Raw genomic sequence first — 176,724 nt, forward strand, 5'->3', positions numbered from 1 at the left:
GTCACCAGCCGCTCCAGGGTGCGCACCTCCTCGGCGTCCCAGTCCGCGGTGAACTGCATCCACCGTTCCCGGCCGACGGCCTCCAGCCGGGCCAGCTCCCGCCGGCCGTCGTCGGTGAGGGTGATCGGGCTGGCCCGGCGGTCGTTCTGGTCGGTGGTCGCCCGCACCAGCCCCTGTCCGATCAGCGTCTGGATCTGCCGGGTCACCGACGACTGGTGCACGCCGAGCTCCTGGGCCAGGTCGGAGGTTCGCGCCGGTTCCTTGGCGGCCAGGAGTTGCAGCGTGCGCAGCAGGCCCGCGCCGGGACGTTGCCGGCGCGCCCGCTCGATGCCGTCGCTGAGCTGCAACAAGGAGTCCAGCATCCGTTGAACGTCGTTCTCGCTCGGTCTCATGCGGTCAGTATACTTGCTTGCTGCACGCAAGTAATGTTAGCGTCGAAGACATGAACGCGATGCAGATCTCCTCCCAGCGCGCCAATCCCGTCTCCGTCGCCGTTTCCCCGCTGGCCGTCCGGCTGGCCAACGCCGCGGCCTGTCTCGGCGTCGCCCTGTTCGTCCTGACCATGGCCGTCGCCGCGTTCGGCGCCGACCCCGGCTCCACCGTCTGGAACCGGGCCGGCGGCGTGCTCGCCGGCTCCCTGATCTGCCTGGTCATGGTCAGGAAGGCGCGGGCCGGCAAGCGCGGCGCCTACACCCGGGTGCGGTGGATCACCGCCGTGGCCGGCGTGACGATGATGGTCACCGCGGTGATCGCCGGCTCCTTCCCCCTCTGGTTCCGCGCCGAGCAGGTGGTGCACGCCCTGGTGATCGCGGCGCTGGCCTGCGCGCTCAACGCCCCCGCCCTGCTGGGCGACCGTTCGAACCGAGCTCGGTGACGACGGGCGCGGTCCGCGCGGATCGGCCGTTCCTCTGTGCAACGCCGCCTCGCGCGGGATAGGACGGAAGACGTGAGTCAGCAACTGAACAGACGGGCCCTGTTCGGTGTGGGCGTCCTGGCCGGAACCATCGCCCCCGGGACGGCGCCGGCCTCGATCTGGACCCATCGCTGCAGCACCCTGGTGCCGGGGGACGTGGCCGACCGGTTGCGGCTGCGGGCGAGGACGTCCGGTGTGGCGCTGCCCGCGCTGCTGTTCGCCGCGTCCGGCCTGTACATGCGGCATGCGACGGGTGCCACCGACATGGTGATAGGGCTGACCACGTCCGGGCGGAAGGGCTCGCGGGAACGGGTGGCGGTGCTGGCCAACGACCTGCCGCTGCGGCTGACCCTGGAACCGGGCATGACCCTGCGCGACCTGGCGCGTCACGCCTCGTCCCGGACGCGGGAGCTGCTGGCGCACCAGCGGTACCGGTACGGCGACCTGTGCCGGGACCTCGGGCCGGCGTATGAGGGCAGGCCGACGTCCGGCCTGCTCGTCAACGTCCTGCCGGCGCAGGAGGCACCGCGTTTCGGCCAGTGCCGTACCGTCACGCGAAATCACACGGTCCTCGGCGAGATGGACGACCTGATGGTCCTGATCTACGACCGCCAGGCCAGTGGTCTGCGGGTCGACTTCCTCGCCAACCCGGCCCGCTATCTCGCCGAGGAGAACGCCGCCCACCAGAAGCGGTTCCTGCAACTGCTGGAGGCCCTGGCCGAACTCGGCGTCGAGACGCCGATCGCACAGCTGGACTCCGTGCCGGTCTAGCCGACAGTCCGGCCCGACGGTCCTCGCAGGGGATCGCGTACGTTCAGCCGCCCGGTGTGCAGGTAGCGGGCCCGGCCGTCGTCGTCGCCGACGAAGGCGACGGCCGCGTGCGTCCCGCCCCTCCCCTGCGCGAACACGAAGGTGTCGCCGCGCAGCCTGGCCAGCTCGAACGTCTGCGGCGCGCCGTGCTCGGCCATCGCGCCGAGCGGCGTGACGGTCACCCACAGCCGGCCCTCGGCGTCGCCGGCCACCTCCCACGCCGTCACCTCCGAGACGTAGCGCCCGGCGTAGCGGCCGACGTCGAAGGGGAGCGGGGGCACGGGGGGCTTCACGGGCGGCGGCGCGCTGATCCCGGCCAGGCGGCCGAGCACGGGCGTCAGCAGCTCGGCCACCAGCGGGTCGGGGTCGCCGCCGTTCGTCAGCAGCACCGCGGCCACCCCCGCCTCCGGTACGAGCTTCAGCGTGGCGGCCTGGCCGGGGGTGGAGCCGTCGTGCCCGACGACCGTGCCGCCCGCCCATTCCTGCACCTCCCAGCCGAGACCCCAGCTGGAGGGCCGGCCGAGGTCGGGGAGGGCGACCTGCGGCTCCCGCATCGTCCTGGCCAGTTTCGCGGGCAGCACCCGCGCGCCGTCGGCCAGATGGGCGCGGGCGAAGGTCAGCAGATCTCCCGCGGTCATCGCCAGGCTCGCGCCCGCCGGGTCGTTCGAGCGCATCAGCGACCAGGTGGAGACCGGCTCGCCGGCGGCGTGCCCGACCGCCGTGCCGTAAAGGATGGCCTCGTCGGCGCTGGTGGCGGTGTGCGTGAGGCCCAGCGGGCCGATCAGGTGCGCGCGCAGCGCCGCGTTGAACGGCAGGCCGCGCAGGACCTCGACGACCCGCCCGAGGACGACGTACCCGGCGTTGTTGTACGACCAGATCGCGCCCGGCGGCGACAGCTGCGGCACGTCGCCGAGCAGCGCGACCAGCTTCTCGACCGCGTCGTCACCCCTGCCGGTGTCGGCGAAGACGTCTCCCTCGAACCCGCCGGTGTGCGCCAGCAACTGCCGGATGGTCACCGGCTCCGGCAGCGCGAGCCCGGGCAGCACCGACTGCGCGGTCTGGTCGAGGTCGAGCCGTCCCTCGCCGACGAGCTGGAGCACCAGGGACGCCGTCCACGCCTTGGTGATCGAGCCGATCTGGAACAGCGAGCCGGTCGTGACGGGCTGGCCCGTACGGGTGTTGAGGACTCCCGTCGCGGCGGCGGCCACCTCCGCGTCGCCGGTGGAGCCGGCGGTGAAGGCGAGGACCGCGCCGGTGACGCCGTGCTCGCCGGCCAGCGCGTGGAGATCGGCCCGCAGATCGGGGAGCAGGTCGGGAAGGGTAGCGCTCATGCGGCGGCTCCGAAGGTCGGGTCGATGCGGTATCCGGCGGGCGGCTCCGCGCCGATCAGGTGGCGGGTGAGGAAGTCCCAGGTACGGCGCAGCACGTGCGCCTCCGCGTGCAGGTAGCCGTGGGCGGCGTTGGGCACCATGAGCATCTCGAAGTCGGCATCGGCCTCGACCAGCGCGTTGACCAGCCGCAGCGACAGGCCGGGATGGCAGTTGTCGTCCATCTCGCCGAAGATGATCAGCAGCTTGCCGGCGAGCGCGCCGGCGTGCGGCAGCATCGAGCCCGCGGCGTAGTCCTGCGGCGGCGGCCCCTGGTACGTCTCGCCCCAGACGGCGTAGTAGCCGTCGTGCTCGTAGTCGCCCGCCGAGGCGACGCCCACGTGGAAGAAGCCGGGATGGGTCAGCATCGCTCTGGCCGTGGCCGCGCCGCCGCCGGAGTGCCCGGTGATCCCCACCCGCTCCAGATCGAGGTAGGGCCGTTCGGCGGCGAGCTGCGTGATCGCCGCCACGTGGTCCTCCAGCCCGGCCGTCACCGCCGGGTCGCCGTACGAGACGTCCTGGAACGCCTTCCCCCGGTACGGCGTGCCGCGCCCGTCCAGCACCACGACGGCCATGCCGAGCGCGGCCAGCGACGGCGCGCCGCCCGCCGGATCGAGCAGCCACGGGTCGAGCGTGTAGCCGCGCAGGGTGGTGCGCAGTTGCCGGGTGATCTGCGGCCCGTTGTAGATCGAGTCGAGGACGGGATACCGCTTGCCCGGGTCGAAGTCGCCCGGCAGGAACAGCAGCCCGTGGACGTCGGTGACGCCGTCGGCGGCCTTGACGGTGAAGCGTTCGGGCGCCCGCCACCCGGCCTTCTCCAGCAGGCTGAGGTCGGCCTGCTCCAGCTCCATGACGAGCGCTCCGGCGGCGTCGCGCAGCACGGTGACGCTCGGCGTGCCGGGCGTGGCGTAGGTGTCGACGAGCCAGCGGCCGTCGCGGGAGACGTGGACCTGGTGGTCGGCGTCCTCGTGGGTGAGCACGGTGACCCCGCCCCCGTCCAGGTCCGCGCGGCACAGGCGGCGGTCGTAGGGGTTCGACCCGTGCCCGCCCGACAGGAACAGCACCTGCCTCGCCGTCCAGTCGACCTGAAGCAGCTCGCGGACGAGCCATTCCCCGGTGGTGACGGCGTTCGCGAGCTCGCCGCCCCGGTACAGGTACAGGTGGCCCCAGCCCGACCGATCGGAGTACCACAGCACCTCCTCGCCGCGGGTGCGCACGAGGGGCGGGACGACGATCGTCGGGGCCGTTGCCACCACCGTCTCGGCGTGCTCCTCCAGGACGACCTCCGCGCGACCGGTCCTGGCGTCGACGCGGTGGAGTACGGCTCCCCGGTTGCCGCGGGTGCAGTGCAGCAGCCACAGCGTGTCGTCGTCCTCCCACCAGATCCGGTCGAGGTTGAGCGGGGCGTCGTGCGTGAACGGCAGCGGCCCGAGCGCGACGTCGACCCGCTCGCCCGTCTCCGCGTCGAAGATCGCGTGCGTGACCGTCGGCAGCGGGTCGCCGGGCATCTCGTAGTGCAGGGTGTGCGCCAGCGGACGGCCGCCGCCCGGGGGGCACGACTGCGTGATCGTCAGCGTGGGCACGTGCCGCTGGTCCACGCGGTGGGTGACGAACCGGCGGCCGTCGGGCGCCCAGACCAGCAGCGGGGGCGTGGTCATGCCCTGCTGGGCGGCGACGATCGGCATCCGGTTCTGGTCGCTCGGCAGGCCGTAGGCGTGGCCGGGCTCGCCGTCGCGGGTGACGCGCGTACCGTTCACCAGCAGGTCGCCGGCCTCGCAGGTCACGGTGAAACGGCCGTCGGGCGAGGTCTGGGCGCCGGTGAGCTCGGGCGGGAGCACCGGCTCGGCGGCCGGGGCCGGGCCCTCCACCCGTTCCTTTCGTTCGGGGAAGACCCTGACCTGGCGGGGGCCTTCGGGGGTGCTCACCAGGTACCAGAAGGAGTCCTCCTCCCAGACGGGCGTCACGGCCGAGCGGTGCACGAGCTTCGCCTCCCGCGAGACGTGCAGCGCCTCGGCGCGGCGATAGGCGTCGATCACTTGGTTTCTCCGATCGCGTGGTCGATGAGGGCGTCGAGATCGCCCATGAGGGTCTTGCGGATGGTCGCGATGAACCACGACCCGAGGACTGCGGGGACGAGCAGCAACAGCAGCGCGCCGCGCAGGTCGAGGAAGGCGGTCGCCAGGGCCAGCAGCCCGGCGCCCACCAGGCCGCCGGCCGCGATGATCAGACCGAGCGCGGCCATGGCGTGCGGACGGTCGGCGGGCCGTACGACCGAGAGGGCGCCGATGAACAGGCACGGCCCGATCACCGCGAGGAAGGCCTGGCCCAGCGCCAGCAGGGCCAGCATCACCCACAGCACGGGGATCACCGAGGACAGGGCGAACGCCGTGGCCGCCGCGGCCAGCGCCGCGCCCGACAGCGCCATGAACCGCGCCGGACCCGCCCGGTAGGCCCCCTCCGCCCTGGTCCCGAAGGCGGCCAGCGCCGCGATCGAGACCGCCGCGGCGGCGCCGGTGAACAGCCCACGCTGGCCGGGCGTGAGCGCGTACTCCTGCTCCAGCAGGGTCGAGACCACCACCCCGTACGGCGCGGCCAGCGCCCCTACCGCCGTGAAGCCGACGCACATCCGGCGGACGGTCGGGATGCGCAGAGTCCGCGCGAACGCCGCCCGGAACCCGCCGAACTCCGCCGTCCCCGCGCCCGCGGCCGGTACGGCGCTGCCCGACCTGGCCTGGAGCTCGGCCACGTCCCAGCGGCCCAGCACGGGCTCGCGCAGCCGCAGCGCGTACAGGCAGGCCGCCAGCGACAGCCCGCCGAACGTCGCGAACACCGCCCGCCAGTCCATGCCGAGCCACGACACCAGTCCCGCCACGACCAGCGGCGCGAGGACGCCGGCCAGCGGCGACGAGGCCGAGTACAGCGACATGACCCGCATGCGGGCGGGCGGCGGGTAGGCGTCCACGAGAAGCGGCGGATGCAGCACCGCCACCGTGCCGGTGGTGGCCCCGTTGACCAGCATCAGCACGGCCAGCGAGACGGGCCCGGCCACCGACCCGGTGAACAGCGTGGTCAGGCTCCAGGCGAACCCGGTGCCCACCGCCAGCCGCACCCGACGGGGGTGGCGGCGCAGCAGGGCCGCCACCGCGAACGGGGCGAGCCCCGTCGCCACGCCCTGAGCGGCGACGATCCCCGACAGCGAGCCCGCGTCCATCCCGAGCGAGGCGGCGATCTCGGGCGCGAGCACGCCGAACACCTGGGTCTGGAAGTTGTCCACCACGGCCAGCACGGTCAGCGCGACCAGGAACGACAGGCCGACGCCGTGCTCCCTGAGCGTGCGCAGCAGAGGAGCGGTGTCGCCCTCCTTGCCGGTGACGCCCAGGATCGCGCGGGCGTCCTGCCTGGTCAGGGAGGCGTGTTCGCCTGGAAGATCGTTCACGCATCGAGGATCACGCGGCAGGGCAGGCCCGCACGAGCGCCGAACGGGGGCTGTCCCGTGGGAATCGTAGGCGCCGGCATCCTACTTTCGTCGGATCCGGCCGGCCAGCGCGGATCGGTAGCGTGGCGGTATGAACGCGCGGGTCAGAAGGCTGTCGGGGGACGTCGCGCTCGCCACGGCCGTGGGCATGGTGGGCGTCGGCAGCGATCTGGCCATCAGCGGCGCGGTGCCGATGGCGCTGGTGCCCGACGTGCCCTGGCAGGGGGTGTGGGTGCAGGCCGTGGCCGCGGTCGCGCTGCTCGGCCGGCGGCGCCTCCCCCTCGCCGTCGCGCTGGCGATGATCCCGCTCGGCTTCGTCGAGGTGCCGGTGGCGATGCCGTTCGCGCTGTACTCGCTCGGCGCCCACCGAGGCGACCGGCGGCTGCTCGTGGCGGTGGCCGGGCTGGCGCTGGTCGTCCTGAGCCACCTGTGGGAGGCGCCCGACCTCGCCACGGCCCTGAACCTCGTCGCGATCTGCGGCCTGGTGGTGATCCCCGCGACGCTGCTCGGCCTCTACGCCGACAGCCAGCGGCGGCTCAACACCGCGCTCGCCGAACGCGCCGAACGCGCCGAACGCGAGCAGCGGTTGCTGGTCGAGCAGGCCAGGCTGGAGGAACGCACGCGGCTGGCCCGCGAGATGCACGACGTGGTCACCCACCACGTCAGCCTGATGGTGCTGCAGGCCGGCTCGCTGCGGATGGCCGCGCCCACGCCCGAGGTGCGTACGGCCGCCGAGGAGCTGCGCGCCACCGGCCGGCGCGCGCTCGGCGAGCTGCGCGAGGTCGTCGGGGTGCTGCACGACCGGCAACCGGCCGATCTCGCCCCGCCGCCGACGCTGCTCGACGTCTCCCGCCTGGTCGCCGAGTCGGGGCTGCCGGTGTCGCTGAGCCAGGACGAGCGGATCGAGCTATCGGCGCCGCTCGGCCGTACCGCCTACCGGGTGGTGCAGGAGGCGCTGACCAACGTGCGCAAGCACGCGCCGGGCGCGCCGGTCTCCGTCCGGCTGAGCCCCCGGGACGGCGGGGTCCGCGTCGAGGTGCGCAACCATCCGGCCGACCCGGCGCGCGCCGAGCCGATGCGCCTGGGCCTGCCGTCGTCCGGCACCGGGCTGCTCGGCCTGCGGCAGCGGGTGGAACTGGTCGGCGGCGCGTTCGCCGCCGGGCCGACCGAGACGGGAGGATTCGAGGTGCTGGCGACACTGCCGGCCAGACTGCCCGGACAACTGCCCGGGCAACTGCTCGGAAAGGGAGGGGAAGCGCCCGATGATCAGGGTCCTGCTCGTGGACGACGAGCGGATGGTCTGCGCCCACCTGCGAGCGATCCTGTCCCGCGCCGCCGACATCGAGGTGGTCGGCGAGGCGCACGACGGCGCCGAGGCCGTCGAGGCGATCGTCCGGCTGGCGCCGGACGTCGTGCTGATGGACATCAGGATGCCCGGCGTCGACGGCCTGACGGCGACCGAGCGCGCCTGCCGGCTGCCGCGCCCACCGAAGATCATCATCCTGACCACGTTCGACCTCGACGAGTACGCGGTCCGGGCGCTGCGCGCGGGCGCGGTGGGCTTCCTGCTCAAGGACACCGACCCCGAGGACATGACCGGCATCGTCAGGGTCGCCGCCGACGGGCACGCCGTCGTCTCGCCCGAGCTGACCAGGCGGCTGGTGGCGGCCTTCTCCCCCGCCGAGCCCGCGAGGCGGGCCGCCAGGCGACTGGTCGACAGCCTGACCGAGCGCGAGACCGAGGTGCTGGTCTGCCTGGCCGAAGGGCTGTCCAACTCCCAGACCGGCAGCAGGCTCTACCTCAGCGAGACGACGGTCAAGGGCTATGTGTCACGGCTGCTCGGCAAGCTCGGCTGCGCCAACCGCACCCAGGCCGCGCTGCTGGCCCACGACGCCGGGCTGGTCGGCCGGGCCTGAGCCCGCGACGCCGGGCCGGTCGGCCGAGCCTGGGCTCAGGCGATGCGGCGGGCGGCGAAGCCGCCGTTGAGCAGGCGTACCGCCCGGCCGTCCCGGATCACGAACGCCAGATCCCAGCCCCGCCCGCCCGACAGGTCCTGCTCGGGCAGGAACCGGTGCTCGTCCAGCGGCAGCAGCGCCACCGGCGGGCTGACGGCGCCCGAGGCCACGTCCTCCAGCGTGATCGTCAGCACCCCGTCCACCGAGGTCACCTCGTAGCGCAGGTCGCAGGCGGCGTACCGGCCCTCGTACGGGCCCGCGTCGGCGGTGAGCCGCGTCACCGGCTCCACGTCCACGGCACCGGCTCCCAGGAGCTCGCGGGTCACGGCGGCCGCCAGCGGGTACCCCGCGTGCGGGCTGTTGCACACCACCGCGACGACCACGCCGGTGGACGGCACCCACAGCAGCGTCGAGGAGCCGCCCAGGTTGGTCCCGCTGTGACCGAGCACGGTCGTTCCCCCGAGATCGCGCTGGTAGGGCCCCAGGCACCAGCGGTCGGCGAACCTCCTGGTCGGCAGCGACACCTGCGGCGCCTGCATGGCGGCGCACGCCTCCGCCGACAGCACACCGGCCCCCGCCCGTACGAACAGCTCGCCGAACCTGACCAGATCGGCGGCCGTGGAGCACAACGTGCTCCCCGCGGGCCTCGAGGCGCGCGAGAACGTCCACGGCCGTACCACCGATCCGTCGGGCGCGTGCCCGACCGCGACCCGGTGGTACGGCAGCTCCTCCCACGACGTCAGGCTCTCGCGCAGCCCCAGCGGCTCGAACACCCTGCGCCGCAACGCCTCGTCCCAGCTCGACCCGGTCAGTCGCGCCACCAGCGCGCCCGAGACGACGGTGGAGGCGTTGCTGTAGGAGTAGCCCTCACCCGGGGCGAACAGCATCGGCATGCCGGACAGCGTCGCCAGGTAGTCGGCCGGGTCGTCGTAGAACCCGTTGTCGATCCCGCTGGTCATGGACAGCAGGTGACGGGCCGTCACCGACGCGGTGGCGGCGGCGTCGGACAGCCGCAGCTCCGGCAGCCGGCGTACGACCGGCGCGTCCAGGTCCAGCACGCCCTCGTCGACCAGCGTCATCACCAGCACCGCGGTGTGCAGCTTGGTCGTCGAACCGATCTGGATCAGCGTGCGGGTGTCCATCGGCGTGCCCAGCTCGGCGTTGGCGACCCCGGTGGCGGCCTTACGCAGCTCGCCGTCGGCGAGCACGGCGACCTGCGCGCCGGTGACACCCAGGCGGCGAGCGGCCTCGGTCAGCATCTCTTCCATGGCGACCGAGTCTCGGCCGCCCTCCCGTGCCCGATCAAGGAGATGGCGGGCGAAGCCGACCTTCGGCACGGCAGGACCGTACTTTGGTGGGCGTTCGAGCGCGGCGGCGGGGACGGTCAGCTGGGCCGGCCGGTGGGCATGATGGTGACCTGCTGGAGGTTCGCCCGGGGCGGCAGGCTCGCGATGAACCCGACGGTCTGCGCGACGTCCTGCGGCGTGAGCCACTCCATCGCCTCCTTGGAACCCTCCAGCCACGCCCGCGCGCCCTCGTCGGTGACGTGACTCTGCAACTCGGTGCCGACGATCCCCGGCTCGACCGCCGAGACCCGCACGTTCTTGGCCCCCAGCTCGGCCCGCAGATGCCGGGACAGGTGGGTGACGTACGCCTTGGTCGCGGAGTAGACGGCGAAGTTCGGGAAGATGTTCTGCGCCTCGATGGAGGAGGTGTTGATCAGGTCGGCCACGCCGCGCCTGCCCGCCCCGCGGCAGGCGGGCCGGTGGCCGCTATCGGGGCGGCAGGTCCACGGCGAGGCGGAAGCCGACCGAGGGAGAGCGGGTAAGCCCGGCGCCGAGGAGAAGGAGCTTGGCCGACACGTCGGCTGGTTGCGGGCCGCCGTCGAAGTACCAGTCGGAGCCTTCCGGGACGTAGGCGCTGCCGCCTTTGAGGATGCAGAACCGGGTGCGCCCGTCGGTGTGCTCGCTCTCGGTGAGGTTCCACACCAGCGGCTCACGGCGCTCCAGCAACCCCGCCGCCCCGGCGACCTGCCACTCGTCCTCGGTGGGAAGACGCGCTCCCGCCCAGGTGGCGTACGCGCGCGCGTCAGCCAGATCCACGTAGGTGGCGGGCGCGTCGCCGCCGCTCATGCTCGCGACCTCCAGATGCCGGGCGTCTGGGCGTTGGGTGTCCGTACGCCCGGTGTCCGTGTGGCCGGCGAGGAAGCGTTCGGGGCGGACCGGCCGGTAGCCGCTGGAGCGTACGAACTCCGCGTACTCCCGGGCGCTCACCTCCCTGACACCGATGGCGAACCACCCGAGCCGGACCGCCCGGCGCAGCGTGCCGGTGTGGTGCAGCCGGGGAGGCAGCGGCTTCCACTCATCGACATAGGGCGCTTCGCCGTACAGGCCAGTCTCCCGCACCCGATGACGGACCACCAGCTCGTACTCGCCGCCGCCCGCCTCCACCATCCCGGCCGGTACGGCTTCGCACGGCGCGTACGGCTTCGCCACCCGCACAGCGGCCCTGGCAGGGAAGGCGTCATCCGCCGGCCCCCCGGCGCCCCCGGCACCTTCGCTCACCGGCGCCAACGGCACATCGACGCCCGCCGGCACCGGCATCACGGCCGCGATGCCGCCCGCCGGTAGCGGGCCGCCGATGTGGACACCGCCGTCCGGGGCGGGGCTCACGGTCAGGGGCGTCCCCGTGGTCAGGTCGATCCAGCGGTGGCCGGGCCGATCGCCGGTGTGCAGCCAAGGGCCGTCGCAGGCCGCGCCGCGATTGACGACCGTCCACAGCGGCACCCCCTCGTGGACCCAGCGAGAGCCGTACACCGTGGTGCCGGGGACGTGGTCGGCCAGTGGCGTCCAGTCCGGCGAGCCGAACCAGGCGGCATGGGCGCGATGCACCCGGCGCATGCCGCGCAGCACCGCGCGGTCGCGGGCGTTCCAGCCCACCCAGACGCCGAAGACGCTCTCCCAGACGAGGATGCCCGCGCCGTTCAGCCAGGCGGAGTGCAACTCGTCCAGATGGTCACGGTGCCAGCGCCGGGTGTGATGCGGCAGGTGCCCGCGCTCGAACCACTTGGCACGCAGCACTCCGGGCACCGGCGAGTCGGCGAACCACTGGGCCCAGGACATCTGGTGGTCGTGCACGCGGGCCAGCGGGATCCGCGACTCGCCCTCCATGACCAGTCCGGGCCGGATGGCGTCGAGCGCGGCGCGCAATTCCGGCCGGCCCTCCTTGGAGCTGTCGAGGAAGATGCCGTCGGTGCCGAGTCGCGCGGTGATGTCCGCGATGTCGGTGGAGGTCTCGCTGGCCCACGGGTAATAGCTGAGATAGACCCGTACCCCGCGCCGTTGGAAGTCCGCGACGACTTCCTGCAATTCGGAAATGTCGCGATAGAAAGCGAACTGGTCTCTGGCGTCGATCCCGATCACCGGGTAGGCGTGCCAGAACAGCACGCCGTCGAATCCGCCGAAGTCCCGCTCGGCCGCGTCCAGGAAGGCGTCCACGGTGAATGTGCCGCGCGCGTGGTCGTACAGCGTCTCGTCCCACAACCAGGCCACGCACACGCTGAAACGATCACGGTCGGACACCCGGTAGCGCTCGTCCGAGTAGCCGATCCGCTCCCGCGCCTGCTCGCGCCACTGCCCGAGCCGCTCGCGCCACACGTCCCACATCGCCGGATCGCCGGGGGCGGCGAAGATCTTCGCCTCGTCCAGCATCGACAGGTCGCTTCCCGCCGCCAGCGGCACCTCGGTCGGCAGATCGATTGGTCTGGGCAGATAGGGGTTGAAACCGGGGGATTTCATGAATGCTCCCAACCACCGTAAACGTTTACCGAACACCATGGCATGACCCGTCACTCGAAAACAGCCCCTTGAGGTCTTGACGCGATGAGCCGAGCCGGCGCCCGGTGGCGTCCTCGCCGGGATCTGCCGCACCCGGCTCACCGACGCAAGCGGCGAACGGGCTGCTCGCCGCAGGCCCTGAAGCCCGAGCTTCCGGTCCCCGTGATCCGGGCGACTGTGCCCGGCGCCGGAGGTGAGCTGACAGCCCCTCCCAGTGGACTATGCGGAAGCACGGGAGGATGCGGGCAGATGTCAGATCGAGGGCGGGTGCGGCGAGTCACCCTCAGGGACATCGCCGACCGGGTCGGAGTGACCCCGTCCGCCGTGTCGTTGGCTCTCGCCAACAAGCCCGGATCGGCGCGGGCCCTGCGGAACCAGCGGGCGGGCACGATACGGTCGCCGTTCAGCCCGAGGACACCTCCGGCCGGTTGACCCGCGAGCACCTGGACGCCGCCGAGATCGATCCGCCCACCGTGCGCACCCCCAGCCCTGCGAGCAAGCCGGACCGCTTCTAACGTGCGCAAACGCTCCACCATACGCCGATGCCCGTGGCGGACAATCCGGCCTACGATGGCATCCGTGATCACCGTGGCCAGTGACGCTGTACCGCCTGCGCCGCTGCCCCTGACCTCGCGGCTCGTGGACGACATCGCCGTCATCACCATCAGCGTGCTGCTGGATGCCACCACCCGCGACCAGTTCGCCGACTATCTCGCCCAGGCCGGCCCCGCGCTGATCCTGGACCTGGGCGGGGTGACCTTCATGGACTCGCGCGCCCGGGACCAATCGTGCACCACTGGCAGCGCGCCATCACGTCCGAGGAGAAGTTCGCGCTGATCGGCGTCGACTACGCCCGCGTCAAGGTCATGTGGATCACCGGCCTGGCCCAGCGCATGCCCCGCTACGACACCCTGGACCAGTTCCTGGCCGCCCAGCCCGACAGGCCGTTCCAGGCCAGCGTGCGCGATCTGGCCTGCGACGTGGCCGTCCCGGACCCAGTCCTGCTCAGCGACGGGGCAGCAGAGCTTCCCGCACAGCCCAGCCAGGCGGCGGCCGGATCAGTTACCAACTCCGGTGCCGCACGCCCACGTCTGCCGTCGCGACACCAAATCCCGGCCGCCGGCTACGGCCGGGGCGCGAGCGCCGCCCGCGCGGGGTGACCGGTTCCGGTCAGGCGCCGCACTTCTCAGGCCCGCGCGGGTGACGTAGCTTCGCGAGCACCGGATCTCTCCGAGGAGGGACATGCTCCCGCGCTCGATCAGGCGCGCCGCCATGGCCGCCGCCCTGACTCTGACACTGGCCGTACCCCTGCCGGCCGCAACCGCCGCGACGGCCGCCGCCGACCCCGCCATCGACTCCGCCGCCGCCCGTGGTCCCGCTCCCGGGGCGCCCGGCATCGGCGACGTCTACTTCCCCGACTACGGAAACGGCGGCTACGACGTCAGGCACTACGACCTCAAACTGAACTACCAGCCGGGTGCCGACCGGCTGGACGGCCGGGCGACCCTGCTGGCCACCGCCTCGCAGTCGCTGACCCGCTTCAACCTCGACTTCCTGCTCGACGTCCAGGAGGTCAAGGTCAACGGCAGAACGGCCGCCTTCGCCAGGACGGGCGCGCACGAACTGGAGATCACCCCGGCCCGTGCCCTGCCCCGGCTCCTGCCGTTCGTCGTCGAGGTGACCTACTCCGGCACCCCCGGCTCCGTCACGACGCCCGGGATCAGCACGCCGTGGCTCAGGCGGGCCGACGGCGCGCTCGCGCTGGGCGAGCCGGAGATCGCCTGGTGGTGGTACCCGAGCAACGACCACCCGGCGGACAAGGCGACCTTCGACATCTCGGTCACCGTCCCCGAGGGCAAGCAGGCGATCAGCAACGGCGTTCTCGCCTCCCGGCGCACCTCGGGCGGCAGGACCACCTTCCACTGGGTGATGGACAAGCCCATGGCCACGTACCTGGCCATGCTCTACGTCGGCGACATCGAGGTGCACCGGGCTCGCTCGTCCACCGGCCTGCCGGTCACCACGGCGTATGACACGACCCTCGGCCCGCGTCTGGAGTTCGCCAAGGCCAGCGTCGAACGTACGGCCGAGATCATCGATTGGGAGTCGAGCCTCTTCGGCCGCTACCCGTTCTCCTCGATGGGCGGCTCGGTCGTCAACGAGAACGTCGGCTTCGCGCTGGAGACCCAGTCGCATCCCGTCTACGACTCGATCTTCTTCGAGTCCGGGCCCGACGTCGGCGTCGTCGTCCATGAGAACGCCCACCAGTGGTTCGGCGACAGCGTGTCGGTCGGCCAGTGGCGCGACATCTGGCTCAACGAGGGCTTCGCCACCTACGCCGAGTGGCTGTGGTCGGAGAAGGAGGACACCGGCACCGCCGCCGAACTGGCCAACGCCATCTACGACGAGATCCCGGCCGACCACCCCCGGTTCTGGCGGACGGTCCCCGGCGATCCGACCCCCGCCTCCCTCTTCTACGCCTCGGTCTACTGGCGTGGCGGCATGACCCTTCAGGCGCTCCGCGGCGCGGTCGGCGACCAGGACTTCTTCGCCATCCTCAAGTCCTGGTCCCGGATCAAGCGGTCCGGCAACGGCGACACCGCCGCGTTCATCGCGCTGTCGGAGAAGATCTCCGGCAAGCGACTCGGCCCGCTCTTCCGTACGTGGCTGTTCGAGCCCGGCAAACCGGCCGCCCCGCCCGCGCCGGTCACGGCCCGTACCGAGGCCCAGGCAGGGCCCCCGGCCTCGTACGCGAGCCACAAGAGGTTCCACGAACTGCTCCACGGCCCCGCCTGAGGCCCGCACCGGGTGGCCGGGCGCGCTCGGGTCGTGGCCGCCGCGGGGTCAGACGATGGTGAGCGTCGTCAGGCCGGTCGCCCTGGTGAGCCCGGTGGTCAGACACTGCAGCAGTTCGGTCTGGACGAGCGTGATGGTCTCCACCGCGTGGCGGCCCTGGAAACGGCCTTGGACGACAGGGCCGCTGAACGTGGTGACCACCTGACCGCCCACGGCGGTGCTGCTCCCGGCGCCGTCGATGACGCTGCTGTCGCCGGTGTTCCACTTGATGATCCGCTCGCCCTGGAACGGGTCGAGGAGGTCGTTGCAGCCGACGAAGATGGTGAACTCCTCGTCGTAGGCCCCGCTCGCCACCTGGCCCGTGCTGTCGAGGCAGGAGCTGAACCGGCCCCTCACGGTGAGCGTGACGTTCCGCGGCGTCAGGACGACCCCCGGGCTGTACGTGACGGTCTCGGTGCCCTGGCACTGCACGAGCGTGGCCGCGTAGGCGGGACGCGCGGCCGGAGCGGCCGCACTGAGAGCGATCACGCTGACGGCGGCGACCGCGACGGCGATCAGCGCGCGCAGGACGCGGCTTCGCCGAGATGAACGAAAGGTCACAGGACGCTCCCTTGGGGGATGAACGGCAGGGCACTGATCGGGCGACGTTCACGAGCGGAACCACAGGTACGTAGACATGACAGCTCCACCACGGGTTCCGTGACATGCCCACGAAGGTTGCAGATTCGTATCTTGCCGACACGCAGAGTGATCTCCAGCGTCCTGAGTGGCGCACTTGAGAGCACCGGCGTGGCGGGCCCGTGGGAACCGGTCCCCCGCCCCCGCCCCGCCTCGTCGCGAAACCTTCTCGCCCAGGCTGCTCCTGACCGAGCAGCCCGTGACCCTGACGGGCACCGGAAACTACCCGACCTGCGTGTCGAGCGACCCGGCCATCACCTCGGGACGTCCACGATCTCCGGCCACGGGAACCTGGGCTGCGTCTCCGGCTCCATGCCGGCGATCGAGCGGGTGACTTGCAACACCGGCGAGACGTCGACGATCAGCTGCGCCATCACGCTCAACCTGTTCGCCGGCCAGTCGGCCTTCACCGTCATCGCGGGCAAGTTCACCGGCGACACCGTGACCTCCGAGGGCGTCACCCTGCATAACCCCCTCAAGCCGCTCCTCGACTGCCCGGCGCCGGGCTACGGTGGCAGCACCGGCCCGACCGTCCTCACCCTCACCGACCTTCACCCCTGACCCCCGCCCGCCACCGGGCGTGTGGCGTCGGTTGTTCGACGTCCTGTCGTCGGAGATCGAGTTGGAGATCATTCAGTTGCTCGACACGCCCGAGGCCACCCACATCCGCTACCGCGTCCGCCGCTGAGCCGATCGGCCACGGACCGGGCTGGGTGTTACTGCCCAGGGGACGTTGAGGTTGATCTGCTGCCCGATCCCGGCCGGTCGGTGACCTCGATCGCCAAGCTGCTCGGGGTGAGCGTGGGAACGCTGTATGACCACATCCCCGACCTTCAAGAGCTTCGCGCAGGCCAGCGATCGTCCCTCGTGCAGGGATGCCCGGCCTCGGCAAAGAGCGCTCGTTCGGGGCTGGTGACACGTTCGTCAACGGCGCCCCGATACAGGTGAGCCGCTCTACGTGAAGACGCGGCCGCCTTGTCGTGCCACTCGGCGTAGACGAAGTCCAGGGCGTTCTTCAGGGCGCCGGGGACGGAGTGGTTGTACTCCGGCGTGACGAACACGAACCCGTCATAGCCGGCGATCGCCTCCGCCCAGCGGATGGTGTGCGCGTTGCCGTACAGGCCGGACGCCGGCGGATGCGGCTCATCCAGCAGCGGCAGGCCGAAGTCGGCGAGGTCGATGATCTCGAAGCCGGCAGCCGGCTGCTCTCGCCCGGCGACTTCGGCCACCCACTCGGCGACGGCGGGGCCACGGCGGCGGGTGCGATGGCGGCAGCCGCGGAGGGCCGGCAGGAGTGGCGGTCGCCTGGCCACGGTCACCGATGACGCGCTGGCCGTGGCGCGGGCCCCGGCGCGGGCGCGGCCAGTCGGTCACCCAGATCGTCCATGAGCTCGGCGTCGGCAGGTCGACGTTCTACCGGGCGCTGAAGAACGACGACCCGAGCGCCAGGCCTACACGATCGGCCGCGACGCGGCCGTGCTCACCCGCCTTTCGCGGGTGCTGCCGGACCGACTGCTCGACCGCGTCTTCGCGACCGGCTTGCGCCCTTACTACGCGAAGGCCGTCACCGGCAGCGGCTGACCCCAGGAGGACGCGCTGAGGCGCGGGCACCTGTCTGCCCGCGCCTCAGCGCGTTCACTGGGTCGCGTCCGACAGGATCCACGTGGGTACGGCAGAATCAGGGGCGTACCAGCGGACGCTGAGCTGCTCCTGGCCGGGCTCCGGCGGGGTCAGGAACAGGCGTTCCGTGGCAGTGGTGTGGTTGCTGAGGAACACGCCTCCGGACCCGTCCGGCGTCTCGCACCACAGATAGCTGTCGTCGCCGCCGTGGAACGGGCTCATCCAGAGGTGGCCCTCGGCACCGGCCGAGTGGATGTACTTCTGGTTGTAGACCAGGTAGGAGCAGTCGTCGTCACCGGTCCTGCCCGCCGGGATGGTGATGAAGCGCTGCTGAGGGTCGTCGTGGTCGGGGGTGAGGATCACCTCGTCGTCGAAGGAGTCGGCCTCCAGGGCCAGTGTGGGGTCGATGGAGCCGCGTAGGAGAACCTCGCTGACGTCGCCTGCCGTTCCGGGCTCTTGGAGGAACCAGCGCTGATTGGCCGAGCCGTCGAAGTCGCGGGCGGCCAGCTCGCCGCCGCTGGCAGGAGCGGTGAGCACTTGCCCGGTGGCGAAGTTCTGCAGTGTCCAGGTGCCGTCGCCTTGGTAGACGGGGCGCCAGAGCTGGTCCATCTCCTCGTTCGGCCAGAGGACAATGCGGGCGTCGCGGACGCTGCCCTCCTGGCCGAGATAGCGGCCGTTCCACGGGTTGCCCGCGATCACGCGGTAGTAGCCGTCGAACTCGGCGTCGCGGACCAGGCTGAAGGTCTGTATCGGCGGCTGAGCCGTACCGGAGTGGTCGGTGACCACGTGGCTGCCGCTGCCGCTGCCGCCGGAGGGGCCGGCGACGTTGGTGGTGGCGGCGTTGCGGAGCACCGCTGTCACCGGCGGGATCACCACCGCCTGCGCCGGGGGCGCCGGCGGGTTCACCAGGTGACTGAGCTGGTAGACGACGGGATAGTGGTCAGACAGCCGCATCATGCTGGCCCGCAGCCCGCCGACGACGTTGGGATGCGGCAGGCCGATCGGGACGGCCGCGTAGTCGAGGATCCGGGGCGTGAGGTCCTCGCCGGGCAGCGGCGCCCGGGTCGGGTGGGTCGGGAGCTGCTGGGCGATCACTTGGAACTCCCCGCCGACCGCGGTGGCCAGCGACGGGTCGGGGCCGGTCTGCGGGGCGTACGGCATGCGGTTGAAGTCGCCGAGCGCGATCCAGGGCAACGCTGTGCCGCCGGGGCCCGCGTTGGACATCAGGGTCCTGATGTTGCGCAGCAGTTGAGGGTCGTCGCCGCCGCTGCCGGATTGCCCGTGGATGGTGAAGTAGACGACGCCGTCAACGTTGACGCCGAGCGCGGGCCTGCCTCGCGAGCCGTTGTACAGCCCGGCGGCGGCGACGTAGATGTTCTGCGGCTGGACCCGGGTGCGGGTGGCGATGGCCAGGTTGACCCGTCCGGTGGGGGTGGTGGGGTTCTCGTCCGTGTGCAGCCAGTAGAGGTAGCGGGGCCGGCTGGCCGTACCCCCGTACTCGAACTCCTCGACGGCCGGAGAGGAGCCGTCCCACTGGTAGAACACGTTCTGTGGGGTGCTGCTCAGGTGGATGGCGCTGGCGGGCGGCGCGCCGGCCTCCTGCAGCAGGGCGACGGTGGCTCCGCTCTGCGTCATGAGCTGGTTGAGTCCCAGCGTGTACTTGTTCTCGTACGATCCGCCGCCCGTGGTGCCGGTGCCCTGCATGTTCCAGGTGATGACGTTGCGGCGGCTGTTCGAGCGTGGGTCGATCTCTCCGCCGACGTCGCGCAGGAAGAGCGAGTTCTGGCTGCCGGGGTCGAGGGTGGCGACGCCCTGGCCGGTGTAGTCGAGAGTCTCGCGGCCGGTCCAGTCGGGAATGGCCGCGCCGGCCTGGCTGAGCGGCTTGAACCGCTGCGGGGCGGCGCTGTCGGAGCCGAACTGGTAGACGGTGCCGATGGCGTAGGGGCTGTAGGTCTCGTACGGCCCGCCGGGCGTAGCTTGTTTGACCAGGGCGTTGCGGTAGAACACGTTCTGCGGCCCCGACGAGCCCGACCACTTGGCCGCTTTCGGCCCGGCCGCCCACCAGATCGGCCACCAGGTGCCGTCGTCGATCTCGCCGCCCTCGCCGCCGCAGTTGGTCTGGCAGTTACCCGACCTGTGCTCGTACGGCACGCGCACGGTGTTGGCCTCGAAGAGGTTGTTGTGCTCCCAGCCGCCGTGCAGGTTGAGGTCGGAGTCGAGGTCGTTGCGGAAGGCGACGTTGCCGCTCGCCGACCACTGGAAGGTGAAGTGACGCAGGTTGCGGCTCAGGTTGTAAGCCCACAGCGAGTCCCACACCCGGCTGCCGCGCAGGTAGCCGTTGCCGCCTTTGCCCTTGTTCCAGGCGCCGTCGAGGCTGTTGCGTTCGATCTGCAGGTTGCGGGCGTTCTCGGTGACGATCGTGTGCGAGCCGGTCATCGTGGCGGTGAGACCACGCGCCCAGCTGTTGGCGGCCCATTTGAAGACGATGCCGTGCATGGCGTACTCGGGGGCCATGTTGCCGTAGTTGTGCACGGCTTGCTCGGGAGTGAACTGGTAGGCGCCGCCGCCGAGTTTGGGTAGGCCGTTCATGTCCTGGGTGAAGGAGAAGTTCTCGAACCCGACCCCCTGGACGACCTTGAGCGGGGTGACCTTACTGGCGTACGGCGTGTCCCCGAGCGGCGTTGAGCCGTCGGAGGTGGAGTCGACCGGCAGGTCCCATTCCAGCGGCCGGTCGAGGGTGATCGTCTTGGCCGTGGCGTCGAGGCTGATGACGCGGAACATCTGCTGACGCATGTGGAGGTTCTCCATCTGCGTCCGGTCGGTGACGCCCTGCTGGGCGTAGAAGCCGAGGCTGTTGGCCGCGCCCACCCACACGTACCCGCCGAGGGAGAACTTGGACATGGCGGCGTTCGAGACGAGCTGGATGACGCTGTCGCCCTGCCGGGCGGCGTAACCAGGATCGCCGGGCTGCGCTGCGACCTTGATCCCGGAGGCCCAGTGCTGGTTGACGCTGCCCTCGAAGAGGTCCTTGCGGTTGGCGGGGGCCGCCGCCCAGTCGTCCTGGTAGCGGGTGGCGATCTCGCGGGTCTGCACCCGGAACAGGCCCCGGCCCGGCCAGATCCAGCCGCCGGAGCCGGTGTCGCTGCCGGTCCCTGCGGTCATCGAGTCCTGGTCCCAGCGGCCGTTGACGAGGGTGTCGTAGCGGGTGTTCGCGTCCGGGCGGAAGACGAGGTCGGTGCCGTTCTGGCCGCGCAGGATGAGGAAGCTGGCGTCGACGTAGATCTGCCGGGAGACGTCCAGGCGGCCGGCGGGCAGCGTGATCAGCGACAGCCGGTGGTAGTTGGCGTTCGGCGAGCACTGGGCCTTGATGGCGTCGATCGCGTTCTGCAGGCCGGTGGTGTCGTCGATCCCGTCGTCCGGGATCACCTGGTAGGTGGAGGCGAGCTGCGCGGGGGTGATGCGGCAGGCCGCGTCGCCGGTCACATCGCCGTCGCCGGGCAACGGCTGGCCGCTGCGGTAACCGACCCGCGACCAGTCGGGCAGCCCGGTGGGCGGGGCCGTACGGTTGGCGGCGCTGAGCTCAGGCCCCTGCGCGCCCGGGCCTGCGGTCACGACGGGCGGCGGATCGGCGGCGGCGGGCGCCGCCAGACCCACGAGGAGCAGCAGGGCGACGAGGAGGGTTCGCATGACCGGTCACCACTGCGGGGCGGGCGGGGTGGGCAGGGCGGCGAAGTCGGTGGCGAACTTCCACAACAGGCCGGACAGGCTGCTGCCGGAACCGTTGATCACGTAGTAGAGGGCGCTGCCGGTGGCCACGGCCAGCGGAGCCGATCCGGTCCAGGCGTAGGAGTTCTCCTCGTAGTACTCCGAGGAGTCGCCGTTGCGCAGGATCCGGGTGGCCATCAGGCCGTTGTCGAGGTCGGTGTAGAGGACCGCGCCGTAGCCGGTCTCGGAGAGCGTGACAGACGGGGCGTAGCGCGACCAGCCGACGTCCTGCGGGTTGGTCCAGCCGCCGAACCCGTAGCGCTGGCGGGTCATGTAGACGTTGTTGTCGGTGCCGGTGAAGGCGAGCACGACCTGGTTCCATGGGGCGTTGCCGTCGTTCACCTGCGCGGCCAGCGCGGGGGCCTTGTAGCTGGTGGCGTTCGGGACGATCGACGGGGTGGCGAAGGCGGTGCTGCCGCCGTCATAGTACATCGTCCAGATGTCGTTGCTGGTCTGGCTGTTCCAGCCGAGCATGTAGGAGTTGTTCGGCAGCGCGGCGGCCGCGATGGACAGGTCGTCGGAGGTGCGCGCGTCGTTGGGGGCCTTGGTCGGGGCAGGCAGCGTGGCCGGTAACTGGTAGCTGGTGGTGAGCTGGATCCGCTGCTGGTAGATGTGGCCGTCGGTGCCGGTGTGGAAGATCCGGAAGTTGCCGCGCGAGCCGTCGTCGGTCCAGATCACCACCGGGGCGGCGTAGGTCTGCACGTACCCCGTCGGCGTCGGCAGCGGGTAGGCCGGGCCGTTGTTGAGCGAGATCCAGACGCCGTCGTTGTCGGCGCCGCGCCAGGCGTGCAGGATGTCGCCGTGGTTGTCCCGGGCCTCGGCCGGGGTGGAGCGGCTGGTGATCGGGCCGCCGGCGTAGGTCACCGCGCGCCACTGGGTGTCCTCGCCGGGGAGGCCGTAGTGGTAGCCGGCCGACGCGGGAACCGCCAGGCCGACGATGACGGCGAGGGCGGCCGTGAATGCCGCCGCCACCAGGCTGAACCTTCTGAGCTGCTGGAACATGTCTCCTCCAGGCCCCTGTCCCCGGTCCGGTACCGGGGTTCGCGCACTCAGAGTGCTCCGGTGCGGCGGCCATCGCACCCGGGACAGTCCCTGGCCCCACTCACGGGTGTGTCCCCCGTGGGTCACCCGGGCGCGAGCGGACGCCCGGGAGCCCAGGCTGGACGCATGATCAATGAACTGCCCGGTCCGTCTCTCACACAGGTGTTCCGGCTGCACACCGTGCCCGGGGCCCCACTCGATCTCGGCGACTGCCTGATCGTGCCGCTCACCGGGGGCCGGTTCACCGGGCCGGAGCTCAACGGTAACCTCGTGCCCGAGGGCAGCGCCGACTGGCGGTCCGTGCTGCCGGACGGCACCGTCGTGAGCCGTCTCAGATACACGCTCCGTACCGACCGGGGCGACCTGCTCCACGTCCGCTCGCGAGCCGTCGGGTACGGCACCGGTGCCGACGGCCCACTCCTCCGCGCCACCACGCGGATCCAGGCCGCCTCCGCACGTCTCGCCTGGGTCAACCGGGGCGTGTTCGTCAGCGTGGGAGCCCGTCGAGGCACGGGCACGACCTACGAGACCTACCTGGTGTCGTGAGCCGCCCGCGGTCATACTGCAGTGGTGACGGGCAGCGCTGTCCCCGGCCCACTGCTCGGCCGCCAGGCCGAGTGCGCCGCGATCGAGGCGGTGCTGGAGCGTGCTCGCGACGGCCGCGGATCGGTCCTGGTCCTCCGCGGCGAGACCGGTGCGGGCAAGACGGCGTTGTTGGAGTACGGCGCCGCCCGCGCTGCCGCCTTTCGCCTCGCCCGGGTGACCGGGGTGGAGTCCGAGTCGGAGCTCATGGGCGCCGGCCTGCAGCAACTGCTCGGAGCCCCGCTGGTCGAGGAGGCCCAGCGGCTGCCCGGCTCGCAGCGTGACGCCCTCAGGATCACGCTGGGGCTGCAGGACGGACCTGCCGCCGACCGGTTCCTGGTCGGGCTCGCCGTCCTCGGCACGCTGAGCGAGCTCGCCGACCAGCGTCCGCTCCTGGTCGTGGTCGACGACGCGCAGTGGCTGGACTCCGTCTCCACACAGATCCTCGCCTTCGTTGCCCGCCGCCTGGCCGCCGAGCGCGTCGCGATGCTGTTCTCGGTGCGCGAGCCGAGCGAGGACACCGAACTGGACGGGCTTCCCGCCCTGCCCGTGGAAGGACTCGGCGACCACGACGCCCGCCTCCTGCTCGGCTCGGTGATCCCGGGCGGCCTGGACGGGCAGGTGCGCGACCGGATCGTGGCTGAGACGCGCGGCAACCCGCTGGCCCTGCTCGAACTGCCGCGCACGATGACCCCCGCGGAACTGGCGGGCGGGTTCGGGCTGCCGGATGCCCGCATGCTGTCCGGACGCATCCAGCACAGCTTCGTCCGGCGGGTCGAGGCGCTGCCCGGCGACACCCGTCTGCTGCTGTTTGTCGCGGCCGCCGAACCGGTCGGCGACATGCTGGTGCTGATGCGCGCGCTGGAGCACCTGGGCATCGCCATCGGCGCCGCCGAGCCGGCCGAGTCGGCGGGCCTGATCGATCTCGGCCCGAGACTCGCCTTCCGTCACCCCACGGTCAGGACCGCCGCCTACCGGGCCGCGCCGCCCGAGGTACGCCGTCGCGGCCACGCGGCACTGGCCGAGGCCACCGACCCGCAGGCCGACCCGGATCGGCGCGCTTGGCATCGCGCGCACGCGACGGCGGCGCCCGATGAGGATGTCGCGGCGGAACTGGAGCGTCGTGCCGTCCGCGCGCAGGCTCGCGCTGGTGCCGAGGCGGCGGCTGCCTTCCTGGAGCGGGCGGCGGAGCTGACGCCCGATCCTCGCCTGCGCGGAGTGCGGGCCCTGGCCGCCGCCCAGGCCAAGCTGGACGCGGGCGCACTGGGCGCGGCCGAGGCACTGCTGGCGCTGGCGGCGATCGCCCCGCTGGAGGCGGCCGAGAGGGCGCGGCTGGAGCGGGTGCGCGCCCACATCGCGTTCGCGCGCACCCGGGGCAGCGACACGCCCATCCTGCTCAGCGGGGCGGCCAGGCAGCTCGAAGTCGTCGATCCGGAGCTGGCGCGCGAGACGCATCTGGAGGCGATGTGGGCGCTGATGCGCAGCGGCCGGTTCGGTCGTCCCGACGGCGTGCTGCCCGCTGCGGACGCCGCGCTGGCGCCGGTCCGCGATCATCCTGTGCGGGCTGTCGACCAGTTCCTTGACGTGCTCGTCACCCGAGCCACGCACCCGTACGTGCAGGTGCTGCCCTCGGTGGCGCGGGCGATCGCGACCTTCCAGCGGGAGGGTTTCCGCCGTGACAACATCGCCTGGTGCTGGCTGGCCTGCCAGCTGGCCATGGACGTGTGGGACGACGACGCCTGCGCGGCGATGGCCGGCGGCCTGGCGGAGACGGCCCGCGAGCGCGGCCTGCTCACCGTCCTACCGTTCGCGCTGAACTACTCCGCCGCCCATCAGTTGTTCGCTGGACGCTTCGACCTCGCCCAGCAGCTCGTCCAGGAAGCCGACTCGATCACCCAAGCGACGCGCAACGTCGCCGTCGCTGACTTCTCCATCCTGCTCGCCGCCTGGCGAGGGGACCGCGAATACACGCTCGACCTGCGTGAGCGCATCCTCGCCGCGGCCACAGCTCGGGGCGAGGGTTTCGCCGTGGAAGCGGCCGAGTGGGCCGCCGCGACTCTATACCTGGGCTACGGCGAGTACGGCCCTGCCGCCGAGGCCGCCCAGCGCGCCGCTGAACCCGACGGGATCGGGTTCACCGTCTGGGTGCTGCCCGAGCTGATCGAGGCAGCCGTCCGCTCCGGTGACGCAGACACCGCGCACCAGGCCTTCGAGCGGCTGGAGGAACGCTCGTCGACCAGCCAAACGCCATGGGCACGCGGCATCGAGACCCGTTCCCGGGCGTTGCTGAGCCAGGACGGCAAGGCCGAGGAGCTGTATCGGGAGTCGATCGAGCACCTGGCCCGCTCCCGTGTCACCGTCCACCACGCCAGGGCTCAGCTGATCTACGGCGAGTGGCTGCGCAGGCACAACCGCAGAATCGACGCACGTACCCAGCTCAAGGCCGCTTTGGCCGCCTTCGACGCCATGGGTGCGCGGGCGTTCGCCCGGCGTGCGGAACGGGAGCTGCTGGCGACCGGGGAGACCGTTCACAAGCGCAGCGAGGGCCCAAGCGTTCAGCTGACTCCGCAGGAGGCGCAGATCGCGCGGCTGGCCGGTGACGGGCACACCAACCCGGAGATAGCCGCCCGCCTGTTCGTCAGCCATCGCACCGTCGAATGGCACTTGCGCAAGGTGTTCACCAAACTCGACATCACCTCGCGCAAGGACCTGGCGCGGGCGCTGCGAGCCGTCGAACCGGCGACGGTCTGACCGCGCTCGTCCACCCGGCCCAGTAAGGGGCCCGGGGTAGGGCCAGGGAGTGTCACGGGCGCGAAAGACGGCGGCCGCGCGCGATCGTGAAGACATCACCGCCCAGGCACCCGGACCGTGAGCCCGGGACCACCACAAGGAGCAGAGATGTCCGCCAAGGCCACCCCCACCGCAAACACGCAGACCGCCGCCGCCACGACCGCTTCCCGTCCCCTTCGCAGGATCGTGACCGTCGCGCTGGCCGTCGTGGCCACCGCGGCCGCCCTGCTGGCCACCGCCCCCAGCGCCAGCGCGCAGGGCAACTGCACCCACTACGGGCAGGAGGGCTGGGGACAGATGTTCACCGACATCAACTACCAGGGCGACTGCTTCGAGTGGACGCTGGGGCAGGGTACGGACCTGCCCGCCTACATGAAGAACAAGGTCTCTTCGCTGCGGATCTGGACTGGCTGGCCGGCCTACGGCGCGACCCTGTACGACTTTGACTCCGGCACCCAGTTCTATGCCGGGCCGAACGAGTGGTGGCCGAGCCTGCCCGGCTGGTTCAACGACAAGGCTGACCGCGTAACCGGTTGACCCCCGACGAGTGTCGCCGCCTGGCACGTGAGGCGGTGCGAGGAGGAGAACCTGTGACAGGTCACTCGCGACTGCCTGAACGGAGGCAGGGGGCGGGCACCCGCCCCCTGCCATGCCAAGCTGTACAGCCCAGAGGCCAGGCCCTGTCACCGAGAGGATGAGTAGCCATGATGTATCCGACCCTGCGCCTCGCTTCCACCGATGAGGGCGTGCTGAGCGTGGTGATGGACGCGCCGCCGATGAACCTGATCGGCCCCGAGCTCGTCCGCGACCTGGTGAAGCTGGTCGGCGAGCTAGAAACGGATCAGGGCGTCCGGGTCGTGGTGCTGGAGAGCGCCGATCCCGAGTATTTTGTCCCGCACGTCGATCTGACCAAGGTCGCCGACTACACCACCGAGGCGGCCCGGGCAGGCGGCCCGGGCGACGCCTCGCTCGGCATGCTGTGGTACCGGCTCAGCAAGCTACCGGTCGTGACGATCGCGAAGATCCGCGGCCGGGCACGCGGGGCGGGCAGCGAACTGGCGCTGGCCTGCGACATGCGCTTCGCCTCCCGCGAGAACGCCGTCCTCGGGCAAATCGAGGTCGGCACCGGCGCGCCTCCTGGAGCCGGAGGCATGCAGCATCTCACCCGGCTGCTGGGCCGAGGGCGGGCGATGGAGGCGATCCTCGGTGCCGATGACTTCGACGCCGACACGGCGGAGCGGTATGGCTGGATCAACCGGGCGTTGCCCGATGCCGAGCTCGACGCCTTCGTCTCCAGGCTCGCCGGGCGTATCGCCTCGTTCCCAGTCGAAGGAGTTCGTACGGCGAAGCGAGTGCTCAACGAGCTGACCCTGCCCGCCGCCGACGCTGTCCGGGCGGATGCGATCCGATTCCGCGATCTGGTCGCCGCGGACGCCTCCCAGGCCCGGGTGAGGGCCCTGTTCGCGCAGGGACTGCAGACCCGCGGCCCACTCGAACTCCACCTGGGAGAACGCCTCGGCGACCTGTGAAGGAGAGGGCGGCGAGCGGCCGCCGCCTGCCCCCGGGGCTCAGCGCAGGGTGAGCCCGCTGCCCTCGTGGACGGCGCGGAGACCGCGTTCGACCGTTTCGTCGTTCTCGCCGACCGGGGCGACGTAGTCGAGGACCGCGCGGGCGGCGTCCTCGCCGAGGGCGCGGGTGATCACCCAGGTGGCCAGGTACTGTGACGCCAGGCACCCGCCCGCCGTCGCGATGTTCCCCTCCGCGTGGAAGGGTGCGTCCAGCACGGTGACGCCGCAGGCTTCGACGAACGGCCGGCTGGTTCTGTCCGTGCAGGCCGGCATGTGCTCCAGCAGGCCCAGACGGGCCAGCACCAGCGCCCCCGAACACTGCGAACCGATCAACTGCCGGGCGGGGTCGAGCGGCAACATGGCCAGCAGCCGGTCGTCGGCGACCACGTCGCGAGTCCTCACCCCGCTCCCGATCAGCACGACCTCGGCTTCGCTCACGAACTCGATCGGACGCTGCCCGGTCACCGGGACGCCGTTCATCGACGTGACCACCGGCGTCGGCGTCGTGATGAACGCTTCCAGCCCGTCGGCCCAGCATCGGTTGATCAGCGCCGAGGCGATGAAACTGTCGAGTTCGTTGAACCCGTCGAACGTGACCACCGCTACCCGCATGACATCTCCTTCGGACAAGTCTTCGGAACCGGGGACAGGCGCTGCGCACGTTCAGCGTCCTGCAGCCCATACCAAGCTGAGCACATCCTGTTCCGCAACGGCCACCTGGAGGCAAGGCCCACCACCTGACCACGTCGCGCGAGCGGAGTCCCTTGCACCACTCGGGGGGAGACTTCCCCACCATTCCCCGCGCCCGCGTCGAACGTCAGGCGGACGCCTCCGGGCCCGCGCTTCAGAGCAGAGCGCGCAGGACGGGCTGAAGGGCGCGGTGGAAGGTCGGGTACGCGAAATGCATCTCGGCCAGCGTCGCGATCGGGACCTCCGCGTGGATCGCCGTCACGAGCGCGGCCAGCACCTCGCCACCCGCGCTGCCGACGACGGTGCCGCCGACCAGCACACCCCGGCCCGCGTCCGCGACCAGCTTGACCGGCCCGGCCTCCGCGGCGATCCAGCCGCGGGTGCCCAGGTCACCGGTCGCCGCCCGGACATCGACGCCTCGTTCGCGCGCGGCGGCCTCGCTCAGCCCGACCGAGCCGACCTCGGGAGCAGTGAAGGTGACGCGGCCGACGGCCCGGTAGTCCGCCCACGGGCCGCCGGCGCCGGTAAGGTCCCGGATCACCACGTCCGCCTGATACATCGACATGTGCGTGAACGCGCCCTTGCCGGTGATGTCGCCTATGGCCCAGACGCCCTCGGCCACGCGCATCCGCTCGTCGGGGTCCAGCACGCGCGCGTCCGGGTCCAGGCCGACCTGCTCAAGGCCGAGGTCCCGCAGGTTGTTGCGCCGGCCCGCGGCGACCAGCAGACGCTCGGCCACGACCGTGCCGCCGGCCAGGCTGATCCGGAAGCCGTCGCCGTCGCGCTCGACCCGCTGGGCCCGCGCCGACGTGCGCACGGTGATGCCCTCGGCCGCGAACGCCTTCGCCACGGCCGCGGAGGCCTCCGGCTCCTCGACCGCGAGCAACCGGTCGGCGGCCTCAATCACCGTCACCTCGACGCCGAAGGCGGCGACGGCCTGTGCGATCTCGCAGCCGATCGCGCCGCCGCCGAGCACCGCCAGCGAGGCCGGCAGCTCGGTCAGCCGGACGACGTCCCGGTTGGTCCAGTACGGCGTGTCCGCGAGCCCGGGGATCGGCGGCGCGGCCGGTGAGGTGCCGGTGTTGAGCACGATGCCGCGCCGGGCGGCGTAGGACGTCTGCGCCCCGTCGGGGCCGGTGACGGTGACCGTGCCGGGCGCGGTGATCCGGCCGCGGCCGCGCGCGAAGACGGCGCCGGCGTCGACCAGTCTGTCCACGGCGACCTGGTCGTTCCAGTCGTCGGTGGCCTCCTCGCGGATCCGGTCCGCGACCGGCTTCCAGTCCGGGGTGACGGTCGCCGATCCGGCGTGGCCCTCGACGTACCGGGCCGTGCGCAGCTTGTCGGCGGCGGCGATCATCATCTTGGTCGGGATGCACCCGAAGTAGGGGCACTCACCGCCGACCAGGCGTTCGTCCACGCCCACGACCGACAGCCCGGCCCTGGCCAGGCTTCCCGCCACGTGCTCGCCTCCCGGGCCTAATCCGATCACCACTACGTCGCATTCGCCGGCCTCGCTCATCTCCACGCGCCCTTCCGTTCGTGTCGCCTTGTCCTCAGACCATCTCGCACAGCTGCCAGGCATCGCACCCGTGACCCCCACGTGCCTCCTGACTCGCGCCCGGGGGTCGGAACGGGACCAGGGCGTTCCCCTGGTGCGACGAGATCGCCGCCGGACGAAGCTGACAGCACAACCGCGACAGCGGCCGGACGTGGAGGAAACTATGAGCACCTCACCGATCACCCTCAAGACCATCACACTGGACGGGCTCACCGTCCGCTACGCCGAGAGCGAGCAGCGCGACACGCACGCGCTCTTGCTCAGCCCATGGCCTGAGAGCTTGTACGCGTACGAACCCATGTGGGCCGAACTGGCGGTCGACGTCCACGTGGTCGCCGTCGACCTGCCCGGCTTCGGCAGGTCGGAAGGCCGTCCGGATGTGCTCACCCCGCGAGCCGCCGGCGCGTTCATCCTCAAGTTCCTCGACGCGCTCGGGCTCGACAAGGTGCACGTCGTCGGCCCGGACGTCGGCACCAGCGCCTCCCTGTTCGCGGCGGCGCGACGGCCCGATCGCTTCCACAGCCTCGTCGTCGGCGGCGGAGGCGCGTCGGCCGATCTGCCGCTCGGCGAGCCGCTCGCGGGCTGGGTGCACGAGCCCGACATCGGCTGGTACGAGTCGAACGCGGACCAGGTCATGCGGATGACCCTGGAGAACATCTTCCCGGCCACCCCGCTCGCGGAGCATGTGCGCGACGACTATGTCGCCTCCTACGCCGGTCCGCGGTTCGCCGAGTCGATGCGTTACGTCCGCACCTATCCCACCGAGCTCAACGCCCTCGAACCGCTGCTCCCGACCATCCGGACGCCGGTCCGGATCATCTCTCCCGCGCGGGATCTGGTCGTCCCGCGCCCGCATGCCGAGTACCTCGCGGCCCGGCTGCCCGACAGCTCGCTCGACGTCCTCGACGCCGGGCACTTCGCCTGGGAGGAAGCCCCCAAGGCCTACGCCTCCCTCGTCCTCGACTGGTGGGACCGCCACCAGCCCATCGAAAGGTGAACGCCATGAAGCAGGATCTGAAGGTCGAAGCCGTCGTCATCCCCGTCTCCGACGTCGACCGCTCCAAGAAGTTCTACGAAGACCTGGGCTGGCGGCTGGACGCCGACTTCGCCTTCGACAACGGCTTCCGCGTCGTCCAGGTGACCCCGCCCGGATCGCCCGCCTCCATCCAGTTCGGGACCCGGATCACCAGCCGGCGGCCGGGCACCGCCGAAGGCGTCTACCTGGTCGTCTCCGACATCGCCGCGGCCCGCGAGCAACTCGCGGCCGCCGGCGCCGACGTCGGCGAGGTCTTCCACCCGGAGGCTCCCGGCGCGCAGTTCGGCCAGGTCCCCGACGGGCAGGCCGGCGGGCTCGCGGCCGACCGGGCCAGCTACGGGTCCTTCGCGGCCTTCCGCGATCCCGACGGCAACACCTTCCTGCTCCAGGAGGTCACGACCCGGATTCCCGGACGCGTCGACAGCACGTCCACGACGTACGCGTCGGTGAGCGACCTGGCCGGCGCGCTCAGGAGGGCGGCCGCCGCGCACGGCGAGCACGAAGCCCGCGACGGCGGCGCCCACGACGAGAACTGGCCCGACTGGTACGCCGCCTACCTGGTCGCCGAGCACCACGGCGACGAACTTCCACGCTGAGGACAGATCATGACCACACTCACCACGCCCATCCTCGACGTCACCGCCGCCAACGGGGTGACCTTCGCCTACCGCCGCTTCGGCGCCACCGGCACCGGCCGGCCGCCGCTGCTGTTCCTGCAGCACTTCCGCGGCACCCTCGACAACTGGGACCCGCTCCTCGTGGACGTCCTCGCCGAAGACCGGGAGGTGATCCTGCTCGACAACACCGGCGTCGGCCGCTCATCCGGCCGGGTGCCCGTCACCGTCGCCCAGATGGCCAGGGACGCCATCGCCTTCCTCGACGCGCTGGAGATCGAGGGGGCCGACCTGCTGGGCTTCTCGCTCGGCGGCATGGTCGCCCAGGAGGTCGCGCTGCTGCGGCCGCGCGCCGTACGGCGGATCGTGCTGGCCGGGACCGGCCCTCGGGGCGGGAAGCAGATGCACGGCTGGACCCTCGACATCGAACGCGCCGCCAACCGCGCGGACGGCGGCATCGAGGAACTCCTGCACATCTTCTTCGGCATCACCGAGACCAGCCGGGCGCTCGGCAAGGAGTACGCCCAGCGCGTCTTCAGCCGGACCGAGCACCCCGACCGGCCGAACGGCCCCGAGGTCGCCCGCGCCCAGTACGACGCGATCGTCGAGTGGGGCATCCCGGACCCGGGACGGCTCGCCCGGCTCGCGGGGATCACCCAGCCCACGCTCGTGGCCGCCGGGGACAACGACCCGATGATCCCGACGGTCAACTCCCAGCTCCTCGCCGACCACCTGCCGAACGCGCGCCTGCGGATCTTCTCCGACGCCGGACACGGGTTCCTGTTCCAATACCCGCGCCAGTTCGCCGCGCTCGTCCAGGAGTTCCTGGACGCCCCGGCCCGCTAGCGCACGCAGGCCTTCCCACCACCGGCGACCGGCGAGCCGCCGGCGGCAGGAGGCATGCCCTGACATGGATCGGGCAAGTGCGAGACAGGCGGATGATCACTAGAATCTAGCCGTGGCAGCGCCTGTCCTCAAGGGACGCCGACCCGAGCGCGAACGCCTGCACCAGGCGCTTGAACAGGTCAGGGGCGGCGAGAGCGCCGTGCTCGTCCTGCGCGGCGAGGCGGGCGCCGGCAAGACCGCCCTGCTCCACTACGTCGAGAGCCAGGCCGAGCGTTGCCGGGTCATCAGGATCACCGGCGTCGAATCCGAGCTCGAACTGCCCTTCGCCGCACTCCACCAGCTCTGCGGTCCCATGCTCACGACGGCGGTCACCCTCCCCGCGCCCCAGCGCCACGCATTGGAGGTGACCTTCGGCTACGCCGTGGGCCCGGCCCCCGACAGGCTCGTCCTCGGCCTGGCCGTCCTCTCCCTGCTCGCCGAAGCGGCCACCGGCCGGCCGCTGGTCTGCCTCGTCGATGACGCCCAGTGGCTCGACGCGGCCTCGCGCCAGGTGCTCGGGTTCGTCGCCAGGCGGTTGCTCGGCGAGTCGGTGCTGCTGATCTTCGCCGTCCGCGAACCCGCTGCCGACACGCTGCTGGCCGGGCTCCCCGCCCTGCCCGTGGACGGCCTGGCCGACGCCGACGCCCGAGCGCTCCTGGCCGCGTCGAATCCCGGCCGGCTCGACGCCCGGGTGGTCGACCGGATCGTGGCCGAGACCCGCGGCAACCCGCTGGCCCTGCTGGAGCTGTCACGCAGCGGCAGGGCCGAGCTGCTCGGCGGTTTCGCCCTGCCGACCGCGGGCGCCGACGCCTTGCAGGAGCGGTACGAGCGACGCATCCGCGCACTGCCCGAACCCGCCCGGCAGCTGCTCCTGCTGGCCTCGGCCGACCCCACCGGCGACGCCGCGCTCCTGTGGCGCGCGGCGCCCCTGCTCGGCCTCGGGCTGGAGGCAGCGGCCCCCGCCGAGGAAGCGCAGCTCGTCGAGATCACCCGGAGCGTCCGTTTCCGCCACCCGCTGGTGCGTTCGGCCGCCTACGCCGCCGGCACCGCCGAGGAGCGACGGGCCGTCCACCGCGCGCTCGCGGGCGCGCTGGACGACGAGGGCGAACGGCAACGCCGGCTGTGGCACCTCGCGACCGCCGCAGCGGGCCCCGACGACCAGCTTGCCGCCGAGCTCGCCGAAGCCGCGCAGGGCGTGGAGTCCCGCGGCGGGATGGCAGCGGCGTCGGCGCTGCTGCGTCGGTCGGCCGAGCTGACGACCGACACCGGCCTCCGCGTCGAGCGCACGCTGTCGGCGGCGCAGGCGAGCCTCGACGCCGGCGCCTTCGAGACCGCGCTCGGCCTGCTCGCCAGGGCCGAAGCGCTGCCGGCCGACGCCCTGCAGGGTGCCCGTATCGACCTGATCCGCGGCCGCACCGACCGTGCCGCGCGCTCCGGGAGGGAAGCGCCGGCGGCGCTGCTGCGTGCCGCCCGGCGGCTCGAACCCCTCGACAGCCGGCTCGCCAGGCACACCTACCTCGACGCGTGGAGCGCCGCGCTCGTCGCGGGCGGGCTCGCCGATCCCGACAGCGACCTGGCCGCGGTCTGCGCGGCGGCCGGCGCGGCCCCACCGCCGCCCCGCGCGGCGACAGCCGCCGACCTGCTGCTGGACGGCCTGGCCGCGCTCATCAACGACGGGACGTCGGCCGGCCATCCTCCGCTGCGCGAGGCGGTCACGGGATTCCTCGACCACGAGATGCCGACCGCGCTGTGGCTGCACTGCGGCGTGCTGGTCGCCAACGCGGCGCTGTCGCTGTGGGACTACGACCGCTGGGAGGCGGCCAACGCCCGCCACGTCGAGCTGGCCCGCGCCGGAGGCGCGCTCGCGCCGCTCGCCAACGCGCTCAACGTCCGCCGGGTCATCGCGTTGTGGCGCGGCGACGTGGAGTTCGCTCGCGAGCTGGGGCTGGAGGAGTCGACGGTCAAACAGGTCACCGGCACGCGCCGGGTGTCCTACGGAGATCTGTTCCTGCTGGCCTACCGGGGACACGCGGCCGAGGCGCTGCCGCTCATCGCGGAGTCCTCGGCTGAGGCCACCGCGCGCGGCGAAGGGCTCGGCCTCTACTTCACCGACCGCGCCACCGCGCTGTTGCACCTCGGACTCGGGCACTACGCCGAGGCGACGGTCGCCGCCGTACGGGCCGCGACGGGCGACCTCGGCCCGTTCACCGCGCAGGCTCTCCCGGACCTGGTCGAAGCCGCCGCGCGCAGCGGCGCCACCTCGGTCGCCGAAGCCGCGCTCGCCCGGCTGTTGACGTACACGGCAGGCTCGGACCAGGAGTGGGCGACCGGTCTGGAAGCCCGCGCGCGGGCCCTCGTCAGCAACGGAGCCGCCGCCGCCCGGCACTACGCCGAGGCCGTCGAACGGCTCGGCCGTACCCGGCTGACGTTCGAACTGGCCAGGACCCGGCTGGTGTACGGCGAATGGCTGCGCCGCGAACGCCGCCGCGCCGACGCGCGCCACCACCTGAAGCAGGCGTTCGAGGAGTTCGCCGCCATGGGAGCCGACGGCTTCGCCGAACGCGCCAGACACGAGCTGCTGGCGACCGGTGAGAAGGTGCGCAGGCGCACCGCCGACACCGTCGACGACCTCACCCCGCAGGAGGAGCACATCGCCCGCCTGGCGCGAGAGGGCCGCACCAACGCGGAGATCGGCGCCGAGCTGTACATCAGCGACCGCACCGTCGAATGGCACCTGCGCAAGGTCTTCGGCAAACTCGGCATCAGCTCCCGCAAAGAGCTCCGAGACGCGCCGCCCCACCTGCTCAGCAGGACGCGGTGACGATGCCGTCGATCGTGGTTCCTGTGCGCGCCGTGAGCGATGCGAGACAGTTGCGCAGAAGCCGGGCTGCAGCAAGCCACAGGCCAGGCCCCGCCTCCGCCGCATGGCTCTCCGCGGACGTCAGGTGGGTTCCCGCATCTCGATCGGGAGGTGGCGGGGGCCGCGGAGCATGGCGTTGTGCCGGTAGGGCGGCGGGTCCTGGACCAGGGTCGCGGTGCCGAGGCTGGGGATCAGCGCGCCAAGTGCGATCTGGGCTTCGAGCCGGGCCAGCGGACCGCCGTAGCACAGGTGGATGCCGCTGCCGAAGCCGAGGTGCTGGTTGTCGGGGCGAGTGGGATCGAACCGGTCGGGCTCGTGGAACCGTTTCGGGTCGCGGTTGCCGGAGGCGAGTACGAGCACCAGCGGCGTGCCTTTGGGCACGGTGAACCCGGCGATGTCGATGTCGGCGAGCGGGACGCGCTCGCGCATGTGCACCGGGGGCTCGTAGCGCAGCAGTTCCTCCACGGCGCCGGGCAGCAGGCCGGGGTCATCGCGCAGCCGGTCGAGCTGGTCGGGGTGACGCAGCAGGGTGAGCACCCCGTTGGTGATCAGATTGACCGTGGTCTCGTGCCCGGCGATGAGCAGCAGGACGGCGGTCTCCGCCAGTTCCTCGCGGGTGAGCCGCATGGCCGGGTCCGGCTCGTTGACGAAGGCGGAGAGCATGTCGTCACCGGGGTTACCGCGTCGCTGCTCGGCGAGGTCCACCAGGTACCGGCCCATGTCGGCCCTGGCCTGTCGGCCGGCTCGATCCTGCTCGGTGGTGTCGTCCTCGGTGCCGACGTCGGCGGAGGCGACGATCGCGTCGGACCATTCCCGAAACCGCGGCTCATCCTCGCGCGGGACACCGAGCAGCCGGCAGATGACCGCGACGGGCAGCGGGTAGGCGAAGTCGTCGACGATGTCGATCCTTGTGCGATCACGGAGCGCCTCGATCAGGTCCTCGGTGACCTCGGTGATCTGTCCGCGCATGGCATCGATGCGGCCAGGGCTGTGCGGGGGGCCGAACGGTCGCATGGCCAGGGTGCGCAGCCTGTGGTGCTCCGGGTCGTCGAGCCGCAGGAACGGGAGCTGCTCCTCGGCGGACAGATCAGGGTCCGCTTCACGGCGGCTGCGGGGATCGGCGCTGATCCGCGGGTCGTGGAGCAGGGCGTTGATCTCGTGGTAGGTGCCGACCAGGTAGCTGCCGTCTGCCTGCAGCACCACGGGGCCGGCCTCGCGGAGTTCCGCGTACAGGGGGTAGGGGTTGGAGCGGCTGGCGTAGTCGGTGATTCGTCTCAGCAGGGTGTCGGTGGTCATGCTCTGGGCTCCTCGTGGACGGGCGGAAGGGTCAGCCAGGACGCACCATGGTCAGCCGGCGGTCCGGCAGGTGACCGGTGAGCGCGACAAGGGGGCCGTGGGAGAGCCCCTTCGGGGCCGGCACATCGGAGGGAAGCGGCAGCTCGGCGGCGAGCGTACGGTCCGCCGCGCCGGGCGCGGGCGGGAACGGGGCAGCGGTCTCGATCAGGTGCTGGTAGTACTCGAGCGACTTGGCCATGTTGACGGTGACCGCGGCGGTGACCCGGCCCCGGTAGCCGTACACCACCGCGAGCCGGCGCGCCTCCAGCGAGCCCTGCGCGAGGACGATCTGGTCGGAGAAGGTGGGGACGCCCACCGCCTTGATGTTGAGCCCGAACTGGCTCGACCAGAACGTCGGCAGCGCGAGATGTGGACGCCGCAGCGGCCCAGGATTGACCATGTTGTGGGCCGCCACTTCGGCCTGCGCGACCGCGTTGCCCCAATGCTCCAAGGAGAGCAGCTGGTACTCGAACAGCGGATGAGGGAAGCGGGAGACGTCGCCGGCGACGAAGACGTCGTCGGTGACGATCCCGTACATGTCGAAGGCCCGGCACCCGCCGTCGCAGGCGATCCCGCGTGGGCCCGCCGCCAGCCCGGCGTCTTTGAGCCATTCGACGTTGCGGACGGCGCCCAGCGCCACGACACAGACGTCCGCGGTGACGTGACTGCCATCGGACAGGTCCGCGCCGGAGAAGCGGCCGTTCCCGTCCCCGCGCAGGGCGGTGACCGTCACCCCGCAGCGCAGGTCCACCCCGTGCGCCCGCTGCATGCCGGCGGCGAGCTTCGACAACGTGCCGCCGAGCGCGCCCACCAAAGGTGCGGGGCCGCGTTCGGTGACCGTGACCTCCAGGCCCCGTTCCCGGCAGGCCGAGGCGATCTCCGAGCCGGTGAAGCCGCCGCCGATCACCAGCACCCGCTGCGGCCCGGCGGCCAGCCGCTCGGCCAGCAGTCCGGCGTCATCGCAGGTGCGCAGAGTGAACACCCCGTCCAGGGCGGCCTCCTCCGCGTTGGGCCATGGCCGTGCCCGGGTCCCGGTGGCGATCAGCAGCCGGTCGAAGGGAAGCGCATCGCCGTCGGCCAGCATCACCCGCTTCCCGAGAGGATCGAGGCCCGTGGCAGGCACTCCGAGCCGCCAGTGGGCGTCCGGGTCCCGGCGCATCGGCAGCTCGGTGGCGTCCGCCGCCGCTTGGCCGAGCAGCACCTGCTTGGACAGCGGCGGCCTGTCGTAGGGCGGGCGGAGCTCGTCTCCCACCACGGTCAGAGAGCCGGTGAAGCCCTCCTCACGCAGTGTCTCAGCGGCCCGCAGCCCCGCCAGCGACGCACCGACGATGACGATCCTGCCCTTCCGCAGGTCATCGGCCACCGACGCTCACCTCCTCGCCGAGGAGGATGGCCTGGACCGGGCACGCCACCGCGGCCTGGCGCACGCGCTCCAGCTGGTCGTCGGGGACGGCCGGCGTGTACAGCAGCGCCTCTTCCCCGTGCAGTCGGAACACCCTCGGCGCGAGAAACACGCACTGCGCGTAGCCCTGGCAGCGGGTGAGGTCCACGACGATCCGCATCCCACCATTCCCTTCGTCGCCTCACCCTTGTTCCTGTCCAGAGCAGCAGCAAAGGGAATCGGACAATCGGGGATGCGTCCGGTAATCGCGCGGTCCAGGCCCGACAATGGCCCGTGCCTTCGGGGAACGTCAGGATTCGTGAGCGACTGCCCGTGGGGATGCCAGCCGTGCGGACAAGGCCCAGCGGCCGGGACCGAAGGCGGCGATGAGCAGGAACCCCCAGCAGAAGAGAGCAGCCTTCTCACCGCCGTTCTCGATCGGGAACAGCGCTTGAGGCTGGTGCACGACGAAATAGGCATAGGCCATGGTGCCCGAGCAGATGACGGCGGCGGCGCGGGTGGCCACTCCCAGGACGACCAGGACGCCGGCGACCAGTTGGATGACCGCGGCCCACCACCCCGGCCACTCCCCGAAGCTCGGTGCGGGCCCCTGAGGTCCGCCCAGGACACCGAAGAGGGTGGCCACCCCGTGACAGGCGAACAGCAGACCCGTCACGAAACGATAGAAGGCCAGGAACAGACCCTGCCGTTCGAACGACGTGTCCACGAGGACGTTCTTCCTGGCGAAGCGAATAGGAGATCGCTGCTCGGCGGTGGCACATCGACCGGCATTCGCGGTGCGGATCCTCTTCATGACGCCGCCCAGGCGCCCTGGCCGGGCCGTCGAGTGTTCACGTTGCGTAGTCATACCGGTTTGTTCTCCCGAACGGAGATCAGAAGACATGGGAGCACTCACGTCAGCATCAAGAGTTCGGCATCTCTCCGGCAACCATGAAGCACCCACGAGAGAGAGGGACGACTGCCCGTACACGTCGCCAACCGGACTTCATCGTCCGGCGCCCATGAAGCCGCAGCTTCCGGTCGCTCAGCGGCTGAGTCCGTCCGGGGTGAGGTCGAGCAGACGCTCGGCCTGCTCGCGCTGCTCGGGTCTGCCCGAGGCGAGGGCGATGCCGGTCAGCGCGGCGAACATGTCGGTGGCGGTGATGTCGGACCTGATACTGCCAACCTTCACCCCGGCCTCGACGAGCGCGTATGGCATCGGTCATGCCTAGCTTGGCGGTGGCGTAGTCAATGAAGCGGCCCATCCAGGCGCGTAGGGCCTCACGGGAGGGCATGGCTGCCAGCAGTCCGGGCGCGGCGTCGCGCAGCTTGGCGAGCTCGTTGCGGTAAGCGGCCTCGATGAGGATCTCCTGGGCCGCGAAGTTCCGGTAGAGCGTCCCGGAACTCCTTGCCGCACGCCCGCACGAACCTCTCCAAAGTCGCCACTCGGGGAATCGCCGTACGGCCGGTGATCATCGCCTGAACCGTCGCCGCACCCAGCCCGGCGTCGGCGGCCAGCCGCTGCACACCGCGGGGATCACGATCGAACAGCAACGCCAACTGCTCGACCAGCTCCTGACTGGTGCGGATGCCGCCCCACGGTTTGTACGGCACTTGTGCGGCGTTGGCCAGCAGCTATCTAACTCCGCGCCCGTTTATGCCGCATTCCGGCACCCCCGGTATGCATAGGGCTCCACGGGGCCCCGCCTCTCCATCGAGATCATCCATCGCCGGTGGCTTCCGAGTCGCGTGTACCTCGATACAGTACGTGCCCGCTCAGGCGCTTGTTGCGGCCCTTGTAGCGGAAGGTGGTGGAGATGGACTTGTGCTGCACGGCCTGTTGGACCTGCTCCGGTGGCGCGCCGCCGTCCAGGAGTTCGGTGATGACGGTGGCGCGGATGCGGTGCGGGTGCGCCTTCTCCCCCTCCTCGGTAGGCATCTGACCGGCCGCGGCCGCGGCCTTCAACGCTGCGGTGACCCACCAGCGGTCGATCGGCCAGCCGTCCTCACGGGTGAACAGCAGATCGTCGGCATGCTTGCCTTGCCGCAGCTGCTGCAGCATGGCGATCGTGTCGGCGTCTGGGATGGGCAGTTGGGCGTATTTGCCGCCCTTGTTGCGGAAGCGCACCACGGTGTGCCTGCTGCCGTCGGATTCGGTGACGGTGCGGATGTCGCCGACCGTGAGCCCGGCCAGCAAGCCCACGCGGCCGCCGACGTCGTCCAGCAGAGCGATGGCGGCGGCTTGGGCCAGCTGACCTGTCGCGGCGAGCTTGGCCACCCCGGCTCGCATATGACGGTGCTGCACCGGGGTGAAGGCGCGGGTGCTGCCTTCGGTGGAGACCGGCGGTGCATCGACGTCGGCGGTGGGGTTGTAGGCGATCACTTTGCGGCGGCGGGCGTAGCCGTAGAAGCTGGACAGGTTGTGCCGTTGCTTGGCCACCGTGGCCGGGCCGAGCGCCTTGCCAGGCTTACGCACGCCGACGGTCAGCGCGCCGGTCGCGGCGGCATCGCGGTAGGCGATCAGGTGATCCTCAGTGACGTCGAGCAGCGCCACCGGCGGCGTCAGGGTGCGCAACCAGCGCAGGAAGGCCGCCAGCACCTGCAGCCGGGTATGCCGGGTCGAGACAGAGGTGCTGTGCTGCAGCCAGCCGGCCACCACGTTCCAGGTGGGCCGGTCCAGGCCGTCGATCAGGTCGACGTCGGCGCCGGGCACCTCTCCCCTATCGCCTCGCTCGCGGCGCGGGCTCAGCCCGGCGATCGCGCCGATGCTGAACACCAGCGGCTCGGGCGGCGGAGCTGGAGCAGGTGCTTGGTGCGCTTCGGCGAGCGGTCCGGGCGCCGGGGCGGATTCGCTGGACGGGTTGTGGCCGGGCCGATGCACGGCGGTGGGCTCCAGGACGTCCTGCGCTTCTGCGGGACCAGAGCCGGCCGGAAGGATGGGCGTACCGCTCATGCCCCCTCCCCCAACGGTACCGATGTGGGCAGCGGTCGGCCGACGGAGACCAAGGCGTCGACGGGCAGCCCGTCGCGCAGCACCTCGGTGTTGTCGGCAAGGTTGATGCCGCCGCCGGTGAGGACGGCCTCGGGCGTGGCGTAGCCGAGCGCTGCGTCCTCGGTGAGCACGAGCACGGTGCGGTCGGGCTCCCCTGCCGGTGCCGTCAGCAGCAGCGCGGTGGCGTGGGTGCGGGTCAGTCGGGGTGGGCGCCGGGGCATGGCGTGTGCTCCTTGTGGAATGCGGGGGTTTGGGTCGCCCGGGCTCCTGCTCATCGCGACCACGGCTGGTCAGGGTGTGCGGCTTGCCGCGAAGCTGTCAGTTCTGCTGTGCCGTGTGATGGCAGCGGTGCCCGCATCCGTGGCAGAGTCGCCCGCGCCGCCTGTCGGTCGTCGCCTTGTCATGTCAGCCCGCCTCGGGGAAGGAGTGCGGAGCGGTGCTCAGCAGGCGGTAGCCGGTCGATGTGGGCCTGAAGCGTGCCACCGAGATGCGCGTTTGCCGCCCCCGTGTGTCCTGGGCGTTGCTCCTCTCGCCTCGATCGATCCGCTTCTGTGTATCCGTCGGATTGGTGAGCACGGTGACAGAGAGCCTTGTCACCTTCAATCGCCTCGGCTGGACGACGGACGGTGCGACCTGCCCTGGCGTGTCGCCCTCCTCGCTCGTGTGAGGTAAGGAGGGCGGGGTGGTGCCCGGCAAGACCTCGCGCGCCTTGCTGATGATCTGCTCTACGGTCATGCTCTTGCGAGCCTCGGCGCCGGGCCCGTCCGGGTCGTCGAGAGCGACGATCCAGCGAGCGAACGCCTCCAGCGGCTCCAGTCTGTCCAGCAGGACCGGTGTGTCCTCCGTGTGTCGGCTCATCCGGTTGATCAGATCGATGGCGACGCCGGTGGCCCGTCCTAATCGCCGTGGAGGGTCCCTTCACATCCTCGTAGCGGGCCCGGATCTCGCTCAGGTCGCTCATCGGTTCTCCGTTCAGGGGTCGGTCGTCGAACTCGTCGGCGGGGGCAGGCTTCTGCCCCCCAGAGGCGGCCCGTGCTGCCCCGGGGAACCACGTGCAGGGCGCAGATCTCGCCACGGGAGTGCCTCCCCCTGAGCATCGCGCATCTCTGAGAGTTCTCATTCTTCTGCCAGTACCGATTCTCATCGGGTTGTCAGTAAGCCCAGATGGCGCTTCATAGGAGTCAATTCTGGCATCGGGATGGAGGAACGGGCGGCCAAGCGCGAGGCGAGCGACCCTGGGTAGTCGGGCATTTCCTCACCGTCCCAGTTTCCTGGCTTCAATCGTTACGGTATGGAATCGTCTGGATTGCTGGAGTTACCATCCGGGATGTTGGCGCATGTGACCGAACTGTCCAGTGCGGTAACGCGTCTGCACGCGTGCTCACCGCCGGCACGAGGGAGCGGCATCGCGGGAACACGTCGACACCTCGAATGGGGAAGTCTCCATCAACTCCGCGGTCCCGCCATGCGCCGCCTTCTGGCCTTCGATGAGCGTCAGGAGCTCACCACTGCGCACGTCCGCCTGCTGAGCTCCTGCATGGGGATCAGCGAGCGGACCCTGTGGCGATGGATCCGCGCCGGGTGTGAGGAAGGCCGCACGGAGCGAAAGCCGCACCCGCGGTTCGTCTGGACCGAGGACCTTCCCCCGGAGCGTGGGCTGATGGAGATAGCGCGGCAGGGAGCGCAGGAACATCTGTTCGACGCCCGCACCGGCGCCCACCTGGGGCCGCCGTTCCTGGCCGATGCGGCCACCGCGCAGCAGCAGGCCGAGGTCATGGCCGCGCCGGCAGGCCCAGGAGCTGGAGCGCCTGCTGAAGGCGGCCGCCAAGAAGCGCCGCCCACGCTATGCCGCTGTCACCGAGGCCCGGGCACCGCAGCCGCTGCAGACGCAAACCACTGCCGAGGCCCAAGCCGAACTGGACGCCTCCTACCACCAGCTGCCGCGTCACCTGCCCCGCCCCTCCGGCCTCCCGCTGCCGCCGCCTGTCGCCGGATGGGTCCGGCCCGGCGAACACGCAGAAGACCCGTCGAGCGGCGATGCGGCAGGAGGATGAGCGTGGAGCGGATCTGGTCGAACGACGAACCTGACGATCACCACTTGCGGCTGCCCGGCGCCCGTTCGGTGGTCACCGGCGACGCGTTGATCATCAAGGAGAACCTCGCCCAGGTGATCAAACTTCAGGGCATGTTGTGCCTGTACGGGGAGGCGGGTGTCGGCAAGACGTTCCTGACCCGCGGCGTGCTGCGGGAGCTTGCGCCGGTGAGCACGTTCTGGGTGCGTTTTCGCGCCCACCCCTACCCGCGTGATATCCGCGAGGCGCTTTTTGAGTCGCTGGGCATGGCCGGGCCGGTGCCGCGCCGTGCCGGCCAGTTCGACCGGCTGATCCTTCAGCAGCTGCGCGGCGAGTTCCGGGTCCTGGTGTGTGATGAGGCCCAGTGGTTGTCGGCTGAGTGCTTCGAGCTGTGGCGCTTTTGCGGGACGACAAGAATACGAAGATCGTCCTGGTGTTCGTCGGCGGCCATAACTGCTACAAGGCGCTGCGCAGCAAGCCGATGCTGGCCTCGCGGGTGACGATCTGGCAGGAGCTCCAGCGGCTGTCGCGCGAGGAGGTCGCGACCGTCATCCCCGCCTTCCATCCGGTCTGGGCGCACGTCGCCCCTGCAGATCTGACCTTGGTCGACGCCCGCGCGGCCCATGGCAACTTCCGGATGTGGGTGACCATCACGCGTCTGGCGGTGGAGGCGCTGACGCTCTTCGATCAGCCGCGAGTTGACCGCAAGGTGCTGGAGTGGGTGTTCAGCAAACTCGGCGGCAGCCCATGACCGCCGGTGGTGACACGAGGGACCTGCGGGCGCCGGTGGTGAGCATCGTCGTGGACCACGCCGACGACCACCGGCTGACCCGGCAGGCGCTGAATGCCCAGGATCCGGCGGCCGGGTGGATCACCGTGCATCCGACCCCATCCAGCAACAGCCTGATCGACCTGGCCCACGTGCTGCCGGCCGCCACCTTCACCGTGCTGGGACAGGTGCAGGCGTTGTTCGAGCAGGCCCGCGCGCGCCGCCCGGTGCGGCCCGAACCGCCATCGCGCCCGATGCGATGCTCCAACTTGTCCACCGACACCGCTGTGGTCACCGAGGCGCTCGCCACGCCGCTGCCGCTGCTGCCGGACAGCGGGCTGACCCGGTTCCGGGCCGATCTGCGCCGCCAGCTCGGCCCCGATGCTTCGCGCTGGCCGATGCCCTGTACCGGCAAGCGAGGGACTCGGCCTGCGCGTTCCTCACCGGCCACCCGGACTATCACGCCGATCCCGTGCCGCGCGCGGCCTGCCGCGCCCGTGCGCTGGCACCGGCGGGTTCACCCGCCAACGGGACCGTGGTCTGCAACCCCTTCGCTTCGACGACTCGGCCGGTCCATTCAGTTACCTGACCCAGCTGCTGTGCGGCAGCCCCAGCCCTGCCCACTCGCTGGTCCTAGTCCCACCGAGCGCGTCGATCGCCTTGGTGAGGCCGGCCACCTGGGCGTCGGCCGCCTCCGCCGGTCAGGCGGGGCAGCGGAACGACGGTCACCTCCCCGGCGCTGACGTTGACCACGACCACGGGGCTGCGTCAGTCAACACGAGCTGCTCATCGTGCAGGCGTCCAGGCGTTGAATCTGTTCGATCTTGCTCTGGGAATAGCTCTCCTCCACTCCTCCCGCTCTGACCGCCTTTCACCAGATAAGCAACTTAGGTTGACTATCCCGGATTTAGTCAACTATGGTTGCTTGCATTCCCGATGAAGGACGTCCCACATGAATCTCCCCCATGCCCTAGTCGGCGTAGTGCTGACGGGAACCACGCTCCTGCCAGGCCCCACGACCACTGCCCTGACCCGCTTCTACAACCAGCCCGTCGAATGGGCGACCTGCGGCGACCCTCTCCTGGACCATGTGGGCGCCCAATGCGCCGAGATCACGGTCCCGCTGGACTACTCCAAGCCGCAGGGCAAGACGATCAAAGTCGCGATCTCCCGCATCAAGGCCACCGACCCGGGCAAGCGGCGCGGCGTCATGCTGTCCAACCCCGGTGGTCCCGGCGGTGCGGGCCTGAACTTCATGGGCTACATCAGTCAGCGGATGACCCCCGAGGTCACCTCCCGCTACGACCTGATCGGCATGGATCCACGCGGCGTCGGCAGGAGCGCACCGGTCGACTGCGGCTGGCCGATCGGGCACATGCTCTGGTCCGCCGGGCCGACCCGGGCGAGCTTCCGCCGGGCCGTACAGACGCAGGCCGATCTCGCGCAGCGGTGCGCGCAGCGGGAAGGCGACCGGATCGCCCACATCACCACCCGGAACACCGCGCGGGACATGGACGTCATCCGCGCCGCCCTCGGCGAGGCGAAGATCTCCTACTTCGGCATGTCCTACGGCACTTACCTCGGCGCGGTCTTCACCCAGATGTTCCCGCAGCGCAGCGACCGCTTCGTACTGGACAGCGCGATCGATCCGGCCCAGTACATGGCCGGGTCGATCAGGAACAGCGGACCGGCCAACGAGGCCGCGCTCGACGACTGGGCCGCCTGGACCGCCAAGCGCGACCCCGAATACCACCTCGGCGCGACGGCACGCCACGTGCGGGCCCGCGTCGAGAGCTTGGTCAAGGCCCCGATCCGCATCGGGGACCATCTCGTCGACGAACGTTTCCTGCCCATGGTCATCTTCACCCTGCTGCCCGACGCCAGGGAGAACGCCCGTCTGGCCGCGCGGGTGCGGCTGCTCGCCGAAGCCGCCGAGGGCAAGCCGGTCCGCCCGAGCGACGACTTCGAACAGGAACTGCAGTTCACGCTGTACGGCAAGCCGCAGGGCTACTCCAGCCAGGCCGCCGTCATCTGCGGCGATGCGGCAGTGCCACGCGACCCCGAGCGGTACTGGCGCGCCATCCAGCGCAGCCGGGCCACCCAGCCGGTGTTCGGACCGTATGCGAACAACATCACCGCCTGCGCCTTCTGGCCCAACCCCCGCGAGCCCGCGACCAAGGTCGGCAACGACGTCCCCGCACTGATCGTCCAGGCCACCGGCGACACCCGCACGGTCTATCAGGAGGGCGTGAACCTGCGCCGGGCGATGCCCGCCGCACGCCTGGTCACCGTACGGGACGTGCGCATGCACGGCGTCTTCGGCCGCCTGCCCAACACCTGCGTGGAGACGGCCGTGAACACCTACTTCGCCAGCGGCACCCTGCCCGCCGACGATCTCACCTGCCGCGCCGATCCGTCCTGACCGCGTGGGCCACAACCAGTCGGCCCCGTCGTCGGTCAGCGCCTCGCCGACGCACACCCGCTTCGCCCACGCCGCCCGCGCTCAGGCGGTCGGTGGTCCTCGTCGGCGCGGGGTTCCTTGGTACGGAGGTCGCCGCCGCCGCCCGGCAGCTCGGCCTGGACGTCACCCTGGTCGATCCGCTCCCCGCGCCGTTGATCGCCCGGCTCGGCGACCGGGTGGCGCGGCTGCTGGCCGGATTGCACGCCAGGCACGGCGTCCGTCTGCGTCCCGGCACCCTGGTCACCGGCCTGACCGGCCACGACGGCCGGGTGAACGGGGTGCCGGGCCGCACCCGGCGTGGTCGCCGCCGGCGACGTCGCCTCCTGGCGGCACCCCGGCTTCGGCCGCCTGCGCGTCGAACACCGGCTGAACGCCACCGAACAGGGCACGGCCGCAGCCTGGACGCTCCTCGGCGGCCAGGCCCCCTTCGCACCCGTGCCCTACTTCTGGACCGACCAGTACGACGTGAAGATCTAGGTCCACGGCGTCACCGGCGGCGACGCCCGGTTCCAGGTCGTCGCCGGGGACCCCGCCACCGGCCGGTTCGCCGGCCTGTACGGCAGGGACGGCCACGTCATCGGCGCCATGACCTGGAACCTGCCCCGGCAGGCCCGCGCCCTCCGCCGACACGTCGCCGAACGGACCCCGTGGCGCCAGGCCACCACCGGATGACCCGGCACTCGACCGCTCCTGGGCAACGGCGGCACGGACAGCGGCACGGACAGCGGCACGGTCACCGGCACGGCCCCCGCTGCGGTCGGCCGGCTCGGCCTCAGGATGGCCGATGATGTGGTCGGCGGGGCGCATCGGCCTGGCTTCTCGTCACACCCGAGTATGTCTCGAACGCTCGAGATCATGTCATGAGAGGTGAAATTGGGAATCGTCACCCTGCACAGCACGGACCTGCCGCCCGACCAGCGATTCGACTGGTGGTGCGACCTGATCAGCCACGACGTGGCGCCCATCCAGATCACCAGCGACCACGCCGCCGACTTCCGGGCGTCGGCCGGGGCGATCGACCTGGACACCGTCCAGGTGACGACCATGTCGTTCCCCGCGCTCAGCTCCGTGCGCACACCCGCGCTGATCCGCCGCTCCGACCCCGAGAGGTACGAGCTCGCCCTGATCGTGGGAAGCACGATGTGGATCTCCCAGGGCGGCAACGACACCCGGATGGGGGCCGGCGACCTGGTGATGTGGGACACCTCCCACCCGTACCAGGGCGGCGCGTTCGACGGGCCGGGGCCGGCACGGGCGATCATCGTGCATCTGCCCAAATCCGAGCTGCCCCTGCCGTCCGGCAAGGTCGACGCGCTCCTGGCCCACGCGATGCCCGCGAACGGCGGCGTCGACGCGATCCTGGCCGGCTACCTCAAGACGCTGGTGCGCGAGGCGCGGTCCATGTCCTTACCCGAGGTACGGCGGCTCGGTGCCGCCACGCTGGACCTGGCCCTGGCCTTCCTCGCCCACCGGCTGAACGCACAGGACCGCCTGCCCCCCGAGACCCGGCAGTTCGCCCTGGTGGCGCGCATCCGGGCGTTCGTCGAGCACAACCTCGCCGACGCCGACCTGACACCCCGCGCGATCGCCCACCGGCACCACATCTCCGTGCGCTACCTGCAACTGCTGTTCCAGCGTCAAGGCACAACGCTGACAGAGTGGATCCGCCGCCGCCGTCTGGAGCACTGCCGCGCCGACCTGGCCGATCCCCGCCTGGCCGGGCAGCCCATCCACGCCATCGCCGCCCGCTGGGGATTCACCCGCGCCGCCGACCTCAGCAAATCCTTCCGGGCCAAGTACGGCCTGTCGCCCAAGGACTATCGGCACGAGGCCCTGACCCGCGCCACACCAGAGGCGGACGACAGCCACGCGCGACGATGACGTCGAGACCTCCCCGGCTGCCGGCCGCCGGTCAGGCCGGCCCTCTACCGGCAGCGCCACGTCGTGGAGAGCGGCATCGACCGGCCCGAACGCCATCGCGCTGTGGCGAACTCGCCGTCCGCTGTCGTGCGCTCATTGCCAAGACACAGTGCGCGCCACGCTGACGACTTCCATGATCGACCGCAACTAGGCTGCGCACGTCGGATCCCAGCGAACGGGATTCGAGGCCACGAATTTCATGGGATGAGGGGAACGGGAATGACAAGAAGACTCAGGCGGTGGGGTGCCCTCGGGGCCGCGGCCGTATCCCTCGCAGGGACCATGGTCGTCGCGGGCGGCGCAACAGCGGCGCACGCGGACACCCGGTGCAGCGCGGATCCGATCTACATCAACGACAGCCCCGGCGGGGACCCCAAACAGCGGGCGTACGGCCACTCCCACAACACCGGTAACCACTACGTCAACGGCTCCCTCTACGACGCCTATCGGGGACTGCACAAATGGTTCTGGATGGCGGACAACGACGGCGGGTCGGACGGCGACAGCGCCGACACCTTCTATGGCAATTCCTGGTGCTATTCGTCCGCGCCACCACAGCCGGGCGTTGCGTGAAGGCGGTTCTGGCGCAAATGAGCAGGATGCCGTGACGGCACGTGTCCATGATCGCGGTGCTGTAGCTGCCCGCACGTGAGAACGACCGCTCGTGATGATCAGGTTGGATCAGAAGCCTGATCTTCACGGACGGCCGTAGGGGTTGTCGCGCGGTACTCGCCGAGGGCGACTGGCTGGAGACGGCCCCGGCGGATCGGTGGCGGTCATGATGATGGGCGGGCTCTACCCCTGGCTAACCAGCCCCACCTTCATCAGGCTGCCGCCTGCTGGGCTTTTCCAAGCCTTCCAGTCAGAGGGTGCGCAAGGTGGTGCCGGCCATCAAGACGATCAGAGCTCCCGCCAACGAGGGCTTCGGCGACCCCCGCGACGTGGCGCCCTAAGATCCCGACCAGCGGCTCGTCGAGCAACAACGGATCATCAGCTCTGCCGGCTGCCGCTCGGCCTCAATCGGCGAGTCGCAGGACGATGCGGGGCACTCCGGCGGCCCTCGATCCGGTATCGGCGATCGTGACGAAGCCGGCGGACTCGGACAGAGACCGCGTACCGACGAACGCCAGCATGGTGTCGATCTTCTTGCCGGTGTTGTCGACCGGGTAGCCCTCGACGGCCGCGGCGCCGTGCCCGCGCGCGAACCTGGCCGCGCCGTCGATCAGCGCCTTCGCCCCCCGGCTGCGGTGGCCGGCGCGGACCTTGAGACACCAGATCGGCCAGATCGCGAGGTCGTCGTCGAGCTTGGGGATCCTGCTGTTGCGAGCGATGGAGTACACCCCGGCGCGGGGCACGACACCGGCCCAGCCGACGACCTCATCGACGTCATGGGCCAGGACGCCCGGCGCGACGGGCTGCCGGCACAGGCGTCGCATGTAGCCTGGCCGTGCGTCAGGGCCGAGTTCGCGGTTGACCGCGGGGTCGATGCGATGGCTCAGGCACCAGCAGGCGGTCGTGCCCGGCCTTGTGGGGGCGAGCATGATCGAGACGTCGTCGAAGTGGTCCGCCGACGCGGGCTCGACCCTGAAGGCCGGAGCGCTCATCGGCCGAGGGGCGTCAGTACGGCGATCTTCCATTGCGCCCCGTGTCGATGAGTTGATGGAGGTGGCGTTGGTGGCGGCTCCGTCATGGCGCCAGGTGACGTCGGCCCAGGCGCTGTGCGCCGTCTCGGCGACCAGGGTGATGTCCGCCGCCAGGTCGTTCACGCCGTCGTACTGACCTCAGGCGGCGGCGAAGAACTCCTCGCTCTGTCCGGCGTCCGGCACGGCGATGGGATGGCCGGGGGGGCAGGATCAACGACGGTATCGCGTACATGTCGGCCATGGTCTTCTCGTCCCGGGCGAGCAGGGCGCGAGCGTATCGGTCGAAGAATGCGTGCACGACGGTGGTCATGCTCATGAGGTGTCACGCTAGCGACGAACCTGGACAAGCTTGTGTCCTGGTTACGATCCTTCGCCATGAAGTCGTCCGCAAAGTCCGTTGCCTCGCGCGACAATCACCTGACGATCCGCCGTGTCGAGCGCCGGCAACACCTCATCGAACGGCTCCACGCCGCCGCCGATCGGATCACCGTCGGCACCCTCGCCCGCGACTTCGGCGTCTCCGCACGCACCATCGCCCGTGACATCGAACGGCTACGACAGTCGGGCGTCCCCATCGACGTCACCACCGGCCGCGGCGGAGGAGTGGCCATCAACCGGCACCACCGCATCCCCGCCATCGCCTTCGACCTCCGCGAGATCGCCACCCTGGTGGCCAGCCTCACCGCGCTCGGCCCCACCACGAGCACGTCCGCGACGTCCGCCATGGACAAGCTCGCCACCGCGCTCACCGGCGGCCGCACGCACCCGGCGCTACGACACGGTTCCCAGACCTGCTGCAGGCACCGGCAACCGACGGATCACACCCGCACAGCCCGACCTCCGCCATGGCGTTCGGCGCACCGCGCCGACGTCGCCGGGAGGCACCCGCCGTCAGCCTGATTCCCATGCTGTTCAAGCGCCGAGACCTTGAGCGCATCGCGGACGGGACCCTCACGCTGGCCTTCCGCCGCTGGCAGCGCAACGCCGTGCGTCCGGGCAGCCTGCTGCGCACCGCCGTCGGCATCGTGGCGATCGACACGGTGGAGGAGATCACCGAGGCCCAGGTGACCGCGCAGGACCTCCGGCGCCCGGGCTACGCCACGCCCGACGACCTGTGGAAGGAACTGGCCCGGCGGCCCGACGGGCAGCTCTACCGGATCAGCCTGCGCATAGCCGGCCCGGCCCCCGGACAGCGCTCCGTGAACGCAGCGACCCGCACGCCGAACAGGCGGCCGAAAATACAGCGCCGCCTGGCCGGCATCGATAAGGCCGCCCGCCGCGGCCCCTGGACCCACGACCTGCTCCGCCTCATCCACGAACTGCCCGCGACCGCCGCCGCCGAGCTCGCCCAGCACCTCGGGCGCGACACCCAGGCCCTCAAACGGGACGGCCGCACACTCAAAGGCCGCAGCCTGACCGAGAGCCTGAAAGTCGGCCACCGGCTCTCCGTGCGGGGAGAGGCTCTGGTGAAGAGGGCGAAGACGGCGGCGAATGATGTTCCGGACAGCACGCCCTGAATCCCTCGGTCAGTGCTACGGGAACTCCACATTGCGTTGATGTCGAAGGAAGCGTGCGTTCAGTGCCAACGACATGAAGAGGTCGATCATGTGAGGCTCGACAGCGACATTTCGGCTCGCCTCACAACGATCGGAGAACCCGTGGCTCGTGGAAGCGCGGTCTTTGGGTCGCCGGCGTCGGCCGCGACGTCCTCGGCCATGGGACCGCACCGGGAGAGCGCCGCGCGCTACTACAGCATGGACATGTACGACAGGTGCCCCCGGACCGGCCGCGGTCACCAGTGCGTCGAGTTCCCGGTGAAGTGGGGAGACCCGTACCTCGAACTGTGGATCCTCATGTACTGACGAAACGCGCCGGGGCCGGAGGCGGGCCAGAGATCCCCGCCATGGCCGGGTGCATGGACGCGGCGGGACGACACCCACGCGGCGTCGCAGCAACGCTGCCACACCTCCGAAAGCGCTGGGGCTCGACATCGCGGGCGGCGAGGGACACCGCACCGAGCGCATCAAGGCCGGCCGCGACTCCCCGACATGGCCACAGAACTCCGCAGCCCGCCATCCGTTACGCCGTTAAGGAATCACCATGTACCGCTGGCAACCCGACCTCGGGCTGATCCAGGAAACGCTCCTGCTCACGCTCCATGCCAGAGCCCGGGACGCCGAACTGCCCCGCCCGATCCTCGGCGACACGCTCTCCGCCGACCTGGCCGGCAGAATCGACTATGACTTCGGCAAGCTGAAGGTCAAGACCAACGTCGTCGTCACCACGGCCCTGCGCTCCAGGAAGCTGGACGACGCCGTCCGGGCCTTCGTCGCCGCTCACCCCGGATGCGTGGTGCTCGACCTGGGCTGCGGCCTGGACACCAGGATGCGGCGCTGCGATCCGCCGCCGGGCGTCGACTGGTACGACGTCGACTTTCCCGCAGTGGTGAGTCTGAGATCCGCACTCCTGCACGGCCGCTCCCACCTCGTCGGAGCCAACCTCACCCGCTCCGACTGGCTCACGACCATCCCCGATGACCGCCCGGCGATGATCGTCGCCGAAGGGCTGCTCCCCTTCATGCCCGGCGACTCCTTCCAGGCCCTGGTCCGCGAGCTGGCCGGCCACTTCCCTTCGGGCGAACTCGCGCTCAACGGCTACACCCGCCTCGCCGCCTGGGCCATGAAGCACCACCCGATCATGAGGACACTCGGCATGGAAGCCGCCCGGGGCTTCGACGACCCGCACGAACCCGAGTCCTGGGACGCCGGCCTCAAACTGATCGAGGAACAGATCCTCAACCGCGCACCGGAAGTAGCCCTGTTCCCGCAACCGCTACGCGCGCTGACCCGTCTCACCGCCCGTAGCACGGCCTTGTCCCGCCAAGGGGCACGCATTCTCCGTTACCGGTTCTGAGCCGGGGCTGATGGCACGGGGAACGTACGCGAGCGCGCCTGCCCAGCGAGGATCCCGGCCAGGTCCGCCGCCTGGACGGCGGGAAGGCTGACCAGCAGCTGTTCCCACTCGCGCCCCGCCTCTGTCCTTCGGAGCCCTGGCCTGATCGACAACGGCCGTCCGCCGATTCCGCACGCCATGGGCGCGTATGAGCCGTTCCACGGCCGGTCGATGGTGATCCTCACTGCATGAGCTGGCGGCGTGGACCTTCACCTCGAGGACGTCGCGGTACGGGCTCGACCCACCGGCCACAGAGCGCCGGCAGGCAAGCCGCTGGGTCAGGTCGAAGGAGATGGGCGGCGTGGTGGGCTGGATGGTATCGACCGGATTGATGGTCCCCATCGTGGGGTCCCCGGATCCGATGTCCCGGGGGAGGGTTGGGACCGGCGTCGCACGGCTGCGTCACCCTAGTGAGCCGGTTTTTGAGATTCGGTCGCAGTAGCGGCAGATGCGGTCGAGGATCTGGTCGGCGGTCTTGGTCCACCTGAACGGCTTGGCGTCCTCGTTCCAGACTTTGATCCACTCCTCCGACGCGGCCTTGAGAGCGTCCAAGGAGCAGAAGTTGCCCCGCTCCCAGGCCCGGCTCGACCTGGCGGACGATCTCGTCCAGGAAGTCGCGGAAGTCGACGGCACGGTGACGGGCCGACAGCTTGCCGATCACTTTGCCAGTGGCGGTGTTGAGCGCGGCGAACAGATCGACGGTGCCGTGCCCGACGTGGTCGAAGCTGCGCCGCTCGGGCACGCCGGGCAGCATCGGCAGTGCCGGTGCGCTCCGCTGCAACGCTTGGATCTGCGGTTTCTCGTCGACGGCGAACACCGCGGCATGGGCGGCCCGGGGCCAGATACAGCCCGACCACGTCTTGTCGATCAGCAGCGGATCGGTGGAGATCTTGAAGTCCTGGGTGCGCCAGGGTTGGAGCCCGAACGCCCGCCAGATGCTGGTCACGCTGGTCGGCGAGATGCCCACCGGGCGGGCTAGTTCCCGCTTGGACCAGTGCGTGGAGCCGGCCGGCACCTCCTCCAGGGTGCGCACCACCACCTCCTCCCCCTGGACGTCGGTGATGGTGCGCGGCACGCCCGGCCGGGGCTCGTCGGACAGCCCGTCCAGCCGATGGGCCAGGAACCGGCTGCGCCGGCGGGCCACCGCCTGCCTCGGCGTTCGCGTGCGCGCGTGACGTTGAATACGGGAGACCGACCATGGACACCATCAGAATGACCGCCTTGGCGATGGCCGCGGCGATCGTGCTCGACGGCTGCGGGGGTGACGCCGAGCCCTCCGGGAAGGCGCTTCACTCCGTCGAAGTCGGCCGCGACGGCACTGGAGAAGAGGCGCCAGTTCGAATCCGTCAAGGCGGACTGCATGAAGCAGAAGGGCTTCAGGTACATCCCCTATGTGCCACCGGAAGATCCCATGACCGACGACGAGCGCAAGCGCAGAGCCGGCGACTATGAGGCGTTGAAGGCCCAGCGGGCGAAGTACGGCTTCGGGGTCTTCTCGGTGTACGTCTACCTGAAGGGCCCGGACGCCCCCGACTTCATGCCCGACCTCTCAGGGGCCGACCCCAACGGGGATATCTGGACGAAGCTCTCCCCAGCGCAGAGAACAAGCTACTGGAAGGCCGTGGACGCCTGCATCGTCGACGCGGCCAAGCGGGTCCTCGGCAAGGAGCTGAAATCCGGCGAGGACCTGTTAGCGCAGTCCGCCGCCGCCGCGGAGAGGGCGGGTAAGCGCGCGATTCTGGACGATCTGGAGTGCGGCAAGGACTTCTATCGGGTCTACACCCCCAAGCTGGAGGCCATCCATCAGAAAGTCGCCGAGGAGTTCGGCAACTGACGCGCTCACGCTTCGCGTTTCCGTGAACTCCGGCACGACAGTTGCGCGGCCTCCGAGGGCGTGCACGCAGCACAACACAGGCGAGTCCCGGCGACGCACAGCTCGTGTCAGCGGCCATGTCAGCACGACGACGGCCCGGTGTCAGGGCGGTCTGCGAAGGTGAACGTCATGAACGGTTCAGCGACTGAGGCCGGGGGAGATCCGCTCGGGCGATCTGACCTGAGCCGTCCAGCCCTCCGGGCACCGGCAGGGACCGCATTCCACCAGTCGTTCGTTCACTCGACCTTCATCACCGATCTCTGAGAGTCCACCACCATGTCCACCACCCCTTCCGCCTAGGACACGCACACCCTGCGGGTCCCCGCCTGGAGCGCCGTCGCGCTGATGTCGACCGCCGGTGCCGCCGACTCGGCCCACCGGGTCGGCACCGACGGCTCCATCGCCCTGACCTCCGCCGCCTGGGCGGGCACGTGCTGGCCAAGGCGCCCAAGGGCGTGAAGTGGGGCAAGGCCGTGGCCGACCTCGCCGACCAGAGTGCTGCCGGCTTTGACGGCTTCGATGAGCCTGCTCAAGCGGGAGGATCCGGCAGAGGCCGACAACTTCCGCAGCACCATCATCGTCGCCCTCGACGCCGCTTGACTCAAGGCCCGCAAACGCACCTGGGCCTGCTGGTACGCGACCTGATCGATGGCCCATACCCATCCCGATCGCCCATCCCCGAATCACCGGACGAGCGCTTCGAATGAGCGCGACAACAGAGACGAGAAGCCATGAATACCCCGTCCACATCAGCGACCCAGGCACGCATCTCCGGCGTGCACCCGCGCCCGGCCAGCCGCGGCGATGCCTTCCGGCGCGTGGCGGTCACCGCGCTGGCGGCCGCGCTGCTGGCCGGCGCCGCCACCCCCGCGATGGCCACCGCGGACAGCAGAGCCGTGTCGAAGGCCGCCGCACAGGACCGCCCCGAGCTGCAGAAGGCCATCCAGGCGTTCGTCGATGCCGGTCTCGCCGCCGGGATGCAGATGCGGGTGAACGATGAGCAAGGCGAGTGGGTCGGCAGCGCCGGGGTGCGCAAGCTGGGCACGAGCGCCAAGCCGCCGACGAACGGGTACTTCCGGATCGGCAGCAGCACCAAGAACTTCACCGCGACCCTGATGCTGAAACTGGTGGAGGCCGGCGAGATCGGGCTGGACGCCACGGTGGCCGACTACCTGCCCCAGTTCAAGCTGGACCGGCGGATCACAGTGCGGATGTTGCTGCAGCACACCACCGGGCTGTTCGACTACAGCTTCGACATCGACCCCGACGGGAAGCCGGTGTCCTTGATCCCCTGGCAGGGCAAGGAGTGGGTGCCCAAGCGCTTCCACACCTACACCGACGAGCAGCTGGTGCGGCTGACGTTGACCAGGCCGGCGAAGTTCGAGCCGGGGACGAGATGGAGCTACGGCAACGTCAACTACGTGCTGACCAAGCTGCTGATCGAGAAGGTCACCGGCCATTCCTACGCCGTGGAGATGAAGCGGCGGATCCTGGGGCCGCTCAAGCTGCAGCACACCGTGGTGCCGGGCGCCTGGACGGGTATGCCCGCGCCGTACGCCCACGCCTACTACCGCTACCAGGACGCCACCGACCAGTGGAAGGTGATCGACGTCACCCGCCAGAACCCCTCGTGGATCTCGGGCGCGGGCGAGATCATCTCGACCACGGAGGATCTGCGTACGTTCTTCTCCGCGCTGAACAGCGGCAAGCTTCTGCCGGCCGGGCTGCTGACCCAGATGCGCAAGCCGCACCCCAACAGCGCCGGTCTCTTCGGCAGCTACGGCCTCGGGCTGTACGTGCAGGACCTGGGCCCGAGCTGCGGCGGCGTCGTCTACAACCACGACGGCAGCAACAACGGCTACGGGGCGCTGATGTACAGCACGCCCGACGGCAAGAAGACCCTGACCGCCTCGATCACCACCGGTGACGCCGCCGCGGACGTGGCGACGGAGTTCCCGAAGGCGTTGAACAACCTGGTCAAGACGGTGTTCTGCGACGGGCAGGCTCAGTAGACGGGCCGAGCGGGCCTCGGGCACTGCCTGGAAGAGGGGGTCGCAGACGCACAGGGGGTGCCGGTCGGGCCGGGCCGGCTCCGCCGCACGCCCAGTTCCAGGACGTCTACACCGTCGAAGACATCATGGACGCCAAGATGGTCTACGCCGACGCGGGCCTGACCAGGCTGATGTGCTCGCCGACGTCCGACGGCTCCGGCGCCGTGGTGCTCGCCGGCGCGAGGTTCGTCGAGGAGAACGGCCTCGGTGACCGCGCGATCGAGATCGTCGGCCAGGCGATGGTCACCGACCTGCGCTCGACCTTCGACAGCAACAGCGCAATCAACCTGGTCGGCACGGACATGAGCCGGAAGGCGGCGGAGAAGGTCTACGCCCGGTCCGGGCTCACCCCGGACGACGTCGACGTGATCGAGCTGCACGACTGCTTCGCCCCGAACGAGCTGTTCACCTACGAGGCGCTCGGCCTGGCCGAGGAGGGCGAGGGGCACCTGCTGGTCGACAACGACGACACCACCTACGGCGGCCGTTGGGTGGTGAACCCGTCCGGCGGCCTCATCTCCAAGGGCCACCCTCTCGGCGCCACCGGCCTGGCCCAATGCGCCGAGCTCACGTGGCAGCTCCGCGGCGAGGCCGGCGCCCGCCAAGTGGACGGCGCAACCGTCACCCTCCAGCACAACATCGGACTCGGCGGCGCCGTCGTCGTGACCGCCTACCAGCCCGCCAACCGTGGCGGCACGCTGTGATACCGCCGGCGTTCGGAGACACCGAAGGCCAGCCGGTCGCCTGCTACGACGCCACGGCGGTGCCTCATTCCGGGTCGCGGATGCGCGAGGTGCCCGCCCTCATGGCGGACACGCTGGAGGAGATCCAGCGCGACTACTTCGAAGCACGGGCCGGGGACCCCGGCGCGATCGTCGCCGTCCTGGTCGCGCCCGTCCGGAGCGAGGCGGACCTCGGGCTGGTCTTCATGGCCGCCGACGGACCGCTCGACGGTTGCGGCGAGGCGAGCATGTTCGCCGCGATGCTCGTCCTCGGGTCCCGGCCTGAGGTGCGGCTCGAGACGGGCGCGGGCCTGATCATCGCCCGGTCTTCGGGAGAGGCCCGCATCACCCTCACCATGCCTCCGGGGACCTCCCGGGTCGACGTCGCCGAAGTCTCCTACGAGGGCAAGCGACTCCAGGTCCGTACCGTGACGGCCGGAGGCAACGTCTTCGCCGCGGTTTCCGCGGCCGAGCTGGAGTTGGAGGTCTCCGCCGCGGGAGCGCGCGCCCTCACCGAGCATGGCTCGGCCCTCCTCGGCACCCTCCGCGCGGGCCCGGCGCGCCCGCACATGCTCCTGCTCACCACACCGGTGACCTCCGCGCGAACGACCAGCGCGGTGGTCTGGGGCGACGCGGTCCTGCACATGGGGCCGTGCGGCACCGGCACGTGCGCTCGCTGCAGCCTGGCGGTCGAGGACGGCGACGTGGTTCCGGGCAGCCGCCTGGCAGCCTCGACGTCCTCCGGAGTGGTCTACTCCTCCTTCCAGCGCGCGTCGCAGTGCTCGCCGGGCGGGCGAGGCGCAGTCCCCATCCGTACCCGAGGCGCGGCGCCTCGGCGCGGCACTGGACCTGGCCTTGGCCTTCCTCCGCCCTGAGAGATCCACATCGTGCTTCCGACGATCAGGGCGAGTTCGTACCTCTCGGCGCTGGCTGGTGCGGCGATCGCGCCGGCTGATCGGAAGGAGGGGGCGAGCCGCTGTCCGTGCCGCCGTTGCCAAGGAATAGTGCGTGCTCCGCCAACGACTTCCATGATCCGCCGTGCGTAAGCTGCCCACGTCGACCGCGACGCCGTCTGCTCATCGAGCTTCAGGACGACGGCTTCACCGGACACATCGGAGGACGCATGCGGCCACGCCTCAAGAACGTCGCCTGGCAACGGGTGGGCGATGAGCTCCACCTCGTGTACGACCTGCGAGACCGGTTGATCGTGACCGACCCCGGCGGCCAGGTGGAGAAGCTCCTCGCCCTTCTGCGCGAGGGCGGCCGCACCGTCAGCGAGCTCGCCGACGACCTGGCGCTCCCCGTCCAGGACGTGCTCGGCGCGATCGAGGCCCTCGACGCCGAGCGACTGCTGGAGGACGGCGATCGGCTGGGCGTCCTCGACGCCGCCGAAGCCGAGCGCCACTTCAGCAACCTGGCCTTCTTCGAGTCGTTCGGCACGCTGACACGCAGCCGCGAGGACCTGCAACGCCGGTTGCGCGAGTCGCACGTGCTCGTGCTCGGCACCGGCGGCCTCAACTCCAACACGATCCCGCATCTCAGCGGGCTGGGCGTCGGCAGGATGACGCTGGTCGACAGGGACACCGTCGACGTGCGCAACTTCGCCAGGCAGTACCTCTACCGCTGGGAGGACGTCGGCGCCAGGAAGGTCGAGCGGGCGGCGGAGTGGGTGCGCGCCTTCGACCCGGCCATCAAGGTCCAGGCGATCGACACGGGCATCGAGAGCGCCGAGCAACTGGCCGAGCTCCTCGACGAGACGCGCCCCGACGTGGTCGCCTCGGGGATCGACCAGCCCAAGGAGGTCGACCTCTGGGTCAACGCGGCCTGCGTGGGGCACGGCGTGCCGTTCGTACGCGGCGGCATCACGGTCACCAAGGGAATCGTCTGGTCTGTCGCGCCGGGGGAGAGCGCCTGCAGGGGCTGCGTCCCCGCCGATCCGACCAGGCCCGAAGGCCACGCCGACCCCGACGAGCCCGCACTGAGCGCCGAGATCGCCGCGGCCCGCCTGTTCTACAGCAGGCCGCAACCCAACCGCGGCATCGGCCCCGTCGCCGGTCTGCTCGGCGCGCTCGGCGCCTTCGAGGTGCTGCGCTACCTGACCGGCTTCGAGCCACCGGCATACGCCGGCCGGCCACTCACCATCGACTTCGCCGGCGCCTGCGCCATGAGTCAGGCCGAGTGGTCCCGCAATCCCGAGTGTGCGACCTGCGGAAGGAGTTGACCACAATGAAGATCGAGATCGTGCGGATCGAGAACACCCGCCTGACCGGACTGAACACGCCCGACTCCTGACCATCGCGAGCGCACCCCGGCGTCGGTCGGGGTGCGCTCTGCCTCTGTCGCTCCGCAAGCTCCAGGAGGACGGATGTCCGCCATCGTTGACCGGGACCTGCGCGAACGGGCCGCACGGCTCACCGTCGCGTTCGACGGTGACGCCTGGATCCTGGGCCGCCCCGACCTCGGAATCTTCGTCGCGGTGCCGGAGCCGGGGGCGGTGTTCGTCACCACACTGCAGGACGGCGGGTCGGCCGCCGAGGCCGCGAGGCGGGCGAGCGAGGTGGCGGGCGAGGAGGTCGACGGCGCCGACTTCCTCGACGGTCTCACCGGCGCCGGCCTGCTCGACCCGCCCGCACCGCTCGGAGAACGAGCCCCCAGCGGCTGGATCGAGGGACTCGGCCAGGACACGGCGGCCAGATTCTTCGGCAGGACCGCCTGGACGTGCTACGCGGCGGCAGCGGTCTTCGTCGTGACTGTCCTGGCCTTCACACCCGAGTTGCGCCCCTCGTGGAAGGACGCCTGGTTTCTCCCCAGCGCCGCACTGTCGATGCTCACCTACCTGCTCGTCGACATCGCCTTCAGCGCCCTGCACGAGGCATGGCACTGGGTCGCGGGCAGGGCGCTCGGCGTCCCCGCCACTTTCAGGGTCAGCTACCGGGGCCTCTACATCGTCTTCGAGACCGACCTGACCCAGATCGTGAACGTGCCGCGCCGCCGCAGGTACGGGGCCTATCTGGCGGGCATGGCCATCGACGTCGTGGTCGTGGCGACGGCGTTGGGGCTGCGGCTGCTCGACAGGGCCGGGATGCTCACACTGCCCGAGACGCTGAGCGGCCTTCTCGGCGCGGTGGTGTTGTATCGGCTCGTCGGGATCGTCTGGCAGTGGGCCGCGGTGCCCATGCGCAGTGACGGCTACGCCGTACTGGCCAACGCGTTGCGCTGCCACAACCTGTACCGGGTCACGTGGCTGACCGCCAAGGCCGGGCTCTTCCGGCTGCCTCCCGCTGAGGCGGCCGAGCTGGCCTCGGCGGGCGAGCGTGATCGGCACGTGGCACGCTGGTTCGCCCTGCTGTACGTGGCGGGGGTCGTGGCCATGGCCGGCATGTTCGTGCTCGTGGCCCTGCCGCTGCTGCTCGCCCTCGCTCAGTGGGGCTTGGTACAGCTGAGTGCCGGCACCATGGGTTCGGCCGCGTTCTGGGAGGCGCTTGCCGTGACGGCGTACGTGGCGACACAGCTTGCCCTGCCCCCGCTCCTCGCACTCAGGGAGCGCCGCCTGCGGAGGTCGGGCAGGCTCCTGTGAGAGGTGCTGCAGTGACGTCGTCATCTCGTCTATGAACGGACATGGCGGATGCCCAGAAACACGTGCAGCGACTGCTCGACGAGTTGGTTGCTTCTAGACGGGAGACCGGCGTCCAGGTGGCCGCCCACCTGCACGGCGAGCGGGTCGTGAACACCGGCGCGGGCCTCGCCGACCCGTGCGCGGAGCGGCCGGTGGACGACCGAACACTGTTCCACTCCTGGTCCACCGGCAAGGGACTGACTGCGGCGGTCGTGCACGTGCTGGCCGACCGCGGCAGACTCAGTTACGACAGGCCGGTCGCCGAGTACTGGCCGGAGTTCGCCGCGCACGGCAAGCAAGGCATCACGCTGGCTCACGTTCTCGTCCACACGGCGGGCGTGCCCAGGCGCCGGCCGGAACCACGCCGGGCGACCTGCGGGACCGGGGGAGCATGTGCGACCGGATCGCCGACCTGGCGCCGCTGTGGCCCTGGGCACCGTCACCGGATACCACGCGCTGACCTTCCGCTACATCCTCGAGGAGGTCGTCAGCCGCGTTGCGTTCGTCAGACACAGTCACCGCTTCACGGACTTTGATCCAGATCGGCTAGACATCAACGGATCACGGCGGGCTCGGTCAGTTCGGGTTCTGCCCCTCTGAGCGGTGCCCGGCCTGAATGGCGAGGGTCTGGGCCGGGCTCGGGATGTCGGGACGTGACTGTGCGGCTGCCCTGCGCCCGCCCGGTTGGCGGGACGATGAAAGCGACCTCAGTGCTGTCTCCGAGGACACCAGAGCTGCGAATCGTCCATGCAGCTTCGAGGTCAGCGCGAGCGGAGAAAGGTCAGTGCGGCGAGCACTCTGCGGTGGTCGTCGGCGTCCGGGCCGAGGTTCAGCTTGGTGTATACGCCGGTGACGTGCTGGCCACGGCGGCCTCTGACACATACAGGCGCTGGGCAATCGCACTGTTCGACCGATCCTCGGCAACCAGCGCGAGCACCTTGCGTTCGCGTGGCGAGAGCGCGCGCGAGAAGCCGCTGTGGCGGATGCTCCACGAAACGGCGGCCAGAGCGGCTGAGATCCTGGCGCTGAACGTCGAGGACCTCGACCTGGAGCATCGCCGCGCCCCGGTCCGGTCCAAGGGCAGCTCGATCGAGTGGGTGTACTGGGACAGCGGCACCGCCCACCCGCTGCCACGCCTGCTCCGGCTCCCGGACGGCAGCACGCGCACGCGCGGCCCGCTGTTCCTGTCCGAACGCCGCCCCGCCCGCGCCCGCCGCCCGGCGGCCGCCGACATCTGCCCGCACACCGGCCGCGCCCGCCTGGGCTACGACCGCGCCCGCGTCCTGCTGGACAAGCACGCCGGCCTCGATCTGCACCAGCTGCGCCACAGCGCCGCCACCCACCTCGGCGAGGCCGAAGTCCCCCTGCAGCTCATCATGGGCAGGACCCGGCACAAGGACCCCCGCACCGCCATGCGCTACGTCAACCCCGGCCCCGAGGCCATCGCCAAGGTCACCGAGCTCCTGGCACCCCGCCGCCGCACCCATGCTCGGTTCGCGTCTTCGCCCGCCGCCCGTAGGACCGCAGTCCGGCTGGGTCGACGGCGAGTTGGTCGGCCAGCCTGGCCACCGCCACCGGCGGCGCCGCCGACACTTTGTCCGGCACGAATCCGAGCCACGGCAACGTGGACAGGGCTACGGCCAGCCCCAGCCGATCGGCCGGACCTCGGCCCGGGCCGGGATCGACGAACGAGACATCAGCTGATGGCAGGGTGAAGAACCGAAACAGCTCGTCTCGGCCGATCTCCGGGAATCCCCGCAGCCGCTCCAGCTCCTCATCCGCGAACACCTGCGTCGCCAAGAACGACCTCCAGCCAGCCCCACAGATACCAAGCCCAGAAGCCTACTCGGCTATATCCGCCCGATTTTCGGCCGTTACTACTGAGACCCCTTCGTGGACCGGGGCTGCTTTTTGAGGGTAGTTAGTGCTGAACGCACACTTCATTGCCATGGAGCGCAACGGCATTCGATCGGCTGTCGCCGACCTGACGATCATGTGATACTCCGCGCATGAAGCGCGCGGTCTTAGCGGGTCTGCTGATACTTCTCCTCCCCGCCGTCGTTCTCTCCCGCCCGGCTCAGGCAACAAGCCTCTTCGGGCCGAACGAACGGATCGTCAGCGCCTACCAGGCGGGCGAACTGTCGGTCGACGACATGATCAGGTACGGCGTGGCGTCGGTGACCGCCCCCGAGACGGTGCCCGCGCGGCTGCGCCCGACCGGCCCGCTCTCGACGAATGCCGAGACCTATCTCACCTACCTGTCAGCGATGTCGGCGAAAGCCTCCGGCGCCGCCAAGCAGGTGCTTTCACCCCCGGGACTGCGAAGTACCGGGAATTCCTTCTTCGACTGCGCGCACGACGAGCCGTACCGATTCCTGAGAAAGGACTACCACTGCTGGGCCAACGTCGATAACTTCGTCATCTTCTACAACCTCGACACCGGTGGCGGCGGCGTGCCTCCCACGCCTGCCGAGCCGAGCGGACGCCCGACCGCGATCCAGAACGCGGTCGACGCCGTCTCCATCGCGGCCAGGACATATCGCTCGATGGGATTCGAGATCTCCGACAATCCGGCGGTGCCGCACGCCATCTTCTTCGGCACCGACCAGTTCTGCGACCCCGTGCTCGACAACCTCTGCTCCCCCAAGTTGAGGAATCCGTTCGTCCTGCCGATCGGCTACAACTTCCTGCCGACGATCTTGATGCCGTCGAATCCGGTGTACTACGACTATCTGCCGCGCCACGAGCTCTTCCACGTGTTCCAGTACTCCTACTGGAAGGCAGGAAAGGTGGCTCAGGACTTCTTCCGCCAGTTCATCGACACGGACGCCTTCGGGTCGATGAACTGGTGGATGGAGGCGACCGCGGAATGGGCGGCCCATCAGACCTACCTCCACGCCCCCTCGCACGTCCCCTATCCCTCCCAGCGCGACATGTACGCCGATCACGTGGATGACTTCCTGGCCAAACCCATGCTGGCGTTGAACGGCTGGGACGGCCTGGGCGGGCCACGCCAGTACGGCGCCTTCCTGCTGCCCCTCTACCTGACGGAACAGGTCGGCCCTGACTTCGTGCGGAGCACCTGGGAGCAGATCCGCAGCGCGGGCTCCTCCCCCATCACCGCCATCCAGGCCTCGCTCGGCGGGCGCGACTTGCGAGTGCTCCTGCACGGCTTCGCCATCGCCAACTACCGCCTGGCCGCCCCGCAGTACGGCGCGGCGGAGAACGGCTATCGCGACCCCGACGTCGCCCTGTGGCGAAGCGAACTCGAGCAGGAGCAGGCCACGGAGGGCGACTCCCTCGGCGGCGCCCGCCCGATGAGGAGCTCGAACGCCGCGTTCGTCGGCTACAACGAGGTGGCCAGCGGCGCGCTGCTGCCGGGCGGCAGCTCCTACACCGACTTCACGGCCCAGCAGGGGGCGGCGCCGGCCACGCTCACGATCAAAGGCTTCAACGTGGCGCCCGGCCAGCCGGTGCCGCGCGTCGCGTGGAGCGTCCTGGTATGGGCACAGGCGGGAAAGGGTTCCGACACGTTGTCGGCGTACCCGACGGCGGAGTACGTGCGCTCACCCGATTCCACCGGGACGGTGGAGATCGAGAACTTCCGCTATCCGATGGTGGCGACGCTGGTCAAGACCCGCCTCGACCTTCGCACCTCCTCCGCGGCCGCGAGCAACGACTGGACCAACCCCTTCTGGAGCGTCGGCAACTACGTCCCGTTCCAGCGCCGCTCCTGTGCCCTACGACCGCCCGTGCTCGGGCCTCCCCAGCTGGACGCCTACCCGGTCGGCACGTTCAACGCCTACGCCGCCTCCACCCCGGACGGCTGGACCGGCGGCGACTCCACCTTCTCCATGCCCCTGCCAGGAGGCCGCACGCTCTGGCTGTTCTCCGACACCTTCCTCGGGCCGCTCAACGCCAACGGCACCAGACCAACGACCGCCAGGATCATCAACAACTCGTTCGTCCTGCAGGACGGGGACAAGCTCACCACCGTGCACGGCGGCACGGCCTCGGATCCCCGGGCGCTCCTGCCGCCGCCGGACGGCACGCACTGGTACTGGAGCGGCGACGGCTTCGTCACCGGCGACCGGCTGCAGGTGATGTTCAACAAGTACCGCCTCGAGGGCACCGGCCCGATGCCGTTCGCCTTCGACCAGAACGTGGTCGCCACGTTCTCGCTGAGCGATCTGACCAAGCCGAAGAGCGTCACCCCGCTGCCCTCGCGCGCCGGCGTGGCCTGGGGGTCGGCGATCCTGCCCGCGAGCCGCAGCGGCGACGGCTACACCTACGTCTACGGCGTGTCGGACGCGCCGATCAACAAGAAGATGAAGGTGGCCCGGGTGCGGGGCGACGACCTGCGCGTCGGCCGGTGGCAGTTCTACACCCCGTGGGGCTGGAGCGAGGTCGAGGAGCACGCCGCGGAAACGCTGAGCGGCATCGCGAACGAGTACAGCGTCACCCCGTGGCGGGGCCAGTTCCTCATGGTCAGCCAGGACAGCACGGAGGCGTTCAACGGTCTGATCAACGCCTTCACCTCGTGCGACCCGTTCGACGGCTTCACCAACAGGACTCCCGTCTACCGGATGCCCGAGCCCGGCCCGTTCGGCAGCTACCTCGACGGCGACGTCATCTCCTACAACCCGCACGTGCACTTCGAGCAGAGCACCGACGCCTCGCTGCTGATCTCCTACAACGTCAACAGCATGGACAACAGGGCCCAGCCGGACGCCGACCACTATCGCGACCCGAGCATCTACCGGCCACGCTTCATCCGGGTGGCGATCAGCTAGCCGTACTCGATCGTCGGGCGTCGCGCCGCTTCGCCGTACAGGCGGCGATCGCCAGCAGGACGAGTGCGAAAGCCAGGTAATAGGCCAGAGCCCACCACGGAGGCAGCGAAGAGGTCGAGGGCGTGAGGGCGGGCGCGGCCGGCTGGCCTGTGCCGGGATCGGGGGCGCCGATGAGGAACTGTTTGGCGACGTTGAAGGGCAACCACCGGTAGATCCCCGCCCCCACGCCGGGGACCGCCTGCACGAGCGACTCGGCGATCATGGCGTACCCCAGCAGCAGCATCAGGACGGCGGCGGCGTGCCTGACCATCGCCCCGACCGCGACCGCGATGACGCCGGCGAACGCGTAGTAGCCGGCGACGCCCACCATGGGGGTGTCATCAGTGGCGCAGCCACCCCGACCTGGTGTGGATGATCACCTCGCTGGACACCGGGTTCACCAAATCCCGGTCGAACCGGGCCCGCGCCGGTACGGGTGATCGCGGACATCGGCGCGCCGGCCTTGGCAGCGGAGGTGGCGCCGCCCGCGCGCAGGCCCTGGGCGGTGTAGGCCTCGGCGTGGTCGAGATCGGCGGCTGTCGCGGCCCGTTTGACGATCAGGTTGATCGACTGCGGGGTCAGCCGTTCACGGCGGCCGCGACCGGCGGCGGGATGCGCGTGGTCGGCGATGCGGCCGTGCCGGTCGATCGGGCGGAACAGCGGCCCGGTCGTCACACCGGCGCCGGTCAGGTCGGCGAGCCATGCGCGGGTCACCCGGATGGGGCAGGTCCGCGGGTGTTGGCCGTAGGGGATGGCGACGATCTCGCCGTGGGCGTTCTGATCGGTCTTGCTGAACGGGACGTACACCTCCAGGCCGTCGGTGGTGAAGGTGAGGTCGTCGATGTCGGTGTCGGCGATCTCCGAGCGGCGGCCCATCAGGGCGAAGCCGAGCACGAGGACAGCGTGGTCACGGCGTCCTGCGGGGGTGCCGGCGGGCAGGGCGTCGACCATCGCGCGCAGCCGGTCGACGGTGATCGGCGGGGACTTGCGGGGGCGGTGGCCCTGCTGGGCGCGCTCGCGGCGGTAGGCGCGCAGGGCCAGCCGGGCCGCGGTGGTGGCGGGTTTGGCGAGCTGGGCGTTGGTCGTGTGCGGCCAGTACGCAGGCCAGCGCGCGGTCGATGGTGGAGGGGGCGTAGTGCTGGGCGGCCAGGTGGGCGACGTAGTTGGCCAGGGTCGCGGAGGTGGCGGGCAGCAGGGTGCGGCCGGTGGAGGCGCACCAGGTGGCGTAGGCGCCGAAGTCGCGGCGGGCGTAGGCCAGGCGGGTGTTGGCGGCCAGGCCCTCTTCCACCAGCCGGGCCGTGCGGCCCTCCAGAAGGTGCTCATCCGGAAGGGGCAGCGCGGGGGTGCGCGCCGGCAGCCGTTCGGGAGCGTCCATATGGTTTTCCGTGATCAACTCCCTGGTTAGCGATAAGTCAGCTTATCGAAGCCTAGGTTCGCAGAGGGTGACGCGCTCGACACGGGCCTCAGAGGAACAACGGAACTGCCGATCGCCAGGGCACCAGATCGAACGAGTCAGGACACAGACTGTCCGGGCGCCGCACGTTGTGGTGTGCTGGAGCCATGTGGTCCATGGCAGTGACGGTGCGCGCAGATGATACAGACATGGCCACGGTTGCGCTCCAGGCCGTGCTGGCGCCCGACGCGATCCTCGCTGGGACAGAAAAGCCCAATGGGGAGGTCGCCCTGTATTTGACGGTCCGGGATCGCGAACAGGCCGGCTGGGTCAAAGACGCACTTGATGGCATCCGTATCCTCGCGAGGGATCTGCGCGATGTCACGCCGCGACGGAACGTCCCCATGGGTCACCGCCGGCACGGCGGCACGGTGATCGGCTGACAGTGACCAGCCGCGCCGGGGTCCGCTCGATGTCGTAGAACTCCACTATGGCGGCAGCTTTGTTACTCACGGGTAGCGCTATTGGCTGTACCGCTGTTCTCCGAGGCCGTTGACCGCCGCCACTGGCTGGCCCCCGTCCGCGCGCACTTCGGCGGTCCCCGCTGTTGCGGATTGCGTCGCCGAGCTGGCGAAATCGCACATCGTGCAAATGTCAGTCGTGCCCGAGTACATGAGAGACAGTGACATGATCCCCTTTGAGTTCCGCTTCAAGATCGAAGCGTGGGACCAACAAGGTGAAAGGGTCGGCGAAAACTGTTCACAGGACGTTCCCGCATGCTCATTCGATCTAACTCTCGTTGAGGTATTCTCCGCTCCCGCTTGCTGAACGCGATGAGTTCGGTGAGGTTCTTGGGATGGGGGCCCGGGGTGGCGGCCAGGTAGGCGTTGAGGTCGTGCTTGAACTCGGTCAGCACGGCGGGAAGCATGTCCTTCTGCATCATGTCTTTGGAGTCGCAGTTCACTTCCTCTCCACGCTCGCCACGGCTGAGCGGCCAGGAGTTGCAGGACCTTACCGCGCCGGTCGAGGCTGGACAAGACCGGCAGCGGTGGCGGGTCGCTCCAGCTGCTTGGGGATGGCAGGCCCGCCAGCTCGCGCGTCAGGCGGCGGGTCATCTGGTGCACGGTGGCCGTCGGGCTTGCGTTCGTAGATGCGCACCAGGCGGCGGTAGCGGACCAGCCAGGCAAACGTCCGCTCCACCACCCACCTGCGGGGCAGCACGACGAAGCCGCGCAGGTCGTCGCTGCGCTTGACGATCGTGACGGCCGGAGAGAGCAGGCCGTGTTCGAGGGCTGGCTGGGCGAGATCGAGGGGATCGACCGGACCCTCCAGTGCCTGCGGGACAAGCGGGCCGATGCTTTGCGGCTTACTCGGGTCACCTGCGAGGTCGATCTCGGCATGCCGACCATCGCCGCCCCTCGCTGACCCGAGCCCGGCTGGCTCGCCACTGCGCCAACCGCGGCGGCGAGCCAGCCGACACAGTTGGAAGACACGCGCTATACGGCTACAAGTGCGCTCCGGAGAATGCGCTCATCGCGACAGAAGCGTGCGCTCAGGAGCGCTGGGCGAAGAATTCCCTCGCTGTTGAGGGAAACCAGAGCAGGGCGACGGTGAGTATCTGCGCGGCGCAGATGACCGGGATGACAGTATGGAACATCGGCGAGGATGACCAGGACACGACGCTGAACACCACGGACAGCAGCTGGGACACCGTGGCGAGTCGACGTGTCCACGGTCGCGCGGTGGCCAGTTTCCACACCAGCAGCGCGCAAAGCGCCAGGAGGATGCCGTGGAAGACGGCTCCGGAAGTCACAGCGATGACGGCTGACCGGGCAACCTCGCCCGCGCCGAAATCGGGGTGCTGGGTTGCGATCTGGTTGCGCAGAGCGCTCTGGTTGACGCTCATCAACACGGGCACGACCACATGGCTGATCGCTACGGCGGTCAGCAGTACCCGCGCCGCCTGGACGGACGTCGGAGTCCGCAATGCCATGACCTGAGCTGATCGTTGCATGTCTAGTCTTCCTCTGTTCGCGGTGCTCCCTGACCTCGCGCTCGGAGCCACCGGGGCCCGGTGCCGGGCTGGGGCTTGGCACCGGATATCTCGCCGCGCTGTGCCCAGGCTTGGTTGAGCCGGGTGATCAGAGTCAGCGCGGTGGACACGTCCGCGTCCGGCCAGTCGAAGATGACGTCCGCGAACACGGCCGCTCCGGCCTGAATCGTGATGTTGATCTCCGCGTGTCCGTCTTCGGTCAGCCGCGCGAGGAACGTGCGGGAGTCGTGCGGATCAGGCTCTACCGCCAGGTGCCCTGCGCGCTCCAGGGCGGCGAGGTGTCGGCTGGTCGCGGACGCGGTGAGACCCAGCTCGGCGGCAATCATGCTCGGACGGACGGGACCGAGCGCGGCCACGGTCCCCAACACCCCAACCCGGGTCAGGTCCAAGCGCCGGGAGAGCCGGCGGTGTCCCTGGTCGATGAGCTCCATGACCGCACGCGCCAGTTCCACACGATCATTTCGTTGCGACATGAAATGACATTAGCAGATCGCTCCCCGGACGCCATGTCCAACCGGTCACCGCACCTTCGCCCACCGATCCGGAGCACGTCGGCACATCGGCATGACCGGACGTTGGAGCGATGGTTATCTAGGATCTTTGGTCTCCTCTTGCAGGTCGGCCTCCGGGACTGGACCGAACTTTGGCGCTACAGAGAAAGAGGCACGGCGATGAGCCCAACCCGCGTTGATCTCTCGCGAGTCCTTGATGTCGACCGTCTAGTAACCCCATGTACAACCCCCTTGAGCGGCTCGCGGCCGACCCCCAGGCCACGGCGGACCGGCTGGCAGCCCTGCCCCAGGTGCCCGGCGTGCAGGTCGCCGGGATCGCGGGCGGCACGATCCGGCTCGGCGCGGCCGGAGTGACCGATGCCGAAACCGGGCAACCCGTCACCGCCACCACCCGATTCCGGCCGGGATCCATCACCAAGCTGCTCACCGCGGGCCTCGTGATGAAGTGCGTCAACGACGGCAAGCTCGCCCTGGACGACCCGGTCAGCCGCTACGTCCCCGGCCCTTGGGACGACGCCCTACGGGTGCGGCACCTGATCTCGCACTCCTCCGGCCTGGACGCCGCCGATATCTTCGTCGACGTCGGCGATGACGACGACTGCATCGCCCGCTACGTCGACCAGCACGTGACCGGCACGGGCTCACTGTTTCCGCCCGGCACCACCTTCTCCTACTGCAACGGCGGATTCGTCCTGGCCGGACGCGTACTGGAGATCGTGCTCGGACAGCCCTACGAACAGGCCCTGCGCACCTATCTGCTGGACCCGGCCGCGACCACCGACACGGACTTCTCCCCCGGACACGCCGCCCACCACGATCCGGCCGCAGCCCACGGACACCTGGTCAAGAGCGACCAACCCGTCCCGGTTCCGCACCGGATCGAGCACCCGATGTGCTCCCGCGGACTTGCCCCCGCCGGCGGCACCTTGACCTCCACCGCGCACGACCTCGCCCGCCTGGTCACCGCACACCTGCAAACCCCAGACACCAAAACCATGCGAGAACTGCACGCCACAGCGCCCGGCGGAGTGCCCGGCATGCGCGGCGCCGGGCTGGGCTGGATGGTGTGGGACGCTCCCTCTCTGGCCAGCGCCCGCATCGGCGGTGCCGTCCCCGGCCAGTCCGGCACCATCGTGGCCGACCCGGCCGCCGACGCCATCCTGATCGTGCTCACCAACTCAGACCAGGGCGCCAACGCCGTCGGCGCCCTCCTGGACGACACCGGCGCAGCGGCTGACCAGCAGACCGATTCCCACCGCGAGAACCCGCCCACCGACCTCGACCGCTACACCGGTCGCTACACCTCACACGTGAGCACGCTGGACATCACCCTCCAGGCAGACGGGCTACGCGCCACCAGCGAGGGACTCCCTGATCTGACGCTCACCCCTCAGGACCGCATCACGTTCACCTCGCCCATCGGCCCCGCAGGCACGTGGAGCGCCCGGTGCGTGGAGACACGCACGCCGGGTGCGGCGGGCGGGCCGGGGAAACCCACCGTGAGCTATCACGGCAGGGCGCCTCGGTCCGACCCAACCCGGTGCCCCGATGAGCACGAGGCCAAGGAACTGCCGTCGCAGATGGACGAGGCCGGACCTGAAGCATCTGACTTCATGGAGAACCTCCCCGATGCCGCGACGCTAGCGCAGCATGGGCTTGAGGAACGTGGCCAGCTCCGCGTCGACGCGGGACGTTCCAGGTTGATCATGTGCGCGGCCGACGGGATCCGGACATGGCGGGCCCCGGGGACGCTGCTGGCGATGAGTTCGGCGTTGGACAGAATGTCGGTGCTGTCGAGGGCGCCGTCCAGGACCAGCACCGGCACGCCGATCTCCGCCAGGCGGCCGGCGGCTCCCGCTTCCCGCAGCGTACCCACGCCGAGCCCGGCGGCGTGCCTGGCGACGTTGGCCGCGGCCGCGGCGCGCATCCGTTCGCGCAGCGCGGCGTCGACGTCCTCTGGGCGCCGGTTCGGGCCGTCCACCCACATGCGCAGGAAATGCTCCACGTAGATCTGCGCGCCGTCCGGGGCGCCGATCGCGTCGAGCTGGCGGGTGAGGTGGTCGAGCACGAACGGGTCGGTGAACTCCCGCCCGCTGATCCCCGGTGAGGCCAGCGCCAGCCCCATCACGCGATCCGGATGGGTCAGCGCGGTGTCCAGCGCGATGCGCGAGCCGCCCGACAGCCCGACGAGCACGGCCTGCGGCACCTCCGTGGCGTCGAGCAGGGCCGCGAGGTCGTCGTGCGGGGCGAAGTCGCCCGCGACGGTCGAGGACCTGCCGTGTCCGCGCGCGTCGTACCGGATCGTGCGGGCTCCCGTGCCGGCCAGCCAGGTGAACTGCTCGTCCTACATCCGCAGGTCCAGCATCCCGCCGTGAAGAAGGACGATGGCGGGCCCGCCGGACGTGGTCGACTCGTAGAAGAGATGCCCGCCGTTGACGAGCACGGATGCCGCGGTGACAGTGGTGTGGGTCATGTCGGGTTCTCCCGTTCGAGCGCGGTTGAGTCCGGTCGTGCCAGCTGCTGGAACTCCGCGCTCAGGCGGTCGAGTACGTGCAGGGCGGTGGTGATGTCGGCGGCGGACAGGTCGGACAGCCTGCGCCGCAGTTCGGTCTGTTCGAATCGCACGATGGCGGTGATGGTCGCCTGCCCGTGCGCGGTCAGGCGGATCAGGTGGGAGCGGCGGTGCCCAGGGTTGGGCGCGGTCTTCACCAGGCCGGCGGCGGACGCCTCGTTGACCGTGCGCTGGACCGGCTGGCGATCAAGGCGCAGCGTGCGCGCCAGCTGGGGCACCGTTTGCGGCCCCGCCACCGTGAGCGCGTCCAGAACGGCATGTTGTGCCGCGGTGATGCCCGTGCCGTCCAGCTCCCGCTCCACCGCTCGGACCACCGATCGGTGCAACGGCCACAGGCGTCTGATCACCTGATGGAGCAGGTCGTCGGCAGCGACGGCGCCACCGGGTTCTATGACATCCATGATGTCATGATGGCACATGTGATGTCATTGCCGTGCTTGTGGGCGTCCGCATGGTGAGGGGCTGTAAATCGACATCCCAGTCCGGGCAGATCACGTACTCCTGAACAGCCGGTCCAGATGCATGTCGATCGCGGCGAGCGCGTCCTGGGGCTCGATCACGTCGAGTTCGATCAGGGAGGTGAAGCCGGTGAGGGCGAGGAGCAGGTTGGTCTCGGTCGCCGGGTCGCGGCCGGAGTCGATGTGCCTGTCGGCGATCGCCTGGCGGACCAACTGCTCGACGAGGGCCCGCCCTTGGACGAGGCCGCGGCGCGCCTGCTCGTGCACGGCCTCGTCGTGCAGCGCCTCCAGGACGTAGGCGGCGCTCATCCTGCTGGTCGCGCGGGCGTCGGCATGCAGGGGGAGCATTTCCGCGAGCGTCAGTCGCAGCACGTCACGAGGGTGCGGACGGTCACCGAGCTTTTCGAGCCCTTGGTGTACGCGCGCCGAGGTCTGCTCGGACGCGAAGTCCATGGCGAAGGAGAGCATGGCGGTCCGGGAGGCGAAGTAGTGCTGCAGCTGCCCGAGTGACATGCCCGCCTCCTGCGCCACCACGCGCATCGTCAGCTGTGTGACGCCGCGCTGCTCCACCACCCGCCACAGTGCGCGGGCGATCGCTTCGCGGCGTCCGCGGTGATCCACCTGTTTCGGCATCGCCGCCCCCTCCTCGTACCCTGCACTGTTCCAATACAGTTGACATAATACATCTGACCCATAATCCTGGGGTCCATTCGAGGGAAGGAATCGTCATGTCCGAACAGCCAAAGGTACGGACCACGGAAGGCGTGGTGCAGGGGCGCCGGCGGCAGGGGCACGCGGTGTTCCGCGGCATCCCCTACGCCCAGCCCCCGGTCGGAGCGCTCCGCTTCTCCGCGCCCGCGCCGCCGCACCGCTGGGAGGGGACGAGGCAGGCGGTCGAGTTCGGCCCCGTGGTGCCGCTGTCCCTGCCGATCGACGTGCCCCCGCAGGGCACCGACTGGCTGACGCTCAACGTCGGCACTCCGGATCCCGGCGCGGCGGGACTGCCGGTGCTGGTGTGGATCCCCGTGGGCGGCTACCTCTCGGCGGCGTCGAGCGACCCGATGCTCGACCCGGCAGCGCTGGCCGAGGCGGGACTCGTCGTGGTGACCATCAACTGCCGTGTGGGCGCGGAGGGTTTCGCGTTCCTTGACGACGCTCCGGCCAACCGCGGATTCCTCGACCAGATCGCGGCGCTGGAGTGGGTGCAGCGCAACATCGCCGCCTTCGGAGGCGACCCCGGCCGGGTCACCGTGGCCGGGGTGTCTGCCGGGGCAGGGTCGGTCGCCGCCCTGCTGACGATGAAGTCGGCGCGCGGCCTGTTCCGGCGGGCCATCGCCCATTCGGTGCCGGGGCTGCACAGCACCCCCGCGCTGGCACAGCAGGTCACCGCCGCGTTCGCGGACCGGCTCGGCGCGGCGGCCCCCACCGCCGAGGCCCTGCGCGACATCGACCCATGGCACCTGGCCGCCGAACTCACCTCCTTCAACGCCGGCCTCCATGCGCACCGGGAGAGCTGGGGACGCCTCACGGAGACCGGCACCGCGCTGTGCCCCGTCGTCGACGGCGAGGTCCTCCCGGAAACGCCCTGGCCCGCGCTGACCGGCGCGCGCGCGAGCGGGACCGAACTGCTCGTCGGCCACACCCGGGACGAATTCCGGTACTTCAGCGTCATGAGCGGACGGTACGGCACCTTCACCGAGGAGGACGCCCACGCAGCCCTGGAACTGCACGCCCCGCAGCCGGACGGCGCGCGGGCCTACCGTGCCGCGTTCCCGCAGGCAGGCCCCGAGGAGCTGGTGGAGACGGTGTACTCCGACGCCCTCTTCCGCATGCCGTCACAGAAGCTGGCCGAGGCGAACGCCGCAGCCGGCGGCACCTCGTACCTGTTCGAACTGTGCTGGGTTGCCCCGGCCCTCGGCGGCATCCTGGGCGCCTGCCACAGCCTCGACGTGCCCCTGGCGTTCGGCACGCTGGACAGTCCCGTCGGCACCCAGCTCATCGGCGAGGAGCCCTCTCCCGAGGCCGTCGCGCTCTCCCGCGAACTCCAGGAGGCATGGGTCCGCTTCGTCACCACCGGCGACGCGGGCTGGTCCGCCCACCGGCCCGGCGGGCACCTCACCCGCGTCCTGGACGCCGAGTCGAAGACTCTGCCCTACCCCGAACAGGCATCCCGCCAGATCTGGGAAGGCCACTCCCCCGCCCCCTTCGATCTCTCGTAATTGTCCGGGTCGGCTCCTACGACTGCGACGCCGGCACTCACCTGCCCAACGGGGACAGCGCGAATCGGCGTACAGCCAGGCAACACCCGGCCCGCTTGGCATCAGATCCCACCCGAGGGTGACGGACGACATCAAGAGCAGGGAGAGGCCGACGGGAGGTCGGTGACCGGCGGGTAGGCGATGTCCGGCCGTGCCCAGTAGCGGGTGACGTGGGCGGGGAAGAGCACCATGGGCCCGTCCATGCTGGCCAAGGTCCTGGCCTCTTCCGCAGTCTCGCACCACGGGGCCGCGCTCGATCTGACGGCCCCGTCGGGTGAAGCGCGGGGCGTCGCCTCGGTGGAAGTTGAATGGCAGTGTCCGGACACCGCCACGTATCGCTGCAGCTCGGGAGAGTCGCGATGGCTCGTCGGATGGCAACGGTCGCTGGCTGGCTGACGGCGCCTGCGACGACGCTCTCGAAGCGACCGATTTCCGCCCTCCCATCAGACGGCAAACCAGTAATTTCCCGGCGCCGGGAAGGATTCGGCCTCCTGCACCAGCTGCGCCGATGCTCTGGCCGACGTGGACGCCTGCCTGAGCCGGTTGAGCACGCAATCAAATATCGAGCGAACCACGCAGATCGGCATGGATGACGGCGGAAATGGCGTCGTGGCTGTGGTGGTGAGCTTCGGTACTCTCCCTGGCCACCTCGCAAAAACCCTGTCGATCAGGGTTTGACGAGGGGTTATTCTTACGCCTGGCTCTGGTCGTTGCTCGCCGTTCTCGGCCATCCCCGGAACAATGACGGAACAGGGCAGGAGGTTGTTCATGGCGATTCCAAAGAAGGGTTCGCGGCTCATCACCATTGACGACATGACATTCCGCTGGTGCGTCCGTCGTAAGCCCACCTACTGCCAGGGGAACAGTTGGGGTCCGATGACGTTCGCGGTGGAACTGCCCGGCGTGTCGGGCCGCGTCCCGCTGGTGTCGCTTCCCTGCTCCCGGCCGGACGCGTGGTAGGGCGAACGGACAATGGCCGTACGGCCGGCACTGATGACGGCGACCATACGCATGGCACTCGATCGCGGCTGGCATCCCCGGTGAACAGGCAGTGCCTTCGAGCTTGCCCTGACCGATGAGGACCTGACCGAGCTGATGAACGGCCGACCTCCTGCCTATGACGTCCCTTTCATCGGAGCTAGCTGGACGCTCGAAAATGGCGCGCCCGGTCCGGCCAGGGGCCGCCGGAAAATGACCTGTACTACAGTCACGGCTTCGTGTCTCCCTTTGTCACAGACATACTTGATCCTTATGACGAGACCGATAAGGCGGCTACTGATCGCCGTTGCCGTATTACTGCTGCCCTGGGCCGTACCGGCTGCGGCGTCAGCGGTCAGCTTCGTGTATTCCTACCGCTGCGACGGAAAGATCCTGACAACGCCGGGCCCGGAGCAGGTGGGCAAGCTCTGCACGATCCTGGCGGAAGGACCGGCGGTGGCCGGTCAGGTTCATGAGATCAGGATGGCCATCAGGCAGCGGAGCCTGGGGTATGTGTGGATGCGGGCCACGCTGTACACGACGAACGGCAAGGCGGAGTCACATCCCTTCGTGGTGCCGCAGGGCGAGTTCGAGCTCGACGCCAGCGACGCGGTCTTCGCCCAGGGACAGGCGGGCACCCAGGTACGGCTCATGACCTGGAACCTCTTCGGCGGAGGCACGCTCGACGGCAAGGACTACACCGGTGAGAACCTGAAGCAGCTGATCGAGTACGTCAACGAGGTCAATCCCGACGTCTTCTTCGTCGTGGAGGCCTACGGCTCGGAGACCGCCATCCTCCAGGGGCTCAACGCCGGGCGAGCCACGACCGACCTGTACAGCTCGGTCCCGATCACTGTGGCGGAAGAGGCGAAGTACCGCAATCTCTGGCTCTTCACCAAGCTGAAGGTCGTCCAGCGCTACACCGAGCGGCCGGAGATCACCGACTTCCACTTCGGCGGCGCCAAGCTGCAGCTGCCCAACGGCAAGCTCATCCACGCCTTCACCGTCTGGTCCCGGCACGAGGACTCGGTCTTCGCCCCCATGCACCACGCCGTGGTGAACAACCAGTTCGGCAAACCGATCTCGCCGTCGATCAACACGATCCTCACCTACGACGACACGAAACGTAACGCGCAGGGCCAGGCGATCTTGCAGAAAGTGGTGCCGTACTACGTCAAGGACGACGCCCCCGTGATCATGGGCGGTGACTTCAACGCGTGGTCGTATCGGGACTGGACCGGCCAGTTCGCCAAGGCCCGCGGACACGCCGGGCTGACCGTGCCATGGACCTACACCAAGCAGTACGTCGACGCCGGTTTCTACGACGTCTTCCGCTACATCAACGCCGACGCCGGGCTCTATCCGGGCCGCACCTGGAGCACGAAGAGCGGCTTCGGCGTCGCCCCCGCTCGCATCGACTACCTGCTCTTCCGTGACAACAAGGCGCAAATGCGCGTGCTGGGCGCCCGAACCGACGTGCGCCGCCTGCCCCGCCACCAGGGCGGCTACCTGGACCAGGAATACCCGTTCTACTCCGACCACGGCGCGGTCATCGCCGACGTGCTGGTCACCGGAACCGGTCCGGGCCCGAATCGTCCCATCGTGATGGAAAAGCCAGAGTACGCGCCCGGGGCCTGGCCCGCGCCGCCGGCGGGAACCCCGATTCCACCGGCGGAACTGTCCGCCACGGCCAGCACGTTCAAACCGCACGTGGGAGACCCCCGACTCGCGGTCGACGGTGACCCGTTCACCTACTACCACTCGCGGTATCCCGACGCGGCCGATCCCACGGTGAGCCCCGCCCAGCCGCACTTCATCACGGTGGACATGGGGCAGGAGCGCACGCTGTCCGCGGTCCGATTCGTGCCCAAGCTGGCCGCCGCCATCTCGGATGCCCAGAATCCGGTCGTCAACATGACCGGCACACCGCTCAGAGGTGCGCTGGAGGTCAGCGCCGACGGCACCTGGTGGGCGCAGGTGGCGAGCGTGACCTGGCCGCGGATCACCGGGCCGAACGACGTCCACCTCAATGGCGTCAAAGCCCGCTACCTGCGACTGCGCGTGGACAACGGCATGGGCGGCGCCACCGCGATCGCCGAGATCACTCCGTACGAATGATGTGGGAAGACGTGTTGGTCCGCTGGTGGGAATCGCCAGACAGCTTGGATGAGCGGCGTCGCCGCAGGCCACGGTGTGGGACTGCGCCACGTTCCGGGTCACGCACCGCCCGTGTGGCGCGATTCCTGCCGGCGACCATGACCGAGGCCGGCTGCACTGTGGAGGGCTCCATCCTGAAGCGGCACGGCGTGGTCAAGGACTACACGTGCAGGCACCGTCGCATCAGTTCAACTCGAAACTGGACGCTCTTCGTCCTGGAGTAGGCAAGGCCCGCAGGGGGAGTCCATGCCCTCGGGCCAGGATTCCCCCGGAGGGTTCGGGCGTTTCAGGCGTCCTGCTCCCGAAGGCGTCCCCGGCCCCAAAGTAGCGATGAGCTAGATCACGATTACTGCTCGTGGGAGTGTATCTCCGACATCACCGATGCGACATTCCCGGCATAGCGCTCCAAGATCCGGACTATAGGGTGCATCGGGTGGACATGACCGATCCCGCCACCCGGGACATTCTCCTGACCTTCGAACACGCGCGATCCCGGCTGTTCGGGCGCCTTGAGGGCCTGACCGACGCCGAGTACCACTGGGAGCCGGTCAGCGACTGCGTCGGACTGCGCCCCGGCGACGACGGCGTCTTCCGCGTCGACGCGGTCTTTCCAGAGTCGAGCCCAGATGCACCGGACCCCGTCACCACGATCGCCTGGCGTATCTGGCACATCGGCAACCTCTGCCTGCGCGGCTATGTGATCTACTTCTTCGACGACGCCCCCGAGTTCGGCGACCGCGACGCGTGGCCGGGCACCGCGAAGGAGGGCCTCCAGGCGCTCGCCGAGGACTGGGAGCACTTCACCTCCCGTCTTGCAGCCCTCGACGACGAGCGCCTGCTGGCGCCGATCGGCATGGGCCCCGCCGACAGCACCTACACCTACCTGAAGCTCGCGCTGCACGCCCTGGTCGAGGTCTCGCATCACGGCGGCGAGATCGGCCTGCTGCGCGACCTGTACATACGCCAAGGCGTCTGACACGGCCCTCATCGGGGCAGTGCACACCGCCATGGGCAGGGTTCTGGTGGGAACGGCGTCGTGGACGGATCGGTCGTTGCTGGAGTCTGGCTGGTATCCACCGACGGCCACCACGCCAGAAGAGCGCCTCGACCACTACGCGGCGAAATTCCCGCTGGTCGAGGTCGACGCCACCTACTACCACCCGCCCGCGCTGCGAACCGCCGAGCTGTGGCGCGACCGCATACCAGGAACGAGGCGCCTCCATCGCCGCGCTCGCCCGCGCCCACGGCGTCAGCCGCGCCGCCATACGGACCGCCCTCGCCGATCTCCTTCCCAACCAGCCAGACCCGGCCACCTACCCGTAAAACCACGAGCAGTAATCGTGATCTATCTCATCGCTACTTTGGGGCTGGAGACGCCTTCGGGAGCAGGACGCCTTTCAGGCGGCCTGCGGCGCGGAGGCTGGCTTGCGGACCCATGCCGACGGCCTCTTCCTGGTCAGTCGCCTGGTCATGGCCTGCCAGTAGGAGTGGAACGGCGAACCGGGTTTGGTGTCACATCTGTTGACGCTGTGCGGGAGGATGATCGACGGCGGCCCTGTCGTGATCTCTGGCGGGAGTCACTGACCAGCCAATCTCTAGAGGAGAGGTGCCTGATGGCCCTGCCGGTGATGACGGTGGAGCAGCGTGCGAAGGCGTTGGCGAAGGCGGCCGAGGCTCGTACGGCGCGTCGTGCGCTGTTGGCGGAGGTGGCCTCCGGCGCGGTGAGTGTGGCGGAGGTGTTCGAGCGCAGCGGGCAGGATCTGGTCGGCAGGACACGGGTGGTTCAGGTCCTGCGGGCCGTTCCCGGGTATGGGCCGGCCCGGGTCGCGGCGTTGATGGCCACCTGCGGGGTGGAGGAGAAACAGCGTGTTGGCGCGCTGAACGAGCAGCAGCGCGAGCGACTTTTGCGGGCTTTGATCAGCTGACAGCGCCGGGGTTGATGGTGTGCGCTATCGGAGCTCCGCGTCCGGGTGAGGTTGGCTCTGCAGGCGATGGCGAAGTTCGGTCTCCTGCGCCGTCGGCGCCTGGCCCGGGCGCCGGATGCGGGCCAGGCGGGGTCGGGGGAGGTCTTCGCCTTGCAGGAGGGCGAAGTCGGCGTGGGCCGCCTCGACGGCTTCGGGGTAGGCCTGTGTCTTCTCGTGCTCGGCCAGGGCCCGGTAAATGCTGGCGGGGGACGGGTTTTCGCCCTTGCGCCTCCCGGTCGGGATGATCAGGTCCTTGCGAATGTCTTCGACGCGTTCCCCAGCCGCCTTGCGGCGCAGCACGGTGTGCAGCATGTCGTCAGTGATCACCACCGGGCGGCCGCCGTGCTTGCCCTTGCGGGCGGCGGCGTCCAGGCCCTCCAAGGTGGACTCGCGGATGGCCTCGCGTTCGGTCTCGGCCATCGCGGCGAAGAACGCGAACAGCATCCGGCCCGGTCCGGACGGATCATAGATGCCGGCCAGCGGCCCGGCGAGCATCTCCAGCACCAGGCCGTGCGCGGTCAGGTGGTCGGCCAGGGCGGTGAGTTCGGCGGCGTCGCGGCCCAGCCGCTTCATCTCATAGACGGTCAGGATGACCCGGCAGTGCGGGGCGTGGGCCTTGATCTGCCGCGCCAGCGTGAGCGCCGCCTCGAACTGGGGGCGCACCTTGACCCGGGTCGAGATCTTCTCGGAGAAGATCTTCTCCCGGGGGATCCCGTGCGCGGCCAGCGCGTCCAGCTGCGACTGCAATTCTTGGGTGAGGGCGGAGCAGCGGGCGTAGCCGATCCGGATGTCGGCCGACGGCCCATCGTCGCTGAGCGGCGCGGGCGGGGGCGTGCCCGGCCGCCACGGCTGGCCCGGGTTCCGGTTGGCCGGGGTCGGCACTCGCAACAGCTTCGCCAGCCGGGGCACCTTGGTGAACCGGCCGGTGTGGTAGGTGCCGGCCACCGCGCCCGAACGCGACCGGCACGGCGAACCCGACGCCACGGCGCATCGCGGACACGGGTGACGCTCGACCTCATCGGCATCATGGGGGTGTTCCTCGCCGATGAAGGACAAAGGGGCGGATTCGGTGTGTTCGCGGGGTTCCGGGGCCTCGGCCATGCCCCAGATGTTCTCACAAACATTTCCCAGAATACGGCGATCTACCAACTTGCATGAGAACTAGTTCTGAGAAGAAATCAGCTTCTCTGGCGATCAGAACTGGCCCTGCGGAGCCTTCCGGTGATCTTCTCTGGGAATCGAGCGTTTGTGAGAGCTGATCTATTGGGGATTCGCCTGCTGGGTACGCGCTACGCCGCCGACCGCACCGGAAATACGCCGGTATCGCAGCAGGCAGCCGATCAGTCCAGCGCACAATGCGCGCAAACCACGACACTCTGATCGACACTCAGGCCGTACCGGAGGCTTCCTCCGTCATCGGGCGGGTTGGCCATCATGGCCCTGAACCGCAGCTTCATGTGCTACAGCCCGAGTGAGGCGATGAGCTCGCGCATCTCGTCGCGGTAGACGGTTGCTGGGTCGTGGACAAGTCCGCGCAGGTGCCCGTAGATCTCCAGCGCCATCAAGCCGTGCATGCGCCCCCACACGCGCATGGTCAGGGCCAGCCCCGCGGGCGGCAGGTCGGGGAACTCCTCTCGGGTGTGCGCGACCAAGCCGGCGTCGAAGTCGGCCCAGTCATAGTTCTGGCGCGCGCTCCCGGTGGCCGGCCACGCGGCTGCCACGAGACCGATGATGCCGGTGCAGGCGCGCACTCCGGCGGCAATGCCGGGGCTGTCTTCCGGCGCCTGGTAGCCGGGCACCGGGTCACCGTAGATGAGCCGGAAACCCTCGGGGTTGGCAAGGGCCCATTCTCGTACGGCCTGTGCCCAGGCCATGAGCCGCCCGCCGGCATCGGACTCGGGCACCGCGTCGCGCGCTGACTCGGCGGTCTCGACGAGGGAGGTGTAGACGTCGCCGATCAGGGTCGTGACCAGGTCGTCGCGAGTGGCGAAGTAGCTGTAGATGGCGCCCGCCGTCATGCCCATCTCGCGCGCGATGGCGCGCAGCGAGATCGCGTCGGGGCCGCCCTCGGCCATGAGCTTGAGCGCGATCGCCTTGATTTCGGCGCTGGTCTGGGCGCGCAGCCGTTCGCGTCGGTTCATGGTCGCTTCCATGCCGACAGTCTACAGGGTTTGACTATTGAACGCCGTGCCCTATGGTGAACGCCGTGTAGGAATTCGACGGCATGTAGGAAGGCATTTATGGAATCGCCACGACTGCGCCTTGGGCTGCTGGCGTTGACGCAGCTCATCGTGGCTCTCGACTACAACATCGTGTACGTGGCGCTACCCGACATCGGGGACGCGCTCGGTTTCAGCCCGTCGTCGGTCCAGTGGGTGGTCAGCGCCTACGCGATCGGCCTCGGTGGGCTCCTGCTTCTTGGCGGACGGGCCGTCGACCGGATCGGACCGCGCCGGATGTTCATGGCAGGACTGGCGCTGTACGGCGTCGCCTCGCTGGCCGGCGGACTGGCGACCGGGTCGGAGATGCTGGTGGCCGCTCGCGCGGTCCAGGGCATCGGCGGTGCGCTGCTGACTCCCGCCACCCTCACGCTCATCTACCGGGGATTCGCCGAGGGACCGGCCCGCAACCGGGCCCTGGGCGCCTGGGGGATGGCGGGCAGCGCGGGACTGGCCGCCGGATCCCTGCTGGGCGGCGTGCTGACCAACTATCTCGGCTGGGAATGGGTGTTCTACGTCAACGTGCCACTGGCGCTGATCTGCGCCCTGGCCGCACCCCGCTTGCTGCCCGCCGATCCCGACCGCACCCCGGGCTCCTTCGACGTGCCCGGCGCGCTGCTGGCCACCGGGGGCGCCGCGCTGCTGGTGTTCGGGCTGGCCAGCGGCCCCGACTCCGGATGGGACTCGCCCCGCGTCTACGGCTCGCTGGTCACAGGCGCCCTCTTGCTGGTGGCGCTCCTGGTGGTGGAGTCACGCACGCGCGACCCGCTGATCCCGCTACGGCTGGCGCGTGGCCGCTCCCTGGCCACCACCATGATCGTGATCGCCATCTTCCAGGGCACCCTCGGCGGCGGCTACTACATCCTCACCTCCTACCTGCAGCCCGTCCTCGGCTACAGCTCCCTCCAGGCGGGCCTGAGCTTCCTGCCGCTCACCCTGGTCTGCATGTTCGCCGCCGTGAAGGCCACCCCGATGGCGCTCGGCCGCTGGGGGATCCGCACCACACTCTCGGTCTCGACGGTCGGTACCGGCGTCGGCATCGCCCTCATGGTCATGGGCACCACACCCGCGGGTGGCTTGTGGACCCTGCTGCCCGGCAGCGTCGTCTGGGGCCTGTTCGGCGGCATCGCCTTCGTCACCCTGTTCGCCTCCGCCGGATCCGGCATCGCGCCACACGAGCAGGGAGTCGCCTCCGGGATCGCCAGCACCGCCAAGGAGATCGGCGGCGCCATGGGCCTGGCCGTCATCGTCGCCATCACCACCGCCTCGCCCAACCTCCTCGGCGGCCTGCACGTCGCCGGCTGGACAGCGGCGGCACTCACCGTCGCCGGGGGCCTGATCGCCCTGGCCCTCGAACCCTCCCGAACCCGCACTCCCGAAGGAGTAACCGCATGAACACCAACGACCTGATCCTCCAGTACCTCGACATCTGGAACGAGCGTGACATCGCCGCCCGTGAGGCGCTCATGACATCCGTCCTCACCGACGACTCGTTCTACTCCGACCCCGACCACGCGGGCCTGCGCGGGCACGCGGAGCTGTCGAAGGCGATCGGCAGGGCCCAGCAGAACTTCGGCGACCTGCGCTTCACCCTCGACACCGTGATCAGCACCCACCACGACCGCGCCCTGTTCACCTGGCGGCTCGGCACGGTCGCCATCGGTTATGACGTGGTGAAGTTCACCGGCGACCGCATCAGCAGCATCATCGGGTTCTTCGCATGAGCGGCTGGGGAGCGGCCTGGACGACCGCACCGCAACCGCCGGGCGTTGGCTTCGGGCCCAACTGGTCGCAGGAGGGCTTCGCCGGCCACACGATCCGCCAGACGGTGCGGCTCGGCATCGGCGGCGACACCCTGAGAGTCAGGCTGTCCAACCGGTACGGCACGGCGCCACTCCGCGTCACCGGCCTGACCGTCGCGGCCGGCGCGGGCGGCGCCGAGGTCAAGCCCGACACCCTGCGCGAGTTGACGGTGGCCGGTGACACCGCCTTCTCCATCCCCGCGGGGGCCGACCTGGCCACCGACGGCGTGCCGTTCCGCACCGAGGCGCTGGACGCGGTGACCATCACGATCTACCTGGCCGAGCCGTCAGGGCCGGCGACCTATCACACGCAGGCGCTGGCCACCACGTATCGGGCGGCGGGCGACCACCTTGTTGACCATGATGGTGTCGCCTTCACCGAGACCTCACAGTCCTGGTACTACCTAGGCGGCGTCGACGTCGACGTCGACGCGACCGCGGGCGACGGCATCGTGGTTTTCGGCGACTCGCTCACCGACGGGACGGGCAGCACCCCCGACACTGACCACCGCTTCCCCGACCTGCTGGGACGGCGGCTGGTGGGGCGTGCCGTACTGAATCAGGGCGTTGGCGGCAACCGGGTGACGGTCGACTCGGTCTGGCTGGGTGAGCGTGCCACCGTCCGATTCCAGCGCGATGTGCTGGATCTGCCAGGAGTGAGCACAGTCCTCATCCTGGCCGGGATCAACGACATCTCCATTAGCGAGGTGGCGGAGAACTCTCCGTTCCCGCAGTTCGCGCCCTACACCGAGGTCTCGGCGCAGCAGGTCATCGCCGGGCATCGGGACCTGATCAGGCAGGCACGCGCCGCCGGGCTGCGCGTGGTCGGCGCCACGTTGCTGCCCATGCGTGGTTCGGCGTTCTCCACCATGCGCAGCGAAGCCAAACGGGCCGAACTCAACGCCTGGATCCTGGAGTCTGGGGAGTACGACGCCGTCATCGACCTGGCCCGGACGATGGGCGACGTGCTGGATCCCGCTCACGACTCCGGCGATCACCTGCACTTGAGTGACGCGGGTTACCGGGCGATGGCCGCCGCCGTCGACCTGTCGCTCCTTTGACGTCGGCCGCGCTACCCGCAGGGTCTTCCTCCCAGGAGCCTTCGGGTGGCGCGTCGAACTCAGCCAGGAGCGACTGAGCGATCAACGCGACGATGAGTAGCACGATTCCTGCTCGCACCCCGGACACTCGTGCAACCCCGGCCGTCATGAGCCGGACATCGATGATCATGACTGGCGTGAGACTGGAACAATTCACCACGTAATCGGTCACGTCGATCATCTGGCCTGACCGCTGCTGATATCCGAGGGCGCCCCCGGCCGCGCCGTGCGAGGTGGGGGCGCTCTGGCATGCCTGGAGGCCCCCTGTGCCGGTCAGTTTCCTCACAACCGAGCAACGCAGCCGATACGGCGTCTTCAACGCCGTGCCAGACATCGCCCAGCTGGGCGCCTTCTTCCATCTGGACGCCGATGACCGGCGCCGGGCGATGGCCGCCAACGGCGCGCGCAACCAGCTCGGCTGGTCCGTGCAACTGGGCACCGCACGGTTCTTGAACTGCTTTCTGGACAATCCCGAGGACGTTCCCACCGCGGTGGTCGACTACGTCGCCGAGCAGCTCGGCCTGCAGGCCTCCGACCTGAAGGGGTACGGCCAGAAGGAGGCCCGCTGGGATCATCAGGAGCAGATCCGCACCGGCTACGGCTTCACTGCTTTTGCGGGCGAGCAGTGGTTCGCGCTGGCCTGCTGGCTCTACAAGCGGGCCTGGACCACGGGCGAGCGCCCGATCGTGCTGTTCGACCTGGCCACCCACCGTCTGGTGGAGGCCAAGATCCTGCTGCCCGGTGTCACCACCCTGGAGCGGATGATCGCCGCGCTGCGCGAGCGCGTCGCCGCCCGCCAGTACGCGCTGCTGGCCGCCGCCCCCAGCCCGAACCAGGCCGTCGTGCTGGAGAACCTGGTCAAGGTCGAACAGGGCCGGCGCGTCTCCCGGCTGGACCGACTGCGCAAGAGCCCCACAGACGTCAGCGGCACCGGCCTGGTCAAAGCCCTGGACCGGCACGTGGAACTGCGCGACCTGGGCGCGGCCGGCTGGGACCTGAGCGCGGTGCCGCCCGGCAAGATCGCCGCACTGGCCCGTTTCGCCCACGCCGCACGCGCCCAGGCCGTCGCCGAACTGGCCGGTGACCGCAAACTCGCCACCCTGGTCGCCTTCGCCGCGACCATGGCCCCCCAGTCGGCCGACGACGCGGTCGAGGTGTTCGACCTGGCGGTCGGCGACCTGCTGCGCACCTCGGCGTTCAAAGCGAACAAGGAGCGGATGCGCACCCTCAAAGACCTCGACACCGCGGCGATCGTGCTACGCGAGGTGTGGCTGAAGATCCGCTCCGTCGCCGAAATCCCCGACGGCGACATCCGCGCCGCCCTCGATGAGATGGACCTGGCCGCCATCGGCGCCGCCGCCGACGTCATCGGCGACATCGCCCGCGAACCGGATGAGGACTTCCAGGAAGAGTTGCTGGCTCGCTACGCCACCATCCGACGTTTCCTGCCCAAGCTGCTCAAGCACCTCGACTTCAACGCCGGCGCCGACCAGGCGCCCGGGCAAGGGGTACCGCACGGCCATGAGGTGCTGGCCGCGCTGGACTTCCTCAAAGCGATCGAGCGCCGCCGCACCGACATCGACCCCAGCGAGGTTCCCGCGGACCTGCTGTCCTCGGCCTGGCACCGGCGCGTCTTCCCCAAGCGCGGCGAACTGGCCGGCACCTTCAACAGACACGCCTACACCGTGGCGGCCGTCGAGCGGCTGCGCGAATCGCTGCGCCGCCACGAGGTGTTCGTGCCGGGCCTGCGCAAATGGGGCGACCCCACCGCCGGACTGCTGAAAGGCGCCGAGTGGGACAAGGCCCGCCCCCGCGTCTGCGATGAGCTGAACCTGTCCCCGCAGCCCGGCACCGACGTGGAGCGCTGGGCCGGCACGCTGGACTTCGCCTACCGCCAACTGGCCGCCGGCCTGTCCGGCGAAGACGACGGGCGCAACGACTGGGTACGCCTGGCCAAGGACGAAGGCGGCAAGGACCACCTGGTGCTCACCGGCCTGGACCGCCTGGATGAGCCCGCCTCCCTGACCACGCTGCGTGCCGACATCGACGCCCGCATGCCCATCGTGGACCTGCCCGAAGCCCTGCTGGAGGTGCACTCCTGGACCGGCTGCCTCGACCACTTCACCCACGTATCGGGGGACGCGCCCTCCCGCAAACAGGGCATGATCACCTCGATCGCCGCCGTCCTGGTCAGCCAGGCGATGAACGTCGGCATGCGGCCGATGGCCGCCGAAGGCGAACCCGCCCTCGCCCTGGACCGGCTGTATTGGGTAGAGCAGAACTACCTGCGCGCCGCCACCCTGACGGCCGCCAACGCCGCCCTGGTCGAGTTCCACTCCGGCCTGGAGCTGGCCCAAGCCTGGGGCGGCGGCGAACTCGCCTCCGCCGACGGACTGCGGTTCGTGGTTCCGGTGAAAACCATCAACGCCGGACCCAACACCAAATACTTCGGAAAGGAAAAGGGAGCCAAGGGCGTCACTTACTACAATTTCACCTCCGACCAATTTACCAGCCTTCACGGCATCGTCATTCCCGGCACCCCCAAAGACTGGTACTACATCCTGGAAGGGCTGCTGGATCAGGAAACGTCATTGAAGCCCACCGAGATCACCTCCGACACCGCAGGCGCCTCCGAAATCGCGTTCGGCATCTTCCGGCTGCTGGGCTGGCAATTCTCCCCGCGCCTGGCCGATGTCGGCAGCGCCACCCTGTTCCGCGCTGATGCGGCCGCCCACTACGGATCCATCGACGCCCTGGTCCGCAGCCGGGTCAACATCAAGCTGATCAACGACTCCTGGGATGATCTGCTGCGGGTGGCCGGATCGCTGCTCACCGGTGCGGTCAAGGCCAGCGAGCTGTTTCGCTACTTCGCCGGCGGTGGCACCCCAACCCCCATCGGGCGCGCCCTGATGGAGCTGGGCAAACTCGATCGCTCCACCTACCTGGCCAGCTACTACGACGACGAACTGCTGCGCCGCCGCGTCAACACCCAGCTCAACCGGCAAGAATCCCGCCACACCCTGGCCCGCAAAATCTTCCACGGCCAAAAAGGCGAGCTCCGGCAGAAATACAAAGAAGGCCAGGAAGACCAACTCGGCGCCCTGGGATTTATCACCAACGTCTGCATTCTGTGGAACACGGTCTATACGGCCCGCGCCCTGGAAGCAATACGAGCCGAGGGTAAGAAAATCTCCGCCACCGACATCGCCCGGCTATCACCTCTGGGCTTTGAACATTTCAACATGCTCGGCCGCTACAGTTTCACTCTGCCCGAACTGGTCCGCGACGGGCAACTGCGGCCGTTGCGCACACCCCCGCCCGCCGAGTAACCCCCCTCGCGCTCAGCGCGCCGGATGCTCCCCGGCCGGACGGCTCCCGGCGAGCATCCGGCGTACCTGCTCATGCGAGACCCCGGCGCTCGTACCGATCTTGCGCAGGCCCCACCCCTCACCCCGCGCGTCCGCCATCGCCACCATCAGCGCCGCACCGGTCACCTCTTCCAGCATCGCGCGCAGCTCCGCCAACCGGCGCAGCCGCACCGCAGGCGCCAGGTCGGCGATCTCCCGGCAAAAACGATCAACATCAGCACGCAGGAACGCTACACCCTCAGAATCTGCCATCGGGCAAGACTGGCCTGGTCAGACCTGCAGTGTCAACGGATGTGACACTAAACCCGGTTCGCCGTTCCACTCCTACTGGCAGGCCCTATTGAAGCTGCGCCTTGGTGATCGTGTGTTGCCGGGGTCACGCCCTTAGCCAGGGGGCGGAGCGGTAACGGCCTGCAGAGCGGCGCTCAGGGCGCGCGCCTGCGCCGGCGACTGAGCGGCCTCACCGAGTGCGATGGTCCCGTCGCCGCGGTGCAGCGTTACCACGCCTTCCTGCAGGGTTACGGCGTCGAAGGCGCCCCCGGGCAACCAGACGCCGGGCCGGCCGTCGACATCGGTCAGCGACGGCACCACCATGCCCGTGGCCGCCTGGGCGGCGGCGAGCTGGTGGCGCAGCGTCTGCAGTTCGCGTTCGGCCATCTCCAGTCGGGTTTCGGCGGTGGCCTGCTCCAGCCGCGCCTGGTCACGTTGAGCCTGTAGCCGTTCGCGTTCGTCCTCGAAGCGGCGCTGCCGGCTGTCCAGATCCTCCCGTACGGCGCGGGTTTCGGCGCGGGCCTGCTCGGCGGCCGTCGTGGCCTGATCGAACTGTTGCCGGGCGGTGGCCAGGTGTTCGCCGGCCTGTTCCAGCTGTTCGTTCAGGCGGTGCAGGTCGGCACGGGCCTGGTGCAGTTGACCGTCGCGCTCGGCCAGGGCGGCGCCGCGTTGTTCGGCCAGGGCGGTGACGCGGGACAGATCCGCCTCCAGGGCGCGCAGTTGCTCGGCTTGGCGCGAGGTCAGGCTCTGCTCGTCGTGCAGCTGGGTGGTGAGCTGACCGATCTGCATGCCCAGGCGCTCGGCGTTGGCGCGGGCTTCGCTGTGGATGCGGTCGCGATGCTCCTCGGCCGCGCGCTGAGCGTCGAGGGCTTCCTGCTGCGCGTGCAGGGCGGCGTCGCGTTCCTGTTCGGCCGTCTGGCGGTCGGCCTGAGCGGCGCGCATCGAGGTGCGGGCCTGCTCGGCGTCGGCTTCGGCCTGCTGCACGCGCGTCTCGGCCTGGGCCAGCTGGGTGGCGATGGCCTCCCCCACCTGCTCCAGGCGCTCGTCCAGCCGACGCAGGTCCTCCAGCTCGGCGGCCAGCTGGGCGTCGCGCTGGTGCAGAGCGAGGCGGATCTGACCGGCCTCAGACGCGAAGAGGCTGACCGCCGTGTGCGTGGCCAGCGCGGCAGGGGCGCTGTCGGCGGCGCGGCTGGCCTCGTTGCCGCACAGCTTGCAGCAGTACTTGCTGGGGCGACCACCCTTGCCGGGCTCCCGCTCAGGCTTGGCCCGCCCGCAGCCCGGCCGGGCACACTGTCGCAGCACATCGTCGGTGGCGAGCGCCAGGCAGTCGCGAGTGTGGCCACGCCCGCCTCGCACACGCTCATCCACGCCCAGCCCCTGAGGCGCTGGCTCCTGGGCCGGCGCCGCCGGGTGGGAGGGGTCCTGACCGCGGGTGGGCGGCTCGCCCGGATCTACGCTGATCTCCGTCACGCCATCAAATTAGCATCAGCACATGCTCTATCGAGCCCCCATTTAGCATTTCGCACCTGCGATTCACTTATGATCACCGAGAAGTGCAGTTCTCAAAGATCATCTCTGCTAGGGTAGGGAGCGTGACCGAGTCCGACACGACCTCCGGGCCGATTGCCCGACTGCTCCCCACCGCCGCGTTCCCCGCCCCTGCCGCAGGACTGGCGCCGGTCGCTCCTGCACGCGACCCGTACCTGCTCTACCTGGGACGCCTGGGCAGTGCCGACTCCCGGCGCGTGATGCGGATCTGCCTGGACCACATAGCACGTATGCTCACCGGCGACCACCTCGACAACCCCGCGGTGACCGGCCAAGGTCAGCCTTGGCACCACCTGCGCTACGAGCACACCGCCTGGATCCGCGAGCAGATCGACCAGATGGACTGGTCACCCGCCTACCGCAACAAGCACTTGGCCGCCCTACGCGGCGTGCTCAAGGAAGCCTGGAAACTGGGCCTGCTCAGCACCGACGACCATCAGCGTGCCGTCGCCCTGGCCCCGTTCACCGGCCACCGGGAGCCGGCCGGCCAGCACGTGCCCGACACCGTCATCGGCGCCCTCATCGCCGCCTGCGACGCCGACCGCTCCCCCGCCGGCGCCATCACCAGCGCGGGGCTCCGTGACGCGGCCATCATCGCCGTCCTGGACGCCTGCGGCCTGCGCCGCGCCGAACTGGTCTCCCTCCAGTACGCCGACTACGACCGGTCCCGCCGCATGCTCACCGTCATCGGCAAGGGCGACAAACAGCGCCGTATCCCCGTCAACTCCTTCGCCGCCCGCCGCCTGGAGGCCTGGCTCGCCTCCCGCGGCACCCACCGCGGCCCGCTGTTCCCCCGTCTCACCCGCGGCGGCGCGGTACGCCGCACCCCCGACGGCCGCCCCTGGCAGATGAACCCCCAAGCGGTACGCGACATCCTCGCCAAACGCACCGAGCAGGCCGCCACCACGCCGGTACGGCCGCACGACCTGCGCCGCACCTTCATCTCCAACCTCCTGCCACAGGCCGACGCGATCATGACCGCCCGCCTGGCCGGCCACGCCAGCCCCAGCACCACCCTCCGCTACGACGTGCGCCCCGACGAAGAGGCCCGCGACGCCGTCGAACGCCTCCGCGTCCCCACCGTCACCCCCCTGCTGTCCACCGCACCTGCGGAGCCGCGCCCTGACGCCACGACGTGAAGGACCAGGATCAGCCTTCTCATCCGTGGACATGGAAGACACACAAACACGGACAACTACCCCGGAGATCTAGCATGTCCATGCCTTCAGCGCTGCCCCGCGGCTTCTCCTGTGAGCACACGAGCGCGAGAGGCAGAGTCTTCGCACTCGTCGAGCCTGCGCAGCAGCTGTGCCATGTCAACGCCTTCGCCCTGTTGGTGATCATCCTGGCTGGGCGGAGTATGGCCGACCGTACCGACAATCCGCGTACGGCACGTTTCTGCCGCCGGGGGTGAGCCAGCGGCTCTCATACCTGCACAGTTCCGCACCAACCACATCCGGGAGACCGCCCGGATGGTGCTACGCGCGGTACCCATCACCGAGCAGGCCCGCCCATCCGTCACGGACCTGCGTCCGATGCCCGCGGTCGGCTTCGAGGGACGCGGCCAGCGCTCGTGAGGTCTGCTCGGCTGGCGACAGCGCCGCGACGCGGTCCGGAAGCTCGGTGTGCCTGCTCCTGTTGGCGACGCTCCTGTTCGCGTCGTTAGGCCGCCCAAGCCACGCTCTGGTGCTCCGCCTCGGTCGTCCGAAGATGGAGCCGTTCCTGGCTTTCGGTCCGGCGCCTGGACGACGAACCGGGTCCCGCTCAGCGGCAGCCCGCCGGTGAGCAGCAGGCTCGTCACGGCGAGCCTGGCCAGGACAAGGGCCGCGGCGGCGTACGGGATCGGGCGGGACCGCCGGGCTACGAGCGCGGCCGCGGCGGCCATGACCGCGAGGGCCGGCAGCATGTCGGTGAGGAAGAGGGCTGGGCCATCGCGCGTCAGTCCCACAGGGCGATCGCGGCGAGCAGCGCGGCGGCGGGGAGCAGCAGCCATGGCTCGGCCAGGACGAGCCCGGCCGTGAGGAGCAGCGCGAACCACGCCAGCCCCTTCGCCGCCCGCCGCCTGGCCTTGTTCTTCTTCCCGGGCTTGTGCTCGCCGCGAACCGTGGACGAGATGTCGTCAGTCGTTGTCATGCCGCCCACTGTGCCCGCGACCGCCTGCCGCTCGCGTCGGTGAAACCTGCCTACGCGGGAGAGGTAGGCAGTCATCGCCGACGCGGTCGCGGCCGGCCCGGCGGCACTGTGAGCCCATGGACGGACTCGCCGAGGCAGAGGAGATCGTGATGCGCGTGCGGCATGCGGACGGAAGGTGGTCGGCCCGGCCGATCTGGGTGGTGGTGATGGACGGTGTCGCCTTCGTTCGTTCCGCGTTCGGTCACCGGAGCGGGTGGTACCGCAGGGTGCTGGCGGGTGCGGCGACGGAGATCGAGCTGGACGGGACGACCGTCCCCGTACGGCTCGCGCCCGTGGACGAGCCCGCGCTGGTCGAGCGAGTCTCCCGCGCCTACCGCGCCAAGTACGGCCTGAGCTGGCCCGGCCCCGTGCTGACGATCACGGGGCCGGAGGCCAGGTGCACCACCATGCGGCTAGCGGATGCCGGGGAGGTCTCTTAGCTGCCTGCGGGAGGTGAGGCCGAGCTTGCGGAAGATGTTGCGCAGGTGCGCGTCCACCGTGCGCGGGCTGAGGAACAGCTTGGCCGCCACCTCCTTGGAGCTCGCGCCGTCGGCGACCAGCCGGGCGATGTGCAGCTCCTGCAGCGTGAGCTGGTCCGACGCCTGCGACGAGCGGCTTCTCGCGTGCTCGCCGGTGGCGCGCAGCTCGGCCGCCGCGCGGTCGGCGAACGCCTGCGCGCCGAGGTCGGACAGCAGCTCGTGGGCCGTGCGCAGCCGCTCGCGGGCCTCGCGCCGCCGTCCCTGGCGGCGCAGCGACTCCCCGTACAGCAGGTGCGCGCGGGCGCGGTAGATCGCCATCGGGGTGGCGTCGAGGTGGTCGACGGCCTCGCGGTAGGCGTCCTCGTCCTCGGTGACCAGGGCGCGGGAGTACGCCTCGACGCCGAGGCCCCACGCCTGCCGACCGGCTCGCGCACGTTCGGAGAGCGTACGCAGCGCCGAGGCGGCGAGGTCGGTCTCGCCGCAGCGTACGGCCGCCTCGACCAGCTCGGGCAGCGCCAGCCCGGACAGCCCGAGGTCGCCGTGCGCCACGGCCTGCCGGGCGGCCTCCAGCGCCGCCCGGTAGTCGGCCAGGCCGTTGTTGAGCACGCTCGTCGCCCACTGGACGCTGAGGCTCATCCGCTGGCTCGCCGCGAGCACGCTGTCGAACAGCTCGGCCGCCTCCTCCCGGCGGCCGCGCATGGCGGCCAGATGGATGCGCGGGTAGACCAGGGGCGCGGCGCCGGTGGCCGCGGCGATGGCCTCCTCCTCAGAGATCATCTCCGTCGCGGCGCCGAAGTCGCCCGCATGGACAGCGGCCGTGGCCGCCATCGCGAGCCCGATCGGCAGCAGGTGGAACGAGCCGGACTCGCGGCCCGCCGCGACGACGCGGGCGGGGATGCCGTTCAGGGCGTCGTGGTCCCACAGCTCCACGGCCAGCATGAAGCCCATCGACGGCCAGCGGGCCCACACTTCGTCACCGGGGTTCCCGACGGCCGGCCCGAGGACGGGCGCCGCGGCCAGGTGCCCGTCGGTGACCAGGGTGACCAGGCCGTCCAGGACGGCGTCGGCGCTGGTGGGCGGCTCGGGCGCGGGCGGGGCCTTCCGGGCGGCCGCCACGACCGGGCCGAGGCCGCCGATCAGGATGCCGGTCTCCATCGCGTCCAGGTAGCAGGCCCGCGACCAGGCGGGGTCGAGCCCGGCCAGGCGGGCGGCCGCGCTCAGCAGGTACGTCGTGGGCCCCTCGCCGCCCCGGCGCCGGGCGAAGGAGAGCTTCCCGCGCAGGAGGTCGATCCTGGCCCGTTGCCGCTGGTCGAGCGGGGCGGTCTCGGCGGCCGTGAGGAGTTCGGCGGCCACGTCGTACGCGCCGACCGAGAGCTTGGCCTGGGCGGCGGCGAGCACGCGCTCGGTCCGCAGGTCGGGGGTGAGGGTGAGCGCGGCGGACCGTTCCAGGAAGGCGGCGGTGGCGGCCAGGCCGCCCCTGGCCTGGGCGCGGGCGGCGGATCGTGCCAGCTCGGCCGCGACCTGCTCGTCGGGGCCCGTGGTGGCCTCGGCGCGGTGCCAGGCCAGCCGGTCGGGGTCCGCGGCCGGGTCGGTCACCGCGGCCAGCGCCTCGTGCGCCCGCCGCCGGTCCTCCGCCGAGGCGGCCCGGTAGGCCGCCGACCTGGCGAGGGGGTGGCTGAAGCGGATCCTGGTGCCGAACTCGACCAGCGCCGCGGCCTCCGTGCCGGCCGAAGCCTCGATGCCGAGCCGCTCGGCCGCCCGCCACAACAATCCCGGGTCGCCGACCGGGTCGGCCGCGGCGACGGTGAGCAGCAGCCGGGCCTGCGGCGACAGCAGCTCCAGCCGGGCGCGGAAGCTCTGCTCGATCACGCCGGGCACGGACGGGGGCAGGGCGAAACCGCCCGCCATCCCGGCCAGGCCGGCGCTTCTCGGCAGCTCCAGCAACGCCAGCGGGTTGCCGCGCGCCTCGGCGAGGATGCGGTCGCGTACACGCTCGTCCAGCGGCGCGCGGATCGCGGCGGCCAGCAGCGCGCGGGCGTCGAGCTCGGACAGGCCCTTCAGCTCCAGGGCCGGCAGCTCGCCGAACTCGGGCAGCCGGTACGGCTCCCGTACCGACAGCAGCAGCGCCACCCGCTCGCCCGCGACCCTGCGCGCCAGGAAGGCGAGCGCCCTCGCCGAGGCGTGGTCGAGCCACTGCGCGTCGTCGACCAGGCACAGCAGCGGACGTTCCGGGGACGCCTCGGCCAGCAGGCCCAGGGTCGCGACGCCGACCAGGAAGGGATCGGGGGTGCCGGTGTCCAGGCCGAAGGCGATCTCCAGCGCCTTGCGGTGGGGGCCGGGCAGCGCCGCCACGTCGCCCAGGAGCGGCGCGCACAGCTGGTGCAGGACGGCGAACGGCAACTCCATCTCGAACTCCGCGCCGAAGGCCCGCACGACCAGGAAGTCGCCTGCCGCCCGCTCGGCGTGCCGCAGCAGCGACGTCTTGCCGATGCCGGGCTCGCCGCGCAGGACCAGGGCTCCGCCCTGTCCCTTCCGGGCCGCGTCGAGCAGCGCGTCCACGCGTGCGATCTCTTCTCGTCGTCCGACCAGCGATGCGTCCATATGCTGGCAATCCTTGCGTAATGACGTAGGTCATACGTAGGCGGGTCGGTCCCGGATAGGTGAGAACCACCGACGCGAGCGTTCCCCGGCCGCTGCGAGTGTCATGGCCATGAGCAGCGCTTCCGTCTCCCCGGCCACCGCCACGACGGGCTGGACGCCGCTGGCGGCCCTCGCCACGGCTCAGTTCCTCGTGGTGCTGAGCACCTCGATCGTGAACGTCGCGCTGCCGGAGCTGCGCGCCGGGCTCGGGCTCGATCCCGCCGGGCTGTCGTGGGTGGTCAACGCCTACGTCCTGGCCTTCGGGTCGCTGCTGCTGCTCGGCGGCCGCTCCGGCGACGTGTACGGCCTGCGCCGCGTCTTCCTGACCGGCGCCGCCCTGTTCGCCGCCTCCTCGCTCGGCGCGGCGCTCGCGAACGACGTCGTCACGCTCATCGTGGCCAGAGCCGTCCAGGGCGTCGGCGCGGCGCTGCTGGCGCCCACCGCGCTGGCCATGGTGCTGACCCTGTACCACGACGGGCCACGAAGCGGCGCCGCGCTCGGCGTGTGGGGCGCGGTCTCCGGCGTGGGCGGGGCAGCGGGCGTGCTGCTCGGCGGCCTGCTCGGCGACGCCTACGGCTGGCGCTCGGTGTTCTGGGCCATGGTCCCCCTGGCCGTGGCGGTGCTGGTGGCCACCTGGCGGCTGCTGCCCGCCGACCGGCCGCGCGGCGGACGGCTCGACCTGCCGGGCGCGCTGGCCGTCACCCTGGGGCTGACCGCTCTCACGTACGGGGTGTCCGGCGGCGTCTGGCCCGCCGTGGCCGCCGGGGTGCTGCTGCTCGGCCTCTTCCTCCGCCTGCAACGCCGGTCGGCCGATCCGCTGCTGCCCGTACGGATCCTGCGGGCCGGGCCGATCGGCGCGGCGAACGTGCTGATGGCGCTGCTCGGCGCGGTCTGGCTCGGCCTCTTCTTCTTCCTGCCGCTCCACCAGCAGCGCGTGCTCGGCTACACGCCGATGGAGGCGGGGCTGACCCAGCTCCCGCTCGCGCTGACGATCACGCTGGCCTCCTGGGCGACTCCCCGGCTGACCCGGCGGCTGTCCGGCCGGGTCGTGCTGGCCGGCGGGCTGCTCCTGCTCGCCGCCGGGCTCGCCTGGCTCGCCCGATCCCCGTCCGGCGGGACCTTCGTGAACGCGCTGCTCGGCCCGTCGGTGCTGATCGGCGCAGGGCTGGGAGCGGCGTTCGTCCAGCTCACCGCGCTGTCGGCGGCGGGCGTGCCGACCGCCGACAGCGGTCTCGCCGGCGGCCTCGTCAACGCGAGCCGGCAGATCGGCGGCGCGATCGGGCTCGCCGTCCTGACCACCGTCTCACTCACCGGCGGCTACCGCGGAACGTTCGCAGCCGCCGCCCTCATCGCCCTCCTGACCGTATTGATCACCCTTGTCACGATCCGAAAGGACGCCCTTCGATGACTGAACTGTCCAAGCCGTACCTCACCGGCCACTTCACCCCGGTCACCGATGAGATCACCGCTCGCGAGCTGACCGTGCGCGGCATGCTGCCGCCCGAGCTGAACGGCCGCTACTTCCGCAACGGCCACAACCCCAAGCCGGGCATCACCCCCAGCCACTGGTTCAGGGGCGAGGGCATGATCCACGGCGTGCGGCTGTCCGGGGGGCGCGCCGAGTGGTACCGCAACCGCTGGGTACGCACCCCGTTCCTGGACGGCGTGCCGTTCACCGGCACCGAGCTGGAGGTCAGCGCCGCCGCCACCAACATCATCTTCCACGGCGGCCGCTACCTCGCCCTCCAGGAGGCCAACCTGCCCTGGGAGGTCACCGCCGACCTCGACACCGTCGGCGTGTACGACTTCGGCGGCAAGCTCACCAGCGCGATGACCGCCCACCCGAAGGAGGACCCGGTCACCGGCGAGCTGCACTTCTACAGCTACAGCCCGTTCCCGCCCTACCTCACCTACCACGTCGCCTCCCCCTCCGGGGAGATCGTCCGCTCGGAGGTCATCGACGGCTCCGGCCCCTCGCTCATGCACGACTTCGCCATCACCCGCGAGCACGTCGTGTTCCTCAACTCGCCGGTGGTCTTCGACCACTCCGAGCACTCGGGCATCCCGTACCGGTGGCACGACGACGTGCCGTTCAGGATCGGGGTCATGCCGCGCACCGGCCCGTCGCGGGTGACCTGGTTCGAGGTCGAGCAGGCCGCGCTGCTGCACGTCACCAACGCCTACGTCGACCGGCACGGACGCGTCGTCGTCGAAGGCCCGCGCTACGACCGTTCGTCGTGGGAGAGCTCCTGGAAGTGGTGGATCGGCGCGCCCGGGTACGGAGTCAGCCCCGACGCGGGCTCGACCCTCCACCGCTGGATCCTCGACCTTGCCACCGGCAAGGCGACCGACGAGCCCCTGGACAACCTCGCCACCGAGTTCCCCTCCATCAACGACGACCTCACCGGCGCGACCAACCGCTACAGCTACGCCGTCGCCTTCCCCGGCGCCGGCCTGTCCGGCTACCACACCATCAAGTTCGACACCGCCACCGGACGCCGGCAGCTGCTGTCCCACGGCGAGCACCGTATGCCCGGCGAGGCCGTGTTCGTCCCCGCCGAGGGCGCGACCGGCGAGGACGACGGCTACCTGCTCACCATCGTCAGCGACCTGCACGCCGACGCCTCCCAGCTGCTCGTGCTCGACGCCACCGACATCGCGCGCGACCCCATCGCCACCGTAGAACTCCCCCGCAGGGTGCCCGCCGGCATCCACGGCCACTGGATCGAGGACAACAAGTGATCACCGGAATCGACACCTCCGCCCCCGTCGTCGCCCGCCACTCCATCACGATCGACGCGCCGTTGCGGCGGGTGTGGGACCTGCATACCGACGTGTCCGGCTGGACCGCCTGGCAGGACGACATCACCGCCGCCTCCGCCGACGGCCCCCTGGCCCCCGGCTCGGTCTTCCACTGGACCACGTTCGGGATGGAGATCGCCTCCACCGTGTACGCGGTCGAGGAGCCGTACCGCATCCTGTGGGGCGGCCCCGCGCACGGCATCGACGGCATCCACCAGTGGACGTTTACCGACGTCGACGGCACGGTTCTGGTACGCACCGAGGAGTCCTGGGACGGAGACCCCATCCGCGCCGACGCAGAGGGCATGGCCGCCGCGCTCGACGCCTCGCTGACGGCCTGGCTGGAACGCCTGAAGAAGACGGCCGAGAACGCCTGAATCCAGTTTCCAACGCCGCGCCGTTCATGAACGGCGCGGCGTTCTGCTTCCTGTGTGGTTCGGTGAACGCATGTGCCGGAATTCCCGTTCAGCATGGGCAGCCTGGGGTTGGCGTTGAACGCGGTCGTGTGGTGGAACAACCTGCATCTGGATGCGGCCGTCAGCACCTGCGCGAGCAGGGCTTCCCGGTCACCGATGAGATGTGCGCGGCTGTCGCCGATCCAGTACGACCACATCGACTTCCTGGGCCGCTACGCCTTCTTCCGCGCCGAGGCGACCGGAGGCTTGCGTCCCTTCCACGACGGCGCTCAAGAAGCCGATGACCCCTCCCTGTAGCGCAGACCGAAGCCACTCAGCGCCGTTGAGAGGTCGGTGTCACCGGCCACGAACGGCATCGCGGCTGAGAGCAGGGCGAGGCCGAGCCCTGCCCAGGCTGCCCCCATGGGAGCAGCCGGTGGAGCAGGCCTCGGTCAGCAGTGCAAGGACATGCGGGTGGAGCTGCTGACTCGGGCGCCGGCGCTTGTATCGTGGGGCGATGTATCCCCCGCTCGAGCCCTATGACCACGGACACCTCGACACCGGTGACGGTCACCTCATCTACTGGGAGGTTTGCGGCAACCCTGAGGGCAAGCCTGCGCTCGTCGTCCATGGCGGCCCTGGCGGGGGCTGCACGCCAAATCAACGCCGCGGCTTTGACCCCGAGCGTTACCGCATCATTCTGTTCGATCAACGCAACTGCGGTCGGAGTCTGCCGCATGCCAGTGACCCGGCTGTTGATCTGAGCACCAACACCACCCAGCATCTGGTCGCTGACATGGAACGGTTGCGTGAGCATCTCGGTGTCGACCGGTGGCTGCTTTATGGCGGGTCGTGGGGATCCACGCTGATGCTTGCCTACGCCGAAGCCCACCCGGCGCGGGTGTCGGAGATGGTCATCTGCGGCGTGACCATGACCCGCCGCTCTGAGATCGACTGGCTCTACCGTGGTGTGGGTCGCTTCTTCCCCGAGCAGTGGCAGCGCTTCCGCGAGGGCGTCCCCGAGAGCGAACGCGACGGTGATCTGCTGGCCGCGTACGCGCGGCTGATGTCCGACCCCGACCCTTCCGTACGCGCCAAGGCCACTCACGACTGGGTGGCTTGGGAGGATGCGGTGATCTCCCTGGAGGTCAACGGTAAACCGAACGCCTACAGCGACCAGCCAGAGGCCGATCTGCTGGCCTTCACCCGCATCTGCGCCCATTACTTCTCCAACGCAGCCTGGCTGGAGGAAGGCATCTTGCTGCGCGATGCGCACAAGTTGGCCGGCATCCCCGGTGTGCTCATCCACGGCCGCTTCGACCTGGGCTGTCCGCTGGAGAACGCCTGGCTATTGGCCCAGGCCTGGCCCGATGCCCGGCTCGTCGTGGTGGATGACTCGGGGCATACCGGCAGTAGCACCATGGCCAAGGCCGTTCCTGCTGCCTTGGACGGCTTCGCGAGCTGAGTCGGGCCTGGCTCACTGGTCAGTAAGCGCAAGATCGACGAGGCCGCCTACGACAGGCTGCACCAAAGACCGTGTTTCCTCGCCGTCAGGCTCGTGCGCCCGTGACCGCCGCAGCGCAGACAGCGTCGCCTCTACGATCATGTAGGTCACCCGGCTCAGGCCGCATGGTCTTCGACCGCCTGGAGTCCTCATGCCCCTACGACGTATGTCCGACCGGCACGTGATCGGCATCGTCGACGTCCCCGCCGCTGGCCGCCATGAGGTGCTGTTCAGCAACTCCTCCGGCACTGCCATCCGCCCTGGCCGGGCGTTGCGCCGGCGGACGTAGGCGCCGATCGCCGCGTTCTGCTCGTCATGCCTGCGGTGGTCGGTGCCGTTCAGCGTGTAGGAGCGCAGCGGGCGACTCTGATTCGATCCAGTTCAGGGTTCACCGCCGAAGGTCGATTACGTGTCCGACATTCGGTGATGGGCCACTAGCTGAGCGCTCATGGGGACGCGAGCCGTTGTGGGAGCCGGGTGTGTCCTCCTGGGGAGGGACAGCACCGTGCAGAATTAGTTAACCTCCTTTCCAGTTCCTCGTGAACGGAGGTATCGGCATGCGCCGTCTGGCCGCGCTCGTCTCCTTACTCCTCCCCCTCCTTCTCCTGCCCGTCCCCGCACAGGCCGCTGCGACCCCGCTGCAGGTCTACGGCGCCTGGCACTGCGGTGATGACGCCTGTATCTGGGGCAACGTCCGCAGCCCAGCAGACTTCGACGCAAAGAACCACTGGCTGATCGACCGAGGAGACGGCCGCCCCTCGGTCAACCTCGTGGTGCTCAGCTTCGTCCACCCGGTCAAGTTGCTGCACAAGACCACCGACACGCAGACCCTCGACGGCGTGCCGCGTGGCATGACCGCTGACATCGTGAACTACTTCACCAGCCGTGGAATCCGGGTGATGCTCTCCATCGGCGGCATCACGTACACCACCGCGTGGAACTCCGCCCTGGCGGAGAATGCGGCGCAGTTCGGGCGCAACGCGGCCGAGGTCGCCCAGCGGCTCGGCGTCGGCATAGAGATCGACTACGAGGAGAACAGCAGGCCCGACCTGGCCGGCCTGCAGGCTTTCGTCGCCGCCTACCGCTCCGCCCTGCCGTACGACGCGAGCGGTGCGAACCCAGCCGCCCGGCTGACCATCGACCTCGCCGCCGGTGACCGCTGGCTCATCGACATCACCAGGAAGGCGACCGCGGACTGGCTGCGCACCGACACCCCGGTCCTGGACTACGCCAACCCGATGGTGCCCGCCCAGCAGCCCAGGAGCTCCGACGCCATCGCCAACTGGCAGGAGCACATCGACGGCAAGACCACCTACTCTCCGCCGATCCCGTCGCTGGCTCCGGCCAAGTTCACCGGCGCGTTCTACATCGCTGAAGGAAGCAAGGTCCGCGCCGAATGCACGAACTTCAGCACCTCGCTGCAGAAGTCCACGGGATCGTTCGTCCAGACGGCCGCGCCGAAGGGGGCCGGACTCACTTCCGGCATGCTCGGCTACATGTTCTGGGCCGCCGAACGCCCCTCCACAAGGGGCGTGACCACCGCACCTCCGAACTCCTGCGAGGGAGGAGTGGGCGGCGGCGCCACCGCGTACGCCATCCCCCTCCCGATGCCCGCCCTACGGCAAAGCTGACCACCTCCCGGGACCGGCCCCCCGGCGCCCTGGCCGAAGGCCGCGCCGTCCGAGCCCTCATGTGGCGCTGGACTCGCCTGGCTCTCCATCGTCATCGGCGCCTTCGGCGGGCGGGTGCGCCAATCGAAGCGTCCGCCCTCCCGTGCCGTCCGGCGCCTCCTTCCAGGCCGTCGGCCATGTCCTCACCACGTCCTCGGCCACCGGCGCTAGGTGCACGCCGCCCAACGCTGCGGTCTCCAGGCCCACTGCCCTCTCGAACAAGGCACTGTCAGTGAAGGTCGCCCCACCGAACCAGGCATCGCTGTCGAAGGTCGCTCCTGCGAACCAGGCGCCGGCAAAAGTCGCGCCACCGAACCAGGCGGCACCGACGAAGGCCGCCCCAGTGAACCGAGCAGCGCGGTTGAACGTTGCTCCCTCGAACTGAGCGGCGATGCTGAAGGTGGCCCCCGCAAAGGTGGCGGGTCCGGTGAAGGTTGCTCGCTCGAACCAGGCGGCGCCATCGAAGGTCGTTCCGCCGAACCGGGCGGCTCCGTGGAAAACGGTCCCGTCGAACATGGCATCGCCGACGAAGATCGACCCGGCAAACGTGCTGTCACCTATGAAGATGCTGTCGGCGAACCTGGCTTCGCTGATATGGCAGCTACGGAAGTCGAGGTCAATGAGTGTTGCGCCGGAGAGGTCGATGCGGACGTCTGGCCAGTGACGGGCGTTGCGGTCAGCGGGACGAATCCGCCGCCAAGGACGTGCGGTCGCAGAGTGATGGCGCAGATGATTCGCAAGGATGCGCTGGGCGGCCAGGCGGACCTGCCGCTCCTCTTGGGGGTCACGGCCAGCGGGCTCCGAAGTGGTTCCCTCTGTGGGCGGAGTGAACGGCATGCGCAGGTAGGCGCAGATCACGTCCACGATCGTCTGCCGGAACTCGGGATCAGGCGTGCCCTGGGCGAGCTGCTCCAGCGCGTACAGTCCCCCCAGGCGTACCGGGGCCTGGGGGCTGCCGAGCTGCTCGACGGCCTTGCTGTAGCGGTCGGTCACGTGGCCGCGCTCGCCGAGTTGGAAGGAACGGCGGGCAGTGTCGGCGTTGCGCGCGGTGTAGAACACCGCCAGCAGAGCAGCCAGCCCGGTGGCCACGGCCAAGACCCTGCCTCGGACCGCGTCCAGCGCCGCCGCCAGATCCTTGCCGGTCAGTCCGGTCGGCCCGCCGACTGTCACCCCGTCGATGTTCTCGAGGATCCAGCGCGCCCCTGGGCCCAGCATCCAGACGATCGATGCCACCACAGCACCACCGATCATGGGGATCACGATCGAAACGGACTTCTTCGCCATGGGCCCGATGATGCGGCCGGAACCGGGCTCAGTGGACGCCGAGTGACGCGATCGTGACCCCTGCAAGGATCCTCGTGCGCGCGGACATCACCCTCGAGGAACGACGGTGGGCCGGCTGGTCGAGGGGCACGTCTGGGGGACATCAGGCACTCGTAGAGCCAGTTTCGGCCGACACCGAGTTCCAGCGCGCCCGCATCCGTTCCAAGGGCGGCGCACTCGAGTCCGTGCCCTGGACCACCGCCACCTCCCGGCTCCTGCCCCCCGGCCCGCCCGCCGCAACCGACGTGCCAACCCGTCGGACTGTGGGCGCGCTCATTGAGCGGTACGCCCTGGCCGCCGTCCGGCGACCCGGCCTCAGCTGATCGCGTGCACCACTGCGGCGATGAGCCGGTGGTTCTCCTGAGCGCCGCCCCCTCCTCCGATGGCGAAGCGATTGCGGGTGTAGCTGTAGGAGATCCCGCTTTCCGGGTCGGCGAACGATTGCGCGCCCACAGCGCCACTGTGTCCGAACGCACCGGCGCCGAGCAGGGGGTAGCGCACCGCCTGGGCCTCGAAACCCAGGAGGAAGTGGTCGGGCTCACCGGTGACCAGGTCGGTGCCGGTCGCGTGGGGCTTGGTGAACTCGGCCAGGGTCGAGGGGGACAACAACGGCGGCCGCCCGTTCGTCTCGGAGATGGCCGCGGCATACAGCGTGGCCAGGCCGCGCGCGTTGCCCACGCTTCCGGAGGAGGCGGGCCCCAGCGCGCGCACGGCCCGCGTGTTGCCGAAGTCGACCAGGTCGGTGGGCGGGGTGGCGTGGAGGTTGAAGGCGATCCCGGCCAGGCTGTCCGGCGCCGGGGCGCCCTGGTCGCCGCCACTGGCCGGCTGCGCCGGCACGTAACGAGGCTCCAGCGCCTCGGGCAGCCCCAGGTAGAAGTCCAGTCCGTAGGGAGCACGCACCCGCTCGGCGTAAATGTCCTGGATCGAGCGGCCGGTCACCCGGCGCACCACCTCGCCGATGAGCGCACCGATGACGAAGGCGTGGTAGCCGTACCCGCTGCCAGGCCGCCAGTAAGGCCTCTGCGTGGCCAGCCGCTGGGCGAGCAGCCGGTCATCGGCCAGCTCCGCCGTGCTGAACCCGCCCTCCACGCCGATCAGCCCCCCACGATGCGCGAGCAGGTCGCGCAGGGTGAGGTCGCCCTTGCCGGCCGCGGCGAACTCCGGCCAGTGCGCGGCCACGGCCCGGTCCAGGTCCAGTACCCCATCCTGGACCAGCAGCGCGACGACGAGGTAGGCCGCGCCCTTGCCGGAGGAGTACAGCGCGAACAGGGATTGGCCGGTCACGCCCGGTCCCGCCCACAGGTCCACCACCTGCCGGCCGGCCCGGCGCACGGCGAGCTGGGCGCCCAGGCCAGGTTCGGCGGCGACGGCCGCGGCGAACTCGTCCCTGACCTTCTCGAAGCCGTCGGCGACGGTGCCTCGTACCTGCATGGTGTCCACCCCTTCACGCGGCCTTGGCGGTCGGCGCGGCCAGCAGGTCCTGGAGCAGGCCGATGGTGGGGTCGTCGGCCACGTTGCCGTCCTCGCCGAAGCGTTCGTACGCACGGAAGTCGATCGCCTCGGGCTTGGTGATCACGTCGGAGTCGGTCCGGACGAAGACCTGCCGGAGGGCGCGCTGGGCGCGCACCGAGCCGAAGTTGGCCGGGGAGACCCCTCCGTGGACGTCGACCGAGACGCCGCCAGGGGCGTGCTTCTGGGCGGCGCGCAGCAGCGCGGGGGTGTGCGATCGGGCGCGCAAGCTGCCGGAGATGCCGACAATCCTGATATCGCTCATCAATGATCTTCCTTTTCGTGCAGGCGAGGCCGCCGTCGATGGCGGCGATCTGAACTGTACTGGAGAGTTCATATGAACTCAACTGTTCAGTTCAGATGACTGCTAGGGTGTGAGAGTGAGCGCAACCACCAGGCACATCCCGTCCGGAGAGCGCGCGGCCCGCAAGCGGGCCGCCATCCTGCGCGCGGCCCGCGAGGTGTTCCTGGACAGCGGGTTCGGCGCCGGCATCGACCAGATCGCCGCCGAGGCGGGCGTATCCAAGGTGACCGTCTACAACCACTTCGGCAGCAAGGAAGAGCTGTTCATCGAGGTGGTACGCGACAGCCTGGAGCAGGCGCTCGGGGAGACCCTGCACGTCATGCGCGAAGATCTGCAGGGCGGCGACGACATCCGCGAGGTTCTGGTCCGGACGGCACGCGGATGGGTGCGCGGCCTGGTCAACCGTGAGATCTCCGCCCTCCGCGCCCTGATCACCGCGGAGTCACGCCGCTTCCCCGAGCTGGGCCGCGCCTGGCGCGAGCGAGGGCCGAACCGCTTCGCAGAACCGCTCGCGCAGGCGCTGAACCAGCGCAACGACCTGCGCATACCCAACATGGATCTGGCGCTGGTGCAGTTCTACGCCCTGGTGCTCTACCCCCACATCGTGCACAGCGCCTACGGCGACACGCTGGACGAGAATTTCACCGACGAACTGATCACGACGGGCGTGGACATGTTCCTGAGCTACTACCGCGCCTAAGGCCGGGGTGCAGAGGACGGTGAGCCAGATCGTTGACGGCCACGGTGGCGTTCGAGTCGGTTGACCCAATGTCACGGCGGGCCGTACGAGCCGCATGCCGGCCGTCGGACTTCACCAAGGGTAGGCGGCGAGAGGCGATCAAGTCCCCTTGATCAGGACGTCCGGTCCGGGCAGTACCGCGGTGACGCCGGCCGCGCCTTCTGCTCCGCGATCGGGACAGGAAGTTCCCAGCCCTCGTGGACGTGATTCTCACCGAGGGCGCCATCGCGACGGTGCTCACCGGCATCCGGATGCCGCGCGTGAACTTGATGATGGAGCGGTGGATGCAGTCCTGTCGCGACGAGCTTCTCGACCGCTGCCTGATCTGAAACGAACGCCACCTGCGGCACGCCCTCGGCGTGCACGAGCACATCAAGCCCTGAACCAGCAGCCCCGCTGCGCACGTCCCTGATCCGACCCCGCCCCCGCCGGTCCCATCGCCGTCGGCGAGTCCTCTGCCAGCGGCGATACGAACTCGAATATCGGTCGTCCATCGATATCGATATTGGACAGTTCAGATGTCCCGTGATGTCCTCTGCGCATGAAGAAGGCAATCCCCCAGGCCCTCCGTTCGGGGCTGGGTGTCATCGTGGTCACCTCACTCACCCTCCTCGGCACTCCCTCGTACGCGGCCACCGCCTCACCCGCCGCCACGGCCACCGAGGTACGCCCGGGAACGACCGTGCGCGACGACCTGCGCACGGTGTTCGACACGGCCGGCGTGCGGGGCACGTTCGCGTTGCTGGACGTGTCGTCCAAGAGGACGACCGTGGTGGACCGGCGGCGCGCCGAGACGCCGATGGTGCCCGCCTCCAGTTTCAAGGTCCCGCACGCGCTCGTCGCGTTGGAGACGGGCGTGGTCAAGAGCCCCGACGAGGTGATCCCCTGGGACGGCACGCCGCAGCCCTACCCCGAGTGGGAGAAGGACATGACCATGCGGGAGGCCGTGCGCATCTCCAACGCGGCGGCGTTCCAGGTGATCGCCCGCCGCATCGGCCTCGCGCGCGAACGGCAATGGCTGCACCGGCTGGGGTACGGCAACCGGCAGACCGGGACCGTGGTCGACCGGTTCTGGCTGGACGGCCCGCTGAAGATCTCGGCGGTGGAGCAGACCCGGTTCATGGAACGGCTGGCCGCCCTGCGCCTGCCCGCCTCCCGCGCGAACCAGCGCGCCGTCCAGGACCTGATCCTGATGGAGAAGAAGAACGGGTACGCCCTGTACGCCAAGTCGGGCTGGCAGAACGCCCCCAACCCCGGCACCGGCTGGTGGACCGGCTGGGTCGAGCGCGGCGGACGCGTCTACACCTTCGCCCTGAACATTGACGTCACCGGCGACGCCGACGCCGCCAAGCGCGCCACGCTCGCCCGTCAACTGCTGCACCGGCTGAACGTCCTGCCCGCGGCGTGAGCCTCACTCCCGCAGACCACGGTGACCGTCGCACGGTCACCGTGGTCGTCACCGTTCAGGCGGCCATCTCGCTGGGCTACTTCGCGGCCATGGCGCACGTCGTCCTGCACCTGCGAGCCGACCTCGGACTGGCCGCCGGGCTGATCGGCCTGGTGCTGGCGCTGCGCAATCTCGTGCAGCACACGCTCTCCCTCCCTGTCGGGGCGCTGGTGGACGTACTCGGCCCGGTACGGATGGGCATCCTGGCGTGCCTGCTCCGCGCGGCCGGGTTCGCCCTGCTGGGCACCGTGTCCAGCCTGCCCTGGCTGATCGGCGCCGTGGTCCTGCTGGGCACGGGCGGGGCGCTGTTCCACCCGGCGGCGCAGTCACTGCTGGCCGGGCTCGCCGAACGGCGAAGGACGCGCGGATACGCGGCGTACGCGATGACGTTGCAGGTCGCGGCGGTGCTCGGCCCGATGCTCGGGCTGGCGCTGCTGAACGTCGGCTACTGGCTGGTGGCGCTGACGGCGGCGGCGCTGTGGGGCGCGGCGGCGTTCCTGTTCGCCCTCCTGCGGCACGTTCCGCGCGTACGGGTGCCGCGCGGCGTCGTCTCCGGGGTGCGAACCGTGCTGCGGGACCGGGTCTTCATCGGGTTCGCGGCCGTGTCGGCGCCCGCCATGCTGCTGACCGACCAGTCGTCGGTGGTCGTGCCGTTCGGCGGCGCGGACGCGGCGGCGGTGACCGTGTTCTCCTGCGTGCTCGCCATGGTGTCGGCCGCGGTCCAGCCGTGGTGCGCCGTGCCCGGCCGCGCCGACCGACCGCAGGTGCTGCGCGCGGGACTGGTGCTCGCCGCGGGCGGTCATCTGCTGCTGGCGGCCGGCGCGGGCGCCGGGTTGACGGGCCTGGTGCTGGTGGCCGTGCTGCACGGACTCGCCGACGGACTGTTGCAGCCGGCGGTGTTCCAGACGATCGTCCGGCTCGCCCCGCCGACACGTTTCGGGGCATATCTGGGCGTACAGACGTTCCTGTCGGGTCTGTGCGCGTTCGCCGGGGGCATCGCGGTGGGATGGTTGTTCGACCAGCGACCAGGCGGCGCGACCACGGCGCTGTCCCTCCTCGCGTTGATCGCGTGCGTGGTGGCGGCCTGCGTCCGTTCCTCGCCTGCGCACACCGGTGCTCCCCGTCACGAGATGATCGCCTGCGACGTCGAGGGCAGCGGCGGCCCGATCGCCCGCCGGGCGCCCGGGGTGCGCCCGTGTCCCCAGCCGATCTGCCGGCGGTATCCGCCCAGCAGCCCGCGCTCGGCCAGTTCCGTCACATCGGGCGGCTCCGGGAGCGGGTGCGCGGCCGGGGCCACGTAGAGGGCGTCCACCGGGCAGTACGCCTCGCACATGAAGCACGTCTGGCAATCGCCCTGCCGCGCGATCAGCGGCACCCCGTCGTCCCCGCGTACGAACACGTCCGTCGGACAGGCCTCGACGCACTTGTCGCAGGCGATGCACCGGTCGCGCAGCACGATCTCGATCACGACGCCACCGCCAGCGGCCACCCGGTCTCCGGCAGCACCCAGACCTCGTCGAGCCCGCCGGAGATCAGCCGGTGGTGCTGGGCGGGATCGGAGCCGGGATGGTCGGCGCGCTTGTGCATGCCGCGGCTCTCGGTCCTGGCCAGCGCGCTGGCGTACATCCATCGGGCGTGGGCCGCCATCGCGGCGGCCGAGCGGGCGCGCACGACGTCGGGGCCGTCGGCGTGCAGGCCCTGCCTGGCCCGCTTCCAGGTCTCGTCGAGCGCGGCCAGCGCGGGCGCGAGCCGGTCGCCGTGGCGCAGGTAGTTCTTCTCGTACGGCAGCACCTCGGCCTGGACCGCCTCGATGATCTCGCGATGCCCGGCCGGGTCGCCGCCGGTCGGCCGCAATCCGGCGCCGCCCGCCCCGCGCACGGTCCGCGTGGCCGCCCGAGCGCCCAGAGCACGGGCGTGACGGGCCGCGGCCTGCCCCGCCCAGGTGCCGGAGGACATCGCCCAGGCCGCGTTGTGGCTGCCGCCGCCGGTGAAGCCCCCGCAGATCGGTTCCCTGGTGGCCGCGTCGCCGGCGGCGTACAGGCCCGCGACGGAGGTGGCGCAGTCGTAGCCGGTCAGGCGGATCCCGCCGGTTCCGCGTACGGTCCCCTCCGCCAGCAGCGTGACGGGGAAAAGCTCGGTGAACGGGTCGATCCCCTGCCGGTCGAAGGGCAGGAAGAAGTTGGGCTGAGCCAGCCGCATCGCCTGCCTGATCCCCTCCCTCGCCTGGTCGAGGCGGCAGAGGACGCGCCCGGACAGCAGCGCCCGCGCGATCACCGACCGGCCGCGCATGCTGCCCGCGCCCTCCAGGACACTTCCGTCGGCATGGTAGAAGGTGGCGTAGGAGTAGAAGGCGGTCTTGGTCACGGAGGTGAACTCCGGAGCGATCGCGTAGGCGTTGGAGAACTCCATGCCGGACAGCTCGGCCCCGGTCTCCGCCGCGAACAGGGCGCCGTCGCCGGTGTTGACGTCACAGCCGAGCGCCTTGCTGAGGAAGGCGCAACCACCGGTGGCCAGCACCACCGCGCCCGCGCGCACCCGGTAGGAGCGGTCGAGCTGCCTGCGGTGGCCGGCCGCGCCCGCGACCGCGCCGTCCGCGTCCACCAGCAGTTCGGTGACAGGGCTGTGGTCGAGCACGCGCACCCCCGAGCGGCGCGCGCGGATGCGCATGCGGCGCATGTACTCCGGACCCTGCAGGCCGCGCCGGATCTGCCCGCCGTCCTCACCCACCGGGAAGGGGTAGCGGCTCACCTCGGCCAGCTCGTTCATGTTCGCGTACGTCTGGTCCAGGACCCGGGCCATCCAGGCGCGATCGGCGAGGTAGCCGCCCAGGGCCTCCCGGGAGGCCATCGCCGCCTCGCGGGAGGCCGGGTCGGGATCGACGTACCAGACTCCGGTGCCGGCGGCGGCGGTGGCGCCGCTCGTGCCCAGGTAGCCCTTGTCGACCAGGACGACGTCGGCGCCTGCCTCGGCTGCCTTGACGGCGGCCCAGGCGCCGGCCGGCCCGCCGCCGGCCACCAGGACGTCTGCGGTGAGATCCAGATCGGTCATGACTCCCTCCTCATGGGAGATCCGCAGGGCGGCTCGTCAGTCCTGCGCCGAAGAAAGTGACGCGACGTACCTCCTCGGACATGTCAGGCCTCCGCCAGCTCGGCCACGTACGGGCGGCCCTCGCGCCACGCCGCGACCTGGTCCGGCCGGCCGAACACCTCCAGATACTCCTCGACCTGCCGCTTGGCCTGGTCCCACAGCAGCACGGGCTCGTGGTCGGAGCCCTCGGGGCCGACGAACGGGGCCAGCGGCTCGATCACGGTGTCCAGGCTGGGGTGCCAGAACACGCCGGTCGAACGCCTGGTGACCGAACCGCCCGCGACCACCCGGTGCGTACCGGCGGACAGGCGGCCGTTCGTCCACTTGGTGAGGATGTGACCGGAGAACACCTGCAGGGCGCCGGGCACGATGGGGACCGGGATCCACTCGCCGTCGGGGCCGCGGCCCTGCAACCCGGCGTAGTCGCCACGCTGGTGCAGCACCGTGAGCGCGGAGCCGTCGGCGTGCTCCAGCAGGAGCAGCTTGTCCGGGGCGGTGTCGCCGCCGTCGTCATGGGTCCAGGTCGGGTAGTCGTTGACGACGAAGCTGGTGTAGTAGGGGCGTCCGGAGGTGGGGAAGGTGCCGGCGGGGACGCCGAGCAGGCGCGCGTACAGGGTGAGCACCTTCTCGGCCACACCGACCGAGGCGTCGTGGTAGCGCGCGGCCAGCTCCTTCAGGCCCGGCTCCTGCGGCGGCCAGACGTTGGGGTGGGCGTAGAGCTGCGCGTGCTCCTCGCCGAGCCCGGCCGCCTTCGCCTCCTCGACGCTGCCGAACTGGCCGATGACGAAACGTTCCAGCTCCAGGCGGCCGTAGTCGTCCGGCCACTGCCGCCAGCCGCGGTACGGATGGCCGGTGGGGCTGGCGAGCTGGGCCTTGTCCTCCCGGGGCAGGGCCAGGACGCGGCCGATGGAGTCGTGGAAGCCGTCGATGAGCTCGTCGGGCACTCCGTGGTTGGTCACCTGGATGATCCCTATCTGCTCGGCCGCCTCGCGGGCGGCGTCGAGCAGTTCGGGCGGGGCGTCGTCGCTGAGGGCGAGTTCGAGGTCGATGAGGGGGATCTGGGCGGTCATGCGCGGCTCCTCGTGGTCGGGCCGGTCAGCAGGAGGTCGGCGAGCAGGGCTGCCGTGAGCCCGGCCGCGGTGGGTGGTGGTCCGTCGGGCGCGGGGCTGTGTCCCTCCGAGGCGACGAGCCGGGCGGACGGCACGCGCTCGCCCAGCTCGGCCACGGCGGCGTCGCTCAGGCTGCCGCGGACGACGGTGACGGGTGCTCCCCCGGCGGCGAGCCGGGCGAGCCCTTGCCAGAGGTACTCGGCGTCGTCCGAGGGAGCGGGATGCCCGGGCAGGGTTCCGATGAGAACGAGCGCGGGGACGAGGTGCGGGTGCCGGGCGGCCAGCGCGGCGGCGGCGAGCGCGCCGAGCCCGGTCCCGGCCACCGCCTTGGTCTGCGGGGCGAACGATCTGATCGCCTCGGCGATGGGCAGCACCAGTTTGCGGGGCGCGTAGACGGCGCTGTGGCGGCTGGAGCGGCCGTGGCCCGGCAGGTCGAGGGCCAGCGCGGGACGGCCGAGCCCGGCCAGCGGGCCGTCCCAGTCGCGGGCGCTGCCGCCGGCGGCGTGCAGCACGACGACTTCCGGCGGTCCCGACCCCCAGGCGACGCCGCTCACGTGGTCCCCGGTGGAGACGGTGACCCATCGGCGCTGCACGGGGCCGGGCAGACCGGCGAACTCGTGGTCGGACATGGTGCTTCCTCCAGGAGAGCGGTTATGGTGACGTGCTGTTCCCGGCTCGACGCGGGAGCCGCCCGGGATCGAGGTGACAGCGGACGACGTGCCCCCGCCCGAGGTCGCGCGCCGGCGGCGCGCTCGTGTCGCACAGTCCGCCGACGCGGCTGGGGCAGGCGCCGGCGAACGGGCATCCGGCCGCGCTCGCCCGGCCCGCGGGTCCGGCCCGGCGGCTGCCGACGAGCGACGCCGTGTAGGGGTGGTGCGGGCCGTGCAGGACCTGCCCGGCCGGTCCCTGCTCGACGATCCGGCCCTGGTACATCACCGCGATCCGGTCGGCCAGGTAGCCGACGACGGCCAGGTCGTGCGAGATGAACAGGTACGACGTGCCGCCGGCCCGCTGCCGGTCGTCGAGCAGCCGCAGCACGCCGGCCTGCACGCTGACGTCCAGGGCGGACACGGGCTCGTCGCACACCACCAGGTCGGGTTGGCCCGCGAAGGCGCGGGCGATGGCGACCCGCTGGCGCTGGCCGCCGGACAGGCGGTCGGGCCGGGCGTCAAGGACGTGCGCGTCGAGGCCCGCCTCTCCTGCCAGGTCCGCCGGGTCTCGCGGGCCGCCGAGGCTGCGGCTCGCCTTGGCCAGGATGACGCGGACGGTGTGGCTGGGGTTGAGCGAGGCGTAGGGGTTCTGGAAGACCATCTGGACGGCGCGCCGCTGTCCGGGGTCCCGGCGGGTCACCAGGGGATGGAGGGAACGTCCGTGCAACGTGATCGTCCCAGGCCCGCGTCCTGCCAGCCCGGCGACCGCCCTGGCGAGCGTGGTCTTGCCGCTGCCCGACTCGCCGACCAGCCCGACGACCTCACCCCTCCGGATCACCAGATCGGCACCGTCCACGGCCACGGTCCTGCCGTACCGGCGCGTCAGTCCGCGGATCTCCAGCAGCGGCCCGCTCTCCGGCACGGCGGGCTCCGGGTCCATGGGTTCCGTCTCCGTGGCTTCCGTCTCCGTAGCTTCCGTCTCCGGGCGCCCGGCCTGGCCCGGGTGGTGGCAGCTCACCTGGTGGAGAGCCGCCACCGCGGACGGGGCCGGGGCGGTGGAGTGGCACGACGCGTCCGCCCGGGGGCAGCGGGGGGCGAACGAGCAGCCCGCGAGCTCCTCTCCCGGGACGGGCGGATGGCCCGGGATGGGGGTCAGCGGGTGGGTGCGCCGGGTACGGCCCAGCCGGGGCGTACCGGCCAGCAGCGCCGCCGGGTACGGGTGCGCGGGCTCACGGAGGACCGTCCCGGCCGGTCCCTCCTCGACCAGGCGGCCCGCGTACAGGACCCCGACGCGGTCGCACAGTCGTCCGACGAGGTCCAGGTCGTGGCTGATCAGCACCACCGCCGCGGCGAGCTCGGCCCGCAGCTCGCCGATCAGCTCCAGGATCTCCCGCTCGACCGTCGCGTCCAGCCCGGTCGTCGGCTCGTCGAGGACGAGCAGCCGGGGGCGGGCGGCGAGGGCCGCGGCGATGACCACCCGCTGCTGTTGCCCGCCCGACAACTGGTGCGGATACCGGCGGGCGATCGCCCGGGGATCGGGCAGGCGCACCCGTTCCAGCAGTTCGGGGACCTCCCGGCGGTCGCGACCGCGCGCCCGCAGCGCCTGGGTGAGCTGCGTGCCCACCCGCATGGTCGGGTCGAGCGAGGCGCTCGCCTCCTGGTGCACGACGGCCAGCGCCGCCGCCCGCCAGCGCCGCAGGCCCGCGGGCGGCAGCCCGAGCACGTCCACGCCGTCCACGACGATCCGGCCCGAGGTGATCGCCCCGCCCCGCGCGACCTGGCCTCCGAGCGCCCGCCCCACGGTCGTCTTGCCGCACCCCGACTCCCCCACGAGCCCGTACGTCTGACCGGGCGGCACCGTGAACGACACCCCGCGCACCGCCGCCTTCCCCGCGTAGGCGACGGACAGATCCTCGATCACGAGCCCGGTCATGACGCCTCCCAGCGCCCGCGTAGCGCGTCCGCGACCAGCGCGATCCCGACCACGAGCGAGGCGATGGCCAGCGCGGGCCCGAGCACCGTCCACGGCGCGAGCTGCAGCCACAGCCGGTTGTCCGACACCGACGCCCCCCAGTCGGGCGAGCCCGGCGGCTGTCCGAGACCGAGGAACGACAGCGTGGCCGCGGCGAAGATCGCGTCGCCGAAGCGGGACGTGGCCTCCACGAGCACCGTCGGGGCGACGTTCGGCAGGATCTCGCGCACCGTCAGGCCCCAGGACCGCTCGCCGCGCAGCCGGGCCGCCTCCACGTAGGACTTCTCCCGCTCCACCAGCGTGGCGGCGCGCACGCTGCGCGCCACGATCGGCACGAACGACGCGGCGATGACCAGCACCATGACCGTGACCGACCGCCCGGCCAGCGCCACGACCAGCACGGTCGCGATGATCGAGGGGAACACGACGACGGCGTCGAGGAGCCGCATGACGATCTCGTCCACCAGCCCGCCGTAGGTGCCGGCCGCCAGCCCCACCAGGGTCCCGGCCACGACCGCGAACGCGGTCGCCGCCGGCGCGACCAGGAGCACCGGTCTGGCGCCCGCGAGCAGCCGCGAGAGGGTGTCCCTGCCGAACTGGTCGGTGCCCAGCCAGTGCGCGCCCCCCGGCGGCAGGAAGCGGGCGGCCGGGTCGTGCAGGTCCGGCTCGTACGGCACGAGCTGTGGCCAGAGCGCCGCCACGACCGCCCAGGCGAGGACGATCGCCGCGCCGATGCCCAGAGCGGCCTGGTGCCGGTGCCGCCGCGCCGACGGCAGCGCGATGGCCGTCACGCCGCCGCCCCCAGCCGGATCCGCGGATCGAGCAGCCGGTACGCCACGTCGGCGGCGAGCACGATCAGCATGTACAGCAGCCCCAGCACCATGGCCGTGGCCTGCAGCGTCGGCAGGTCCTTGTCGACCGCCGACGACAGCAGCAGCGCCCCGATCCCGGGATGGTTGAACAGCAGCTCGACCGTGACCAGGCCGCCGAGCAGGAACTGCAGCTGCACGCCGAGCGCGCTGGTGGCCGGGATGGTGGAGTTGCGCAGCACGTGCCGCCGGACCACCTGCCACCGGGTGAGCCCGCGCAGTTCGGCGGCGCCCGCGTACGCGCTCTCGATCGCGACCACGGCGCCGGCGCGCACGTGCCGGGCGACGTATCCGGTGCACAGCAGCACCAGTGAGAGCGCCGGCAGCGCCAGATGGCCCAGCCGGACGAGCAGGGAGGAGCCGTCCGGCGCCTGCGCCGAGGAAGGGAACCAGCGCAGCCGCACCGCGAACACCACCAGCAGCACCACCCCGGTCACGAACTCGGGCGTCGCACCCAACGCCAGCCCGCCCACGCTGACCAGGCGGTCCACGGGCCGGTCGTGGTTGACGCCCGCGACCAGCCCGAGGCCGACGGCGACCGGCACGAGCAGGGCGAACGCCAGCGCCGCCAGCAGCATCGAGGCCGCGAGGCGGTCGAGCACGAGGTCGCGGACCGGCACGCCGAGCGTGTAGGACTCGCCCCAGCGGCCGCTGAGGAAGCCGCCCAGCCAGTCCGCGTACCGCTCGGGCAGGGGTGCGTCCAGGCCGAGCTGGGAGCGCAGCCGGGCGACGGACTCCGCGCTCGCCTCGCGGCCCAGGATCGTGCGGGCGACGTCGCCCGGCACCAGCTCGGTCGTGACGAACACCAGAACCGACACCCCCAGCAGGGTCAGCGGCACGGCCACCAGCCGGCGCAGCAGGAAGCGCATCACACGACCTGCGAGACCGAGCTGAAGTCGACGTAGCTGGCGGGGTGAGCCTGGACGCCGGTGAACTTCCGGCCGTTGTAGGCACGGACGGTCCCGCTCCAGACGGAAACGATCACCGGGACGTCCTCGTGCAGGGCCTTGGCGATGATCTCGGCCTGGGTCGCGCGTTCCTCCGGAGTCCGGGCGGCGTCGTAGGCGTCGGCGGCCGCGTCGAGGGCCGGGTTGGCGTACTTCGAGCCGTTCCACACGCCACCGCCCTTGACCATGGGGATGATGAACTGGCTGGGGGTGGCGCGGCCGGCCCAGCCGACGAGGTTCGCGGTGGAGAACAGCCATGGGGTGTCCTTCTCCTGGTCGCCCCCGTAGAAGTCGGCCGAGGTGCGCTGGTCCAGATCGACCTGGATGCCGGCCTGCTTGAGCTGGTTCTGGACGGTGAGCGCGTAGTCCTTGCTGGGCGGGTCGTACGTCAGCGTGAACGTCAGCGGCTGCCCGCCGAGCAGCTCGGCGACCTTCGCCGGGTCCTTGGCGCGCTGGGCGATGCCGTCCGGCGCGGCCGGGAACAGCGGGGCGAGCAGGTGGTCGTTGCCCAGAGCCGCGATGCCGTCGTAGACGGCGGCGTTCACGCCGGGCCGGTCCAGCGCGTACGCGACCGCCTGCCGCGCCTCCTTGCGGTCGAACGGCGGCCGGTCCGTGCGCAGCGTGAACGCGGTCAGACCGGTGCCCTGGACCTGGTCCACGGTGATGTCGCCGAGCCCCTTGAGGGGGCCGACGAGCTGCGGGCGACTGAGGATCTGCGCGTCGATCTCACCGCTCTGCAGCGCCAGCAGGTCGGCCTGGTCGTCGGCATAGAACGTGATCTTCACTCCGTCGAGGTACGGCTTGCCCGGCTCCCAGTACGTCGGGTTGCGGGTGAACGTGGCCCCCGACGACGCGTCGTACGACTCCAGCAGGAACGGCCCCGTGCCGATCGGCTTCTTCGTGAAGTCGCCCGCGTAGTCCTTCTTCAGGATCACCGCGTTGTAGTTGCCCGCCGAAACCAGATACGGGAAGTCGGAGAAGGCCCGTTCGAGCGTGAAGACGACCGTGGCGGCGTCGCGCACGCCCACCCCGCCCTTCGCCAGCACCGTGTCGAAGGCGGACAGCGCGGCGGACTTGGACTTCGGGTCGAGCAGCCGGTCGAAGCTCGCCTTGACGGTCTCCGCGTCGAGCGGCGTGCCGTCGGAGAAGGTGACGCCCTTGCGCAGCGTGAACACCCACCGCTTGCCACCGTCCTCGGGCTCCCACTTCTCGGCCAGCCGCGGCTTCAGGGTGAAGTCCCGGTCGAGCCAGATCAGGTAGTCGGCGACGAGCTGGACGATGGCGATGGCCGAGCCGTCGTACATGGTGACGGGGTCCACAGCGGTCGGCGGCGGAGGGGAGCCCGCGCGCAGGGTCCCGCCGCGTCGGGGTGGCACGGACACCGCGGCGTCCGCACCGGACTGCAGGGCCCTGCCGTCCGCGCCGGTCAGCGGAGCACCGCCGCCTGCACCACAGGCGGCCAGCAGGAGCGAGAGGGCTCCCCCTCCTGTCCCGGCGAGCAGGACCCGCCTGGTCAGATCGGTGGCCCCCGGAAGGGCGGGCCGGTCGAAGGGACGGGGGAATTCCCTCATGGGGGCTCCTTCACGACGAACTACAACCCACTATTCGGGTAGGAATACTCGGATGTCAACCCATGGAGACGCCCACGCCGTCCATCCCGCCAGGCTCAGCCGACGATCCGCTTCTCGAAGCAGGTGGAGTGGGTCATCGAGGTGTAGGGCGGGAAGATCGGGATGCGGGTGTAGCCCTCCCGCTCGTACAGACGGATCGCGTCAGGCTGGCGGTCCCCGGTTTGCAGGATGACGCGTCGCGCGCCCAGCGCGCCCGCGGCCTCCTCGGCCGCGGCGAGCAAGGACCGCGCCACCCCGCCCCCCCGGTGTGACGGGGCCACGTACATCCGCTTGAGCTCGACCTCGTCGCCGAGGCGGCGCAGCAGCACGTGCCCGACGGGCCGCTCGGCGTCGAAGGCGATGCCGGTGAACAGCACGGATTCCGCCCGCACGGCCATCCCGGCGGGAAGGTGGCCGGGGTCGGCCGCCAGCCTGTCGGCGTAGCGCCGGCTCATCTCCTCCTGCATGGCCGCGCGCAGCGCCTCGGCCGCCGGATGGTCATAGGCCAGGGATCGAACGGTGAACGTGGCGTTGTCCATGGTCATGCGTTGCCTCCCGTACGTGTTGCTCACCTGTGACCGGTTCACGGGCGGCGCGTGGCCCATGCCCGATCCCGAGGGCGTGGAGCAGTCCCCGCCTCATGGCGCAGGACGCCCGCCGAGCAGGGACGCCAGCTCCTGGGCGCCGGCGGCGAGCAACCGGACGTGCTCTGCCGGGATCGGCGGGCACTGCGTCCGGCCACACTGCCGGTACGGGCGCTCACCTTCGAACTGATGCGACAGCCGATCAGCGCTGACATGGCGCGCCTGCGCAGAAAGCGAAGTCGATCTCTCGCCCGGAGTACCGAAGGAACCCGCCCATAATCTACACTTTACCTACATAGATACTAGGTTTTAGGTGATCCGGGTCATAGTGCGCCGAACAGGACAGGAAGATCCCGCTGATGAGCCTTCAGTTCCTCTGGTACATCCCGAACCAGGCCCAGCCCGGACACCGCGGTGACGACGTCGTCGCGGACCACAACAGCCTGGAGACCCTCATCGGCCACGCCCGGGCCCTCGAGGAGCACGGCTGGAGCGGGGCGCTCATCGGCACCGGCTGGGGACGGCCCGACACCTTCACGATCGCCACCGCGCTGGCCGCGCGGACCACGACGTTCCAGCCGCTGATCGCGGTCCGGCCCGGCTACTGGCGTCCGGCCAACTTCGCCTCCGCCGCCGCGACCCTGGACCATCTCACCGGTGGCAGGGTGCTGGTCAACATCGTCTCGGGCAAGGACGACCTGGCCGCCTACGGCGACAGCGAAGGCGACCAGGCGCACCGCTACGCCCGTACGAAGGAGTTCATGCGGATCGTGCGCAAGCTGTGGACCGAGGACGACGTCACCTACCACGGCGAACACTTCAGCGTCACCGGCTCCACCGTGGTGCCGCGCACCGTCGTCCGGCGCGGGCGCCGCCACCCCCGCCTCTACTTCGGCGGCGCCTCCGAGGCCGCCGAGCAGGTGGCCGCCACCGAGGCCGACGTCCAGCTCTTCTGGGGCGAGCCACTCGACGGCGTCGCCGCCCGGATCGACCGGCTCAGGCGCCTCAGCGACAAGCTCGGACGCGAGCACCCGCCGCTGGAGTTCGGGCTGCGCATCACCACGCTGGTGCGCGACACCACCGAACAGGCCTGGGCCGACGCCGAGGCCAAGGTCGAGGAGATGGCGAAGGGCGCCATCGAGCGCGACCCGAACCGGCACGCTGCCGTCGGCCAGCAGCGACTGCTCGACCTGGCCGCGCGGGGCGACGTGCTCGACGACAACCTCTACACCGCCCCCGGCAGGTTCGGCGCCGGCGGCGCGGGCACCACCTGGCTGGTCGGCTCGGCCGAGGACGTGGCCAAGTCCCTGCGCAACTATCAGGCCCTCGGCATCACCCACTTCGTCCTCTCCGACACCCCGTACCTGCCGGAGATCAAACGCCAGGGCGACCAACTGCTCCCCCTGTTGCGCGGATGACCAACGGGCGGCGCGGCCGTCGCGGTTCGGCCCGGCGCGTTGGTGCTCTCATGCAGGTCTTGCGCTGCTCCACCTCCACATTGCCGGCCAGGGCGTCGGGAGCGATCATGAACTCCAGGGCGAAGCCGCAGTTCGTCGCGCCAGCCGGGTGAGTGAGACCACCGTTCGTATCTCAACACGCGGGACTGCGCCGCCTCGCATGGTGATACTCGGGTGTGCGTCTCAGGACGCGATGAACGGTCGCGCGGCCCGGCCTGCGCGAAGCCTGCCCAGGAGATCAACGTCCGTGCCAGCGAGGCGATGCGGCAGGGAGGGGCTCTCTGTGATCAGGAAACCTTGGACGAGGAGGCCGTCCAGGTGTTGCACGCCTGCGGGGATCTGGCGCGGAAGCCCTTGTCGAGCCAGATGGCGATGTTGCGGCCTTTGCCGTGGTCGCGGTTCTTGTACTGCTCGTCCCCGCTGTTCCGCGTAATCTGGAGCAAGATCTCCCAGTCTTCCTCGCTGCGTTCTGTCAAGGAGTCCCAGACGCTGCCGGTGAACACTCCGCCTAGGCACTCCGCCTGCAACTCCTTGCGGCGGATCTGCTCGTTCAGTTCACTCTTGTTGCGGTACGGATAGCGGTAGTAGCTGCTGGTGATCCCGGTGAGGTTCTGCACGTGGTGCCCGTACTCGTGGGCGGCCGTCTGGAACAGGAACAGGTCGGTGGAGTCGTCGAGCATGTCGTCGTCCAGAAGGACGAGAAAACGCCGTTCCGCCTTGCAGTAAGCGGCTGCGGCGGAGCCCCAGGGCTCCCCACAGTACTTGCGTGGCTTGGTGATGAATCCGATCTTGGCCTTGGCGAAGGGCAGGCCCGCCTTCTTGAAGTGGGCGCCCCACGACCGGTTGAGACAGTTCAGCACCGCAGTCAGGTACCGCTTGGCGGACGCGACGGTCTTCGGCCCGATTTCGCGCTCCGGGCACCGGCTCGCTTGGAGTTCGCCCGTACGGTACAGCTTGTTCGCGGTCAGAGCCCGGGCCCGGATGGGGAAGGCGGATGTCGCGTGTGCGGTGCCGGATAACGGGGTGCCGGATAACAGCAGGCCGGCGAGCGTGGTGGTGGCGACAAGGGTGACGAAGCGCATGATCGTCATCTTAGGGTGGGTGCCGGGCCTGGTGTCGGCGTCCTCAGGCGGGCCCGTCGGGGGAACAGGGACGCGGGCGTCCTGCCCTGTGGATGCTCGGGGCAGCATCCGTTCATCTGGGCCGCGGGGACTGCCAATCCTGGAGCTTGCCCGTCCAAGCCGTGGCGGGCATGGAGATGCAGGTGTGCAGCGTCCGCCGGCCGGTTCCGGCGAACCGCGTCGATCGACCGCCCTCCGCGTCTGTGCGTCGCACGTCAGCACCTTCGTCGCAGTGGCCAAGGCGATGGACCGTGCTCCGCACCCGCGGGCACGGGCTGCCGCTGCCGTGGATCACCCCCGGTACTGGACGACGCAGTGGTCGTGGACAGGCACGTCAGGCGGCGGCGCGGTCGCCGGTGCGGCGGCGGCGCAGGTCGGTTTGCTCAAGTGCGGGTGGTACGTAGGCGATGTCGAGCGTGCCCGGGTTCACCCCGGGCGGGACCACCTTGTCGATCTGGTCGAGGGTGTCGTCGTCGAGGGTGGTGCCGGCGCCGGCGAGCAGGTCGCCGAGCTGCGCCATGGTGCGGGGACCGATGATCGCCGAGGTGACCGCGGGATGGCTGATGACGAAGGCCAGGGCCAGATGGGTCAGCGACAGACCGGCCTGCTCGGCGATCGGGACGAGTTCTTCGACGGCATCGTGGTTGCGCTTGTCGGTCATGTGCTTGGGCACCCAGTGCATGCGGGCGCTCGAGACTTGTTCGTTGCCGCCCTTGCGGTAGCGGCCGGTGAGCAGCCCCGAGGCCAGCGGGCTCCAGACCAGCGTGCCCAGCCCGTAGCGCTCGCAGACCGGGAGGACGTCGCGCTCGATGCCGCGGTTCAGGATCGAGTACGGCGGCTGTTCGGTGCGGAAGCGGGCCAGCCCGCGCCGTTCTGAAGTCCATTGGGCCTCGACGATCTCCGCGGCCGGCAGGCTGGAATGGCCGATCGCGCGTACCTTGCCCGCCTGCATCAGGTCGGTCAGGGCGGCGAGGGTCTCCTCGATGTCGGTGCCGGGCTCGGGGTGGTGGACCTGGTAGAGGTCGATGTGGTCGACGCCGAGACGCCGCAGCGAGTTCTCGACCGCGGTGACGATCCAGCGGCGGGAACTGCCGCGATGGTTGGGGTCGGCGCCCATGGGGCCGTTGAACTTGGTGGCGAGCACCACGTCGTCGCGTCGGCCGCGCAGCGCCTTGCCCACGATCCGTTCGGTTTCGCCGTCACCGCCGTAGACGTCGGCGGTGTCGATGAAGTTGATGCCGGCGTCGAGGGCCCGGTGGATGATGGCGACGCAGTCGTCGGGGTCGGGGTTGCCGAACGGGCCGAACATCATGGTGCCGAGGCAGTAGGGACTGACCTTGATGCCGGTACGGCCCAGAGGGCGAGTGCGCATGATCTGTTCCTTCGAGAAAGCCGGGCGGTCCGAGGCGGCCTGGGCAGGCCGCCTCGGACCGGATGAGTGGGTTGGTGGTCAGCCGGCGTACGGGGCGGCGACGTCGAGGATCCAGGTGACGCCGAAGCGGTCGGTCAGCATCCCGAAGCCCGGGGCCCACTGCGACGGGCCGTACTTCTCGATGATGTCGGCGCCGTCGGCGAGCTTGTTCCACAGCGCGCCGACTTCCTCGGCGGTCTCGCCGCGGACGGACACGAAGAACCGCTCGCCGGTCAGCGTCATGCCGTGCTCGCGAGTGGTGGCGGCGGGCGCGGTGGCGGCCGGTGCCTGGCCGGGCACGTCGTACGCCATGATGCTGAAGCCGTTGTCGGCCGCCACCTGGCCGAAGACGATCTTGTCGGCGTCCGGCAGTTCCTTCGGCATGCCGAAGTCGCCGTACGAGATGGCGGTGAGGCGGCCGCCGAACACGGTCTGGTAGAACTCCAGCGCTGCGCGAGCGTCGCCGCGGAAGTTCAGGTGGGTGGTGGTGGAGATGGCCATGCTGATGACTCCTTATTGATTTTCCGGGCGCCAGTGTCAAAGGGGGGCCGTCCGGGTGCCGTGGCTGACCGGCTCGATACGAAGGTTCGCAGGGGTAGGTGACAGGGTGTGGCACCTACTTCGGGCAGGATGAGGTTCATGCAGAAAACTTCTGCCCGGCTGCTGGCTCTGCTGTCGCTGCTGCAGACCCGCCGGGACTGGCCCGGCACGGCGCTGGCCGATCGCCTGGACATCAGCCTGCGCACCGTGCGCCGCGATGTCGACCGGCTCCGCGAGCTCGGCTACCCCATCGCCGCCGTCAAAGGCCCTGACGGCGGCTACCGGCTCAGCGCCGGCACCGAACTACCCCCGCTGCTGTTCGACGACGAACAGGCCGTCGCCCTCACCATCGCCTTGCAGATCGTCGCCACCAACCCCGGCGACGGCCTCGCCGAACCCGCCGAACGGGCACTGAACACCATCCGGCAGATCATGCCCTCCCGACTCCGGCACCGCATCGACGCGCTGCGCGTCACCGCCGTCGAACGACCTGTCACCCGGCCGGCCACCCCGGTCGACGGCGACGTGCTCCTGACCATCAGCGCCGCCGTCCACGCCCGCGAGATCTTGCGCTTCGACTACGGCGCCGAGGTCACGGACAAACCCCCGCGCCGCGTCGAACCCCACCACGTCATCACCTGGGACGGACGCTGGTACCTCATCGCCTGGGACCTTGACCGCGACGACTGGCGCACCTTCCGCGCCGACCGGATCACCCCGCGCACCCCCAGCGGGCCCCGGTTCACTCCGCGCGTACTGCCCGGAGGAGACGTCGCCGCCTTCGTCACCAGCACGTTCCGCGGCTCTGGCGACGCCTCGGGCAACTGGCCCTGCCAAGGCACAGTGATCCTCGACCTGCCCGCCGCCACCGTGGCCCTCTACACCCGCGAGGGAATCGTCGAGGAGACCAGCCCCCACCGCTGCCGGCTCACCCTCGGATCCTGGTCCTGGCCCAGCCTCGCCGCCGCCATCGCCCGCTACGACGCCGACATCGAAGTCATCGGCCCCGACGAACTCACCGACGCCTTCGAACACCTCGCCCGCCGATTCACCAGAACCGCAACCGGCCACGGCCTCGCATCACCGACATCGTGAGTTGCCCACGAAAGACCCAGTGGTTGAACAGACCACCGAACTCGCCGGCACCATGCGGGACCGGTCAGACGCAAGCGGCCTGTTAATCGCACACTGCGCCTCAACCCCCGGCCCCGGCCCCGAGCAAGAAAGGGGCGGCTCCCCTTGGCCGCGAACCGCCTCACCTGCCCGGTCAGGTAGGAGGTGGCGAGGGCGAGGCCGTGGAAGGTCGGGTGAAGGTCAGCGGCCGGACCGTGCCCGGGCGCACCGCAGCTCCCGTTCTCGTCTTGGCGAGGGCGGGCCGCTGAATCGGCCGTCATCCGCGGTGGCGGGCGACGGGGCCAGGGGCAGTGCGGCCAGAAGGGCGAGGGCCGTTTCCCTTGTCAGCGAGGGCACCGGTTCAGAGGGCCGAGGTCGCCGGGGTGGATCCGTGTGCCTGCACCGACAGGTCCTGCCAGTCGGCCCAGGTCTTGAGCCGGTCGGCGTAGACCTGCGGAACCATCTGATGGCCTTGAACGCCGAAGAACACCCGCAGGGGCGCCTTTCGCCGTCGGGGCTTACAGCGGACGGATGTTGTGGTTGCGGGAGAACAGATTGCCGGGGTCGTACTGCCGCTTCACCGCCGCGAGCCGCTGATGGGTGTACGGCGGATAGATCGCGGCGACGTCCTCCTCGGTGGCGGAGGCGAGGAAGTTGGCGTAGGCGCCGCTGACATGAGGTGTGAGCTCGGCCCAGATCGCCGTCAGCGCGGGGCGGGTGGCCTCGATGACCTGCGGCGTGCCTATGGTGGTGGTCACGAACATCAACTCCGCCTGGCGATGGGCATAGGCGGTGACGTCGCCGGGAAGAGCTGACACCGCGCCTCCCACACTGCGGACGGAGATCTTCGGCGCGGACCCCGATGCCGCGGCCTCGGCCAGGATCCGGAGGACCTCTGGCACCGGCGCGGCGTCGACGAACGCACTACGAGTGAACAACCGGATGCCGGGCGGTGGGGGCGCGAAGTCCACCAGCACGTCCGCGTACGGCTTGAGCTCGACATCGTCGCCGATCACCGAACCGAGCCTGCGGATCGGATCGAGGGCCTGGGCGGCGAGCCCGGGGTCATCGCCGTCGAAGGCGACCTGCACCTCGACGGGCGCGTCCGCCCCGCCGGCGAAGGGATTGGCGAAGTCCACGATGGAGGTCAGCTCATCAGGCGCGGTGCGCAGGTGATCCGCCCAGCCCTGGAGTACGGTGGCCGCCTCGGAGCCGGGAAACGTGATCTTGCCGAAGTGCACGTCCGTCGTCGGGTGCGCGGCGAATTCGAAGGCGGTCACGATCCCGAAATTGCCGCCCCCGCCACGAAGCGCCCAGAACAGCTCCGGGTTCTCCGTGGCGCTCGCCCGCACCAGCTCACCGCCGGCGGTGACCATCTCCGCGGCGACCACGTTGTCCAGGGCCAGGCCGTACTTCCTCACCTTCCACCCGATGCCACCGGTCAACGTCAGCCCGCCGACGCCGACGCTCCTGGTGTCGCCGGCGGAGATCGCCAGGCCGTGCGGCGCCAGCGCGGCCGCGACCTGGCCCCAGGTGGCGCCGCCGCCGATCCGTACAAAGTGACGCTCCTTGTCGATGATCTCCACGCTCGCGAGCTTGCCGAGGTCGAGCACGACGCCGCCGTCGTTGGTGCCGAAACCCGCGAAGCCGTGGCCGCCGCCTCGTACGGACAGGACGAGCCCCGTGCCGATGGCGAGCTCGACTGCGGCCTGCACGTCCGCGACGCTCTCGGGCCGCAGGATCAGGGCTGGACTTCCCGCGACCAGCATCGAGCGGCTGGCCGCTTCGTAGGCTTCCGCGCCCGGTGCGATGACGTCCCCGCCGAAGCCGGGACGCGAGGTTGCACGCGCTGAACCCATGATGTTCCTTCCACAGTGAAAGTTGTCGATGGTCGAACTGCCGGCCAGCCGTGCCTGCGCGGCACGAGCGCGACGATTACCAGCCGTAGGGGCCGAATCGGGCCCAGGCAACGACTACGTTCATCAGAAACAGGACGGCCGTGACGGCGAGGCCGGAGATCTCCGTGCGGCGCAGGTGCATGACCGCAGCACATCCGGTCAGGATCGCGAGCCCCGTCGCGGCGATCGGCGTCAGGATCGGCGCGATCCCGGTGGCGGCGGGGAGGATCAGGCCGAGCGCGCCGAGCAGCTCCGGCACGGCGATGAGCCGCACCGCCGCCAAGGGCACGTCCCCCATCCACGGGTACTTGCCGATCAGCTTGTCCTCTGGCTGGGTGGCCTTCTCCAGGCCGGACATGGCGAACATGGCGGCCAGCAGGACCTGGAGGATCCACAGGAAGATGTTCATCGAGGTCGTTCCCCGTTACCGCGCGCCGCTCGGGGGCTCGAGGCCGGTCATGCCCTTGCCGCTCCGGACGTCGAACGGCACCGAGACCTGGTCGTGCGTGATCCACCAGATGCCGTCGATCTTCCGCAAGCCGTAGGTGACCCTCACCCACATGCCGCTCGTCGCCGGACCGCCCTTCAACGTGCCGCTGAGCCGGCCGAAGGCGTGCCCGAAGGCCACCTCATCGCCCACGGTCAGCGTCAGGTCGCGGATCTCGTAGTTCACGCTCTCGAACAGAGCGAACACCTTGGCCCAGTTCTTGAGCTTCGCCTCGATCCCCACGTCCTGGAGAGGCGACTCGATGTCGAAGGACACGATGTCCGTCGAATACACCTGCTTCAGGCCCTCAAGATCCTTGGCGTGGAGCCCTTCGATGATCTTGTCTATCCGGCCGCGGATCTCGGCCTCGTCCGTCTCGCGCTGCGTTGGCATCGCTGCCCCTTTGCGGGTTCAAGTTCGTCGCTTTCGTCCAGGCGACGAACGAGGACCCGCCGGGGGGACAACCCGGTTCAAATATTTTCGAGCCGCCTGGTGAGGAATCGGCGCTCGGGCGTGGAGGTGGCCATCCGCAGTGCCCGGCCGTACGCCGCTCTGGCCTCTTCCCCGCGGCCGAGACGCCGCAGCAGCTCGGCGCGGGTGGAGTGGAAGTAGAGGTAGTCGTGCAGGTCAAGGCCATCGACGACGCTCAGTGCGGCGACGGGGTCGCCGGCCTGGGCCAGGGCCGCCGCACGATTCAGCTCGACCACGGGCGAACCGGTGAGCTTCACCAGCCGCCCGTACAGCTCCGCGACCTGGCGCCAATCGACGCGCTCGTGTGTCTGCAGGGACGCGATCACGGCCTGGACGACGTAAGCGCCCCGCCCGCCGAGAACGAGCGCCTGGTCGAGCACCGCGCGTCCCTCGTCGATCTGAGCCATGTCCCAGAGCGAGCGATCCTGATCGTCGAGCAGAACAAGATCTTCGCCAGAGAACCGAGCCTGCCGCCGGGCGTGGTGGATCATCATCAGCGCGAGCAGCCCGTACGCCTCAGGTTCCTTCGGCAGGAGCCCGATGAGCAGTCGCCCCAGGCGGATGGCCTCGGCGCCCAGGTCGACGCGGCCGCTGTAGCCCTCGTTGTAGATCAGATAGATGACGGTCAGCACCGCGCCGAGACGCTCGGGAAGCTGACGGGCATCGGGGACCTCGAACGGCATCGCGGCCACCTGGATCTTACTCTTGGCCCGGGACAGGCGACGCTTCATGGTCTCCTCGGAAACCATGAACGCCCTGGCGATCTCGGCCGTCTGCAGGCCGCCAAGGGCCCGCAGGGTGACTGCCACCTGCCCTTCCAGCGACAGCGCCGGATGACAGCACATGTAGATCAGCTCAAGCCGCTCGTCCTTGATCACACCTTCGTCGAGCTCGTCCACTACGGCCTCCGGCACCGGCAGCAGAGGCATCTTCTCCGCCAGGATCCGCTCACGGCGGATCCGGTCGATCGCCCGGTTGCGAGCCGTGGTCACCAGCCACGCCCCCGGGTTGGGCGGCATGCCCGAGGCGGGCCAGCGCTCCGCCGCGATCGCGAATGCCTCCTGCGCGGCTTCCTCGGCCTTGTCGAAGTCCCCGAGATAGCCGACCAGCGAGGCCAGCACCCGGCCCCACTCGTCCCGGAAGACCTCATCGAGCGGCATCAGCGCCGCACCAGCGCCCTGACCTCAACCGTGGCGCCGAACCGGGCAGCCGGGAGGCGAGCCGCCAGGCCGAGCGCCTCCTGCAGGTCGGCCGCCTCGATCAGGCAGAGGCCGCCGAGGACCTCCTTGGTGTCGGCGAAGGGGCCATCGGTCGTCAGCATCCGATCGCCGACCACCCGCACCGTGGTCGCCGTCTCGGCGGGTTGCAGCTGCGCGCCGGTGACATAGCGGGCGTCGTCGGCCAGCGCGAAATACTGCGCATAGGCCTCCTCGCGTTCCGCGTCGGACAACGCCTCGTGGTAGCCCGGCTTGGTGTAGATCAAGAGGGCGTACTGCATCGCGACCTCCAGGGGTTACGGACTCCTACGTACGCTGCCGGAATGTCCCTTACTTATAGGACATCTCGAAACCGTAGTGCATGGCTGCGCGCGGCCTTCCCCGGGGCGAGAACCGGGCTGAACCACTGACCGCCCGGGTCCCCTCCGGCTGCACCGACGGCCGTACGAAGCAAGTGGCGGGCCACGCCGAGAGGTTCCGGGTCGAGGCGAACCGTCCCCCATCGAGGAAGCGCCCAGGCCAGCTAGCTCGATATTCGGACGGCACATCATTCGGTCGCTCGTAGTGGTGACGGGCGTGGCCGGGAATCACTTGAGCTCCCGGCGCCCTGGCAAGCGGACGGGAATCCCATGGATCCGGACGGCGCGCTCCCCGGCTCGATCCGGACAAGGTCGCAACCTGCTTCCATCTGTTCAGAGCCGAGAGCGAAAGCGAAAGCCGGCCGGAGGCGGCCCGGCGCCTCGAACGGTGGAGAAATGCAGGGGGGAGCCGGCCATGAGCGCGTCGGCGTGTGTCCGGGGTGTGAATTGGTGGTCATAGGGGTGACCGCCCGGCGCGTGCGATAAGCGGGGGGCGGAGTCAATCGGGCCGTGCTCAGGTGGCCCGGAAACGTCCGGCTGGGGTCCTGGTGCGGCGGTTCCGCATGTCTGCAATCTTACGGGGCGACTTTGTCCGGGCTTTTTCGTATGCATGGAAACGGAGAGGGCCGTGGCATGAATGTCACAGAACAACGTTGGCATGTCCTGATGGCGTACCGGCCGCGACTGCTGGCCTTGGCGATACGCATGGGGGCGGGGGCGGACGCGGAGGACGTCGTCCAGGACGCGTTGCTGCGTACCGCCACCTTCGCCGGGCTGGAGGAGGAACGGGCGTGGCCCTTCCTCGCCACCGTCACGGCGCGACTCGTGGTCGACCACCACCGCCGAACCGCCCGCGACCTGGTGTTACGCCGCCACGCGGCACTCATGCCACGCCCCCACGGCTTCGAGGACGCCGTGGCCGACGGGGACGAGGCCAGGCGCGCGGCACCCCTGATCGCACTGCTCGACCCCGAGATCCGCCATGTGGTCCGCCTGCGGATGGAAGGCGCCACCTGGGGACAGATCGGTGTCGCGTGCGGCGAATCGGCCGCCGCCGTCGAGATGCGGTATCGCCGTGCGACGGCTCCCGTGCGGCGGGCCATGAACCGCCCGGCCGGAAATCGGTGATGAATTCTGTCGAGCTCGCCGCCCAGGAGCGTACTACCGGTGAAAGGTTCGTTCGTTCAGGCCGATGTGCGATTCTTGGGAATCGCGGAAAAGGACAGCCATGAGAAGCTCTCGAAGGCGCATTCCGCCCGTACGGCATGCGTTTGTCGTGCTGCTGGCGGCGGCGCTCGCCTGCTTGATGTTCGCGCCCGCCGCGGGAGCAGAGAGCAGGACGTCCCAGAAAGTCTCGTCGTCTCTTACGGATCCCGACACCGAACTGGCCACCACGGAGAACGGCGAGGAACCGCTGGACTCCATCTCCAGCGAGGATTATCTCGCGAAGCTCGCCCAGAACGATGTCATCGTCTCGGCGGAGGAACGGACCCAGATCATGGCGAGTTCCTGCTGGATCTACACCGGCTACCGGGGCGGCAAGAACCGCGTCGGCCAATGGCTCTGGAAGTATTTCCAGAGAATGGACTACTGCCGCGACGGCTCCCGGATCACCAGCGCCCACTTCTACACCAGGTGGGCCGAGGTCTACATGGTGGGCTGGTCGTTCAAGGGTCACGAGTCGCTCGTGAGCAACGGCGGCCGGGGAGCGGCCCAATGGCGCAAGCGGACCCAGGGCGTCTTCTGCCTGGTCCCGTACCTCTCCTGCATACAGGAATCGCACCCCTGGGTGGACATGACCGTCTACGGTAACGGCGCGAAGTCCTTCAGCGCCGGCGGCTGACACACGAGAGCGCCGGTCCGGGAAGCCCTCCGGGCCGGTGCTCTGTGTCGTCGGCGGCGAACGGAAGCGTCATGATCTCCTGCGGAAACGCGACGGTGAAACCCCGGCCCACGCCACGAACGCCTGCCGTAAGGACTCGGCGGAGGAGAACCCGCACCGCCGGGCGATGGCCGCGACCGGCTCACGAGTGCCGGTGAGCAACTGGGCGGCCGCTTCGAGCCGCGTCTCGCGCACCAGCCGCGAGGGAGTGCGGCCGACGCACTCGACGAACAGCCTGCTCAGATGCCGCTCGCTCACCCCGGCGAGCGCGGCCAGACGGGCGACACCGAGGTCCTCGTCCAGATGGCTGACCACGTGGTCGACGACCCGCCGGACCAAGACCTGGTCGGCGTGCGCGATCCGGTTGAACATGCTCACCTGCGCCTGGTCCCCCGGCCTTTTCAGGTACGTGACCATGCCCATGGCGACGCGGCGGGCCAGCTCGGCCCCGTGGTCCTCCTCGATGAACGACAACGTGAGATCCAGCGAGGCCGTGACCCCGCCTGACGTCGCGACCGTGCCGTCCCGTACGAAGATCGGAGCGGGGTCGACCCGTACGTGCGGGTATCGGGCGGCCAGCCGTCCGGCCTCGTACCAGTGCGTGGTGGCCCGGCGGTTGTCGAGCAACCCGGCCGCGGCCAGCACGGTCGCCCCGGTGCACACGGACGCGACCCGCCGCGACAGCCCGGCGAGCCGCATGACCTGACTCACGAACCGAGGGTTGGCGGCGGCGATCTCGTGCCCCTGGCCGCCCGAGACGATGAGGGTGTCGATGGGGCCGCCCATCGTGTCGATCCGTCCCTGGCCGGGCAGCTCCAGCCCGGAGTCGCAGCGTACGGGCCGGCCCATCGGAGTGGCGAACACGACCTGGTACACCGGGTCGGCACCCTGCCGGTTGGCGTAGTCGAAACCGGTCGTCACACACGCGACGTCAACGAGTTCGATGCCGTCGAAACCGATGACGACCACCAGCCGTCCTGTCATGCCTACACGGTACGAGCGAGCGACGGAACACGCGCTGCCGAAGTTCCACGAATGGCCCCCAGCGCGCCGGAAGCAGCGGACGACTGCTGCATCACCTCAGCGCAGGTCAGACGGCGGCGTTGGAATCGCGGTTTCCAGGGCTCCGGCACGGCCCATGTCCGCCGCATCTCGGTGGCACCGCTGGACGACTCCATCCGAACAGGCGCGGCACGGCCGGGAGGTGCGGCTGCTGCGGGTCGACCGCCACGCCATGGTCGTGTACGCCCTGACCTGGGAACTGCCGATCCGCGGGCCCGCCTCGCCTTCCGGAGGGGAATTGACCTCAAGCCCGCCTGAGGTTGCATAGTCGGCCGCATGAACAACTTCGAGATCGGTGTGATCCTTCCTGGCGTCGGCGAGCAGCGCACAAGGGGCCTCGACCTGCGGGAGGCCGCCCGGCACGCGGAGGACGCCGGGTTGGACGGCGTCTGGCACGGCGACCACCTGGCCATCGGCGCGCCGACCCTGGACGCGTCGATCGCGCTGGCCACCGCGGCCGCCATCACGTCGAGGGTCAGGATCGGCGCAAGCGTGTTCGTCCCGGCGATCCGGCCGCTGGCCTGGGCGGCCAAGCAGGTCGCGAGCCTGCAGCACGTGTCGGGCGGCAGGCTGGTCCTGGGCGTCGGCTCGGGCGGCGGGCCGGGGCAGTGGGCCGCCGCCGGGGTGGCGTACGGGCGGCGCGGGCGCCGTACGGACACCGCGCTGGAACTGCTCCCCGAGCTGCTGGCCGGGAAGGAGACCCGGCTGCCGGACGAGCCGGGGCAGCCGCCGGTCACGCTGTCCCCGGCCGCGGCCATGCCGCCCGTGTGGGTCGGCAACGCGTCGGAGGCGGCGATCCGGCGGGCGGCGCGGCTGGGCGACGGCTGGTTCCCCTCGCTGATCTCCCCGCTGGAGGTCGCCGAGGGACGGGGACGGCTGGCCGAACTGGCCGGGCAGGCAGGCCGTCCCGTTCCGATCGTCGCCATCGGTTGCGCCGCCGCGCTGGGAGCCGGGCCCGACGTCCCGTCCCGGGCTCAGGTGGCGTCCGGGATCAGCGCCGGCTACGGCCGTCCGCTTGAGGACGTGCTGCCGCTCCCCCTCACCGGCCAGCCCGAGGAGGCCGCCGGACGGCTGAACGACTACCGCGAGGCCGGGGCGAGCCACGCGGTCGTCGGGATCTCGGGCGGCGACTGGCGGCGGCAGGTGGACCTCCTGGCGGAGGTGCGCACCCTCCTGCACGGGTGACGTCCCGGACGAACCGGGGTCGGGATCCTGTCCAGGTGCGCCAAGCGGTTGGGCCCGCGGCAGACGTGCCGCCGGCGATGAACGGGGCCAGTCACATCCCGCCGAGATCGCAGGCTCTGGAGGCCACATCTCGTGGGATCCCGGCTCTGTTGAGGGAATCGCGGCACTGGAGCCAGCCTCCGATCTCGCCGCTGGCGGCCACCGCGCATGACGCCCTTGTCCGTGCGTTCGGGCCGTATCCCTTGCCTTCCAGGTAGGACACGCAATCGCCGGCGTCGGCCTGCGCCGGTGACGCGGTGAAGGCGACGAGCCCAGCCGCCATGGTCGCGGCTGCCGCCACAGTTGCAAGGAAAGCTTTGGACATGCGAGCTTCCTCCCTTCGTGAGCCATTGGTGACCATATGCAAGCATGTCCAGATTTCGGCCGGAACGGGACGGTGACGTCGTGTCTGGATCTTTGGGCCTGCTGTCGGGTTCCCTGTGCCCGGCTCGCTGTCGTGGGACGAAGGGCAGAACAGATGCCGCCTTACCTGGCCGCCGGCTCGTCCGGCGTGTGCGGGAATCACGTGTCCTGTTCGTCCCGCCAGCCGCCAGGTTCGGGGTGGTAGCCGTAGGCGGCGGCCCGCACCGTGTCCTCGTCCTCCAGTCCGGAGCCGATCGTGCCGCCGACGGTGGCCAGCGAGCTGATGATCCAGGCCAGCGTCAGGTAGTCGGTGAGATCGACCGGCCGCTGCAGGTTCTGTTCCAGCACGGAGGTGTCGATCAGCAACGCCGCGGCGAGTGTCGTTCCGGCGAACAGCACCAGATAGGACGTCGCGGCGGCCAGGGTGAGAGTGAGGATTGTGCCCAGGTTGAACAGCCGGGCCAGCTCAGCCGGTGTCTTGCCGTCCGGTTTCTCCCACAGGCCGTGCGCGATGATCAGCCAGGTCACCAGCGCCGTCAGCCCGAGAAGCATGATCACGGTGAGGCGGAGTCCGTCGAGCGCATCGCCCATTTCCCAGATGGTGTTGGTGGTGAGCGCGAATGCGGCCGTGGCGAAGGCGCCGGCCAGGAGTTTGGACAGGCCCAGCAGGGCGCGCCCCGGGCGGTTGGCCCGGATCATTCCGGTCAGCAGCCGCACCCGGCCGGCCCACCGCGAGGCGACGTAGCCCAGTTCCCCGGTTTCGGCCTTGCCGACCACCCGGTGAACGGCGGCGACCTGGCGGTCCAGCTCGGCCGGTGCCCGGCCGGCCGGCGGCACCCGCTCCTCGGAAGTGCCGTCGAGCAGCCGGCCCACGAGAGCCGGGACGGCGGCGCGCAGTGCTCGCAGCTGGCGCAGGCCCAGCGCGGGCAAGGACACCGCCGCGACCCGGCGCCGGGCGGACGTGTGTGCGACCAGCGGCACCCGCTCGGTGTGCAGCGGCAGGTCGGTCAGGCAGATGGCGACGTCCCACCGGGCGTCGGCGCGCCGGCGGGCGAGATCGTCGAGCAGCGCCTCGACGCCGCCGTCCCGGCGCGGAGCCACGTCACCCCAGTCTTCCCGGACGATCCACCGCACGTGTGGGTCCACCTGCTCGGCGAGCCGTTCGGCCAGCTCGGCAGCGAGCCGCGTGACCACTTGCGCCGGATAGTCCGGCGGGGTCGCCACGAGCCCGACGACGATCTGCGGCCGGTGCGGCTCACTGATGGCCATGGGCGCTCCTCGCCGGTAGCCGGGCGGAATCCCGGCACTGACTACCCACCGTGACGCGACACATGCGACTGTGTCGGGTCGCGCGTACAGGCAAGGCCGCCGACATCGGCCTGGGGCCGCCCGTGGTGCAGCTGCTCTCAGGACGACCGGTTGAGCAGCCCAGGGCAGGGAAGACCGCTTCACCCATCCTCAACACGACCTCAACGAGGCCCGGCCTGGCTTCACTCCTCCAGCGGATTCACGAGCGGAGGAGATGACATGAAGGCCATCGCAAAGTTCGGTACCGCAGTCGCGGCGGGTACGTTCGCCCTGGTGCTCGCGGGCGGGACGGCGCAAGCGGCGCCCCAGGCCCTGACCCCCGCGGCGACCTCCAGCGCCGCCGGGGCCCCCTCCAGGGCAAACAGCCCTCGTCGCCGAATCGTCGTCAAGATCGCCTTTGTAGCGTCCCCATCCGGGCGATCCGCTGCTGCGCCGGGCCGGGCGAGATGGCGTGGCGGCGAACGCCGTCACCGCGCAGGGCCGAGCGGCAAGTCAGACTATGCCCGCCGGAAGCCCCATATGATCGGATTGGGCGCAGGGGAAGGTCGTGCACCTCCGGCGATCGGGTGGATGCGCCGTGACTGCTGAGGATCTTCATGTTGCACGGCCGTCAGGCGGAACAGGCCCGGATCGACCAGATGCTCGATGGACCGGGCGGCGCTCTGGTGGTGCGCGGCGAGGCGGGCATCGGCAAGACGGCCCTGCTGGAGTACGCCGCCCGGCGGACGCCCGGGCGCGTGCTGCGAGTCGCCGGGGTCGAGTCGGAGGCCGAGCTGCCCTTCGCCGCCCTGCACCTGCTGTTACGCCCCGTTCTCGACGGCGTCGGCGCGCTGCCCACGCAGCAGGCGGAGGCGTTGCTGGGCGCGCTCGGCCTCGGCGAGGCGACCCGAGGAGACCGCTTCCTCGTCGGCCTGGCGACCCTCAGCCTCCTCGTGGAGTTGTCTGCGGAGGAACCCCTGGTCTGCCTGGTCGACGACGCGCAGTGGCTGGACAGCGAATCCGCCGACGCCCTGGTGTTCGCCGCCCGCCGCCTGCACATCGAGCCCGTCGTCGTTCTGTTCTCGGCGCGGGAGGACGGCGGGACCTTCCCCGGCGGGGCGCTGCCCGAGCTCCGGCTGGACAAGCTCGACGCCGACACGGCGGGGCATCTGCTGGCCGAGCAGGCGGCGGACCTGCCGCTCGCCGTCCGCGATCAGCTCGTCGCCGAGGCGCAGGGCAACCCGCTGGCCCTGGTCGAGCTGCCCCGCATGCTCAGTCCCGAGCAACGTGCGGGCGCCTTCACCCCTCTGGCCTTCTCCCTCGGGCCGGTGGAGCCGGTGACGGACCGGGTGCTCGCGAGCTTCCGCGACCGGATCGCCGCTCTCCCCGCCGCCACTCGTTCCTGCCTGCTCACCGCGGCCCTGGACGACCGCGGCGAGCTGAAGGTTCTCGCCGCCGCACTCGGCCGGCTCGACGCCTCGCTGGCGGACTTCGCGCCGGCGGAGCGAGCCGGACTGGTCCAGGTCAGCGCGGCCGGTGTCGTCTTCCGTCACCCACTGGTACGCACAGCGGTCCTGCTCGCCTGCGACATCGCCGCCCGGATGGCCGCACACCGGGCCCTGGCGGATGCGGTCGACGACGACCGCCGCGCCTGGCACCTGGCGGCCGTCACCCTGCGACCCGACGAGGACGTGGCCGGTGAACTGGAGAGCCTGGCGCTGCGCGCCCGGCAGCGCGGCGGGCAGGCGACGGTCTCGGCAGCCTACGCGCGGGCGGCCGAGCTGTCCGCCGACCCCGCCCACGCCGTACGCCGGTGGACGACCGCCGCCGGTGCGGCCGCCGAGGCGGGGCTGAGCCGGCGGGCGGCCGAGCTGGTCGCGGCGGCGCTGCGGCAGGCGGGCTCGTTGACGCTGGACCGATCGGTCCTGGCCGAACTCGCCCGCGTGCGGGCACAGCTCGCGTTCGAGGCCGGCAGGCCGCTGGAGGCCGTGCGGCTGCTGCAGGAAGGCGCCGAGACGGCGGATCCCTCCACGGTGCTCTCGCTGCTCGGCCTCGCCGGCTTCTACGCCTGGACCAGTGCGCCCCACCCCGATCAGATCGCGCTGGCCCGTCGCACCGAGGAGCTGACACCCGACGGTGGCGGGCTCGCCGCCGCGGTGCGCGCGATCAGCCGTGGCTTCCGCATGATCCTGGAAGGGGACACCACCCCCGTACCGGCCTTCCCCGACGGTATGGGCGAGCCGGCGGCCGTGCCGTTCGAGGTTCGCATGGTCATCACCTACCACGCGATCGTCCGCGCAGAACGCGAGGAGATGCTCACCGGCGCGACCGCCCTGGTCGAGGAGTGCCGGGCGCAGGGGCGTCTGGGCCGCCTCCCTCAGGCCATCACGCTCCTCACCATCGCCCAGCTGGTCGACGGGCGCCACCGGTCGGCGCGTGCCATGGTGGCCGAGGGGCTGAACCTGGCCGCCGACGTCGGCCGGCCGTTCTGGCGCGGCTACCTGGGAGGCGTCCAAGCCTGGCTGTACGGGGTGGCGGGCATGGAGGAGGAGTGGGCCGCGTGCACCGCCGAGGCCCTTCGGCACGCCGACGACAGGTCCTGGCTGCCGGCGGGCACGTGGGCCGAGTACGGGCGGGTGATCCTCGACCTCGGGCTGGGTCGCAACCAGGCGGTGCTCGACCGGCTGGACAGGGTGACGGAGGGCGCCTCGCGGCACGCGTTCATCTGGAGGTATGCCTGGCCGGACTACGTCGAGGCGGCCGTCAGGGCGGGCGCGCCGCGACGCGCCGAGCCGGTCCTGCGCCGCTACGCGACCTGGGCCGAGGGCGTCGGGCAGCCCGGTCCGCTCGCCGTGCTGCATCGGGCACGAGCCCTGCTGGCCTCCGACGAGCAGGCCGGGGGCCTCTACGAGCGTGCGCTCGTCCTGCACGGCCGGCACGAGCAGCCCTTCGACCAGGCCAGGACCCGCCTGGTGTACGGCGAGTGGTTGCGCCGCCAGCGGCGGCGCGCTGAGGCCCGCGTCCAGCTCGAGACAGCGATGGAGGCCTTCGACCGGCTGGACGCCTCCCCGTGGTCCGCCCGCGCGGCCGGGGAACTGCGCGCCACCGGCGCCTCGCCGGCCCGTCGCGTCAAGGCCGACGACCCGCTGGCCACGCTCACCCCGCAAGAGCTCCAAGTGGTACGGCTGGCCGTCACCGGCGCGTCGAACCGGGAGATCGGCGCCCAGTTGTTCCTCAGCCCGCGCACGGTCGCCTACCACCTGTACAAAGCCTTCCCCAAGCTGGGCGTCTCCTCGCGCGGTGAACTGGCCATGCTGGGCCCGATGACCTAAGCGGGCCGCGGCGGCTCCAGCAGGATGACGGAAGCGACGTCAGGGCGGCCGTTCCTAGCGTCTCCTCCATGAACGTTCCCACCTACTCCCTCGCCGAGCGCGACCGCCGCTGGTCACTCGCACGGGAGATCATGGAAGCCGAGGGCGTGCAGGCGCTCATCGCCTACGGCGAGCACGAGTGCGCGGACCTCGCGCCCTTCGCGCCGGATGTCTACTTCACCAACGACCGTCCCGGCGCGATCGTCATCTTCTGCCGTGACGCCGACCCGATCGAGCTGACCTGGTCGACCCTGCCGGTCGCCGACCACATCCAGGCGCTGCGCCGCGGCGAGGAGCTGTGGATCCCGCCCGAGCGCATCCGCGTCGCCAAGCACGCGGCCGGGGTGGTGGAGGTCCTGCGCGAGCACCGCCTGGAGAGCGGGAAGGTCGGCGTGCTCGGTCTGGACCCCTACCCGCCCTTCCACATCAACCCGATCATGCCGCACGGCCTGTGGAACCAGGTGCTGGCCGAGTTGCCCGGCGTGGAGTTCCAGCCGGTCGGGCTCAGCTATCTGTTCGCCACCATCTGCCAGTCGGAAGAGGAGCTGGCCGTCGTCCGCCACTCCGCCGCCACGGGCGACGCCATGGCCGGGGCGATGGTCGAGGCGGCCCGGCCGGGCGTGAGCGAGGCCGACGTGTACGCCGCGGGCATGGCGGCCGCTTTCCGCCGCGGGCTGGCGGCTCCTGACATGCTGATCTCCTCCGGGCCCGGGTTCGTCTCCTGGGGCCCGCCGGCCTGGTCCTACCGGCCGCAGGCGCCGCGCGTCATCGAGGACGGCGACGTGATCATGGCGGAGGTGTTCTGCCGGTTCGGCATGAAGGAGACCCAGCACCAGGTCGCCATCGCCGTCGGCGAGGTCCATCCCGACATCGAGGTGGGCGCCAAGGTCGCCCGCGCCGCCTACGAGGCCGGGCTGGCCGCCGCCCGTCCCGGCAACACCTTCGGCGACCTGGTCGAGGCCATGCGCGCGCCGCTGGAGGAGGCCGGGGCCTGGAACGTGCACCCGCTGGTGCACACGCTCAACCCCATGGGGCCGGTGTGCGGGTTCGGCGCCGGGCTTCGCCGCCTGCCCGAGGCCGCCCGCTACGGACGGCTGTTCGAGGTGCCCACGATGGGCGGCGAACTGCCCCTCGCCCCCGGCATGACCTTCGCCTTCGAACCCAACGCCGTCATCGGCGACCGCCTGACCAACCTGGGCGGCACCGTCGTCATCGGCGAGGACGACCCCGTCGAACTGAACCCGCTGACCGCACAGCTGCTGAGGAGCCGGCCGTGATCACCATCGACCACACCACGACGTACGCGCGGCCCGCCGCCGCCGTCTTCGCCGTCCTGTCCGACCCCGCGCGTTTCCCCGAATGGCAGGCCGACGTCCTGGAGTCGCGGGCGGACGGGCCGCTGCGCGACGGCGTCCACGTCGAGCAGGTACGCAAGGTGATGGGCCGCCGCACCGAGATCGGCCTGACGGTCACCGACTACGTGCCGGGTGAATCGCTCACGCTGCACACCCCGCCGCAGGCCAAGCCGGGGGTGAGCCAGGCGTACCGGGTCAGCGACGTCGACGGCGGCTGCCGGGTGGAGTTCCGGCTGGAGCTGGAGGGGGTGCCGAAGATGGCCGAGCACCTGGTGCGCGCCCAGCTCGGCAAGCAGGTGCCGCAGCTCTTCGAGCGCTTGGGGACGCTGCTGTGAGCATGCACATCCCCGAGCGGGAGATCGCCGAGCGGCCCGCGGCCTACAACGGGCCCAACCTGTCGCCGGTCGGTCTGGAGCTCGTCCCGAGGCGACTCGCCGACGGCGTCCACGCGCTGATGGCCGTCCCGGCGCCCAAGGACAACAACGGGCTCATCGCCGGACGAGACGCCGCGCTCGTGGTCGACGCCGGCATCACCCCTGACGTCTCGCGCACGATCCAGTCGCTGGCCGCCGAGCTGACCGACCGGCCGCTGCGCTACCTGGTCAACACGACCTACCACGGTGATCACACGTTCGGGAACATGGCCTTCCCCGCCGACACCGTGATCATCTCCTCTCGCGCCAACCGCGACAACATGTCCGACCTCGGCTTCGAGAAGCAGGTCAGATCGGGCAATATGTACGGCGACGAGGCTCTCTTCGACGCGGTGACCACCTGGCGACTTCCCGATGTCGTCTTCGACTCCTTCGCCGAGGTCGACCTGGGCGGCCGGACGGTCGAGCTGTGGCACTTCGGGCCCGGCAACGGCCCCGGCGACACCGTGGTCCACGTGCCCGACGTCAGGACGGCGTGGACCGGCAACCTGCTGTGCCACGCCGGCATCGCCCACATGCTGCTGCAGGGCGGGCCCGCGCCGTACCTCGCCACCCTGCGTGCCATGAAGGCGGCGCTGCCCGAGATGCGGACCATCGTGCCCGGCCACGGCCCCGCCGGCGACGGCCACCGGGCCATCGACGCCCTGATCTCCTACCTCGAACGGCTCCACGAGGAGGTCCACACCGCGACGCGGCAGGGCCGCACCTTGGAGGAGACCACACGGACCTGCACAGATCCGTGGGCCGAACGCCTCGACCCGGCGCTCGCCTCCGCCCTCGGGCCGCCCCAGGCTCAGGACGCGATGCTGCACCTGTGCCGCAACCTGCACAGACTCAACATCCTGACCACCTACCGGCTCTACACGATGGAGGCATCCGCCGGGTAGGGAACGACCCCGACGAGGGTGATGCTGGTGGCCGGCCGGAGCCGGCCACGGCCTTTCCCCCGTACGGATGGCGGCTGCGGCAGTTGCGTGGATACACAGCGGATACGTGGCCGCGTGGTCGCCGATACGGGGTCGCGACGGGGCGGGAACCTGGGCCCTTCAGGGTGGGCGACGTACGCCTGACGGCGTGCCCCGCGCGCTTGCAGGTGTGCGGGCAGGACCGTCGAAAGATGCGACCATGTTCAGCACCCGTGAAATCCCAGGCACTCGTCCGGCGCGCGTGGCGGTCGCGTGCCTGGTCGGCCTGGCGAGCCTCGCAGCCGCCGGCGCGGCCGAGGCTCGCACCGGCGAAGACCCTCTGACGTGGCGTGCATGCGCCAAGACGGCCAAGGACTGGCCCGTCGAGAACGACACCAGGACCGAATGCTCCTTGCTGACGGTTCCCCTGGACTACGCGAACCCGCAGGGCCGCAAGATCAAGATCGCCGTGAGCAGGATCAAGGCCGCCGACCCTGGCAAGCGCCGTGGTGTGCTGGTCATCAGTCCCGGCGGTCCCGGCATCAGCAACATCGACGCGCCGGCGACGTACGCCCCGAGCAGGCTCGGCGCGCTGGCCGTCGACCATGACCTGATCGGGTTCGATCCCCGGGGCGTGGGCTACAGCGACAAGATCAAGTGCACCGCGGAGGAACCGTCGCCCGCCGCGTCCGCCAAGAGCCGGGAGTCGCCGTCCAGCACCTCCCCCAAGGAGGCGGCGAAGGCCGGGTTCGCCGAGACGGCCGCGTACAACAAGCGGTGCGCCGCCAAGGATCCGGCCTTCGTCCAGCAGTTGACCACCACGAACATAGCGCGTGACGTGGATTCGATCCGCGCGGCCCTCGGCGAATCGAAGATCAACTTCTACGGGGTGTCCTACGGCACCGCGGTGGGCGCGAACTACCGGTCGCTGTTCGACAACCGGGTGAACGCGATGTGGCTGGATTCGGTGATGCCCCCCGTCATCGACCTGGCCGCCATGGACGCCACGACGGACGCGCTCAACGAGAAGCGCTTCAACGCCTTCGTTCCATGGCTGGCGCGGCACGACAGCGAGTTCCACTTCGGGACGACCGACGCCGTGGTCCGCCGGACCATCCTCACGCTGCACGACGAGCTTCGCCGGGCACCGCGTCGGGTGGACGCGAACACAGTGCTCGACGGCGAGTGGGTCAGGCAGCAGCTGGGAGGCGGGCCCAGCAGCTGGATCTCCGCCGCGAGGGATCTCGCCACCGTCCGCGAAGGCGGGGTCCCGCTGTCGGCGCGTCCCGCTCCGGAGGCCGCGAAGGTGTTCGGGTTCGACGAGACCCCGCTGGGCCTGAACCTGATCCAGTACCAGGCGATCTTCTGCAACGAAGGTGTCGGCGGCCGCGATTTCGAGCAGATGTGGGCGGCCGCGCAGGCTCGGCGGGCCGCCTTCCCCGCGACCGGCGGCTATTTCGAGCGCAGCGGCTGGTGCGGGGAATGGCCGTGGGCCGCGCGCCCGTGGAAGCCGGTCAGGGGAACCAGCCCGCTGCAACTGTCCGGCCACGCCGACGAGGACACCACGCCGTACGCCTGGGCGGTGGACACGGCGAAGGCCACCGGCGGTGCTTTGCTGACGGTTCAGGACGACGCGCACGCCTCGCTGCGCCGGCTGCCCTGCGCCGCGAAGGTGATCGACTTCTTCCGCACCGGCCGTACCGTCGCGGGCACCTGCCCCGGTACGCGCTGACCGCGGTCCCCTCCCATGAACGGACATGAGATGCGTGTGTTTCGGCGAATCGGCGCGGCACTGGGCGCCGCCCTCCTCGGCCTCAGCCTGCCGGCCCTCCCCGCGCGGGCGGCGACCGCGGACCTGGCGGGCGCCGTCAACGTGGACGGTTGCTCGGGATCGCTGGTGCGGATGCCGGCCAGCGCGGCCGACGACCGGGCCTTCGTCCTGACCAACGGGCACTGCTACGAGGGCACCTGGCCGGTGCCGGACGAGGTGCTGGTGGACCAGCCGTCCCACCGCGTGGTCGACCTGCTCGACGGCGCCGGCGAGCCGGTGGCCACCCTGCACGTGGCCAGAGCGGTCTATGTGACCCTGACCGGCACCGACGTCGCGTTGTACCAGCTGGACCTGACCTACCGGCAGTTGGAGCGGGCCTACCGCGTCCGGCCGCTCACGGTGTCGGCCGAGCGTCCCGCGCCGGGCACGGACATCCGGGTGGTCTCCGGAAGCATGAAGAAGGTCTTCTCGTGCGAGATCGACACGCTGGTCCACCGGGTGCTGGAGGTGGGCAACGTGACCAAGGACGTCATCCGTTACACGCGGAAGTGCGACACCGGCCACGGCACCTCGGGATCCCCGATCGTCGACGCCAGGAGCGGCAAGGTCGTCGGCATCAACAACACCAGCAACCACGACGGCGGCCGATGCACGCTGGACAACCCGTGCGAGATGAACCGCGACGGCGTCATCAGCGTGCGCAAGGGCATCGCCTACGGGACCCAGACGTACTGGCTCGCCACCTGCGTCAGCGCGGGGAACCGGCTCGACCTGGAGCGCCCCGGCTGCCTGCTGCCCAGGCCGGACCCGCGGCTCTCCGCGAGGTGAGGCCGTCTCCTCGCATCACGTGAACCAGGTGATCTCCTGGCCGTGCGATCGGGTCCAGGCCAGCGGCCGCCCGTCCAGCGCGAGCACGTGGTGGTTCGCCTCGTCCGGCGGCGTCGGGAGCGGGTCGTAGGGCAGCACGTCGGGGGTCTCGTTCGAGATCCAGTGTCCGGGGAGCCCGCGTACCGTCTCGGCGAAGGCCATCCGTCGCGGCATCGGCACGTGGTACAGCACCGAGCTGTGGAACACCACCAGCGTCGCGTCGGGCGGGGACTGCGCGGCCAGGGCCGGCAGGTCGTCCACCAGATCGCCCCGTACGAGCAGCGGCGGGTCGGCTGCGACGACGGCCGCGGCCGCCCGCAGCCTGGCCCGGCGGTGCGCGTGCTCGGGCCAGATGAGGGCGTCGAGCCAGGCCAGATCCGCCGGGTCGGTCACGTCGAGCGGGTTCAGGTCCAGGCCGGCCCGCCACACCACCTGGGGCAGGCCGGTCGGCGGCGTCATGCCGGCGGCCGTGCAGGCGAGGACCGGGTCACCGGAGCCGACCAGGTGATCGCCGTAGCGGTAGCCGTACCGGTCGGGGTAGAGGCACAGCCCGGCCGACGCGCCGACCTCCAGCAGCGCGAGCGGCTGCGGGAGCGCGTTGAGCACCGGCAGCAGGACGGCGCATCGTCCGGCCTCGTTCGTCTGGGTGATCCGGGTGCGCATCTCCGCCTCGATCACGGGCCAGTTCGCCACCGTGTAGTCGTGGAACGCGGCCGGATCGTCGACCGGCCCGCCGAGCAGCCGGACCACGCCGAACAGCAGGTTCGGCTGCCGTTTGGCCGGCGGAAGCGCGGCGAGCAGAGCCAGGAGGTCCAGATCCCGCGTCACCGCGGATGCCAGGCGTTGGTACGTGGGCGACACACCGTGCGCCTCGCGGGCGGCGAACTCGGCGTAGATCGCAGCGATCGTCATGCTCCGATGATCGCAGGGAGCTTTTCCAGCACTCGGCCGGGCGCGTGTCCTACAGGCTGCTGCGGGCCCGGTCGTCCTGGGTGTGCGGGAGCCGGCCGGCGCGTGGTCCATCGGCGTACCGAGCCGGTCACCTGCTCGCCGGCCAGGGGGAAGGCTGAGCAGGACGGGCCGGATGATCCCCTTGCGTTTTCATCCCGCGCGACGGATCATTTCGTGCGCATCGTACCGTTTCCCTGCGAATCAGGAAGGACGATCCATGATCCGTCGCGTACTGGCCGTCGCGGTCCTGGCCGCCGCCACGCTCGCCACCGTCCCGGCCGCCGCGCAGGCCCTGCCTGCCTGCCCGGTCGGCTACCTGTGCAACACCCAGTACTTCTCCGACGCCGCGCGCACCCACCTGGTGGGCGTCAGGACGCAGTTCTGCGACCGTTCGGTCTCGACCTGGGGCACGCTCAGCGGTTACGTCACCTGGTCCTCCAGCCCCTGCAACTGACGGCGGGCCCCCGGACGGGGCCGGGGAGCCTCAGTCACTCGTCCTCCTGCCGGAGCCTCGGGGACGGCGCGGGCCCGGTTCGCGGCCGGGCGGCTGGCAGACCTGCTGCTCCGGCGCCGGTCGCGACGGGTTGGGCCGGGTGACCTCCGTCCTGTCCAGGAGGATCCGCTCGCCGTGGTGGGTCACCGTGATCGACGGCCCCCGCAGCAGCTGGTAGACCGTCGCCTCCGGGGTGACGCCGACGCTCAGCAGGCTGCCGCGGTAGCGCAGCCGGAAGGCGAGCCGGGTGATACCGGGAGGGAGTGAGGGGGCGAAGCAGATCCGTCCCCGACCCGCGCGCATCCCGCCGAAGCCCGAGACGAGCGCGATCCACGCCCCGGCCAGCGAGGCCATGTGCACGCCGTCCATGGTGTTCCGCTCCAGGTCCGCCAGGTCCATCAGCGCCGCCTCGCCGAGATAGCGATAGGCGAGCTCCAGATGGCCCACCTCGGCGGCGATCACCGCCTGGGTGCAGGCCGACAGGGACGAGTCCCGTACGGTCAGCGGCTCGTAGTAGGCGAAGTTGCGGGACTTCTGCTCCGGGGTGAAGGCGTCCCCGCGCAGGTGCATGGCGAGCACCAGGTCCGCCTGCTTGACCACCTGCTTGCGGTAGAGGTCGAAGTACGGGAAGTGCAGCAGCAGCGGATACCGATCGGGCCCGGTGGCCGCGAAGTCCCAGAGCGCGTGCTGGGTGAAGCCCTCGCACTGCGGGTGGACCCCGAGCCGCTCGTCGTAGGGCACGGACATCGCCTCCGCCGCGTCCCGCCAGCGGCGGATCTCCTCGGCGGTGACCTGGAGCCGTTCCGCCGGGCCCGGATGGCGGTCCGCGGCCTCGGCCGCCGCGCGCAGGTTCTGCTGGGCCATCAGGTTCGTGTACACGTTGTCGTCGACCACGGCGGTGTACTCGTCGGGGCCGGTCACCCCGTCGATGCGGTAGCGCCCGGCAGCGTCGTGGTGGCCGAGGGCGCACCACAGCCGGGCCGTCTCGACCAGCAGCGGCAGGCCGGTCCGCTGTTCGAACGACAGGTCCTGGCTGGCGTCCACGTACTGGATCGCCGCGTGCGCGATGTCGGCGTTGACGTGGAAGGCCGCGGCTCCGGCGGGCCAGTAGCCGGAGCACTCCTCGCCGTGGATGGTCCGCCAGGGGAAGGCGGTGCCGTGCAGGCCGAGCTGCCGCGCGCGCTCGCGGGCGAGCGGGATCGTGGCCCGCCGCCAGCACAGCGCGTCCGCGACGGCCGCCGGATGGGTGTAGGTGAGCACCGGCAGCACGAAGATCTCGGTGTCCCAGAAGGCGTGCCCGTCGTAGCCGGAGCCGGTCAGGCCCTTGGCCGGGATGGCGCGCTCCTCCAGGCGCGCGGCCGACTGCAGCAGATGGAACAGCCCGAAACGCACCGCCTGCTGCACCTCGGCGTCGCCCTCCACCTCGACGTCCGCGCCTTCCCAGAAGTCGTCGAGGAAGCGTCGCTGGTCGGCGTGCAGGCCGTCCCAGCCGTCCAGGCGGGCGGAGGCCAGCGCCGCGGCCACCTGGTCGTGCAGCGCGGCCCGCGAGCGCTGCGCCGACCATCCGTAGGAGAAGAACTTGACCAGTCGCAGCGTCTGGCCGGGCGCCAGGCGGGTGGCCACGGTCAGCCGGCTGATGTCGTCGGTGCCCTGCGCCTCGATCCGGGTGCCGTCCGGCCCGTCGATCTCGTGGCACATCCCGGCGGCCACGCGCAGGCCGCTGGCCCGGGTGCGGTGGACCATGATCGCCGTTCCGTCGCTGCTCGGCAGGTTCTCCTCCGCGACCAGCGGCGCGTGCAACGGCGCGGCGGCGCGCGGGTCCCTGCTCTCGTAGGTCTGGGTCTCGTTGGCGATCAGCTCCGACTGGACGACCACGCGCAACGGCCGCTCGACGGCCTCGACCTCGTACAGGATCGCGGCGACCGCGCGGTGGGTGAAGGACACCAGCCGGGTGGAGGTGATCCGGACCGGGGCCCCGGTCGGGGAGCTCCAGTGGGCCGTGCGGGTCAGGGTGCCGGCGCGCAGGTCGAGGACCCGTTCGTGCTGGTGGAGCGTCCCGTACCGCAGGTCGAACGGCTCGTCGCCGACCAGCAGCCGGATCACCTTGCCGTTGGTGACGTTCACCACGGTCTGTCCCGATTCCGGGTACCCGTAGCCCGCCTCCGCGTACGGCAGCGGCCGCACCTCGTAGAACCCGTTGAGGTACGTGCCCGGCGCCCCGTGCGGCTCGCCCTCGTCCAGGTTGCCGCGCAGCCCGATATGGCCGTTGGACAGCGCGAACACCGACTCGGTCTGCGCCAGCACCCGCAGGTCGAGATGCCGCTCCCGGACCGCCCACGGCTCGACGGTGAACGCCGGATGCCGGATCATCGGGCCTCCCGGGACGGCGGCTCCAGCAGGTCGGCCAGGTCGGTGACCACGACGTCGGCGCCGTGGTCGCGCAACGCCTCCGCCTGCCCCGCCCGGTCGACGCCGACGACGTGGCCGAACCCGCCCGCCCGGCCGGCGGCGACCCCGGCCAGGGCGTCCTCGAACACCGCCGCCTCGGACGCCCGCAGCCCCAGCGCCTCGGCGCCCGCCAGGTACATGTCCGGGGCCGGCTTGCCGGCGAGCCCGCGGTCCCGGGCCACGACGCCGTCGATGCGGGCCTCGAACTGCGCGGCGAGCCCGGCGGCGGCGAGGACCTGCTCGGTGTTGGCGCTGGAGGACACCACCGCGCGGCGCAGCCCCGCGTCCCGGACCGCGGCCAGGTAGCGGACGGAGCCGGGGAACACCTCCACGCCGTCCCGGTCGATGATGGCCTGCACCAGGGCGTTCTTGCGGTTGGACAGGCCGGACACGGTCATCGTGCCGGGCGGGTCGTCCGGTGTCCCCTCGGGCAGGCTGATGCCTCGGGAGTCGAGGAAGCTGCGCGCGCCGTCCGCCCGTTTCTTGCCGTCGACGTAGCGGTCGTAGTCGGCGCCCGCGTCGAAGGGGACGAACGCGGCCCCGGTCTGCTCGCTCCAGGCCCGCAGGAAGTCGTCGAACATCGACTTCCACGCCCTGGCGTGCACGGTGGCGGTACGCGTCAGCACGCCGTCCATGTCGAACAGGCACCCCCGAATCCCGTCAGGCAGCCCCAGCATGGATCCCCCGTTTCCCCTCACACCAGCTCCCACCTGCGCATACCCTCCGCCTTCGGTCCTCATCCGCGCGGCGCCCGGGCGGCGTTTGCCCACGTCGCCGAGGGGCATGTCGGCTGGACGGCGTGAGGTGCCATGGGTGCGCCGCATCGGGGGAAGGGGAGCCCATGCCGCTCGTCAACGTGAAGGTGATCGAGGGTGTGTTCAGCGCCACCCAGAAGGCCGAGATGGTCAGGAAGCTGACCGACACGATCGTCGCCATCGAGGGTGAGCACATGCGTGCGCTGACCTTGGTCGTGATCGAGGAGATCAAGAGCGGCGACTGGGGTGTGGGGGGACAGCCGGTGACGGCCGCCGACGTGCAGGCGCTGGCGTCGGGCGGGCCCGGCTGACGCCCTGCGGGCGCTACGCGTCCGCCCCTCCTTCCGGTGCCGCGCTCTGGACGTCCAGTGCGGCGAGGGTCTCCCGTAGCCAGGCGATCTCGGTCCTGCTGGTCGCGGTGGCGATCGTGAACAGGCCCTTGCGGAACGGGTCGTCGAAGTCGGCGGCCCGCAGGGGGCGGTCGCCGTCCCAGAAGAAGCTGGCCGGTTCGGTGAGGAAGGTCAGTCTGCGTCGCAGCACACCCGCCTGGAGCGCGGGGTCGTCGAGGTGGCGTAGGAACGCCAGCATCGTGAACCAGCGGTTCTCGTCGGTGACGAACGGCTCGTCCGGGTCGGCGAGCCGCCGCCGGAGCTCGGCGCGCCCGGCGGCGGTGAGGGTGAGCACGTGTCTGGGGGCGGCCTGGGCGCCGGGCTGCAGGTCGCGTTGGAGCAGGCCGTCGCGCTCCAGGCGTTTGATCGCCGGGTAGAGGGTGCCGTCGGCGATGGGCCGGACGTGTCCGGTCAGGGCGGCGACGCGTTTGCGCAGCTCGTACCCGTGGAGCGGTTCGTCGTAGAGGAAGCCCAGGATCGACAGCTCAATCATCCCGCTATGCTATCTCGATGTCGTGGTACATCGACATCTAGGTATCTCGGAGGGGATGGTTGTGAGAGACGCGCAGGTGCTGCCGGACGGGAGCCGCATCCGCTGGGCCGAGGCGGCCGGCCGGGAGCCGGTCCGCGTTTACGTGCACGGGCTGGGCGCGGCGGCGGCGCCGTACTTCCTGGAGGCCGCGAGCCGGCCGGAGCTGGCCGGGCACCGCAGCCTGTTCGTGGACCTGCTGGGGTTCGGCACCAGCGACCGGCCCACCGCGTTCGGCTACACCATGGAGGAGCACGCGGACGCGCTCGCGACCGCGTTGCGGGCGGCGGACGTGCGCGCGGCGCAGGTGGTCGCGCACAGCATGGGCGGGACGATCGCGGTGCACCTGGCCGAGCGGCATCCGGAGCTGGTGGCCGAGCTGGTGCTGGTGGACGCCAATCTGGACCCGGCCGAACCCGCCCCGCGGCCGGGCGGCTCGGGCATCGCCGCCTACACCGAGGCAGACTTCGTCCGGCACGGCTGGGAGGAGACGCTGACCCGGGTCGGGCCGCACTGGGCGGCCACGATGAGGCTCGCCGGACGGGAGGCGCTCTACCGCAGCGCGGTCCACCTGGCGCGCGCGGACGTGCGGGGACGACTGCGGAGGCTGCCGATCCCGCGCGCCTACCTCTACCCGGGGTCGGACGGCGAGCTCGGCGGGGCGGCCGAGCTGGCGGCCTCCGGGGTACGGCTGATCGCCGTCCCGGACACCGGCCACAACATCATGATCGACAACGTGGACGGTTTCGCCAGGGAGGTGAGCGGGTTGCTCAGCGGCCGGTGAGCAGGCCACGTTTCCCGTGCTCGGGATCCCGTCGGCGGCAGGTCTGGCGAAAGGGCGCCTGACCCCACCCTGTTGACCCCCGCGTGCGCGGGAATTGGGGTGACCGATTCCCGCGATCCAACCCGTGACAAAAGGGCTGACAAGCGCTTGAATGGCGCTCGAACATGAAGAGTCACATCGGGCTGGTGGGCCGGAGTGCGGAGCTGGAGCGGCTGCTGGCGGCCGTCGTCCATCCGCCCGCTCTGGCCGTCGTCGAGGGTGAGGCGGGCATCGGCAAGACCCGCCTGGTCTCCGAGCTGGCCGCGCGGGCCGGCCGGCCGGTGTTCCTGGGGCGGTGCGCGCACATCCGGGAGCCGTTCCCCCTCGGCCCGCTCCTCGACGCCGTGCGCGGCATCGGACTCGGCATCGGCGCGAACGGGACGCTGTCCCCCGTCACCGGCGCGTTACGGCCGCTGCTGCCGGAGCTGGCCGGACAGTTGCCGCCCGCCCCCGAGCCGCTGCAGGAGCGGGCGGCCGAGCGGCACCGGATCTTCCGCGCGCTGTCGGAGCTGCTGGGCTCTCTGGGCGAGGTCGTGCTGGTGCTGGAGGACCTGCACTGGGCCGACGAGCAGACGCTGGCCTTCCTCGGTTACCTCATGGGCGAGCCGCCGCCGGGGTTGTCGGTGGTGCTGACGTTCCGGGGCGAGGAGGTCGCGCTGGACGCCAGGACGATCGCGGCGCGGGCGGCACCGTCGGTGTCGCGGGCCCAGGTGGGCCTGGAGCCGCTCGACGTGGCCGAGACCCGGGAGCTGATGACCGCGATCCTCGGGTCGGAAGGGGTGTCGGAGGAGTTCGCCGCCCATCTGTGCGAGCGGACGTCGGGACTGCCCTTCGCGATCCAGGAGATGGTGGCGCTGCTGCGCGAGCGCGGGACGCTGATCAGGCGCGGACGCGGATGGGCGCGTAAGGCCATCGACGAGCTGAACGTCCCGACGGCGCTGCGCGACTCGGTCCTGGAGCGGGTGGGCCGGCTGCCCGCCGGGGCGCGGGCCGTGGTGGAGGCGGCCGCGGTGCTGCAGGTGCCGGTGCCCGTGCCGGTGCTGGTGGCGATCTGCGGCCTGGAGCGCGCGGACGCGCTGGCCGGGCTGGAGGAGGCGCTGCGTTCGGGGCTGCTGAGCGAGCACACCGCGCTCCCGCGCGGCGCCCCCGACGGCTCGGCGCGCACCGCGGGTGTGGGGTTCCGGCACATGCTGGCCCTGCAGGCGGTGTACGAGAGCATCGCGCTGCCCCGGCGTCAGGTGCTGCACGGGCGGGCGGCCGAGGCGGTCGAGCGGTTGCGGCCGGTGCCGATCGGGCAGATCGCGCATCACCTGCGGCACGCCGGGATGATGGAGGAGTGGGCCAGGGCGGCCGACCGGGCCGCGGCCGAGGCGGGCCGGCACGGCGACGACAGCGAGGCGGCCCGCCTCCTCGGCGACGTCCTGCGCGAGGCCCCGCCCGAAGGCAAGCTGCTGGAGGACATGGCGGTGCGCTTCGGCTGGGCCTCCGTCCAGGGCCTGCACGCCCAGCCCGGCTTCGGCCAGATGGACGATCTGCTGCGCCGCGACCTCGCGCCGGGCGTGCGCGGCGAGCTGCACTTCCTGTACGGCCTGCTCCTGGAGAGGGCGGGCGCCGCCCCGGAACTGCGGCGGGAGCAGTTCGCCACGGCGGTGCGCCACCTCGGCGACCGTCCGGAGCTGGCGGCCTGGGCGATGGTCGGGCTGGGCGTGCCGACCTCGGCCGGGGTGTCGCCGGCCGAGCACGTCTACTGGCTGGACCGCGCGCTGGAGACCGCCGAACGGCTCGGCGGCAGCCCGTCGCTGCAGCTGTCGGTGCTCGGCAAGGTGGCGATGGTGCTCACCACCATCGGCGACCCGCGCTGGACGTCGCTGATCGAGCGGATGACCCGGCTGGCCGGCGGCCGTCCGGAGTCCCGGCGGGAGGTCGTCGCGTTCTGGTCGGTCGGCGACGAGACCTGTTACGCGGGCCATTACGCGGTGAGCGAGCGGCTGCTGGACGCCGCGCTGCGCAGCGGGCTGAAGATCGACAGCAGCCGGCGGCTGGAGTACCTCATCCGGTCCTCCCTGGCGGTGCTGCGCTACTTCCGCGGGGAGTGGACGGGCCTGGCCGACGAGACCGCCCTGCTGCTGGACGCGCTCGACGAGCAACCGCACCAGCGCGTCACGGCCGAGCTGGTCGCCCATTGCCTGGCCGTGGCGCGGGGTGAGATCGAGGAGGGGGCACGCAGGCTCCGCGCGGCCGTCGGGCGGGCCGTGGAGGTCGGCGCGGTGGACGCGCTGCCGCCGGCGGTCGAGATGTTGCTGCGCCTGGGCACGGTCCGGGGTGAGCCGCCGGACGAAGAGCTGGTCGGGATGCTGGCGGGCTGGCGGGCCAAGGGGCTGCAGCCGCTGGCCGTCCGCGCGCTGCCGGCCCTGGCGGGCGCGCTGGTCGCGGCGGGCCGGACGGTCGAGGCCGGCCTTTTGTGCGCGGAGCTGGAGCGGGAGCTGGACGGGCTGGACGCGCCGCTGGCGCCCGCGGCGCTGGCCCACGCCCAGGGGTTCGTGACGGGAGATCCGGAGCGCTTCCTGGCGGGCGCGCACGCCTACGACGAGCTGGGCGGCCGGTACGAGGCGGCCCAGTGCCGCGCGCTGGCCGCGACCGCCCTGCTCGACGGCGGCGGCGAGGGCGAGCGCGGCGACGGCGAGCGCGGCAAGGGCGGCGGCGAGGGCGAGGGCGGCGGCGGCGATCCCGGGCGGGCCGGAGCGCTGCTGGGGGCCGCCATCGCGGTCTTCGAGGAGCTGGGGGCACGGTGGGATCTCGACCGGGCGGCGAGCACGGCCAGGCGGCACGGCGTGGCGGGGCCCGTCCGGTACCGGGGCGGCACGCGCGGCTACGGTGACGCGTTGTCGCCGCGCGAGGCCGAGGTGGCCGAGCTGGCCGCGACCGGGCTGAGCAACAGGGAGATCGCCAAGGAGCTGTTCCTGTCGCCGAAGACGGTGGACAAACATCTGAGCGCGGTGCTGCGCAAGCTTGGGCTGCGGTCGCGGGCGGCGCTCGGGCAGCGCATGAGCGGATCCGCCTGACCCATCCCCACGAATGGGGATTTTTCCCCATAGCTGGGTGTGTGCCACTGTCATCACGCTTGTCCCATGGACAGCCCGGACGAGCCCACTGAGACCGAGGACGCCGCAGAGCCGGCCCCGGCCCCGGACGACCACGAAAGCCCCGCCGACGCCCCCGTGACCACCGCCGACGACGACGGCTGGGTCGAGGCGTGATCCCCCACCGAGGACAGGAGCCCGCATGAGCATCTTCAGTCCGCGCTCACGAGCGGTGGTGATCAGCACGACCGCGGCGCTGGTCGCCGGACTGGGCCTGACCGGCTCGACGGCCGGCGCGGCGACCGGCACACTGACCGGCACAGCGACCGGCGTGCCGGCCGCCGGCCCGGTCATCCCGTACGAGGACGCCCCGGCCGTCGCCCGGGAGCAGCCCGCGGCCCCTGCCCGCCGGACCACCGTCACCCTCGTCACCGGCGAGCAGGTCCGCCTGGACGTGGACGAGCAGGGCCGGCAGAGCACCACCGTCCTGTCCCCCGGCGCGGCGCAGGCCGGCGGCACCTACCTGAGGTTCGGCTGGCACGGCGACCAGTACGTCATCCCGAGCACGGCCGTGCCGTTCCTGGACCGGCTGCTCGACCCGCGCCTGTTCAACGTCAGCCACCTGGCCAGGACCGGCAACCGGCCCGTCCCGGTCAGGGCCGCGACGGGCCGGCTCGCCGCGCTGGGCGCCACGATCACCCCGGACGAGGCTCCGGCCCTCGGCCGCGTGCTCGCCGAGGAGTGGCGCGCGGGCCGCGGCGGGACGCCGGCCGGCGTCGCGCGCATCAGCGCGCCGGACGACGCGCCGCCCTCACCGTTCCAGCGGCCCGCGACCGCGAAGGCGGCGGCCGGCGCCTACCACACCCTGTCGATCGACGGCGTCGACCTGGACGGCAAGCCCGGCGCGGTCGTCGCCTACGTGCACAGCGTCGACGACACCGATCTCGGCTTCTACACGATCAACTATCCCGGCGAGACCGGCGAGGTCGCCTTCAGCGTGCCGGAGGGCACCTACGCCGTCGAGGCGAGCGTGTTCACCGGGCCGGCCGACGACCTGACGAGCCGCGCGGCGTTCGTCGTCCAGCCGGAGTTCAGGGTCGGCGGCGATGTGCGGGTCACGCTGGACGCCCGCACCGCCGTGCCGTACGACGTCGAGGTGGAGCAGCCCACCGAGGGCATGTACCGGCAGGACATGTTCGCCTTCGTCAGGAAAAGTGAGGCGGGCAACTCGGCCGGGGTGGACGCGTGGGGGCTCGGAGCCTTCCAACTGGTCGCGTTCCGGATCGTGTCCAACCCGGACTTCGGCAGCCAGCCGCTGTACGCGACGCCGACCAGGCCGGTGCGCAAGGGCAGTTTCAGCTTCGCCGCCTACACCCAGCTGACCGAGACCGCGTCCGGTTCGCCCGGAAAGCCCAGCTACCGGCTCGTCCTCCCGTACGCCGAGGGCGTGCCCGGGAGCCTGACCCGCAGGGTGCGGAACGCGGAGCTGACCACCGTCCGCTCCACGATCGTGCGCAGCCCGTACGGGCAGCAGGACCGGTTCGAGCTGTTCCCCGAGGTCTTCCTGCCCTGGACGCAGAGCGCGCTCGGGGTCGGCGCGGCCGTGCTGCCGGGCGAGCGCACCGACTACCTGTTCAGCGGCTCCCCCGACATCACCGTCTGGCACACCGCGTTCAACTCCGACGACGGCGCGCGGCACTACAACCAGCGCCGCACCCTCAGGCCGGGTTCGGTGGTGCGCGAGGTGTGGAACAAGGCGCCGGGCGTGCCGTCGCGCACCGCGCCCTACCGGCAGGAGTCCACCATCGGCTTCGGCGGCGACTCGCCCCTCGTCGACGACCCGTTCGCGACCCTCTGCGTGGCCTGCCGCCAGGGAGACCTGGGCATGATCTATCCGCAGCGGTTCGCGGATGCGACGCCGGGCCACTACTCGACCGGCAACAGCTGGGACGAGCACTCCGGCCTGGACTTCTACCGCGACGGCGAGCTGGCCTTCACCTCCGACAACCGCATCACCGGCAACCTCGGCGCCCAGGCGGCCGACCTGCCGATGTTGCCCGAGCCGGCCGTCTACCGGCTGGTGTGGAAGCAGGACCAGCGCGCCGAGCTGGCCGGCACGCCGGTCACGACCGACTGGACGTTCCGCTCGGGTCCCGCCGACCAGCGGGCCAAGCTGCCGAAGAGCGCGTCGTGCGTGCCCGACGCCACGCGCGAGTGCTCGTTCCTGCCGCTGCTGTTCCTCCGTTACGACCTGCCGCTCGACGCCGCGTCGAAGGCGAAGGCCGGGCCGTTCGAGGTGGCGTTCGCGGTGGAGAGCCAGGAGCACATGGCCGCGCCGAAGGGCGTCGAGGCCACCGTCGCGGTCTCCTACGACGACGGCGCCACCTGGAGCGAGCCGCTGACGGCGCACCGGCGGGCCGACGGCCTGTTCGCCGCCACGATCCGGCACCCGGACTCCGGCGGGTTCGTCTCCCTGCGGGTCAGGGCGCACGACCGGCAGGGCAACGCCGTCGAGCAGACCGTCGTCCGCGCCTACGGCCTGACGAGCTGAAGGAGCTCATCATGGTGAAACTCATCGCGGCGGCCGCGGCCGCCCTGCTCCTCGCCGGGCCCGCCGTTCCGGCGCAGGCCGATCCCGCGCGCTCCTGCCCGGCCGCGCGGGCCGGGTCGGCCGGCTGCCTGCTGACCGCCCGTCCGGCGGCGGAGGCCAAGGCGGCCGGGCTGCCGCAGCCGTTCTCGGCCGCCGACCTGCAGCAGGCCTACCGGCTGCCGTCGGCGCGGCTGGGCGGCGGCCAGACGATCGCGGTCATCGTGCCGTACCACAACCCGAACGCGGGCAACGATCTCGCCGTCTACCGCAAGGCGAACGGGCTGCCGCCCTGCGAGGGGGAGTTCGACTGCTTCCGTCAGGTCAACCAGCGCGGCGGCGACGAGCCGCCGGGCACGAACCCGGACTGGTCGCTGAACAGCAGCGCGGCGCTCGACATCGCCGCGGCCGCCTGCCCCAACTGCAGGCTGCTGCTGGTCGAGGCCGACGACGCCGGCGCCGAGAACCTCGGCCTGGCCGTCGACCAGGCCGTCAGGCAGGGGGCCACGGTCGTCACCACGCCGTACGGCCTGCCGGAGTACGCCGGCGAACTCGCCCACGCCGCCCATTACGCGCACCCCGGCGTGCCCGTCACCGCGCCGAGCGGCGACAGCGGATTCCCCGCCAGGACGGGCAGGCAGCTCGTGCCCGCGGCGTACGGGACGGTCACGGCCGTCGGCGGCACCACGCTGTACCGTCAGGCCGGCGCGCGCGGCTGGGGCGAGACCGCCTGGTCCGGATCGGGGTCGGGCTGCTCGGTCTATGTCACGCGGCCCGCCTGGCAGCCGAAGGGGGCGTGCGGCGCCAAGCGCACCGTCGCCGACACGGCCGCCGTGGCGGACCTGCGAACGCCTGTCGCCGTCTACGACAGCTACTCCTACGGCGGCTGGGTCGCGGTCGGCGGCACCCCGATCGCCGCCGCACTGGTGGCCGGGGTGTACGCGCTGGCCGGCAACGGCGACCTGATCACGCCGGGCAGGCAGCTGCAGGCGGGCAAGGGCCACCTGTTCGACATCACGGCGGGCAGGACCGGCGCCTGCGCCGCGCCCGAGCTGTGCAACGCCCGTCCCGGCTACGACGGCCCGACCGGCTACGGCAGCCCCGACGGCATCGGCGCCTTCTAGGAGAGCCCATGAAGACCCTCATTGCCGGCGTACTGCTGGCGACCACTCTCACCACGCCCTCGGCCGCACCGGGAGGCTGCGTGCCGTCCTGGAACGTCGTCGACACCTCCGCGATCACCCCGGTCGGCAGCCATCCGCAGGACGTCACCGTCTTCTCCGCCCGGGAGGCCCTGTTCACCGGCTCCTCCTCCAGCGGGTCACCGGCGGCCTGGATCGGCCACCTGCGCGGCGGCCGGCCACGTGACCACATCCGCCCGCCCCTCCCGCCGCACACCAGGCAGAGCGCCGAGGCCAGCTCCTTCCACTCCCCCAGCGGCGGCTGGCTGCTGCTGGACCACATGGGCACCGGCGCCGACACCACGCAGGCCGCCCGCTGGGACGGCCGGCGCTGGACGCTCCACCCCACGGCCGTCTCACCGGCGGCGGCCACGACGGGTCTCTACCTGGCCGACGTCGCCTCGGTGTCGAAGAACGACGCCTGGGCCGTCGGCTACACCTACGGGGCCAGAAAGGGCGACCTGAACCCGCCCACCGCCGCGCTGATCGAGCGCTGGGACGGCCGGCGCTGGTCGATCGTCGAGAACCCGGCCGCCGGCCGCCCGGAGTCGATCCTGCGCGCCGTCACCGCCGTCGCGCCCGGCGACGTGTGGGCCGTGGGCAACCAGCGTGACGCCGACGGCGTCATCAGCCCGCTCGTCCAGCACTTCGACGGCACGCGGTGGACGGAGGTGCCGGCCCCGCACCCGACGGGCGCCCTCTTCGCGGTCTCCGGCACCGGCCCCGACGACGTGTGGGCGGTCGGCAGCCGGCGCCGCGACGGAACCGACAACCAGGCGGCCGCCCTGGTCATGCACTGGGACGGCACCGCGTGGAGCAGCGTGACGACGCTGCCCGACCTGGGCAACAGCCGCCTCGACAGCGTCTACGCCGCCGCCCCCGGCGACGTCTGGGCCGTCGGGGACGTCGGCCTCGGCCAGGAGGAGGAGTTCCTGCACTGGGACGGCTCCGCCTGGACGACGGTCTCCCATCCCGGGCCGCGCATGAACGGCCTGACCTACAACTTCCTGGACGTGCACGGCAGCGGCCCGGACAACGTGTGGGCCGTGGGCCTGACGATCTCCGAGGTCGACCAGGAGGTGCGGCCGATGGCCGCCAGACTCACCTGCGGAAAGGGCTGACATGCGATTCCGGGCCTTACTCCCCGTCCTGGCCCTGGTGGCGGGGCTGACCCCGGCCCTGCCCGCGCAGGCGGCGCCGGGCGACGTCTGGGTGATCCTCGAGCCGGAGGCCAACCTGTCGGCCGCTCCCAAGGCGCGTTCCAGGACCGCGCGCGGCCAGCTGGTCGTGGACGCGCTCAAGGACACCGCCGTCCGCACCCAGTCGGACGTCAGGAAGTATCTCAAGGACGAGAAGCTGGACAGCGAGTCGTTCTGGGTCACCAACGCGATCCTGGTCAAGGACGCGACCCCGGCCCAGGTCAGGAAGCTGACCGCGATGGGCGGCGTGCGGCAGGTGCGGCCGCCGAAGACGTACACGCTGGCGGAGCCGGTGCGGCGGGCCGCCGCCGGCGCGGCCGGCACGGGCGTGGAGTGGGGCGTGGCCGACATCAACGCCGACGACGTCTGGAAGGAGTACGGGCGGCGCGGCGAGGACATCGTCATCGCCAACATCGACACCGGCGTGCAGTTCGACCACCCCGCCCTGCGCGCCTCCTACCGCGGCACGAACGCCGACGGCACCGTCACCCACGACTACAACTGGCTGGACACCTCGGGGCACTGCGCGGGCGGCGCTCCCTGCGACACGCACGGGCACGGCACCCACACCATGGGCACCATGGTGGGCGACGACGGACAGGGCAACCAGATCGGCGTCGCCCCCGGCGTGAAGTGGATCACCGCGAACGGCTGCCAGACCTGCAGCGAGGAGGACCTCGTCGCGGCCGCCCAGTGGATGCTGGCCCCCACCGACAGCCACGGCCAGAACCCGGACGTCAGCAAGCGGCCGCACATCATCAACAACTCGTGGAGCTCGACGGAGCCGACCGACGAGCCGATCATCGAGGACATCCTGCAGGCGTGGGCGGCCTCGGGCATCATGGGCGTCTGGGCCAACGGCAACAGCGGCCCGGCGTGCAAGACCAGCGGCTCGCCCGGCAGCCGCACGCTCAACTACTCCGTCGGCGCCTACGACGTGAACGGCGCGATCGCCTCCTTCTCCAGCCGCGGCCCCGGCCAGAACGGCGAGACCAAGCCGAACATCGCCGCCCCGGGCGTCGACGTGCGCTCGGCGCTGCCCGGCGGCTCCTACGGCCTGATGTCGGGCACCTCCATGGCGGCGCCGCACGCGGCCGGCGCCGTCGCGCTGCTGTGGTCCGCCTTCCCCGACCTGGTACGCGACCTCGACGGCACCCGGGCACTGCTGGACGCCTCCGCGATCGACACGGCCGACGCCCGGTGCGGCGGCCCCGCCGAGGACAACAACGTGTTCGGCGAGGGCCGGCTGGACGCCTCGGCGCTGCTGGCCGTCGCCAAGGTCGGGCTCGGCACGCTGGCCGGGACCGTCACCGACGCGGAGACGGGCGAACCGGTGCCCGGCGCCACGGTCTCCGTGACCGGCGCGCGCTCCCGTGACGCCGTGACCGGCCGGGCGGGCGACTACTCGCTGCGGCTGATCGGCGGCGAGTACCAGGTCAAGGTCAAGGCGTTCGGCTACGACGACGCCACGCGGGCCGCCACGATCGCCAAGGACGGCACGGTCACGCTCGACGTCCGGCTCGCGCCGACCGCGCGGGTCCAGGTCGGCGGCACCGTGCGGGACGGCTCCGGCCAGGGCTGGCCGCTGGCGGCCAAGGTGACGGCCTCCGACGGCGCCGGGCACACCTGGACGGCCAGGTCCGACGCCGAGACCGGCGCGTACCGGCTGGACCTGCTGCCCGGTACGACGTACACGCTGGAGGCGGCGGCCGTGCCGCGCGGCTACACCCCGGCCGTCCGGCAGGTGACGGTCGGCACGGCGCCGCTCACCGAGGACTTCGCGCTCACGGTGACGCTGGCCTGCGAGGCTCCGGGTTACGAGCCGGTCCTGGAGGGCGTCACGGAACGCCTCGACTCCGGCCTGCCGGGCGGGTGGAGCGTCACCAACGCCGATCCCGGGTTCCCCGGGTACGCCCACGAGCCCGGCTGGGTGCTGAACGACCCGGGCGGCCGCACCAACAGGACGGGCGGGAAGGGCGGGTTCGCGATCGTGGACTCCGACCACTACGGCCTGCACCACGTCCAGGAGACCACGCTGACGTCGGCGGCCGTGGACCTGTCCGAGGCCGCCGCCCCGGCCCTGCAGTTCGCCTCCGACCTGGAGCCGAGGGTGAACGGCACGGCGCTCGTGGACGTCAGCCTCGACGGCGGCCGGACCTGGGCGAACGTCTGGAAGAAGGCCGGCTACCCCGGGGCTCGCGGGCCTGGGCTGCAGGTCGTGGAGCTGCCCCAGGCGATCGGCCGGACCGCGGTGCGGGTGCGGTTCACCTTCCTCGGCCAGCTGTCGGGGTGGTGGGGGATCGACGACGTCTTCCTCGGCCACCGTACCTGCGAGAAGAACTAGCTCCTCCGGGCCCCGGAGAACGACGAGCGGGCACGGCCGGACGATCTCTGTAGACCGTGCCAAGTTCCTGCCCCTAACATCCCGCTTCATGATGATCCGCGTGCTGGCTGCCACGGCAGCCGGACTGATGGCGTTCTCCGGCACGGCAGCCGCCTACCCGATCCAGGGCGTTCCCGAGCTGACCCACAACGCCCTGTACAAGAAGGGCAAGCTCCCCAAGATCAGCTGCAAGCTGACCAAGGGCACGACGAAGTCCTCGACCACCACCTACCTGAACACCCTCGTCGGCTGTCTGAACGACGCCTGGGGGCCGTTCATCCCCGACTTCCAGCCGGTCAAGACCGACATCAGAGCCGCCTTCGAGAAGGGGCCCTGCTACAACGGCATAGAGATCACCGGCTCGTTCGTCACCACCTGCTACTCCCAGCTCCAGGTCCAGCTCGCCGCCGACTGGATCAGCGCCAAGGACGACCTGCCGATCCGCGCCCAGGTCGTCCAGGCGTGGAGCGGCGTGGTCATGGGACAGACGGGCATCGGCGCGGCCTACTGGGCCATGCCGAACGACGCCGACGAGAAGCAGCTCGACGAGCAGGGACGTCGCTTCGACATGCAGCGGCTGTGCCTGTCCGGCGTGACGCTCAAGGCCCTGGGCGCGAAGTCGAAGAACTGGAAGGCCACGCTGAAGGCCGAGGAGCCCACGCCGAAGGACAAGCGCTGGCGCGACCGCTTCAGCAAGGACAAGCTCAGCGCCAACGATCTCCACTGGTTCACGCAGGGCTACACCAAGGGCACTCCGGGCGCGTGCAACACCTGGAAGGCGCCGGAGTCCAAGGTGGCGTGACGAGCTTCTCCGCCGTCTTCTCCCAGGCGGCGGGATCCGCGTCGCACGGCCCCGCGCGCGGCCTGGTGCTGTCGCGGATCTTGGCTCTTCATTTGTGAGCGATGCTCATGTATGGTCGCCGTCACTATGAGGAACCGCTGGTTGTCGCCGATCGCCGTCGTGGTGCTGGCCGCCGTCATCGCGCTGGGAGCGGTGTTCGACCCGTCGGGGCTGGCCGCGCCGTACACCTGGACCGGGGCCGACCTGCTGCCCGTCGCCGGGCTCTGGCAGGTGGCCGCGCCGGCCGTCTACGTGCCGCTGCTGCTGGCGGGAGTCGGCGTGCTGACGTGGGCGGTCGCCCGCGGACGTGGCCCGCTGCGTACGGCGCTGCTGGTGTGGGGCGCGGTGGTGTGGTCGGCGATGGCGGCCAAGCTGCTGATGTCGCTGGCGATGACCGTCGAGGACGTGCTCCACCTGGCGTGGTCGACCGGCTTCACCGGCGTCAAGGCGGCGGTCTTCGGCCTGCCGGTGGCGGCGGCCGCCTGGCTCGCCCAGCTCCTGCACCGCCGCCTCGTCCCGCCTTCTCCCGCGTCGGAGTCCGCGGGGCCCGGCGCGGGCTCGGGGGCGTCGGCGCCGGGATGGGTCGCGGCGGGAGTGGCCGTGGTCCTGGCCGCGTCGGTCGGCGGGGTGTGGTGGGGCGGCTCGCCCGTCGGCTATGCCATCGGCGACTCCCCGCTGGCGCCGGCGCCCGAGGCGGGACCGCTGGGCTGCCTGGCCGCCGTCACGCTGCTGGGTGTGCTGACCTGGGCGGTCAACCGCCGGCTCAGCGCCACCGCCTCGCCCCGGGCCGTCGTGGCCGGGCTCTCCGCGCTGGCGGCGGCCGGGACGCTGGGCCTGGTCCAGGTGGCCGTCGGCATCCCCGGCGACCTGGCGGGCGGCGGCCTGTTCTGGGCGCCGGCGATCATGCTTCGCCTCGCCCCCGCGCTCTCCTTCGGCGCCCTGCTCGCCGCGGCGACGGCGCTGCTCGTCGCCCTCCTCGACGCCGTCCGGCCGGCGCGCAGGGGCGTCGCCCGGGCCGCGCCGATCCCGATGGCGGTCGTCGTGGCCGCGGCGGCGCTCGCCTTACCGCTCCTGCAGCCCGGCGCCGCCACCCCGCCGCCGCCGCGCACCCCGGGGCTGACGCTCTCGGCCGACCGCAGGATCGTCGACGCCGACGGCAACGAGGTGCTGCTGCGGGGCGTGAACGTCAACCAGCTCGAAGACTATTTCCAGCAATTTCAGGACAAGGCGGTGACGCGGCCGCTCACCGAGGCCGACTTCGCCGGCATGGCGAAGATGGGCTTCAACGTCGCCCGTCTCGCCCTGTCCTGGTCGGCGCTGGAACCCCGGCCCGGCCAGTACGACCCGGCCTACCTCGCCAAGATCTCCTGGGCCGTCGGGACCGCCGCCCGGCACGGCCTGCGCACGGTCATCGACATGCACCAGGACGCCTGGGGGAAGGGCGTCGCCGCCGCGCCCGGGACCACCTGCCGGAACGGTTCCCCGATGCACGGCTGGGACGGCGCCCCCACCTGGGCCGACCGCTTCGACGGCGCCCCCAGGTGCGAGTTCACCGGGCGCGACATCTCCCCGGCCGTCGCCCGCGCCTTCACCAACTTCTACCAGGACCGGGACGGCATCCAGACCCGCCTGGTCGCCGCCTGGGGCATGCTGGCGGAGCGGTTCGCGAACGAGCCGATGGTCGCCGGGTACGACCTGCTGAACGAACCGGGCTTCGGCGAGGCGCCGCCGATCACCTCCGGCGTCCTGCTCGGCCGCTACTACAACCGGGCGATCAAGGCCATCCGGGCGGGCGAGCGGCGCGGTTTCCCCCACCTGGTCTTCTTCGAGCCGTCCGTGCTCTGGTCGGGTCTCGGCTTCGAGGTCCTGGTGCCCAAGGGCTTCACCGACGACCGGCTGCTCGTCTTCGCGCCCCACCTCTACAACGAGTCGATCACCATCGACCAGGGCACCGGCCTCACCGTCACGAGCATCGAGCGCGGCTTCGAGCTGGCGAGCCGGGCGGCGGAGTACTACGGCGCCGGGCTCTGGTCGGGCGAGTGGGGCTGGTTCGGCGACCCCGCCGCGGCCCCGATCGCGCGATACACCGACCAGGAGGACCGGCACCGCATCGGAGGCGCGTTCTGGGTCTGGAAGCAGTCCTGCGGCGACGCCCACGCCACTGCCGGCGCCAGGACCGGCGGCAACCTCGTGATCGAGGACTGTGCCACCGGGAAGGACCTGCCTCCGCCCGCCGAATACGTCGCCGAGCTCGCACGCCCCTACCCCCGTTCCGCCCCCGGCCGGCTGACCGGCCTGACCTCGGACCGCGCGAGCCTCACGGCCCGGGGTGAGGGCAGCGGGTGCGGTCTGGACGTCTGGTTCCCGGGCGAGGCCCGGCCGGCCGTCCGCGGCAGCGGACTGCGCGGCGTCGCCGTCCGGCAGGCGCCGGGCGGCTGGCGCATCACCGGCTGCACCTCGGGCTCCTACAGCGTGACGGCGGACGTCTAGCGCTCCCCCGGCGCGACCGGTCGGGTCAGCGGTGGTCGCCGGCGTAGAAGGCGCGGGCGGCGAAGCCGATCCACTCGGGGCGTTCCCAGGTGCTCCAGCGGGCGCGCGCCTGCTCGTCGATCGCCGCGGCCGCCTCGTCGGCGGAGGCTCCGGCCGCGCGCAGCCGTGCGACCTCCCCGTGCACGAAGTCGAGGTAGTCGCGGACGTCGCGGATCAAGGACAGGTCGCCCACCTCCCCGTGGCCGGGCACGACGATCTCGGGGCCGCCCGCGATCAGGTCGTCGAGCACGCCGATCCAGCCGGGGCCGTCCACGTCCACGTCGTACGGCGGGAAGTACGGCGCGATCGGGAAGATGCGGGTCTCGATCAGGTCGCCGCCGAACAGCACCCGGTCGTCGATGACGACGACCTGGTCGGAGCCCGTGTGCGCGGGCCCGACGGCCCGCAGCGCCGCCCTGCGCCCGCCCAGGTCGAGCTCGGCCCGGCCCTCGTAGACCAGATCGGGATCGACGAGCTCGACGCCTTCGAGCTCGGCCGCCGCGGCGGCGCTCAGCCCCTTGAACATCTCGACGTAGGCGGCGCCCTTACGGTGCAGCTCCGCGCGCTGGGAGGCGTTGTAGACGATCGTCGCGGCCCCCTTGAACGCCTGCGCCCCGAACCCGTGCTCGGGGTGGAAGTGCGTGAGGGTCAGGTACAGCCGCCGGTCGCCGGCCAGCCGCCTGGCCTGCTCCAGGACGTGCTCGCCGTTGCGGCGGCCCATGCCGGTGTCGACGACCAGCGCGGCGTGCTCGCCCACGACGATCCCGACGTTCGGGACGAGCTCGACGCGGTTGTCGGGGATGACGTACACGCCGTCGGACACCTCGACGGGCTCGCCGCGCACGACCGGCGGCGGGCTCGTCCGCACGTCGGGAAGGTCGCCCAGGTCAGGGGACGGGTTGGGCGTCACATCGGCGGGGCACATGATCCGGCTCCAATCTGAACACTGTTGAGATGGTGGCGAGCGTAGCAGAGATCTGAGCGGTGTTAAGATCGGGCGATGGCGAAAGGGCGATACCACCACGGTGACCTGCGCAGCGCGCTGCTCGACGCCGCCGAGGCTCTCGTGCGCGAGCGCGGCGCCGACGGCTGGTCCCTGCGCGAGGCCTCGGCGCGCGTCGGCGTCAGCCCCAGCGCCGCCTACCACCACTTCGCCTCCCGCGACACGCTGGTGCGCGCCCTGTCCGAACGCACGCTCGCCTGGCTCGGGGAGCGCCTGCGACAGGACTGCGAGCGCGCGCCCGGCCAGGCCGGCGACCCGCAGCGGCGGCTGATCGCCCTGGGCTGCGGCTATGTGCGCTGGTCGCTCGACGACCCGGCCGTCGCCCGGCTCGTGCTGCGCGGCGGCGCGACCGCCCCCGACTCCGCGATCTCCCCCCACCCGCACGACGTCCTCACCGCGGAGCTCGACCGGCTCGCCGCGGCCGGCGGCCTGCCGGGGCCCGCCCGCGAGGGCGCGGAGTTCGTGGTGTGGGCCGCGCTGCACGGGCTGGCCGTGCTGCTGGCCGATGGCCTGGTGCACTTCGACGATCCGAGCGCGGTCGACCTCCAGACCGCGCGCGTGATCCGTACCACGCTCAACGGCCTGGCCCAGGAGGCGTCCCACGCGGCGGGCCGCCCGGCGGGCCGCTCGGCGCACACCGAACGCCTGGCCCGCCGTTCCCACGGCTGACCCCGCCCGGTAGGAGGAGACGCGCGGGCTCGTCCGCGCGGCCCGGTAGGGCTGGCCCTACCTGTTCCGGGCCCTGTGCACGCCGAAAAATACGCAGGTCAGCGGCATCGTCCGGGCATCGGGACGCGTCATACGGTTCTTGGCGTCAAGCAGAGCGACACCAAGGAGCAACTCACATGACCGTTGGCCGGAAGCTGGCCGCCCTCGCGGCGGGCCTGACCCTCGTGCCCGTCCTGGCCCAGGCGGCCTTCGCGGCCGAGCCCGCAGCGCCCGCCGAGCCGGTGCGCGCTCTGGAGGCGGCGGCGCACGAACTGCGCTCGACCGAGCCGGGCGCGGAGTCCGGCGACCTGAGGGCCTTCGGCCGGATGGTCGGTGACGCCCGGGTCGTCGGCATGGGCGAGGCGACCCACGGTTCGCACGAGTTCTTCACGGTGAAGGAGCGGGTCTTCCGCCATCTCGTGGAGAAGAAGGGTTTCACCACGTTCGCGCTGGAGGCCAGCTGGTCGGCAGGATTGCGGCTGGACGAGTACCTGCGGACGGGGAAGGGCGACCTGCGAGCCATCGCCAAGGAGGTGCTGCGGTCTTCGCCGTGGGAGCGCGAGGAACTCGTCGGGATGCTGGAGTGGATGCGCGAGCACAACCGCCGCGATCCCGGCCGTCCGCTGCACGTCATGGGCGACGACGTCGGCGCGCCGAAGGTGGGCGAGGAGGTCTTCGCCCGCATCGCCCGGTACGTCCGGAGCGCCCACCGCGGCTCCACCGCTCACCTGACCGCGCTGTACGAGGGGTTGCGCCCGCTCGACGACGTCTTCGCCTACCTGAACCGGCCGCTGGACGAACGGCGGCAGCTCGCCGCCAAGGCCCAGCAGGCGCTCGACCTGCTGATCACCCTGGGAGGGCCGCGGGCGTCGGCCGCGTACGACAGCGCCGTCCAGGACGCCCGGTTCATCGCGCAGACCGCCAAGTTCGCCGGCTACGACGTGGCCGACAAGTCCTGGCTGAGCGTCATCGAGCGCTACCGCGACCAGGTCATGGCCGACAACACCGTCTGGTGGCTGCGACACCACGGCGGCAAGATCCTCATGTCGGCGCAGAACACCCACGCCGGTTACGTCTCCAGCGACCCGGCGCTCTACCCGAAGACGCAGGGCGCCTACCTGCGCGACACCCTGGGCGAGAAGTACGTCGCCGTCGGCTTCACCTTCGACCGCGGATCCTTCCTGTCGAAGGACGCCGCGCTGGGCGGCGACTGGAAGCGGTTCACCGCCGGCCCCGCCGAGCCCGGCAGCAACGAGCACACCCTCGACCGGGTCCGCCACGACGACTTCTACCTCGACATGCGCACCGCGCCGGCCGCCGCGCGCGACTGGCTCGCGGTGGCCCGGCCGACCCGCAACATCGGCACGCAGTACCCGTACCCGCCGCTCGACACCGCCCTGTCGCGCGCCTACGACGTGCTGGTGCACCTGCACGAGGTGCGTGCGGCGCAGGTGCTCAAGTAGCGAGGCAGCCGGTGGGGCCCGCGGCAGACGCCCCGGGCCCCACCTCATTCAGCTGTCCACCCGGTCATCACCCGGCACGCCGCTGGCGTCCTGGACTGCTCAGTACCAGCCACCCGTGGTGGTGATGGTCTGGGTGTTCATGGTGGCCCCGCTGCAGTTGACGCTCACGTCGAAGCAGGTCATGTCGCAGTACATGAGGCCGGCCTCGTCGGCGGCCGGCAGCATGTCCAGGGCGGAGACGTTCAGCTCCATGGCAATTCCCTTCCCTATGGTGGTGAGCGGGCGCCGCCTCGCGCGGCGCCCCTTTTTCACGGCCGGTCCCGGAGCGGGCCCGTACCGGCCGAGCCGGTGAGCTACGCGCCTGGTCCGGCGCGGAGGAAGTCGACGACGCGGTCCAGGACCGCGGTGTCGCGGACGTCGTGCTGCAGGTCGTGACCCCCGCCGGGGACCTCCAGATAGATCGGTGCGGCGCCCTCGGGCCACCGGGCCGCGCGCAGGCGCGCGTACAGCCGGCGGGAGTGCCCGACGGGGATGATCGGGTCGTCGTCGCCGTGCACGATGAGCAGCGGCAGCCGCATGCGGCCGGCGAGCCGCAGCAGGTCGCGGGGGCCGAGTTCGTCGTCGAGGTCGGTGCGTCCGCCGAGCCGGTCCAGCAGGGCGCGCACCGGGGGCGGGCCGTCCTCGTACAGCGCCCGTCCGGACAGGAAGGGCGCGACGACCGCGGCGCGCGACCACAGGTCCGCCTGCGCGGCGCAGGCCAGCAGCGCGAGGTACGCGCCGTAGCTGGCCCCGTACACCATCGGCCGCGGTGCGCCGGGGTCGCGGGCGGCGGCCAGAGCCCGGCCCAGGGCGAGGACGTCGGCGAGGTCGGGGCCGCCCCAGGCGTCGCGGATGGCGTCACGGTGGGCGGCTCCGTAGCCGGTGCTGCCGCGCTGGTTGGGCGCGACGACGGCGATGCCCGCCCTGGACAGGCGCTGGAAGAGCGGTTCGTGGGCGAACCGCCAGGCGGCCTCGGGGCCGCCGTGCAGCGCGACCACCACCCGGTGGCCGGCCGTGGGATCGCCGTACACGATCGCCTCCATCGGCCCCGCCGCGCCCGGACAGGACAGCACCCGGGCCGGGGACGGCCGGATCCCGCCGTCCGCGATCGCCGCCGGCGGCCGCGACACGGAGCAGCCGGCGATGCCGACCAGGCCGGCGGGGCGGCCCGGCGCGCTGTGGACGAGGTGCAGGCCACCGGTGTTCCAGCGGGCGGCCGGATGGATCACCCCGGCGGGCAGACGGGCCTCGGTCCCGGCGTCCGCCGCCAGGTCGTGCAGGACGAGGTGGGAGCGGGTGCGGCGGTTCACCGCGAGGGCCAGCCGCCGTCCCGAGGGGTTCAGCGCCAGTGGCGTCACCTCTCCGTCGAAGGCGTTCAGCCGCTCGGGGTGGCGGGCAGGCCCGTCGTCGTCGCGGTCGCGGACGCCCAGGCGGTACGCGCCGTCGCGGCGCACGGCCGTCAGCAGCACGCCCGCGCCGGGGGCCGCCAGCAGGACGTACTCGTCGGCCGCCGGCCCGGCCGGCGGGGTGAGCGCGCCGGTGGAGGTGTCCAGGACCACGGTGGCCGGCTCGGCCCCGGCCCTGGTCAGGGCGAGCCGGCGGCCGGTCTCGTCGAGCCAGATCCCGCCCCTGACCGGGTACGGCGCCGTGGCGATCCGCTCCGGGCGTTCCGCCCGGCCGGACAGGCGCCACACCGAGGTGCGCCCGTCGGCGCCGGTGGCCAGCACCAGGGCGGCGATCCCCGGGGCCGCGCCCGCCACGACCCTGACCACGCCGCCGCGGAAGACCGCCAGCTCGTGTTCCTCTGCGTTCCCGTCGTCCCCGTCGTCCCCGTTGTCGCGGGACGGCGCGGTGAGCAGCGTCAGGCGGTGTGCGTCGGTCCCGGCGCGGCACAGCAGCACGTCGCCGCTGTCCGTGGGCGTCGGCACGCTCGCCGAGGTCTCACCGGTGCGGGTGCGGAGGGTGCGCGGGCGTGCGCCGGCGACGTCCCACACCTCCGGGACGAGGAGGCCGCGGCCCCGCCGGGCGAGGCAGGCGGCGTACCGGCCGTCGCCGGAGAAGCGGAAGTTGATGCGGCTGACGTCGGGCAGGTGGCCCTCATCCGCTGTCGTGACGTGCCTGCTCATCGGGCCGGCCGCCCGGAACCGCCGTCGGCCGTCCAGGGGCGGGGGCCGCCGTGCCGGAGCCTGTCCAGGAAACTCAGGACGCCCGCCAGCCCGGTGTTCCAGCCGACGCCCGTCGCCGTCCCTCCCTCGTCCGGCGTCACCAGCGATCCGTCGCGCACGACGGCACGGCTCCACAGCACCGCGGCCAGCTCCTCGGCCTGCGCCCGGTAGCCGGGCTCGTCCAGGAAGTCGGCCAGGTCGAGCAGGAACTGCCCGTCACCGGCCAGGCCGTGGCAGGCCGAGGTGCCCGAGGCCAGGCGCCGGGCGTACACGGTGGCGGCGGCGCCTTCGGCGGCCGTCCTGAAGCGCGGGTCGCCGGTGGCCACGTGCAGGCGGACGAGGAACGTCCCGATCCCGGACGATCCGCTGCACCAGTGAGGGATCCTGCCGCCGCCGCCGGGAGAGTCCGGCCACCAGGCCGTCCCGTCGCGGTGTTCCGCCGCGGCCAGCAGCGTCTCCCCCGCCGCCACGGCGGTCTCCAGGCAGTCCGCGCGATCCAGCGCGGTGCCGGCGGCCAGCAGGAACGTCGCGATCCCCGCGACCCCATGGGCGAAGCCGTAGTGCACGAGACCGGCCAGCGCGGAGTCGAAGTCGTCGGGGACGGGCCACAGCACCTCACCGGCGCTGTGCCGGGCCGCCTTCAGCAGGGCGTCGGCGCACTGACCCGCGCGGTCACCGAAGCGGGCCTCGCCCGTCTCCCGCCCGAAGTGCAGCAGGGCCAGCCCGGCGCCGGCCAGGCCGTGGCACACGTCGGGGTTCGGCCAGGTCACCGGCAGGGTGAGCGCCATCTCGACGCCCGCGGCGCGGACGGCCTCGTCACCGAGCCGGCGTCCGGCCTCGAACAGGCCCCAGGCGATGCCGGCCCGGCCGAAGTACAGGCCGGGGGACGGCCGGTGCTCGCCCTCCAGACGGCGGATCGTCCAGGCCGCGGCCTCCCGCAGGACCGCGCCGGCATCGTCGCGCGCCTGCGGGGTGAGCGCCCGGTCACCCGCGAGGACGGACGCCAGCAGGTGGAGCACCCCCGCCGAGCCGTACTGGACGGCACACGGATCGGCCGTCGCCCCGAACCCGGAGGCGGGCCACAGGGCGCCCGTGGGCCGGGGGGCGGCGAGCGCGTCCGGTGACATCGCGCGCCGGAGGTGGGCGATGCCGTCGCGCAGGAGGCGATCCTGGCCGGACACCTCCAGGCGGCGGACGTCGGCCGCCGCGGACGGCACGTCACGTCCGGACAGCGCGTCCAGGAACTGCTCCGCCCGGCGCAGGTCCCACCGCTGCCCGGGGTCCTCCGCCATCAGGCCGAGCAGCAGGGGCGCCATCGCGGTCGTCACGGGATCACCGGCGGCGGCGACGCCGACCAGCGTGGCCAGCCGCGCGTCGCGTGACCGCCCGCCGGGGGGATCGTCGTCCAGCAGCGTCGGCGTGGACGCGGTGCACAGGTGGTACAACGTCGCGCCCAGCGCGTACAGGTCGGCGGCGCGACCGGGCGCGGGCGCGTGCACGGCCGCGGCACGCTGCTCGGGGGCCGCGTAGCCCGGCGTGTAGCTCCGCTGGACGGCCGTGCCGGGGACGGCGGCCAGTTCCAGGTCGATCAGCCGGCATTCGCGCTCGGGAGTGACCATGACGTTGTTCGGGGTCAGATCGCGCAGCACGTACCCCTGGTCGTGCACGGTGGAGACCAGGGCCGCCAGGCTCCTGGACAGGCGCAGGACGATCGCCGGCCACGCCGCGTCCGAACCGGCGCGACGGTGCTCGCCGGCCCAGGCGCTCAGCGTGGTGCCGGGCAGCCGTTCCTGCGCCAGGAACAGGTTGCCGTCCTGTTCGAAGAGAGCCACCTTGCGCGCCGTGACGCCCGGCGGGCCGAACAGGTCGAGCATGCGCGCCTCGTGCCGGAGCAGGTCACGCATGTCGCGGCCGTCGATCGACGCGCCGAGGTGGGGGCGGGCCTGCTTGATGACCACCTCGCCGCCCTCGTGCCGGTCCTCGGCCAGGAACACGCCGCCCTTGGCGGCGTGCCGGACGGCCTTGCGCACCACGAACCGGCCGGCGAGCAGCACCTGCTCGGGGCGGTCCGTCGTCGGCGGCGCCTGCTCCGGCTCGAAGGGGCACGCCGCCCACGACGGCGGGCAGTACCACGCCTCACGCCGGTCGATCTCCTTGGTGCCGTCGGGCGCGGTCAGCCGGGAGACGTAGGCGCCGTCGTGGCCGAGTTCGCTCGGGGCGGCGAACACCCCGTAGCGGTAGTGCACCAGGCTTCCCGGCCGGTAGGCGCGGTCGGACAGGATCGGCGGGCCGCTCAGGGCGTAGGTGGCCGCGTGCAGCTCCTCGGCGATCACGGCGGCGGCCCGGTCGTCCGGCGGGTACACGGTGACGAACTTGCCGACCGAGCCGCGCGGCGTCTCCCGGGACAGGAGCGCGGCCACCTCCTGAAGGGTGGAGGCGAACTTGAACGCGCACCGGTGACGGGCCAGCACGCCGACGACCCGGGTCAGCACCAGGGGCGCCGACAGCGGGGTGGCCGACACGTGCAGTTTCCAGCCCTGCGCCCGCTGGACGGAGTCCACCGGGGTCACGTAGGTCCACGGAGTGCCGGGGTGGATCTCCCAGCCGGCGATCGCCTCCTGTCCGGCCGGCTGCCGGCCGGTCGCCCGCGCCAGTGCCGCCCTGGCGACGTCCTGGAGCAGGAGACGATCCCCCTCGTGGCGCTCACCGTTGTCCATGGGCTCACTTCCGTCCTCGCGTCTGTGCCGTTCCCGTCCCGCGCGGCGTCGCACGGGACGGGGACGAAGGTACGGCGAGGAGTTGTGGCCGGCTTGTGGGCGAGTTCGGCGTCCCGGACCGTCGGGGACGTCCGGGACGACCGGTCGCCACAAGTGATTCCAAGGTTCTGTCAGGACGGGGACGGCGGAACCGTCACCGTCGGGTGCAGGCGCCGTCTCCGGCGCCGCGGCCGTCAGTACACGTCGAACATCACCAGCCCCTCCACCACGGTCCGTCCGCAGCCGGTGAACCCGCAGCTCATCATGCAACCGGAGAGCTGGGCTTCCTCCTGGGCGGGAAGCATGTCCAAGGCGAGAATGTCGAGTTCCATGCGGCCGACTGTCCATCACCGACCTTGTGGCTCGCATGTGGCCGGTGGTGAGAACGCGGCGGACGGCTCACTTCTCGGCGATGAACCCGTGGTATCGGCCCATCCAGTACGGCAGCAGCCATGACGGGCGACCGGCGAGGACGTTCCGGCCACGCCCGCGTCCCGCTGGACGGCATGCTGTGATGGCCATGCCGAAACGCGTACGGAGGGGCGGATGCACCGGATTCACTTCACGGCCGAGGACCTGGTACGCATCCGGGTGGCCCCCACGCTGGGCCCGCTGGCCGAGACCCTGTTCAGCCTGGCCGCGCTGCGCGGCCGGACGGAGAAGGCGATGTTCGGCGGATGGCGCAGCCGCGTACGCGGTGGCCTCGACGCCAGGTCCGCGGTCCTGGGCGCGATCAACCCCGCCCGGCCGCCGTGCCTGGACCTGGTCAACCTCGTGCGCCAGGCCGGCGACCTGGCCGAGGGCGCCGAGTCCTTCCTGGCCAGCACCCGGCACGCGGTCCGGGCGGAGCTCGACTTCTACGCCGGCCACCACCGGCGGGTGCCGGGCCCGCTGACCGGGCTCGTCGACAGCCTCACCGCCAGGCGGGAGGTGTTGTCCACGGTGGAGGCCTACCATCACACCGCCCTCGGCCCCTACTGGCGCAACATCCGCGCGCACCTGGACGCCGAGCGCGCTCAGCGCGGCACGATCCTGCTCGACCGCGGGGTCGACGGCCTGCTGTCCGGCCTGCACCCCGGCATCCGGTGGTCGCCGCCGACCCTCCACCTCCACGCCGGCGACCGGCTCGCCACCGACTTCACCCTCGACGGGCGGGGACTGCTGCTGGTGCCGTCGTTCTTCATGCGCGTCCCGGCGGTGATCTACGATCCGGGCGATCCCGCCGACTGCATGCTGATCTATCCCGCCGCGCTCGGCGTCGACCACGCCGCGGGCATCTGGACGGACGGCCCTTCGCCGCGGGCGCTGGCCAACCTCCTCGGACGCACCCGCGCGTCGGTGCTCACCGCCATCGCCGACGGCATGACGACCACCGGAGCCCTGGCCCGGCGGCTGGACATCTCCTCCGCGGCCATCAGCCAGCACACCGCCGTGCTGCGCGAGGCAGGTCTGATCACCACCCGACGCCATCACAACAGCGTCCTGCACCACCTCACCCAGACCGGCCTGACCCTCCTGGGGTCGTCGTAGTCCCCCCGTATCAGGGACACGTCTGTCACCTTCGCAGCACCTCGGCGGGAGCCGCCCAGCCGTTAGGATACGACTGTATCCATACCGGAGATGGGGGTACGATGCGCATTCCCGACCGCCCGTCCGCCTTCACCGACGACTCCGCCCGCGACAGGTACCACGCCGTCTACGACCGGTTGCTCGACGAGCTGTGGCCGGTGCCGGTGGACGCCCTCGACGTGGAGACCCGCGCCGGCAGCGTGCGGGTCCACCGGGCAGGGCCGGCCGAGGGGGATCCGGTGGTCCTCGTGGCCGGCGCCGGCGGGAACGCGCTGGCGTGGTACCGCTACATCGAGCCGCTGGCGCGCACGCGTCCGGTCCTGGCCCTCGACCCGCTCGGCGAGCCGGGCCGCTCGGTCCAGAGGCGGACGCTGGCGACCGCCGCCGACGTCGGCGGCTGGCTCACCGACTTCCTGACCGCTGTCGGGGCCGAGCGGGCACACGTGGCGGGCTTCTCCGCCGGCTGCCTGACCGCGGTATGGGCCGCGACGCACCACCGCCCCGGCGAAAGCGGCCGGGTCGCCGCGCTGACGCTGCTGGATCCGGGCGGCTTCGCGCCGATATCCGGGCGGTTCGTCCGGTGGGCCGCCGCCGGCGTGGTCGCCTCCATGCTTCCGCGTCCGTTGCGGCACCGCATGGCCGACGTCGTGAACAACGGCGTGCTGCGCGAGGACGGGCTGGTCAGGCTGGCGCGGGCGGGCGGATGGTCCTTCCGCCGGCACGTGCTCATCCCCTCCCCCTGCACCGACGAGCAGATCCGCGAGGTGCCCGTGCCCGTGCAGGTGCTGCTGGGCGCCCGCAGCGCGCTGCACGACTCGCAGGCGGTGGCCGCGCGGCTGGCCGGCATCGCGCCGTCCTGGCGCGTGGAGATCGTGCCCGGCACCGGCCATGCGCTGCCCGTCGAGGCTCCCGGCCTGGCCGTGGAGCGGATCCTCACCTTTCCGGCCCCGGGACAGCCCGGGGCCGCGGCCCCGAGCCACCACAGGGACAGCAGGTAGGGATCGGGCATGCCCCGTCAGGTCGATCATGACGAGCGGCGGCGCCGGTTGACCGCGGCGCTGCTGCGCATCGCCGGCACCCGCGGCCTGCAGGCGGTGTCGATGCGCGAGGTCGCCGCCGAGGCCGGGGTGTCCCTGCGTGTCGTCCAGTACTACTTCACGAACAAGCAGGCCCTGCTGGAGTCCGGCCTCACCGAGCTGGGCGCCCGCATGGACCGCCGGGTCAAGCAGCGGGCCGCCGCCGTCGCGGGCGAGCTGACGGCACGGGACGTCCTCACCGCCGTCCTGGACGCGGTCCTCCCCTGCGACGAGCAGAGCCGCCTGGACTCCATGGCCTGGACCGCCTACTACACCGCGGCCCTCACCGACCCGGTGCTCGCCGCGGTCGGGGTCACCCTGCCCGACGCGTTGGAGAACTTCCTCACCGTGCGGCTGACCGCCGCGCAGCAGGCCGGGGACATCGCCCCCGATCGTGACCCGCGTACGGAGGTCGCCGGCCTGCTGGCCCTTGCCACCGGCCTGACCCAGAGCGTCCTGAGCGGGCAGCGCAGCCGCGAGTCCGCCGCCGACATCATCGGCTACCACCTGGACCGCCTGTTCACGCCTGCGCCGGCCTGACCCGGCAGCGCCTCCACCTGGCGAGGCCGATCCGGCGGGGCCTGGGAGGTACGGGCCGTGGAAGGGGATGACCACACCTGGCAGACCGGACCATCACCTTCGCCGGAGGGCAGTCATGAAGGACGAGCCGCCGTGGCCGAACGACGACGCCATGATGCAGATCGCGATCGAGGAGGCGCAGAGGGGGTTCAGGCAGGGCGGGATCCCCGTCGGCGCGGTGCTCGCCACTCCCACCGCCCTGCTCGGTGCGGGGCACAACGAGCGCGTCCAGCGGGGTGATCCGACGGCGCACGGCGAGATGGCCTGCCTGCGCGCCGCGGGATCCCGATCCTCCTACGCCGGCACGACGCTGTACACGACGTTGTCGCCGTGCCCGATGTGCAGCGGAGCGATCATCCTGTTCCAGATCCCGCGGGTGATCGTCGCCGAACGGGTGACCTACGCGGGGGACGTCGACTTCCTGCGCGGCCACGGCGTCGACGTCGAGGTCCGGGCCGATGAGCGGTGCGTCGCGCTGATGTCGGAGTTCCAGCGGCGCTCGCCTCAGCTGTGGAGCGACGACATCGGCGGCCGGTGAGCCGCGTCCGGCACCCGCTCGTGCCGCTCGGCACGAGCGGGTGCCGTTTTTATGTGTGCTTTGCGGAGTCGGCTACTATAAGTCACGTTGTTCCACCTCAGGCTGAGGGGCCCGCGACGTCACCACCAGTGACGGAGCCAGTGGAGCGGCCCGGCGAGTTCCTCCACGCCGGGCGAGCGGGCCCCGTGGATCTTTCCCCTGTCAGGACACCTCCTCTGGGCTCGTGTGCTCATTCGATCTCAGAGATGTCAAAGGAAAGAACCTTGGCCCGCTTCGACACCATCGTCGCTCTTCGCCTGGCGAAGGCGCTGCTCACCTTCACCGTCGGCGGCTTCGCGCTGCTCGTCGTCTTCGGCAACCTCACCGACTACGGCACGAACTTCGAGTTCGTCCGGCACGTGCTGGCCATGGACGCGCAGAAGCCCGAGCTCGCCGCGGTCAGCCAGATCAACTACCGCGCCATCTCGTGGACGTGGGCGCACCACGTCGCCTACGTCGGCGTCATCCTCACCGAGGCGGTCATCATGGTGACCTGTCTGGTGTCGGCCTGGCAGCAGGTCAGGGCCGTCGGCCGCGACGACGCCGCCTTCCAGCGGTCCAAGCGGTGGGGCGTCGTCGGCTGCACGGTCGCCCTGCTGCTGTGGTTCTTCGGCTTCCAGGCCATCGGCGGCGAATGGTTCGGCATGTGGATGAACGGCACCTGGAACGGCATCCCCGACGCGGTGCGGCTGTGCACCTACATCGGGATCGTGCTGGTCTTCCTCAGCCTCGGCAACGACACCCGCAACGACACCCGCGACGAGGCCCGCCAGAACGCCTGACCCGGAGCCCGGCGGGCGCGTGCGCCGGCGACGTGCAGGAGCCCCGGCCGGTCCTCCGGCCGGGGCTCGCTAACCCTGATTCGACGATCAGAGCGTGATGCTCCAGGTGTCCAGGAAGCCGGTGTCACCGGCGTAGACGTCCCTGATGTCGAGCGTCCAGGTGCCGGCGGCCTGCTGGCTGACCGGGACCGAGAAGGTCCTGGTGCCGTACTGCGTGCAGCTGGTGCCGCCGTAGGGGTCGACCAGGTAGTAGGTGCCGTTCGGGCCGCGGAGCCGGATGTTCAGGTCCTCGGCGCAGGTGTGGCCGATCGTGATGGACAGCTTGACCGGGGAGACCGCGGTGCCCGTCGCGTTGGACGTGATCGAGCTCTGGGTGGTGGTGTAGTCCCTGATCTGGTAGTCGGTGTTGTTGGTGAACGTCCGGCCGGGGCCGCCGGTGCCGACCGTGAGGGTGTAGGTCGCGGTGTGCGTGGTCGAGCCGGTGCCCGTGATGGTGATCGGGTAGGTGCCCTGGGCCGTGGAGGCGCCGACGGACAGGGTGAGCGTGGAGGAGTTGCCCGAGGTCACCGAGGCCGGGTTGAAGCTGGCGGTGGTGCCGCTGGGCAGCCCGGAGGCGGTCAGGTTGACGGTCTGGGCGCTGCCCGAGGTCGTCTGGGTGTTGACCGTGGTGGTGGCGGTGCCGCCGGGCTGCGCGGTGCCGGAGGCGGAGCTGAGCGTGAGCGAGAAGTCGGGACCGGCGGTGCCGCAGGCCGGCTCACCGGAGGCGGCGGCGACGCTGACGGCGCTCCAGGCGGCCTTGGTGCTGTTGCACTCGGCGCTGTTGGCCCCGTACAGCTCGATGGCCGCGGCCACCGAGGCCGACCGGATGTTGGCGTAACGCCAGGAGGACGTCTTGCGGTTGAGGGCGCCCATGTAGATCTTGCCGGCCTTCTGGATGCTGATGCCGGTCACCGAGGACGGGCCGCCGGAGCAGATCGGGCTGCTCGGCTTGCCGCCGCCGGGGTTGTTGCCCTCGGCCAGCAGGTAGAACCAGTGGTTGAGCGGCCCGGCCGCCGAGTGCACCTCGGTGTTGGGGATGGAGGAGGAGTAGCAGTTGGGGTCGCCCAGCGCGCTGGGGTTGTACATGTTGCGGATCGGGCCCTGGCCGACCAGGTCGACCTCCTCGCCCACCAGGTAGTCCGGCGGGTCGTTGGGGTTGTTGGCGTAAGCCTCGGTCAGCGCGCCGAAGATGTCACCGGTGCCCTCGTTGATGCCGCCGTTCTCGTTGCCCGACCCGGCGCCGCCGGGAGTGGTCTGGAAGAT

General features: G+C 71.1%; 159 protein-coding genes and 8 pseudogenes. 92 read left to right on the top strand and 75 right to left on the bottom strand.

Annotated features, from left to right (window positions below; genetic code table 11):
- On the bottom strand, positions 1-392 hold a 392-nt coding region (locus ACFYYW_RS42735; protein WP_387658619.1), incomplete at its 3' end, for a MarR family winged helix-turn-helix transcriptional regulator.
- 50 nt (positions 393-442) lie between these two features.
- Here ACFYYW_RS42735 and ACFYYW_RS42740 point away from each other — a divergent pair.
- Both ACFYYW_RS42740 and ACFYYW_RS42745 read left to right on the top strand, forming a co-directional pair.
- Positions 443-874 carry a hypothetical protein gene (locus ACFYYW_RS42740; protein WP_387658622.1) on the top strand — a complete coding sequence of 144 codons (432 nt, stop codon included), beginning with the start codon at positions 443-445 and terminating at the stop codon, positions 872-874.
- Between the two features lie 72 nt (positions 875-946).
- The gene (locus tag ACFYYW_RS42745; protein ID WP_387658625.1) at positions 947-1,684 is read left to right on the top strand and encodes a condensation domain-containing protein; all 738 of its coding nucleotides are present in this window, start codon (positions 947-949) and stop codon (positions 1,682-1,684) included.
- Here ACFYYW_RS42745 and ACFYYW_RS42750 read toward each other — a convergent pair.
- Genes ACFYYW_RS42750 through ACFYYW_RS42760 form a run of 3 tightly spaced genes read right to left on the bottom strand, consistent with a single transcriptional unit; the run spans position 1,681 to position 6,526 of the window.
- Entirely contained in the window at positions 1,681-3,054 is a 1,374-nt protein-coding gene (locus ACFYYW_RS42750; RefSeq protein WP_387658628.1) for a serine hydrolase domain-containing protein, read from the bottom strand. The two genes, ACFYYW_RS42745 and ACFYYW_RS42750, sit on opposite strands and share 4 nt — an antisense overlap.
- Entirely contained in the window at positions 3,051-5,126 is a 2,076-nt protein-coding gene (locus ACFYYW_RS42755; RefSeq protein ID WP_387658631.1) for a DPP IV N-terminal domain-containing protein, read from the bottom strand. Before ACFYYW_RS42755 ends, ACFYYW_RS42750 begins: the two co-directional genes overlap by 4 nt.
- Entirely contained in the window at positions 5,123-6,526 is a 1,404-nt protein-coding gene (locus ACFYYW_RS42760) for an MFS transporter (protein WP_387658634.1), read from the bottom strand. The genes ACFYYW_RS42755 and ACFYYW_RS42760 overlap by 4 nt, the downstream gene beginning before the upstream one ends.
- Before the next feature lie 709 nt (positions 6,527-7,235).
- Between ACFYYW_RS42760 and ACFYYW_RS42765 the strand changes: the two are divergent.
- Positions 7,236-7,763, top strand: a pseudogene (locus ACFYYW_RS42765) (sensor histidine kinase); the annotation flags it as partial.
- 64 nt (positions 7,764-7,827) lie between these two features.
- On the top strand, positions 7,828-8,481 hold the full coding sequence (locus ACFYYW_RS42770; RefSeq protein ID WP_387658637.1) for a response regulator: 654 nt from the start codon (positions 7,828-7,830) through the stop codon (positions 8,479-8,481).
- 35 nt (positions 8,482-8,516) lie between these two features.
- On the opposite strand, the gene ACFYYW_RS42775 is transcribed toward ACFYYW_RS42770, so the two are convergent.
- The 3 genes from ACFYYW_RS42775 to ACFYYW_RS42785 all read right to left on the bottom strand — a co-directional run bounded on the left by ACFYYW_RS42775 (position 8,517) and on the right by ACFYYW_RS42785 (position 12,317).
- A complete protein-coding gene (locus ACFYYW_RS42775; protein ID WP_387658639.1) occupies positions 8,517-9,788 on the bottom strand; it encodes a serine hydrolase domain-containing protein in 1,272 nt (423 codons plus the stop codon).
- A 116-nt stretch (positions 9,789-9,904) separates the two neighbouring features.
- The gene (locus ACFYYW_RS42780) at positions 9,905-10,252 is read right to left on the bottom strand and encodes an SDR family oxidoreductase (RefSeq protein WP_387658642.1); all 348 of its coding nucleotides are present in this window, start codon (positions 10,250-10,252) and stop codon (positions 9,905-9,907) included.
- Positions 10,253-10,292: 40 nt separating this feature from the next.
- Positions 10,293-12,317 (bottom strand): SUMF1/EgtB/PvdO family nonheme iron enzyme, encoded by a 2,025-nt coding sequence (locus ACFYYW_RS42785; protein ID WP_387658645.1) that lies wholly within the window; start codon positions 12,315-12,317, stop codon positions 10,293-10,295.
- 618 nt (positions 12,318-12,935) lie between these two features.
- On the opposite strand from ACFYYW_RS42785, the gene ACFYYW_RS42790 reads away from it, so the two are divergent.
- From ACFYYW_RS42790 to ACFYYW_RS42800, 3 genes are all read left to right on the top strand, one after another.
- Positions 12,936-13,193, top strand: a complete 258-nt coding sequence (locus ACFYYW_RS42790; protein WP_387658649.1) for an STAS domain-containing protein — start codon at positions 12,936-12,938, stop codon at positions 13,191-13,193.
- Complete coding sequence (locus tag ACFYYW_RS42795) at positions 13,145-13,516, top strand: hypothetical protein (protein ID WP_387658652.1); 372 nt, start codon at positions 13,145-13,147, stop codon at positions 13,514-13,516. The genes ACFYYW_RS42790 and ACFYYW_RS42795 overlap by 49 nt, the downstream gene beginning before the upstream one ends.
- An 82-nt stretch (positions 13,517-13,598) precedes the next feature.
- Positions 13,599-15,152 carry a M1 family metallopeptidase gene (locus ACFYYW_RS42800; protein WP_387658655.1) on the top strand — a complete coding sequence of 518 codons (1,554 nt, stop codon included), beginning with the start codon at positions 13,599-13,601 and terminating at the stop codon, positions 15,150-15,152.
- 48 nt (positions 15,153-15,200) lie between these two features.
- Here the strand turns inward: ACFYYW_RS42800 and ACFYYW_RS42805 are convergent, their stop codons facing one another.
- Positions 15,201-15,752 carry a hypothetical protein gene (locus ACFYYW_RS42805; RefSeq protein ID WP_387658658.1) on the bottom strand — a complete coding sequence of 184 codons (552 nt, stop codon included), beginning with the start codon at positions 15,750-15,752 and terminating at the stop codon, positions 15,201-15,203.
- A gap of 390 nt (positions 15,753-16,142) precedes the next feature.
- Between ACFYYW_RS42805 and ACFYYW_RS42810 the strand changes: the two genes are divergently transcribed.
- Positions 16,143-16,391 (top strand): hypothetical protein, encoded by a 249-nt coding sequence (locus ACFYYW_RS42810; protein WP_387658661.1) that lies wholly within the window; start codon positions 16,143-16,145, stop codon positions 16,389-16,391.
- 272 nt (positions 16,392-16,663) lie between these two features.
- Here the strand turns inward: ACFYYW_RS42810 and ACFYYW_RS42815 are convergent, their stop codons facing one another.
- Positions 16,664-17,149: an NADPH-dependent FMN reductase gene (locus tag ACFYYW_RS42815; protein WP_387658664.1), complete on the bottom strand. Its 486-nt coding sequence runs from the start codon at positions 17,147-17,149 to the stop codon at positions 16,664-16,666.
- A gap of 2 nt (positions 17,150-17,151) precedes the next feature.
- Here ACFYYW_RS42815 and ACFYYW_RS42820 point away from each other — a divergent pair, with 2 nt between their 5' ends.
- The gene (locus ACFYYW_RS42820; protein ID WP_387658667.1) at positions 17,152-17,430 is read left to right on the top strand and encodes a helix-turn-helix domain-containing protein; all 279 of its coding nucleotides are present in this window, start codon (positions 17,152-17,154) and stop codon (positions 17,428-17,430) included.
- Positions 17,431-17,465: 35 nt separating this feature from the next.
- On the opposite strand, the gene ACFYYW_RS42825 is transcribed toward ACFYYW_RS42820, so the two are convergent.
- Both ACFYYW_RS42825 and ACFYYW_RS42830 read right to left on the bottom strand, forming a co-directional pair.
- The gene (locus ACFYYW_RS42825; RefSeq protein ID WP_387658670.1) at positions 17,466-21,137 is read right to left on the bottom strand and encodes an RICIN domain-containing protein; all 3,672 of its coding nucleotides are present in this window, start codon (positions 21,135-21,137) and stop codon (positions 17,466-17,468) included.
- 6 nt (positions 21,138-21,143) lie between these two features.
- Positions 21,144-22,217, bottom strand: coding sequence for a hypothetical protein (locus ACFYYW_RS42830; protein WP_387658673.1), 1,074 nt, complete (start codon positions 22,215-22,217; stop codon positions 21,144-21,146).
- A 165-nt stretch (positions 22,218-22,382) separates the two neighbouring features.
- Between ACFYYW_RS42830 and ACFYYW_RS42835 the strand changes: the two genes are divergently transcribed.
- From ACFYYW_RS42835 to ACFYYW_RS42850, 4 genes are all read left to right on the top strand, one after another.
- Positions 22,383-22,802, top strand: a complete 420-nt coding sequence (locus ACFYYW_RS42835; protein WP_387658676.1) for a DUF3237 domain-containing protein — start codon at positions 22,383-22,385, stop codon at positions 22,800-22,802.
- A 24-nt stretch (positions 22,803-22,826) separates the two neighbouring features.
- Entirely contained in the window at positions 22,827-25,589 is a 2,763-nt protein-coding gene (locus tag ACFYYW_RS42840) for an AAA family ATPase (protein ID WP_387658679.1), read from the top strand.
- A 147-nt stretch (positions 25,590-25,736) separates the two neighbouring features.
- On the top strand, positions 25,737-26,165 hold the full coding sequence (locus ACFYYW_RS42845; protein ID WP_387658682.1) for a hypothetical protein: 429 nt from the start codon (positions 25,737-25,739) through the stop codon (positions 26,163-26,165).
- Between the two features lie 167 nt (positions 26,166-26,332).
- On the top strand, positions 26,333-27,157 hold the full coding sequence (locus ACFYYW_RS42850) for an enoyl-CoA hydratase/isomerase family protein (RefSeq protein ID WP_387658685.1): 825 nt from the start codon (positions 26,333-26,335) through the stop codon (positions 27,155-27,157).
- Positions 27,158-27,196: 39 nt separating this feature from the next.
- Here ACFYYW_RS42850 and ACFYYW_RS42855 read toward each other — a convergent pair whose 3' ends face one another.
- Both ACFYYW_RS42855 and ACFYYW_RS42860 read right to left on the bottom strand, forming a co-directional pair.
- On the bottom strand, positions 27,197-27,808 hold the full coding sequence (locus ACFYYW_RS42855) for a hypothetical protein (RefSeq protein WP_387658688.1): 612 nt from the start codon (positions 27,806-27,808) through the stop codon (positions 27,197-27,199).
- A gap of 232 nt (positions 27,809-28,040) precedes the next feature.
- Positions 28,041-29,468, bottom strand: coding sequence for a dihydrolipoyl dehydrogenase family protein (locus tag ACFYYW_RS42860; RefSeq protein ID WP_387658690.1), 1,428 nt, complete (start codon positions 29,466-29,468; stop codon positions 28,041-28,043).
- Between the two features lie 139 nt (positions 29,469-29,607).
- Here ACFYYW_RS42860 and ACFYYW_RS42865 point away from each other — a divergent pair, with 139 nt between their 5' ends.
- The 4 genes from ACFYYW_RS42865 (at position 29,608) to ACFYYW_RS42880 (ending at position 34,800) form a co-directional block, all read left to right on the top strand.
- Positions 29,608-30,441, top strand: coding sequence for an alpha/beta fold hydrolase (locus ACFYYW_RS42865; protein WP_387658693.1), 834 nt, complete (start codon positions 29,608-29,610; stop codon positions 30,439-30,441).
- A gap of 5 nt (positions 30,442-30,446) precedes the next feature.
- Complete coding sequence (locus tag ACFYYW_RS42870) at positions 30,447-31,076, top strand: VOC family protein (RefSeq protein WP_387658695.1); 630 nt, start codon at positions 30,447-30,449, stop codon at positions 31,074-31,076.
- A 9-nt stretch (positions 31,077-31,085) separates the two neighbouring features.
- On the top strand, positions 31,086-31,940 hold the full coding sequence (locus tag ACFYYW_RS42875; RefSeq protein WP_387658698.1) for an alpha/beta fold hydrolase: 855 nt from the start codon (positions 31,086-31,088) through the stop codon (positions 31,938-31,940).
- 112 nt (positions 31,941-32,052) lie between these two features.
- Positions 32,053-34,800 (top strand): BREX system ATP-binding domain-containing protein, encoded by a 2,748-nt coding sequence (locus tag ACFYYW_RS42880; RefSeq protein WP_387658701.1) that lies wholly within the window; start codon positions 32,053-32,055, stop codon positions 34,798-34,800.
- A gap of 120 nt (positions 34,801-34,920) precedes the next feature.
- Here the strand turns inward: ACFYYW_RS42880 and ACFYYW_RS42885 are convergent, their stop codons facing one another.
- The 8 genes from ACFYYW_RS42885 to ACFYYW_RS42920 all read right to left on the bottom strand — a co-directional run bounded on the left by ACFYYW_RS42885 (position 34,921) and on the right by ACFYYW_RS42920 (position 41,405).
- Positions 34,921-36,135, bottom strand: a complete 1,215-nt coding sequence (locus ACFYYW_RS42885; protein ID WP_387658703.1) for a cytochrome P450 — start codon at positions 36,133-36,135, stop codon at positions 34,921-34,923.
- Positions 36,136-36,166: 31 nt separating this feature from the next.
- Positions 36,167-37,537, bottom strand: a complete 1,371-nt coding sequence (locus tag ACFYYW_RS42890) for an NAD(P)/FAD-dependent oxidoreductase (RefSeq protein WP_387658706.1) — start codon at positions 37,535-37,537, stop codon at positions 36,167-36,169.
- Positions 37,527-37,736: a ferredoxin gene (locus tag ACFYYW_RS42895; RefSeq protein WP_189654223.1), complete on the bottom strand. Its 210-nt coding sequence runs from the start codon at positions 37,734-37,736 to the stop codon at positions 37,527-37,529. The genes ACFYYW_RS42890 and ACFYYW_RS42895 overlap by 11 nt, the downstream gene beginning before the upstream one ends.
- Positions 37,737-37,865: 129 nt before the next feature.
- A complete protein-coding gene (locus ACFYYW_RS42900) occupies positions 37,866-38,282 on the bottom strand; it encodes a DoxX family protein (RefSeq protein ID WP_387658710.1) in 417 nt (138 codons plus the stop codon).
- A 318-nt stretch (positions 38,283-38,600) separates the two neighbouring features.
- Positions 38,601-38,774, bottom strand: coding sequence for a hypothetical protein (locus tag ACFYYW_RS42905; protein ID WP_387658712.1), 174 nt, complete (start codon positions 38,772-38,774; stop codon positions 38,601-38,603).
- 501 nt (positions 38,775-39,275) lie between these two features.
- A complete protein-coding gene (locus ACFYYW_RS42910) occupies positions 39,276-40,508 on the bottom strand; it encodes a tyrosine-type recombinase/integrase (RefSeq protein WP_387658715.1) in 1,233 nt (410 codons plus the stop codon).
- The gene (locus tag ACFYYW_RS42915; RefSeq protein ID WP_387658717.1) at positions 40,505-40,768 is read right to left on the bottom strand and encodes a hypothetical protein; all 264 of its coding nucleotides are present in this window, start codon (positions 40,766-40,768) and stop codon (positions 40,505-40,507) included. Before ACFYYW_RS42915 ends, ACFYYW_RS42910 begins: the two co-directional genes overlap by 4 nt.
- Positions 40,769-40,952: 184 nt before the next feature.
- Entirely contained in the window at positions 40,953-41,405 is a 453-nt protein-coding gene (locus ACFYYW_RS42920) for a hypothetical protein (protein ID WP_387658720.1), read from the bottom strand.
- A gap of 1,198 nt (positions 41,406-42,603) precedes the next feature.
- On the opposite strand from ACFYYW_RS42920, the gene ACFYYW_RS42925 reads away from it, so the two are divergent.
- From ACFYYW_RS42925 to ACFYYW_RS42965, 9 genes and pseudogenes are all read left to right on the top strand, one after another.
- A complete protein-coding gene (locus tag ACFYYW_RS42925) occupies positions 42,604-43,119 on the top strand; it encodes an ATP-binding protein (protein WP_387658722.1) in 516 nt (171 codons plus the stop codon).
- A complete protein-coding gene (locus tag ACFYYW_RS42930; protein WP_387658724.1) occupies positions 43,116-43,370 on the top strand; it encodes a hypothetical protein in 255 nt (84 codons plus the stop codon). Before ACFYYW_RS42925 ends, ACFYYW_RS42930 begins: the two co-directional genes overlap by 4 nt.
- A 38-nt stretch (positions 43,371-43,408) precedes the next feature.
- On the top strand, positions 43,409-44,131 hold the full coding sequence (locus ACFYYW_RS42935) for a hypothetical protein (RefSeq protein WP_387658727.1): 723 nt from the start codon (positions 43,409-43,411) through the stop codon (positions 44,129-44,131).
- A 209-nt stretch (positions 44,132-44,340) separates the two neighbouring features.
- Positions 44,341-45,810, top strand: a complete 1,470-nt coding sequence (locus ACFYYW_RS42940; RefSeq protein WP_387658729.1) for an alpha/beta hydrolase — start codon at positions 44,341-44,343, stop codon at positions 45,808-45,810.
- Positions 45,807-46,118 (top strand): annotated as a pseudogene (locus ACFYYW_RS42945) (FAD-dependent oxidoreductase); the annotation flags it as partial. The gene ACFYYW_RS42940 and the pseudogene ACFYYW_RS42945, both read left to right, overlap by 4 nt.
- Before the next feature lie 28 nt (positions 46,119-46,146).
- Positions 46,147-46,326: a hypothetical protein gene (locus ACFYYW_RS42950; RefSeq protein WP_387658732.1), complete on the top strand. Its 180-nt coding sequence runs from the start codon at positions 46,147-46,149 to the stop codon at positions 46,324-46,326.
- 21 nt (positions 46,327-46,347) lie between these two features.
- Positions 46,348-46,521, top strand: a pseudogene (locus tag ACFYYW_RS42955) (hypothetical protein); the annotation flags it as partial.
- 195 nt (positions 46,522-46,716) lie between these two features.
- The gene (locus ACFYYW_RS42960) at positions 46,717-47,730 is read left to right on the top strand and encodes a helix-turn-helix domain-containing protein (protein ID WP_352365498.1); all 1,014 of its coding nucleotides are present in this window, start codon (positions 46,717-46,719) and stop codon (positions 47,728-47,730) included.
- A 258-nt stretch (positions 47,731-47,988) separates the two neighbouring features.
- Positions 47,989-48,342 (top strand): hypothetical protein, encoded by a 354-nt coding sequence (locus tag ACFYYW_RS42965; RefSeq protein WP_357710198.1) that lies wholly within the window; start codon positions 47,989-47,991, stop codon positions 48,340-48,342.
- A 443-nt stretch (positions 48,343-48,785) separates the two neighbouring features.
- Here the strand turns inward: ACFYYW_RS42965 and ACFYYW_RS42970 are convergent, their stop codons facing one another.
- On the bottom strand, positions 48,786-49,535 hold the full coding sequence (locus ACFYYW_RS42970; protein ID WP_387658736.1) for a GNAT family N-acetyltransferase: 750 nt from the start codon (positions 49,533-49,535) through the stop codon (positions 48,786-48,788).
- A gap of 252 nt (positions 49,536-49,787) precedes the next feature.
- On the opposite strand from ACFYYW_RS42970, the gene ACFYYW_RS42975 reads away from it, so the two are divergent.
- From ACFYYW_RS42975 to ACFYYW_RS42990, 4 genes are all read left to right on the top strand, one after another.
- Positions 49,788-50,312, top strand: coding sequence for an HTH domain-containing protein (locus ACFYYW_RS42975; RefSeq protein WP_387658739.1), 525 nt, complete (start codon positions 49,788-49,790; stop codon positions 50,310-50,312).
- Between the two features lie 5 nt (positions 50,313-50,317).
- Positions 50,318-50,929: a hypothetical protein gene (locus ACFYYW_RS42980; protein ID WP_387658741.1), complete on the top strand. Its 612-nt coding sequence runs from the start codon at positions 50,318-50,320 to the stop codon at positions 50,927-50,929.
- Positions 50,930-51,127: 198 nt separating this feature from the next.
- On the top strand, positions 51,128-51,274 hold the full coding sequence (locus ACFYYW_RS42985) for a hypothetical protein (protein ID WP_352365486.1): 147 nt from the start codon (positions 51,128-51,130) through the stop codon (positions 51,272-51,274).
- Between the two features lie 238 nt (positions 51,275-51,512).
- Positions 51,513-52,325 (top strand): class I SAM-dependent methyltransferase, encoded by an 813-nt coding sequence (locus ACFYYW_RS42990; protein WP_387658745.1) that lies wholly within the window; start codon positions 51,513-51,515, stop codon positions 52,323-52,325.
- A gap of 220 nt (positions 52,326-52,545) precedes the next feature.
- On the opposite strand, the gene ACFYYW_RS42995 is transcribed toward ACFYYW_RS42990, so the two are convergent.
- Positions 52,546-53,508: an IS630 family transposase gene (locus tag ACFYYW_RS42995; RefSeq protein WP_387658747.1), complete on the bottom strand. Its 963-nt coding sequence runs from the start codon at positions 53,506-53,508 to the stop codon at positions 52,546-52,548.
- 216 nt (positions 53,509-53,724) lie between these two features.
- Between ACFYYW_RS42995 and ACFYYW_RS43000 the strand changes: the two genes are divergently transcribed.
- The 7 genes from ACFYYW_RS43000 (at position 53,725) to ACFYYW_RS43030 (ending at position 61,162) form a co-directional block, all read left to right on the top strand.
- The gene (locus ACFYYW_RS43000) at positions 53,725-54,198 is read left to right on the top strand and encodes a hypothetical protein (protein WP_387658750.1); all 474 of its coding nucleotides are present in this window, start codon (positions 53,725-53,727) and stop codon (positions 54,196-54,198) included.
- A 770-nt stretch (positions 54,199-54,968) separates the two neighbouring features.
- A complete protein-coding gene (locus ACFYYW_RS43005; protein WP_387658753.1) occupies positions 54,969-56,249 on the top strand; it encodes a serine hydrolase domain-containing protein in 1,281 nt (426 codons plus the stop codon).
- A gap of 125 nt (positions 56,250-56,374) precedes the next feature.
- A complete protein-coding gene (locus ACFYYW_RS43010) occupies positions 56,375-56,992 on the top strand; it encodes a hypothetical protein (protein WP_387658756.1) in 618 nt (205 codons plus the stop codon).
- The gene (locus ACFYYW_RS43015) at positions 56,989-57,885 is read left to right on the top strand and encodes a proline racemase family protein (protein WP_387658759.1); all 897 of its coding nucleotides are present in this window, start codon (positions 56,989-56,991) and stop codon (positions 57,883-57,885) included. Before ACFYYW_RS43010 ends, ACFYYW_RS43015 begins: the two co-directional genes overlap by 4 nt.
- Positions 57,886-58,133: 248 nt before the next feature.
- Positions 58,134-59,231 carry a HesA/MoeB/ThiF family protein gene (locus ACFYYW_RS43020; RefSeq protein WP_387658762.1) on the top strand — a complete coding sequence of 366 codons (1,098 nt, stop codon included), beginning with the start codon at positions 58,134-58,136 and terminating at the stop codon, positions 59,229-59,231.
- A gap of 144 nt (positions 59,232-59,375) precedes the next feature.
- Complete coding sequence (locus ACFYYW_RS43025; protein WP_387658765.1) at positions 59,376-60,587, top strand: hypothetical protein; 1,212 nt, start codon at positions 59,376-59,378, stop codon at positions 60,585-60,587.
- A 41-nt stretch (positions 60,588-60,628) separates the two neighbouring features.
- A complete protein-coding gene (locus tag ACFYYW_RS43030; RefSeq protein ID WP_387658768.1) occupies positions 60,629-61,162 on the top strand; it encodes a serine hydrolase domain-containing protein in 534 nt (177 codons plus the stop codon).
- 293 nt (positions 61,163-61,455) lie between these two features.
- Here ACFYYW_RS43030 and ACFYYW_RS43035 read toward each other — a convergent pair whose 3' ends face one another.
- Positions 61,456-61,563 carry a hypothetical protein gene (locus tag ACFYYW_RS43035; protein ID WP_352365465.1) on the bottom strand — a complete coding sequence of 36 codons (108 nt, stop codon included), beginning with the start codon at positions 61,561-61,563 and terminating at the stop codon, positions 61,456-61,458.
- A 46-nt stretch (positions 61,564-61,609) separates the two neighbouring features.
- Between ACFYYW_RS43035 and ACFYYW_RS43040 the strand changes: the two are divergent.
- Positions 61,610-61,993 (top strand): annotated as a pseudogene (locus ACFYYW_RS43040) (tyrosine-type recombinase/integrase); the annotation flags it as partial.
- An 85-nt stretch (positions 61,994-62,078) separates the two neighbouring features.
- On the opposite strand, the gene ACFYYW_RS43045 reads toward ACFYYW_RS43040, so the two are convergent.
- A complete protein-coding gene (locus ACFYYW_RS43045; protein WP_387659003.1) occupies positions 62,079-62,414 on the bottom strand; it encodes a DUF4158 domain-containing protein in 336 nt (111 codons plus the stop codon).
- Positions 62,415-62,635: 221 nt separating this feature from the next.
- Here ACFYYW_RS43045 and ACFYYW_RS43050 point away from each other — a divergent pair, with 221 nt between their 5' ends.
- Positions 62,636-65,419 (top strand): hypothetical protein, encoded by a 2,784-nt coding sequence (locus ACFYYW_RS43050; protein ID WP_387658771.1) that lies wholly within the window; start codon positions 62,636-62,638, stop codon positions 65,417-65,419.
- Here ACFYYW_RS43050 and ACFYYW_RS43055 read toward each other — a convergent pair.
- The 3 genes from ACFYYW_RS43055 to ACFYYW_RS43065 are packed head-to-tail and all read right to left on the bottom strand — an operon-like array spanning position 65,412 to position 66,833.
- On the bottom strand, positions 65,412-65,789 hold the full coding sequence (locus tag ACFYYW_RS43055; RefSeq protein ID WP_387658774.1) for a hypothetical protein: 378 nt from the start codon (positions 65,787-65,789) through the stop codon (positions 65,412-65,414). The genes ACFYYW_RS43050 and ACFYYW_RS43055 overlap by 8 nt on opposite strands.
- Positions 65,702-66,409, bottom strand: coding sequence for a hypothetical protein (locus tag ACFYYW_RS43060; protein ID WP_387659011.1), 708 nt, complete (start codon positions 66,407-66,409; stop codon positions 65,702-65,704). The genes ACFYYW_RS43055 and ACFYYW_RS43060 overlap by 88 nt, the downstream gene beginning before the upstream one ends.
- Positions 66,366-66,833, bottom strand: coding sequence for a site-specific integrase (locus tag ACFYYW_RS43065; RefSeq protein WP_387658777.1), 468 nt, complete (start codon positions 66,831-66,833; stop codon positions 66,366-66,368). The genes ACFYYW_RS43060 and ACFYYW_RS43065 overlap by 44 nt, the downstream gene beginning before the upstream one ends.
- A 227-nt stretch (positions 66,834-67,060) precedes the next feature.
- Here ACFYYW_RS43065 and ACFYYW_RS43070 point away from each other — a divergent pair, with 227 nt between their 5' ends.
- The gene (locus tag ACFYYW_RS43070) at positions 67,061-67,294 is read left to right on the top strand and encodes a hypothetical protein (RefSeq protein WP_387658779.1); all 234 of its coding nucleotides are present in this window, start codon (positions 67,061-67,063) and stop codon (positions 67,292-67,294) included.
- Positions 67,295-67,560: 266 nt separating this feature from the next.
- Here the strand turns inward: ACFYYW_RS43070 and ACFYYW_RS43075 are convergent, their stop codons facing one another.
- The 4 genes and pseudogenes from ACFYYW_RS43075 to ACFYYW_RS43090 all read right to left on the bottom strand — a co-directional run bounded on the left by ACFYYW_RS43075 (position 67,561) and on the right by ACFYYW_RS43090 (position 69,377).
- Complete coding sequence (locus ACFYYW_RS43075) at positions 67,561-67,815, bottom strand: hypothetical protein (protein WP_387658782.1); 255 nt, start codon at positions 67,813-67,815, stop codon at positions 67,561-67,563.
- Between the two features lie 47 nt (positions 67,816-67,862).
- A pseudogene (locus ACFYYW_RS43080) lies at positions 67,863-68,114 on the bottom strand (transposase); the annotation flags it as partial.
- A 289-nt stretch (positions 68,115-68,403) separates the two neighbouring features.
- Positions 68,404-68,865: a hypothetical protein gene (locus tag ACFYYW_RS43085; protein WP_387658785.1), complete on the bottom strand. Its 462-nt coding sequence runs from the start codon at positions 68,863-68,865 to the stop codon at positions 68,404-68,406.
- 2 nt (positions 68,866-68,867) lie between these two features.
- Positions 68,868-69,377, bottom strand: coding sequence for a MarR family winged helix-turn-helix transcriptional regulator (locus ACFYYW_RS43090; RefSeq protein WP_352366358.1), 510 nt, complete (start codon positions 69,375-69,377; stop codon positions 68,868-68,870).
- Between the two features lie 257 nt (positions 69,378-69,634).
- Between ACFYYW_RS43090 and ACFYYW_RS43095 the strand changes: the two are divergent.
- A pseudogene (locus ACFYYW_RS43095) lies at positions 69,635-70,597 on the top strand (serine hydrolase domain-containing protein); the annotation flags it as partial.
- 326 nt (positions 70,598-70,923) lie between these two features.
- Here the strand turns inward: ACFYYW_RS43095 and ACFYYW_RS43100 are convergent.
- From ACFYYW_RS43100 to ACFYYW_RS43115, 4 genes are all read right to left on the bottom strand, one after another.
- A complete protein-coding gene (locus ACFYYW_RS43100) occupies positions 70,924-71,742 on the bottom strand; it encodes an alpha/beta fold hydrolase (RefSeq protein ID WP_387659006.1) in 819 nt (272 codons plus the stop codon).
- 18 nt (positions 71,743-71,760) lie between these two features.
- Positions 71,761-71,889 (bottom strand): hypothetical protein, encoded by a 129-nt coding sequence (locus ACFYYW_RS43105; RefSeq protein ID WP_387658788.1) that lies wholly within the window; start codon positions 71,887-71,889, stop codon positions 71,761-71,763.
- Positions 71,886-72,407: a MarR family transcriptional regulator gene (locus tag ACFYYW_RS43110; RefSeq protein ID WP_352366352.1), complete on the bottom strand. Its 522-nt coding sequence runs from the start codon at positions 72,405-72,407 to the stop codon at positions 71,886-71,888. Before ACFYYW_RS43110 ends, ACFYYW_RS43105 begins: the two co-directional genes overlap by 4 nt.
- 72 nt (positions 72,408-72,479) lie before the next feature.
- A complete protein-coding gene (locus ACFYYW_RS43115) occupies positions 72,480-73,079 on the bottom strand; it encodes a TetR/AcrR family transcriptional regulator (RefSeq protein WP_387658792.1) in 600 nt (199 codons plus the stop codon).
- Between the two features lie 95 nt (positions 73,080-73,174).
- Between ACFYYW_RS43115 and ACFYYW_RS43120 the strand changes: the two genes are divergently transcribed.
- A complete protein-coding gene (locus ACFYYW_RS43120; protein WP_387658795.1) occupies positions 73,175-74,665 on the top strand; it encodes a carboxylesterase/lipase family protein in 1,491 nt (496 codons plus the stop codon).
- Between the two features lie 482 nt (positions 74,666-75,147).
- Here ACFYYW_RS43120 and ACFYYW_RS43125 read toward each other — a convergent pair whose 3' ends face one another.
- Entirely contained in the window at positions 75,148-75,510 is a 363-nt protein-coding gene (locus ACFYYW_RS43125) for a hypothetical protein (protein WP_352366346.1), read from the bottom strand.
- A 445-nt stretch (positions 75,511-75,955) separates the two neighbouring features.
- Here ACFYYW_RS43125 and ACFYYW_RS43130 point away from each other — a divergent pair, with 445 nt between their 5' ends.
- The 4 genes and pseudogenes from ACFYYW_RS43130 (at position 75,956) to mihF (ending at position 79,764) form a co-directional block, all read left to right on the top strand.
- Positions 75,956-77,800 (top strand): endonuclease/exonuclease/phosphatase family protein, encoded by a 1,845-nt coding sequence (locus ACFYYW_RS43130; RefSeq protein ID WP_387658798.1) that lies wholly within the window; start codon positions 75,956-75,958, stop codon positions 77,798-77,800.
- A 478-nt stretch (positions 77,801-78,278) separates the two neighbouring features.
- Positions 78,279-78,815 carry a DinB family protein gene (locus tag ACFYYW_RS43135; protein WP_352366368.1) on the top strand — a complete coding sequence of 179 codons (537 nt, stop codon included), beginning with the start codon at positions 78,279-78,281 and terminating at the stop codon, positions 78,813-78,815.
- 31 nt (positions 78,816-78,846) lie between these two features.
- Positions 78,847-78,990: pseudogene (locus tag ACFYYW_RS43140) on the top strand (DUF72 domain-containing protein); the annotation flags it as partial.
- A 462-nt stretch (positions 78,991-79,452) separates the two neighbouring features.
- The gene (gene mihF / locus ACFYYW_RS43145; protein WP_352366366.1) at positions 79,453-79,764 is read left to right on the top strand and encodes an integration host factor, actinobacterial type; all 312 of its coding nucleotides are present in this window, start codon (positions 79,453-79,455) and stop codon (positions 79,762-79,764) included.
- A 24-nt stretch (positions 79,765-79,788) separates the two neighbouring features.
- Here the strand turns inward: mihF and ACFYYW_RS43150 are convergent, their stop codons facing one another.
- Positions 79,789-80,904 (bottom strand): recombinase family protein, encoded by a 1,116-nt coding sequence (locus ACFYYW_RS43150; protein ID WP_352366342.1) that lies wholly within the window; start codon positions 80,902-80,904, stop codon positions 79,789-79,791.
- Between the two features lie 359 nt (positions 80,905-81,263).
- The gene (locus ACFYYW_RS43155; RefSeq protein ID WP_352366340.1) at positions 81,264-81,956 is read right to left on the bottom strand and encodes a TetR/AcrR family transcriptional regulator; all 693 of its coding nucleotides are present in this window, start codon (positions 81,954-81,956) and stop codon (positions 81,264-81,266) included.
- Positions 81,957-82,043: 87 nt separating this feature from the next.
- Here ACFYYW_RS43155 and ACFYYW_RS43160 point away from each other — a divergent pair, with 87 nt between their 5' ends.
- The 4 genes from ACFYYW_RS43160 (at position 82,044) to ACFYYW_RS43175 (ending at position 88,253) form a co-directional block, all read left to right on the top strand.
- Positions 82,044-83,417, top strand: coding sequence for an MFS transporter (locus tag ACFYYW_RS43160; RefSeq protein ID WP_352366338.1), 1,374 nt, complete (start codon positions 82,044-82,046; stop codon positions 83,415-83,417).
- Complete coding sequence (locus ACFYYW_RS43165; protein WP_352366336.1) at positions 83,414-83,746, top strand: nuclear transport factor 2 family protein; 333 nt, start codon at positions 83,414-83,416, stop codon at positions 83,744-83,746. The genes ACFYYW_RS43160 and ACFYYW_RS43165 overlap by 4 nt, the downstream gene beginning before the upstream one ends.
- Entirely contained in the window at positions 83,743-84,885 is a 1,143-nt protein-coding gene (locus tag ACFYYW_RS43170; protein ID WP_387658803.1) for an SGNH/GDSL hydrolase family protein, read from the top strand. Before ACFYYW_RS43165 ends, ACFYYW_RS43170 begins: the two co-directional genes overlap by 4 nt.
- Positions 84,886-85,190: 305 nt before the next feature.
- Positions 85,191-88,253: a Tn3 family transposase gene (locus ACFYYW_RS43175; RefSeq protein ID WP_387658806.1), complete on the top strand. Its 3,063-nt coding sequence runs from the start codon at positions 85,191-85,193 to the stop codon at positions 88,251-88,253.
- Positions 88,254-88,265: 12 nt separating this feature from the next.
- Here ACFYYW_RS43175 and ACFYYW_RS43180 read toward each other — a convergent pair whose 3' ends face one another.
- Entirely contained in the window at positions 88,266-88,544 is a 279-nt protein-coding gene (locus ACFYYW_RS43180; RefSeq protein WP_387658809.1) for a hypothetical protein, read from the bottom strand.
- 132 nt (positions 88,545-88,676) lie between these two features.
- Entirely contained in the window at positions 88,677-90,032 is a 1,356-nt protein-coding gene (locus ACFYYW_RS43185; RefSeq protein ID WP_387658812.1) for a hypothetical protein, read from the bottom strand.
- A gap of 122 nt (positions 90,033-90,154) precedes the next feature.
- On the opposite strand from ACFYYW_RS43185, the gene ACFYYW_RS43190 reads away from it, so the two are divergent.
- A complete protein-coding gene (locus ACFYYW_RS43190; protein ID WP_387658814.1) occupies positions 90,155-91,249 on the top strand; it encodes a tyrosine-type recombinase/integrase in 1,095 nt (364 codons plus the stop codon).
- Between the two features lie 799 nt (positions 91,250-92,048).
- Here the strand turns inward: ACFYYW_RS43190 and ACFYYW_RS43195 are convergent.
- Positions 92,049-92,243, bottom strand: a complete 195-nt coding sequence (locus ACFYYW_RS43195) for a hypothetical protein (RefSeq protein ID WP_387658817.1) — start codon at positions 92,241-92,243, stop codon at positions 92,049-92,051.
- 116 nt (positions 92,244-92,359) lie between these two features.
- On the opposite strand from ACFYYW_RS43195, the gene ACFYYW_RS43200 reads away from it, so the two are divergent.
- Positions 92,360-92,722 (top strand): DUF2255 family protein, encoded by a 363-nt coding sequence (locus tag ACFYYW_RS43200; RefSeq protein ID WP_364393809.1) that lies wholly within the window; start codon positions 92,360-92,362, stop codon positions 92,720-92,722.
- On the opposite strand, the gene ACFYYW_RS43205 is transcribed toward ACFYYW_RS43200, so the two are convergent.
- Positions 92,696-95,362, bottom strand: coding sequence for an AAA family ATPase (locus tag ACFYYW_RS43205; RefSeq protein ID WP_387658821.1), 2,667 nt, complete (start codon positions 95,360-95,362; stop codon positions 92,696-92,698). The genes ACFYYW_RS43200 and ACFYYW_RS43205 overlap by 27 nt on opposite strands.
- 109 nt (positions 95,363-95,471) lie before the next feature.
- Here ACFYYW_RS43205 and ACFYYW_RS43210 point away from each other — a divergent pair, with 109 nt between their 5' ends.
- The 7 genes from ACFYYW_RS43210 to ACFYYW_RS43240 all read left to right on the top strand — a co-directional run bounded on the left by ACFYYW_RS43210 (position 95,472) and on the right by ACFYYW_RS43240 (position 101,733).
- Complete coding sequence (locus ACFYYW_RS43210) at positions 95,472-96,809, top strand: MFS transporter (RefSeq protein WP_387658824.1); 1,338 nt, start codon at positions 95,472-95,474, stop codon at positions 96,807-96,809.
- The gene (locus ACFYYW_RS43215; RefSeq protein WP_387658827.1) at positions 96,806-98,143 is read left to right on the top strand and encodes a carotenoid oxygenase family protein; all 1,338 of its coding nucleotides are present in this window, start codon (positions 96,806-96,808) and stop codon (positions 98,141-98,143) included. Before ACFYYW_RS43210 ends, ACFYYW_RS43215 begins: the two co-directional genes overlap by 4 nt.
- Complete coding sequence (locus tag ACFYYW_RS43220) at positions 98,140-98,580, top strand: SRPBCC family protein (protein WP_387658830.1); 441 nt, start codon at positions 98,140-98,142, stop codon at positions 98,578-98,580. Before ACFYYW_RS43215 ends, ACFYYW_RS43220 begins: the two co-directional genes overlap by 4 nt.
- A 72-nt stretch (positions 98,581-98,652) precedes the next feature.
- Positions 98,653-98,916: a Tn3 family transposase gene (locus ACFYYW_RS43225; protein WP_387658833.1), complete on the top strand. Its 264-nt coding sequence runs from the start codon at positions 98,653-98,655 to the stop codon at positions 98,914-98,916.
- A gap of 199 nt (positions 98,917-99,115) precedes the next feature.
- Positions 99,116-100,063 (top strand): prolyl aminopeptidase, encoded by a 948-nt coding sequence (pip, locus tag ACFYYW_RS43230; RefSeq protein ID WP_387658835.1) that lies wholly within the window; start codon positions 99,116-99,118, stop codon positions 100,061-100,063.
- A 190-nt stretch (positions 100,064-100,253) separates the two neighbouring features.
- Positions 100,254-100,391 carry a hypothetical protein gene (locus ACFYYW_RS43235; protein ID WP_387658838.1) on the top strand — a complete coding sequence of 46 codons (138 nt, stop codon included), beginning with the start codon at positions 100,254-100,256 and terminating at the stop codon, positions 100,389-100,391.
- 268 nt (positions 100,392-100,659) lie between these two features.
- The gene (locus ACFYYW_RS43240) at positions 100,660-101,733 is read left to right on the top strand and encodes a hypothetical protein (protein ID WP_387658841.1); all 1,074 of its coding nucleotides are present in this window, start codon (positions 100,660-100,662) and stop codon (positions 101,731-101,733) included.
- A 57-nt stretch (positions 101,734-101,790) separates the two neighbouring features.
- Here the strand turns inward: ACFYYW_RS43240 and ACFYYW_RS43245 are convergent, their stop codons facing one another.
- From ACFYYW_RS43245 to ACFYYW_RS43255, 3 genes are all read right to left on the bottom strand, one after another.
- Positions 101,791-103,056 carry a pentapeptide repeat-containing protein gene (locus ACFYYW_RS43245; protein ID WP_387658843.1) on the bottom strand — a complete coding sequence of 422 codons (1,266 nt, stop codon included), beginning with the start codon at positions 103,054-103,056 and terminating at the stop codon, positions 101,791-101,793.
- A gap of 354 nt (positions 103,057-103,410) precedes the next feature.
- Positions 103,411-104,526 (bottom strand): serine hydrolase domain-containing protein, encoded by a 1,116-nt coding sequence (locus ACFYYW_RS43250; RefSeq protein ID WP_387658845.1) that lies wholly within the window; start codon positions 104,524-104,526, stop codon positions 103,411-103,413.
- 13 nt (positions 104,527-104,539) lie between these two features.
- Entirely contained in the window at positions 104,540-104,869 is a 330-nt protein-coding gene (locus tag ACFYYW_RS43255) for a hypothetical protein (protein WP_387658848.1), read from the bottom strand.
- Between the two features lie 115 nt (positions 104,870-104,984).
- Here ACFYYW_RS43255 and ACFYYW_RS43260 point away from each other — a divergent pair, with 115 nt between their 5' ends.
- From ACFYYW_RS43260 to ACFYYW_RS43275, 4 genes are all read left to right on the top strand, one after another.
- Positions 104,985-105,608 (top strand): TetR/AcrR family transcriptional regulator, encoded by a 624-nt coding sequence (locus tag ACFYYW_RS43260; protein WP_387658851.1) that lies wholly within the window; start codon positions 104,985-104,987, stop codon positions 105,606-105,608.
- A 236-nt stretch (positions 105,609-105,844) separates the two neighbouring features.
- Positions 105,845-105,976, top strand: a complete 132-nt coding sequence (locus tag ACFYYW_RS43265; protein WP_387658853.1) for a hypothetical protein — start codon at positions 105,845-105,847, stop codon at positions 105,974-105,976.
- A gap of 212 nt (positions 105,977-106,188) precedes the next feature.
- On the top strand, positions 106,189-107,055 hold the full coding sequence (gene blaOXA / locus ACFYYW_RS43270; RefSeq protein ID WP_387658856.1) for a class D beta-lactamase: 867 nt from the start codon (positions 106,189-106,191) through the stop codon (positions 107,053-107,055).
- On the top strand, positions 107,052-108,395 hold the full coding sequence (locus ACFYYW_RS43275; RefSeq protein ID WP_387658859.1) for an MFS transporter: 1,344 nt from the start codon (positions 107,052-107,054) through the stop codon (positions 108,393-108,395). Before blaOXA ends, ACFYYW_RS43275 begins: the two co-directional genes overlap by 4 nt.
- A gap of 14 nt (positions 108,396-108,409) precedes the next feature.
- Here the strand turns inward: ACFYYW_RS43275 and ACFYYW_RS43280 are convergent.
- The 9 genes and pseudogenes from ACFYYW_RS43280 to ACFYYW_RS43320 form a co-directional block, all read right to left on the bottom strand.
- A pseudogene (locus ACFYYW_RS43280) lies at positions 108,410-108,583 on the bottom strand (4Fe-4S binding protein); the annotation flags it as partial.
- Complete coding sequence (locus ACFYYW_RS43285; RefSeq protein ID WP_387658861.1) at positions 108,559-110,142, bottom strand: FAD-dependent oxidoreductase; 1,584 nt, start codon at positions 110,140-110,142, stop codon at positions 108,559-108,561. The pseudogene ACFYYW_RS43280 and the gene ACFYYW_RS43285, both read right to left, overlap by 25 nt.
- 83 nt (positions 110,143-110,225) lie before the next feature.
- Positions 110,226-111,251, bottom strand: coding sequence for a 2-oxoglutarate and iron-dependent oxygenase domain-containing protein (locus ACFYYW_RS43290; protein WP_387658864.1), 1,026 nt, complete (start codon positions 111,249-111,251; stop codon positions 110,226-110,228).
- Positions 111,248-111,919 carry an alpha/beta fold hydrolase gene (locus ACFYYW_RS43295; RefSeq protein ID WP_387658867.1) on the bottom strand — a complete coding sequence of 224 codons (672 nt, stop codon included), beginning with the start codon at positions 111,917-111,919 and terminating at the stop codon, positions 111,248-111,250. Before ACFYYW_RS43295 ends, ACFYYW_RS43290 begins: the two co-directional genes overlap by 4 nt.
- Before the next feature lie 22 nt (positions 111,920-111,941).
- Positions 111,942-113,873, bottom strand: a complete 1,932-nt coding sequence (locus ACFYYW_RS43300) for a dipeptide ABC transporter ATP-binding protein (protein ID WP_387658869.1) — start codon at positions 113,871-113,873, stop codon at positions 111,942-111,944.
- The gene (locus tag ACFYYW_RS43305) at positions 113,870-114,703 is read right to left on the bottom strand and encodes an ABC transporter permease (RefSeq protein ID WP_387658871.1); all 834 of its coding nucleotides are present in this window, start codon (positions 114,701-114,703) and stop codon (positions 113,870-113,872) included. The genes ACFYYW_RS43300 and ACFYYW_RS43305 overlap by 4 nt, the downstream gene beginning before the upstream one ends.
- On the bottom strand, positions 114,700-115,650 hold the full coding sequence (locus ACFYYW_RS43310; protein ID WP_387658874.1) for an ABC transporter permease: 951 nt from the start codon (positions 115,648-115,650) through the stop codon (positions 114,700-114,702). The genes ACFYYW_RS43305 and ACFYYW_RS43310 overlap by 4 nt, the downstream gene beginning before the upstream one ends.
- On the bottom strand, positions 115,650-117,299 hold the full coding sequence (locus tag ACFYYW_RS43315; protein ID WP_387658877.1) for an ABC transporter substrate-binding protein: 1,650 nt from the start codon (positions 117,297-117,299) through the stop codon (positions 115,650-115,652). The genes ACFYYW_RS43310 and ACFYYW_RS43315 overlap by 1 nt, the downstream gene beginning before the upstream one ends.
- Positions 117,300-117,394: 95 nt before the next feature.
- Positions 117,395-117,883 carry a GNAT family N-acetyltransferase gene (locus tag ACFYYW_RS43320; protein ID WP_387658880.1) on the bottom strand — a complete coding sequence of 163 codons (489 nt, stop codon included), beginning with the start codon at positions 117,881-117,883 and terminating at the stop codon, positions 117,395-117,397.
- A gap of 398 nt (positions 117,884-118,281) precedes the next feature.
- Here ACFYYW_RS43320 and ACFYYW_RS43325 point away from each other — a divergent pair, with 398 nt between their 5' ends.
- Entirely contained in the window at positions 118,282-119,340 is a 1,059-nt protein-coding gene (locus ACFYYW_RS43325; protein ID WP_387658883.1) for an LLM class flavin-dependent oxidoreductase, read from the top strand.
- Positions 119,341-119,666: 326 nt separating this feature from the next.
- Here ACFYYW_RS43325 and ACFYYW_RS43330 read toward each other — a convergent pair whose 3' ends face one another.
- From ACFYYW_RS43330 to ACFYYW_RS43340, 3 genes are all read right to left on the bottom strand, one after another.
- A complete protein-coding gene (locus ACFYYW_RS43330; protein ID WP_387658886.1) occupies positions 119,667-120,461 on the bottom strand; it encodes a neutral zinc metallopeptidase in 795 nt (264 codons plus the stop codon).
- A 373-nt stretch (positions 120,462-120,834) separates the two neighbouring features.
- Positions 120,835-121,872, bottom strand: coding sequence for an aldo/keto reductase (locus tag ACFYYW_RS43335; protein ID WP_387658888.1), 1,038 nt, complete (start codon positions 121,870-121,872; stop codon positions 120,835-120,837).
- A gap of 78 nt (positions 121,873-121,950) precedes the next feature.
- A complete protein-coding gene (locus ACFYYW_RS43340) occupies positions 121,951-122,412 on the bottom strand; it encodes a VOC family protein (protein WP_387658891.1) in 462 nt (153 codons plus the stop codon).
- Positions 122,413-122,550: 138 nt separating this feature from the next.
- On the opposite strand from ACFYYW_RS43340, the gene ACFYYW_RS43345 reads away from it, so the two are divergent.
- The gene (locus ACFYYW_RS43345; protein WP_387658893.1) at positions 122,551-123,546 is read left to right on the top strand and encodes a helix-turn-helix transcriptional regulator; all 996 of its coding nucleotides are present in this window, start codon (positions 122,551-122,553) and stop codon (positions 123,544-123,546) included.
- A gap of 536 nt (positions 123,547-124,082) precedes the next feature.
- On the opposite strand, the gene ACFYYW_RS43350 is transcribed toward ACFYYW_RS43345, so the two are convergent.
- From ACFYYW_RS43350 to ACFYYW_RS43370, 5 genes are all read right to left on the bottom strand, one after another.
- Complete coding sequence (locus ACFYYW_RS43350; protein ID WP_387658896.1) at positions 124,083-125,534, bottom strand: FAD-binding oxidoreductase; 1,452 nt, start codon at positions 125,532-125,534, stop codon at positions 124,083-124,085.
- Positions 125,500-125,871 (bottom strand): DoxX family protein, encoded by a 372-nt coding sequence (locus ACFYYW_RS43355; RefSeq protein WP_387658899.1) that lies wholly within the window; start codon positions 125,869-125,871, stop codon positions 125,500-125,502. The genes ACFYYW_RS43350 and ACFYYW_RS43355 overlap by 35 nt, the downstream gene beginning before the upstream one ends.
- A gap of 15 nt (positions 125,872-125,886) precedes the next feature.
- On the bottom strand, positions 125,887-126,342 hold the full coding sequence (locus tag ACFYYW_RS43360) for a YybH family protein (protein ID WP_387658901.1): 456 nt from the start codon (positions 126,340-126,342) through the stop codon (positions 125,887-125,889).
- A gap of 77 nt (positions 126,343-126,419) precedes the next feature.
- Positions 126,420-127,580, bottom strand: coding sequence for an RNA polymerase sigma factor (locus ACFYYW_RS43365; RefSeq protein WP_387658904.1), 1,161 nt, complete (start codon positions 127,578-127,580; stop codon positions 126,420-126,422).
- Positions 127,580-127,918: a YciI family protein gene (locus tag ACFYYW_RS43370; protein ID WP_387658907.1), complete on the bottom strand. Its 339-nt coding sequence runs from the start codon at positions 127,916-127,918 to the stop codon at positions 127,580-127,582. Before ACFYYW_RS43370 ends, ACFYYW_RS43365 begins: the two co-directional genes overlap by 1 nt.
- Positions 127,919-128,662: 744 nt before the next feature.
- Here ACFYYW_RS43370 and ACFYYW_RS43375 point away from each other — a divergent pair.
- Both ACFYYW_RS43375 and ACFYYW_RS43380 read left to right on the top strand, forming a co-directional pair.
- Positions 128,663-129,124 carry an RNA polymerase sigma factor gene (locus ACFYYW_RS43375; RefSeq protein WP_387658910.1) on the top strand — a complete coding sequence of 154 codons (462 nt, stop codon included), beginning with the start codon at positions 128,663-128,665 and terminating at the stop codon, positions 129,122-129,124.
- Between the two features lie 148 nt (positions 129,125-129,272).
- Positions 129,273-129,839 carry a hypothetical protein gene (locus ACFYYW_RS43380; protein ID WP_387658913.1) on the top strand — a complete coding sequence of 189 codons (567 nt, stop codon included), beginning with the start codon at positions 129,273-129,275 and terminating at the stop codon, positions 129,837-129,839.
- A gap of 69 nt (positions 129,840-129,908) precedes the next feature.
- Here the strand turns inward: ACFYYW_RS43380 and ACFYYW_RS43385 are convergent, their stop codons facing one another.
- A complete protein-coding gene (locus ACFYYW_RS43385; RefSeq protein WP_387658916.1) occupies positions 129,909-130,862 on the bottom strand; it encodes a GlxA family transcriptional regulator in 954 nt (317 codons plus the stop codon).
- Between the two features lie 354 nt (positions 130,863-131,216).
- Here ACFYYW_RS43385 and ACFYYW_RS43390 point away from each other — a divergent pair, with 354 nt between their 5' ends.
- Positions 131,217-132,125, top strand: a complete 909-nt coding sequence (locus ACFYYW_RS43390; protein ID WP_387658918.1) for an LLM class flavin-dependent oxidoreductase — start codon at positions 131,217-131,219, stop codon at positions 132,123-132,125.
- 561 nt (positions 132,126-132,686) lie between these two features.
- Here ACFYYW_RS43390 and ACFYYW_RS43395 read toward each other — a convergent pair.
- Complete coding sequence (locus tag ACFYYW_RS43395; RefSeq protein ID WP_387658921.1) at positions 132,687-133,796, bottom strand: hypothetical protein; 1,110 nt, start codon at positions 133,794-133,796, stop codon at positions 132,687-132,689.
- 635 nt (positions 133,797-134,431) lie between these two features.
- Here ACFYYW_RS43395 and ACFYYW_RS43400 point away from each other — a divergent pair.
- The 6 genes from ACFYYW_RS43400 (at position 134,432) to ACFYYW_RS43425 (ending at position 142,478) form a co-directional block, all read left to right on the top strand.
- Positions 134,432-137,146, top strand: coding sequence for an ATP-binding protein (locus ACFYYW_RS43400; RefSeq protein ID WP_387658924.1), 2,715 nt, complete (start codon positions 134,432-134,434; stop codon positions 137,144-137,146).
- Positions 137,147-137,214: 68 nt separating this feature from the next.
- A complete protein-coding gene (locus ACFYYW_RS43405; RefSeq protein ID WP_387658927.1) occupies positions 137,215-138,462 on the top strand; it encodes a M24 family metallopeptidase in 1,248 nt (415 codons plus the stop codon).
- A complete protein-coding gene (locus ACFYYW_RS43410) occupies positions 138,459-138,875 on the top strand; it encodes an SRPBCC family protein (RefSeq protein WP_352331135.1) in 417 nt (138 codons plus the stop codon). Before ACFYYW_RS43405 ends, ACFYYW_RS43410 begins: the two co-directional genes overlap by 4 nt.
- Positions 138,876-138,877: 2 nt before the next feature.
- Positions 138,878-139,861, top strand: a complete 984-nt coding sequence (locus tag ACFYYW_RS43415) for an MBL fold metallo-hydrolase (RefSeq protein ID WP_364393835.1) — start codon at positions 138,878-138,880, stop codon at positions 139,859-139,861.
- 187 nt (positions 139,862-140,048) lie between these two features.
- Positions 140,049-141,611, top strand: a complete 1,563-nt coding sequence (locus tag ACFYYW_RS43420; protein ID WP_387658930.1) for an alpha/beta fold hydrolase — start codon at positions 140,049-140,051, stop codon at positions 141,609-141,611.
- Between the two features lie 30 nt (positions 141,612-141,641).
- A complete protein-coding gene (locus ACFYYW_RS43425) occupies positions 141,642-142,478 on the top strand; it encodes a serine protease (RefSeq protein ID WP_387658933.1) in 837 nt (278 codons plus the stop codon).
- Positions 142,479-142,493: 15 nt separating this feature from the next.
- Here ACFYYW_RS43425 and ACFYYW_RS43430 read toward each other — a convergent pair whose 3' ends face one another.
- Positions 142,494-143,429 (bottom strand): DUF2332 domain-containing protein, encoded by a 936-nt coding sequence (locus ACFYYW_RS43430; protein ID WP_387658936.1) that lies wholly within the window; start codon positions 143,427-143,429, stop codon positions 142,494-142,496.
- 256 nt (positions 143,430-143,685) lie between these two features.
- Here ACFYYW_RS43430 and ACFYYW_RS43435 point away from each other — a divergent pair, with 256 nt between their 5' ends.
- Positions 143,686-143,922, top strand: a complete 237-nt coding sequence (locus tag ACFYYW_RS43435; protein ID WP_352329212.1) for a DUF6289 family protein — start codon at positions 143,686-143,688, stop codon at positions 143,920-143,922.
- A 30-nt stretch (positions 143,923-143,952) separates the two neighbouring features.
- Here the strand turns inward: ACFYYW_RS43435 and ACFYYW_RS43440 are convergent, their stop codons facing one another.
- Both ACFYYW_RS43440 and ACFYYW_RS43445 read right to left on the bottom strand, forming a co-directional pair.
- Positions 143,953-146,331, bottom strand: a complete 2,379-nt coding sequence (locus ACFYYW_RS43440; RefSeq protein WP_387658940.1) for a glycoside hydrolase family 65 protein — start codon at positions 146,329-146,331, stop codon at positions 143,953-143,955.
- Positions 146,328-147,086: a beta-phosphoglucomutase family hydrolase gene (locus ACFYYW_RS43445; protein ID WP_387658943.1), complete on the bottom strand. Its 759-nt coding sequence runs from the start codon at positions 147,084-147,086 to the stop codon at positions 146,328-146,330. The genes ACFYYW_RS43440 and ACFYYW_RS43445 overlap by 4 nt, the downstream gene beginning before the upstream one ends.
- Before the next feature lie 164 nt (positions 147,087-147,250).
- Here ACFYYW_RS43445 and ACFYYW_RS43450 point away from each other — a divergent pair, with 164 nt between their 5' ends.
- Positions 147,251-147,475 (top strand): 4-oxalocrotonate tautomerase family protein, encoded by a 225-nt coding sequence (locus ACFYYW_RS43450; protein WP_352327468.1) that lies wholly within the window; start codon positions 147,251-147,253, stop codon positions 147,473-147,475.
- A 13-nt stretch (positions 147,476-147,488) separates the two neighbouring features.
- Here the strand turns inward: ACFYYW_RS43450 and ACFYYW_RS43455 are convergent, their stop codons facing one another.
- Positions 147,489-148,046 carry a PadR family transcriptional regulator gene (locus ACFYYW_RS43455; protein WP_387658946.1) on the bottom strand — a complete coding sequence of 186 codons (558 nt, stop codon included), beginning with the start codon at positions 148,044-148,046 and terminating at the stop codon, positions 147,489-147,491.
- 61 nt (positions 148,047-148,107) lie between these two features.
- Here ACFYYW_RS43455 and ACFYYW_RS43460 point away from each other — a divergent pair, with 61 nt between their 5' ends.
- The 9 genes from ACFYYW_RS43460 (at position 148,108) to ACFYYW_RS43500 (ending at position 162,666) form a co-directional block, all read left to right on the top strand.
- On the top strand, positions 148,108-148,866 hold the full coding sequence (locus ACFYYW_RS43460) for an alpha/beta fold hydrolase (protein WP_387658949.1): 759 nt from the start codon (positions 148,108-148,110) through the stop codon (positions 148,864-148,866).
- 164 nt (positions 148,867-149,030) lie between these two features.
- Positions 149,031-151,967 carry a helix-turn-helix transcriptional regulator gene (locus tag ACFYYW_RS43465; RefSeq protein WP_387658952.1) on the top strand — a complete coding sequence of 979 codons (2,937 nt, stop codon included), beginning with the start codon at positions 149,031-149,033 and terminating at the stop codon, positions 151,965-151,967.
- Between the two features lie 66 nt (positions 151,968-152,033).
- Entirely contained in the window at positions 152,034-152,162 is a 129-nt protein-coding gene (locus ACFYYW_RS43470; protein WP_387658955.1) for a hypothetical protein, read from the top strand.
- Between the two features lie 25 nt (positions 152,163-152,187).
- A complete protein-coding gene (locus tag ACFYYW_RS43475) occupies positions 152,188-154,536 on the top strand; it encodes a hypothetical protein (RefSeq protein ID WP_387658958.1) in 2,349 nt (782 codons plus the stop codon).
- Positions 154,537-154,547: 11 nt separating this feature from the next.
- Positions 154,548-155,696 carry a hypothetical protein gene (locus tag ACFYYW_RS43480; RefSeq protein WP_387658960.1) on the top strand — a complete coding sequence of 383 codons (1,149 nt, stop codon included), beginning with the start codon at positions 154,548-154,550 and terminating at the stop codon, positions 155,694-155,696.
- 8 nt (positions 155,697-155,704) lie between these two features.
- On the top strand, positions 155,705-156,874 hold the full coding sequence (locus tag ACFYYW_RS43485; protein WP_387658963.1) for a hypothetical protein: 1,170 nt from the start codon (positions 155,705-155,707) through the stop codon (positions 156,872-156,874).
- A 1-nt stretch (position 156,875) separates the two neighbouring features.
- The gene (locus tag ACFYYW_RS43490) at positions 156,876-159,296 is read left to right on the top strand and encodes a S8 family serine peptidase (protein ID WP_387658966.1); all 2,421 of its coding nucleotides are present in this window, start codon (positions 156,876-156,878) and stop codon (positions 159,294-159,296) included.
- A gap of 88 nt (positions 159,297-159,384) precedes the next feature.
- Positions 159,385-160,137: a hypothetical protein gene (locus ACFYYW_RS43495; protein WP_387658969.1), complete on the top strand. Its 753-nt coding sequence runs from the start codon at positions 159,385-159,387 to the stop codon at positions 160,135-160,137.
- A 126-nt stretch (positions 160,138-160,263) separates the two neighbouring features.
- Entirely contained in the window at positions 160,264-162,666 is a 2,403-nt protein-coding gene (locus ACFYYW_RS43500; RefSeq protein WP_387658972.1) for a glycoside hydrolase family 5 protein, read from the top strand.
- A gap of 25 nt (positions 162,667-162,691) precedes the next feature.
- Here ACFYYW_RS43500 and ACFYYW_RS43505 read toward each other — a convergent pair whose 3' ends face one another.
- Positions 162,692-163,630 (bottom strand): MBL fold metallo-hydrolase, encoded by a 939-nt coding sequence (locus ACFYYW_RS43505; protein ID WP_387658974.1) that lies wholly within the window; start codon positions 163,628-163,630, stop codon positions 162,692-162,694.
- 75 nt (positions 163,631-163,705) lie between these two features.
- On the opposite strand from ACFYYW_RS43505, the gene ACFYYW_RS43510 reads away from it, so the two are divergent.
- Together ACFYYW_RS43510 and ACFYYW_RS43515 are read left to right on the top strand one after the other, a co-directional pair.
- Positions 163,706-164,377 (top strand): TetR/AcrR family transcriptional regulator, encoded by a 672-nt coding sequence (locus ACFYYW_RS43510; protein ID WP_387658976.1) that lies wholly within the window; start codon positions 163,706-163,708, stop codon positions 164,375-164,377.
- A 176-nt stretch (positions 164,378-164,553) separates the two neighbouring features.
- On the top strand, positions 164,554-165,879 hold the full coding sequence (locus tag ACFYYW_RS43515) for an erythromycin esterase family protein (RefSeq protein ID WP_387658979.1): 1,326 nt from the start codon (positions 164,554-164,556) through the stop codon (positions 165,877-165,879).
- A gap of 99 nt (positions 165,880-165,978) precedes the next feature.
- On the opposite strand, the gene ACFYYW_RS43520 is transcribed toward ACFYYW_RS43515, so the two are convergent.
- From ACFYYW_RS43520 to ACFYYW_RS43535, 4 genes are all read right to left on the bottom strand, one after another.
- On the bottom strand, positions 165,979-166,131 hold the full coding sequence (locus ACFYYW_RS43520) for a hypothetical protein (protein WP_352327478.1): 153 nt from the start codon (positions 166,129-166,131) through the stop codon (positions 165,979-165,981).
- 101 nt (positions 166,132-166,232) lie between these two features.
- Positions 166,233-168,044 carry an alpha/beta hydrolase family protein gene (locus ACFYYW_RS43525; RefSeq protein ID WP_387658983.1) on the bottom strand — a complete coding sequence of 604 codons (1,812 nt, stop codon included), beginning with the start codon at positions 168,042-168,044 and terminating at the stop codon, positions 166,233-166,235.
- Positions 168,041-170,800 (bottom strand): class IV lanthionine synthetase LanL, encoded by a 2,760-nt coding sequence (gene lanL / locus ACFYYW_RS43530; protein ID WP_387658986.1) that lies wholly within the window; start codon positions 170,798-170,800, stop codon positions 168,041-168,043. Before lanL ends, ACFYYW_RS43525 begins: the two co-directional genes overlap by 4 nt.
- A gap of 233 nt (positions 170,801-171,033) precedes the next feature.
- Positions 171,034-171,171 carry a hypothetical protein gene (locus ACFYYW_RS43535; protein WP_352329937.1) on the bottom strand — a complete coding sequence of 46 codons (138 nt, stop codon included), beginning with the start codon at positions 171,169-171,171 and terminating at the stop codon, positions 171,034-171,036.
- A 214-nt stretch (positions 171,172-171,385) separates the two neighbouring features.
- Between ACFYYW_RS43535 and ACFYYW_RS43540 the strand changes: the two genes are divergently transcribed.
- The 5 genes from ACFYYW_RS43540 (at position 171,386) to ACFYYW_RS43560 (ending at position 175,422) form a co-directional block, all read left to right on the top strand.
- A complete protein-coding gene (locus ACFYYW_RS43540; RefSeq protein WP_352329940.1) occupies positions 171,386-172,369 on the top strand; it encodes a winged helix-turn-helix domain-containing protein in 984 nt (327 codons plus the stop codon).
- Positions 172,370-172,470: 101 nt separating this feature from the next.
- Entirely contained in the window at positions 172,471-173,406 is a 936-nt protein-coding gene (locus ACFYYW_RS43545; protein ID WP_387658990.1) for an alpha/beta fold hydrolase, read from the top strand.
- A 9-nt stretch (positions 173,407-173,415) separates the two neighbouring features.
- The gene (locus ACFYYW_RS43550; protein WP_387658993.1) at positions 173,416-174,024 is read left to right on the top strand and encodes a TetR/AcrR family transcriptional regulator; all 609 of its coding nucleotides are present in this window, start codon (positions 173,416-173,418) and stop codon (positions 174,022-174,024) included.
- A 115-nt stretch (positions 174,025-174,139) separates the two neighbouring features.
- A complete protein-coding gene (locus ACFYYW_RS43555) occupies positions 174,140-174,601 on the top strand; it encodes a nucleoside deaminase (RefSeq protein WP_352331298.1) in 462 nt (153 codons plus the stop codon).
- A gap of 263 nt (positions 174,602-174,864) precedes the next feature.
- Positions 174,865-175,422 (top strand): DUF2165 family protein, encoded by a 558-nt coding sequence (locus ACFYYW_RS43560; protein WP_387658997.1) that lies wholly within the window; start codon positions 174,865-174,867, stop codon positions 175,420-175,422.
- An 87-nt stretch (positions 175,423-175,509) separates the two neighbouring features.
- Here ACFYYW_RS43560 and ACFYYW_RS43565 read toward each other — a convergent pair.
- Positions 175,510-176,724 (bottom strand): M4 family metallopeptidase (locus ACFYYW_RS43565; RefSeq protein WP_387659000.1); only part of this gene is annotated, 1,215 nt, incomplete at its 5' end.

Origin of the sequence: Nonomuraea sp. NPDC001831 (assembly GCF_042892035.1) — a bacterium.
Taxonomy (GTDB): domain Bacteria; phylum Actinomycetota; class Actinomycetes; order Streptosporangiales; family Streptosporangiaceae; genus Nonomuraea.

Bases quoted from the DNA above. Each gene is read 5' to 3' on its own strand.
- ACFYYW_RS43400 (WP_387658924.1), top strand. From the start codon at position 134,432: ATGTTGCACGGCCGTCAGGCGGAACAGGCCCGGATCGACCAGATGCTC.
- ACFYYW_RS43480 (WP_387658960.1), top strand. From the start codon at position 154,548: ATGGTGAAACTCATCGCGGCGGCCGCGGCCGCCCTGCTCCTCGCCGGG.
- ACFYYW_RS43310 (WP_387658874.1), bottom strand. From the start codon at position 115,650: ATGCGCTTCCTGCTGCGCCGGCTGGTGGCCGTGCCGCTGACCCTGCTG.
- ACFYYW_RS43125 (WP_352366346.1), bottom strand. From the start codon at position 75,510: ATGGTGATGAGCCGCGAACCCTTCTTTGGAATCGCCATGAACAACCTC.
- ACFYYW_RS43330 (WP_387658886.1), bottom strand. From the start codon at position 120,461: ATGCGCTTCGTCACCCTTGTCGCCACCACCACGCTCGCCGGCCTGCTG.
- ACFYYW_RS42910 (WP_387658715.1), bottom strand. From the start codon at position 40,508: ATGAGCGGTACGCCCATCCTTCCGGCCGGCTCTGGTCCCGCAGAAGCG.
- ACFYYW_RS42885 (WP_387658703.1), bottom strand. From the start codon at position 36,135: ATGACCACCGACACCCTGCTGAGACGAATCACCGACTACGCCAGCCGC.
- ACFYYW_RS43430 (WP_387658936.1), bottom strand. From the start codon at position 143,429: ATGACGATCGCTGCGATCTACGCCGAGTTCGCCGCCCGCGAGGCGCAC.
- ACFYYW_RS43170 (WP_387658803.1), top strand. From the start codon at position 83,743: ATGAGCGGCTGGGGAGCGGCCTGGACGACCGCACCGCAACCGCCGGGC.
- ACFYYW_RS43135 (WP_352366368.1), top strand. From the start codon at position 78,279: ATGACCGATCCCGCCACCCGGGACATTCTCCTGACCTTCGAACACGCG.
- ACFYYW_RS42835 (WP_387658676.1), top strand. From the start codon at position 22,383: ATGATCAATGAACTGCCCGGTCCGTCTCTCACACAGGTGTTCCGGCTG.
- ACFYYW_RS42915 (WP_387658717.1), bottom strand. From the start codon at position 40,768: ATGCCCCGGCGCCCACCCCGACTGACCCGCACCCACGCCACCGCGCTG.
- ACFYYW_RS42775 (WP_387658639.1), bottom strand. From the start codon at position 9,788: ATGGAAGAGATGCTGACCGAGGCCGCTCGCCGCCTGGGTGTCACCGGC.
- ACFYYW_RS43245 (WP_387658843.1), bottom strand. From the start codon at position 103,056: ATGGCGAAGAAGTCCGTTTCGATCGTGATCCCCATGATCGGTGGTGCT.
- ACFYYW_RS42825 (WP_387658670.1), bottom strand. From the start codon at position 21,137: ATGCGAACCCTCCTCGTCGCCCTGCTGCTCCTCGTGGGTCTGGCGGCG.
- ACFYYW_RS43545 (WP_387658990.1), top strand. From the start codon at position 172,471: ATGCGCATTCCCGACCGCCCGTCCGCCTTCACCGACGACTCCGCCCGC.
- ACFYYW_RS43375 (WP_387658910.1), top strand. From the start codon at position 128,663: ATGGCGTACCGGCCGCGACTGCTGGCCTTGGCGATACGCATGGGGGCG.
- ACFYYW_RS43435 (WP_352329212.1), top strand. From the start codon at position 143,686: ATGATCCGTCGCGTACTGGCCGTCGCGGTCCTGGCCGCCGCCACGCTC.
- ACFYYW_RS43540 (WP_352329940.1), top strand. From the start codon at position 171,386: ATGCACCGGATTCACTTCACGGCCGAGGACCTGGTACGCATCCGGGTG.
- ACFYYW_RS43105 (WP_387658788.1), bottom strand. From the start codon at position 71,889: ATGACCCACACCACTGTCACCGCGGCATCCGTGCTCGTCAACGGCGGG.
- ACFYYW_RS42975 (WP_387658739.1), top strand. From the start codon at position 49,788: ATGAAGTCGTCCGCAAAGTCCGTTGCCTCGCGCGACAATCACCTGACG.
- ACFYYW_RS42810 (WP_387658661.1), top strand. From the start codon at position 16,143: ATGCCGGCGATCGAGCGGGTGACTTGCAACACCGGCGAGACGTCGACG.
- ACFYYW_RS43005 (WP_387658753.1), top strand. From the start codon at position 54,969: ATGAATACCCCGTCCACATCAGCGACCCAGGCACGCATCTCCGGCGTG.
- ACFYYW_RS42920 (WP_387658720.1), bottom strand. From the start codon at position 41,405: ATGAGCCGACACACGGAGGACACACCGGTCCTGCTGGACAGACTGGAG.
- ACFYYW_RS43255 (WP_387658848.1), bottom strand. From the start codon at position 104,869: ATGAGCGATATCAGGATTGTCGGCATCTCCGGCAGCTTGCGCGCCCGA.
- ACFYYW_RS43505 (WP_387658974.1), bottom strand. From the start codon at position 163,630: ATGTGCCCCGCCGATGTGACGCCCAACCCGTCCCCTGACCTGGGCGAC.
- ACFYYW_RS43200 (WP_364393809.1), top strand. From the start codon at position 92,360: ATGGACGGACTCGCCGAGGCAGAGGAGATCGTGATGCGCGTGCGGCAT.
- ACFYYW_RS43010 (WP_387658756.1), top strand. From the start codon at position 56,375: ATGGACGCCAAGATGGTCTACGCCGACGCGGGCCTGACCAGGCTGATG.
- ACFYYW_RS43115 (WP_387658792.1), bottom strand. From the start codon at position 73,079: ATGCCGAAACAGGTGGATCACCGCGGACGCCGCGAAGCGATCGCCCGC.
- ACFYYW_RS43060 (WP_387659011.1), bottom strand. From the start codon at position 66,409: ATGGTCGACGCCCTGCCCGCCGGCACCCCCGCAGGACGCCGTGACCAC.
- ACFYYW_RS43050 (WP_387658771.1), top strand. From the start codon at position 62,636: ATGAAGCGCGCGGTCTTAGCGGGTCTGCTGATACTTCTCCTCCCCGCC.
- ACFYYW_RS43235 (WP_387658838.1), top strand. From the start codon at position 100,254: ATGCCCCTACGACGTATGTCCGACCGGCACGTGATCGGCATCGTCGAC.
- ACFYYW_RS43085 (WP_387658785.1), bottom strand. From the start codon at position 68,865: ATGCAACGATCAGCTCAGGTCATGGCATTGCGGACTCCGACGTCCGTC.
- ACFYYW_RS43065 (WP_387658777.1), bottom strand. From the start codon at position 66,833: ATGGACGCTCCCGAACGGCTGCCGGCGCGCACCCCCGCGCTGCCCCTT.
- ACFYYW_RS42855 (WP_387658688.1), bottom strand. From the start codon at position 27,808: ATGCGGGTAGCGGTGGTCACGTTCGACGGGTTCAACGAACTCGACAGT.
- ACFYYW_RS43470 (WP_387658955.1), top strand. From the start codon at position 152,034: ATGGACAGCCCGGACGAGCCCACTGAGACCGAGGACGCCGCAGAGCCG.
- ACFYYW_RS43130 (WP_387658798.1), top strand. From the start codon at position 75,956: ATGACGAGACCGATAAGGCGGCTACTGATCGCCGTTGCCGTATTACTG.
- ACFYYW_RS43250 (WP_387658845.1), bottom strand. From the start codon at position 104,526: ATGCAGGTACGAGGCACCGTCGCCGACGGCTTCGAGAAGGTCAGGGAC.
- ACFYYW_RS42940 (WP_387658729.1), top strand. From the start codon at position 44,341: ATGAATCTCCCCCATGCCCTAGTCGGCGTAGTGCTGACGGGAACCACG.
- ACFYYW_RS43440 (WP_387658940.1), bottom strand. From the start codon at position 146,331: ATGATCCGGCATCCGGCGTTCACCGTCGAGCCGTGGGCGGTCCGGGAG.
- ACFYYW_RS43030 (WP_387658768.1), top strand. From the start codon at position 60,629: ATGGCGGATGCCCAGAAACACGTGCAGCGACTGCTCGACGAGTTGGTT.
- ACFYYW_RS43455 (WP_387658946.1), bottom strand. From the start codon at position 148,046: ATGATTGAGCTGTCGATCCTGGGCTTCCTCTACGACGAACCGCTCCAC.
- ACFYYW_RS43320 (WP_387658880.1), bottom strand. From the start codon at position 117,883: ATGACCATGGACAACGCCACGTTCACCGTTCGATCCCTGGCCTATGAC.
- ACFYYW_RS43535 (WP_352329937.1), bottom strand. From the start codon at position 171,171: ATGGAACTCGACATTCTCGCCTTGGACATGCTTCCCGCCCAGGAGGAA.
- ACFYYW_RS43385 (WP_387658916.1), bottom strand. From the start codon at position 130,862: ATGACAGGACGGCTGGTGGTCGTCATCGGTTTCGACGGCATCGAACTC.
- ACFYYW_RS43180 (WP_387658809.1), bottom strand. From the start codon at position 88,544: ATGGCAGATTCTGAGGGTGTAGCGTTCCTGCGTGCTGATGTTGATCGT.
- lanL (WP_387658986.1), bottom strand. From the start codon at position 170,800: ATGGACAACGGTGAGCGCCACGAGGGGGATCGTCTCCTGCTCCAGGAC.
- ACFYYW_RS43465 (WP_387658952.1), top strand. From the start codon at position 149,031: ATGAAGAGTCACATCGGGCTGGTGGGCCGGAGTGCGGAGCTGGAGCGG.
- ACFYYW_RS43020 (WP_387658762.1), top strand. From the start codon at position 58,134: ATGCGGCCACGCCTCAAGAACGTCGCCTGGCAACGGGTGGGCGATGAG.
- ACFYYW_RS43285 (WP_387658861.1), bottom strand. From the start codon at position 110,142: ATGACCGATCTGGATCTCACCGCAGACGTCCTGGTGGCCGGCGGCGGG.
- ACFYYW_RS43355 (WP_387658899.1), bottom strand. From the start codon at position 125,871: ATGAACATCTTCCTGTGGATCCTCCAGGTCCTGCTGGCCGCCATGTTC.
- ACFYYW_RS43340 (WP_387658891.1), bottom strand. From the start codon at position 122,412: ATGGCCATCTCCACCACCACCCACCTGAACTTCCGCGGCGACGCTCGC.
- ACFYYW_RS42985 (WP_352365486.1), top strand. From the start codon at position 51,128: ATGGGACCGCACCGGGAGAGCGCCGCGCGCTACTACAGCATGGACATG.
- ACFYYW_RS43155 (WP_352366340.1), bottom strand. From the start codon at position 81,956: ATGGAAGCGACCATGAACCGACGCGAACGGCTGCGCGCCCAGACCAGC.
- ACFYYW_RS43110 (WP_352366352.1), bottom strand. From the start codon at position 72,407: ATGTGCCATCATGACATCATGGATGTCATAGAACCCGGTGGCGCCGTC.
- ACFYYW_RS43500 (WP_387658972.1), top strand. From the start codon at position 160,264: ATGAGGAACCGCTGGTTGTCGCCGATCGCCGTCGTGGTGCTGGCCGCC.
- ACFYYW_RS43370 (WP_387658907.1), bottom strand. From the start codon at position 127,918: ATGCAGTACGCCCTCTTGATCTACACCAAGCCGGGCTACCACGAGGCG.
- ACFYYW_RS43055 (WP_387658774.1), bottom strand. From the start codon at position 65,789: ATGGTGGGCGTCGCCGGCTACTACGCGTTCGCCGGCGTCATCGCGGTC.
- ACFYYW_RS43550 (WP_387658993.1), top strand. From the start codon at position 173,416: ATGCCCCGTCAGGTCGATCATGACGAGCGGCGGCGCCGGTTGACCGCG.
- ACFYYW_RS43300 (WP_387658869.1), bottom strand. From the start codon at position 113,873: ATGACCGGGCTCGTGATCGAGGATCTGTCCGTCGCCTACGCGGGGAAG.
- ACFYYW_RS42750 (WP_387658628.1), bottom strand. From the start codon at position 3,054: ATGAGCGCTACCCTTCCCGACCTGCTCCCCGATCTGCGGGCCGATCTC.
- ACFYYW_RS43150 (WP_352366342.1), bottom strand. From the start codon at position 80,904: ATGGCCGAGGCCCCGGAACCCCGCGAACACACCGAATCCGCCCCTTTG.
- ACFYYW_RS43120 (WP_387658795.1), top strand. From the start codon at position 73,175: ATGTCCGAACAGCCAAAGGTACGGACCACGGAAGGCGTGGTGCAGGGG.
- ACFYYW_RS42875 (WP_387658698.1), top strand. From the start codon at position 31,086: ATGACCACACTCACCACGCCCATCCTCGACGTCACCGCCGCCAACGGG.
- ACFYYW_RS43325 (WP_387658883.1), top strand. From the start codon at position 118,282: ATGAGCCTTCAGTTCCTCTGGTACATCCCGAACCAGGCCCAGCCCGGA.
- ACFYYW_RS43070 (WP_387658779.1), top strand. From the start codon at position 67,061: ATGGCCACGGTTGCGCTCCAGGCCGTGCTGGCGCCCGACGCGATCCTC.
- ACFYYW_RS43240 (WP_387658841.1), top strand. From the start codon at position 100,660: ATGCGCCGTCTGGCCGCGCTCGTCTCCTTACTCCTCCCCCTCCTTCTC.
- blaOXA (WP_387658856.1), top strand. From the start codon at position 106,189: ATGAAGAAGGCAATCCCCCAGGCCCTCCGTTCGGGGCTGGGTGTCATC.
- mihF (WP_352366366.1), top strand. From the start codon at position 79,453: ATGGCCCTGCCGGTGATGACGGTGGAGCAGCGTGCGAAGGCGTTGGCG.
- ACFYYW_RS42740 (WP_387658622.1), top strand. From the start codon at position 443: ATGAACGCGATGCAGATCTCCTCCCAGCGCGCCAATCCCGTCTCCGTC.
- ACFYYW_RS42800 (WP_387658655.1), top strand. From the start codon at position 13,599: ATGCTCCCGCGCTCGATCAGGCGCGCCGCCATGGCCGCCGCCCTGACT.
- ACFYYW_RS43160 (WP_352366338.1), top strand. From the start codon at position 82,044: ATGGAATCGCCACGACTGCGCCTTGGGCTGCTGGCGTTGACGCAGCTC.
- ACFYYW_RS42990 (WP_387658745.1), top strand. From the start codon at position 51,513: ATGTACCGCTGGCAACCCGACCTCGGGCTGATCCAGGAAACGCTCCTG.
- ACFYYW_RS43165 (WP_352366336.1), top strand. From the start codon at position 83,414: ATGAACACCAACGACCTGATCCTCCAGTACCTCGACATCTGGAACGAG.
- ACFYYW_RS43555 (WP_352331298.1), top strand. From the start codon at position 174,140: ATGAAGGACGAGCCGCCGTGGCCGAACGACGACGCCATGATGCAGATC.
- ACFYYW_RS42965 (WP_357710198.1), top strand. From the start codon at position 47,989: ATGACAAGAAGACTCAGGCGGTGGGGTGCCCTCGGGGCCGCGGCCGTA.
- pip (WP_387658835.1), top strand. From the start codon at position 99,116: ATGTATCCCCCGCTCGAGCCCTATGACCACGGACACCTCGACACCGGT.
- ACFYYW_RS42845 (WP_387658682.1), top strand. From the start codon at position 25,737: ATGTCCGCCAAGGCCACCCCCACCGCAAACACGCAGACCGCCGCCGCC.
- ACFYYW_RS43025 (WP_387658765.1), top strand. From the start codon at position 59,376: ATGTCCGCCATCGTTGACCGGGACCTGCGCGAACGGGCCGCACGGCTC.
- ACFYYW_RS43395 (WP_387658921.1), bottom strand. From the start codon at position 133,796: ATGGCCATCAGTGAGCCGCACCGGCCGCAGATCGTCGTCGGGCTCGTG.
- ACFYYW_RS43415 (WP_364393835.1), top strand. From the start codon at position 138,878: ATGCACATCCCCGAGCGGGAGATCGCCGAGCGGCCCGCGGCCTACAAC.
- ACFYYW_RS43365 (WP_387658904.1), bottom strand. From the start codon at position 127,580: ATGCCGCTCGATGAGGTCTTCCGGGACGAGTGGGGCCGGGTGCTGGCC.
- ACFYYW_RS43390 (WP_387658918.1), top strand. From the start codon at position 131,217: ATGAACAACTTCGAGATCGGTGTGATCCTTCCTGGCGTCGGCGAGCAG.
- ACFYYW_RS43520 (WP_352327478.1), bottom strand. From the start codon at position 166,131: ATGGAGCTGAACGTCTCCGCCCTGGACATGCTGCCGGCCGCCGACGAG.
- ACFYYW_RS42870 (WP_387658695.1), top strand. From the start codon at position 30,447: ATGAAGCAGGATCTGAAGGTCGAAGCCGTCGTCATCCCCGTCTCCGAC.
- ACFYYW_RS42980 (WP_387658741.1), top strand. From the start codon at position 50,318: ATGCTGTTCAAGCGCCGAGACCTTGAGCGCATCGCGGACGGGACCCTC.
- ACFYYW_RS43360 (WP_387658901.1), bottom strand. From the start codon at position 126,342: ATGCCAACGCAGCGCGAGACGGACGAGGCCGAGATCCGCGGCCGGATA.
- ACFYYW_RS43090 (WP_352366358.1), bottom strand. From the start codon at position 69,377: ATGTCGCAACGAAATGATCGTGTGGAACTGGCGCGTGCGGTCATGGAG.
- ACFYYW_RS42770 (WP_387658637.1), top strand. From the start codon at position 7,828: ATGATCAGGGTCCTGCTCGTGGACGACGAGCGGATGGTCTGCGCCCAC.
- ACFYYW_RS42860 (WP_387658690.1), bottom strand. From the start codon at position 29,468: ATGCCTGGCAGCTGTGCGAGATGGTCTGAGGACAAGGCGACACGAACG.
- ACFYYW_RS43335 (WP_387658888.1), bottom strand. From the start codon at position 121,872: ATGCGCACTCGCCCTCTGGGCCGTACCGGCATCAAGGTCAGTCCCTAC.
- ACFYYW_RS43345 (WP_387658893.1), top strand. From the start codon at position 122,551: ATGCAGAAAACTTCTGCCCGGCTGCTGGCTCTGCTGTCGCTGCTGCAG.
- ACFYYW_RS42820 (WP_387658667.1), top strand. From the start codon at position 17,152: ATGACGCGCTGGCCGTGGCGCGGGCCCCGGCGCGGGCGCGGCCAGTCG.
- ACFYYW_RS43495 (WP_387658969.1), top strand. From the start codon at position 159,385: ATGATGATCCGCGTGCTGGCTGCCACGGCAGCCGGACTGATGGCGTTC.
- ACFYYW_RS43485 (WP_387658963.1), top strand. From the start codon at position 155,705: ATGAAGACCCTCATTGCCGGCGTACTGCTGGCGACCACTCTCACCACG.
- ACFYYW_RS43525 (WP_387658983.1), bottom strand. From the start codon at position 168,044: ATGAGCAGGCACGTCACGACAGCGGATGAGGGCCACCTGCCCGACGTC.
- ACFYYW_RS43425 (WP_387658933.1), top strand. From the start codon at position 141,642: ATGCGTGTGTTTCGGCGAATCGGCGCGGCACTGGGCGCCGCCCTCCTC.
- ACFYYW_RS43315 (WP_387658877.1), bottom strand. From the start codon at position 117,299: ATGAGGGAATTCCCCCGTCCCTTCGACCGGCCCGCCCTTCCGGGGGCC.
- ACFYYW_RS43195 (WP_387658817.1), bottom strand. From the start codon at position 92,243: ATGACAACGACTGACGACATCTCGTCCACGGTTCGCGGCGAGCACAAG.
- ACFYYW_RS43295 (WP_387658867.1), bottom strand. From the start codon at position 111,919: ATGTCCGACCACGAGTTCGCCGGTCTGCCCGGCCCCGTGCAGCGCCGA.
- ACFYYW_RS43000 (WP_387658750.1), top strand. From the start codon at position 53,725: ATGAAGCAGAAGGGCTTCAGGTACATCCCCTATGTGCCACCGGAAGAT.
- ACFYYW_RS43445 (WP_387658943.1), bottom strand. From the start codon at position 147,086: ATGCTGGGGCTGCCTGACGGGATTCGGGGGTGCCTGTTCGACATGGAC.
- ACFYYW_RS43405 (WP_387658927.1), top strand. From the start codon at position 137,215: ATGAACGTTCCCACCTACTCCCTCGCCGAGCGCGACCGCCGCTGGTCA.
- ACFYYW_RS43215 (WP_387658827.1), top strand. From the start codon at position 96,806: ATGACTGAACTGTCCAAGCCGTACCTCACCGGCCACTTCACCCCGGTC.
- ACFYYW_RS43490 (WP_387658966.1), top strand. From the start codon at position 156,876: ATGCGATTCCGGGCCTTACTCCCCGTCCTGGCCCTGGTGGCGGGGCTG.
- ACFYYW_RS42895 (WP_189654223.1), bottom strand. From the start codon at position 37,736: ATGCGGATCGTCGTGGACCTCACCCGCTGCCAGGGCTACGCGCAGTGC.
- ACFYYW_RS43205 (WP_387658821.1), bottom strand. From the start codon at position 95,362: ATGGACGCATCGCTGGTCGGACGACGAGAAGAGATCGCACGCGTGGAC.
- ACFYYW_RS43510 (WP_387658976.1), top strand. From the start codon at position 163,706: ATGGCGAAAGGGCGATACCACCACGGTGACCTGCGCAGCGCGCTGCTC.
- ACFYYW_RS43515 (WP_387658979.1), top strand. From the start codon at position 164,554: ATGACCGTTGGCCGGAAGCTGGCCGCCCTCGCGGCGGGCCTGACCCTC.
- ACFYYW_RS42830 (WP_387658673.1), bottom strand. From the start codon at position 22,217: ATGTTCCAGCAGCTCAGAAGGTTCAGCCTGGTGGCGGCGGCATTCACG.
- ACFYYW_RS42850 (WP_387658685.1), top strand. From the start codon at position 26,333: ATGATGTATCCGACCCTGCGCCTCGCTTCCACCGATGAGGGCGTGCTG.
- ACFYYW_RS42785 (WP_387658645.1), bottom strand. From the start codon at position 12,317: ATGAAATCCCCCGGTTTCAACCCCTATCTGCCCAGACCAATCGATCTG.
- ACFYYW_RS42865 (WP_387658693.1), top strand. From the start codon at position 29,608: ATGAGCACCTCACCGATCACCCTCAAGACCATCACACTGGACGGGCTC.
- ACFYYW_RS43475 (WP_387658958.1), top strand. From the start codon at position 152,188: ATGAGCATCTTCAGTCCGCGCTCACGAGCGGTGGTGATCAGCACGACC.
- ACFYYW_RS43210 (WP_387658824.1), top strand. From the start codon at position 95,472: ATGAGCAGCGCTTCCGTCTCCCCGGCCACCGCCACGACGGGCTGGACG.
- ACFYYW_RS42905 (WP_387658712.1), bottom strand. From the start codon at position 38,774: ATGCCATACGCGCTCGTCGAGGCCGGGGTGAAGGTTGGCAGTATCAGG.
- ACFYYW_RS43450 (WP_352327468.1), top strand. From the start codon at position 147,251: ATGCCGCTCGTCAACGTGAAGGTGATCGAGGGTGTGTTCAGCGCCACC.
- ACFYYW_RS43290 (WP_387658864.1), bottom strand. From the start codon at position 111,251: ATGACCGCCCAGATCCCCCTCATCGACCTCGAACTCGCCCTCAGCGAC.